At 37.3% G+C, this 229726-nt stretch carries 283 protein-coding genes, 2 other RNA genes, 4 pseudogenes and 1 riboswitch (1 of these 290 running past the window's edge); of the genes and pseudogenes, 202 read left to right on the top strand and 87 right to left on the bottom strand.

The window, feature by feature from the left end; all coding sequences use genetic code 11:
- The 12 genes and pseudogenes from MHH26_RS08645 to MHH26_RS08590 all read left to right on the top strand — a co-directional run.
- A protein-coding gene (locus MHH26_RS08645; RefSeq protein ID WP_340973183.1) for a DEAD/DEAH box helicase crosses the window boundary here: on the top strand, positions 1-919 show its 3' end. Its footprint begins 1328 nt before the window's first position; only the last 919 of its 2247 coding nucleotides appear in the window; its start codon lies off the left edge, out of view; it ends in the stop codon at positions 917-919.
- Positions 920-943: 24 nt separating this feature from the next.
- Positions 944-2191, top strand: a complete 1248-nt coding sequence (locus MHH26_RS08640; RefSeq protein WP_340973181.1) for a ribonuclease H-like domain-containing protein — start codon at positions 944-946, stop codon at positions 2189-2191.
- A gap of 315 nt (positions 2192-2506) precedes the next feature.
- The gene (gene cotD, locus MHH26_RS08635; protein WP_034661015.1) at positions 2507-2746 is read left to right on the top strand and encodes a spore coat protein CotD; all 240 of its coding nucleotides are present in this window, start codon (positions 2507-2509) and stop codon (positions 2744-2746) included.
- A gap of 49 nt (positions 2747-2795) precedes the next feature.
- Positions 2796-3338 carry a DUF1273 domain-containing protein gene (locus MHH26_RS08630; RefSeq protein ID WP_340973179.1) on the top strand — a complete coding sequence of 181 codons (543 nt, stop codon included), beginning with the start codon at positions 2796-2798 and terminating at the stop codon, positions 3336-3338.
- A gap of 75 nt (positions 3339-3413) precedes the next feature.
- Positions 3414-3719 carry a cell division regulator GpsB gene (gene gpsB / locus MHH26_RS08625; RefSeq protein WP_012010336.1) on the top strand — a complete coding sequence of 102 codons (306 nt, stop codon included), beginning with the start codon at positions 3414-3416 and terminating at the stop codon, positions 3717-3719.
- Positions 3720-3780: 61 nt separating this feature from the next.
- Positions 3781-4164: RNase P RNA component class B (gene rnpB, locus MHH26_RS08620), an RNA gene on the top strand.
- Between the two features lie 108 nt (positions 4165-4272).
- The gene (locus tag MHH26_RS08615; RefSeq protein WP_340973177.1) at positions 4273-5427 is read left to right on the top strand and encodes a THUMP domain-containing class I SAM-dependent RNA methyltransferase; all 1155 of its coding nucleotides are present in this window, start codon (positions 4273-4275) and stop codon (positions 5425-5427) included.
- Positions 5428-5534: 107 nt separating this feature from the next.
- A complete protein-coding gene (locus MHH26_RS08610) occupies positions 5535-5732 on the top strand; it encodes a hypothetical protein (RefSeq protein WP_034661010.1) in 198 nt (65 codons plus the stop codon).
- A gap of 74 nt (positions 5733-5806) precedes the next feature.
- Entirely contained in the window at positions 5807-7744 is a 1938-nt protein-coding gene (locus MHH26_RS08605; RefSeq protein ID WP_340973175.1) for an ATP-dependent DNA helicase, read from the top strand.
- A 127-nt stretch (positions 7745-7871) separates the two neighbouring features.
- A complete protein-coding gene (locus tag MHH26_RS08600) occupies positions 7872-9377 on the top strand; it encodes a carboxypeptidase M32 (protein WP_340973173.1) in 1506 nt (501 codons plus the stop codon).
- Between the two features lie 136 nt (positions 9378-9513).
- Positions 9514-9613: riboswitch (purine riboswitch) on the top strand.
- A gap of 118 nt (positions 9614-9731) precedes the next feature.
- On the top strand, positions 9732-10316 hold the full coding sequence (xpt, locus tag MHH26_RS08595) for a xanthine phosphoribosyltransferase (RefSeq protein ID WP_034661972.1): 585 nt from the start codon (positions 9732-9734) through the stop codon (positions 10314-10316).
- Positions 10313-10705, top strand: a pseudogene (locus MHH26_RS08590) (solute carrier family 23 protein); the annotation flags it as partial. The gene xpt and the pseudogene MHH26_RS08590, both read left to right, overlap by 4 nt.
- Before the next feature lie 58 nt (positions 10706-10763).
- Here MHH26_RS08590 and MHH26_RS08585 read toward each other — a convergent pair.
- Positions 10764-11009, bottom strand: a complete 246-nt coding sequence (locus MHH26_RS08585) for a hypothetical protein (RefSeq protein WP_340973171.1) — start codon at positions 11007-11009, stop codon at positions 10764-10766.
- 176 nt (positions 11010-11185) lie between these two features.
- Between MHH26_RS08585 and MHH26_RS08580 the strand changes: the two genes are divergently transcribed.
- The 8 genes from MHH26_RS08580 to MHH26_RS08545 all read left to right on the top strand — a co-directional run bounded on the left by MHH26_RS08580 (position 11186) and on the right by MHH26_RS08545 (position 18639).
- Positions 11186-12583, top strand: coding sequence for a hypothetical protein (locus MHH26_RS08580; protein WP_340973169.1), 1398 nt, complete (start codon positions 11186-11188; stop codon positions 12581-12583).
- A complete protein-coding gene (locus tag MHH26_RS08575; protein WP_340973167.1) occupies positions 12570-12986 on the top strand; it encodes a hypothetical protein in 417 nt (138 codons plus the stop codon). Before MHH26_RS08580 ends, MHH26_RS08575 begins: the two co-directional genes overlap by 14 nt.
- A 187-nt stretch (positions 12987-13173) precedes the next feature.
- Positions 13174-14286, top strand: coding sequence for a response regulator aspartate phosphatase (locus tag MHH26_RS08570; protein WP_340973165.1), 1113 nt, complete (start codon positions 13174-13176; stop codon positions 14284-14286).
- Positions 14287-14421 (top strand): hypothetical protein, encoded by a 135-nt coding sequence (locus MHH26_RS08565; RefSeq protein ID WP_340973163.1) that lies wholly within the window; start codon positions 14287-14289, stop codon positions 14419-14421.
- A gap of 89 nt (positions 14422-14510) precedes the next feature.
- The gene (locus MHH26_RS08560) at positions 14511-16436 is read left to right on the top strand and encodes a T7SS effector LXG polymorphic toxin (protein WP_340973161.1); all 1926 of its coding nucleotides are present in this window, start codon (positions 14511-14513) and stop codon (positions 16434-16436) included.
- Positions 16437-16441: 5 nt separating this feature from the next.
- On the top strand, positions 16442-16921 hold the full coding sequence (locus tag MHH26_RS08555) for an immunity protein YezG family protein (RefSeq protein WP_340973160.1): 480 nt from the start codon (positions 16442-16444) through the stop codon (positions 16919-16921).
- Between the two features lie 127 nt (positions 16922-17048).
- A complete protein-coding gene (locus tag MHH26_RS08550) occupies positions 17049-17378 on the top strand; it encodes a YolD-like family protein (RefSeq protein WP_340973158.1) in 330 nt (109 codons plus the stop codon).
- A complete protein-coding gene (locus MHH26_RS08545; protein ID WP_340973156.1) occupies positions 17371-18639 on the top strand; it encodes a DNA polymerase IV in 1269 nt (422 codons plus the stop codon). Before MHH26_RS08550 ends, MHH26_RS08545 begins: the two co-directional genes overlap by 8 nt.
- Before the next feature lie 363 nt (positions 18640-19002).
- Here MHH26_RS08545 and MHH26_RS08540 read toward each other — a convergent pair whose 3' ends face one another.
- The 15 genes from MHH26_RS08540 to MHH26_RS08470 form a co-directional block, all read right to left on the bottom strand.
- Positions 19003-19854: a hypothetical protein gene (locus MHH26_RS08540; RefSeq protein ID WP_340973153.1), complete on the bottom strand. Its 852-nt coding sequence runs from the start codon at positions 19852-19854 to the stop codon at positions 19003-19005.
- Complete coding sequence (locus MHH26_RS08535; protein ID WP_340973152.1) at positions 19854-20126, bottom strand: hypothetical protein; 273 nt, start codon at positions 20124-20126, stop codon at positions 19854-19856. Before MHH26_RS08535 ends, MHH26_RS08540 begins: the two co-directional genes overlap by 1 nt.
- Complete coding sequence (locus tag MHH26_RS08530; protein ID WP_340973151.1) at positions 20126-20974, bottom strand: hypothetical protein; 849 nt, start codon at positions 20972-20974, stop codon at positions 20126-20128. The genes MHH26_RS08535 and MHH26_RS08530 overlap by 1 nt, the downstream gene beginning before the upstream one ends.
- Positions 20975-20976: 2 nt before the next feature.
- Positions 20977-21825 (bottom strand): hypothetical protein, encoded by an 849-nt coding sequence (locus MHH26_RS08525; protein ID WP_144534038.1) that lies wholly within the window; start codon positions 21823-21825, stop codon positions 20977-20979.
- A 10-nt stretch (positions 21826-21835) separates the two neighbouring features.
- The gene (locus MHH26_RS08520; protein ID WP_340973147.1) at positions 21836-23938 is read right to left on the bottom strand and encodes a hypothetical protein; all 2103 of its coding nucleotides are present in this window, start codon (positions 23936-23938) and stop codon (positions 21836-21838) included.
- A 269-nt stretch (positions 23939-24207) separates the two neighbouring features.
- The gene (locus MHH26_RS08515) at positions 24208-24492 is read right to left on the bottom strand and encodes a hypothetical protein (protein WP_340973145.1); all 285 of its coding nucleotides are present in this window, start codon (positions 24490-24492) and stop codon (positions 24208-24210) included.
- A 45-nt stretch (positions 24493-24537) separates the two neighbouring features.
- A complete protein-coding gene (locus tag MHH26_RS08510) occupies positions 24538-24804 on the bottom strand; it encodes a hypothetical protein (protein WP_340973143.1) in 267 nt (88 codons plus the stop codon).
- Complete coding sequence (locus MHH26_RS08505) at positions 24804-25055, bottom strand: phage holin (RefSeq protein ID WP_044141821.1); 252 nt, start codon at positions 25053-25055, stop codon at positions 24804-24806. The genes MHH26_RS08510 and MHH26_RS08505 overlap by 1 nt, the downstream gene beginning before the upstream one ends.
- 13 nt (positions 25056-25068) lie before the next feature.
- Complete coding sequence (locus MHH26_RS08500) at positions 25069-25458, bottom strand: hypothetical protein (RefSeq protein WP_106037369.1); 390 nt, start codon at positions 25456-25458, stop codon at positions 25069-25071.
- Between the two features lie 108 nt (positions 25459-25566).
- A complete protein-coding gene (locus MHH26_RS08495; RefSeq protein ID WP_340973141.1) occupies positions 25567-26928 on the bottom strand; it encodes a peptidoglycan recognition protein family protein in 1362 nt (453 codons plus the stop codon).
- Between the two features lie 135 nt (positions 26929-27063).
- Complete coding sequence (locus MHH26_RS08490; RefSeq protein WP_340973139.1) at positions 27064-29676, bottom strand: peptidase G2 autoproteolytic cleavage domain-containing protein; 2613 nt, start codon at positions 29674-29676, stop codon at positions 27064-27066.
- Positions 29677-29688: 12 nt separating this feature from the next.
- Positions 29689-30504 (bottom strand): hypothetical protein, encoded by an 816-nt coding sequence (locus tag MHH26_RS08485; RefSeq protein ID WP_340973137.1) that lies wholly within the window; start codon positions 30502-30504, stop codon positions 29689-29691.
- A 17-nt stretch (positions 30505-30521) separates the two neighbouring features.
- The gene (locus MHH26_RS08480; protein WP_340973136.1) at positions 30522-33212 is read right to left on the bottom strand and encodes a DUF7359 domain-containing protein; all 2691 of its coding nucleotides are present in this window, start codon (positions 33210-33212) and stop codon (positions 30522-30524) included.
- A 10-nt stretch (positions 33213-33222) separates the two neighbouring features.
- Positions 33223-34014, bottom strand: a complete 792-nt coding sequence (locus MHH26_RS08475; protein WP_340973134.1) for a phage tail domain-containing protein — start codon at positions 34012-34014, stop codon at positions 33223-33225.
- Between the two features lie 45 nt (positions 34015-34059).
- Positions 34060-40905 (bottom strand): phage tail tape measure protein, encoded by a 6846-nt coding sequence (locus MHH26_RS08470; protein ID WP_340973132.1) that lies wholly within the window; start codon positions 40903-40905, stop codon positions 34060-34062.
- A gap of 99 nt (positions 40906-41004) precedes the next feature.
- Between MHH26_RS08470 and MHH26_RS08465 the strand changes: the two genes are divergently transcribed.
- The gene (locus MHH26_RS08465) at positions 41005-41697 is read left to right on the top strand and encodes a hypothetical protein (RefSeq protein WP_340973130.1); all 693 of its coding nucleotides are present in this window, start codon (positions 41005-41007) and stop codon (positions 41695-41697) included.
- Positions 41698-41798: 101 nt separating this feature from the next.
- On the opposite strand, the gene MHH26_RS08460 is transcribed toward MHH26_RS08465, so the two are convergent.
- From MHH26_RS08460 to MHH26_RS08340, 25 genes are all read right to left on the bottom strand, one after another.
- On the bottom strand, positions 41799-42146 hold the full coding sequence (locus MHH26_RS08460) for a helix-turn-helix domain-containing protein (RefSeq protein ID WP_340973128.1): 348 nt from the start codon (positions 42144-42146) through the stop codon (positions 41799-41801).
- A 142-nt stretch (positions 42147-42288) separates the two neighbouring features.
- Entirely contained in the window at positions 42289-43290 is a 1002-nt protein-coding gene (locus tag MHH26_RS08455) for a tyrosine-type recombinase/integrase (RefSeq protein WP_340973126.1), read from the bottom strand.
- Between the two features lie 19 nt (positions 43291-43309).
- Complete coding sequence (locus MHH26_RS08450; protein WP_340973124.1) at positions 43310-43732, bottom strand: hypothetical protein; 423 nt, start codon at positions 43730-43732, stop codon at positions 43310-43312.
- Positions 43732-44211: a hypothetical protein gene (locus MHH26_RS08445; protein WP_340973122.1), complete on the bottom strand. Its 480-nt coding sequence runs from the start codon at positions 44209-44211 to the stop codon at positions 43732-43734. The genes MHH26_RS08450 and MHH26_RS08445 overlap by 1 nt, the downstream gene beginning before the upstream one ends.
- A 269-nt stretch (positions 44212-44480) precedes the next feature.
- The gene (locus MHH26_RS08440) at positions 44481-44633 is read right to left on the bottom strand and encodes an XkdX family protein (protein ID WP_412056572.1); all 153 of its coding nucleotides are present in this window, start codon (positions 44631-44633) and stop codon (positions 44481-44483) included.
- 10 nt (positions 44634-44643) lie between these two features.
- On the bottom strand, positions 44644-44991 hold the full coding sequence (locus MHH26_RS08435; RefSeq protein WP_340973120.1) for an XkdW family protein: 348 nt from the start codon (positions 44989-44991) through the stop codon (positions 44644-44646).
- Between the two features lie 14 nt (positions 44992-45005).
- Positions 45006-46445, bottom strand: a complete 1440-nt coding sequence (locus tag MHH26_RS08430) for a hypothetical protein (RefSeq protein ID WP_268493567.1) — start codon at positions 46443-46445, stop codon at positions 45006-45008.
- Positions 46445-46810 carry a hypothetical protein gene (locus tag MHH26_RS08425; protein WP_340973117.1) on the bottom strand — a complete coding sequence of 122 codons (366 nt, stop codon included), beginning with the start codon at positions 46808-46810 and terminating at the stop codon, positions 46445-46447. The genes MHH26_RS08430 and MHH26_RS08425 overlap by 1 nt, the downstream gene beginning before the upstream one ends.
- A gap of 41 nt (positions 46811-46851) precedes the next feature.
- Positions 46852-47427 carry a hypothetical protein gene (locus tag MHH26_RS08420; RefSeq protein ID WP_340973115.1) on the bottom strand — a complete coding sequence of 192 codons (576 nt, stop codon included), beginning with the start codon at positions 47425-47427 and terminating at the stop codon, positions 46852-46854.
- Between the two features lie 19 nt (positions 47428-47446).
- Positions 47447-48223: a hypothetical protein gene (locus MHH26_RS08415; protein ID WP_340973114.1), complete on the bottom strand. Its 777-nt coding sequence runs from the start codon at positions 48221-48223 to the stop codon at positions 47447-47449.
- 33 nt (positions 48224-48256) lie between these two features.
- Positions 48257-48976: a hypothetical protein gene (locus MHH26_RS08410; protein ID WP_099682672.1), complete on the bottom strand. Its 720-nt coding sequence runs from the start codon at positions 48974-48976 to the stop codon at positions 48257-48259.
- Positions 48973-49497 carry a hypothetical protein gene (locus tag MHH26_RS08405; RefSeq protein WP_340973112.1) on the bottom strand — a complete coding sequence of 175 codons (525 nt, stop codon included), beginning with the start codon at positions 49495-49497 and terminating at the stop codon, positions 48973-48975. The genes MHH26_RS08410 and MHH26_RS08405 overlap by 4 nt, the downstream gene beginning before the upstream one ends.
- Complete coding sequence (locus MHH26_RS08400) at positions 49494-50150, bottom strand: hypothetical protein (RefSeq protein ID WP_340973809.1); 657 nt, start codon at positions 50148-50150, stop codon at positions 49494-49496. The genes MHH26_RS08405 and MHH26_RS08400 overlap by 4 nt, the downstream gene beginning before the upstream one ends.
- A complete protein-coding gene (locus MHH26_RS08395; RefSeq protein ID WP_340973111.1) occupies positions 50125-50361 on the bottom strand; it encodes a hypothetical protein in 237 nt (78 codons plus the stop codon). Before MHH26_RS08395 ends, MHH26_RS08400 begins: the two co-directional genes overlap by 26 nt.
- Entirely contained in the window at positions 50358-50759 is a 402-nt protein-coding gene (locus tag MHH26_RS08390; RefSeq protein WP_144626326.1) for a hypothetical protein, read from the bottom strand. Before MHH26_RS08390 ends, MHH26_RS08395 begins: the two co-directional genes overlap by 4 nt.
- A 10-nt stretch (positions 50760-50769) precedes the next feature.
- On the bottom strand, positions 50770-51240 hold the full coding sequence (locus MHH26_RS08385; protein WP_340973109.1) for a hypothetical protein: 471 nt from the start codon (positions 51238-51240) through the stop codon (positions 50770-50772).
- A gap of 35 nt (positions 51241-51275) precedes the next feature.
- Positions 51276-52289, bottom strand: a complete 1014-nt coding sequence (locus MHH26_RS08380) for a hypothetical protein (RefSeq protein WP_144534008.1) — start codon at positions 52287-52289, stop codon at positions 51276-51278.
- A gap of 41 nt (positions 52290-52330) precedes the next feature.
- Complete coding sequence (locus MHH26_RS08375) at positions 52331-52867, bottom strand: hypothetical protein (RefSeq protein WP_340973107.1); 537 nt, start codon at positions 52865-52867, stop codon at positions 52331-52333.
- A gap of 16 nt (positions 52868-52883) precedes the next feature.
- Positions 52884-54305 carry a hypothetical protein gene (locus tag MHH26_RS08370; RefSeq protein WP_340973105.1) on the bottom strand — a complete coding sequence of 474 codons (1422 nt, stop codon included), beginning with the start codon at positions 54303-54305 and terminating at the stop codon, positions 52884-52886.
- Positions 54306-54342: 37 nt separating this feature from the next.
- Entirely contained in the window at positions 54343-55818 is a 1476-nt protein-coding gene (locus tag MHH26_RS08365) for a hypothetical protein (RefSeq protein ID WP_340973808.1), read from the bottom strand.
- A gap of 69 nt (positions 55819-55887) precedes the next feature.
- Positions 55888-57669 (bottom strand): hypothetical protein, encoded by a 1782-nt coding sequence (locus MHH26_RS08360; protein WP_340973103.1) that lies wholly within the window; start codon positions 57667-57669, stop codon positions 55888-55890.
- 1 nt (position 57670) lies between these two features.
- Positions 57671-58588, bottom strand: a complete 918-nt coding sequence (locus tag MHH26_RS08355; RefSeq protein WP_340973101.1) for a hypothetical protein — start codon at positions 58586-58588, stop codon at positions 57671-57673.
- A gap of 105 nt (positions 58589-58693) precedes the next feature.
- Positions 58694-59098: a hypothetical protein gene (locus MHH26_RS08350; protein WP_340973099.1), complete on the bottom strand. Its 405-nt coding sequence runs from the start codon at positions 59096-59098 to the stop codon at positions 58694-58696.
- 45 nt (positions 59099-59143) lie between these two features.
- On the bottom strand, positions 59144-60364 hold the full coding sequence (locus MHH26_RS08345; protein WP_340973097.1) for a hypothetical protein: 1221 nt from the start codon (positions 60362-60364) through the stop codon (positions 59144-59146).
- Between the two features lie 14 nt (positions 60365-60378).
- Positions 60379-60570: a YonK family protein gene (locus MHH26_RS08340; protein WP_254966027.1), complete on the bottom strand. Its 192-nt coding sequence runs from the start codon at positions 60568-60570 to the stop codon at positions 60379-60381.
- Between the two features lie 669 nt (positions 60571-61239).
- Between MHH26_RS08340 and MHH26_RS08335 the strand changes: the two genes are divergently transcribed.
- The gene (locus MHH26_RS08335; RefSeq protein WP_340973092.1) at positions 61240-61380 is read left to right on the top strand and encodes a hypothetical protein; all 141 of its coding nucleotides are present in this window, start codon (positions 61240-61242) and stop codon (positions 61378-61380) included.
- A gap of 300 nt (positions 61381-61680) precedes the next feature.
- Here MHH26_RS08335 and MHH26_RS08330 read toward each other — a convergent pair whose 3' ends face one another.
- The 4 genes from MHH26_RS08330 to MHH26_RS19245 form a co-directional block, all read right to left on the bottom strand.
- Positions 61681-61956, bottom strand: coding sequence for an HU family DNA-binding protein (locus MHH26_RS08330; RefSeq protein WP_309217670.1), 276 nt, complete (start codon positions 61954-61956; stop codon positions 61681-61683).
- A 223-nt stretch (positions 61957-62179) separates the two neighbouring features.
- The gene (locus MHH26_RS08325; protein WP_340973089.1) at positions 62180-64711 is read right to left on the bottom strand and encodes a hypothetical protein; all 2532 of its coding nucleotides are present in this window, start codon (positions 64709-64711) and stop codon (positions 62180-62182) included.
- A 12-nt stretch (positions 64712-64723) separates the two neighbouring features.
- Complete coding sequence (locus MHH26_RS08320) at positions 64724-64903, bottom strand: hypothetical protein (protein ID WP_024428208.1); 180 nt, start codon at positions 64901-64903, stop codon at positions 64724-64726.
- 106 nt (positions 64904-65009) lie between these two features.
- The gene (locus MHH26_RS19245; protein ID WP_106037401.1) at positions 65010-65237 is read right to left on the bottom strand and encodes a helix-turn-helix transcriptional regulator; all 228 of its coding nucleotides are present in this window, start codon (positions 65235-65237) and stop codon (positions 65010-65012) included.
- A gap of 135 nt (positions 65238-65372) precedes the next feature.
- Here MHH26_RS19245 and MHH26_RS08315 point away from each other — a divergent pair, with 135 nt between their 5' ends.
- The 14 genes from MHH26_RS08315 to MHH26_RS08255 all read left to right on the top strand — a co-directional run bounded on the left by MHH26_RS08315 (position 65373) and on the right by MHH26_RS08255 (position 75476).
- Entirely contained in the window at positions 65373-65669 is a 297-nt protein-coding gene (locus MHH26_RS08315) for a hypothetical protein (RefSeq protein WP_340973084.1), read from the top strand.
- Entirely contained in the window at positions 65669-66781 is a 1113-nt protein-coding gene (locus MHH26_RS08310) for a tubulin-like doman-containing protein (protein WP_340973082.1), read from the top strand. The genes MHH26_RS08315 and MHH26_RS08310 overlap by 1 nt, the downstream gene beginning before the upstream one ends.
- 944 nt (positions 66782-67725) lie before the next feature.
- Complete coding sequence (gene yonT / locus MHH26_RS19240) at positions 67726-67899, top strand: type I TA system toxin YonT (protein WP_445661632.1); 174 nt, start codon at positions 67726-67728, stop codon at positions 67897-67899.
- Between the two features lie 311 nt (positions 67900-68210).
- Entirely contained in the window at positions 68211-69443 is a 1233-nt protein-coding gene (locus MHH26_RS08305) for a hypothetical protein (protein ID WP_340973080.1), read from the top strand.
- A 299-nt stretch (positions 69444-69742) separates the two neighbouring features.
- On the top strand, positions 69743-70273 hold the full coding sequence (locus MHH26_RS08300) for a hypothetical protein (RefSeq protein ID WP_340973078.1): 531 nt from the start codon (positions 69743-69745) through the stop codon (positions 70271-70273).
- A 112-nt stretch (positions 70274-70385) separates the two neighbouring features.
- Positions 70386-70628 carry an LPD11 domain-containing protein gene (locus tag MHH26_RS08295; RefSeq protein ID WP_340973076.1) on the top strand — a complete coding sequence of 81 codons (243 nt, stop codon included), beginning with the start codon at positions 70386-70388 and terminating at the stop codon, positions 70626-70628.
- A 106-nt stretch (positions 70629-70734) separates the two neighbouring features.
- Entirely contained in the window at positions 70735-72342 is a 1608-nt protein-coding gene (locus tag MHH26_RS08290) for a DUF4942 domain-containing protein (RefSeq protein WP_340973075.1), read from the top strand.
- A gap of 123 nt (positions 72343-72465) precedes the next feature.
- Positions 72466-72699, top strand: a complete 234-nt coding sequence (locus tag MHH26_RS08285; protein WP_340973073.1) for a hypothetical protein — start codon at positions 72466-72468, stop codon at positions 72697-72699.
- A 51-nt stretch (positions 72700-72750) separates the two neighbouring features.
- Entirely contained in the window at positions 72751-73017 is a 267-nt protein-coding gene (locus MHH26_RS08280) for a hypothetical protein (RefSeq protein WP_340973072.1), read from the top strand.
- Positions 73018-73241: 224 nt separating this feature from the next.
- Positions 73242-73712: a helix-turn-helix domain-containing protein gene (locus MHH26_RS08275; RefSeq protein WP_309217646.1), complete on the top strand. Its 471-nt coding sequence runs from the start codon at positions 73242-73244 to the stop codon at positions 73710-73712.
- A gap of 15 nt (positions 73713-73727) precedes the next feature.
- Positions 73728-74306, top strand: a complete 579-nt coding sequence (locus MHH26_RS08270) for a helix-turn-helix domain-containing protein (RefSeq protein ID WP_340973069.1) — start codon at positions 73728-73730, stop codon at positions 74304-74306.
- A 211-nt stretch (positions 74307-74517) separates the two neighbouring features.
- Positions 74518-74676, top strand: coding sequence for a hypothetical protein (locus MHH26_RS08265; RefSeq protein ID WP_340973067.1), 159 nt, complete (start codon positions 74518-74520; stop codon positions 74674-74676).
- Positions 74677-74703: 27 nt separating this feature from the next.
- A complete protein-coding gene (locus MHH26_RS08260) occupies positions 74704-74874 on the top strand; it encodes a hypothetical protein (RefSeq protein WP_340973065.1) in 171 nt (56 codons plus the stop codon).
- A gap of 77 nt (positions 74875-74951) precedes the next feature.
- The gene (locus MHH26_RS08255; protein ID WP_340973064.1) at positions 74952-75476 is read left to right on the top strand and encodes a hypothetical protein; all 525 of its coding nucleotides are present in this window, start codon (positions 74952-74954) and stop codon (positions 75474-75476) included.
- A 105-nt stretch (positions 75477-75581) separates the two neighbouring features.
- Here the strand turns inward: MHH26_RS08255 and MHH26_RS08250 are convergent, their stop codons facing one another.
- Both MHH26_RS08250 and MHH26_RS08245 read right to left on the bottom strand, forming a co-directional pair.
- Positions 75582-75905 (bottom strand): hypothetical protein, encoded by a 324-nt coding sequence (locus MHH26_RS08250; protein ID WP_340911491.1) that lies wholly within the window; start codon positions 75903-75905, stop codon positions 75582-75584.
- Positions 75906-75926: 21 nt separating this feature from the next.
- Entirely contained in the window at positions 75927-76472 is a 546-nt protein-coding gene (locus MHH26_RS08245) for a hypothetical protein (RefSeq protein WP_340973063.1), read from the bottom strand.
- Between the two features lie 414 nt (positions 76473-76886).
- On the opposite strand from MHH26_RS08245, the gene MHH26_RS08240 reads away from it, so the two are divergent.
- Complete coding sequence (locus MHH26_RS08240; RefSeq protein WP_340973062.1) at positions 76887-77189, top strand: hypothetical protein; 303 nt, start codon at positions 76887-76889, stop codon at positions 77187-77189.
- 369 nt (positions 77190-77558) lie between these two features.
- Here the strand turns inward: MHH26_RS08240 and MHH26_RS19235 are convergent, their stop codons facing one another.
- Positions 77559-77723: a hypothetical protein gene (locus tag MHH26_RS19235; RefSeq protein WP_189288404.1), complete on the bottom strand. Its 165-nt coding sequence runs from the start codon at positions 77721-77723 to the stop codon at positions 77559-77561.
- 151 nt (positions 77724-77874) lie between these two features.
- Here MHH26_RS19235 and MHH26_RS08235 point away from each other — a divergent pair, with 151 nt between their 5' ends.
- From MHH26_RS08235 to MHH26_RS08200, 8 genes are all read left to right on the top strand, one after another.
- The gene (locus MHH26_RS08235) at positions 77875-79032 is read left to right on the top strand and encodes an AimR family lysis-lysogeny pheromone receptor (RefSeq protein ID WP_340973060.1); all 1158 of its coding nucleotides are present in this window, start codon (positions 77875-77877) and stop codon (positions 79030-79032) included.
- A gap of 28 nt (positions 79033-79060) precedes the next feature.
- A complete protein-coding gene (locus tag MHH26_RS08230; protein WP_340973058.1) occupies positions 79061-79186 on the top strand; it encodes a hypothetical protein in 126 nt (41 codons plus the stop codon).
- Between the two features lie 295 nt (positions 79187-79481).
- A complete protein-coding gene (locus tag MHH26_RS08225) occupies positions 79482-79667 on the top strand; it encodes a hypothetical protein (RefSeq protein WP_144626302.1) in 186 nt (61 codons plus the stop codon).
- Positions 79668-79679: 12 nt separating this feature from the next.
- Positions 79680-79988: a hypothetical protein gene (locus MHH26_RS08220; protein ID WP_340973056.1), complete on the top strand. Its 309-nt coding sequence runs from the start codon at positions 79680-79682 to the stop codon at positions 79986-79988.
- Positions 79989-80046: 58 nt separating this feature from the next.
- Positions 80047-80229 (top strand): helix-turn-helix domain-containing protein, encoded by a 183-nt coding sequence (locus MHH26_RS08215; protein WP_144498264.1) that lies wholly within the window; start codon positions 80047-80049, stop codon positions 80227-80229.
- A 13-nt stretch (positions 80230-80242) separates the two neighbouring features.
- Complete coding sequence (locus MHH26_RS08210; protein WP_340973055.1) at positions 80243-81325, top strand: tyrosine-type recombinase/integrase; 1083 nt, start codon at positions 80243-80245, stop codon at positions 81323-81325.
- A gap of 85 nt (positions 81326-81410) precedes the next feature.
- The gene (locus MHH26_RS08205; protein WP_340973053.1) at positions 81411-82793 is read left to right on the top strand and encodes a DNA sulfur modification protein DndB; all 1383 of its coding nucleotides are present in this window, start codon (positions 81411-81413) and stop codon (positions 82791-82793) included.
- A 2-nt stretch (positions 82794-82795) separates the two neighbouring features.
- On the top strand, positions 82796-83782 hold the full coding sequence (locus MHH26_RS08200; protein ID WP_340973052.1) for a phage lytic cycle repressor MrpR family protein: 987 nt from the start codon (positions 82796-82798) through the stop codon (positions 83780-83782).
- Between the two features lie 154 nt (positions 83783-83936).
- On the opposite strand, the gene MHH26_RS08195 is transcribed toward MHH26_RS08200, so the two are convergent.
- Complete coding sequence (locus MHH26_RS08195) at positions 83937-84155, bottom strand: helix-turn-helix transcriptional regulator (protein ID WP_340973051.1); 219 nt, start codon at positions 84153-84155, stop codon at positions 83937-83939.
- Positions 84156-84342: 187 nt separating this feature from the next.
- On the opposite strand from MHH26_RS08195, the gene MHH26_RS08190 reads away from it, so the two are divergent.
- From MHH26_RS08190 to MHH26_RS08120, 15 genes are all read left to right on the top strand, one after another.
- Entirely contained in the window at positions 84343-84558 is a 216-nt protein-coding gene (locus tag MHH26_RS08190; protein ID WP_340973050.1) for a hypothetical protein, read from the top strand.
- A gap of 396 nt (positions 84559-84954) precedes the next feature.
- Positions 84955-85125: a hypothetical protein gene (locus tag MHH26_RS08185; RefSeq protein ID WP_340973049.1), complete on the top strand. Its 171-nt coding sequence runs from the start codon at positions 84955-84957 to the stop codon at positions 85123-85125.
- A gap of 95 nt (positions 85126-85220) precedes the next feature.
- A complete protein-coding gene (locus MHH26_RS08180; RefSeq protein WP_340973048.1) occupies positions 85221-85484 on the top strand; it encodes a hypothetical protein in 264 nt (87 codons plus the stop codon).
- Positions 85459-86655, top strand: a complete 1197-nt coding sequence (locus MHH26_RS08175; protein ID WP_340973806.1) for an ATP-dependent DNA helicase — start codon at positions 85459-85461, stop codon at positions 86653-86655. The genes MHH26_RS08180 and MHH26_RS08175 overlap by 26 nt, the downstream gene beginning before the upstream one ends.
- Before the next feature lie 17 nt (positions 86656-86672).
- Complete coding sequence (gene rnhA, locus MHH26_RS08170) at positions 86673-87122, top strand: ribonuclease HI (protein WP_340973046.1); 450 nt, start codon at positions 86673-86675, stop codon at positions 87120-87122.
- Between the two features lie 44 nt (positions 87123-87166).
- The gene (locus MHH26_RS08165; RefSeq protein ID WP_340973044.1) at positions 87167-87427 is read left to right on the top strand and encodes a hypothetical protein; all 261 of its coding nucleotides are present in this window, start codon (positions 87167-87169) and stop codon (positions 87425-87427) included.
- Between the two features lie 49 nt (positions 87428-87476).
- The gene (locus tag MHH26_RS08160) at positions 87477-89669 is read left to right on the top strand and encodes an RNA ligase (protein WP_340973042.1); all 2193 of its coding nucleotides are present in this window, start codon (positions 87477-87479) and stop codon (positions 89667-89669) included.
- Between the two features lie 49 nt (positions 89670-89718).
- On the top strand, positions 89719-90393 hold the full coding sequence (locus MHH26_RS08155; protein WP_340973041.1) for an SLOG family protein: 675 nt from the start codon (positions 89719-89721) through the stop codon (positions 90391-90393).
- Between the two features lie 12 nt (positions 90394-90405).
- Positions 90406-90651: a hypothetical protein gene (locus tag MHH26_RS08150; protein WP_340973040.1), complete on the top strand. Its 246-nt coding sequence runs from the start codon at positions 90406-90408 to the stop codon at positions 90649-90651.
- A gap of 42 nt (positions 90652-90693) precedes the next feature.
- Entirely contained in the window at positions 90694-90876 is a 183-nt protein-coding gene (locus MHH26_RS08145) for a hypothetical protein (RefSeq protein WP_340973805.1), read from the top strand.
- Between the two features lie 33 nt (positions 90877-90909).
- A complete protein-coding gene (locus MHH26_RS08140) occupies positions 90910-91095 on the top strand; it encodes a hypothetical protein (protein WP_340973039.1) in 186 nt (61 codons plus the stop codon).
- Between the two features lie 174 nt (positions 91096-91269).
- A complete protein-coding gene (locus MHH26_RS08135; protein ID WP_340973038.1) occupies positions 91270-91461 on the top strand; it encodes a hypothetical protein in 192 nt (63 codons plus the stop codon).
- Positions 91462-91487: 26 nt separating this feature from the next.
- Entirely contained in the window at positions 91488-91643 is a 156-nt protein-coding gene (locus MHH26_RS08130) for a hypothetical protein (protein WP_189288410.1), read from the top strand.
- Between the two features lie 38 nt (positions 91644-91681).
- A complete protein-coding gene (locus tag MHH26_RS08125; protein ID WP_340973037.1) occupies positions 91682-91978 on the top strand; it encodes a hypothetical protein in 297 nt (98 codons plus the stop codon).
- A 23-nt stretch (positions 91979-92001) separates the two neighbouring features.
- The gene (locus MHH26_RS08120) at positions 92002-92394 is read left to right on the top strand and encodes a hypothetical protein (protein ID WP_340973036.1); all 393 of its coding nucleotides are present in this window, start codon (positions 92002-92004) and stop codon (positions 92392-92394) included.
- 34 nt (positions 92395-92428) lie between these two features.
- Here the strand turns inward: MHH26_RS08120 and MHH26_RS08115 are convergent, their stop codons facing one another.
- Positions 92429-93241 carry an ATP-dependent DNA ligase gene (locus MHH26_RS08115; protein WP_340973035.1) on the bottom strand — a complete coding sequence of 271 codons (813 nt, stop codon included), beginning with the start codon at positions 93239-93241 and terminating at the stop codon, positions 92429-92431.
- A 69-nt stretch (positions 93242-93310) separates the two neighbouring features.
- Positions 93311-93985: an SOS response-associated peptidase gene (locus MHH26_RS08110; RefSeq protein WP_340973034.1), complete on the bottom strand. Its 675-nt coding sequence runs from the start codon at positions 93983-93985 to the stop codon at positions 93311-93313.
- Positions 93986-94060: 75 nt separating this feature from the next.
- Between MHH26_RS08110 and MHH26_RS08105 the strand changes: the two genes are divergently transcribed.
- The 11 genes from MHH26_RS08105 to MHH26_RS08055 all read left to right on the top strand — a co-directional run bounded on the left by MHH26_RS08105 (position 94061) and on the right by MHH26_RS08055 (position 99557).
- The gene (locus MHH26_RS08105) at positions 94061-94276 is read left to right on the top strand and encodes a hypothetical protein (RefSeq protein WP_340973033.1); all 216 of its coding nucleotides are present in this window, start codon (positions 94061-94063) and stop codon (positions 94274-94276) included.
- A 375-nt stretch (positions 94277-94651) separates the two neighbouring features.
- Positions 94652-95029 (top strand): hypothetical protein, encoded by a 378-nt coding sequence (locus MHH26_RS08100; protein WP_340973032.1) that lies wholly within the window; start codon positions 94652-94654, stop codon positions 95027-95029.
- Positions 95030-95310: 281 nt separating this feature from the next.
- Entirely contained in the window at positions 95311-95616 is a 306-nt protein-coding gene (locus MHH26_RS08095) for a hypothetical protein (protein ID WP_340973031.1), read from the top strand.
- A gap of 1 nt (position 95617) precedes the next feature.
- Positions 95618-95878: a hypothetical protein gene (locus MHH26_RS08090; RefSeq protein WP_340973030.1), complete on the top strand. Its 261-nt coding sequence runs from the start codon at positions 95618-95620 to the stop codon at positions 95876-95878.
- Between the two features lie 314 nt (positions 95879-96192).
- Entirely contained in the window at positions 96193-96411 is a 219-nt protein-coding gene (locus MHH26_RS08085) for a hypothetical protein (RefSeq protein WP_340973029.1), read from the top strand.
- A gap of 149 nt (positions 96412-96560) precedes the next feature.
- Positions 96561-97340, top strand: coding sequence for a hypothetical protein (locus MHH26_RS08080; protein WP_340973028.1), 780 nt, complete (start codon positions 96561-96563; stop codon positions 97338-97340).
- Positions 97341-97351: 11 nt separating this feature from the next.
- Positions 97352-97498 (top strand): hypothetical protein, encoded by a 147-nt coding sequence (locus tag MHH26_RS08075; RefSeq protein ID WP_340973026.1) that lies wholly within the window; start codon positions 97352-97354, stop codon positions 97496-97498.
- Positions 97499-97510: 12 nt separating this feature from the next.
- Entirely contained in the window at positions 97511-98332 is an 822-nt protein-coding gene (locus MHH26_RS08070; RefSeq protein WP_340973025.1) for a hypothetical protein, read from the top strand.
- On the top strand, positions 98329-98568 hold the full coding sequence (locus tag MHH26_RS08065) for a hypothetical protein (protein ID WP_340973024.1): 240 nt from the start codon (positions 98329-98331) through the stop codon (positions 98566-98568). The genes MHH26_RS08070 and MHH26_RS08065 overlap by 4 nt, the downstream gene beginning before the upstream one ends.
- Before the next feature lie 55 nt (positions 98569-98623).
- Entirely contained in the window at positions 98624-99016 is a 393-nt protein-coding gene (locus tag MHH26_RS08060) for a hypothetical protein (protein ID WP_340911427.1), read from the top strand.
- Positions 99009-99557, top strand: coding sequence for a guanylate kinase (locus MHH26_RS08055; RefSeq protein WP_340973023.1), 549 nt, complete (start codon positions 99009-99011; stop codon positions 99555-99557). The genes MHH26_RS08060 and MHH26_RS08055 overlap by 8 nt, the downstream gene beginning before the upstream one ends.
- Here the strand turns inward: MHH26_RS08055 and MHH26_RS08050 are convergent.
- Entirely contained in the window at positions 99554-100240 is a 687-nt protein-coding gene (locus MHH26_RS08050) for a hypothetical protein (protein ID WP_340973022.1), read from the bottom strand. The genes MHH26_RS08055 and MHH26_RS08050 overlap by 4 nt on opposite strands.
- Before the next feature lie 746 nt (positions 100241-100986).
- Here MHH26_RS08050 and MHH26_RS08045 point away from each other — a divergent pair.
- The 37 genes and pseudogenes from MHH26_RS08045 to MHH26_RS07865 form a co-directional block, all read left to right on the top strand.
- On the top strand, positions 100987-101298 hold the full coding sequence (locus MHH26_RS08045; protein WP_144533948.1) for a hypothetical protein: 312 nt from the start codon (positions 100987-100989) through the stop codon (positions 101296-101298).
- 28 nt (positions 101299-101326) lie between these two features.
- Positions 101327-102661, top strand: coding sequence for a hypothetical protein (locus MHH26_RS08040; RefSeq protein WP_340973018.1), 1335 nt, complete (start codon positions 101327-101329; stop codon positions 102659-102661).
- A gap of 54 nt (positions 102662-102715) precedes the next feature.
- Positions 102716-103846, top strand: a complete 1131-nt coding sequence (locus tag MHH26_RS08035; RefSeq protein ID WP_340973017.1) for an AAA family ATPase — start codon at positions 102716-102718, stop codon at positions 103844-103846.
- Positions 103847-103886: 40 nt separating this feature from the next.
- The gene (locus MHH26_RS08030; protein WP_340973015.1) at positions 103887-104504 is read left to right on the top strand and encodes a hypothetical protein; all 618 of its coding nucleotides are present in this window, start codon (positions 103887-103889) and stop codon (positions 104502-104504) included.
- A gap of 9 nt (positions 104505-104513) precedes the next feature.
- The gene (locus tag MHH26_RS08025; protein WP_340973014.1) at positions 104514-106037 is read left to right on the top strand and encodes a replication protein; all 1524 of its coding nucleotides are present in this window, start codon (positions 104514-104516) and stop codon (positions 106035-106037) included.
- 14 nt (positions 106038-106051) lie between these two features.
- Positions 106052-107110 carry a DNA primase gene (locus MHH26_RS08020; RefSeq protein ID WP_340973011.1) on the top strand — a complete coding sequence of 353 codons (1059 nt, stop codon included), beginning with the start codon at positions 106052-106054 and terminating at the stop codon, positions 107108-107110.
- A 10-nt stretch (positions 107111-107120) separates the two neighbouring features.
- The gene (locus tag MHH26_RS08015) at positions 107121-108821 is read left to right on the top strand and encodes a DHH family phosphoesterase (protein WP_340973010.1); all 1701 of its coding nucleotides are present in this window, start codon (positions 107121-107123) and stop codon (positions 108819-108821) included.
- 9 nt (positions 108822-108830) lie between these two features.
- On the top strand, positions 108831-111131 hold the full coding sequence (locus MHH26_RS08010; protein WP_445661631.1) for a DNA polymerase: 2301 nt from the start codon (positions 108831-108833) through the stop codon (positions 111129-111131).
- Positions 111132-111138: 7 nt separating this feature from the next.
- Positions 111139-111822, top strand: a complete 684-nt coding sequence (locus tag MHH26_RS08005) for a 3D domain-containing protein (protein ID WP_340973006.1) — start codon at positions 111139-111141, stop codon at positions 111820-111822.
- A gap of 332 nt (positions 111823-112154) precedes the next feature.
- Positions 112155-112661, top strand: coding sequence for a hypothetical protein (locus MHH26_RS08000; RefSeq protein WP_340973004.1), 507 nt, complete (start codon positions 112155-112157; stop codon positions 112659-112661).
- A complete protein-coding gene (locus MHH26_RS07995; protein WP_340973002.1) occupies positions 112645-113160 on the top strand; it encodes a 5' nucleotidase, NT5C type in 516 nt (171 codons plus the stop codon). The genes MHH26_RS08000 and MHH26_RS07995 overlap by 17 nt, the downstream gene beginning before the upstream one ends.
- Before the next feature lie 3 nt (positions 113161-113163).
- Entirely contained in the window at positions 113164-113445 is a 282-nt protein-coding gene (locus tag MHH26_RS07990) for a hypothetical protein (protein ID WP_340973001.1), read from the top strand.
- A 62-nt stretch (positions 113446-113507) separates the two neighbouring features.
- Complete coding sequence (locus tag MHH26_RS07985; RefSeq protein WP_340973000.1) at positions 113508-114287, top strand: phosphoadenosine phosphosulfate reductase domain-containing protein; 780 nt, start codon at positions 113508-113510, stop codon at positions 114285-114287.
- A 36-nt stretch (positions 114288-114323) separates the two neighbouring features.
- Positions 114324-115394 carry a DNA (cytosine-5-)-methyltransferase gene (dcm, locus tag MHH26_RS07980; protein ID WP_340972998.1) on the top strand — a complete coding sequence of 357 codons (1071 nt, stop codon included), beginning with the start codon at positions 114324-114326 and terminating at the stop codon, positions 115392-115394.
- A gap of 25 nt (positions 115395-115419) precedes the next feature.
- Positions 115420-115629: a hypothetical protein gene (locus MHH26_RS07975; RefSeq protein ID WP_340972996.1), complete on the top strand. Its 210-nt coding sequence runs from the start codon at positions 115420-115422 to the stop codon at positions 115627-115629.
- 119 nt (positions 115630-115748) lie between these two features.
- Positions 115749-115997 (top strand): hypothetical protein, encoded by a 249-nt coding sequence (locus tag MHH26_RS07970; RefSeq protein ID WP_340972995.1) that lies wholly within the window; start codon positions 115749-115751, stop codon positions 115995-115997.
- A gap of 14 nt (positions 115998-116011) precedes the next feature.
- Positions 116012-116335: a hypothetical protein gene (locus MHH26_RS07965; RefSeq protein ID WP_340972993.1), complete on the top strand. Its 324-nt coding sequence runs from the start codon at positions 116012-116014 to the stop codon at positions 116333-116335.
- A gap of 708 nt (positions 116336-117043) precedes the next feature.
- The gene (locus tag MHH26_RS07960; protein WP_340972991.1) at positions 117044-117262 is read left to right on the top strand and encodes a hypothetical protein; all 219 of its coding nucleotides are present in this window, start codon (positions 117044-117046) and stop codon (positions 117260-117262) included.
- Between the two features lie 28 nt (positions 117263-117290).
- Positions 117291-117554 carry a hypothetical protein gene (locus MHH26_RS07955; protein WP_340972990.1) on the top strand — a complete coding sequence of 88 codons (264 nt, stop codon included), beginning with the start codon at positions 117291-117293 and terminating at the stop codon, positions 117552-117554.
- A 104-nt stretch (positions 117555-117658) separates the two neighbouring features.
- The gene (locus MHH26_RS07950; protein ID WP_340972989.1) at positions 117659-118099 is read left to right on the top strand and encodes a hypothetical protein; all 441 of its coding nucleotides are present in this window, start codon (positions 117659-117661) and stop codon (positions 118097-118099) included.
- A 193-nt stretch (positions 118100-118292) separates the two neighbouring features.
- Entirely contained in the window at positions 118293-118490 is a 198-nt protein-coding gene (locus MHH26_RS07945) for a hypothetical protein (protein WP_340972988.1), read from the top strand.
- 43 nt (positions 118491-118533) lie between these two features.
- Positions 118534-118818 carry a hypothetical protein gene (locus tag MHH26_RS07940; RefSeq protein WP_340972986.1) on the top strand — a complete coding sequence of 95 codons (285 nt, stop codon included), beginning with the start codon at positions 118534-118536 and terminating at the stop codon, positions 118816-118818.
- Between the two features lie 22 nt (positions 118819-118840).
- Positions 118841-119131 carry a hypothetical protein gene (locus tag MHH26_RS07935; protein ID WP_445661630.1) on the top strand — a complete coding sequence of 97 codons (291 nt, stop codon included), beginning with the start codon at positions 118841-118843 and terminating at the stop codon, positions 119129-119131.
- A 37-nt stretch (positions 119132-119168) separates the two neighbouring features.
- Complete coding sequence (locus MHH26_RS07930) at positions 119169-119531, top strand: hypothetical protein (protein ID WP_340972984.1); 363 nt, start codon at positions 119169-119171, stop codon at positions 119529-119531.
- Positions 119532-119551: 20 nt separating this feature from the next.
- Entirely contained in the window at positions 119552-119743 is a 192-nt protein-coding gene (locus tag MHH26_RS07925) for a hypothetical protein (protein ID WP_340972983.1), read from the top strand.
- A gap of 34 nt (positions 119744-119777) precedes the next feature.
- A complete protein-coding gene (locus tag MHH26_RS07920) occupies positions 119778-119981 on the top strand; it encodes a DUF1653 domain-containing protein (RefSeq protein ID WP_340972982.1) in 204 nt (67 codons plus the stop codon).
- A gap of 3 nt (positions 119982-119984) precedes the next feature.
- Entirely contained in the window at positions 119985-120452 is a 468-nt protein-coding gene (locus MHH26_RS07915) for a hypothetical protein (protein ID WP_340972980.1), read from the top strand.
- A gap of 39 nt (positions 120453-120491) precedes the next feature.
- Complete coding sequence (locus MHH26_RS07910) at positions 120492-120848, top strand: antitoxin endoai (protein WP_340972978.1); 357 nt, start codon at positions 120492-120494, stop codon at positions 120846-120848.
- Positions 120848-121234 (top strand): class Ib ribonucleoside-diphosphate reductase assembly flavoprotein NrdI, encoded by a 387-nt coding sequence (nrdI, locus tag MHH26_RS07905; protein ID WP_340972976.1) that lies wholly within the window; start codon positions 120848-120850, stop codon positions 121232-121234. Before MHH26_RS07910 ends, nrdI begins: the two co-directional genes overlap by 1 nt.
- Entirely contained in the window at positions 121212-123314 is a 2103-nt protein-coding gene (gene nrdE, locus MHH26_RS07900) for a class 1b ribonucleoside-diphosphate reductase subunit alpha (RefSeq protein WP_340973804.1), read from the top strand. The genes nrdI and nrdE overlap by 23 nt, the downstream gene beginning before the upstream one ends.
- A 245-nt stretch (positions 123315-123559) precedes the next feature.
- Positions 123560-124264 (top strand): hypothetical protein, encoded by a 705-nt coding sequence (locus MHH26_RS07895; RefSeq protein WP_340972974.1) that lies wholly within the window; start codon positions 123560-123562, stop codon positions 124262-124264.
- Positions 124265-124295: 31 nt separating this feature from the next.
- The gene (nrdF, locus tag MHH26_RS07890; RefSeq protein WP_340972972.1) at positions 124296-125273 is read left to right on the top strand and encodes a class 1b ribonucleoside-diphosphate reductase subunit beta; all 978 of its coding nucleotides are present in this window, start codon (positions 124296-124298) and stop codon (positions 125271-125273) included.
- Between the two features lie 88 nt (positions 125274-125361).
- Positions 125362-125892 carry a hypothetical protein gene (locus MHH26_RS07885; protein WP_340972970.1) on the top strand — a complete coding sequence of 177 codons (531 nt, stop codon included), beginning with the start codon at positions 125362-125364 and terminating at the stop codon, positions 125890-125892.
- Between the two features lie 23 nt (positions 125893-125915).
- The gene (locus MHH26_RS07880; RefSeq protein WP_340972968.1) at positions 125916-126227 is read left to right on the top strand and encodes a hypothetical protein; all 312 of its coding nucleotides are present in this window, start codon (positions 125916-125918) and stop codon (positions 126225-126227) included.
- Entirely contained in the window at positions 126227-126862 is a 636-nt protein-coding gene (locus tag MHH26_RS07875) for a hypothetical protein (protein WP_340972966.1), read from the top strand. Before MHH26_RS07880 ends, MHH26_RS07875 begins: the two co-directional genes overlap by 1 nt.
- 149 nt (positions 126863-127011) lie before the next feature.
- Positions 127012-127083: pseudogene (locus MHH26_RS07870) on the top strand (deoxyuridine 5'-triphosphate nucleotidohydrolase); the annotation flags it as partial.
- 63 nt (positions 127084-127146) lie between these two features.
- Positions 127147-127500: pseudogene (locus MHH26_RS07865) on the top strand (hypothetical protein); the annotation flags it as partial.
- Positions 127501-127576: 76 nt separating this feature from the next.
- Here the strand turns inward: MHH26_RS07865 and MHH26_RS07860 are convergent.
- Positions 127577-127966, bottom strand: a complete 390-nt coding sequence (locus MHH26_RS07860) for a hypothetical protein (RefSeq protein WP_340972964.1) — start codon at positions 127964-127966, stop codon at positions 127577-127579.
- Positions 127967-128096: 130 nt separating this feature from the next.
- On the opposite strand from MHH26_RS07860, the gene MHH26_RS07855 reads away from it, so the two are divergent.
- Positions 128097-128351 carry a hypothetical protein gene (locus tag MHH26_RS07855; RefSeq protein ID WP_340972962.1) on the top strand — a complete coding sequence of 85 codons (255 nt, stop codon included), beginning with the start codon at positions 128097-128099 and terminating at the stop codon, positions 128349-128351.
- A 7-nt stretch (positions 128352-128358) separates the two neighbouring features.
- Here MHH26_RS07855 and MHH26_RS07850 read toward each other — a convergent pair whose 3' ends face one another.
- Entirely contained in the window at positions 128359-128958 is a 600-nt protein-coding gene (locus MHH26_RS07850) for a DUF1643 domain-containing protein (RefSeq protein ID WP_340972960.1), read from the bottom strand.
- Positions 128959-129003: 45 nt separating this feature from the next.
- Here MHH26_RS07850 and MHH26_RS07845 point away from each other — a divergent pair, with 45 nt between their 5' ends.
- From MHH26_RS07845 to MHH26_RS07790, 12 genes are all read left to right on the top strand, one after another.
- Positions 129004-129813 (top strand): thymidylate synthase, encoded by an 810-nt coding sequence (locus MHH26_RS07845; RefSeq protein WP_340972958.1) that lies wholly within the window; start codon positions 129004-129006, stop codon positions 129811-129813.
- Complete coding sequence (locus MHH26_RS07840) at positions 129810-130325, top strand: dihydrofolate reductase (RefSeq protein WP_340972956.1); 516 nt, start codon at positions 129810-129812, stop codon at positions 130323-130325. Before MHH26_RS07845 ends, MHH26_RS07840 begins: the two co-directional genes overlap by 4 nt.
- Before the next feature lie 88 nt (positions 130326-130413).
- Positions 130414-130821 (top strand): hypothetical protein, encoded by a 408-nt coding sequence (locus tag MHH26_RS07835; protein ID WP_340972954.1) that lies wholly within the window; start codon positions 130414-130416, stop codon positions 130819-130821.
- A gap of 48 nt (positions 130822-130869) precedes the next feature.
- Positions 130870-131172 carry a hypothetical protein gene (locus MHH26_RS07830; RefSeq protein ID WP_268417159.1) on the top strand — a complete coding sequence of 101 codons (303 nt, stop codon included), beginning with the start codon at positions 130870-130872 and terminating at the stop codon, positions 131170-131172.
- 622 nt (positions 131173-131794) lie between these two features.
- Positions 131795-132337: a hypothetical protein gene (locus MHH26_RS07825; RefSeq protein ID WP_340972949.1), complete on the top strand. Its 543-nt coding sequence runs from the start codon at positions 131795-131797 to the stop codon at positions 132335-132337.
- 235 nt (positions 132338-132572) lie between these two features.
- Positions 132573-132713, top strand: a complete 141-nt coding sequence (locus tag MHH26_RS07820) for a hypothetical protein (RefSeq protein ID WP_340972947.1) — start codon at positions 132573-132575, stop codon at positions 132711-132713.
- Between the two features lie 35 nt (positions 132714-132748).
- A complete protein-coding gene (locus MHH26_RS07815) occupies positions 132749-133231 on the top strand; it encodes a hypothetical protein (RefSeq protein ID WP_340972946.1) in 483 nt (160 codons plus the stop codon).
- A gap of 156 nt (positions 133232-133387) precedes the next feature.
- Positions 133388-134146, top strand: coding sequence for a nucleotidyltransferase domain-containing protein (locus tag MHH26_RS07810; RefSeq protein WP_340972944.1), 759 nt, complete (start codon positions 133388-133390; stop codon positions 134144-134146).
- 52 nt (positions 134147-134198) lie between these two features.
- Positions 134199-134588, top strand: coding sequence for a hypothetical protein (locus tag MHH26_RS07805; RefSeq protein WP_340972942.1), 390 nt, complete (start codon positions 134199-134201; stop codon positions 134586-134588).
- On the top strand, positions 134588-134932 hold the full coding sequence (locus MHH26_RS07800) for a hypothetical protein (RefSeq protein WP_338335437.1): 345 nt from the start codon (positions 134588-134590) through the stop codon (positions 134930-134932). The genes MHH26_RS07805 and MHH26_RS07800 overlap by 1 nt, the downstream gene beginning before the upstream one ends.
- On the top strand, positions 134904-135374 hold the full coding sequence (locus MHH26_RS07795) for a hypothetical protein (protein ID WP_338335436.1): 471 nt from the start codon (positions 134904-134906) through the stop codon (positions 135372-135374). The genes MHH26_RS07800 and MHH26_RS07795 overlap by 29 nt, the downstream gene beginning before the upstream one ends.
- Positions 135375-135383: 9 nt before the next feature.
- Complete coding sequence (locus MHH26_RS07790; RefSeq protein WP_340972937.1) at positions 135384-135608, top strand: hypothetical protein; 225 nt, start codon at positions 135384-135386, stop codon at positions 135606-135608.
- A gap of 68 nt (positions 135609-135676) precedes the next feature.
- Here MHH26_RS07790 and MHH26_RS07785 read toward each other — a convergent pair whose 3' ends face one another.
- Positions 135677-136354 (bottom strand): hypothetical protein, encoded by a 678-nt coding sequence (locus MHH26_RS07785; RefSeq protein ID WP_340972935.1) that lies wholly within the window; start codon positions 136352-136354, stop codon positions 135677-135679.
- Between the two features lie 316 nt (positions 136355-136670).
- Between MHH26_RS07785 and MHH26_RS07780 the strand changes: the two genes are divergently transcribed.
- The 7 genes from MHH26_RS07780 (at position 136671) to MHH26_RS07750 (ending at position 138793) form a co-directional block, all read left to right on the top strand.
- Positions 136671-137051, top strand: coding sequence for a hypothetical protein (locus MHH26_RS07780; RefSeq protein WP_340972934.1), 381 nt, complete (start codon positions 136671-136673; stop codon positions 137049-137051).
- Between the two features lie 4 nt (positions 137052-137055).
- Positions 137056-137226: a hypothetical protein gene (locus MHH26_RS07775; RefSeq protein WP_340972932.1), complete on the top strand. Its 171-nt coding sequence runs from the start codon at positions 137056-137058 to the stop codon at positions 137224-137226.
- A complete protein-coding gene (locus MHH26_RS07770; protein ID WP_340972930.1) occupies positions 137223-137411 on the top strand; it encodes a hypothetical protein in 189 nt (62 codons plus the stop codon). The genes MHH26_RS07775 and MHH26_RS07770 overlap by 4 nt, the downstream gene beginning before the upstream one ends.
- Before the next feature lie 81 nt (positions 137412-137492).
- Positions 137493-137663 (top strand): hypothetical protein, encoded by a 171-nt coding sequence (locus MHH26_RS07765; protein ID WP_340972928.1) that lies wholly within the window; start codon positions 137493-137495, stop codon positions 137661-137663.
- Positions 137657-138217 (top strand): thymidine kinase, encoded by a 561-nt coding sequence (locus MHH26_RS07760; RefSeq protein ID WP_340973803.1) that lies wholly within the window; start codon positions 137657-137659, stop codon positions 138215-138217. Before MHH26_RS07765 ends, MHH26_RS07760 begins: the two co-directional genes overlap by 7 nt.
- 14 nt (positions 138218-138231) lie before the next feature.
- Positions 138232-138417: a hypothetical protein gene (locus tag MHH26_RS07755; RefSeq protein WP_340972926.1), complete on the top strand. Its 186-nt coding sequence runs from the start codon at positions 138232-138234 to the stop codon at positions 138415-138417.
- Positions 138410-138793, top strand: a complete 384-nt coding sequence (locus MHH26_RS07750; protein WP_099682612.1) for a hypothetical protein — start codon at positions 138410-138412, stop codon at positions 138791-138793. The genes MHH26_RS07755 and MHH26_RS07750 overlap by 8 nt, the downstream gene beginning before the upstream one ends.
- A 27-nt stretch (positions 138794-138820) precedes the next feature.
- On the opposite strand, the gene MHH26_RS07745 is transcribed toward MHH26_RS07750, so the two are convergent.
- Positions 138821-139090 (bottom strand): hypothetical protein, encoded by a 270-nt coding sequence (locus tag MHH26_RS07745; RefSeq protein WP_340972924.1) that lies wholly within the window; start codon positions 139088-139090, stop codon positions 138821-138823.
- A 76-nt stretch (positions 139091-139166) separates the two neighbouring features.
- Here MHH26_RS07745 and MHH26_RS07740 point away from each other — a divergent pair, with 76 nt between their 5' ends.
- The 9 genes and pseudogenes from MHH26_RS07740 (at position 139167) to MHH26_RS07700 (ending at position 149650) form a co-directional block, all read left to right on the top strand.
- On the top strand, positions 139167-139697 hold the full coding sequence (locus tag MHH26_RS07740) for a Holliday junction resolvase RecU (protein WP_340972921.1): 531 nt from the start codon (positions 139167-139169) through the stop codon (positions 139695-139697).
- 85 nt (positions 139698-139782) lie between these two features.
- A complete protein-coding gene (locus MHH26_RS07735; RefSeq protein ID WP_340972920.1) occupies positions 139783-141270 on the top strand; it encodes a recombinase family protein in 1488 nt (495 codons plus the stop codon).
- Between the two features lie 23 nt (positions 141271-141293).
- A pseudogene (locus tag MHH26_RS07730) lies at positions 141294-142235 on the top strand (nucleobase:cation symporter-2 family protein); the annotation flags it as partial.
- A 436-nt stretch (positions 142236-142671) separates the two neighbouring features.
- The gene (locus MHH26_RS07725) at positions 142672-143772 is read left to right on the top strand and encodes a type III polyketide synthase (RefSeq protein ID WP_340972918.1); all 1101 of its coding nucleotides are present in this window, start codon (positions 142672-142674) and stop codon (positions 143770-143772) included.
- Positions 143769-144278, top strand: a complete 510-nt coding sequence (locus MHH26_RS07720; protein WP_340972917.1) for an isoprenylcysteine carboxyl methyltransferase family protein — start codon at positions 143769-143771, stop codon at positions 144276-144278. The genes MHH26_RS07725 and MHH26_RS07720 overlap by 4 nt, the downstream gene beginning before the upstream one ends.
- A gap of 64 nt (positions 144279-144342) precedes the next feature.
- A complete protein-coding gene (gene fbpC, locus MHH26_RS07715) occupies positions 144343-144450 on the top strand; it encodes a Fur-regulated basic protein FbpC (protein WP_306172627.1) in 108 nt (35 codons plus the stop codon).
- A gap of 132 nt (positions 144451-144582) precedes the next feature.
- Positions 144583-148182, top strand: coding sequence for a dynamin family protein (locus MHH26_RS07710; RefSeq protein WP_340972915.1), 3600 nt, complete (start codon positions 144583-144585; stop codon positions 148180-148182).
- A gap of 41 nt (positions 148183-148223) precedes the next feature.
- Positions 148224-148487: a YpbS family protein gene (locus tag MHH26_RS07705; RefSeq protein ID WP_340972914.1), complete on the top strand. Its 264-nt coding sequence runs from the start codon at positions 148224-148226 to the stop codon at positions 148485-148487.
- A 275-nt stretch (positions 148488-148762) separates the two neighbouring features.
- Complete coding sequence (locus MHH26_RS07700; protein ID WP_106031070.1) at positions 148763-149650, top strand: 5'-3' exonuclease; 888 nt, start codon at positions 148763-148765, stop codon at positions 149648-149650.
- A 16-nt stretch (positions 149651-149666) separates the two neighbouring features.
- Here the strand turns inward: MHH26_RS07700 and MHH26_RS07695 are convergent, their stop codons facing one another.
- The 3 genes from MHH26_RS07695 to MHH26_RS07685 are packed head-to-tail and all read right to left on the bottom strand — an operon-like array spanning position 149667 to position 150923.
- Positions 149667-149792 (bottom strand): hypothetical protein, encoded by a 126-nt coding sequence (locus MHH26_RS07695; RefSeq protein ID WP_003215584.1) that lies wholly within the window; start codon positions 149790-149792, stop codon positions 149667-149669.
- Positions 149793-149836: 44 nt separating this feature from the next.
- Entirely contained in the window at positions 149837-150232 is a 396-nt protein-coding gene (locus tag MHH26_RS07690; protein ID WP_106031071.1) for a reverse transcriptase-like protein, read from the bottom strand.
- Between the two features lies 1 nt (position 150233).
- Complete coding sequence (locus MHH26_RS07685) at positions 150234-150923, bottom strand: queuosine precursor transporter (protein WP_095285309.1); 690 nt, start codon at positions 150921-150923, stop codon at positions 150234-150236.
- Between the two features lie 94 nt (positions 150924-151017).
- Here MHH26_RS07685 and MHH26_RS07680 point away from each other — a divergent pair, with 94 nt between their 5' ends.
- The 3 genes from MHH26_RS07680 (at position 151018) to MHH26_RS07670 (ending at position 152225) form a co-directional block, all read left to right on the top strand.
- The gene (locus MHH26_RS07680) at positions 151018-151689 is read left to right on the top strand and encodes a ribonuclease H family protein (protein ID WP_340972910.1); all 672 of its coding nucleotides are present in this window, start codon (positions 151018-151020) and stop codon (positions 151687-151689) included.
- 1 nt (position 151690) lies between these two features.
- Positions 151691-151873: a zinc-finger domain-containing protein gene (locus MHH26_RS07675; protein WP_003215998.1), complete on the top strand. Its 183-nt coding sequence runs from the start codon at positions 151691-151693 to the stop codon at positions 151871-151873.
- Positions 151874-152042: 169 nt separating this feature from the next.
- Positions 152043-152225: a hypothetical protein gene (locus MHH26_RS07670; protein WP_003215507.1), complete on the top strand. Its 183-nt coding sequence runs from the start codon at positions 152043-152045 to the stop codon at positions 152223-152225.
- A gap of 51 nt (positions 152226-152276) precedes the next feature.
- Here the strand turns inward: MHH26_RS07670 and cspD are convergent, their stop codons facing one another.
- Positions 152277-152477, bottom strand: coding sequence for a cold-shock protein CspD (gene cspD, locus MHH26_RS07665; protein WP_003215784.1), 201 nt, complete (start codon positions 152475-152477; stop codon positions 152277-152279).
- Positions 152478-152736: 259 nt separating this feature from the next.
- On the opposite strand from cspD, the gene MHH26_RS07660 reads away from it, so the two are divergent.
- A complete protein-coding gene (locus MHH26_RS07660; protein ID WP_034660996.1) occupies positions 152737-153438 on the top strand; it encodes an AIM24 family protein in 702 nt (233 codons plus the stop codon).
- A gap of 33 nt (positions 153439-153471) precedes the next feature.
- On the opposite strand, the gene MHH26_RS07655 is transcribed toward MHH26_RS07660, so the two are convergent.
- Both MHH26_RS07655 and metA read right to left on the bottom strand, forming a co-directional pair.
- Entirely contained in the window at positions 153472-154623 is a 1152-nt protein-coding gene (locus tag MHH26_RS07655; RefSeq protein ID WP_095285307.1) for a diglucosyl diacylglycerol synthase, read from the bottom strand.
- A 228-nt stretch (positions 154624-154851) separates the two neighbouring features.
- Positions 154852-155760, bottom strand: a complete 909-nt coding sequence (gene metA, locus MHH26_RS07650; RefSeq protein WP_034660994.1) for a homoserine O-acetyltransferase MetA — start codon at positions 155758-155760, stop codon at positions 154852-154854.
- Positions 155761-155898: 138 nt separating this feature from the next.
- On the opposite strand from metA, the gene MHH26_RS07645 reads away from it, so the two are divergent.
- The 12 genes from MHH26_RS07645 to MHH26_RS07590 all read left to right on the top strand — a co-directional run bounded on the left by MHH26_RS07645 (position 155899) and on the right by MHH26_RS07590 (position 166905).
- Positions 155899-157581, top strand: a complete 1683-nt coding sequence (locus tag MHH26_RS07645) for a formate--tetrahydrofolate ligase (protein ID WP_340972909.1) — start codon at positions 155899-155901, stop codon at positions 157579-157581.
- 74 nt (positions 157582-157655) lie between these two features.
- Positions 157656-158138: a glutathione peroxidase gene (locus MHH26_RS07640; protein ID WP_003216059.1), complete on the top strand. Its 483-nt coding sequence runs from the start codon at positions 157656-157658 to the stop codon at positions 158136-158138.
- 13 nt (positions 158139-158151) lie between these two features.
- Positions 158152-158763, top strand: a complete 612-nt coding sequence (locus MHH26_RS07635) for an HD domain-containing protein (protein ID WP_307499801.1) — start codon at positions 158152-158154, stop codon at positions 158761-158763.
- 30 nt (positions 158764-158793) lie between these two features.
- Positions 158794-159930 (top strand): conserved virulence factor C family protein, encoded by a 1137-nt coding sequence (locus MHH26_RS07630; RefSeq protein ID WP_034660989.1) that lies wholly within the window; start codon positions 158794-158796, stop codon positions 159928-159930.
- A gap of 306 nt (positions 159931-160236) precedes the next feature.
- Positions 160237-161913: a dihydroxy-acid dehydratase gene (gene ilvD / locus MHH26_RS07625; RefSeq protein ID WP_012010311.1), complete on the top strand. Its 1677-nt coding sequence runs from the start codon at positions 160237-160239 to the stop codon at positions 161911-161913.
- A gap of 82 nt (positions 161914-161995) precedes the next feature.
- Entirely contained in the window at positions 161996-162430 is a 435-nt protein-coding gene (locus tag MHH26_RS07620; RefSeq protein WP_034660988.1) for a BrxA/BrxB family bacilliredoxin, read from the top strand.
- A 66-nt stretch (positions 162431-162496) separates the two neighbouring features.
- On the top strand, positions 162497-163285 hold the full coding sequence (locus tag MHH26_RS07615) for a class I SAM-dependent methyltransferase (RefSeq protein ID WP_307499800.1): 789 nt from the start codon (positions 162497-162499) through the stop codon (positions 163283-163285).
- Between the two features lie 433 nt (positions 163286-163718).
- On the top strand, positions 163719-164336 hold the full coding sequence (locus MHH26_RS07610; RefSeq protein ID WP_060596585.1) for a YpjP family protein: 618 nt from the start codon (positions 163719-163721) through the stop codon (positions 164334-164336).
- 18 nt (positions 164337-164354) lie between these two features.
- Positions 164355-164882 (top strand): phosphatidylglycerophosphatase A family protein, encoded by a 528-nt coding sequence (locus tag MHH26_RS07605; RefSeq protein ID WP_034660983.1) that lies wholly within the window; start codon positions 164355-164357, stop codon positions 164880-164882.
- 103 nt (positions 164883-164985) lie between these two features.
- Positions 164986-165780, top strand: a complete 795-nt coding sequence (locus MHH26_RS07600) for a thymidylate synthase (protein ID WP_060596583.1) — start codon at positions 164986-164988, stop codon at positions 165778-165780.
- On the top strand, positions 165777-166262 hold the full coding sequence (folA, locus tag MHH26_RS07595) for a type 3 dihydrofolate reductase (RefSeq protein WP_060596580.1): 486 nt from the start codon (positions 165777-165779) through the stop codon (positions 166260-166262). Before MHH26_RS07600 ends, folA begins: the two co-directional genes overlap by 4 nt.
- A 19-nt stretch (positions 166263-166281) precedes the next feature.
- Positions 166282-166905 carry a lysophospholipid acyltransferase family protein gene (locus tag MHH26_RS07590; protein ID WP_340972906.1) on the top strand — a complete coding sequence of 208 codons (624 nt, stop codon included), beginning with the start codon at positions 166282-166284 and terminating at the stop codon, positions 166903-166905.
- A gap of 35 nt (positions 166906-166940) precedes the next feature.
- On the opposite strand, the gene trhA is transcribed toward MHH26_RS07590, so the two are convergent.
- Positions 166941-167579 carry a PAQR family membrane homeostasis protein TrhA gene (gene trhA, locus MHH26_RS07585; RefSeq protein WP_060596575.1) on the bottom strand — a complete coding sequence of 213 codons (639 nt, stop codon included), beginning with the start codon at positions 167577-167579 and terminating at the stop codon, positions 166941-166943.
- A 14-nt stretch (positions 167580-167593) separates the two neighbouring features.
- Positions 167594-168562 (bottom strand): sigma 54-interacting transcriptional regulator, encoded by a 969-nt coding sequence (locus MHH26_RS07580; protein WP_106037322.1) that lies wholly within the window; start codon positions 168560-168562, stop codon positions 167594-167596.
- A 181-nt stretch (positions 168563-168743) separates the two neighbouring features.
- On the opposite strand from MHH26_RS07580, the gene ilvA reads away from it, so the two are divergent.
- The 7 genes from ilvA to ypmT all read left to right on the top strand — a co-directional run bounded on the left by ilvA (position 168744) and on the right by ypmT (position 173571).
- Positions 168744-170012 carry a threonine ammonia-lyase IlvA gene (gene ilvA / locus MHH26_RS07575; protein ID WP_060596699.1) on the top strand — a complete coding sequence of 423 codons (1269 nt, stop codon included), beginning with the start codon at positions 168744-168746 and terminating at the stop codon, positions 170010-170012.
- A 36-nt stretch (positions 170013-170048) separates the two neighbouring features.
- The gene (locus MHH26_RS07570; protein ID WP_034660976.1) at positions 170049-170300 is read left to right on the top strand and encodes a YpmP family protein; all 252 of its coding nucleotides are present in this window, start codon (positions 170049-170051) and stop codon (positions 170298-170300) included.
- Between the two features lie 187 nt (positions 170301-170487).
- Positions 170488-171330, top strand: a complete 843-nt coding sequence (locus MHH26_RS07565) for a DegV family protein (RefSeq protein ID WP_034660975.1) — start codon at positions 170488-170490, stop codon at positions 171328-171330.
- A 23-nt stretch (positions 171331-171353) separates the two neighbouring features.
- Positions 171354-171944, top strand: a complete 591-nt coding sequence (locus MHH26_RS07560) for an SCO family protein (RefSeq protein WP_319003351.1) — start codon at positions 171354-171356, stop codon at positions 171942-171944.
- A 69-nt stretch (positions 171945-172013) separates the two neighbouring features.
- Positions 172014-172775 (top strand): SGNH/GDSL hydrolase family protein, encoded by a 762-nt coding sequence (locus MHH26_RS07555; protein ID WP_066031756.1) that lies wholly within the window; start codon positions 172014-172016, stop codon positions 172773-172775.
- Positions 172776-172784: 9 nt separating this feature from the next.
- The gene (locus MHH26_RS07550; protein WP_034660973.1) at positions 172785-173351 is read left to right on the top strand and encodes a YpmS family protein; all 567 of its coding nucleotides are present in this window, start codon (positions 172785-172787) and stop codon (positions 173349-173351) included.
- A gap of 22 nt (positions 173352-173373) precedes the next feature.
- Positions 173374-173571 carry a protein YpmT gene (gene ypmT / locus MHH26_RS07545; protein WP_034660972.1) on the top strand — a complete coding sequence of 66 codons (198 nt, stop codon included), beginning with the start codon at positions 173374-173376 and terminating at the stop codon, positions 173569-173571.
- 31 nt (positions 173572-173602) lie between these two features.
- Here ypmT and MHH26_RS07540 read toward each other — a convergent pair whose 3' ends face one another.
- The 3 genes from MHH26_RS07540 to MHH26_RS07530 form a co-directional block, all read right to left on the bottom strand.
- The gene (locus MHH26_RS07540) at positions 173603-174268 is read right to left on the bottom strand and encodes a DUF4397 domain-containing protein (protein WP_340972899.1); all 666 of its coding nucleotides are present in this window, start codon (positions 174266-174268) and stop codon (positions 173603-173605) included.
- A gap of 121 nt (positions 174269-174389) precedes the next feature.
- Positions 174390-174650, bottom strand: a complete 261-nt coding sequence (locus MHH26_RS07535) for a hypothetical protein (protein ID WP_034660970.1) — start codon at positions 174648-174650, stop codon at positions 174390-174392.
- A gap of 54 nt (positions 174651-174704) precedes the next feature.
- Entirely contained in the window at positions 174705-175136 is a 432-nt protein-coding gene (locus MHH26_RS07530; protein ID WP_034660968.1) for a MarR family transcriptional regulator, read from the bottom strand.
- 137 nt (positions 175137-175273) lie between these two features.
- Between MHH26_RS07530 and msrA the strand changes: the two genes are divergently transcribed.
- On the top strand, positions 175274-175810 hold the full coding sequence (gene msrA / locus MHH26_RS07525) for a peptide-methionine (S)-S-oxide reductase MsrA (RefSeq protein ID WP_307499791.1): 537 nt from the start codon (positions 175274-175276) through the stop codon (positions 175808-175810).
- Positions 175807-176238: a peptide-methionine (R)-S-oxide reductase MsrB gene (msrB, locus tag MHH26_RS07520; RefSeq protein WP_307499790.1), complete on the top strand. Its 432-nt coding sequence runs from the start codon at positions 175807-175809 to the stop codon at positions 176236-176238. The genes msrA and msrB overlap by 4 nt, the downstream gene beginning before the upstream one ends.
- 51 nt (positions 176239-176289) lie before the next feature.
- On the opposite strand, the gene MHH26_RS07515 is transcribed toward msrB, so the two are convergent.
- On the bottom strand, positions 176290-177318 hold the full coding sequence (locus tag MHH26_RS07515) for an SDR family NAD(P)-dependent oxidoreductase (RefSeq protein WP_307499789.1): 1029 nt from the start codon (positions 177316-177318) through the stop codon (positions 176290-176292).
- 243 nt (positions 177319-177561) lie between these two features.
- Here MHH26_RS07515 and MHH26_RS07510 point away from each other — a divergent pair, with 243 nt between their 5' ends.
- Entirely contained in the window at positions 177562-178284 is a 723-nt protein-coding gene (locus MHH26_RS07510) for an acylneuraminate cytidylyltransferase family protein (protein WP_034660961.1), read from the top strand.
- A 28-nt stretch (positions 178285-178312) separates the two neighbouring features.
- Here the strand turns inward: MHH26_RS07510 and MHH26_RS07505 are convergent, their stop codons facing one another.
- Both MHH26_RS07505 and MHH26_RS07500 read right to left on the bottom strand, forming a co-directional pair.
- On the bottom strand, positions 178313-179275 hold the full coding sequence (locus tag MHH26_RS07505) for a CgeB family protein (protein ID WP_307499788.1): 963 nt from the start codon (positions 179273-179275) through the stop codon (positions 178313-178315).
- 15 nt (positions 179276-179290) lie between these two features.
- Positions 179291-179692, bottom strand: coding sequence for a hypothetical protein (locus MHH26_RS07500; protein WP_106031081.1), 402 nt, complete (start codon positions 179690-179692; stop codon positions 179291-179293).
- Positions 179693-179899: 207 nt separating this feature from the next.
- Between MHH26_RS07500 and cgeC the strand changes: the two genes are divergently transcribed.
- The 7 genes from cgeC (at position 179900) to MHH26_RS07465 (ending at position 185999) form a co-directional block, all read left to right on the top strand.
- Positions 179900-180220, top strand: coding sequence for a spore maturation protein CgeC (gene cgeC, locus MHH26_RS07495; RefSeq protein ID WP_034660957.1), 321 nt, complete (start codon positions 179900-179902; stop codon positions 180218-180220).
- Positions 180221-180237: 17 nt separating this feature from the next.
- Positions 180238-181533 carry a glycosyltransferase family A protein gene (locus MHH26_RS07490; protein ID WP_340972893.1) on the top strand — a complete coding sequence of 432 codons (1296 nt, stop codon included), beginning with the start codon at positions 180238-180240 and terminating at the stop codon, positions 181531-181533.
- Between the two features lie 158 nt (positions 181534-181691).
- Complete coding sequence (locus MHH26_RS07485) at positions 181692-183068, top strand: sigma-54 interaction domain-containing protein (protein WP_307499786.1); 1377 nt, start codon at positions 181692-181694, stop codon at positions 183066-183068.
- A gap of 117 nt (positions 183069-183185) precedes the next feature.
- Complete coding sequence (ablA, locus tag MHH26_RS07480; protein WP_034660953.1) at positions 183186-184586, top strand: lysine 2,3-aminomutase; 1401 nt, start codon at positions 183186-183188, stop codon at positions 184584-184586.
- Positions 184587-184588: 2 nt separating this feature from the next.
- Positions 184589-184870, top strand: a complete 282-nt coding sequence (locus MHH26_RS07475; RefSeq protein WP_080869528.1) for a YokU family protein — start codon at positions 184589-184591, stop codon at positions 184868-184870.
- A gap of 79 nt (positions 184871-184949) precedes the next feature.
- Positions 184950-185174, top strand: a complete 225-nt coding sequence (locus tag MHH26_RS07470; RefSeq protein ID WP_034660951.1) for a YozE family protein — start codon at positions 184950-184952, stop codon at positions 185172-185174.
- Positions 185175-185318: 144 nt separating this feature from the next.
- Complete coding sequence (locus MHH26_RS07465; protein WP_012010279.1) at positions 185319-185999, top strand: hypothetical protein; 681 nt, start codon at positions 185319-185321, stop codon at positions 185997-185999.
- Here the strand turns inward: MHH26_RS07465 and MHH26_RS07460 are convergent.
- A complete protein-coding gene (locus MHH26_RS07460) occupies positions 185996-186130 on the bottom strand; it encodes a hypothetical protein (protein ID WP_258182067.1) in 135 nt (44 codons plus the stop codon). The two genes, MHH26_RS07465 and MHH26_RS07460, sit on opposite strands and share 4 nt — an antisense overlap.
- Before the next feature lie 119 nt (positions 186131-186249).
- Here MHH26_RS07460 and MHH26_RS07455 point away from each other — a divergent pair, with 119 nt between their 5' ends.
- From MHH26_RS07455 to MHH26_RS07435, 5 genes are all read left to right on the top strand, one after another.
- Positions 186250-186420, top strand: a complete 171-nt coding sequence (locus MHH26_RS07455; protein WP_066030762.1) for a YozD family protein — start codon at positions 186250-186252, stop codon at positions 186418-186420.
- 50 nt (positions 186421-186470) lie between these two features.
- The gene (locus tag MHH26_RS07450; protein ID WP_187703919.1) at positions 186471-187079 is read left to right on the top strand and encodes a phosphatase PAP2 family protein; all 609 of its coding nucleotides are present in this window, start codon (positions 186471-186473) and stop codon (positions 187077-187079) included.
- A 54-nt stretch (positions 187080-187133) separates the two neighbouring features.
- Positions 187134-187451 (top strand): YodL domain-containing protein, encoded by a 318-nt coding sequence (locus MHH26_RS07445; RefSeq protein WP_095285295.1) that lies wholly within the window; start codon positions 187134-187136, stop codon positions 187449-187451.
- Positions 187452-187563: 112 nt separating this feature from the next.
- Positions 187564-188259 (top strand): purine-nucleoside phosphorylase, encoded by a 696-nt coding sequence (gene deoD, locus MHH26_RS07440; RefSeq protein ID WP_012010274.1) that lies wholly within the window; start codon positions 187564-187566, stop codon positions 188257-188259.
- Positions 188260-188329: 70 nt separating this feature from the next.
- On the top strand, positions 188330-189160 hold the full coding sequence (locus MHH26_RS07435) for a M15 family metallopeptidase (protein ID WP_060596558.1): 831 nt from the start codon (positions 188330-188332) through the stop codon (positions 189158-189160).
- A 50-nt stretch (positions 189161-189210) separates the two neighbouring features.
- Here the strand turns inward: MHH26_RS07435 and MHH26_RS07430 are convergent, their stop codons facing one another.
- Complete coding sequence (locus tag MHH26_RS07430; protein ID WP_003216113.1) at positions 189211-189462, bottom strand: hypothetical protein; 252 nt, start codon at positions 189460-189462, stop codon at positions 189211-189213.
- Positions 189463-189554: 92 nt separating this feature from the next.
- Positions 189555-190253, bottom strand: a complete 699-nt coding sequence (locus MHH26_RS07425; RefSeq protein WP_340972889.1) for a class I SAM-dependent methyltransferase — start codon at positions 190251-190253, stop codon at positions 189555-189557.
- A 151-nt stretch (positions 190254-190404) separates the two neighbouring features.
- On the opposite strand from MHH26_RS07425, the gene MHH26_RS07420 reads away from it, so the two are divergent.
- Positions 190405-191790 carry a S41 family peptidase gene (locus MHH26_RS07420; protein ID WP_340972888.1) on the top strand — a complete coding sequence of 462 codons (1386 nt, stop codon included), beginning with the start codon at positions 190405-190407 and terminating at the stop codon, positions 191788-191790.
- Between the two features lie 37 nt (positions 191791-191827).
- Here the strand turns inward: MHH26_RS07420 and MHH26_RS07415 are convergent, their stop codons facing one another.
- The 3 genes from MHH26_RS07415 to MHH26_RS07405 all read right to left on the bottom strand — a co-directional run bounded on the left by MHH26_RS07415 (position 191828) and on the right by MHH26_RS07405 (position 194378).
- On the bottom strand, positions 191828-193321 hold the full coding sequence (locus MHH26_RS07415) for a sodium:solute symporter family protein (protein ID WP_034660944.1): 1494 nt from the start codon (positions 193319-193321) through the stop codon (positions 191828-191830).
- On the bottom strand, positions 193321-193524 hold the full coding sequence (locus tag MHH26_RS07410) for a DUF3311 domain-containing protein (RefSeq protein WP_034660942.1): 204 nt from the start codon (positions 193522-193524) through the stop codon (positions 193321-193323). Before MHH26_RS07410 ends, MHH26_RS07415 begins: the two co-directional genes overlap by 1 nt.
- A gap of 236 nt (positions 193525-193760) precedes the next feature.
- Positions 193761-194378, bottom strand: coding sequence for a nitroreductase family protein (locus tag MHH26_RS07405; protein WP_340972886.1), 618 nt, complete (start codon positions 194376-194378; stop codon positions 193761-193763).
- Positions 194379-194517: 139 nt separating this feature from the next.
- On the opposite strand from MHH26_RS07405, the gene MHH26_RS07400 reads away from it, so the two are divergent.
- Both MHH26_RS07400 and MHH26_RS07395 read left to right on the top strand, forming a co-directional pair.
- A complete protein-coding gene (locus MHH26_RS07400; protein ID WP_034660940.1) occupies positions 194518-194850 on the top strand; it encodes a winged helix-turn-helix transcriptional regulator in 333 nt (110 codons plus the stop codon).
- Between the two features lie 75 nt (positions 194851-194925).
- Positions 194926-195144 (top strand): hypothetical protein, encoded by a 219-nt coding sequence (locus MHH26_RS07395; RefSeq protein WP_024422697.1) that lies wholly within the window; start codon positions 194926-194928, stop codon positions 195142-195144.
- Positions 195145-195184: 40 nt separating this feature from the next.
- On the opposite strand, the gene MHH26_RS07390 is transcribed toward MHH26_RS07395, so the two are convergent.
- Complete coding sequence (locus tag MHH26_RS07390) at positions 195185-195652, bottom strand: Hsp20/alpha crystallin family protein (protein WP_106072814.1); 468 nt, start codon at positions 195650-195652, stop codon at positions 195185-195187.
- Positions 195653-195747: 95 nt separating this feature from the next.
- Between MHH26_RS07390 and rarD the strand changes: the two genes are divergently transcribed.
- From rarD to bshB2, 4 genes are all read left to right on the top strand, one after another.
- A complete protein-coding gene (gene rarD, locus MHH26_RS07385; RefSeq protein ID WP_095285293.1) occupies positions 195748-196653 on the top strand; it encodes an EamA family transporter RarD in 906 nt (301 codons plus the stop codon).
- A gap of 78 nt (positions 196654-196731) precedes the next feature.
- The gene (locus tag MHH26_RS07380; protein ID WP_034660935.1) at positions 196732-197013 is read left to right on the top strand and encodes a hypothetical protein; all 282 of its coding nucleotides are present in this window, start codon (positions 196732-196734) and stop codon (positions 197011-197013) included.
- Positions 197010-197360 carry a YojF family protein gene (locus MHH26_RS07375; RefSeq protein ID WP_034660934.1) on the top strand — a complete coding sequence of 117 codons (351 nt, stop codon included), beginning with the start codon at positions 197010-197012 and terminating at the stop codon, positions 197358-197360. Before MHH26_RS07380 ends, MHH26_RS07375 begins: the two co-directional genes overlap by 4 nt.
- Before the next feature lie 18 nt (positions 197361-197378).
- A complete protein-coding gene (gene bshB2, locus MHH26_RS07370) occupies positions 197379-198044 on the top strand; it encodes a bacillithiol biosynthesis deacetylase BshB2 (RefSeq protein WP_034660932.1) in 666 nt (221 codons plus the stop codon).
- Between the two features lie 47 nt (positions 198045-198091).
- Here the strand turns inward: bshB2 and MHH26_RS07365 are convergent, their stop codons facing one another.
- Both MHH26_RS07365 and MHH26_RS07360 read right to left on the bottom strand, forming a co-directional pair.
- Entirely contained in the window at positions 198092-199453 is a 1362-nt protein-coding gene (locus tag MHH26_RS07365; protein WP_034660931.1) for an MATE family efflux transporter, read from the bottom strand.
- Positions 199454-199511: 58 nt separating this feature from the next.
- On the bottom strand, positions 199512-199637 hold the full coding sequence (locus MHH26_RS07360) for a hypothetical protein (RefSeq protein ID WP_003215647.1): 126 nt from the start codon (positions 199635-199637) through the stop codon (positions 199512-199514).
- Positions 199638-199715: 78 nt separating this feature from the next.
- On the opposite strand from MHH26_RS07360, the gene cdaS reads away from it, so the two are divergent.
- The 7 genes from cdaS (at position 199716) to odhB (ending at position 209936) form a co-directional block, all read left to right on the top strand.
- On the top strand, positions 199716-200342 hold the full coding sequence (cdaS, locus tag MHH26_RS07355; RefSeq protein WP_034660930.1) for a sporulation-specific diadenylate cyclase CdaS: 627 nt from the start codon (positions 199716-199718) through the stop codon (positions 200340-200342).
- 404 nt (positions 200343-200746) lie between these two features.
- The gene (locus MHH26_RS07350) at positions 200747-202054 is read left to right on the top strand and encodes a C40 family peptidase (protein WP_307499781.1); all 1308 of its coding nucleotides are present in this window, start codon (positions 200747-200749) and stop codon (positions 202052-202054) included.
- 77 nt (positions 202055-202131) lie between these two features.
- On the top strand, positions 202132-202710 hold the full coding sequence (locus tag MHH26_RS07345) for a superoxide dismutase family protein (RefSeq protein WP_334749438.1): 579 nt from the start codon (positions 202132-202134) through the stop codon (positions 202708-202710).
- Between the two features lie 89 nt (positions 202711-202799).
- A complete protein-coding gene (locus tag MHH26_RS07340; protein WP_340972881.1) occupies positions 202800-203678 on the top strand; it encodes an ATP-binding protein in 879 nt (292 codons plus the stop codon).
- A gap of 11 nt (positions 203679-203689) precedes the next feature.
- Positions 203690-205606: a vWA domain-containing protein gene (locus MHH26_RS07335; RefSeq protein ID WP_334749434.1), complete on the top strand. Its 1917-nt coding sequence runs from the start codon at positions 203690-203692 to the stop codon at positions 205604-205606.
- 224 nt (positions 205607-205830) lie between these two features.
- Positions 205831-208665 carry a 2-oxoglutarate dehydrogenase E1 component gene (gene sucA / locus MHH26_RS07330; protein ID WP_340972880.1) on the top strand — a complete coding sequence of 945 codons (2835 nt, stop codon included), beginning with the start codon at positions 205831-205833 and terminating at the stop codon, positions 208663-208665.
- A 14-nt stretch (positions 208666-208679) separates the two neighbouring features.
- The gene (gene odhB, locus MHH26_RS07325; RefSeq protein ID WP_334749431.1) at positions 208680-209936 is read left to right on the top strand and encodes a 2-oxoglutarate dehydrogenase complex dihydrolipoyllysine-residue succinyltransferase; all 1257 of its coding nucleotides are present in this window, start codon (positions 208680-208682) and stop codon (positions 209934-209936) included.
- Positions 209937-209962: 26 nt separating this feature from the next.
- Here the strand turns inward: odhB and MHH26_RS07320 are convergent, their stop codons facing one another.
- From MHH26_RS07320 to MHH26_RS07305, 4 genes are all read right to left on the bottom strand, one after another.
- Positions 209963-210922: a bile acid:sodium symporter family protein gene (locus tag MHH26_RS07320; RefSeq protein WP_307499775.1), complete on the bottom strand. Its 960-nt coding sequence runs from the start codon at positions 210920-210922 to the stop codon at positions 209963-209965.
- Between the two features lie 158 nt (positions 210923-211080).
- On the bottom strand, positions 211081-211902 hold the full coding sequence (locus MHH26_RS07315) for a superoxide dismutase (protein WP_060596547.1): 822 nt from the start codon (positions 211900-211902) through the stop codon (positions 211081-211083).
- A complete protein-coding gene (locus tag MHH26_RS07310; RefSeq protein WP_340972879.1) occupies positions 211895-213766 on the bottom strand; it encodes a terpene cyclase/mutase family protein in 1872 nt (623 codons plus the stop codon). The genes MHH26_RS07315 and MHH26_RS07310 overlap by 8 nt, the downstream gene beginning before the upstream one ends.
- Before the next feature lie 102 nt (positions 213767-213868).
- Positions 213869-215353, bottom strand: a complete 1485-nt coding sequence (locus tag MHH26_RS07305) for an aldehyde dehydrogenase family protein (RefSeq protein WP_307499773.1) — start codon at positions 215351-215353, stop codon at positions 213869-213871.
- A 213-nt stretch (positions 215354-215566) separates the two neighbouring features.
- Between MHH26_RS07305 and MHH26_RS07300 the strand changes: the two genes are divergently transcribed.
- The 8 genes from MHH26_RS07300 to MHH26_RS07265 all read left to right on the top strand — a co-directional run bounded on the left by MHH26_RS07300 (position 215567) and on the right by MHH26_RS07265 (position 221446).
- Positions 215567-215779 (top strand): DUF6501 family protein, encoded by a 213-nt coding sequence (locus tag MHH26_RS07300; RefSeq protein WP_340972877.1) that lies wholly within the window; start codon positions 215567-215569, stop codon positions 215777-215779.
- 49 nt (positions 215780-215828) lie between these two features.
- Entirely contained in the window at positions 215829-215966 is a 138-nt protein-coding gene (locus MHH26_RS07295; protein WP_223249850.1) for a DUF4025 domain-containing protein, read from the top strand.
- A gap of 447 nt (positions 215967-216413) precedes the next feature.
- Positions 216414-216752 (top strand): PH domain-containing protein, encoded by a 339-nt coding sequence (locus tag MHH26_RS07290; protein WP_024422682.1) that lies wholly within the window; start codon positions 216414-216416, stop codon positions 216750-216752.
- A gap of 172 nt (positions 216753-216924) precedes the next feature.
- Positions 216925-217572, top strand: a complete 648-nt coding sequence (locus MHH26_RS07285) for an SDR family oxidoreductase (RefSeq protein ID WP_334749417.1) — start codon at positions 216925-216927, stop codon at positions 217570-217572.
- 91 nt (positions 217573-217663) lie between these two features.
- Positions 217664-218164, top strand: coding sequence for a TraR/DksA family transcriptional regulator (locus MHH26_RS07280; protein ID WP_334749416.1), 501 nt, complete (start codon positions 217664-217666; stop codon positions 218162-218164).
- A gap of 132 nt (positions 218165-218296) precedes the next feature.
- Positions 218297-218482: non-coding RNA, 6S RNA (ssrS, locus tag MHH26_RS07275), on the top strand.
- A gap of 133 nt (positions 218483-218615) precedes the next feature.
- Positions 218616-220397: a DNA helicase RecQ gene (gene recQ / locus MHH26_RS07270; protein WP_340972876.1), complete on the top strand. Its 1782-nt coding sequence runs from the start codon at positions 218616-218618 to the stop codon at positions 220395-220397.
- Between the two features lie 257 nt (positions 220398-220654).
- Positions 220655-221446: a LysM peptidoglycan-binding and 3D domain-containing protein gene (locus MHH26_RS07265; protein ID WP_340972875.1), complete on the top strand. Its 792-nt coding sequence runs from the start codon at positions 220655-220657 to the stop codon at positions 221444-221446.
- A gap of 153 nt (positions 221447-221599) precedes the next feature.
- Here MHH26_RS07265 and MHH26_RS07260 read toward each other — a convergent pair whose 3' ends face one another.
- Positions 221600-222112 carry a hypothetical protein gene (locus MHH26_RS07260; protein ID WP_340973802.1) on the bottom strand — a complete coding sequence of 171 codons (513 nt, stop codon included), beginning with the start codon at positions 222110-222112 and terminating at the stop codon, positions 221600-221602.
- 198 nt (positions 222113-222310) lie between these two features.
- Between MHH26_RS07260 and MHH26_RS07255 the strand changes: the two genes are divergently transcribed.
- From MHH26_RS07255 to prpB, 4 genes are all read left to right on the top strand, one after another.
- The gene (locus MHH26_RS07255) at positions 222311-222850 is read left to right on the top strand and encodes a DUF420 domain-containing protein (protein ID WP_003215636.1); all 540 of its coding nucleotides are present in this window, start codon (positions 222311-222313) and stop codon (positions 222848-222850) included.
- Positions 222851-223018: 168 nt separating this feature from the next.
- Complete coding sequence (mmgD, locus tag MHH26_RS07250) at positions 223019-224161, top strand: citrate synthase (protein ID WP_307499767.1); 1143 nt, start codon at positions 223019-223021, stop codon at positions 224159-224161.
- Between the two features lie 2 nt (positions 224162-224163).
- Positions 224164-225600 carry a bifunctional 2-methylcitrate dehydratase/aconitate hydratase gene (locus MHH26_RS07245; RefSeq protein ID WP_340972872.1) on the top strand — a complete coding sequence of 479 codons (1437 nt, stop codon included), beginning with the start codon at positions 224164-224166 and terminating at the stop codon, positions 225598-225600.
- A 12-nt stretch (positions 225601-225612) separates the two neighbouring features.
- Positions 225613-226530, top strand: coding sequence for a methylisocitrate lyase (gene prpB, locus MHH26_RS07240; RefSeq protein WP_334749410.1), 918 nt, complete (start codon positions 225613-225615; stop codon positions 226528-226530).
- A gap of 34 nt (positions 226531-226564) precedes the next feature.
- Here prpB and MHH26_RS07235 read toward each other — a convergent pair whose 3' ends face one another.
- Both MHH26_RS07235 and MHH26_RS07230 read right to left on the bottom strand, forming a co-directional pair.
- Positions 226565-227227, bottom strand: coding sequence for a lysozyme family protein (locus tag MHH26_RS07235; protein WP_034660911.1), 663 nt, complete (start codon positions 227225-227227; stop codon positions 226565-226567).
- A gap of 97 nt (positions 227228-227324) precedes the next feature.
- Positions 227325-228650 (bottom strand): APC family permease, encoded by a 1326-nt coding sequence (locus MHH26_RS07230; RefSeq protein WP_340972870.1) that lies wholly within the window; start codon positions 228648-228650, stop codon positions 227325-227327.
- Positions 228651-228836: 186 nt separating this feature from the next.
- Between MHH26_RS07230 and czrA the strand changes: the two genes are divergently transcribed.
- A complete protein-coding gene (gene czrA, locus MHH26_RS07225) occupies positions 228837-229166 on the top strand; it encodes a Zn(II)-responsive metalloregulatory transcriptional repressor CzrA (RefSeq protein ID WP_007500691.1) in 330 nt (109 codons plus the stop codon).
- Positions 229167-229198: 32 nt separating this feature from the next.
- Here czrA and MHH26_RS07220 read toward each other — a convergent pair whose 3' ends face one another.
- A complete protein-coding gene (locus MHH26_RS07220; RefSeq protein WP_340972868.1) occupies positions 229199-229723 on the bottom strand; it encodes a mother cell-specific membrane sporulation protein in 525 nt (174 codons plus the stop codon).
- Positions 229724-229726: the final 3 nt, after the last annotated feature.

Here is a 229726-nt window from a genome sequence, read left to right as displayed (position 1 = left end):
TCCGTTTCGGGAGGATGAACAGTTTGGCGGCATGGACGTAGAAGAGATTTTGCAATACTTACATGAGGAAGGCGTTCTTCATTTTAGCGGGAACCGGTATTATTGGTCAGATCAATCGTTCCCAGCACATGGCATCAGCCTCCGGTCTGCAAGCCAGGAAAATGTGGTGATTGTGGATCAATCAGATGTAGCGAATGTTCGGATTATTGGAGAGATGGATCGGTTCAGTGCGATGACGCTGCTTCATGATGAAGCCATTTATTTACATGAAGGGGTTCAGTATCAAGTGGAAAAGCTAGATTACGAGCATCTCAAGGCTTATGTGAAACAAGTAGATGTAGAATACTATACAGACGCGAATTTAGCTGTTCAACTTAAGGTGCTTGAAATCGATCAGACGACAGAGAAGGAAGCCGTATCTGTTCACTACGGTGATGTGACTGTCAACGCAATGCCGACGATTTTTAAAAAAATCCGGCTAAGTACCGGTGAAAATATCGGCTCTGGACCAATTCACTTGCCGGAAGAAGAAATTCATACGAGTGCTGCTTGGTTTGAATTACATGAAGCAGAGCGGAGATTTGAAGAGAAAACACTTGAACAGCTGCTGCTTGGCATCGCAAATGTTCTTCAGCACATTGTACCTGCTTTTGTGATGTGTGACCGTTCTGATATTCATGTTGTTTCACAAATTAAAGCGGCACATACCGGAAAACCGACGGTCTTTTTATATGACCACTACCCTGGCGGAATCGGCTTAAGCAAGGAAGTACAAGCTCGTTTCGATGAAATAGCAGGCGCAGCCATTCAGCTGATTGAGCGGTGCCGCTGTGAAAATGGCTGTCCATCCTGCATTGGCATGGAAATGAAAGAGGTGAGCGGAAAAAGCAGCATCGTTGAATTGATGTCCGTATTTTAAGGGAAAGGAGGGGGACACCTGCTCATGTCTTTAAAAGGGAAATTAAACAGAATGAAGAAGCACCTATCGCACAATCAGACACATGAAAACCGGCAGAAAACTTTAGAAGGACAACCACAGCCTGTGACTTCAGAAAATATCCCATTTTTAAAAGAATGGGAAACATTAGGTGTATCTCCTTATCACTTTGAGGGTTCCTTTTGTTTGATTCGGGAAGTCACCTATTCATTAGAAGATCAGCATGGGCGCTATTCGTTTGCGGAACTGCCGAAGATCATCGAGGCATGGAACGAAAGCGGCATCCAGCATTCGCTATCGGCTAAAGGGTACGAGCCGCACGAGCTGTTTTTCTTTGATACAGAAACAACAGGATTATCTGGCGGTACGGGAAATATGATTTTCTTGCTTGGACATGCACGTGTCTTTTCCGACAAAGTGGTGGTGAAACAGCACCTGCTCACCAATCCAGGAAATGAAGCGGCTCTGTACAAAAGCTTTCTCGATGAAGTAAACGTAGAATCATTGGTTACATATAATGGTAAATCGTTCGACTGGCCGCAAGTGAAAACGAGACATACGCTCTTACGAGATCAAATCCCTGCACTGCCTGAATTCGGACATTTTGATCTTCTGCACGGATCTAGACGATTGTGGAAGCATAAATATGAACGAATGGCGCTATCCGTGGTGGAAAAAGAAGAGCTGCACGTGCATCGTGAAAACGACACGCCGGGGTTTTTGGCACCGATGATTTATTTTCATTTTTTAAAGGAACAAAATCCGAAGCTGATTGAAGGGATCTTGACTCATAATGAACTAGACGTATTATCGTTAATCAGCCTCTACATTCATCTATCCAAAAAAATACTATCTGAGGATGCGGTAAAGGAACACAAGGAGAAGTATGCGCTCGCCAGGTGGCATCTTGCTCATCGTGATGTACATGAAGCAACGAAGCATTTGCAAAAATTAACGGATGCTGATTTTGAGCATGCGAATCAGGCGTCTTATGATCTTTCCTTACAATATAAACGACAAAACGAGTGGGATGAAGCGGTTCAAATATGGGAAAAATTATTTAAATCAAGCGATGTCCATTTAGCATTAAAAGCGGGTATAGAGCTTGCGAAGTGTAAAGAGCATCGTCAAAAAAATGCAAGGTCAGCTCTATCCATCACTGAATCGTTATTATCTTTCTCATCGTTAAGTCAGCGAGACACGGAAGAACTTGAGAAGCGAAAAAAACGTCTCTTGAGAAAAGCTGGGCAATGAACATTATTGCCTGGGAAAGCGCAAAACATGACAACGTTCGGCTCTCGGCCGAAAATAAAAATTGTTTAGCACTTTTATTGTAGAAAAGTCACGAATCCTGTAAAATAACGTTAGATATTGAATGAGGAGCGTAGAGCATGTATAAGGGTCTTTTCTACTTGTTTTTTCTTGTTGTCATTTTGGTCGCTTTTGTGTTTTCAAACTATAAGGATGTTTTTCTTGCAAACTTTTAAAATAGGTTAATGCATTAGTACATGTACACCTCTTAATTCATACATTGTTAATGTAAGAAAATTAAGGAGAGGGGAATGCTACATGTACCATCATCATCATCATTGCCAGCCGAATGTTACACAGCCAATTGTTCATCCGACGAATCATTGCTGTACACACAGCGATTCAACAACAATTGTGCCGCATATCCATCCGCAGCATGTGACAAATGTTCACCATCAAAATTTCAAACATGTTCACTACTTCCCGCATACGTTTTCTCAGGTGGACCCGGCAACACATCAACACTTTAACTGCGGTGGACCTTGCTGTAACAGATAAAGTGAAATGGGACTTTTAGAAGTCCCTTTTTTTAAAAGCAGGTGAAAAAATGAAAATTATTGCTGTCACAGGGTACAAGCCATTTGAGCTTGGGATATTCAAACAAGACGAGCCTGCACTTCAATACATAAAAGCGGAGCTTCAAAAAAGGCTGACAGCCCTGACTGAAGAAGGCCTGGAATGGGTTCTCATATCAGGCCAGCTTGGGGCAGAAATCTGGACTGCCGAAGTGGTATTTGAGCTTCAAGAGGAGTATCCAGCGTTAAAACTGGCCGTCATTACACCATTTTATGAACAGGAAGAGCGCTGGAATGAACAAAACAAAGAGTTGTATGAAGGGATTCTTGCACAGGCCGATTTTGTAGAAAGTGTCACGCATAGACCGTATGAAAGTCCGGCACAATTTAAACAAAAGAACCGTTTTTTTATTGAAAAAACAGATGGCCTTCTCGTCCTTTATGATCCTGAGCATGATGGCTCGCCAAAGTACATGATCAAAGAAGCGGAAACCTATACCGATTACCCCATTATGTACATCACAATGGATGATTTGAGAGCGCAAGTTGAGGCAGAAGATCCGTTTTTTGACTAAAAGCAAGAGAAAATTTGACAACGTCACGTATTTCTGAAAAAATATACTATGAATTCACGATATGAGGTGAAAAAGATGCTTGCTGATAAAGTAAAGCTTTCTGCGAAAGAAATTTTAGAAAAAGAATTTAAAACAGGTGTCAGAGGATACAAACAAGAAGAAGTCGATAAATTTTTAGATATGGTCATTAAAGACTATGAGACATTCAACCAAGAAATCGAAAAGCTTCAACAAGAAAACCTCCATTTGTCTAAACAGCTTGAAGAAGCCGTTGAGCAAGGAAAAAGACAGCCTGCACAGTCTAATACAACAAACTTTGATATTTTAAAAAGACTATCTAACCTTGAGAAACACGTTTTCGGCAGCAAACTTTATGATTGAGCCTTGCTGAAAAAAGCTTGTGCCTGATGTCATTGTCGTTTATAATAACGATTATTGATTAACGTTCGGGTAATCGCTGCAATGCTTTTAGACATTGCAGAGGAAAGTCCATGCTCGCACGGTGCTGAGATGCCCGTAGTGTTCGTGCCTGGCGAAAAAATAAGCCAGGGCAGCCTGGGAAAGGCTGACGGCAGGAAAAATGCCTACGTCCTTTTAGGATATGGCAAAGTATCCTTGAAAGTGCCACAGTGACGAAGTCTCACTAGAAATGGTGAGAGTGGAACGCGGTAAACCCCTCGAGCGAGAAACCCAAACTTGGTAGGGGAACTTTCTCAAAGGAACCAAACGGAGAGAAGGACAGAGTATTCTGTAGATAGATGATTACCACCTGAGTACGAGGCATTTGCCGTTTGCAGTACGATGGAACAAAACATGGCTTACAGAACGTTATATCCGTTATTATAAACATGATGAAAACAAAGCTCTCCTATTCAACATATGGAGAGCTTTTATCTTGAATACATAAAAGGACGAGAAAACAGGTGATAAAACAATGAAAACCTATACACTCATCGCAACAGCTCCAATGGGAATTGAAGCGATTGTTGCAAAAGAAGTAAGAGACCTTGGCTATGACTGCACAGTAGACAATGGAAAAGTGATTTTCGAGGGGGATGCTCTTGCGATTTGCCGTGCGAACCTTTGGCTGCGTACAGCAGACCGGATTAAGGTACAAGTAGCTGAATTTTCGGCAAAAACATTCGATGAGCTGTTTGAACGGACGAAGGCGATTGACTGGTCCGCTTTTTTACCGAAAAACAGCACGTTCCCTGTCATCGGTAAATCTGTGAAATCACAGCTTGCCAGTGTGCCGGATTGTCAGCGTATCGTCAAAAAGGCGATCGCGCAAAAGCTCATATCCTCTTACAACATACAGTCTGAATGGCTTGAAGAAACAGGACCTGATTATAAAATTGAGGTTGCCCTTTTAAAAGATAAAGCTGTGCTCACGCTTGATACATCTGGTGTGGGTCTTCATAAACGAGGGTACCGTACGGATCAAGGCGGAGCACCTATTAAAGAAACCCTTGCGGCTGCACTCGTGCTATTAACAAACTGGACACCTGACCGTCCGTTTGTTGACCCTTTCTGCGGGTCAGGAACAATCGCTATTGAAGCGGCCATGATAGGACAAAACATTGCCCCAGGATTTAACCGGGAATTTGCGTCCGAGTCATGGGAATGGATTGGTGAAGACGTTTGGAACAAAGCGCGTCACGAAGTGGAAGAAAAAGCAAACTATGATCAGCCGCTCCACATTATTGCAAGTGATATCGACCATCGGATGGTAGACATTGCACAAATGAATGCTGAAGAAGCTGGTCTAAGTGAATTGATTCAATTTAAACAAATGCAAGTGAAAGACTTTCAAACGAAAGAAGAGTATGGTGTGATTGTCGGAAATCCGCCTTACGGAGAACGACTCAGTGATAAACCAGCTGTTGAAAAAATGTATCAAGGAATGGGCGAAGCATTTAAGAGCCTAGATACTTGGTCCATTTACATCTTAACGTCACACGAAAAGTTCGAAGAGTGCTTCGGCAGAAAAGCAACGAAAAAGAGAAAACTGTTTAATGGTTTTATTAAAACAGACTATTACCAATATTGGGGAAAACGCCCGCCTAGAAAACAGACAACTGAATCATAAAAAAAATGGTCACACCTACAGAAGGTGTGGCTTTTTTATCGCAGAAAGGTATAAACCTTCACGGGACGGAATAAACTGAACTTGATTTTAAAAAAAGAGGTGTCTCCATGATACAATATGATCAATTTCAGTTAATCCAAAAAGCACTCGCTTCGACTGCTCAAAAAATTGAAGGGCAAGAAGGTGGACAATCTGCTCAGCTGACAGCAGCCATCGAAGATTTAGCGCTTGCTCAGGCTTACATAGAGCGTTCAGAGCATGCATTTTTAATGAAAGAAACCTATCAACATCGTTTGCGGTCGTAAAAAAGATTGTCATTCCCCTGCATAAATGTTACTATTGAATGTCTGAATGATTCAAAAGTTGGGGGTTGAAGCAGGTGACAGCATCTCGTTTGCCTTTTTCATTATCAAAAGAACATAATTTTTACGAAGAACTGGGCAACTGGATTGGTGATGTGTTCTATGACATTTTGCCAGAAAAGGGCTTTGATCTTCGAGATGAACAAATATTTATGGCTTTTCAACTAGAAAGAGCCTTTAAAGAAAAAAGTGTGATGTTTGCCGAAGCTGGGGTAGGCACAGGCAAAACCATTGTCTATCTATTATTTGCGGTCACATATGCAAGGTATACAGGGAAACCTGCGATTATTGCATGTGCAGACGAAACGTTAATTGAACAGCTGGTGAAACAAGAGGGTGATATCTATAAAATTGCCAATCACCTTGATATTCAAATAGATGCGAGATTAAGTAAATCGCATGACCAATATTTATGCTTAAAGAAACTAGAGAAAACCATGCAGCGTGAAGATGATGAGAAGTGGCTCGATATTTATGAATCGCTTCCTTCATTTGTTCATGAATCACATGGCATGCAAAACTTTTATCCGTATGGTGATCGAAAAGAGTATCCAGAACTATCAAATGATGAATGGTCACGCATTGGCTATGACTCGTTTCAAGACTGCTTGACGTGCGATATGCGTCATCGCTGCGGTCTGAATTTATCAAGAGATCATTACCGGAAAGCAACCGATCTCATCATCTGTTCTCATGATTTTTACATGGAGCATGTGTGGACGAAGGAATCCCGCAAACGCGAGGGCCAGCTTCCGCTGCTTCCAGAACATAGCTCCGTCGTATTTGATGAAGGACACCTTCTTGAATTTGCCGCACAAAAAGCACTGACGTACCGAGTGAAGCAATCAATGCTCGAAACATTTTTAGAGCGCCTGTTGCAAAACGATATACGTGAAGAGTTTGCCGAGCTCGTTGAAGATGCACTTGCCACAAACGATGAGTTCTTCTATCTCTTAAAAACACATGCCAAAGAAATCAAGGGCTCGCATCGACTTGAAATTGGACGTGTGGATGAAGTGAAGCGGTCTGCAAATGAATTGTGTGATTTGCTTGAAAAAATCGGAGAAGCACTCGTGTTTGAATCAGAGATGTATACAATCGATCAATACGAATTGTCTGTTGTGGAAGAGTACATTGAACAAATGGCGTATTCTCTGTCGCTATATCAAAAAAATGCGATTAGCTGGCTTGAAAAGCAGGAGTTAGATACGACATTTGTTGTGATGCCAAAGACAGTCGCAGAGGTGCTTGGTGAAAAAGTATTCTCGCAAAAAAGACCATACATTTTCTCTTCTGCTACATTGTCTGAAAATCAATCCTTTGATTATTTAGCTGAAAGTCTTGGGATCAAAGATTACTTATCAATGAGTGTCGCTTCTCCGTATGATTACGATGAGCAAATGAAGATTTATTTCCACGGGATTCAGCAGCTTCAAGAGCAAGAGGCAAAAGGACAGCAAGTGATCACTCAGCTGAAAGAAAACGGAGGACGATCTCTGATTTTGTTCCCTTCATTTGATGAACTTCATTTCTTTAGAAAGCAGCTTGAGGCATCGGATGAATCACTGCCTTTCGACGTGTATTTTGAGGGAGACGAGGAAATCAGCACGATTGTTCAAAAGTTCCAAGCAGATGAGACATCCGTGTTATGCTCTGTTCACCTTTGGGAAGGGCTGGATATTCCAGGACAATCACTAACAAATGTGATCATCTGGGGACTTCCTTACCCGCCTCATGATCCGGTATTTGAGGCAAAACGGAATGAAGCAAAGGATGCTCGTGCTGAAGTTGACCTTCCGTATATGCTGCTGCGCTTGCGACAAGGTATTGGAAGGCTGATTCGGACAAGCCAAGATGCAGGAACCATTCATATTTATTTTGACCGTAAGGAAGATACAGAGCTTCAAAGTAAAATTGAATCCGTTCTGCCAGTCAAGCCAATCATCATATCTTAAATAACGCCCGAACGAGGAAAAGAGGAGGATACCATCTGAGTATCCTCCTTTTTCATTGACAAAAGAACATTCCTTGAAGTAGCCTTGAAACGTACATATATATTTTATTGATTGGGGGAACAAACGTATGAGTCTTGAAGCAAAAGAGAAAGCGTTTTATCAATTACTAGGAAAAATCGCCCATTATACGGAGGCGCTCCATTTACTTTATTGGGACTCTAGAACACAGGCGCCTAAAAAAAGCGCCGATTTCAGAGCTGAAACGATCGGTCAATTATCAAGTGATATTTTTAATATGAAGACTTCTGATGAAATGAGAGATCTTCTTCACGCATTAAACAAACATCGAGATGAGCTGTCAAAAGATACACAAAAGGCGCTCGAATTATCACAAAAAGAGTATGATGAAAACAGCAAAATTCCGAAAGAAGAATTTAAAGAATACTCGATTTTGCAATCAAAAGCAGAGCATGTCTGGGTAGAAGCAAGGGAGAAATCAGACTTTTCACTCTTTGCACCATACTTAAAACAGCTCATTGATTTTAACAAGCGCTTTATTCAATATTGGGGCGTGAAACAAACGCCATACGATGTGCTGCTCAATAACTATGAGCCAGATATGACGGTTGAACAGCTCGATCAAAAGTTTGGTGCACTTCGTGATTCCATTGTTCCTCTCGTGAAAAAAATCGAAGCCTCTCCTCATAAGCCGGATACTTCATTTTTATCGAAAAGCTTTCCGATCGACAAACAAAAGGAACTGAGTCTCTTCTTCTTAAAAGAATTGGGGTATGACTTTGACGCAGGACGTCTGGATACAACGGTTCATCCGTTTGCTGTGACATTGAGCAGAGGGGACGTTCGTGTGACGACCCGTTATGATGAGCATGATTTTCGGATGGCGATCTTTGGCACGATTCATGAGTGTGGTCATGCCATCTACGAGCAAAACATTGATGAGGCACTGAGCGGAACGCTATTATGTGATGGCACATCAATGGGGATCCATGAATCACAGTCTCTTTTCTTTGAGAATTTTATCGGCAGACATGAAGATTTCTGGAAAACGTATTATCATAAGCTGCAAGAAGCGTCTCCTGAGCAATTTAAAGATGTCTCTTTAGAAGACTTTGTGCATGCAGTGAATGAATCGAAGCCGACTTACATTCGAATTGAGGCAGATGAACTGACGTATCCGCTTCACATTATCATCCGCTATGAAATTGAAAAAGCGATTTTTAATGAAGAAGTAGCAGTTGAAGACCTGCCTGCACTGTGGAATGAAAAATATAAAGCGTATCTTGGCATTACGCCTCCTAATGATGCACTCGGCATTTTGCAGGATGTTCACTGGTCTGATGGAAGCTTTGGATATTTCCCTTCATATGCGCTTGGTTATATGTATGCGGCGCAACTAAAGCACCAAATGATCAAAGATTTACCGAATTTTGATGAGCTGATTCAAAAAGGGTCTTTTGCACTGATAAAAGAATGGCTCACAGAACATGTTCACCAGCATGGAAAACGCAAAAAACCATCTGAAATCATTCAAGATGCGACTGGTGAGGAATTAAATGTGCAATATTTAATCGATTATTTAACAGATAAATATACGAAATTGTATTTATCTTAAATAAAAGGCACCCTTTGCTCAGAAGGGTGCTTTTTTGATGCTTGAATATTCTAAAAACGAACGTTTTGATCTGATCTATTATTTAAGTTCGGTATTTTTCTGGAAAAGTGCTTTCCAAGCGTCTGAAATCTTGTTATAATTTGAACACTATAACACTCATATAATCGCGTGATGATGGCACGCAAGTTTCTACCGGACACCGATACGGTCCGACTATGAGTGAGCAAAATGAAACAGCTCTTGTTTGAGCTGAAGATCCGTGGATCGTTTTCGCATTGCTTGCTCCTCATGGACAGCAATGCTTTTTTTATGCAAAAAATTAAAATGTTTGCCAATATGCTGGGAGGAAGAATGATGGAATTGTTACGTCAAAAAATTGAGAACGAAGGAATCGTTCTGTCAAATCAAGTGTTAAAGGTAGATGCCTTTTTAAATCATCAAATTGATCCTGTGTTAATGCATGAGATCGGGCAAGAGTTTGCTAGATTATTCAAGCATGATGGCATTACAAAAATTGTCACAATCGAATCTTCTGGCATTGCACCTGCTGTGATGGCTGGACTAGCTCTTCAAGTACCAGTTGTCTTTGCTCGAAAACGTCAATCACTAACACTAACAGATAACCTATTAACAGCGAGTGTGTACTCTTTTACGAAAAAAGTAGAAAGCACGATCGCTGTTTCAAATACGCATCTCAGTGAAAAAGATTGTGTATTAATCATTGATGACTTTTTAGCGAACGGTGAAGCCGCTAAAGGGCTTGCTGCAATCGCAAAGCAGGCGAAGGCGAAAGTAGCCGGATTTGGCATTGTCATTGAAAAGTCATTTCAGCCCGGAAGGAATGCGCTTGTTCAAATGGGCTACCGCGTCGAGTCCCTTGCACGTATTGAATCACTTGAGGAAGGGAAAGTCACGTTTGTACGGGAGGTACAATCATGAGTGCCGCTAAAAAAGCCAAAACGCTCTCGCTAGGGATTCAGCATGTGCTGGCGATGTATGCAGGTGCCGTTCTTGTGCCGCTCATTGTGGGAGATGCGCTCGGCCTCACCCCTGCACAGCTGACTTACTTAATCTCGGCAGATATTTTCATGTGCGGGGCTGCCACGCTCCTTCAAGTTTGGAAAAACCGTTTCTTTGGTATCGGTCTGCCTGTTGTATTAGGCTGTACATTTACTGCGGTTTCTCCTATGATTGCGATTGGCTCTAAATACGGGATTTCGTCTATCTATGGAAGTATTATCGCTTCTGGGTGTATCATCATTCTTCTTTCCTTTTTCTTTGGGAAGCTTGTGAAATTTTTCCCGCCTGTTGTGACTGGGTCTGTCGTAAGGGATATCGTTTGAGTACAACATAAGTTTGCATAAAAAAAGAGCCGTATAATAGGCTCTAGTCTATAGACAGGTTGTTCATAAATTGATTGACTGCACGATTGGTTTGAGCCAAAGCTTTATCTGAGGGCTTATTACTTGAATAAACTGTTATGTTATAACCTCCTTTAGAATACTTCGAAACACTTTCTGCATCATCAATTTCTAAAGAATCTAAGGTCTTCTCAATAAACTTTCGAACACGTATGTAACTCGATTTGATAAAATCATTTGTGGAAATTTCATTATGTATGTACTCGGTCATCATTTTCACCTCCCCTTAGTCTATGATACCACATATGTATGTAATTTGTGTTTTATTAAATGATTATTTCTACATAAAACATATCTTTTATTCTAAGTACACCAATTTTAATAAAAGCTGATTCTTTGCTATAATAAGCATAACTCTAAAATACAGTAATAAGTTAGGTGTATGTGATGCGTAATAAACACATCTTCGAACAAAATAGAAATAAAAATCCATTGAAACAAAAAGATACTGCCTCCGATAAGACTGAACTTATAAAAAAAATGAAGTCTGTACAAAAAAGTCATGAAAATTTTAATCAGGAAGAAGAAAATGAACAGTCGGATGTGGATTACAAGAAGCTTTATAGAGAACAAAGAAAATTAAACGAAAAATTAAAAAAAGAGCTTAACAAGATGTCTGAACAAGCTAAAAAAGACAGAAAAGAACTCTCAGACAAAAACAATAAGTTAAAAGATGTTCAGAGTATGCAGTACGCTTTAATTGAAAAAATAAACTCATTGAAAAATAGAGACTCTGATTTAATCGAAAAATATGAAGAAAAACTAGCTCAAGCACATTTTGATATTGAACTTCTGAATAAAAGATTAGACGAAGCGAATTTAAAGTCAAATAAGTTCAGAACTTATGAAATGCAATACAAACACAGTCTAAATACGATAAACCAATTAAAGGCTAACATAAACAAATTGAAAAGAACTGCTGAACACCTTAAAGATCGATTGGATGAAAAAAATAAGGGTATGAAGACATTAGAATCTAGAATTCATAAAAAAGATGAGAAAATAGAATACTATAAATCCTTTTATGAAAGATTCTATGAGAGTCAAAGTATGATTGATCCAGAACAATTGTTGAATGATCTGTATGAACGAATGGATGAAAGCAACTACAGTAGTTATAAATCAGTTTTTAAACTAGTGAAAAAATATCGCTCTTTTAGTAAGTTTCACAACTTTTCTTTGACGGAAAGAGTAAACGTTTTTGGCCATTTAAAGAAATATGAAGACGGCTATCAATTAGAAAGCACCAATGGACAAACATATCAAATACGTATACTGCTCGAAGAATCTTCTGATGAATCAGGTAAGCCTTCAAGAGGTATACTAAATGATGATGGTACTGTAGATATTGTCTCAACATACGATGATGAAACATCATTCTATACAGATGAAGAAACACACAGAGTTCGGAGAAAAAAGAACAGTTCTAAAGAAAATGAAGTTGAGCATGTTCATATTGGGAATTTTAAAGTTTTAATAATTAGTAGCAGGGACGGGAAAAAATTTACAGATCGGTTAAGGTTGCATGGATTGCAAGTAGAGTGGATGGACGGTTTCAACAAATTAAAGGAAACTAAAAATATGATGATCAGTGCTGATATAGTGTTAGCGTGCGCTGACAGCGCTTCTCATGACATAATAAATCATGTTTCCGATCAAGGGAATGATCCCAAGTATCAAGTATTGTTTAATCCGAATGAAGACATAATAATCTCAAGAACCATTTACGCCAAACATCAATTAGGATTAGATAAGATAGGAGGAGATAGTGATGAAGAAGTTTAAATTTAAAAAATTTGGAATAGATTTAGAGATGAATTATGAAATCAACAAAGAAGATGAGAATGCTCGTAATATTAATGAATTGATCACAGTTTCGGGGGAATCATTTAAAATTAATAGAGCTTACAAAACACAGCCTAACGAGTTTATGCATGTTAAAAATGACTGTGTACTTACATTCGAAATAGGGTGGGCTACTTTAAAGATAACGCCAAAGAAATTTAAGTTGAAAGACGTTGAAGGCAATGTATATCCTTATTACTTCACCAAGCAAGAAGACGAACCATATCTTTTAGATAAAGAAACGAATAAAATCCATTTTGATGTTAAAAACTGCGACCATTACCATTTGATATTCACATCACTTGAAAACAATGAAATATTAATTAATGTTGATAATATATAAGGATGTAAGGTGTTCACTTACATCCTTTTTTTGTTTGAATGAAAGCACAATGTCCATAACCTGAGCTTGATTAACTAAAGCAATTGCGGTATACCGAAAACTTTTAAAATCACCACCTTAACTTTACATTTGTTGTAAATGACATGTTAAAATTATACAAAGGAATTGTTTACAAGGGGGTAACGGGATGACAAGGTTAATTGCCTCTCAAGAGGTAGGGAACATGTTGAACACTTGGAATCTTGCCATACAAAAAGGGGATTTATCAGCAGCTATTGAAATGCAAGATGACATAGACAGTGCGATTGAATTGATGGAAGAAAATCAGGACATTCTTTTGTATTATCAACTATTGAGTTTTAGACTTAAGCTGAAACTTCAGAATATTAGCAGAAATTTAGACAAGCCGTTCTTTGAGAGAAACGCACCAGATGAAAAAGAAGAAAAAACAAATAAACTCATGTCATATTACTTTTATTTTTACAATGGGATCTATCATGATTACTTGCAAGATTATGATAAGGCATTAAGTTATTTCAGAATAGCCGAAAAGAAGTTGGCCTATGTTGATGATGAGATAGAAAAAGCTGAATTTCACTATAAATTAGCTGTCCTGTTCTACGATTTGAAAATGACTTTCTTATCAAAATATCATGCTCAAATCGCTACAGATACATTTAATGCACATGAAACTTATGTCAAAAGACAAATCAACTGTAGGTTACTTCACGCACTAAACTTAATAGATCAATTTAAATATGATGATGCAAGTGACCTTTTTAATGAAGCAGAGGGAATGATTAAGAAAATAGACGATAATTACTTAATCATACACCTGTATTACAATATGGGATTTTTAGAAAGTAAAAAAGGCAATTACTCAGATGCTGCTGAACTATACAAGCGCACCTTAAGCTATAGAAGAGAAATCGAAAAAAATGATTTATTGAAATTGAGATGTTTGTACGAATTATCTAGAGTTGAAATAACAACTCAAAGTAAAGAAGTAATAGAATTAATTGACCAAGGACATAGTTTATCTGAACAAGTTGACCATGAGATTTTTCAGATTAAATTTAAATTGTTAAAAGAAATTTTTTATGATGTTACCGAATCTCAAATAAATAATATTAATATTCTGTGCTCAGAACTTGAAGAAAAAGGAGTATGGGTTGATTTAGAGGAAATCTTAGTTGATGTGGCGAAATATTTAGAGAGAAGAGGCTTGCTGCAACAATCATTGAACTACTATAAAAGAGCCTTACGTGCAAGCCAGTATGTAGGAAAAGGAGTGAATTAAATGAAAAAGTCTATTTTTATAACATTATCAATAGCTGTAGTTGCACTAGGTACACTTTTCTTTACAAGTGGTTTGATTCAGCCTCTACATGAAGATGTCCAAACAGTCGCATCAAGAGGCAGCTCTGGAGGATAATTGGTTAAAAAACGATAAAGTGGATTAAAGTGTAAGACTCCTTATGGTATTCTAGTAAAAGAATATTCCATAAAAGGAGTCTTTTTTATATGAAAATATTAGATGCTCCATCTTTATTATCAGCTGTAGAGGAAAGGTCAAAGGCATATGAACAGCTTCGAGAAGAAATAACAGATTTGAAAAAGGCATTACAAGGTGTTGCCAATCTCGGTGATGAGTTCACAGGTAAAGGTGCAGACAATATCAAAGCTTTTTATAATGATCTTGTACTATACACAGACACTTATCTTGATTTTATTGATATGCAAAAGGCTTTTTTAGATGGAGTCAAAGGAAAGCTTGATGATGAATCATTAGGCGGTAGTACATTTATTGATGAGCACTTCTTAGACGCTCAAGTGAAGCAAGGCATTAAGAACAATAAAGACATGGTTGAAGAACAAAAGGAAGCCCTTACGGCTATTTTCGATGATATTAGTGATTTGATTGAACTACAGACATTTTCCAGCAAAAAAGTAGATGAGTATTTAGATAATGCGAACGAAGAAAGAAAAGATGCGATTGAGACTTTACATAAAATAGATCATGAACTAAAAACAGAATATGAAAAATCAGAACCGATCGAGAAACATCTTACAACTTTTTATACAAAAATGATGGCTGCTACAGGAAAAGGTAAGAACGCTCAGCCCATGTATTATGATGCAAAGGCATTTCATGAAACAGATGTGTACAAGAATCATGATAAAATTGATGCACAGGTGAAAGCTTACTTAAAAGTGAAAAAAGAAGAAAAAGAGAAACGAAGAATCAAAGAATTAAAAGAAAAGCTCAATGATCCTTCGTGTATATCAGAAGAGAAATACTTTGAGATAGTAGATGAAATTGGATATGAAAATCTTTCTTACGATCAAAAAATGTATTACAGCCAGCTGCTCCAAATCAAAGCGCAGGAAGAAGCATCAGAGGTATTCGTTGATAGTGTAAAAGGTGCTGCAGTTGGTCTATATGATGTGGCCAAAGATACAGTAGTTGGCATCTACGATCTTGTAACAGACCCTGGAGGTGCCGTTGAATCAGTCGTTACGGCTGTTTCTCACCCAATTGAAACATCGAAAGCGATTGGAAAATCAATTTCAGACTCATTCCAAAAAGAAGTCATAGATGGTGATGCGTATTCCCGGTCACACTGGTTCGCCTATGCGACTGGTTCACTAGCAGAAATCGTCTTTGGTTCTAAAGGTGCAGGAGCCATCACAAAAACGGGAACAACAGCTGCCAAAACAACGGTGAAGAAAGGCCTTGAACAAGGGGCAAAATCAATCGATAACGTCTCCATTCCGAATCTATTGCCATATTCACCAAAGTTTCAAATAGCAGGTGGAGGGAAACTCCCTTACAATGTATTTGACGGAGAAAATCTTAAAAATAAACTCCTCTCCATGGCAAAGCGTCTAGACAACAACTCAGGATACGGAATCTCTAAGACAGGCAGACGATTACCAGCACCAAAATCACCGCCAACCGTTGTCAGTTACGGAGATCACTATGTAAGATGGAAACGTAAAAAAGTATTAAAACCAAATGTCGTTTATACAACAAAACAAGGCTACACCTACACAACAGATCACTACGGACGGATTGTCAAAGTCGAAGCAAGTGATTTAAAATACGGAGAGGTCAAAAGAAATCAATACGCTCAGTCAAATTCAGGAAAGCCTGACCGATTACTAGATGATGACGGTGGTCATTTAATTGCGTCTATTTTCAAAGGATCAGGCGATATTGATAACCTACTTCCGATGAATTCCCAAATTAATCGTAGTGGTGGGAAATGGTACAACATAGAGCAGGAATGGTTGGCTGCACTAAAAGAGATTCCACCTAAACATGTAGAGGTAAGTATTGAGCCTATTTATCAGGGTGATTTGTTAAGACCTGATAGTTTTTTTGTGGAATATAAAATCGGAAAAAGTTATGTTCAAGAATTTATCAAGAATCAACCTGGAGGTTAAGGATAATGGAATCAATAGAACGCTATTATAAAAAAATAGCAGAATCAATTAATGAATTAATACCGTGTGATTGGGATAAAGTTTGGATGTATGCAGAAATACTTGATGATTCGGCTGGAATTACATTTTGTTTCAACGAGACTAATAGTGAAGAGTATGTTTATGGACATGAAATTCCACATAAATATAATGTAAGTAAATCAACATACATTCATTTATTATACGAACTCAGTAAAACTTTTGAAAAATTGAAAAAAGCATATATACAAAATGATTTAGGTGCTTGGACAACAGCTACCCTCCAATTAGATAAAACAGGGAAATTCTCGATTGATTATGGCTATGAAGATATTTTATCTATAGGGCTTTATGGTATCCAGAGAAGAGCAATATGGGAGTATAAAACATTCGGGTTTTTACCAGAAGACGAGAAAGATAAAGAAGCTGTGCTGAATTATCTTAAAAATAAAGAAGAAAACAACTAACACACTGCCCTCCAAATTAAAGGAGGGTTTTTAAATACCAATATTTACATCGAACAAAAGTTCTCTAAACTCATTGATAAAGAACGTTTGTTCTGTTACTATTTAATCATTCAAAAGGAGTGATTAAATGCTTAGAGACAGAGGAACGATTAAATGGACAGCTATGATGTTGCCTGAGCATGTTGCACGACTTAAACACGACCTAGCAGAGACGAAAAAAACAGATAAGCCAATTATAGATGAACAACAAATAGAAGAATTCGAATCAACAATTGCCTATGCAATGAGTGTGAACAAACCTTTGACTTTTTCTATTTATGATTCAGGAAATATTAATCAACTCAAAGGGTTTACACAATACATCAACTATGAGAAGAAGATGCTGTATATAAAGGACTTGTCGCATGAAACCCATTTTATTATTTTAGATGACATAGTGGGAGTTTCTTATGATTGATTGCACCAAGTTTCCACGTCACAAGATACTGTGTGTAGATATGAAATCCTTTTATGCTTCCATTTCAGCAGTTATGATGGGTTTAGATCCTCTGAAGTGTTATCTAGCTGTTGTAGGAAACACAGAGAGACAGGGGAGTGTAGTGTTAGCAGCAAGCCCTAAACTCAAACAAGATTTCAAAATCAAAACTGGATCAAGATTATTTGAAATTCCAAATGATCCTAGAATCCATATTGTTAATCCTAAGATGGACACATTTATAAACGTATCTACGAAAATTACACAGTTGTTTTACCGATACGTACCTGAGTGCGATGTACACACTTATTCCATTGACGAATCGTTCTTAAAAGTCGATGGGGTTATGAGAATGTGGAACAGTGTTGAAGAAATTGCTGAACATATACAGGATGCAATAATGAGAGAGTTCGGTTTACCTTGTACAATTGGAATAGGTGACAATATGCTAATCAGCAAGCTTGCTCTTGATTTAGAAAGCAAGAAAGCGCCAAACGGCATTGTTAGATGGAGATATGAAGATATACCGACCAAACTGTGGCCAGTTAGACCAATCTCTAAGATGTGGGGAGTAGGCAAGCGAATGGAACGAAACCTAAATAAAATGGGTATCTTTACAGTTGGTGCATTAGCCAAATACTCGCTTGAAACATTAGAGAAGAAATTTGGCATAATGGGGAATCAAATCTTCCATCATGCATGGGGAATTGATTTATCTGAATTAGGTGCTCCAGTGTTGCAGGGGCAAGTGAGCTTTGGAAAGAGTCAAATTCTACTCAGAGATTATACAACCAAAGACGAAATAAAAGCTGTCATCCTAGAAATATGTGAAGAGGTTGCTAAGAGAACTAGGGATCACAACAAAATGGGAAGAACTATTAGCTTAGGTATAGGCTACAGCAAAGAGGAATATGGTGGAGGGTTTCACAGGAGCAAAACAATTGAAAGTCCAACCAATATCACTATGGACATTTATAAGACGTGTATGGAGTTGTTTAATTTGTTTTATCAACACAAAACAGTCAGAAGCATTTCCGTTACTCTAAGTAAAATTGAAGAGGATTCTAATCAGCAGCTAACTTTATTTGATGAAAGAGGACTAGAGAAAAAAAGACAGCTGGGCTATGTTATGGATGATATTAGAAATAAATACGGCTCAAAGGCGTTGTTGAGGGCAGTTTCATACACTAAAGGTGGTACAGCATTGTATAGAGCTAATTTGACGGGTGGTCATAAAAGTTGATGTTGAAATAAATATTGAATTGAGATAAACTGAAATTAATAATTGTGAATAGCTTCATATTTTTCACCTCCTTTGAGGTGGAATGAGCTTGGGCTAGTGGGATAGCCTAGGCTAAACAAAAAAAACAGACATTTCAACAACTGTCCACGTTCATGAGATGTCTGTTTTTTGTAACTAGAAATAAACAAGGATGCGTCAACATCCTTGAAATGTTTGAGTCCTCAAGGGGCTGGCTAATTGAATAGGATGTTTTTAAGGATACACTTTCCCTTTTACCTACCAAAGCTCAGGGGAGAGTCTATTTTTTTTCTATGTAAAAAATGAAAAAAATACCCCTACCAAATGAGAAGGGGATTTGTTTCATCATTGCACTCTAATTGCAATAAATTTTGAAACAAATGATGAATAAATGGTCGATGTGCCAGGTGTTGTTTCGAATACCTTGTATACTTTATCCTGATCTTTAATTAAGTCTCCGTTAACAAGCCTATCTGTAGAACCGAAAGAGAAGACTTCTGGCATTGTACCTTTCAATCCTTCACTCGTACTTCCGTAAATAATATTGCTCATCAATATGGTTTCGCCAATTTGATTCTTACCACCCAATCCTAAATACGTTAGACAGGAAATTGGTGCAGTAACAGAATAATCATTCTTTATATCAGTCACATATAATCTTCTGCCACTTCCAATACTGCTTGATGCAAATACGCAAGCACTCCATTCATGCTCATCTGCAAAAGTAACTGGTACACCAATATAATTCAATGTGGAAGGTAGACCAAGAGAGGGAGTATAATCAGTCAAAAAGATAATTCTGTCATTATTGCAGGAATAATAGAGTTCAATAGGTTGATTAGGAAGAATTTCTGATTGATAAGTTATCGCTACAGCTTTCCAAGTGTCATTATTTTTTGCAAATGTGCCAAAAACACCAGAAGATCCAGGTAGATACTTGCCAGATAATCGCATTGAGAAAAATCGTGAGTTTGAATTTGAAAATGTTGCGGATGAGCCAGCAATTGTACTAGCAATATCCCTCATCTGAAAATAAATTTCCTTCTTTCCATCCTCACCATTTGAGAACATCACATCATAGTCCGTTGATGGACGACTAGAAATATTTTGCCATCCTGATTCGAGCATGATTTGTTTGAGTTTTGAATACAAATCTTTCTTTAAAACAGTTATTTTATTGAAAATTGTATCAGACATTAATTCTTCATCCCCTTAGTCCAACTATGCTCTAATGGTGTTTTTCTAGGGGCATTCATGGACGAGCCACCTAAAACGAAACCTTTTTTAATATCAGTTTTCTTCTTAGCTGATTTAATTGTAAAGGGATCCGAAACAATGATCTGTTTTTCGAAATTCGAGTCTCTTAACCCCACAACAGGCGTAGGTGAAACAATCTTGACTTTAGTATATGATGGCTTCCTCTGGCCAAATAAAGTTGAGCTCATTACAAATCCTTTTAGCTTATCCATTATTCCACCTCAATTCCTATATAGTTTGAGGGGAAAGAGGTTGTTCTGTTAGTTGTGTAGTAAGTATAGAACACCTTATATTTTTTCATTGTAATAGAGTCAATGTAGACATCGCCATCTAACAGGGCAGTGTCTTTTATAGCATATAGTCCATCTAAATAACCTCTCACGCCTTCTAGGTTGTCACCAAAAGCAATTGGACTAATAAACATGGTGCCAAAATTGTTAGTTAGGTTATCGCTCATAAATGTATTTAATAAATAAGAAGCTACCTGAGGATAATCTGCTTGATCGTCTATCAATACTTTTCCCGTAGCCAACGGGTTAGCTGAAGTGGCATAAAGGCAATTAACATTCTTAGCTGTTTTACCATAAATAGTAGGCTTCCCAAAATAGCATATGCTGGCATTAGACCTTAAGATAGTGGGAGGGACGACAGTGAAAACTATCCGATTTCTATTTACTGAATAATACAAAGTCAAATCAGTTTCTGGGTTGAGCGTTGCTGCAGTTGTTATAAAAACAATATTCCAAGCTTCATTTCTTTTGAAAGTTCCAGAATTCATTGGAGTAGAAGAGGGGGTGTACTCCTTGCATAATCTGAAGGAAAAGTAAGCGTAGTCCGTTGATGAAAAATTTGTTGAAGCAGAAGGGGAAGTGACTGCACTAGCAAAAGGACGAATATTAAAATAGATACTCTCTTTACCAGTCTCCCCAGTAGAATACATAACATCAAAATCTGTACCAGGATTCGATGTAACATTAGTCCATCCAGCATCAATCAATAAGGATAGAATCCGATTATAAAGATTCTTTTTCTTAATGGTTTCCTTCTTGAACAGACTCATAATTAATACCCTGTGACTTCGATTGCTAAAGCAGCAGAACCAAATGTATTGCTGGAGAATACGCCTGGGACAACGACAAAGTATTGTCTTGAGCCATCTTCTATAATACTTCCATGTAATACATTGTCATTTGGCAACCCATAAATTCCAGTTAGTTTGCCACGGGTACCTTCACTGGCATTTCCGTAATAGAATTCAGATAACATGTAAAAACCTTGGGTGTTCGGGTTTTTTGGTGAAAGATTAACAATGATAGGCCTTACTGTTGCACTGGTAGCTGGAGCTATATTTAATGGTGAATTTGAAATGAGTAAATTGTTTGCAGTATCAGCTCTTGCTGTTGTAGCAAAAATTAACCCTCTACTATCGGGTTCATCAGCATAGATTTCATCAGGAATACCAATGTAATTCAGAACACTTCCAATTCCTGTTGCAGAAGGGCTTTCGATGACTATAATCAATCTATTCTTGTTAACACTAAGACGATAAGTCATCGTAGTGTCTTTAGATAGCAATCCAGTAGTGGGGGAAACCATGAAATACTTCCAAGGTTCACTTGGTCTACCTACAGTCCCTGCAGCGCCATTTGATCCAGGAGTATAAGTTTCGATCAATCTTAACGAAGCTGTGCAATAATCGGTTGAGATGATTGAGTTTTTGTCTGTGATATCAGTTGCTCTCATCTGAAATACAAGTTTTTTATCTCCTGATTCTCCAGTAGAATAAAAGACATCATAATCAGAAGTGGCGTTAGAGGATTTGTTTTCCCAGCCAGCATTAATTAAAGAATTCTTAATCACTGAGTAGAGGTCGCTCTTAAGACAAGTCCCAGTTGTAAATATGTATCCCATAAATAACCTCCTATAGTAAGTTTGTTGTTTTGATTTTTAGTGTTACTTGAGCATTGTTCTGACTGTGATTGATCAATTGAACATGTATTTTCTGCGTTCCATCTTTATCTTGACAAGGAATGTTAGCGATATCGTAGATTGAATTAGATTTCAAACTTTGATAAACAACGTCACCATTTGAAGATTTGTCAAAAACAGACACGGATATTAAATTCTTGTTCTCATCTTTAGCGTAAATGGTTCTAATATCATATTTATCAAACCACGCATCTAGTGAGAGTGTTTTTGTTTCACTTGGCAGCAATGCAACAGTATCATTAATCTCGTTTAACGTAGGCACTCCACCTCGTCCTCCTGACATTGCAATAAAAACAATATGGTCTTCAACAGGGATTTCTTTAATAAATTCAATGGATTTATTCGATTTTTCAATGTAATCAATCTGTTTTGATTGAAGAACACCGTTTTTGTAAACCATCATTGTGTCATTGTTGTTCTCGTATTCTGGCACATTAAACAACTTAGTTGGGGCAGAACGATCATTAGGCAAGGATTCATAACGATATTTAATCCCGCCACTGTTAATTGATGTGATAGTGATCTTCTTGCCAGTTTCATCTACTGCCAGTTTCGTATATCCTCCAGCAATCAATTCATAGTTTCCTGTAATTTTCTTCATGCCCACAAACACCGAACTGCTTTCAACAGGTACGTAAGTTAGTCTTTCAGTACCTTCATTGTATGCAAGCACTTTATTGTTTCCAATACTAGATTCATCAACTAAAACTGAACCTACTAAAGCAGGATCGTGCAAGTTTGTATGAGTGTGATTAGTGTTAGACTTGAAATTTAAAGATTCGTTAATTTTGTCACTTGACCAAGTGGATACCTTATCAACGTTATTGTCATTAATAGCAGTTGATTGGCCATTTGCTATGCTTGAAACTCTTCCCTTTTCATCGACAGTGACAGTGGGATTAACATACGTTCCAGCTTCAACACCATTCTTGGCCAATTGAGGAAGAGAAGCCGTTCCTGTTAAGTCGCCACTTAATGTAATTCCACCCTTAACTGTTGATGTGGCATCATTAATAGTCGGAGCTCCGCCTGCATACACCCAAACATCTCCGCTATAAATGTACTGAGTTTTACTCCCACTGTGATTCGAATCACTCTTAATGAAAATCCAATATCCACGTTGAGGAGAAGGGAAAGCTTGCATTGCAGCTGAGTATGTATCAAACTCACCTTTAAACTGAACTCCTGTAGTGATTCCATTAATCTGATCCTGAATATTACCAGTAATGCCTAATAAGCTATTAATCTCATCGATTGATACAACTTGACCAGAAAGTGATTTTGCGAAGTCTACAATATCATCGCCATCAGCATCGTATATTGATTTTTGCATATCTCCTGAAGCCACTTTTGAATTGCCATACATCAGGCTGCCGTTTTGCTCAGTAAATTTATCAATCACTTGCTTGTTGCTGTGTATATGACTTTTTATCTCAAGTTGATCAATAGAATGATTAACTGATTCAATGTTATCTGCACTAATCTTTAGTCTGTTTTCGATGTTGCCTGTCAATCCTTGTAGGTAAGCAATTTCTTTAGGCTTAACGTTTCCTATAGCGGTTGTTTCTGGTAAGTGCACATTTCCTTCAAACACAGGGCTATCCATCGGGGCTTTCTTAAAGCCGAGTTCTTCAATGGCCATTTGAACATTATCAGATTCAATTGATTCAGTAGGGGTGAACACAACTGTAGAAGCGTCACCGCCTGAGCCACCGCCTTGAGGAGCATCTACAAATATAAGTCCAGTACCACTTGGATTTACCTTGATCCACTTGTTCGCATAACCTTCATACGAAGCAGGTGTGTCTATCAGATCAAGAAAACTCAGCTCAGAGTCACCGGTTGACGAACCACTAATAAGCACAAATTGCCCATTCTTATAAATATAAAGAGTTGGCTTATTTGATTGGGATTCATCATTTAAAACAGCATAGATAGCTCCTTCTTGTCCATTTATAAGCTTTGCCTTACTTTCAACAACGAGGATTGCTTCTTTTCCAGCTAAGTGTTGTATGGTCTGTAAGATTAAATTCAAATTATCACCTCATTTCTATCCAAAACATCTCACCATGATCTCGAACAAATTCGTATCAACTGGGTTATTAAAGGTTATTTTGTTTTTATCAGTTTTTACATAAGAGGAAGGGGAGCACTCAACTCCTCCAACAATAACTGCAAGTTGATCTTTAGTTGGGTCGTAATCTGGAACTACAATATACGAGACTGTTTGGTCGTTCTCGTTAGGGATATGTTCAAAAGACCATTTCAGTGATATTCCGTTATTTATTCTTGGATTGAAAAAGCTCATGTGTGAGCTCCAGCAAAGTTGTATTGAATTCCTTTTTCTTTAATTACAAAACTAAAGATTGGAGCATCGATATGATCCATTGAAAAACCATCTCCAGCCCTGATGAAAATGGGTTCTCCGTGATTTATAGAAACAGTGCAATCTTGGTCATTGCGAAATTGAAATTTATAAAACTGTGTCGGTCTATTCGAACCTTGTGATTCTGGAGGGACAATATCGAAGTTCTCAATGTTTGTTGACTCTAGTTTTAAAGAGCCTTTGTATCCAGATCCTAATCGCATAATTTAACCTCCATTAAAAATGAAAAAAAGAGAGGGATTACCCTCTCACATTTGTTTAATCATATCTTTTAAAACTTGAAGAAATGCTTTAGCATCTTCTTTTTCCATCCTTAAAATGTCTTCGTTGCCCAAGCCTTCAGAGAGTGCAATCTTGAGAACGGGGAAGATGGCTGGTTCACTTTCTTCATCAGCTTGGGGAACTTCAACTTCGTCTAACAACAGAGTTAGAACTTTCTCCTCACCCTCAGCATTAATGTGGGCTTCACTGAATTTATTTGGGTATGGTGAATACTTAATGTTGACTGTATTCATTATTTTCTAGGCTCGTCATATTCTAAAGCTTGATCACTGTCAGATACACCTTTAGTAGTTGGGTCATCTACAATACCGACAATGGATAAGAATGTGAGAAGTGCATTAAATTTCACAGTTAGATCATCGCCAAATCCTGTTAAGTCATAACCGAATGCCTCAGCGATCATTTGAACGAATAAAAGGATGGCTGAGAGGATTGACACCCAAAATGTTTTCTTTTTTAAACGTACTTTCCAGTTAATTTTCATTACATCAAGCTCCTTATTTATTAATTCCGAAATGGTATAGCAAATATGCTCCGATTATCGTTGCAGCTACTGAGGGAAGAATCTTATAAAAAATATCTTTGGTAAACTGCGAGGGATCTATCTTTCTTGTTGAATCACTTCGTTCAAGAGTTTCAACCCGTGTATCTAATTTTTCATAAGATTTATTGAGGTTTTTTAAATTATTACTCATTTCAATGAGTGTTGAAGTTAACTCTTTCGATTGCTTTTGAGATTCTTTATTAAATTCAAGTTGTTGTTCGCATATCATTTCAATTCTGTTGAGTGTATTTGTTTTATCTTCTAGCTTAACAATTTGAATTGCTTGCTGATTTGATTTTTCTTCAAGCAAGCTGATACGAACATGAACGTCATTACTTTCCATTTGACACCAGCCTTAGAGAAGGAGGTGACTTTAGTTCACCTCCTTGAAGTTGATTTTCATAAATTCTCATGGATATTTGTAAATCCACAAAAATCTATATTAATTTAGTTATACTTTGCTTCCATACTGACCTGAAATATAAGCTCGTTTACCTTTATGGATTACTTCCCAGTATCCTTTAGGGTTGTTAGAACCTTTTACAGATCCTGAGATTTCAATTGTTTTTCCTAGTCCGATGGTGTCTAAATTCTTGGCTGAATTGCGGTCAGGCTTATCCATAATAATAGCTGCATTTGATACGCCGATAATTTTAATTTTGCCTGCCGATTTAATTGCAGAGCTTTTAGTAGTCTGTTTTGGCTTTGAAGCTTTCTTAGCAGGAGTAGATGTTTTAACTGCACCTGTTACTTCAACATACTTATCAGAAGCAGTGATATAAAACGTCGCACCTTTAGAGTTTTTCACTTTATATTGGTATGATGTTCCGACCTTAACTTTTTCAACAACAGTAGGGAAGCCAATACCTTTATTCACAGTACCTACAACATCTTTATCATCCCATGAAGCTTTAGCATAAAATCGAAGACTGTCAACTTTAGATTTTAGAGAGCCACTTGCTTTAGAAGAGCTAGACTTTGAAGGAGTTGGGGAAGAAGGGGTTTTTGATTTAGTTAACAACTCTTTGATCTTAGCAAGAGTCGCTTTACCAGCGATTCCATCTACTGCAAGCTTATTTGCTTTTTGGAATGCCTTCACAGCAGCGACAGTTTCATCACCAAAGTGGGAGTCCGCACCGTATTTAGGCAATTTATAGCCAAGCTTAATTAGATTAGACTGAATTTCTTTAACTTTTGCACCTTTATCACCAAGACCGTAAGCTTCAACTAATTCAAGATCATTTTTGTCTGATGGCTTAGGTGTTGGGATAGTTACAGTTTTACCTGTTAAAGCTTTATTAACATCACTGACAAATTGAACCCATGCACTTGGGTTGTTAGTGTAATAACGGTGGCAGTCTTTCCATCCTACAACTTGGTTATGAGTCCACAGATTTTCAGATTTTAGTCCGTATGTTTTAAGAAGAGAGGCAGCTAATTCTACAGTTGTTTTATAAGTTGTGGCATCGGGCTTACCAGTCCAATCAGGATGAGTCATCTCAATGCCAATGGTACAGTTGTTCGGATAAGAGCTTAAGTTTCTAAGCGCACTTGCTGTGTAAACATTCGAACCAACATGATAGGCCAGCTCACTATTCGGCAAACATTGAATTACTTTTGCGCCTTCTACAATGTAATGCGCTGAGCCAAACCCAGAAGTGCCACTTTTACGATTATTGAAGAAGTTGCGGTTTCCTTCTGCGGATGAACCTGGATTAGCAACCCAGTGAATTACAACAGCTTTGACCGATTTTAATGCGGTTTGAGGTCTAGAGTATTTGTTGGGGGTGAGCAAACTTTGCGTAATTCTCAAATTAAATTCCTCCAGTTAATTTTTAGAGCACAAAAAGAGAGCAGGGGATAACCCAACTCTCTCGTTCTCACGTATGGCATGCTCTGTCTTTCTCTGTTATGTATTGAATATATTCCTATAAAATCATAGTTTTATTTAATATTGTGGTGTAATTAAACACACGGCTACACCAAAGCCACGTTCTTTACTAAACGGCGTTGTAACCTTCATCACATGGAATCCTTGATTAGAAGTAGATTTAGTACCTTTACCTGCTTTCGGTACAATTTTGTCTCCCGTCTGTACAGTTTCATCAATTCTTACATGAACCTGTCCGAACATGCCTACAACATTCCATTCAGGGCGTTCAGATCTAGCGACATATTCTTCTTCAGGATTAAAATAAGGATTCTCTTTAGGCACTCTTCTTATTTCAGTTACCTCAACACCATCTTGGTTAATAAAAGTTACATCTACATCTTCGTATATCAATCCTCCAAATTCATTCTTCACGTATCGACCCTGCCAGTTAAACGTTGATTCTCCTAAGACAATTCCAGCTGTCTCGGAGATAACACCAAGAACTTGGTCTCCTAGATTTGCTTTTTTAATCTTTTCGTTTTCGAGGGTTACAAAATATCCTGAAGGAATTGACTTACCATCAACAGATTCGAAATACTCAGCATAGTCGGAAAAGGTTGAGCCTCCTTTTACTTGTCCCGCACTAGTGACATCGCCTGTTTTAGAATGAATTTCTAGTTTAATGTTGGATGAAAGAGGAGTGGCACTTGTACCGTATCCCCATGTAGTTGTGTAGTCTTTTTTATTTGCAACTCCATTAGAACCGATTACAACTCTGGAAGAGCCTGCGCCTACAATTGAAGAATTGTTGGATGCTACAACTAAAGAGCGGCTTCCTTCAGCTGAAGTGTTGGAACCACCTGACGAAGCGATAACTGCATTACGCATGCCTCTAGCTTTTGCTCCACCTGTTGTAGCTATTACAGCAGCTGCTTCAGCGGTTACTTGTGCCCCTCCAGTTGATGCAGCAATGAAAGAAGTTTTTGTTTTAGCGTACCCAGAAGTTGTAGCAATCCGTGTTCCATTTTTAAAGTTGTTAGGTATGAACGTGTACTTGTTTCCGGCCATTTCACTGGGAGTTGAATACTTCTCAACATTTACGGAGTTAATGTTAGCTTGGTTATTGTAACAATAGATTCCAATTGAACCAGCAGCATTCCTTCCGATCAAACTTCCATTACTAATATTAACGTTAGTCACGCCACTACCTACTTTAATTCCAATAGGTGCAGATTCAAAAATACTCACATTAGAAATATTAACGTAATCGGTTTTTTGAGCTCCACCATAAATGTAAATATCGGCATCTGATGTTCTAAAATCTTTTACAGTTATATTCGAAACGTTAATATTACGACTTTTGTATTGAAAAGCAATTGCAGGGTTTTTTTTATAATCATAAGAAGGATCGCCAATTGCGTGGAAATTAGATATATTTACGTTTACAAATGCAGAAACAACTAACGCTTTTGGGGAAAGCCCTTCATACATAGTGCTGTATATAGGTTTAATTGCAAAGCAGTTTACCACATTTATGTTTCTTGCTGTTGTGGAAAGAGGGTCTGTTGATAGATGATGTCCAATATGTCGAAAATCAAAACTTCTAATATCATTCAAAGACGTACAGTCAGACAAGTTAACATTTTGAGCTGCAGGAGCAGAAGCATGAGCTTTTACTTCGAATCCTCTTGCATTCTTTCGACTATGACAGTTACCAATCCAAACGTTCTTAGATCCATCATCAACTTCGAATCCGTTAGTATTTGAAGCTTTGGAAGGGTGTGCTGATCCATTTCCATCAAAAGAATAACAGTTTGTGATAAAGATATACTCTGAGAAGTGTGTAGTGAAGCCGTCATCGCCGAAATTTGACGCTACACAATTATCAATCCAAACGTAACTCGATCCACCAGTTTGATAAACTGTCTGATTATCAGTGGATTTGTTATATGAAGGAGAGGTTACATCGAAACCATGAAGACCAGCATTCTCAGCATATACATTGCGAATCCATACAAATTTAGCTTTTTTAATGCTAACACAAGTTGCGTTTGCGCCTGAACCAATTGTATTGTTAGTCTTTGATCTATTCCAGTCTGCGGTTAAGTTTTCAATTTGAACGTATTCAGCTCCAGGCTTAGTTACTATAACGTCCTTTTTAGGGTCAGCACTTCTATGAAGTTTGATGATTGAAGATTTTCCTGTTCCGATCAATCTTGTATAAGAAGGGACGGACAATCCCATTACTAAATAAGTGCCTTCGGGAACGAAAATTTCAGAATAGCTTGAGGAAAGGGCTAATTCAAATGCTGCTTGATCATTTGTAACTCCATCACCTTTTGCGCCAAAGTCCTTAACGTTAACTCTTCTTTCAATTAAAGAATTGATTACTTTTTCTACTAGGTTTGTACCAGTAGCGTGAAAGTCGTCTATATTACCGATAGTATTCTTCATACCATTAATTTCATCTTTAGTCGATTTGTCAACAAGCAATATCTTTTCAGCTAAACTTTTATCAACTTTAAGTATTTCGTTGTATGTTTCAATAAACTTATCTTTGATCTCGTCAATCGTCAGTCTATCTGTGTGCGATCTTAGCGCCACGGCATCTACTGGTATCCATTTACCAGTTTCCTCATCTTGAACACCTAATGTATTAACTGGAATTAATTCATTTTCAAATGCCATATTTTCCTCCTTTTATTCTTTTCTAAACCAAATAAGCCCACCTATAGGAGCATCGACAGAAGGCTTAATTCTTCTTTTTTTAGGTGGTGCATTTAAACGCAGCCATACTCTTTTGATGTTATGAGGTTCGTTATAACTTGTAATAACATCGTAACCATCGAACTCTTCCGAGATGCTGATATTTATCCAATCAAAACCATCCCATCTGTATACTATTCCTGAATCTCTGACTGTTACTGTCCATCCAACAAGAGGGTTAGGGTAAGTATCTAGCAATTCTGTGTATGTATTAACAAGTGGTTTGTACTCTTTTTTTGTATTCTCAACAACATATTCATAGTTTGATGTGATGGCTCTGCACCATTCAGTTATTTCTATACAACGTTTGATGACACGTTCACATTCTAAAATTCTCTCGTTCATTCGAATGATACAATCTTCTGCTTCATCAATTAGACCTTGAAGTGTCTCGACTACTGTATCACCTGATCGTTTAATCCAAATACGTGCTGCAGGGAAGAAATGTGCACCTTCACCAACGTATTTAACTTGCAATTCTTTTCCTTCGTTAGAGGAATTAAAAAAGACAACTCCCATCATGTAATCAACACGATAACAGTCATCTTCTAATTGGCCATCTTCAATTTCTTTCCACTCTTTGTTGCCACCACTTATGACAACCCTATTTTCACGATTGGGGTTTTCGGTTAAAAATATTCGCCCATTCAGAACAGAGTGTGTTTCATCGTAACTCATGTATGGATCATCATATGTATCTTTTCTTTTGTTATATAAGATGGGGTCATTATATAGTTTTGGGAAATCCATTTAGAATCACTCCTTTCTTAGAGATTTCTATACGCTTCGAAATAGTAAGTAACTCCTTGCTTATTACCTTTAAACGTTGAATCAGAACCAGTCACAAATCCCATATTCACAAGTCGTCCGTTTGTGCCATCTGGAAGGTTGTTTATTCCTTTAAAATAGATATTTGATTCGAATATTTCCTCCACATAGCCTCCACTAGTGCTCACAATAGCTAACGCAGGATCGCTTTGAACTGTTGATCTAATCTTAACTAGGGAAGGGGAAAAGGGAAGGGAGACTGTTCTGTTTTGAGTCCCATTGCCGATATAAGTACCTGCGAAATTTAATTGCTGAAGATTAGACAGTTTAATCTTTCCGTTTGCATCTAATGCTGCAATTCCATTTGGTGCATCCTTATCTGTTTTTAAAATAAAGTCTTGGTCTGTATACTCACCTAATTTAGATGCGCTACCCGAAATAGATGCTGAAATCACTCCGTTGTCGTCTCTTACAGGAATAGTGTTTGGTTCTTCATGTAAAGCAGGAGTGATCCCATTTAAAGAGTCTGCACTACCTGCAGTCTGGACAATCCATTGTTCACCATCATATAGTTCAGATTTATTGTTTGCTGGGTCAATCCAAAGGGTACCTACATCTGGATTTGAGGGCTTTTCACTTGTAGAAATCTGATACAATCCATTTACTTTCCCTTTAACCTCAACGGTACTGGAAGGCCTATACGGATTCTCATATGGCGCTTGCGGTTGAACAATATCTGATAACAAAACACCATTGGAACTAATTGAGGTTTCAACATTTCTGTAGGACTGTACTCCAAAAGTGAAATATTTTGTTGGAACTTGTGAAGTAAAGGTAGCTATTCGCTTATCATATCTAACAGAAATTCGTTGCTCCTTGGCTAACGAAGCACCAAACAAGTAGGTGTCTGAAGATGTATCAGGATAACAATGTACGATGAAACCGTCTATATTGTACTTATCTTCATCCGACGTTGGATAATTCCAAGAGACCGAAATATCGACAGAGCCATTTTCATTCACTTTGTGAGTCACAGATTTCATTCCGATGGTTGGAGAAGATGGAGGGATAGAAATACGATCATTGCGTGCGTTGTAATTGGTAGCAAGCGTATCATAATCGATTTTCCGAGTGTTGAATTCAGTAGATGCTTTATCAACTCTATAAATCAATTGGATAAAGTCATCGTCTTTTTTAGGTTTTTTTCCATTTGAGACTGCTACAGAAATAGATGCATCATCAAAATTTAAGCTCATACCAGTTAAGGTTGCTTTATATTCAGTTGCAAATTGCTTTTTTTGTACTCTAACAATATCACCTAAAGAAACTCTGTCCCAATATTCCTTTTCACTTAGAGCATTATAAAAGTTGACTATATTTGTTTTGATGTCGATAGGAGGGGATTTACGCTTATCTAACTCTTCATAACCCTTTTCGTACAATTCCGTTTCATCGAAGATATTTTCATTAGTCCATTCATCTTCGTGAACAAATTTAGACAGTTCGATTGACAGTTTTTCACCTAAATAACTATCCATATCTAACTGTTTTCTAAGTTGTTCAATCTTGTCATTGATCGCAGAAAGTTCTGAATTACTTTGAACAATCTCAGCCTTTTTTTTGTCTACCTCTTTTATCTTTGCATCCCTTTGTTTAATTAAATCCTTAGTATCACCATTAGTTTCTTTGACAACTTCGATTCGATCTAGGATTTGTTGTAATTCTAAGCTTTTCAGTATGAATAATTCATTTTCTTGAGTTGTTTTGTTGGCTTCTATCCGTTTTTTTTCATTCAACAGAGCTTTAAATGCTCCAGACTCCTTGTTTACCATCTCATTGTAATCTAACAAAGCATGACACAATTCATTGCTCATGTAGTCACTTTTTTTAACTACATTCCTGTTTTCATCACGTTGAAATGGGTTTAAAAAGAAGCTGAAGTCATCCAAGTAACCTTGACCCGTTGGATTAACTGAATTGATAACAATTCCGTCTTTTCCAGTTACATGAAGCCTAGTCACGACATCATCCATGCTTCTAGTATCTGTCATATCAATCATAAAGTTATGAGATGAAATCTTAACACCTTTGTATTTAGATATACTGTCCTTTTCGAAGAAGGATACTTTATCATTGATAGTGTCAAATACAGGCACAGCGTCAAATGTTTCACAAATATTCCTTAGAAAATCAAACCTCGATGTAATTGATCCAATGGAGAATGATCGTCTTTTTTCATTAAGCGTACTTTCAATTTCTCCAACAGCCCAACCAGTTCCCTTTAGACAAACCTCACCGATTTCTTGGAGGTTCTTTGATATACCTTCATATTGCCTGATTTTTGGTTTGTTTAGCATATAAGGAGAGAGTTGACAACTTACCTGAATCTCAGATTTCTCTTGGCTACTGGAATCTGTAATACTGTCAATTACATAGTATTCTGTACGGTTCAAGAAAGTGGCCTTAATCAAGTACCATTCCCTGATAAGTTGAGCAACATGGTTTGGTTTAATTTCATCACCATATCTAGTTTTAAGAGGTATGCTAAAACTCAAATCATTAATGGCTGCGTGATTTAGGTTGACTGAAGCGCTATTAAAATCAACAATATTTGCGATTTTCTTTTTGTTCGTCTTACATAGCTCTAATTTAAGTTTACCTGGCTTAAAAGTGAATTCTCCTAAATTCATAGCAACCTCCTTAATAATATTTGAATCGATAGCTAAATCTTATCAAGCATGACCCCTCGATTTTGATTCTATTTTGACCTTCACCAAGAATCACATAGCTTTCGTTTGATTGTTCGTAACATTCGTAGCCCGTCACACTAGATTCCATTAACTCTTTTACTGAGTCTATTTGTAGTACTTCTTTATCTTTTAATTTATCAATTATGAAAGGAGTTCGATACATACTGAGATTCGTGATTTTTAAATTCCCATCACCTATTTTTCGAATCTCCATTGAGAGAGGGACATCTAAGTCTCCCTTATTGTCAAAAGTGATAATGTTATCAACTTTATTTGAAGGGTTTATCCAAGGTGTTGAGATTTTTGTGCTGAATTTAAAAGGGAGGACTTTCATAGTCAATCGTATATAGCCGTCTTCAGAACAGTTATGTACTAAATCCATAGCATTCAATGGAATTGCGTAGTAAACGATATCTAAATTCGAGCTGAAGGAGAGGGGAGAGTAGTCAGTAACCGTCAACCATTTTGCAATTTCTCTTAGTTTCTTTTGAGTAAGATTTCTATTTTTATAAAATCCTTCACGAATGTTCTGATCAACATAAAAGTTCAAAGGCATCTCAAAAGGTTCATAAACAATACTATCAACAATAGGATCAGGTCTATCTTTAAGAAACGTTTCGTTAATTGTCTTTCCCGCTAAAAAGTTCTCTTCTTGTAGGCCACCATCAGTATTAACATTAACAACACCCATATCAATAGATCTTATATGATTAAATAAAAAATATTGGCTTTCTTTTATCATTTAAAATCTCCTTAGTTAAAAGGAAAAGAGCCTGATTTCAGACTCTTATACCTTACCTTTCATTTGCTTTAATCCTCTTCTGATGTTTTCCAAAGCATTGTTTGCACCATTTTCATCGCCAACCATCTTATCAATCTGCAAGGTTAGATTGTAAACATCGCCCTGATCGTTCGACACAGAAGACATAACTGTAGGCTGAGGCGCTTTTGTAAGCTTGGTGATCGCACTAGGAATAATGCTAATAGCTGACGCAGCACTTTTAACAATATTCGCACCAGCCATTTTAACTTCGGTTGGAACTGTAGAGATCACTGAACTTAGTTTTTGCCCAGAACCCCATTTCGGAGTAAACGGCACATCATTTTGGCTGATTTCTCTAACGGTTTCGACAGCTTTAAGCATATTTTCAGTGTCAGTCTTGTTAAGAACTAACTCTTTATCATGGAGTACAGCTAATTTGCCACTACCTAAACCAGTGCCTGTGTAACCACCAGTGTCAAAAGCGGCTACCTTTTTACCTGTTGTATTTCCCTTAACGACAAAACCAAGAGCATTTGAAGCCTCTTTAAGCTTATCGATCAAATTGTAAGAGATAGACTTGCCGATTGACTCCATATTTGAATTGATGAATTTAGTGAACTCAGAAAGCTGTTTATTGATATCACTAATCTTACCGTTCATCAATTTTCCTTCTAAATCCTTGAACCCACGATCATCGTTTACAAGATCATCATATTTTGTGTTGATTGATTTCTCATCTTTTTCAAGTTGATCTTGTAGCGCTTCTTTACGTTTGGAGTTTTCACGATCTTTTAGGAATTGGTCTAAATCAAGCTGTTCTTTTTGCATCTGTTCGGTAAGCTCTTTAACCTTTGACTTACCAAACTCTGAATCATCTAATGCGTATTGATTTATCTGATCTAGAAGCTTTTGAATGCTTTCCTGACGATCTTTTAAATCTTTTTGGAACTTAGCTTCATCGTCTTCCTTGTCAATGCCATCAATGATATCTTGAGTAGCTTTACGATGAGCTTCAAGCTCAATATCACGCATCTTTTCGTACATTTCTTTATAAATGGAGACAACTTCATCAGCAAGCGACTTATAAATATCCTTAATACTTTTCTTGGTCTGATAAAGCTCTAGATTGAAATCTTTTTGCTTATCTTTCCAAGATGAGATTTCATCCGATATTTGCTTTTGGATTTCAGGGAAACCCTTAGCTGCTTTCTTTTGTTTCTCTAAATCTTTTATGTACTTTGCAGCTTCTTTTTGCTGTTGCTGAATCAGCTTGATTTGCTGACTATAGTACTTAACTTTATCTTTGTCTTCTTCAGTTGTTTGAATCTTAATATCGACATTCTTAAGCTTTGATTCAGTCTTTTTGGCCGACTTATCAATATTGTTAAGAATTTGATCAGTTTTAGATTGAACAATGGTAGCTTGTAGCTCGTAAACTTGATCTTTAATGCTGATGAGGTCAAGTTTAGCTTGCTTTAATTCTTCACGTAATTGATCACGCTGAGCAGCATTCAATTGCTTATTTTGCTTTAGCTCTTTGTTTATCCAACTAACCTTTTGAGTTTGTATCTTTTGTTGCGCTTCAACTGCTTTACGTTGCTCATTTGTATATTTTCTAAACTGAGCACTGTCATTAAGATAACGACTTGCCTTAGATTGATTTTGAGCAACTTTCAATTCTAAGTCAGATTTACGCTTCTCGAATTCATCAAGTTTTGACTGAACGATTTCATATTGCAGGTCTTGAATTTGGTCTTTGACAGAAGATAGATCACCTTCAAGTCCCAATAAATCTGATTTAGCTTGTGAAATAGCTTGTTGACGTTCAGCTTCAGAGCTAGACAAATCTGAGCCTATTTGTTGCATATATGCTTCAGGATCAATCGCTTTACCGTTTTTCTCAATTTGCATATGAAGGTGAGTGCCAGTAGAGCGACCAGTGCTTCCCATCTTGCCAAGAGTTTGCCCAGCTTGAACCTTTTGTCCAGCCTTAACATTGAGACCTTTTTGCATATGCATATACTTCGCTACGGTGCCGTCATCTTGTTGGACAACAACCCAATACCCAGCAGATTTAGAATATGCAGCAGTGAGGACTTTTCCCGATTTAAGGGACTTGATTGGAGTACCTGATTTAGCAGCTAAGTCTAAACCTTTATGAGGCGCAGAGCGCAAACCTTTTTCTTGCTGACCGAAATGAGATGTTCTTCTCATGGAATCGTAATAACCAGCAGCCGATCCACCACTAGAGGATAGTGAACCACCCATTTGTTTAAAATAGTTGTTTACTTTCTTAACGTAATTCTGCGTTTCCTTAAACGGAGGGATACCACCATATTTAGTTACATTACCAGGCCCCGCATTGTATGCAGCTAAAGCTTTTTCAATCGAACCAAACTTATCAAGCATTTGCTTAAGATACTTGGTACCGCCCATTACGTTTTGATAAGGATCCCTAGAATTCTTAACTCCTAGACCTCTTGCTGTAGCAGGCATAAGTTGCATTAAACCAGTTGCTCCAACCGATGAACGAGCAGTAGGGTTGAAGTTAGATTCTTGCTTAATAACCGCAGCAATTAACGCAGCTGGAACATTGTATTTCGATGCAGCTTGATTGATAATGTTTGAGTATTTCCCTGAGTAAGAACCACCTGAAGCGGAATATGAAGAGCTAGAAGGGGAGTAGGATGAAGAAGAATCAACTATGCCCGTTTGAGCAATGTATCCAGATTTAATTTGTTCTTTAAGTAGCTTAATCTGACTCTTGAGAAGTTTTTCTTTTCGTTCTAACGCCTTGATTTCTTTCTTAATCGAATCACGATATTTCTGTGACCATTTAGGGTAATCGTTTGTCTTTCTGTTTTGCTCTTCAATTTGTTTATTAACTCGCTCTAATGCTTCTTTATATTTGTCTGCAACATAGATTGAATCTTTCGTTGATTTTGAAGCCTTGTCAGCTGAATCCGACATTGTTTCAAAAGACGTTCCTGTTTCATTTAGAGATGCTTGAGTTAAGTCTGACAGCTTATCTAATTCTTCTAGTTGATCAGTGATACCTGATAATTCACCAAGATCTCTTTGAGCTGCTTTAAATTGTTCGATAGCGAGTTGATCTTGCTTGCCATTGGTCATTTTCAAAGAATCTTCTTTGAGTTTTTCTAACTCCGCTTTCTTTCTTAGAGCATCTTGAACAGTTTTAATGGCTGTAATTTCAGACTTGTAATATCCGATTTTTTTACTTAATGCATTAGCTTGATTCAATAGTTCTTGCTTTACGGATGTTTGCATATCTGCATATGCTTTAACCTTTGCGTTTCGCAGCTTTATTACTGCATCACGATTTATTTTCACAATGCCGTTTTCAACTGAAATCGCACCCGCTAAATCTTTTTCCTTTTGAATAAGCTTCATCGCTTCTGAAGCCGAGATTGACTTGCCTTCAGCCATTTTTTCTAGTAATCCATTGAGAGGGGATACCTGATCAGCTAAGTCATCGTATACATCACCTTGTAAAGCTTCCATTGCTGCTGTAGCTTGGCCAGATTGCAGTAATTGATCTAAAACATCTGTAGTAGCTTCAATATCACCTTTAACTTCTTTGAGCTTATCGGATAGGTTACCAACTGACTCACCTAACTCATCTACACCTTCGCCATTTTCATTCCAGGTTACTTTTGCTGAATCACCAGCATTTTTAGCTTGGTCTAATGACTCTTTAAGAGTAGAGTAGGAGAGGTTTAGGTCATCAACTTTTACTTTCCCGTCCGAAAATTCTATAATGAGTGATTTTAGTGATTCTGTTTGTTTGTCAAATTCTGAACCATTGCCATTGTTTAGAGACTTTTGAAGCGAGTCCATAATGACAGCTACTTGCTGTGAAAAGCTCTTAAGTTGTTCAGGACTTAACTTGCTAAAGTCCATTGTGTTTAATATATCGGTGATTGATTGTTTGATATTTGGGTTAATATCAATGGAATTAAATGCACTGATTACATCTAATACTGAAGCCTGAATTTCAGCATTTGCGCTTACTATTGATTGTTTCGCACGCAAGGCTTCACGTTCGTATTTGTATCCTTCTTTTACGTAATCATCATTACTAGCAAAGGGGTTTTCGAAGATTCTTGTAATCCAACTTGAGCCTTCTTTGTAGTTCTCAGCTAAAGTTTTATTAGCTTCCATTTCCTTGTTCAGTTCTTTTAACTTTTTAATTTGATCTTCAAAGTTGGAAGTTGCGTTATCTTTTAAATCACGTTTATTGAAGTTTGCCATCTCTTCAGTGTATTTAATTGCCTCTTTTAAGGCTTCGTTGTTCTTAATGATGGCATTACCTTGAGCGTCATATCCTTCAACAAGGTTAGGGAATGTTGCTGCCAACTGTTGAGAGACTGATAAGTATTCTTGTTCTTTTTCAGGCGTTAGTTGGTTCTCGTCTTTAGCTTTACGAAGTTCTTTGTACTTATCGATTAATCCTTGAGTAGCTTCTTTATTCGTAGTCCAAGCTTCGATAGAGGTGCTTTGTGCAGTCTCAAAATCTTCTTGAGCTTTTTTTGCATCAGAATAAGCGCTAACCAATTTCTCAACAACAAATCCCAATGCAGCAAATCCTGCAATAGGCAATGCGGCTCCTGCTAAAAACAATCCAGCAGATTTTGCTGCTTTTCCTAAAGTGGCAAAAGAAAGGGAAAGAACTCTGTTTGTCGTTGCTGCTATCCCTGCACCAGTTGAGTATGTTTGCAATGTAAGAGGGAGCGCTTTAAGTGTGTTAATGATTTGAGCGCCACTTTGCATAGCCGTTGTTCTTAAAGCATTAGAAAACAGTATAGTGGCCACTGTAGCTGTTGCGAAAGCAGGAGCAAGGAAGCCGATATTTTTAACTAAGCCAGTGGTCAATCCCATGAAGTTTCCTAGAGCTTCTGTAGAAGCGATAAGACCATCTGAAATGAAGGCATCACTGGCGGCAACAGCGAATTCAGTAACCGTATTCTGAAGGCGGTTTATCCGCGCCTGTAAGCTATCAGCATACTTTTCTTGTTCTTTCCATGCCGAACCCATTGAGTTTGCAGAAGTGTTAGCTGCGTCTTGATAGATTGAGTAGTTATTCAATAGGGCGTTAAATCTGGATAACTGATAAATACCCGCAACACCAATCGATGTGTTTTGCTTTTGGGCATCAGACAAGCTGTCCCATTTTTCTGCTACTTCGCCAATTAACTGACTTGAAGTTTTTGCTTCACCAGCTGCCGTTTGCACAGAGATGCCGATTTGATCTAAGGCTTTAATAGAGCTTCTATTATTACCAATTCTCGCAAAAATGGTCTTTAATGAGTTACCGACTATATTTCCACTTTCACGTGTTGTGCTCCCAATGGCTGCTGTATAGCCGATTAAGTCATTCAATTCAACGCCGAAGGTGGAAGCGGTACTTCCAGCTTTTCTTATCGAATTAGCCATGTCGAGCGTGGAAATTGCAAAATTGTTGTCAACTTCATTAAGTTTATCAGCGATAGAAATTGAATCTTTTGCCGATACGTTGAAATTGAGCATGGCTGCAGTAAGAGTGTTTACAGTATCTGATGCAGTTAGATCTGAAATATTCTGCAAAACTTGTGCTGTTTTGGTTAAATCGGAAAGTTCATCTGCCTGAAAACCCATTCGACCAAAACTTCCCGTAATTTCTAGAACATCTGATACTTTGTTTGATAATTCATTACTTAAATCTAATGAAGTTTGAAGGAGCTCATTGAATTTGTAATCTGGCAAATCCATGACTCTTCGGATATTTGTCATTAGAGTGTCGATTTCAACAGCTTGCTGAGTTATATTTTTTAGAGCTGTAATAGCTCCATAAAATATAGAACCTGACAGCAAATATGCTGGAATACGACTAAAAGCATCACCCAATTGTTGTCCAAATGTTGTTGCTCTTTGAGTTGAGTTTTGAATAGAGGACGAAAGCTCTCTAAACTGCATATTGAGGTCTTTTATCTTTGAGGATAATGCAGGGGTTTTAGAGGTAAGTTGAGTCACGGAAAGAAGGTATTCTTGAATTTGCGCCTTGCTTTGATTACTCAAGTTATTTCCATATTTGCTAGTTAAATTATTTGCATTAAGTTGAGCTTGGCGTTGATATAGTGCAATGGTTTGTTTTAACTCATTGTTTTTTGCTACAGCAGACGACTTGTCATCCAATGTGCGAATTTTTTGTTTGAGAGAGTCGATTTGAGCTGAAGATTGAGCAAGGTTGATTTTACGGCCGAGAGAGGAAAGGGTAGTATCAGATAGAATACCTTGCTCACGAAGTTTCTGAAGAGAGGCGTTTAACGCATCAATATCTTTTCTTTTTTTATCGAAGTTAGTGGAAACAGTAGAGTTTTTCACATTTCCTTTTTCATCAAGATTATATGTATAATCTTTGTAACCATCACGATTTTTCTGAGTAGAGCCTGTAACTTTACCTTGAGCATTCATTCTCTCAGTACTTTTAACAACTTGACCGAGTTTTTGTTGAGCACTTGCTAATTTATTAGTTTCGGTTGTTTGCTCTTTAATTTTCTCAGTTGTTCGCTGGATAATTTCTCCACTGCGTTTATGTTCCTGAGTTACCTTTGTAACATTGCCATTAAGATGTTGGGTGATTTTTGTGGTTTCTTTAACAGTGTCGTTGTAATTTTTTAAATTGGACTGATATTTGTCAAATGCAGAAGTGAACTCTTTTAGAGTCTTTAGGGTGTTGGTGTCAATGTTTGTTTTTAATTCGAGGGCATTTAGCTTAGATTGAATTTGTTTTATTTGCTTGTTTAGATCATCAGTGGTCTTTGGAGAGGTATCTGCTACTGGAGTAACAAATATTTTCAGTTGTTCGCTCAATTAATTGCTCACATCCTTTCAATACAGCACGGAAATTTGTGTTTGATTAAGCAGTTTATTACAGCTATACTTTTAACATAAGGTAAATGGGGGAACGCCATGAATAAATCCATATTATTTATATTGGGAGCTATTTTTATCTTGTCCGGTTGTGGACAAAACAAGGTATCAGAAGAATCTACTAGTACTAAAAATGTAACCTCTGAAGAAAAAGTAAGCTCTGTTAATGATAGCCGCAATTTAACTGAAGAAGATAGAAAACTTATAAGGCTTATAAAAGAAGAGAAATTTGATGAGGTTATTAGCAAAACTGCTGAACTGAAGGAAGTTTTTCAAAAAGATTATTATTTTATAGCTTCTGCTTTCAAAAAAAATAAAGAGTTAAATGAAAAGAAAACAAATGTTGAAAACTACGATTCATATGCATACATTGAAGCTATGTTAGATAAAGTTAAATATTCAAATGCTCATACTGATTTAAAATACAAGCAAATCAAGAAAGATAATTTGGCTAGAATTAAATCTTTAGAGAATCTTAAAAACCAAAACACAGCAAGAGATAAGAATGAGATCGAAGGATACGAAAGGAAGAAACAAATAGAGGATAGGACAATAGATCCGCAGAGCGTTTCCATTGGAATGACAGAAGACGATGTGCTTTTAAACGGTTGGGGGAGACCTGCAAAAGTAAACACAAATGTCACAAAAAATCGTACCTTAAAACAGTGGGTTTATAAAGGAAACAAATACTTATACTTTGAAGACGGAATACTAACATCAATTTCTAAGTGAAGCCATATAAAAATAGCTGTGCCGTTTGTAGGGAGGATACGCATTCAGCAGAGCTATTTTTATATTCTTTATTCTACTTCTGATTATCCCAATAAGGTGACTCAATTGTCTTTAAGTTTAATGAATTCCCAAAAGTGAATTAGATGATTTAGTTTATCAACAGGCGCATCCAAAAGCTCGTTGCTAAGCATTGCTAGCTTAGGATTAACCCTATGAGACAATAAGTTGATACACTTTACGTTTCTTTTTCCTGTTATCAAATACTCAATGCTTACGTTGTAAAATTTAGCTAAACTTATCAGAGTTTCAATGTCAGGCTCGTTATCGCTAGTTTCGTATCTGGCGTATGCTGCTCTAGTAATATTTAATTCATCTGCTAGAGTTTGTTGAGTTAATTTAGGTCGTTGCGTATTCCTCAGACACTTCAGTCGTTCGCTTAAACTAGGCATATGAATTACTCCTAACACTTTTCTTATTCTTATTTATAGATCGATTCTATCATCCAGAATCAAAAGAAAGAAGGTGTTCGTGTTTTAACCATAAGCAAAATCCCTCAAAAGAAGGATCTTGATTCTGAATAAAAGAGGGATTTTAACTAAAAATTTGATTCTTTTCTTCCTCGAAATCTCTTAAATCATAGTGTTTAATTGTTGTTGAAACATCTTCATGATGCGCTATTTTCTTGCTGACCAATTCCAATTTGACCTTCTTAACTTCAAGGAGATAAGTAATACATGATGCCTTGAATAAATGGGGATTGATACGTCTGCCAAGAATGTCTGAAAGTACATCTGAACAAAAATAATCTGCCCAAGACTCCGACATCTGTTTTGGTTCTCCGCCATATTGAGTCGTAAAGATATAGTCATGATCATATCCACGTTTTTCTTTCCATATTCGCATGTATTCTAAAGCCTCTAAGTTAACCATATATTCCAATTGTTTTCCCTCACCTCTGCCTTTACCGATTATTTTGTGAGCGGTAATGTAAGGGTTGCCTTCCTTGATGGGATAATCAAGTATCTCCGTTTTAAACTGTACAATTTCAGCTCTTCTAGCACCAACATTGAATGCTGTCGCTAACCAAGCCATACCAAGGTAATTTTCATCTTCTTTTAATGTGTCCATCATCAGCTTGTAATCATCATATGTAACTTTAACTTTTTCATATGTAACTGTCTTAGGAATTGCAGGTAGGCCACGGGTGAAATTTCTAAAAGCTTTATAGTTTTGTTCTTCTTCTGCAACAATACTCTCGATATAATTATTAAGAGATGATACTGAAGCCTTTTTCAATGATATTCCACTCGAAGACATACCACGATTTTTTAAGAAACTCTGATATCTTATAAAATCCCTTTTGGTAATTTTATAAAGCTTCTTGCCATTTAAAGAAGTGTGTACCCACCAGAAAAATTGGCGAAGGGTGGAATTGTACTGCTTTCTAGTCTTATCTCTAAATGAGTTAGCATCTAAAAATTCAGCAACTAAATCTTGATGTTCTTGATCAACTTGAGACCACATATCATCAGTAACTTCAGGGAGTTTCTGCGCTCTTTTTCGAAGCATGTTTTGTTCAATTTCTTTACTCATTTTTCAATTCACCGCCAGGCTATTTGATTGTCTTGTAACCAGCCTTGCGAACATCTTTCATAGCAGCGTCCATTAGCTCTCCACTGTGCTTTAGCTTCTCGGCAGCATTGCTCATAAAAGGGCGAGGCTCGCCATACCCATAACCATATTCGTCAGGGAATTGATATCCTTCACCAGTCTCAACAATAGTCGCAACATCTCGTCCTTCATCCGTTCTGGTATTATCTAATGAGATTCCATTTGATTCATTAGCTACAACAAATGAAGCCTTTAATTCACCAGTTCGATTATATTCCACAGGATTGTACGAGTCATACACAACAGATTGGACTTGCTCTTGACCTGTTTTGACTAAGAGTTCTTTAGTATGACTGCCAGTCTGCAAGGCTTTTAAAGCTGCTTTTTCAAGCATAACGGCTAATTCTTTATGATTTTTAGCCATTAAGATACTTCAGTTAATTTTTGAACTTTTTGTAGGATTTCTTGGTTAGCTTTGTCAGTAAGAGCCTCTTGAGTTCTGATTGCACCTTCTGTCATAGAAAGGAGTTTTTCATTAATACTTTCGAAGCTTTCTTCAGGAAATGAACCACTGATTAATTTAAAGTATGGAGACTTTACCAATTCAGTTATTAAGTTAACTTTAGAAACGATACCTTGCGGAATATCAGCGATATCACTGAATGTGAGGATTGCATAAATGCTTAAAAGATCAACAATATTAAGCTTGTGCTTAATCTTTTTGTTGGATTCGATTTCAACTACATCTTTTAGAGCCATTTTGATTATTTGAGTAATCTTAACTGGATCAAAGTTGGGGTAGATATGAACATGGAATTTATCATCTAACTGGACTTTGACTTTCTCATCGTACTTTTTATTCCCATCCTTAATATGATCTAGCGTTAATTTTTGCGTTGTCATCATATCTCTCCTTATGATTAAAATAAAAACACCTCAAATAGGGGAGAGGTGTTAGCGTTTTTTGAAAAACATAAAATGTTTTATTGAAAATAAAGTTATAGCGAGTTTTAAAATTACTGCTGTATATAGGCACATAGGATACAAAAAGAAAAGCCATTTTAGCTTTCCGCAAAAAGACTCTTTCCAGAAGCCTTTTAAAAGTAAAATGTCCTCAGATACATCAAAAAGTCTCAATGACAATCCTCCTGTATTCAAATAAAATTCTTATTTCATTTATATTCCGATCCTGTAATTTCGAAGTATTGATCAGGTGTTACATATTCAGCTAAAACGCCTTCTTCTAATTCCTCAACGGTGCAATCATCAAAGGACATAGCTTGCTTTATCATTGAAGTCGTAGCCCATTTATAAAACAGCGCCATTACCCAAAAGTTAAGATTCAATCTGGTTCGCTCCTTTTAATTTAAGGATCTCAATTTTCATTTCTGCAATCTGTTGTCCTAGCATAGCATTCATTCTGTCAGACTGTTGACGAGCAATTTTTTCATGCGCCAATTGCTCTCCAATAAGAAGCAATTGCTTTTCAACCTGTGACATCGGTTTTTCATTGTCCAATTTCAGATACTCTTGCCAGGCAGCAAACAATTCTTCGTCAGAGGGCTCAGGATCTTTCATGAGCCATGAGTCTATGAATTGCCCATCCCCATCATCTCTTACAGAGAAATCTTTCCCTAAGATCGCATTAGGAAATAAGTACATAATTGCTAGAGCTTTGTTCAAGGATTAGTGCCCCCTCATCGTATTTGAGACATAGTGACATAACAAGTGGCAATGACTATTGTTTTCCCGGTGTTCTTTGGAGTTATATAAAAAGTCACTTTGTCTCCAGCTTTAAATTTCTGCTGAAGGAATAGTACGCAGGTGCTTGCAGAGTTATTAGGACTCCAGTTGCCTAGTCGTTGGTATTCCACACCATTAACATAACAAGACAAAACATTGTCAGATCCCACAGTAATATTGTCGCTAGTAATATAAAGCCTGATTAAATAAAGACCATTATTTTTTAAAGTAATCTCTGAACGTGATCGATTGTATTCTGATAAATCATCTGCTCTAGTAGCTCCAAAATTTAACTTGGTAGCAACATTCTCAGCAGCTGAAACTGAAGAATTGTCTTGATCATACGTATCAACAAAAGTGGTATTTGCCACATCTTCTACAGTTAATACCTTTTTCCACCCTTTGAAATCTCCATTAGTATGAACAGTTCCAAACCACATCGTATTCTTGTAGCTCGCTACAGCTATAATCATTTTTCTACCCGATCCACTTTCGGACACATCATAATTAAACCACCCAGTATCAGATGGATCAGGATTGTTTAAAAGTCTGTTGTTAATCCCAAAATAAAACCCTGGCGGTAAAGTGAGTAAATCAGAACCTTCAGGTATCAATTTTCGTGTCCCTGAATCTTGCGTCAATTTATAAAGTTGACCGTTGTTCCATTTATCCTTTTCAGCTTCGGTTATAGCGTCTTGATCTGTCAAAAGACGTTTCCAACCACTCCAAATGCTATTGTTTAAATAGTTGGTGTAGATGTTATTTAAGTAGTCCGTTGCGTATACCCATCCGAAAGAAGCTTTGCCGTTTGTGGAATCAGTCATATGAAAGAAGCCCCTAAACGAACGATTATTCGGAAGGTCTTTTGACCCTGCAATTGCATAGAACGTTCCTTGACCTAATCCATTATTGATAACAGAATCTAAGATGCTTATGGATGTGTCTTTAAGAGAGAGCAATGGCATTCCAGTGTCAGTTGTAATTTTCATTTTCTGAAACCCTGACACAAAGTCCTTTGACTTTTGCAAAGCTGCGTCTGCTTTAGACTGCGATCCAGATGTAGTTTCTTTTGCATCCCAGGATTTTTGTTTGTCTGCGGTTACATGTAGCTCGGTATCTTTCTTGTGTGCTAGAAACTCCACTTCAGAAGCTTGCTTAACATTATCTACTTTATCTAACCCAATCTGATTTTTCGTTACTTTATGAGGGTTATTTTGATCATCGATATGTACAGTTAGAACATATTTTTGACTATCTTTGAATTCTTCATTATCTTTTTTAAACTCATTGATATTATCTAGCATTTGTTTCTCGTTTTTAGAAAACAAACCCTTTAAATTTGCGATTTGGTATTCAATTTTCTTGAAGAGTCCTCTAATATTTGAGTCAAGCATTAAGTTGAAACCTCCCCGTAAACGGAGACATCTCCATCAGTCACATCTTCTAATTTAATATAGACTTTCTTGAAAGGGAAAATCGAGAATTCCCAAGCCTCATTAATTCCTTCTGTTCCTACGGCAATTCGGTAATCACTTAACTGAGTACCTCCTAATTCAATTTCCTGATCATCATTCGTTACTCCTACAAACGAAATTCGTCTTGAAGTAGATGTCCCAGTTACGGTGATACCTAATTTTTGATAATGTTTAACTTCAAAAGGCTTACCATCTGAAGGGGAGACTGACTTCTCATGAAAGACAAATGATGTACGATCAGGAATTACCACAATAGGAGCTGTATCTTCTGCTATAATAATCACTCCTTATAAAAAAGAGGAGGGGAGACCTCCTCATAAATAAATTAATCCATACCCCATACAGCTAAAGTTAAGCCAGTTAAATCAACAGTTCCACTCGCTTTGACAACAATTGAAATTTTAGGCGATCTAAAAGGAATCGTTTTAGAAAGAGGGGAGTCTTTTGTAAGTGTAGAGTCTTTGAATAGCACGGTGTTATCGCTTTGGGAAGAAGGAGAAAATGCAGAGGAAGCTTTTGGGGTTGCATAAACTTCACAATCAACTTTACCTAATTCATCTTCTTGCGCTGATAATAATGAAATTCCGTATGTATTAAATAAGCCAAAATCATCTACCAAATCAAGGGTGTATACAGAGGACTCTCCACTTGCAATATCTACATTTTCGGCAAGCAGCGCATCTTTGTAACCCTTTTGAACAGTTGTTTTAATTGGAATTGTATTTCTAATAACAACCGGAACGGAAGATGTGTTAGAAACTTCTACAGAAATTTTGTCATTTGATAGAGCTACATCAATTGGTTCTTTGTTGTTCACTTCAACAGAGGTGATAGGGTTGCCATTCCCATCATCTTTAGATGATGTATATCGTCCATTAGATTGGTTTAAAAAGTCACCCAACAATATATGCCTCCTTTAATTATGCTCCAAGATCGCCATCATTAGCGCCTTCATCTGGCTGAGTTGGGGGAGTAACAACTTCTTCTTTTTCACGTTTGACTCTTGCGAATTGACCAATATCCCCATCTTCGCTTAAGGCTTTGTAACCGAACTCAGGTGTGTACACCTGTCCAGCTTCTAACGACATATCGAATTCTCCGCTGAATGTAACCTTTGGCAGCTGAATATATAGGTCGCTGAAAACCTTAGCTGTCTTTGGATCGTATTCAATAGTGTGGATTTCTAGATAATAATTCTCAGAAAAGTTCTCTGCGCTAATTTTAACAGTTTCGGCATCGGCTTCAATTGGATAGTGAATAGTGACTTTCTCACCATCAGAAGCGAAGCTGGATGGAATATCGACAACTTTAGTGATGACATCCATTTCACTATATTCGCCATCTTCATTTCTCAACGCTATAGTATCAATTGGCAGGGTTTTTAAAGTTACTTTACTGTCTTTCACAGTCAGCTTTTCTTCTTCCCAAATTGTAATTTTATTGTTTTCGATACTAACGCCTTGAATCATAGCCATGAATTCTAAGTTGAAAAATGCATTTCTAATATTACCTGACAAAGATTTATCAGAGCGAATGGTATAAACATCCGCATTGCCCCAACCAGCTTTTAGAAAATCTTCTTGGATTTGTTGAGCGAGGGATGTTAGCTGAGTAACGGCTGATCCAAACACTCGTCCGTCACTCTTTTTTTTAATCAAGACTTTACCAACGTCATGAATTACAGTGTCTTTAGACAAATATATTCCTCCTTATAATAAAAAAAGAAGCCCTTATTGGCTTCCAAACATTTTTTGCAAACTATTGGATTCTTCATTAGATAAATGATGATCCTCAGTTTTATAAATATCTACATATTTACTCCAATCTCCCATTTTTGTTGTTGGGGATACAGTAGCAAATAATATAGAGGTATTATAGTTCATTATTTCTGCCATCCTATAATAGGATAAATAGAGCTGATAGATAGTCATGTTGCCAATGTATTCGTAATCATAACCATTAAAAGCAGCTACGCAACTTACGATATCCTTTAACTCCGACTGGGAGTCAGACTTTAGCATTTTACTGATATCATTAAACTCTTGAATTTCTTCATTCTCACTTATTGTTTCTTCTGATAGACAGTGCATATCCATAATAATCAATCTAATCTTATTGAAATTTTCTGCATTTATTTTTGTGAGAGATTCTTGATTTTCAACAATTTTTGTCAAAATCGCATGATAACTATTGCTGAAGTCAGGTAGGATATTGTTGACGATGTTGAAAAGAGAGCTCCTATTCAAATCAAATATCAATTGATCTAATTCACCATTGATATTATGCTTTTTATAATGCCTTAAAATTTCTTTTTTTGACATTTTAATAGCATTCAAATGAATGGCATATTCAGGGTAGTCTTTTAAGCGTATGAAATTTAATTTCCCAATTTCAGTATCAACTGCACGACCAAGAAAATAAAATTGTTTTAAACCCTCTTTGTCAATCATTTAGAAGCTCCAAACGTGAAAATTAGCTTGTATCCAAGATGACCATCAGGGGGATTAGGAATAAGCAATCTCTTGTATGTAATCATTGAACCGAAGCCAGTGATGTTCTTATCGAATAAAAGATTGCATAACCTGTCAGATATCTTTGTGTTCCTGAATTCATTTTCCTCAAAAGTGTCTATGTGTGTGTAAACATCGATCATAATATCTTGGCTTAGGAGTTTGTAGCTTTCATTTGGGCTTTTGGGAATACCAGAGCCTAAATATATACACACTCTGCAAATTGGCTTAGAGTCAAGATCATCAGTTTTAGGCGCACGTTTAAATAAATTAGAATAGATAGGTGGGAGAGTAATACCACTTTCCTCATCGACAGCAGGTTCATAATAGTTATCCAAACTTTGGACATCAGGAAGATCAGGTGAAAGGGGATCATCTTTATAATAGAGGAGGCGATTAACATCTCTGTCATTCAGTATCTCTCTAAAAATATCCGTTATATGTTGTACCATCATGCTCATTTGCTATCACTAACTTTCTTCTTTGCGATGAGTTTAATGGTACCCACACCATCAATTACTTTTGAATAATCAATATCGTGGACAATATACTCTTCTGAATAAAATTGCGTTTTTAACCCAATTTTCAATTGAGTATTAGTTGAGTAGGGGAGAGTGATGTGCGCTTGGCCATCGGGGAGATTGATCGGTTGATCAGATCCATTAACTGAAGTAGTTCTCTCGAATATACAAGGAACTTCAATTATTTCACCAGGAACAAGTTTCTTAATTGGCTTTCCAGTGATTTCATTGATTTTACCCGTATCAACCTGTTTATCACCTGAAGATAGTTTAATTGAGTTGTTGCACAGTCGCATTTCTGCTTTTTTGTAAATCTTATTGTCATTGGGTTGTGTTACAATCAACCATTTGCCGACATCCCATTCAACAACACTACCCAATTTAATCTCATCAGGTTTAGCTAATATGTATCTAAACAATCCATCATTTGATTTAGATTGAATCAAACATTTCACGGAAATACCGTCAACAAAAACATCTTCACCTTGAAATCCTTCTAGTCCACGTTCGAAAATACTCTGTCCATCAAAAGAAATCTTCTGATTAGGATTAAATTTATGATAATTTTTAAAGTTCCTCATCATGATCACCACAAACAATAGAATTTTCCAAACGTACGATATCACCACTTACTGATAAAATAATTTCTCTAATTTCAGACAAAGAGGGATCAGCAATCAGTTTTTTATCTAGAAATTCTTCCAGTTTGTATAGCACTGAATTATTTTTCTTACTTAGTCTAGTAAGGTGTTCGTTAATTGGTACGCAGATAGAATACAATTGATCGTTTACATATAATCTCATACGAAATCTACCTCCGTATTAAAAATTATTTTGTCAATTGTTCTTTGCTGCTCATTCACCTGGGATTCCAGTGCTTTAATTTGAGCTGAAAGATGAGTTGCCCCAATGTCTTTGGAGAAGGGTTGCCATATACTCGAATAAGAGGTTAATTCATTTTTCAAAAACACTAAACGAATGTAGTTTCCCAAGATAAGCAGATCATCTTCATTTAGAAGACGATCTACAGTCTCTGTATCATTGTCACACTTAATTCGATTATCTCTAAACCGATTATTGAAGAGAAGGGAGGCATTCTTAATTTGAGAGTAAATACCTTCGTCGTCAGAAGGGAGGTTTATGTCAGAGGTTTTGCAGTTATCCAAGAAACATTGCCAAATTTGATCATATGTAGTATTCATAAATTACCACCTAATCAAAAAGAATAGAACTGTCTTCAACGCCCATCCATTCGGCCATCGCTTTTAGCTTACCGCTTGGGATTTCTTCGCTGAATTCAGAAGCAACATCAATTACAAATTGCTTTTCTGCATCTACAGTGATTTCAGCTAATTTTTTCTTGAGTTGAGGTATAGTGCTAGACTTGATCAGAGTTTCAATTTCTTCTTTGGTATGAGTGTTATTAACATAAGTCTCAACATCATTAATAGAGTCTTGAATTTCTTTTGATTCCTCATTTTCCTCAATCAAAACCAATTCACCTTTATCAAAACATACGCTACTCATAGCTAACCAATCCACTAGCTCTCTTGGAACTTCTTTGACATCGACTTTTCCATTTTTACTTCCTGCCCAATTATACTGTTTGAGAGCGCCATCACCTGTATAACCAACAAAATAAGATGTATTTCTATATCGTGCTAATTTAACTTTTTCCGCCAACTAATATTCCTCCTAAAAAATCCTTAATGTGTAAATTAAATAGATACTGCTGCTTGTTCTTCGATAATACCAATAGCTTCACCAAACAATAGAACGATTGAAGCAGATTGAGTAATTTTCATTTTGACTCTTTCATCCTCAATATCTTGCTCTGTCATTTGTTTCAAACCGCCATACTCAACTACAGAGAAAGGTTTTTGTGAAACGCCTCCAGCAAACATATAGCCTTTATTTACAGGTAGCTCGACCTTTGAATTAGTCTCATCAGTGAATGGATTGATTAAGTTTACTGCAGTAGTTCTTCCGATAGTGGTAGGGTTTAAAGCTGTAAGAAGTTCCTCTTTAATCTTGTCAGATAAAAGGTTTACGTACTTCGGATCAGTTCCTTGTTGAGACGCAAAGTAATCAATCAATAGTGAGTCAGCGATGAACACTGGGCGACCACCATATCGCTGAAGGACAGAAGCTACTTCACTGTATTTTTGCAGAGTTAGATTAGATCCAGTTTGAACATTCTTTGCAGGGATCTTACCAGAACCAACAGCTGCTGCAGTCAATTCATGAATTTTGTCTAGATACAGCCTAACTTTTGCATCTGCAATATCGTTTACGAGATTATTGAAAGCGACAATTGAATCTGTTACAAGATCAAGAGGTTCGTAATAGAATCCAGCTGACATTGTTTCTGGAACGGCAGTGATCGATTCACGGCCTTCAACACGAACCAAGTCTACGCCTGATCCTGATGCTGACCAAACGACTTTAGCTTTAGTTTTCTTAGGGATTTTAAGCTGTTTTAAATTGCCTGGTTTCTCTTGTGAAGTATCAGCGAACAGCTTTAGCAACTCAGTTACTTTAGGTTTTGCAATTGCATCAGCTTGTTCCACAATCAAATTGTTGAATTGATGCAATAAAGAAGGATCAGGAGTAACCGTACCATCACCAAAAACTTTTTTAATACAATCTTTAATATCCGATTCATCCTTTTGCTCCATTTGGTTGTTTAGAACACGGCTGAATAGGCCTTTAATTTTTACGTTATCAAACATTAAAATGCTCCTTTTATTGAGAAATTTTTGTGTGTAATTACTTAAGCTTCAATTACTTCAAGTCGAACAAGTTTTTGACCCATAGTATAACTAAGGTCATCTTCACCATTAACTACTAGAAATTTAGCTGAAGAGCCATCATAGTCTTCATGCGGTGCAGCAGCATCACTTAGAATGTAGCTATCTGATGCAATGTCAAAATGAGCTACTTGTCCACGTTTCACTTCAGTCTGTCCAGTGTTAAGCGTGAATGCTGAAACATCAAATCGAGTATAAGCAGGTTCTAGAATAACAATTCTTGCAAGCTCACCTTCACCATTGTAAAAGTCTCTTAGTGACTCACCCATGTAACGTGTTTCTGGGGTTGCAATCAGATATGCCTTTTTCGTCTTATCAGACAATTTTTTCGCAATACGTTCTCCATCCGAATTGAATCCTAATTCCACCAATGTGAAATTATCAATATCAGAACCGGATACTTTAGCGCCATGCGCCACCGTTTTAATGTTCAATGAATTTAAATTGCCAGTAGTATGTTTACCTACTTCAGTAATAGCTTTTTGTAATTTAGTAGCCATTTAATTTTGCCTCCAATTATTTAATATAATATCTTGCTTCAAATGAATCGTCTTCTGGGATTAACTCTTTACGAATACTGGATTGTTCTCGGAGAGGGGGAATCTCAGTAGGGGAGATATTAGTAGAAACTAAATCAACCAGAATAGAATTCAGTTGTAATAAAGCTTTATCCGAATTATCATCCTGTTTCGCAATTTCTGATAGAAGTTTTTGAACTTCGTCAGTTTCGAATTTATCCGATGCATTCAACGCATTAAATTTAGCTTTGAAATGCTCACTTTTTTCGTTTAAACGAGCTTCGAATTGAACTTTTTCATACTGTTCTTTAAAAGGAGTTAGATCTTCAACCATTTGATTAAGTTTAATTAGCTTGTCACTTGCGTCATTATATTTTGTCTCTAATTCTTCTTTTGCAGAGAGTTGAGCGCTTAAATCATCAAGTAATTTAACTTTCTCATTAAGTTGATTCACAACTTCTTTAGAGGTTACCTCTTCCCAATCTCGCTTGAGAAACACTTCTTGCTTAGATTCAAATTGAATCTCAACGCTGTCACTATCTTTTGTGTAGCTGTATTTATAATAAGTGTTAGTTTTTTCGGTGTAATCTTCAATGTGTGCTACGAAATAATCATCATAAACATCACAAATATATGAATAAACATTCTCACCTAATTGTGGATCTAGTTTTGAGTATAATAGTGATCTAATATCCTCATCGGATAACTCAAATACTTTCTTGAAACTCACATTTTCACCTTCCTTTTCATTAATAACGGCTTGTGCTACCAACTTTTCAAATTTGTTCTTTTCATTGAAACTTAATAGTTTGCTTGAATCATACGCAGGCAGGACGACATCTTGATCTCCACGCTTTTCAGAGTTCAAAATAGCATGGCCTTCCAAATAAACAGGTGATTCAAGGTATTCAACACCGTCTTTAAATGTGTAATTTGAATACAATAACTCGCAACTTGTATTAATATTTATTCCTCTAGAGTTCCATTCTAAAAGTAGATCACAAGCATCTTTAAAACGTGATCTCCATAGAATGGCATCAGCAGCAAGAACTTCAGTCTTTTCTCCATTAGAGCCCAATATTTCCATGATATAGCCCTTGCTTGTGAAAACACCGATTGCTGCGGTATCCATCTTCACCTCTAAATCACCGTGTTTATCAGTGCTTAAATATACCTCATGAGACCCGAATGAATCAGTTGCTGTTCCAGTGGAATCAACCTCATTGTATTTTGCTACAATTGGCTTATTGATAATAGTAGTAGCTGTTTCAAGAGCCACTTCTTTTGAAATTACTGTATTATTATGAGACTTTTCAAAATCAAAAATGACAAATGTACAAGATAACTTGGATGGATCATCGCCTGCTTTAATTTCATTCAATTGAAGTTTATAATCAATTTTCTTTTGTTTGTCTTTCAAGTATTTTCACCTCCTTCCAAAGACAAAAAGGGGAGAGCTATGGAGTGTTATTCCCGTCTGATGATTTTGTTTTTAAAGTGTTTTCATTAGTCGAAGTGTCATCAGAAATATTTCCTGGATCGTTACCTGAGAATGTATATGATGTTTGGTATGGCTTGATTTTATCTTGTAGTTGCAATGTTTCGGTTTCGTGAAGTGTTTGATCTAAATATGATTCCCACGACACTCCAGGGATATTGTCAACTACATGTTTAATAGACCAACCTTTGTCGTTTAATTTCAACAATAGGTCAACTTTCTCTTTTAGAGTTAATGGTTTCTCTTTGTCATATACAATATAGTAATTATCCCTTTGATTCTTTGGCAGAATTAAATTAAACAATTTCTGATACACTTCTTGTTCAATATCTTCTAAAAGAACTCCGATTCTTTTATAAAAGGTATCTAAATTCAATGAAGATGTTGCATAGTTACCGCCTTCGCCATTTAACATAGACCCAGAAAGACCATATGCAGATTGAATATCGTTGTTAATATGATCGAATTTCTTGCCATCCAACCCGTCAGTTTTAACGTCAGGAAAATCTAAGCTTGCATAATCAGGTATGGAAACGACAGTTACACCATCTGTTTGATTTTTCTCTAAAGCTTGTTTTACTCCTGAGTGGATTTTTTGTTTGATAGGTTTAGGAAGTTTTTGGTTGCTGTATTCTCCATTATTTTTATCAGTACCAATTGTCAATACCGCAACCGCATTAATGATTTTATTCGCAATGGATTGTTCAACATCTTTAAGTTTTTTCTTATGGAGAACATCATAGAGACCAGGAGCAACCCAAGATGTACCTAAACCCTGATTTCTCTTAAGAGTTCCAGTTCTAAGACAGAATGTTCTATTTTGAGGAAGCTCTATATATTTATATTGAACGGTATCTTTTTTGAAGTTTTGATAATCTTGATATGTAATATAGGGGTGGAAATTTGAAATGAGATCTTTGCGATGGGCATCATTATCAGAGATATTGTCAAAAAAACTCATATCCAAGGTACATACCCATTCACCATTTCTACGGTAAGACGGCTGCACATATTTCAATCCATCGAAGATGAAGGGGTAGGGGGATTTTTTATCACCTAACCAAATTCCAATTAAAGTACCCGCAGCTGCAGTTTGTTTCATCAAATCTCTAGTTAATCGCTTGTGCTTATTCTTATGCAAAACTTTTTTTATTGTTTTGACATGGCTTTCTGAAGCATCGGGATTTTCGAAGGAATCTATTTTAAAATTTAATGTAGGTAGAGCTTCAATAAGTTCGAAAAGCTGATGAATTTCAGCAGTGGAAACATAAAAATAGTTGGCTAAATCTTCGATTTCTTCTTGGTGCTCATCAGGTGAAGAGAAATAGCTTTTTAACTGCTCTGCGGTTACGTCATTTATAATTCCTTTTGAAAACAAGTTTGAAACAAAACCAGTAGCAAAAGTAGATGCGTACGTTTCCAGATCATTCAACATTTGCTTATGTTGCTCAGATTCAATATCAACTTGCTTAATTTTTTTTGCCACTTTTTCACCTCAATTCTTTTAGAAATATACTAAATCATCATCTTCATCATATTCCTCAAGATCTTCTTTTTCTAAAAATAAGAATATATAGTACAATGCATAAGCTAATGCCGAATATCTATCCTTATCAATTTTTCTTTGGACTTGCTCAACTGTAATTGAAGTAGTAGTCTTCTTAAGCTTCAAATTTGAAACTTCGTCAACTAAAAATTGCGTGTGAATCGAAGCGTGTTCCTCTTGAGTTGCGGTTTGATTTGAGGATGTCTTGCTTTTGACAGAATCATATACTTTCAAAAGCTTTAATTTGCCAGTTTCAACATAATCAATGAATGTTCTAATAATGTCGCCATTGATTCCTTGTGCTGTTAAATCGTAAATTATTTTTGGAGCTGATGTAACATCTGGTTGTTGAGCTGTATTAATTGTATCAAAACATCCTAGTTCTTCATTAGTTTCAGGATCAGTTACATCTTCTAATAATCTATCAATTAAACCTTTACCAATTACGTTTCCATCAACCACTATAGCTTTAACTCTAGACTTTTGTATATCTAGACTTCCTCCATATTTATAAAACATTTGTTTAACAATTATACTTTGTTCCTTAAAGCTTAATCCGTTTGGCGGCTCTACAATATTGACCAATTGTATTTGCCTAATGACTCCATTTTCATTTCGAATTATTTTCAAAACAACTATTGCAGTTTTATTGTTGCTCTGTGAATTGCTGCGTGCTACGTCAACACCAAAAATATATTCGTTTAATTGAAAATTACCTTTTTTGTCTTTTGGACACTCGATTTCAGCTTTTTTAAGGGTTCTAATTTTTAAAAGTTTCGATATATTGATCAATGCGCCGTCTGTGGCACCGACCCATTTAGACTCATAGTTCATAGCGAATGATGTAGCTGAAGTGGTAGGGTCTTTTTTCTTTGCGAGAATCTGTGTTTTTGTCTCTCCACGACCAAAATAACAAGGCAATTCCCAACTAGCACCAAGTACAATTTTTCCTTTTAAATCAGCCATCTCATCAAGCATATTAAGAATTCTGTTAAATTCGTCTGATCCTCTATAACCTGAAGTTGTTAAGTAGTTAATCATCCCGTTAAGCTCATATGGGTTCACTGTCGCCAGTTTCCCTATTGTACGTCTAGGAACATTCACAACAGGCTCTAATACGTCTTTAAAAAGTTCGTTGTTCAGTAGAGCTGATTCTTCGACATTTAATCGTCTTCTTCGCTGACCTTTTGTGGATTGAGCATTAGCCAAAACGGAGTATGTTCCTCCAGAAGAAAAATTGACTTCTACACTATCTTTGGTGAAAGAGGGCTTTCCAGATAATTCATTTTTTATTAAAGGAAACCACTTTATGATTTCGTTATGTTTTTCTTCACTTATAGATGCGGCATTTTCTCTAGTTTGAGCAGACATGGCGATGGTGATATCAGGGAACCAAATGCAGGTATGATAGATCGACATAAGCTCAAGCATTGTTTTACCGAATCCACGAGGGAACACACCGTATGTACTAACAAAACGACTCATACATCTTAAGAAAACCCTTTGATCTAAATCTAAACGCATTCCACCTTTTTCAGGTTTAATAAGATCAAACCAAAGGTCAGGAAACCAGCGTGCCCATTGAACAAACTCTATCCACTTATCTAAATTTCTTTCAAAAGAATCAGCTTTATGTTGATTTACTTTTACTGATGTATTGAAAGCTGGATCCGTATCAATTCGAGAACTAGGTTTTTGATATTTAAAATTGGAGCTTTGAAAATTTTTATATGATGCCATATTATTCAACCTCTGTCATAGAGGGATCGTTATCCAACTCTTGTTTCTCATAATCATTTTTTCGGTCTTCATAAAATTGATAAATATCTTTGTAATCAGCTTCGGGCAATCCTTTTAAATCACGAACGTAATTCAGATAGCACCACAGCACTACATCAGGCTTATCTTTAGGCTGAGAAATAAACTTAGGGAGAACAGGGACAATGTCAACTTTTTCCTCTACCATTCTAGCTAACTGCCCAAAACCATCTAACCCTTGTGATAAGTCGGCTTTGCTCATCTGAGAAGGTTTTAATTTCCCAGCCTCTGCAGTGTCTTTGGCCATCGCAGCCCAATCTTTAGCTTGTTTGAAATCACCTTTAGCTTTTGCTAATGTCTCATAGACTTTGTTGACACAATATTCCCGTAAACACTCTTCATGCATTGTTGTGATTAATTGGAAAGATGGTTTCAATTGAAGGAATTTCTTTTCAAATAGAAAATAATCATCATCGGGATACCCATACCCATATGTTTCTTTTAACTTATCCAAATCTTCAGAGCTGCTCTTCCTATCTATAGTATCCTTTTCTGAACTTCCATCAGGAGTATCATTAAAAATAGAATCTTTCCATCCTGTCCCGTTGAACTGTTTCAATGAGTTGGCCATTGTGATATAAGCACTGAATGTGTCGGATTTTCTTTGGATTGCCTGTTCCCAATACATTGGATCATATTTCACATCCATTTGTTGCAGTATGTTAAAAATAGTGTCTACATTGGAGTAATCAATAGACTTTTTCAAGCAAATTTTACAAATAGGGAACTTGCCAACCTTTTCATATAGCTTGTTCTTAGTATTATAAAATCCATTGACTTTATCTTTTTCTTTTAAGCAATCCATACACTTCAAATACTCTTTTCCGTTTTTGACTACCAAATGCAGCACCTCCAATTAAAAATAAAAACACATTTTACGAAACGCCCAGGTATACTAGACGCTCTAAAAATGTGTTTGAAATATTTTTGAAATAAAATTAAAGTTTTAAACTAAATCGACCGTACCATGGCCATTTAAGCGCTTAATGTTTTCACCTAGGCGTTTTAAATCAACAGGCACATATAATTGGTTCTTGAGACCAACAATATCTTTATAAGTATTAGAAAGTGCGAAGTGAGCTTTGTAGTCTTTCTTCTCCAATGAATTCGCTAAAGCGATTTGTAGATCATTTTCGATTTTTTTCAGCTTTTCTGTGGACTGCTTAAAAAAATCTGAATGATCCTTTCTCTGATCGACAGTCAGTGAAGAACTCAATACAGAAACTAACTCTCTAGCTGTTTTAACCAAGGTTTTAATTTCTGTGTATGGCAGTCGCTTTTCATTAGACTTTCTCTCAATTTCAATAAATGTATCTATGGTGCTTTTCTTAGCGAAATCAATAGTTTTCATATTTTTCTCCTTTGTAGCGATTGGTCGCAACCCTATAGGTAATGATTAATTAAGTATGTAATCGTACTGAATCGTTCTTCCTTTGCCAGATTCGAAGATCGAAAGATTAGCACCAGCTTTTGCACCAGTCATCAAACTGTCACTATACTCATCTGATCCCATCACAGAAGGGAGTTGGATCACTTGTACGTTATGACCAGCTGCTTCACCAACAGTCAGCATATTCCCATGATGGAAATGCGAAATATACATATAGTCATAGAATTTTCTTTTCAGCTGTGAAAGATCACGTATAGCATTCTTCTTATTCTTAATCTGATGACCATGACAAGCAACAAACTCAAACTCTAGTAAATTGAAATCAACAATGCCATCATCATAAAGCGGTACTTCAATTCGATCGTTTTCTTGTAGCATGTCATGAATGTATGTTGCAATAATGCGCTCAACATCTTCTTTAGGCATTTCACCACGGCTTGTCCCATGTAGTCTCAGTTCTGTGTGGTTAGCAGAGGGGATATGTATGTATTTAATCTTCACATATTTAGATAGCTCTTTTAGCCACTCAACTTTGTAACGTGAATATTTAATTACTTGATCCATAAAGCCATATTGCAAAGGCGTTAATTGAGAAACACGCAAAGCCATACCTTCAACACTATCAGCACCATTTAAGACCACGAGTTCATTTAAGGACTCTTTTTGAATACATTCAACCGTGTCACTTAATAGCTGAGCCATTCTTTCAAGGTAGATTTGTTCGTTGTATTCATTATTCAAACTTTTGAATTCTTTACCAAAGTGCTCGTCTCCAAAACCTAAGATCGCAGCTCTTTGTTTGTGGTTGGGTTGTAATACTTTGAAAGAGGGGAGAGGGAGAGAAGGTTGATTCTCAATAGCAGCAGTAACATGTTCGTACATTAATTCATTTCTGCCTTTGATTCTCGTTTTTTTGTGGATTTCATTCTTCATAGCTTGAAGCTTTTTCCGTTCTTCCATCACTTCAATTTTCTTCAGTTCAAGTTCAACAATTGCTCCGTTTTCTTCAGCGACAACTTCTTTTTGATAGTCACGACCTTCATTGAAGTTAGTAAACCATTTTCTATAAGCCGATTCACCTTTTTTGTCACCAGTTTCCTTGTTAATCACTTCAGCGACTTCATTCCAGTTACTAAGACCATATTCCTTATAGTTTTCGCAAATCCGAAGTTTCCACTGCTTTAAATTTTCATCAGAGTGACGTTTCAATTTAATTGGATCAACCATTAATTCACCAACCTTTACTCATTATCTTTAACAGGCAATTCATTTTCTTCTTTAATTGTGAAGCTCACCTGTTTTCCGTTGAAGCCAGCCAAAATTTCCTTGAAGTCATATACAAACTCTGCTTCTTTTGTTTGTTCAGTCACTTCCATAACATCCATATCGAAAAATCCTTTTAAATTAACCTGATTAGTCTTTTTACTAGCCATTGTATGACCTCCAAATAATATGTAATTTTCATTTTAAACCGAATAAATTCCTTCGGATGCCCAATGCCGACACATTGGAACACCCGAAAAAGGAGAGAAGAAGGGGATAAAAAAGAAAAGTCGGAAGGGTGTTGGGGAAACACCCGAAGGAATTTACTAATTAAAACAACCTCTTTACATAGGAAAGAGGCATGTTCAAACTTATTAAATTAACAAAAAGGGGATGCGTACGAGGATTTGCACCTCGTATAACCGTATAGACTAGGAACGTCTGCTCTATTTAACGGCTCAGTATTGACTTGGAATCATTTAAATTCCACCTAGATTGTGCGTTTACCTATTCCGCCACCACATCGCCAATTTGAAAAACCTCATGGACAGGAGCACACACAGTACTCTTACTAAAATTTAGCCAATCCACAAGTCAGACAGTCACAATATCTTGTGCTGTAGAAATACCAAGTGTAGACATTAGTGTAATTGTTGCTTCGAGTGAAAGTTTTGATTAGTGAACAGTTAGTAGAAAGGCAAGACCCATAATAATTCCTTTCTTGAGACAAACCCTGTCTTACTTGTCAGGTCACACACCTTATCTACATACATAGCGTGTAGATCGCCAGTCTCTTATTCTGCATGGTTTTTCTTTACCTTGTGTGAGAAGGTACATGCTTGGGAGAATATAGTTTAAAAGAAGATCGGACGCATCCAATCACCTTAAGTGAAGGCCGAAGCTCAACACCGCAATTAGTTTTAATTGTCGAGCAAAATGCCTCCTATAATAAGCCCCTGCTAGGATACAGTCTCATTTGAGCGTGAAGACTTATTGGCATTAGTAGCCCGATAATATTCATTTGGTATAAGTTGAAGAGGGGGAGTCCAAACCTATATAAATGAATATTATCCGACTCAGGAGTAGCCATCTCCTAAAATCTGAGCCAGACCTATCTTATGAAAGGGAGTGAGACAGTTTGGAGAACAAAATTGTACAGGGTGGTCAACCCACTAATGACTATTATTCTATTAATAATCATTAGTCAGCCACGAATACCCACATATTCGTGAAAGACCTTTAATATTGCAGAAGCATGTTATTTATTGATTTGAATAAAATTAACCTTTTACAGCATCTTTAAGTGCTTTTGCAGCTTTAAACTTCGGTGCTTTAGTTTCAGGAATATCGATTTCTTCACCTGTTGAAGGGTTTCGGCCTTTGCGAGCTGCACGAGTTGTTGATTCAAAACCACCAAAACCTGCGATCTTAACTTGTCCACCTTCTTTTAACACAGATGTGATTTCATCTAAAGTCGTATCAATTACCGAAAGTACTTCTTTCTTAGCAAATCCTGTCTTCTCAACCACTGCTGAGACTAATTCTGTTTTATTCATTCTTATTCCTCCTGATTATATGTGTAATTTGTATTTTAAAAAATGGGGAGGGGAGATATACTAACCTTTTTAATTTGGATATTTGCTTTTTACCTCCCTTATGACGATTATCTCCAAAAGTGGTCTAAACCCTTGTGGTTGTAGGGCTGAAGCCACTTTTTATTAGTGTTATTTTTGCACAAAAACGCTGTATCCCTTGTGGCTCTAAGGCTCAAGCCACTTCCTAAACCGTCATTTTTGTTCTGGATGTATATGATTTCTGTCTTTTTCTATGTTTTTCTTTTTCAATTGCGACTGAACACTTTGAACAAAAACTAGAGTTGTTTGAGGTAGGCTTATACATTTGTCCACACTTTACGCAACCTTTGAAAGTTTTTAAATTCCTTTTTAGATTATTTAGTATGGTCTCACCAAAACATTCCCACAACGTTGCTTTATACCTGCTTTTCTTTTTGTATAGATGTTTCACAAGAACATCCACAACATACTGTTCATCGCTATTTATTTCAAGTAGCTTTTCTCTAATGAGCTTATAAACGTACAATTTCTGATTCGGCTTAGTTTCTTCATTATTAGTAAGCCATTTTTTATTGCGATCAAGCTTTATGTATTCACTAACCAATTCTTCATCTTCTTTAATACGTTTGTTTTTTAATAAGAAGTTATAATCGAAATGTCCAGCAACGGCCTTGAAATTAATCCTATCAGTTGGAATGATTTCTTCTAGTTTATTTACTGTACTTTCATTAATAGACTGTACAGAAGAGATATCCTTATCTTTAGCATGAACAAAGAAGAAAGGCACTTTGTCTTTTATGTAATTTTTAATTTGTTTGTCAACATTGTCTGGTCTTGTAGGCATAAACAAGGTTTTTGCATAGTCAATAGCGAAGTTATTTTCAGCGCATAGCCATTTGATAACATTAATATTAACTGAAGAACTGTTCCAGATCTTCGTTATATTGTTACTATACTCGCCAATATTAACTGCATAGGCATTTGTCAAAGATTCATAAATATTTTCACTATTAATCATCTGTTTGTTTGCAACACCCATTTCATAATAAAGGGGGACGATGTCAGCAACATGCTTCTTTGCAATATTAACAAAGAATGTATCTGATATGATCAGCGCTTTATCTCCGTCATTGTCAAACTGGAGCAATTTTGAGATTGGATCATGAACACTTGTATAAACTCCTTTAGTGATAAACCAGTCATCTAAAAGCTCATTTCTAACATTCTTTCTAATACCATGCTCACGATAAAGATGAGGGGAGCGAAGTACATCAATTTCTCCTTCATCATAAAGCGCACAGTAAACATTGCTACCATCCAACAAACCATTTGGATGTTCAATTCCCAGAAAAAGTTTTTCACAAAAAGCGTATAAATCAGGGCAGAGATATGTGTACTTGGAGTTTTCAATTTGCAGCTTGCCTGATTTTGCGTCTTTTACAAGACTCTTTTTCTTATTCTTAATGGTTTCTTTGACATGATCATCATTCAATAGTTGAGGATAGAGAAGTAATGCATTTTGCAAAGGCGATCTGAATTTTCGATTCTCAGTAGCCCCCATAATTTTTAACATAATATCTTTATCATTACCAATAGCCTTTATTTCCTCAACAGTTTTGTTACTAATAGACTTGAGCTCATCATGAGTAATATCAGTAAGGGTTTGAAGCATTTGGTATGTAAGTTTCCCCTCAACTGAAGGATCTTCTTCATTTAATTTTGCACCTAGACAACCGTACAGAACAAACTTTTCTTGATATTCGCTCCAGGACTTATAATATTTCCACATCTTAAATTGTGATTTAGTGAAAATAATCTGGATATCATCTTTCTTAATATCCCATACCTTACCGTATATGTCTGTAATTTGTGTTTTGTTATGTGTTTCTGCAAAACGATGAAAGTCGAAGGGCACTAACAGTCCTTTAACCCACGGCAGTCTGACCATAAAGCTTTTACTACTGAGCTTAGGTGATATAATTCCACAACCATCAGTATGTTCAATAGGAATGTTCATTGTCTTTCTAGTAATCTCATATGTATTTCTATCAATGTAATCAACTTCACTCATTACATTAGTCTCTAAGTCATCAACAACAACAGTTTTACTGATATCAATATCCCAATGGCCGCTGGCACTATTCGATAAAGCAAGGTAAGCATTCCATTTATTGATGTTCATCCCACCATTAGAATTGATATCTTCAAGACTGAGGCCGCATGTTAAAGCATTTTCAAATTTATCGTATGTAGACTTCTTAATAAAACAAGCTTTTTTCGTTCGTATTTGCCCAGCTGAACTCGTAAAGTAAACATAAAGTTCATTATTATGTACAAAACCTTTATCAAGAATACTCTTGAACACCTGGAAATGGTATACCTGAACCACAATTACATCATCAGAGAAATTGTTTTCTTTTATACCTAGAGTTCGAGTCATAACTGAATCAAACATAGCGATCTTTTTATTGTCAGTTAATGTATCGGCTCTAAGCATTCGTACACTTTCATGTTCACTGAAGGCTTGATTTAACTCCTGTTTTAATTTAGCGATTCTGTTTTTTATGTATTTCTTATTTTTTTTGGTATCCCCATTATGTGTTTTAAGCAAATCTCTATATCTATAAGACTTTAAAATCTTTCTATGTAATAAATTTTCCCGATCATTATAAAAACTCGAAGTATCAAGACTATAAATAAACACTTGTTTGCTTAAATCATTTGTTTTTCTCCCCAAAAGCGCTCTCCTCTATTTGTTATTTTGTCTTTCAATATGTAATGCTAATCTTTTAAATAGGGTAGAAGACTCGTCCATTTTGCCAAACCATTTGAAGTCTTCATAAAATGTGTTCTCTTCTTGAGAAGCAATACCATTAACAATCCGATACTCAAGAAGTTCAATAATGTCCTGCTTGTTACATGATCCCAATAAATCACCTCATTTCAATTTGCTATAAGGTGATTGTATATGTAATTTGTATTTTAGTCAATATAAAATAAATGTAATTTGTATTTTAATAAGAGAGACTGATTACTCAGTCTTCAATAATTGAGAAGAGATCGTGTATTTCGCATTCCAACGTTTTGCATAATGCTAAAGCGTAAGGAAGTGATGGGGGATTAGAACAGAAACCTTCATCGTTATTATTACACCAAATAGAAATTCTACTGGAGTTAGTGCCTATTTGGTCAGCCAGCCACTTCTGTTTAATACCTTTAGAGTTTAGGTAGTCCTTTAATTTGCTTCTAACCTTATATTTCATAATATCACCCAATGAGAATTTTATATTATGTGTTGTCTTTATTCAAATGTTCAATTAAATTCATTTAAATAGATAAAAAAAGTTGTCTATATAGATGATTTTTGTTACTCTATCAGTGGAGGTGCAGTATGGCGTATGGCATATTTTGATGAAGTCGTTGCTCGATTAAATATTGATGATGTATCACTGTTAACATTGCTGCAAGAATGTGGAGCGAACAGGCTAATAAAAGGAATGACAAAAGAAGACTTCAAGATCGAATCAGTTAAGCTAGACACTCAATTTTCAGAAGCGACTATAAGATCAGCTTTAAGTAAATTAGAGGCACTGCTGCTTATTGAAAGAGACTCGTCAAGTAAGCACCATAAATTCATAATTACTTCATATGGAATTATGGCCTTAGAATATCATTTGGAAGGGGAAATGATTTAATGTACGGATTTGTTGGAATTGGTCAATGTGGTGGGAGCATTGCAGATGAAGCAATGAAAAGAGGATATTTCAGTATTGCTGTCAATTACTCTAGCTCAGATTTAAATAGTTTAGAAGTTGTTGAAGACAAACTAAAGCTAGTTGGATCCGAAGGAGTAGGCAAGGATAGGGAAGCAGCTATCAATTACTTTAAAAATAACTGGGAATCATCTGTTGAATTTATTAAAGAAGCAATGGAAAAGCCATCGATTCAAGTAGTGTTCGTAGTCTTTTCAACTGCAGGAGGTACAGGATCAGGGATTGCTCCAACTCTAATTGAGTTATTAGTCGAATACTTAGACAATAAAACCGTTGTTGCTGTTCCTGTATTACCTGATCAAAGTGAAGTTATTCTGAACCAATTAAACACAGTTGAGTGCCTTCAAGAGCTGTCAGAAAAGCAATTGAATATAATTCCACTAGACAATCTTAAAGTGGCTCAAAAAGGCATTAAATCATTCTCAGAGCCAATCTTATATCAAAAGGTAAACAAACAATTTATTGATATGCTTGAAGAGGTTGAAGGGTATACAAACCTTCCATCTAGCTACAGTACATTAGACAAGAAGGACTTAAATCAAATTTTCAATACTCCAGGTGTGACAGTGATATCAAAAATGGATTTATCTGATTATAACAAAGGAAAATTCGCAAACACTCTTCATGATGATATTAAACAGTCATGGCAGCAATCGATTTATAGTGCAGATACTTTTGATTCATTAATTAAAGTTGGAGTTATTATAGACGGCAATGCAGATTTAACCGGTCAAATTAGTTTCAAGAGACTTTTCAGTGAGGGAGAACCATTAGATTTATTTAGAGGGTATTATGATACTGGTAAGAATCAAGTGATTTCAATATTGAGTGGATTAGCTTGGATTAACGACAGAATGAAGCAACTAGACGACCTGATTGAATCAAGAAAGGTTGAACCAATTAAAGAAGAGATATATGTTCCAAAATTTAATTCAAAGTCAGCATTTTTAAAGCAGCAGACTAACACTAACAAGGGTGATAAAGAAGTAAGCAAGGGAAGTTTCTTAGATAAACTAAAATCATTAAAGAAATAAATAGGATGAGATGGTCAATTGACTGTCTCATTTTTTTGTTATCGTAAATTTTTGAGGACGAGATCGTAAAATTGCTCAAAAAGAGAAAATACACAGTAATATCAATAGGTTTGACGTTAATTTGATGATTGCGAATGGTGAGTGATCGTAAAGTCGTTGTGGGAGTAGGGAAAAGTGGTCAAATTTGATTGAAATTGAGAAAAATGGGTGAGTAGGGGAAGGGAGAAACGTTGATATATAAGCCGTTTACGATAGCAAGTACGATAGAAAATAGGCTAAAATCGATAAAATTTAAAGGGTGTGGAAATGGAAGTGCTATGGGCACATTTGTTCTTTGTTTTAGCATTTTGGATGTTAATATACCCCCTCCATATGGTAATAGATGGTTGTGAATACGTCTTATAATTATAGTTATAATGCAGATTCCTTTGTGAGTCTGCTTTTTTATTTGCAACTGTCTTAATGCACAATTAATTAGAAAAATCAATACTTTATTGGACTAAATTTTAAAATTTTTAAAAAAATGATGTAATTTTTAAAGTTTGTTCCATTCTGCGGAACTCTTCGTATGAATAACAGGGGGCAGGAAATCGAAGAGTTATTATTTAATATTTTATTATTAGGATTATCTATTCTCACACTATATACTTGACCATTATCTCATTACTTAAACTAACTAACCTAATCACTTTATGCGCATCCACCTTAATACATTCTAATCCTCACATCATTCACACATCACTAAATCAATCCTAAGCACACTCACATCCTCACACAGACGTTTAAATCTAATCCGCAACCAATTTATCTAATCATATACAACACACCACACAAACGATTATAAGCACAAAAATAAATATGAATAAATTCAATTAATAAACAACAAATTACATACATTATCAAGATTATATGTTATAATATAAGTATGGAAAGGAGGTGCAAAAGTGCTTGAAAAGGTGACTATAATAATGGCTTTACTTATCAGTCTTACTACAGTCCTAATCAACATGCTTGTGATTGTTGAGAAGATTGTCAGTATCACTAAAAGTATAAGCCAAAAGAAAAAGCGTACACGTAAGCGACCTAGGTCAAGGACACGCAAACGAATACGCCATTAAACACCATTAGACATTGGGAGATACTTCTCCCTTTGTCATCTATATTATAGCACCTTGTAGCACTTTGTAAACATATATGAAACATAATCCATTGTACTATTCACTAATAACTTTTAGTATCTCATTCATTGTATTCTGGCTTATCAAAGGGTTATTCAGCAGCAGCACACAATCCATTATTACTTGGACATATGCTATTGCTACATTGATCATTATAATCACTTGGTTGTCTTACTATGTATTTAAAGGTTTTAAACGGTGAGCGTTAGCTCAGCTCGCCATACATAAAAATTTTGAATAGGGGAGAACGAATGACAAAAATTAAAATTATTGATTCGATTATGGGCAGCGGTAAAACGAGTCTAATGATTGATCACATAAATGAAGCATCTTTAGATAAGCATTTCATTTTCATCACTCCATACCTGGATGAAGTATCAAGAATTAAGAAGTCATGCAGTAACAGAAAATTTCATGAGCCTAAGGTGCACACAGAAAAGGGTGAAGTATTATATAAGATTGATTCATTTCATAAGTTGCTGTCAGAAAACAAGGATATAGTTGCAACTCACGCATTATTTAGTATGTCTGATCAAACAACGAAAGATTTGATTTACTCAGGCAATTATACTTTGGTACTTGATGAAGCAATGGAAGTGATTAAGAAATTTAATATTTCTAAAGATGATTTAGATATGTTATTTAAAAACAACTGGATCATTAACAACAACGGAAAGATATTGTGGAACTCTGAGAATGAAGAAAAATTGAATAGGGAATACAAAGGGGAGTTTCAGACATTAAAGAAGCTGGCCAAAAGTGATAATCTAATCTATCACAATGAGTCTGTTTTGTTCTGGGAATTTCCTAGCGATGTCTTTGCTAAGTTTAACGAAGTGTACGTGTTAACATATTTGTTTAACGCTCAGATACAGAAATATTACTTTGACTTACACAACATTGATTACGAATTATTATCTGTTATAAAAGAAAATAAAAACTATAAATTAATTAAACATAATGAAGCCCTAGATGAAAAGGTTAAGGCTGCTTTGAAGAATAAGATAAACATTTATGAAGGAGATCTGAACAAGGTAGGTGACGACTATTACGCATTGTCTAAAAATTGGTTTGAAAGTAGATCAGTGTTACATAAGAGGTTAAAAAACAACATCTTAAACTATTACCAAAATATCATAAAGTCTAAATCAAATGAGAACCTATGGACAACCTTTAAATCTCATAAAGGGAAGTTGAGCGGTAAAGGATACACTAAGGGATTTTTAGCGTGTAATATTAAAGCGACTAATGAATACAGTCATAAGAAATCATTAGTTTATTCAATCAACAGATTTGTTAATCCAGCTATTAATGATTTCTTTAAGCAGAATAACATAAATATAGATCAAGACGTTTACGCCTTATCAGAGATGATTCAATGGATATGGAGATCAGCGATAAGGAATAACAAATCAATCAACATTTACATCCCATCATTTAGAATGAGACGTCTATTAATCGAGTGGTTAGAAAATGACCTATGAAAACAAAAGCAATAAATCATTAAAAAAACTCAACAGCCGCAACGGTTTTGAGCCATCTCTCGTAAAAGAAAAGAAGTTAAAATTATAAATAATATATAGACTAAAAATAAGACCTTGGGGTGCTGACTTTTGGTCACTTCAACAAGTTGAATTGCCCTTTCGTCCTACACCACCCCAAACCCCTCATAGGACGTAATAAAATACTTAATAAAAATACAAATAACATATAATTTATATTGACTAAAATACAAATTACATATATAATAAAGATATACCAAACAGGACAGGGGATGTTTTAAATGATCAACGTTAAAGAAATGGTAATGCAAATTGTAGAAACTGTAGACGCACCGAACAAAGAATTTATCATGGAAGACAGAAGAATTGAGAGAGAAATCGAGTCAGCTAAAAGATTTGCAGAAGAAGGCGACCAGAAAATCGTCAATCACATTATGAAAGACATTAAAAAGAAAGTATCAGAGTTCGACGGAAAATATATTGTGCCTAGCAATGCTAAAGAAGGTCAGGGCGTTACAATGCACCTTTACAGCGATGCACATGCAGGTACAGTGGTCAAGGTAACAAAGTCTACTGTAACTGTTCAACGAGACAAAGCTACAATTGACACTAACTTTAGACCTGAGACTACACCAGGAGGGTTTGCAGGTCATGCATCTAACAACGATGAACAAACTTATACATACGAGAGAGACGAGCAAGGCGAAACTATTGTGTTCAGATGGAGCAAAAAGCACAAATGCTACATTCACACACCATCAGGACGTAAGCTAACAAAGGGACGCAGAGAGTTCTACGATTACAACTTTTAAGACCTGCTTCGGTGGGTCTGCCTTATCTTTAGTACACTCAAAGGACTCATAAAACTCACAGTACACTAAAGGTGAATAAAATGAATATTTTAAAGGGAGAGGGATTGCAATAATGAACATATTTAAATCTAGTGCAACATTCAGATATCAGTTGTTAAGTCGGTTAAAAAGTGACTGTGAATACTATTTAGGATACGGAAACAGAAATAAAAGATCGTTGTGGGCAGAAGATGAGAAAAGTCAAATTAAAACAATGAAAGAATTATGGGAAAGTTTTTCTACTGATGAAAAACCAGAATGGCTGACATGGGATAACATTCTGGAATATGAAAATAGAATGATTTCACATTCTTAACGAATGTGATAAACATCAGCTAAACATGGAATAAGAAAGAAATAGTTAAAAATAAAAAGTTGAGTGAGGCGTATTGTCCCTTTTCTTTTATAAGGAGGAACATGAAGTGTTTAAAGAGAATCCAGATTTTTATCCTACTCCAGCTAGTTTAATAAAGAAAATGAACAAAAAAATAGATTGGAAGAGTATTAAATCAGTATTAGAGCCTTCAGCGGGTTCGGGTAATTTAGTGGAAGCAATTCATAAACAATTTGATTACACAAAGGCTTACAGACGTAATTCAAAATATGACATCGATGTAATTGAACATGATGAGAATTTGCGCCACGTCTTAAAAGGGAAAAATTATAGAGTTATATCTGATGACTTTATATCGTTTAATACATACAAGAAATATGATCTTATATTTATGAATCCTCCTTTCAGTAATGGAGATAAACATTTGTTAAAGGCTATCGATTTAATTGAATCACAGAATAGAGCGGGTCAGATTGTTTGTTTATTAAACGCCGAAACTTTAAAAAATCCCTATTCTAATGACAGAAAACACCTGGTGAGAAAGTTGACTGACCTTGATTCAGATGTTGAGTTTTTAGAAGATGTCTTTGTTAATTCTGAAAGAAAGACAGGTGTAGAGACGGCTTTAGTTTATATAAAAATTGATAACGGGGAATATAACAGTGTTCTTTTAGATGAATTGCAAAGGGATGAAAGTCACAAACTTTCAAAGGATTATAAATCAACTCAATTAATTGATACTGATTACATAAAAGGCATTGTTGAGCAATTTAACTATGAGATTAAAGCAGGCTTGAAACTTATAAATGAATACAATAGCATGAAACCCTTAATCTTACATAGCTTTAAAGAAACTTCTAAACCGATACTAAAATTAGAATTGGATTCGTCTGCAAATAATTATACAGAAGATATGGAAAACGAATTTATTAAAAGTGTAAGGCAAAAGTATTGGAATACATTATTTAATAATGCTGAATTCATGAGTCTTTTTACAAGCAATCTAAAGCAAAAATATTTGCAGCATGTCGAGGAGTTAAAGGACTACGATTTCTCGTTATTCAACATATATACATTAAGAATACAAATGAGTAAAGAAATGATTCAGGGTGTAGAAGATACTATTTTGAATTTGTTTGAAGAATTTAGCCATAAACACTATTATGATAAGACATCAAAGAATGTTCATTTATATAATGGCTGGAAAACAAACAAGTCATATAAAATAAACAAAAAAGTCGTAATCCCTCTAAATGGTTATGGTACATGGGACGGTAATTATGATCCAACTTACTATACTGTTATGGATAAACTTAAAGACATTGAAAAGGTATTCAATTATCTAGACAATGGACTTACTGAAGATGTTAATATTGATGAAGTTTTAAAACTGTCTAAGCAGTATGGAGAAACGAAAAAAATTGATTTAAAGTATTTTCATTTAACGTTTTACAAAAAAGGGACATGCCATATTGAATTTAAAAATGATGAGATTTTAAAGAAGTTCAATATTTTCGGAAGTCAGAAAAAAGGGTGGCTGCCACCATCATACGGTAATACAGAGTATACTGAAATGAACGAAGAGGAAAAAGCGGTTATCAATGAATTCGAAGGTGAGAATGCATATGATAAGACGATGAAAAACAAAGCTTACTATCTGTTAGATGCATCAAAGGTTTTAAAGCTAGGAAATTAAGGTACAAATAACATATATTTTTTATTGACTAAAACACAAATAACATATATAATTAAGTTATAAGATACAACGGAAACGGTTTATAAAAATTCTAGCATTTTAAAAAAAGGGGATGTAAAGATTATGGAGCAAGTAATTAAAAGAATTTTAGATGCAGATGTTGATGGTTTAAAAGGAACGGTAAAATACTCAATAAATGAAATGTATGATGTAATTGACGAGGAAGGAGTCGGTGAAATCAATTTTAGACTTATTGATGAGTTCACAATGACATTTAAAGAGATTGGTGAAGAAGAAGAGCGGCAAGGGCATAGTATGAAAGAAGAAATCTACAAAGAATATGGAATAGTCGAATAAAATTCTAATTTTATACAAGGGCACTAAATAAACTGAATGGAGTTGATCTACATGACAGACAATCTAAAGGTATACGAGGACGCTAAAAAGCAGGCAAGTATGGAGGCATTAGGGATGGTTCTATACAATAGCTACTATGAAGATTTGCGCTATCCTGCAAAGGTTACACGCTCTTTTATAGACAGGTTATCTAAACGTGATTACTTGTCCCTTTTTCAAGGCTTTGTGAATAAGCGTGAAGAGCGCTATAACCACTCATTTGATTTATCAAGTCACATTGATACTTTCCTAGACATGTGCAACGAACTAAATGACTAAGAGGATGAATACACAAAGAAGATAAATATTATTGGGTAACTAATAGCAGAGCTTTTAATAAAGGAAGGAGGGTATATATGAGAAAACATGAGAGAGTAGCTGAAATGTCTGCGAATGCTCAGACAGCTCAATTGATCACAGTTACCGCAATGCTTGGACATATGATCGAAAAATCAAAATAAAATGTTTCTTTTATGCAGTTTATTAAACTAGGGGGACTGGCAATGATCAACGTTAATAGAGAATTAAAAGATTTTATAAGAATTCAAAGAGCTGTTATGAACATAAGTTCTTCTGACTTGTCTAGGACTTTAGGTAAGAACAGAGCTTATGTTAGTCAAATCGAGAATGGCTACAACAAAAAACCGGACTATTTAACAATGAAAAAAATGTTCGGACTTCTAGGGGTGCCAGAAGATGAAATCGAAATAACATTAGAACTATTCAATATTATCCCTACATTAGAAGAACAAAGGGAAATGAATTCAGAATTTGATTCAATTAAAGTTGAAAATAATATCTGTGAATCAGATAATGAATTAGAGACAGACCTAGAGAAGAAAATTAAAGCAATTGCTAAAATGTCTATAGCGTTAATAGACATTGACAAAAACGCAGCAGAAAAACTTTCTGAAGAGCTGGAGAGAGTTGCCCTGAGACATATAGCTGGTTTGCATAATCAAGATGCCGATTGATGAGGGGTGATAAAAATGACAACGATTGAATCTTTATTAAGGAACTCACCTTATATCAGAATTTTTTTAAAAAACTATAGGAAACAAAAAGAAGTTAACGCAAGAGATTTGTCTCGAGAATTAGGTAAAGGAGATGCATATATAAGTCAAATAGAAAGCGGTCGAATTAAGAACGTTGATGAAATCACCGCAAGGCGGCTTTTAAATAAAATTGGGACAAATCAAGAAGACATTGACAAGATTGTATATTTTTATTTCTACAAAGAACCTAGCCGTTTTAACAATGAATTTATGTATAAACATAGTCAAACTCAACTAAATTGTAAATCAGACCTTTCTGTTTCAGATAGCAGTTTTAATCAATGGCCAGATTTAACAAAGTATGAAAATCCAGAGGAGTATTTTAAAAAGGAAAAAGAGATACTGAAAAAATTAGATTTGGTTAATTTTGTTATCAAAAGGCTTATTAATGATGACATTGCGACTTCGGAAAAATTAGTAACAGATTTATGTTTGCAAGCAATCAATACGAGCTTACCTGTAATACAGCGAGAGCAGAAGGAACTCAATAAATTAATTGAATTATTAAAATGAGATACTTTGTGAGAGAATTAAATTAAATAAAACATGAGTTTTAAACGAATAAATAACATATATTATAAGGGGTGGAGGAATTGAAAGCAATCCAAGAGCGGTTATTAAAGAGGCGAGATGATTTAATCAATATAGCAGTATTTAGCGTTTTGGCCATTATGTTGCTTTGTGCGTTTGTTTATTCCGGATGAATTATAAAGAGGTGTAAGATATGCGAGATATAATTAAAAAAGAACTTTCAAAACCAAACATGCACAATATGTTCAAAGGTTGGGCAGATCAAGAGCAAATATTAGATGAACTTGAAGAAGGGTATAAAGACTTTGGTGGCTGCGTAGAGGAATACTTAAATAACAAATTAGATTATTGAGTTTCTGCATAAAAAGGGGAATGTCCTGTGCCAATTGGAAAACAATTAAAACAAAAATTAGCTATCACAAATGTTTTTGAGAAGAAACATAATGAATTCTTAAAAGGAATTGAAGAATTTAATGATAATAAGGAGCTCCAAATTGAATTTAAACGTGTACAGCTTGTTCTGAATCAAAAAAATAAAAATAACACATAAAATTCATTTACAAAAGAACAAATTACATATATAATAAAGGTAACGAGGACGATTAAATAACCGGAGGGAACATAAAAATGAACAAATTTATGATTCCATGTAGAAACTGCAAAGGAAAAGGCGAGCTTTCACATTTTAAACATGTTGAAGGCGGTAGGTGCTTCAAATGCAATGGTTCTTCACAAGAATGTGTAAATCGTGAAACGTACGAAAGTTATCAGCAGACCCTAAACAGAGCAGACAATGGCTACACATTATTTAACAATGGTCTTATAGAATATTACAAGAATAAGAAAGAGATTGAAGCAAAATACGGTGTATTTAAATGCTATGATTATGGGAATTGCAGTGTGCTTGCTTCATACAGGGATGATAATATCTTATATTTTGATATATCAAATGATGATGAACACAACAAAAAAGTGTTAGCAGAAATAAATAAAGAATTTAATTTTAGAAAGAGAAAAAAACTTTCAAATGAGATAAAGATGATAGAGGATACAGCGAAGAATACAAAAGATATAGAAACAAAAAGCATATTTGAAAATGTAATATTAGGCTTAAAAAAAGAATTAAATTTTCTCGAATCATGTGTTCAATAAAATGATGTTTTTAATAAGAAAGAGGAGCATATAAACAGCTCCCCTTTTCATATGATTTATTTATCAGATTCCAGTATGTTTTCACACAATTTACTTACGAGGTCATTAATTGAATTTCTTTTTTAATCCATCCATCATATCTGCAGCATAAAAAGATTGTAAGAGTTCATCTACATTGATTTTTTTATCCTTCTTGCTTAGAAATTGATTGATGATCTTTTCATATTCATCTCTAGTATTTCCTTCAATATCTGAAAGGTTTAATTCTTCACCAAAGTGTCTAATAAACGCTGTCCTTGTTATGTCATATGCCTTTTTGTTTTCTTCTTCACAGGTGCAAAATGCCCCTGAGAGAGTGATAAGGAATTGAACGTCTTCATCGTCTAAACCATTGGCTTTTTGGAACTGAATAAATTGATTTTGTGACATATATAGTCACCATCCTTTTATCTAAAGTATGAGTAAATCAGCAGTGAGAACAATGTATTCAACAACAAGTCCGATTGTATCAGCTACACCCGAATCTATATGTTTTTTAAGTTCTGCAGAAACAACTTTTCGAGCCCTACCAGCTGCATTTTTTGGAGTATCAATAATTTTTTCTAATTCTTTAATGATCTTGTTTGCATTTTTGACAGTACCATTTACAGCTTCCTTTCCAAAACGTTGCTGTAAAACCCATTTTGCCCAGTCGTTATTTACTAAGCCTTTAATTACTTTGATTGCTGCCTTAATAGCAGCACCCTTAGGGCCATTTGTAGTAGCAAGTGGATCATTGTAAGCATTCTCAATAGCTTTAAATGCTTGAAGCAAGGCTTCTTGTTTTTCTAAAGGTACATCTCTTAGAGCAAGTTGCTTCTGAAGTTCTGAAGGATTGTATGTTACTACCAAATCTTCTTTCTGTTCGATCTTTTCTGCTGCATGTGTAGCTGTAGTTGGAATAAATACTGCTGCTGATATGAGAACTAGCAACATCTTAACAAAAAACTTTTTCATTGGAATACTTCCTTTCTAATCATTTTTCAATAGTGAGGATATCACAAAATGGAATAAATTTTACATAAATTAGAAGAAATAGTATTTAATTCACACGCTTTTTGTCATTGTTTCATTCAATGTATTACTAATTTCCCGCACCTAAAAAGGGGGATATTTACACACAAAAACAACTTTAAACCTAACCCTACTGTTTTATGAGGTGCGAAATTGAATTTTAGGAATCTGAAGAGGAAAATAAAAGAAAATATTGGTGAGTAACGACCAGCTATATGCTAAAATAACACTTATATAGAGAGGTGTAGCAATGCGTTTAAATACAATTATTTTGGGTGGAGTATTTATAGAAGATTAAAAGAAAGACAAAAGTTTTTCGAATAAAATCATTCTTTTATACAGAAGGGAAGATGAAAAATGATTGAAATAAAAATGAAGATTCATAATGAATCAGATGAAACAGATGAATTAAAAATTGAAATTTTTAATGAAGAAAAAGAAATAAAAGAAATGGTTGATAAAATAAAAGATTTTTACGATAGAACGGTTGTATACACCGATGAAAAAGTTATTGCTATCATTAGACACAGCCGCCTCCACCCTAATGCGTTAGATGAACATATTGAAATAAGCGAGTATAATAAAGCAAATTTTATACGTTCCATATTCACACCTACACATACTTATGTTGTTTGCGCTGTACATGCGATGCAATGGTAAAACTCGTTAGCAGAAAAGCGTACAAAAGAACTTAATTGTAAACATTATGTCATCCACAATTCTAAAACATACAGAGAAAGTTTTGACAACACGTGTTTCATTGTGCAACAGAAATTAAGCGAAGATGATTTAATTTCTGTGGTTTATGAAACAATCACATTCACTACTTGAATTAGAATCAAACTAATGTAACTTGTTTTAGTTGAAGATACATGTTTTAGGAGATAAGTAAACAATTTAAATAAAAGAAGTATTTCATTTAGAAGGTGATGAAAAATGAATCTTGAAGCAATTAAAGTAGGAGGCTAATAGTATGGGAGGTGAGTTTATGGCTGATATTCGTCCAGGAGGATAAGAGTGGAGGAGGGATCAAACCCTCTTTTTCATTCCACATTTAGCACATTTGCGTATGAATTCTCCTTTGGATATTGTAGATTTGAATTGTGCAGTATCGCAATTGTCGCATCGACCACTATTCTTATCAGGATATTCTCGTATGTCGTAAATTTTATCTAGATCAATTTCTTTCAACATGATTTAATTTCTCCTTAGAGCAAGTATTTAAGTGTTTATTATAGTATATGATCAAACAAAATTAAACTCCTTATAATAAACAACAAATTACAAATATTTAGTTGACAACGAATTGAAATTATAGTAAATTTATTGTAGGGAGTGGGGTCATATGAATCTTAAAACATACATAAAAAATAAATGTGAGGCTGATTCTTCATTGGCTATGAAACTAGCTAAGATAGCGGGATATTCGGATAGGACTGGCCTTTACAAATTTTTAAATAGCTCTAATAAAGAGATGGATGATTTAAGCAATCTTATAAATTTAGTTAGAGAAGTTGATCAAGAAAGAGAAATTGAAATAATTAGCACCTATATCACAACACTCGACCCTAACAAGTCAGCTGCTAGACAAGCTGTAGAATACTTAGATGCTAATCAACTTGGTGATGAAACTGATGAACTGGTTGTCAAATTATGCAACGCTAGTAACGCATTAAGCAAAGAGTGGGGTAATGTATATCGCATACATAGAATGCTCACAAAAGGTGAAATTGATTTAACTTCTGCTATCAAAGAAACTGGCACTATAAAAATCAAGAGTGAAGAAATGTTTGTATTTGCAAGGATGATGACATTATATGAGTATCTCAACTCAGGTGAATTTGGTTTGATGAAGAGTACGTCAGCATATATCGATCTATCTAATTTAAAAAAGGGGTATGTTAAAGACTCTTTTAGTTCAAGGTATTTGTTGCTTATGGCCAACGTGTTTTTAAATGACAACAATTTAAAGCCTCTCAGAGACTACTGTGACCAAATTATAACTGAAGATGTTAAAGTGAATCGATTTCAAGTGTTTGCTCATCTTACTTGTGGCAATTCTTATATATTTGAGGATTATAAAAAAGCAAAAACATATTATATCAACGGTTTGAAATTCGCCAAAAATAGTTTTCATAAATATAAACTCACATCGGCATTGGCATTCTTAGAAAACATTTGGGAAGTAAAAGAAAATAAGTACCTCGAACAGGAACCGAAAAATGATTCTGATTTTATAGAACTTGCACATCACTTTATGCTTAATGATCAGACAGATAAAATGATGGATGTGTTCAATAAATTAGACTCAACTACTATGCATGACAATGATTTAGGGTTCCTCTACTACGTTAAAGGTATATTTTATAAAGACAAAGGCTGTTTCTTGAAATCAGTTAAACATTTCAAGAAATCAGATGATAAATATTTTGTTAAGCTGCCTTTAATTAAATTAAAGAAAATGGGCATAGAAAATGAAATTTTAGAACTTTTAGCTATTTGAGTTTTAAGCTTGAAAGGAGGTGAGATATATGAAGAAATTAGTTATGGTTTTAGTTTTAGTTGCAGCAGTAGCAGGCGTATTTTCTGGTACACAGCAATCAATTGCTATGGATGCTGAGAAAGTGTCAACATCATCTGCTTCTAGAGGAGCTTAGTAATCGTTCGTTCAGACTCAAGGGATAGAAATATCCCCTTTTTCTTGAAATTTTAAGAATGACAATATATAATCTAATGAATAATAGTTGTACATAATATGACGTATAACCCTTTGGGGGTTTGCGTCATTTTGTATTTTTAAGACAATATGCCAATTTTTCCGAAATTGAATAATGATCTTACAAAAGCACATTGAAAATGTGCTATTTGTCGTGAAAAAAGCTTTACATATAAGTTTTTATCCATTAAACTATAAATAAGACATACGGAAATATGTAATTTAGGAGGAGAACTATGTTAGCTGCTAGAAAAGATAATGTTATAAATTTCAATAAAACTGTTTATGCTCGTAAGATAGATGAATTCGGGGGAGAATGGTTTAATCACCAAGAAAACAAAAATAACATAGATAAAGAAATCAAAAAAGAACAAATTAGAAAGTCGATGATTTCTGGATACATGAAATTATTGAATAGTTAGGAGGTAAGGCCAGTGATTGCATCACCAGAAAAAAGCTGTGCGGACATTGAGTATCAATACGAAATAATCAACAGCTTAAAAGAAGAACTTGCATATTTGCGCAGCCTAAGTTTATCAATTAATTCACCAGTTGATCTATATAAGGTTAAACAAGCTGTATTTGAGTATTTAAAACAAATAGATGAGTTTTCTTTTAATCAAACCGTATTGACAAACACTTACACTGGAGATCTTCTCACAGCCTACCGTAAGAGAATGGAATTCATAAATGAACTTCGCAAATCTGTTGAGTATGAATTTGAATATTTTATCACTACATAAAATTAACACCAATGGCCAGGGCATCTAAGATACATATGCATTCGAAGGAGATGTGCCAGTGCCTAATAACTTACTAAATATTATAGAACAATCGAACAAAACTATAGATAGTGTAGCTACTGAATCAGGTATTTCAGTGAAAAGACTAGAACAAATTATATCTAATCCTGAAGAGGCTAGGTTAATTGAAATGGCAAAAATAGCGATTGTTCTTAACTCAACAATTGAAGAATTAATGTGAAGGAGGGAGAAAAATGAATTCGAAAGCAGTTCCATTAAAGGAATACACTGTATACAACGATATCATGTCCTATTTAAAAAAGATTGATGATGAGGGTTCAGTAGGGAATATTGATGTTTTTTCTAAAACACAACGAAGACATAAATTGTTTGAGACAAATACAGCAGTTAATTATTACGGTGATATTAAACAATTCTTTGGCTTTCTTAAACCCACTATAGGAATAGAGTTTTTAACACCAAAAGATATTAAAATTACAACAATTGATTTAATAAATTTTAGAAAGTATTTGAAAGAAGAGGGTTTAAAGAATTCAACAATTAATCGTAAAGTAATTTCAGTAAAAGGTTTATACAAATTTCTTAAGACAATTGTTACTTATTCTGCCTTAATTGATTTAAGTCAATTTGGATCAACAAGGAAGCTAAAGGAAATATCCAAAAGTTATGGAAAAACCACACAAACCGAAGCAGAAAGAATTGCTGAAAACATGTTATTAGAACGGGAAAATGGTTTAAAGAAAAAGCTGCTTACTAAATTTTTAATTCGTACTTCATTTAGAATTGAGTATGCACTTACTGTTAGATGGATGGACATTAAGAAAGTTGATGGTGAATTTTATAAAGTAGAAGCCTTGAATAAAGGCTCATATGTAGTATCAACAGGCCTTCATGAAAATTTTTTAAAAGAGTTGCGACAATTAAGAAAACAAAACAGTATGGATGATGATGAAATATTTGATGGATTGACATCAAGATCTTACAGAGAATCGTTCAACAGAGCTTTGGATAGATTAGGTATACCTTTATCAAGAAACCTTAAACCTCACTCTTTAAAGGGAGTTGGGATTGATATAGCTTATGAAGAGTCTGGCAATGATATACGAGTTGCTATGACTCAAGGGAATCATAAAGATCCAAAAACTCCATTGAGATATTTAACTAAAAACGAGAGTATCGAAAATTCTGCGGGTATATTGATGGATAAAGACGTAGATTTCTCATTAATTGAGAGTGCTTCAAAAGAGGATTTTGTCAATTTTTTTAGAAAAGCAGATAGGGGAACTATGCAAAAGTTCCTAGAATTTGTGAGGTAAGTTTACATTTAGATTAATTTTTTGACTATAAATTGATTTAATATCATTTGTTTGTTATTTTTGTTTTAGAAGAGGTGTGTATTAAATGAACCTGGTTATTTTCGATAATGAAAAAGACGCTTTATTAAATGAAACTATAGAAATGCTATTGCAAAAAAATAAGCACGATAAACATTTTAGAGAGAGCCTGCAAAATATTCTCTCTCACAAAGGTGTTTCACCAGGTGAAACAATGAATCTTATTATTAGGTTTGGTAGGCAGGAAGTGCTTCGAAAAGAAGAAAAATACCTTTTAGCTTCAGGTATATATGAAGTGACTAAAGATGAAAAGATTAATCCAGTTAATTATTTCCCAGAAAGAATAATACAAGAAATTGAAACAACTTGGGAAGGCTTTTCGCAAAATAATAATGAGATTAGTTTCCCTATAACCTTTGAAGATGTTACGAAAGTTGATGACAATAATTTTACTTTCTTACTTAAAAGAAGTGAAATAGCAAAAATGTATGAGAATCATTTGCTTCAATATAACCCTAGAACTCAGAGAACTAGTGAGACCAAGAATTTTGAATTCTTAGGTGGTGAAATACCTATTCCTGAGCTTAACCAAGAAGCGGTAGAGCAGATTGCTCAAAAAGCAATTGATGGTACATTAATAAGTTCAACATTAATATTTAATGCAAGATTTGGCTCATCGTCTGAGGGTATCGAGATCTCTTATGATCCAAATGAAAGAAGTTTGACGGTGATGACAGATACTCTGGTTGATGTAATTGATGGTTATCATCGTATTGTTGGTATTTCTAAAGCAGCAAGGTCTGGCAGCTTTGATGATAAATTAATGAAAGTGGACTTTTACAACGTAACTCAAAAAGTTGCTAGGCAGTTATTTGGGCAGCATAATACAATGACTCCAGTTAGACTATCGAAACTAAAAGAAATGAACGAAGAAAATCCTGTGAACAAAGTTGTTACTCATATTAGAGACAACAGTGTACTTGGTCAAAGAATAAGTTTAGATCATGATGTGATTGCAACTCAATCAGATTATTTATATTCCTTAAATGATGTAGTAAGTGCAATAGAGGCAACAAAATTCCCTAAGTTGCTGAAAGATCAAATAGCTGTAAGGAAAATTGGTGTCTTTTTGGTTGAATTCTTTGATGAATTAACTGAGCTGTATTACGAAGAATTTCTAGGAGACAAATTTGAGCAAGCCAAAAAAACTATTGTGATAAATAAAAACATTTTGGTTGGGTTCATGGAAATAGCATATTTTATGTACACTTCTGGTATTAGTGCATCAATGGCGCAACAAATAATTAAAAAAATGAGACTTAGCTTTATTAGAAGTAATCCTGAGTTAAAAGAACACAAAATTTTAAATAAAAAGAATGAAGTAACTCACAGTAAAAATCATGTTATTAAATATTTTCAATACAAATTGAACGAAGTAGAAGGTGTATAGCTTTGTATAACGAGGAGTTTAAGAAAACTTATTTAGATACATTAAGTAGTGATAGTCAACTAAAGCAAGCCTCCCTTTTATTTAGTCATTCACAAAAAGAAGAAAAAATAAGGGGTAAAGACTTATTTGATTTCACAACAGTTGAAATTTTGAATGTGCTAAGAGCAATGTATTCAACTTCTCTTGCATCTTTGGAAACATTCTTATACACCATGATAACTTATATAGATTGGTCAATTGCAAACGGTGTTACAAAGGGGAGTAATAATTTAGCTAGGTCGATAAAAACCAATGATCTATTGTCATGTATAGATTTATCATTAAAACTATATATAACTAAAAACGAATTGGAAAAAATGTGCAAAGAATTAATTAATGCCCAAGATAGAGCCTTGTTTAGATTGCTTTTTGAGGGCATATTAGGTTATGAGGCAAGTGAAATGACCAGTCTTACAAGAAGTGATATAGAAAAAGCGTTAAATAATAATAATATGCTAACTGTACATGATTCAAAATTTGGAGAAAGAACAATAAAAGTAGAGAAAGCAACCTTGCAAGACTGTCTTGAAGCAAACCTTGAAACAGAATATAGACCATTGAATGGGAAACCAGGGCTAAGAAAGCCATCATTGAGTTTAGTTGATAATGAATATGTAATAAAAACAAAACAGACTAATGCGATTGGGCAAGGGCAAGCTTCGAGAACTGTAGTAAGCTCTACTTTCAGAAACCTTAAAGAAATTTTTGGTTTTTCATTTTTGAGACCTATAGGTATAGTTAAGTCAGGGCTTCTATATGAGGGCTATAAGCTAATATTAAAAGGGGAAGAGTTGGACAGAAAAGCACTTAATGAAATATATGAAGATAGGAAAGTCCAAACAACTGATTTAAATCAAAAAATCATCTCAGATCGAAGAGAATTCATGAATGAGGAAACCATAAGAAAATATTACGCAGTTGAACTTAAAGAAGTAGGCAAATCTATATGATTTGTCTTCTTTTTATGAAAAATTCTAAATAATTTCCCTATTCGACAAAAAAAGACAAAATATTGTGTATACAACCTGTTATGCTTATAGTAGTATAGTCTTATCAGTGAATTCACTGATAATAGAGGTGCACTGAGACGTTAGTCTCAGTTAATCAATGCCTAACCCTAAACTCAAACAAATCGTCAATCCTGCATCCTAAAGCCATAGCAATTTTAGCTGCTGTTTTAATACGGATGTCTACAGGCTGGTTGATTATTTGAAAGATGGTTTGTGGTGTCAGGCCTGCGGCACGTGCCAAGTCAGCCTGAGTCCAATTCTTCTCTTTCAGGAGTTTAGGAATATGGCATTGCCCGATCTCTACATTTAACATCGGACAACCTCCAGTTTTGTTGTTAAAATGTACAAGCTCTATTACATATCATACCAATCTAAGTGAAATAAAAAAAGAAAAAAATAATGTAGCTAATATTAGAGCTAAGATGTATAATTAGAACAAGAAATAGAACACACGTTCCTTTTTATGTTGCAGGATACTAATCAGATAGGGAGACATGAGCATGGAAAAGTTTAGAGCCTGCTTCGTTATAAGCGCTGACACATTTATAGATATTGAAGATGTTGAAAATGCTGAGGCTGCGTATAAAAAAGCGGATTTGGTTATTACACCTTATGAATTAACAACAGATATCATATTAAAAATTGGTGATAGGGAAATAAAATTAGAGGCTGGATGTCTGGATATAACATTAGAGAACGTTGAAGAAATAGATTAAACCTAAAATAATATAAATCCTACATCACAGAATGAAAACAACATGCGGATTGGAAAGAAGATAGCTAATATGGCAAATGTCATTATAAAAAGGGAAGACTACCAGGATATTAATCTAAGACTCACAATGGAAAAACTAAGTGACATGGATTTCGCCTTCGAGCTTGTGTTTTCGGGGAAAAAGAATACTATTGCAATAACAATGAATCCCTCAGACTTGATCCAACTGAGGGATAAAATTAATGAAACAATTTTTAAGCTGTCATAAGAGCAAATAATGCTCTTATTTTTATGTAAATAAATAAAAGGAAAATAACAAATATCTATTGACAAGGAAAGGCAGAGTATCGTAACATTAAAATACAAATAACATATAAAGCCGAGAAAGGAGTTCTGTTTGGAAATATTAGAATCAAAGTTGGAAAAGATTGAGGGTTCCATTTCTAATTTCAAAAGAAACTTGGAAAAAGGTAAGACTGAAGCTATTGGAGATATTCACTCAATAATTGAGTATGGATATGAATTGCTCTACATATATGAAGTAGCAACTAAAGAAGATAAAATGTAAGTTTTATTTAGACTTTAGGAGGTGAAGGCTATATCGTAAATGATCAAGCATATGAAATTAAAAATACAAATTACAATTATAATGTAGATTCAATGATGAAAATGTTCATTATCATAAATAATGCTGTTGAAAGTAGGGATACATTGATTAAGTCAATTAGATTTATTGATGAGAGCATCTCATACTCCATTGGGGATAGTGTAGAGGGCTTCTTGGGAGCTAAGGTGTATTCAATCTATGATTATCGAGAAGAGCCAGAGAAAGCGTTCTGGATTCATTTAGATAGCGGTGATCATTTCTTTGTAAATAAGGGGAAAGTAATTGTTGAACATTATGAAGGAGGAGAGTATATCGACTAAGACATTTGAGTTATCAGAGATGCAACAAGAAGCTGTAAGAATTATTGAAGATTGGTTTCAAAATTCAAAAAAGAAATCATTTTTCCTGGCGGGGTATGCTGGGACTGGAAAAACAACGTTGGTTGAATACATAATTGAAAAATTACAAATTAAAGATAAAGAAGTTGCTTTTGCGTGTTATACAGGTAAAGCGTCATTGGTGGTAACAAGAAAAGCAAATGGAAAGTATACAGCAAGTACAATACATAAACTTATTTACAACGTGAGAACAGACAGAAATGGTGATATTCATTCAGAAAAGAAATCAAAGGATGAACTTTCTCATCTTAAATTGATTGTGATTGATGAAGCATCAATGGTGGATGGCCAAATAATGAAAGATCTTAAATCATTTGGAATCAAAATTCTTTTCATAGGAGACACGGGACAACTTCCTCCAGTGTCACAAAAAGGAATTGAAGACTTCATGTCTATGTTCAACAATCCAGATTTCACTCTTACAGAGATTCATAGACAAGCAGCTGAAAATCCGATTATTAAATTGTCGATGCTGGCAAGAACAAAGCAAAATATTGCACCTGGTACATATGGAGAAAACAAAGAAGTTGTCGTCATTGATAAAGGGACGTGGGAAGCTCATAAAAGCAGATTATATAAAACTGCTGATCAAATCATTTGTGGATATAATAAAACAAGGTCATATATCAATGATGAAATTAGAGAGTTGCTAGGTTTTGTATCTAAATACCCTATGGTGGGGGACAAGATGATTTGCTTGAAAAATGATTGGGAGAAAGCTGTGAGTGACTACGCATTAGTGAATGGAATGACTGGCTATGTTGATAAGGTGTATGAGGAAGATGAGATTCAGAAAGAACTAAAGCACGAATCAACGGCTATTGATTTCAGGCCAGATTTCACTGAGGAGTGTTTTAAAGAGCTCTATATTCCAAATGAATCATTAACCAATCCGACATTCAAAATGCTTCCTTGGGAAGAGTCAGATTACAATCGTTTTGATTTTGGATACGCAATCACTTGTCACAAATCTCAAGGATCTCAGTGGGACAATGTTGTTGTAATAAATGAAGTATTAAATCATGAAACACATCATAGATGGCTTTACACAGCTATAACTAGAGCAGCTGAAAGACTTATACTTGTTGTTTAATTCAGGAGGAGAGAGCTATGGAAAAAGTAATTGTATATACTGATGGCGGTTGTAGAGGGAATCAAAATGAAACAAATGTTGGCGGATGGGGAGCAGTCTTATCATATAAAGGGAAAGAGATTGAATTGAAAGGCGGTAAGTTAAACACAACAAACAATGTGATGGAACTAACAGGCGTAATTGAAGCTTTAAAGCATATAAAGACAAATAACATACATATTGAAGTTTATGCTGACTCCGCATATGTGGTTAACGGCATGAACAGTTGGATGAAGAATTGGATTAAAAATAATTGGCGTAAATCAAACAAGAAGCCAGTCGAAAACAAAGAGCTTTGGATGGAATTAAACGATCTTGTTAAAAATCAAGTCTCAGTTACCTTTTTAAAAGTTAAGGGGCACAGTGGAGATGAAGGAAACGAAAAGGCAGATGAGTTGGCCAACAAAGCAATGGATGAGCTTGAATAGTAAATAAAAAATGATCTTTCACAAAAAACAGAGGAGATGTGGTTGTGGCAAACAGGATATATGTTATAAGAATCGATGTTGCGTATGCAGGTGAATTTATTGTTATTCCACACATTAACAAAAAAAGTGCCCTAGTAGATTTCTACGATCGAATCAAATGGTGGGAAGATGCATTAAAAGTATCCTCTAAAACACTATCTAAAACAGATACAGAAATTGAAGTAGATGTTAGAGATCCTATAAGCGAAGAAGGTGCAAGTCTCTATTTCAATGCAGTCGAATCTGCAGAAGAGTTGGTTTTGTAACAAAATAAAAGATGCATTTCATATTGATTTATAGGGGGAGTTTACGGAAATGAGAACATTAGTGCTAACAAGAGGATGTCCAGGTGTAGGGAAATCAACTTGGATTAAGGAAGCAGGACTCGAACAGTATACATTATCTGCGGACAACATAAGACTGCTGTTTCAGTCTCCTGTGTTAAATACACAAGGGAAATATGAAATTTCACCCAAGCATGATAATAAGGTTTGGGACACACTTTTTACATTATTAGAAGACAGAATGCAGCGAGGGGAATTCACAATCATTGATGCGACACACTCTAAGCAAAGCATGATCTCAAGATATAGACCTTTAGCTCAAAAATATAAATATCGTGTATATGTTTTGGATTTTTCAGATGTGGAGATTGAAAGAATTCTAAAAAGAAATAAAATGCGGCCTGAGCACAAACATGTTCCTGAAAGCAGCATATTAAATATCTATGAAAGAATGACAACTGAAAAAATACCTTCTTGGGTAAAAGTATTAAAGCCTGATGAATTTGAATCTGTAATGAAGTATGAGCCAAAGTCTTATGATGAATATTCAAAGATTCATATTTTTGGAGATATTCACGGTTGTAACAGCGTTCTTCAGAAATACTTAGCAGGTGACTTAAAAGAAGACGAATTGTATATATTTGTAGGAGATCTTATCGACAGAGGAATAGAGAACGCTGAGTTGCTAGAGTTCATGTTTTCAATCAAAGATCAAAGAAATGTGATTATCTTAGAGGGGAATCACGATAGATACATAAACATGTATGGCAATGATGAAGAAACGCCAAGCAGCACATTTAATAACAAAACAAAGCCAGAGCTTGATCAATCAAGTGTTGATAAGAAAGATATGAGACAGCTTGCCAGAAAGCTTCATCAATTGGCTTACTTCACATATAATTGTAAGAAATATATTGTGACTCACGGTGGGATCTCTACATTACCAGAGAATCTTCTGATGACAGCAACAACACAATTTATCAATGGGGTTGGAGATTATTCAGATGATATTGATTATGAATTCTCCAAAAATACTGAAGGCCAAGACATTGTGCAGATACATGGCCACAGAAACATGTACCGATTGCCTATTTTGGCTGCTGACAGATCATATAATCTAGAAGGGCAAGTTGAAAGAGGCGGACATCTTAGAGTAGTTACACTGTCTGAGAGTGGAATCGAAACACATGAAGTTAAAAACGATGTTTATAAGCACGAGACTTCTAAAAATGAAACTGATAACACTTTTTTAGAATCAATTGGTGACTTGATTGAGCACCTACGTAATCATGAGTATATTCAAGAGACTAAATTGCCAGACAGTATTTCTTCATTCAACTTTACAAAACAAGCGTTTAGAAAGAAGAAATGGGATGAAACAAATGTTAAGGCAAGAGGATTGTTTATCAATACTGAAAGCAATGAAATTGTAAGTAGAAGTTATGATAAGTTCTTTAACATCGGTGAAAGAACAGAGACAAGAATGCATCATCTTGTTGATACATTGAAATTTCCTGTAACAGTTTATGATAAAGCAAACGGATACTTAGGTACTGTAGGGTATGATTCTTTATCTAATCAATTAGTATTCACATCCAAGTCATTTACGTCAAAATTATCAAATGATCACGCAAAATGGGTAGAAGAATTATTCTATAAAACATTTAACCAAAATCAAGTAAAGCTGATTGAAGAATATTTGAAAGTAAACAAGGCATCACTTGTATTTGAAGTAATACTTCCAGAAAAAGATCCTCATATTATTGAATACAAGGAAGACAAATTAGTTCTGTTAGACATTGTTTACCGACAAATGAAATATGAAAAAGCTCCATATTCGGAAGTGGAAACTGTAGCAAAGATGTTATTAATTGAGTGTAAAAGACAGGTGTCTGTGTTTGACAACTGGACTGACTTTTATCGATGGTATTTGAATGTCTCTGTCGATTATTCAATAGAAGAGGAAGGCTATGTCATTGAAGATGCTGCAGGATTCATGACAAAATTAAAACTTCCTTATTATAATTTTTGGAAACAAATGAGAGGTTTAAAGCATAAGATTAGCAACAAACATGAACACACAATCAACACTGGGAGCTTGTACACTCCAATGCATAATAGATTCTTCGCATGGGCTAAAACAAAGGATAGAAGATATTTAAGATCAACATCTATTATCAAATTGAGAAATGAGTATGAAGCGGAGACTGTTCAACTTCAATGAAAACAAACTTCGAATAAAAAGACTGTTTTAAAAGAAAGGGGTTGGTAAATTGGCTATTGATTTTAAAAAGTTTTCTGATCCAGAGTGGATAAAGCAGCAAAAGGAAAAAAGAGAAGAAGAAAGACGACTTTTTGAAGAAAGTGAACAAATTAGACATAGAACAGTGTGTTTTACTGGCCATCGTCCACAAAAATTAGGTGGATATGATATGAAGAATCCAACAATGCTGAAGTTAAAAGAAAAACTTCTCGAAGTGATTGAAATATTGATTGAAGAAAATGAAAGCGAACGATTTATCACAGGTGGTGCTTTAGGTGCCGATACTGCAGCATTCTGGTGCGTACATATTATGAAAGAGAAGTATCCTCATATCCAGAATATTGTTGCGGTGCCATTTGAAAATCAAGATAAGAAATGGTCTTCAGAGCAACAGGCCTGGTACAGAAAGATGCTTGATAAAGCAGATGGAGTAATCATGGTTGATGAAATTGAAAAATACAAAGACAATGCAGTTCCAATTGGAGAATACTCAGTCGAAAAGCTAAGTAGGAGAAATGAGTATATGGTGGATCACAGTAAAAACATTGTAGCCATCTATGATGGAAGTAAGAGCGGTACATCAAACTGCCTGTACTATGCTCGAAATAGATATCTAGGCCACACTATATGGAGACTGTTTCCACAATATGATTTTGAATTAGAAGTTTACTATACACCTAGCTAGGAGGTGAGTGCTGTGAAAAGTAAATTTGAACGAATGAAAGAAGAAATGGAAGAAGTCAATGAGGTTTATTATAAAATCTACATTTCTGATAAACCCAAGTATTCAGTTGTTACATTGCAGTGGTTTGATGAATTGGATTATCGAGACTCAGACTTCTTGGCTTATGAGAGTGGGTGCCATTTAAAATTTGAAAATGAAGAGGAAGCCTTACAATGGCTTTTCCTGAATGTGCCTAACGAGTTAATTGATTTAACGTAAATTTGAGAGTAGTGCTATTCAACAAAATGCGAGGTGGATTATCTGAAACTAATAGAAGAGAAAAGCTATGAAGAAAGAGTGTACATATATTCTAGTGATATCGAAGCGTGGAAACATTTTGAAAGTGAGTTAGAATCAACGGGCTGGTCGATAGTCAACATATGGGTTGGGATTGATCTTAATCAAATAAAACAATTTTATAGATATAAGAGGAATTTAACTTAAAAGGATTATTTCAAAGGAATTGGGAGGAACAGTATGAAAACAGTTGTTACAAATTTAATGGTTAGAGATATTATACTAGATATTATCGATGAAAAAACATCGATTAGAACTCCAGAGGAGCTAGCGGATTTTCTTTTGAAGCATAAAAACAATGAAACAATTTTCGTTGAAGGATGGGAAAGTAAAGCTGATTTAGAGCCGTTTGATGATTCTGAGTGAGGTGATTAATAAAGGTGATTAAAATAATAAATTACATATATTATGTATGTGAGATTGCTAAGTTCAATCTTATCTGGTATAAGATGCACCATAAGGCAGACATAAGCATTTTTGAGAACTGCAGCTGGAAGTCGTATATAGCCCACAAAGAATATAAGAAGGATGGTGAAAGGCATGGACTCAGTAATCTTTAAGAAAGACATTGCTTTTGCAGACGATTCGAACAACCCAGTGTTTAAAAAGAACAAGGAATACGAAATCCTAAACGAAGATAAAAAATTCATTTATGTTGGTTATAAACCAAACTCAAATGAGTGCTCACAGATACCAAAGACTGATGAAGGGGAATTGTTTGAATATAAATAACATACTACTAGAGGGAGACAATACATATGAGCAATATGAAGAAATTGATTAAAGAAAACGTAAAATTGAAAATGAAGCTGGCAGCTAATGAAGAGGCCATTCTTAAAGAGAAAGAAGAAATGAGAAATAACAAATTGATTAAAATCATGATGAATGATAGACACTCTGGTTTATCAGTTTAGATAAAATCGTGATTTTAAAAAGAAAGAGGGGCAATGAAATGAGTAAAAATAATGAATTGTGGATGTTATATGAATATGAGCTGGGTCTTATTGGGGTTTATGAGGATGAGGACGAAGCGAATTTAGCATACGAGCAAACCAAAGATAATCTTAATGAGGACACTCAGATCAATGGAAATGATATTCATGGCGATGAAAGGGTAATCTTAGCCAAAGTTAAAAAAGATTATCGTTCGTTTGTTACCGAAGAGTTTGAAATGAAAGAAAATGATAATGGTATTGAAGAAAAAACAGACACCAAATTATGGGGTTTCAAAGAAGATACATACAAATAATTACAAGAAGGAGGCTACTCTATATGGAATGTGAAAAAATTATAGTCGACCCTAATTTGAAACGTTTCAGCTTAAATTTCAAAAATCATTGGAAGCAGGCAGTTGGTCACGAAGTCTTTGTCGGAGGGTATAGTTTTTGTGTGACACCAATAGATGACACATTAAAGGTTTCTGAGGTAACAACAGGTGCATTAGTTATGGACTTACCGATACCTAAGATGGACATAACTAAAAAGGAGTCTATGAAAATATTAGAGCAAATAGGGAAACAGTTACTTGAACAATTGGAGAATTCTAAAAATCTAAAAATGACATTTAAACAAATGCAACAAAAATCATACGCCTTATTAGGTTCAACTCCGCCGCCAGAGCCATTTAAATTTGAGGGGGATGGAGTTGTGCAATATATCGAATAAAAGATAGTTTTTAAGGGGTTATGTAACGGAGAGATCAAGCTCTCCATGATTCGAAGGATGGTATACGGAGTTTTCCGTTCTTGGTCTTATATCTGTGCTTAACCTTACATATAATAGGATCGATAAATACATAATCGTCAGATTCAGACTTTACTTGTTTCATAGCGTGGAATCTATTACGTTCTACAGGTGGCATGAACTCCATAAACCCAGCTGCAGTTCCATCAGGATAGGTTAGAAGAAACTTTATATCCTTTTTGGTGTAGCCAGTAATAAGAACTTCAGTGTAATCATAATTAATCACTTTAATCCAATTATGAGAACGTTTATTGATTTGATAAGGGGAGTCAGCTTTCTTGAGTACGATCCCTTCTAAGTTCTTTTCTTTGGCCAAATTGAAATATGCAAGGCCGTTACCAGGAATTCCCTCGACAATGCATATATTCGGATGATTTAGTTCAAGCAAGTTTAGTGCTGTCTTTCGTTCAGTGAGTGTCTTAGATGCTATTGACTTACCGTTTTTATAGATAACATCAAAAACACAGTAAACAATATTATGAGCAGTTTTATTGGACATAAAACGTTCCATCACAGCATCAAAATTAGGAGCGCCGTCTGGGGCAGCTACAATAACTTCACCATCGAGAACTGTTCCATTTGGGATATCTAAATCTAAAAGCTCAGGAAACTTATTTGTAACTTCATTATTGTGCCGAGTATAAAGCTTTATCTGATCTTTAAACTTGGAAAGGATAAGCCTTATCCCATCAAATTTAAGCTCTGTAATGTACCTATCATCATCGAATGGTTCTCTAATTGAATGCAACAACATTGGCGATACAAACAAAATATCACCTCCTACCTATTACATAATAACGAAGTGAAGGTGATATATAAAGCGAAAGAACAGTGGTACTTAATGGGATTGTATGAGCTCTGGTGAATTGTTTTTAGGTGAGTTTACTAAGGATGAAACCTGGTATGCCTCCATGTCATGAGCAGCATAAGGCTTTAGCAAACTCTTTAGATAATCAGTGTCGGAATTTTTAGGGTTGAGCCATTCTTTTTCACTTCCCTGAGTCAGGATTACTGGCATACGATCATGAATATCTTCCATAAGCTCATTGGGCTTTGTCGTAATGATTGTGCAAGTGAATAACGTATTGCCATCTTGCGTGTTCCATTTTTCATATAACCCTGCAAAAGCAAAAAGGTTAGATGATTTAAGCTTAATCCGCATAGGAATTTTAGTCTTTGGATCGAGGCGCTTCCATTCATAAAAACTGTCAGCTGGTATGATACAACGTTTGTTTATGAGCGGTTTTCGAAAACTAGGTTTTTCGGTTAATGTTTCAGAGCGGGCATTTATCATTTTATAACCAATCTTTTTGTCTTTAGCCCAAGGAGGGATAAGACCCCATCTTAGTTTGCCAAGACGGTTATTTGATCCATCGTTGATAACTGTCAGGATATTTTGAGATGGAGCAATATTATAGCTCGGTTGATATTCATCTTCGGGCAAGAACTCATCAATACTGAAATGCTTAATAATGTCATCAAATTCAGAGAATAAAGTAAATCTACCACACATGTTCATCATCCTTTAGGAGTTTTGAACATTGTACAAGGTTGACAAGGGAAAATCAAAAAGATAGGCGGTGACGCAATGTCCGTAATAGGAACAGAACAAGTTCAAGTATATGTTGAAGGCGTATGGATACAACAACCTTTTAGTGAATTAAGCTGTGGCCAAGTATTTAAAATGCTACATGAAGAAGGCATTGGAATTTATACAGCGATTAGTGATGCATGGTACGACGAGTTGTATGAGCAGTGGGTTGTACATATAGAAGAAGATTATGGTGGGTTAATTAAAAAATAATACATATATAGAAGGTGTGTTTGTTTGAGGATTTTGACCAGAGACTTAAAGTATCTGATTAAGGCAGGAGTTTTAAAGCAGCCTTTCGTGGGGCTTATCATAGCAAATCTGTTCATTTATCTTTTATCCAGGAGTTATGGAAATGGTGAATTCGTGAATAAGGAATTCATTTGGGTAACAATGAACGTATCATTCATTACAGGTGGGATTATAAGATACATCAAGTATTGGAGACCGTTGATTCAAGAAGAAATCAATGAATTGAATCTACAAATTACAAATAATCAGAAGCTGATGAGATTTGGCGGATTAAAAAGGAAGTTCGATAAGTTAGGGTAAAACAGAGATTTTAGTTGATTAGGAGGAGAAGACCAATTGAACTCGGAAGAAGCAAGAAGTTATTTTCAAAAAGAGGGACTGCGTTATGAAGACATTACAGAGGGAGATATTTGTATCTTAGTAATGCTACTCAATAAGCATATTAAACGAGCAGTTAAAGCGAAAGCGATGTCAACTGACACAATGAGGATGAGTCAAAAACTAAATAGCAAGTACAGAACAAATGGAACATTGAAAAGTTGCTATCTATACATAAACAGTCACTACTTTACCCAACGGGAAGCAATCAGCTTTAACTTAGATGGATTTATTGGATTTGCAGGATGGGCAGATTCAAGCAACAGGCAGCCTATTATAGATGCGTTTGTTGAATGGGTTGATCATATGAAAGAACAATTGAAATTAATTAGTTAAAAGTAATTTTTTAAACAAATGTTATAGAGTAGGGTTAAATATCCCTACTCATCTGAAGAAAACTGAATAAATTAAAGCCAGAGGAAGTCCTATACAAAAGAAAACCTTGATTAATAGAGTTTTAGAGTACTCTGCAACAGAGTCAATAAATTCCACAATATAATATTTCATAATATCACCACCATCCAAAGCAATTTTATCAGAAAATGTTACGTTGTTTTATTAAAAGAAAATTACGGAATGATTACAAATAAGTACCTAGAATAATAGGAGGAAACATAGTGAATCTCAGTGATAATCAGCGAAAATGTATCGATGAGTTGAGCGAAAGGAAATGGGATGTTCCAGAATCCATAGAGGAATCCGTAAAAGAGATGATAAAAGCCCTTCATGAGCTGGAAGACAAAGAGCAGACTTTTCAAAAACGATATGACTATCATATCTCACAAAAATATGAAGCAATGGCTGGGAATTATGATGGATGGAGCAGCAGTACAGATGCCAGAAATCATCATGCATTAAGTGCAAGCCTAGTTTATCAAGACGCTTTGACAGCTGGCTTTAAATTGAAAACGGAGGGTGAATAAGATGAAATTTTACGAGGTGCATGATCCATATTACGCATTGATCAAAGCGCACAACAAAGAAGACGCAATTAGAATTTACACTGACAACGTTGCAGACGATGGAGACAAATTGGAAATTACCGAAGTCACTGAGACATATGCCGCAGTCAGACACAGCCGAACTTATGATGAGGACGGAAAACCGTTATCGGTTAAAGCAGTGCTAGAGGACATAATTAACGATAATAAAATGGTTCTGGGAAGAGACGGCAACTTGATATGAGAAAGGAAAATGAAATCATTCGTGTTCAGCTTTTCGATAGAGGCTTGCCAGTTGAAGAAAACTTCTTCTTATACGTCGAGAATGCCGAAAACGCTTTGACCAACACATAAAGGATCATTCTAATGATCTAGCATCAAAAGAGGATTTAGACGGGTCAGAGCCATTAAAAATAAACACAAAAATTAACGGTAGAGACAAGGAAGCAACAATGCACGTTTGGAACAAAGTATCGTCCGAACATGAAGAGTTCGATATCGAACCAATGTCCGTTTTAATGGAATTCATAAAAGCTGAGGATTGAAAGGGGAATGAAGATGACAATTGAAGGCTATTTAAAAATGAGGAATAACGGTAAATCACTAGAGGAAATACAACGAGATGAAGTCTTGAGCGAGGGTACTGTGTACACTCTTGAACTTGGTTATCAATGTTATCTGAAACGATTACCTCTTGATAAAGCAATTGAGATCATCAAGGAGGTTAAATGTGAAGTCGATAGAAAAATTACTATTGAAATTGGAGAGAAGTCTTGAAACAACCTCTAATAAAATGGAAAAGTGGAAAAGGCAACAATTAATACTGATTGCATTAATTAATCTGAGTGTAATTACAATCGTAGTAGGGCTTTGCATTATTTATATTTTTAGATAAAAACAACCTTTTAACGAAAGTGAGGAATTTAATGATAAGCGAACTAAAACAGGCCACACTGAATAAACAAGCTGATTTGGATTATTTATGCAATGCCTACTCAGTCATTATCCAAGAAAAGGACAATGTTTTGAGCAACCTGAATACATACTTAGCAAGCATGACAACTGTCCAAAAGAATTTATTTCATGCTTTAGATAAAGAAGTGATAAGTAAGTTTTCCATAAATATAAGACAACAGGTTTTGCAACTTCTTAATGGCTATGTGGGAAACATATACGATGGATGCAGTGTTAAAATTTCCACTGCAAACTTGAATCCTTTTGCGATTATCACCGATAAAGGCAGCGTTATTAGAGTAAATTGGGAATCAAAAACATACGGCCGAACAGTTGAATGGTCTTCAGAAAAGTATTACGAGAGAATGAATCAAGACCTTGAAAGTAGAATTCGAGAGTCTGAATCTGCTATTAAACGGTACACGGAAGTTTTAAAAAGACCCTTAATTGGACTTTTAAAAGATAACAATCGATTTATCAAGAAACCATTTAAGTACATAGGAATTCAATGTTCCACCTTGCTGGTACATCCATTTAAAAAGAAAGAATACATAGATACGCTTACACATTTAATTAAAAACCAGGAAGATGTAATTAAATCGTGTCACAAAGAGATCAATAGGAATCTTGAGACTTGGGAAAAACAGATGGAGATAAAACCTGAAATAGACAGGGTATTTGAAGTTTGGGAAGAGCATTTAAAAGAGTTGGGTTATAGAGAGATTAAGTCTAACTCACCTGAGCTTTACTAGGAGGATACATGTTGAATACTGAAACCTTAATTAATAAATTACAAGCAGATAACAGATTGTTGAGAATCGAGAATGAAAAATTAAAACACCTTTTAAGCAATATTGAGCATCGAGGCATGGAAAAGGATATCAAATTAAAAAGAAAGCAAATCTATTGAGGGGGAAATGTATTGACTGATACTAAATATAAAACGGAGAAACGTAAGGCGCTTGTAGGCGAACGTATTTTGATTACGAATGTCTCGGAAGTCGAAGATGAATATGAGAACGGTGACGTATTTGAAGTAGCTTTCGTTAATAGTAACTGCTCTGTGGTTAATACGGAAAGAGATATTATACTTGATTATGAATACGAAGTCATCGTAGGAGAGCACACGCCGACCCTGAATCTATACGAAATGGACTATGACGAATTAGTGGCGCTAGTCGAAGACGCAATGAAGGCGATTAAGACACAGTCATATAAGCTAGGTTACGATCAAGGACGTTTCGATGCAGATACTAAGGCGGCACATGGCACGTACGAGGAGACCGACCAAAAGATACGAGATGAGGTCGTTGCGCAGGCGAAGGAAGACGTTAGGTATATATTAAACAGCGACTACGAACATGCTCACGAATTCATCGTTAACATCGCTAAAAGAACAGTCGTTGATCTGAGAAAAATAAAAGGGTGTACGAATATAGTCCGAAGAGGAATCGCCAAATGCGCACCAAACGACTGCTTTAACGTACACATCGGGAAGGCTATTGCGCTAAGACGCTCGCTAGGGTGGTCGGTTCCTGCGGAGTATCTAAACGTGCCGCAGCCGACAGAAGTTCGTGTGGGCGATGTTGTAAGGGGAAGAACTGCATTTAGTATGCGTACGTATGAAGAAACGGTAGAGAAAATCGAGGATGGTAAATACAAATATATCGGAGGAGAATACGACTATATCGATGATGCTGATCTTGTAGTAATCGACGATTCGAGAGCGGGTAAGGGCGAATGATGAATAAACGAAAGAAAGATTTTTATCCAAAAAAAGGCTGGTTTGTTGAATTAAAAAATATTGCAAGGTTGGATAATTGGTCAGTTGCACTAGGCTTTAACAGAGAGGTAATGCAACACTACATGAAAGGATATGACAATGATATTACTCATCAAGGATTTAAGACAGAAATCTTTGCAATATTTTTCAACTATCAAATTGCATTTGGATATAATTCAGTAAAAGAGGTAGCTTAATGAAACACGATAAAACATTCGTTTTAAATTAAAAATAAGATATAGAGGTGATTGTATGACAGTTGTTTTAAGTCCAGAGATTCACGAGGCAGTTGAATATTTTAAGAAAAATCTTGGCTATTCAGATAAACATCTCTATTTGGGGTTGGTTCAATTTGATGTAATGAAAGATAAGAACCCTGAGTTTGCTGATGTGATTTACAATTTCTATAAAGAAAAGCCTGAAAGCTTTATTGCTGCTTTTAAGCATGGTTATGTGGTTGAACGACCAATTGAATTCAATCAAGCCATTGTCAGATTCTTCAACAGGGAAGAATTAAGCGTTGTACATAAGAATTCGGGTAAACGTTTTAAAGTTTGGCTTGAGATGAAGAAATACCCTGCTAACTTCGATATGAGAACTTTAGACATGTGGAATTGGAGTGAGGTTACAGCAAGAAATGAATAAACTCATTGTGTTATCAGGTCATAGCGGCAGCGGTAAAACGAGTTTGATGCGTCACATCATGAAGAATGAAGTCGTATCATTTACTACCAGGAAACCAAGACAAGGAGAAGTTGATGGCCTAGACTATAAATTTATTAGTCTAAAAAAATTCGAGGAGTTAAAGGAACAAGGTAAGTTAATCGAACAAGTTGAATATAGTGGCAACTACTATGGAATTGATCAAGAAGAATTTGAAAATAAGATGGGTATAGGGGATGCTTTTGTCATTGTTGATTATCATGGAATGCAGCAGATAAAAAAGGTCTATCCTAATTGTGTCACCTTGTTTTTGTACACTCCTTACGATCAGGCTTATAAACAAATGATCCGAAGGGGAGATACATTAGATAAAGTTGAACAAAGATTGAGTACATACTCTGAAGAGATGAAAAATAAAACCTATTATGATTATGTTATAAGAAACAATCATAATAGGTTTAGAGTCACTAAAGAGATCATTGAAAAGGTTGTAGAATCAGAAACAGGTAAACCATCAAATTAATATTTCTTGCCTAAACGAGTTTGGTGCGTTACTTTAGTCAATTTCTTCTTACGTTTTTTATCTTTGTAAACAGTAAGAATAAATTTATTGTTCCAGTATCCATTTTTAGGGCTGTAGTATGTATTTACAGTGTAGTAAAACTTTTTCTGCCCAGTAGAGCCTGATGAAGAAATTACCGCAGATACAATAACAGCAATTGCTTTAGCTGTAAAAATCGCACCAGCAACTGCACCAGTTCCAGTTGGTAGCATGAGAATAGCTCCAGTGACAAGGAAAATAACTGTGGTAGTGATATTTATTTCGTTTTTGTAAGACTTCACGTGTTTCCAATTGTAGCTTTTATTGGAGAGGGTATCAAATTGTGAATCACTATCGATACTTAAATCTTCTCCAATACCGCTTTTTATTTGTTCAATTGTTTCTTTATCCACTAATTTATTGTTAATTCGAAGTTCGTCTTCATTGCTGTTGTAATATACAACGCCTACATTTTCACCATCATCAATTGAGACAGTTTGTACACCGTCCTTAATAACAGAAGTGAAAGTATGCAACTTACCTTCGATCTCAATTTGGTGTGAATCCTTGATTTCGTTTGTTGTCTGATTAGCTGCAGCTACTGTTTGAAGCGGTACAGTTAAAAACAACATTAACCCTAAGAAAACAAGCACTAACTTTTTCAATTTACTATTCCCCCTTGTTTGATTTGACGTTATAATGATAACATATGTTGGTTTTGTTGGTAATATATAGGTGACAATTTAAACTGAATTTAAGCGGGGGATGATTGTTTGTTTTTTTACTATCTAATTGGTCTAATTGGGGTGCTGATCGGATCAGTTCTATTGAGCACAGAAGTTGAAGGTTCTACATTTATTATGAGATTCATTTTAAATCTGCTTGGTATGGCTTTTTTTGTAGGGTCAATTTGGTTTGTTAGGGCTAGGCATAAGAAAATGAAACACCGCCAATGAAAATTTTTCAAGTACCAACTGTGATTACAAAGGGAAAGTTTCATTTTACGGAATTCGATTATAGGGGAAATTAAAATGGCAATGTTAAAATCAAAATTGTTTCGTACGGTGTTTGCAACATTTTTTGTTTTAACACTAATGATTTGCCTTTTTAACATGGCGGTGTTCTCAGGAACGCCAGCATCTTATTACGTGGTGCTAATAAGCAAATTCATTGGTGTAAGCTTGTTTAATGGTGTGTTTTATGGAACATTGTTTTACTTGGTAATAACATTGATTAATTATCTTATTTCAAAAACGTCTAAACAAAATTAACAAGGAGAGAGCGGTCTATAGCCGTTCTTTTCCATTCTAAATAAAACTGTCATTTTAAATCAAAAATAATATATGAAAGGTGTTGACTAAAATACAAATTACATATATTATAGAGTTACAGTTAAAGAGGAGGTGAGCATATGAAGCTATTGAAAGTAAGTAAAACAGCTGCTGATACATACAGAAAGACAGTAAAAGGACGAAGTAAATTCTCTGACGAGAAGATTCAAAAGAAACTTAATCGACACATTATCTGCTTAAAGGAAAGAGAACCTGATAGAATTATCAAACAAGGCTTACTGAGCAAGGTTTATCTCTATGGTAATTTAATGATTAAAGTGAGATGGGGAAAGATTGTAGAAGTTATTAACCTACCTCACAAATTAAGAATTGAAAAACGTTTAGAGGATAGCGTGTTTCAAGCAATTGAAAATCAATTAAATAACAAATAACATACATAAAGGAGATTCAACTATACTTATGGCAAAAAAGAAAAGTGATATTAAAATCAATAAAAATCATGAAGGTAAAGAATTTAGCAATTTTTTCAGATTTGTAGGCAAAGTAAAACCTGTTATGAAAAAGGATGATGCAACTGATAGTTGGGTAGAAGCGGCGATTTCTGAATTAACGCAAACGAAAACAGGCAAAGATCGTAAAGTAGTTCAGTTTATTGTAGAAACAGCTAATAGAAATGAGCTAAAAGTCGAACTTGCTGGAATGGAACAGGGCTATGTTTATCCTTACAGCTCTAAACATAAAAATTCTTTTAAACTAGAATGGGAACACAGATTCGATAAAACGAAATTTCCTGACGAATCTTATAAAGTGATATCAACCGATTGGGACTTATGTGATGAACTGGCTACATTTATTAAACCTGGCATGTGGGTTGATGTTAGAGGAGTTTATGAATTTAGCTCCTTCGAAAATAATGAAGGTGAAACAATTAATGTTGTAAAGAGAATTATTAAACAAGTTTATCCTTTGAAAAACGGACTGGTTGAAATCAACAATGTGAATTCTGGTGAAGAGTATAGAATTTATGATTCAGAAGAAAAAGGTAGGGTTCTTGGATACGGTAAAGCTAAAGAGGAGACAGTTAAAATAAATGTTGGTTGGTTGTCACCAGAAGGCGGTAATATCTTTATTACTAAACTCAGTAATGGGGAAGAGGGTAAAAGAGTTAAAGTTGCTTATAATGAAAATACAAGCGAAACAGATAGAATCAAAGTTGTCAATAATGTAGAAAGTACAATAAGAATCAACAAAGAAGACGGTTCATACGAATATATTCCATATATTCGAGATTTTAAATCAGAGAATTTTACTGAAATCAATGAGTTTGAGATGCAAATGGGAATTAAAAGTGTGTATCAAGAAGAGGGATCAAAGGACACCAAAGTTAATGCTGCATTTCTTGGCTATGGTAAAGAAAGAAGTCAGGTGTACGATGTTGAGTTAACTGTATACCATAAAGAACCAGAAGAAGGGAAAAGATCAATTGCAGAGGCCTTTGCAAACTTAAACAGACTGGATTTCTTAGTAGTGCATGGCATCGATAATAACAGAGCGGAATTTGCTACTGTTGAGGTTGAAGAACAGGAAGAAGACAATCCTTTTGCTGATGTTGATGAAAAAGTCAAATCCTATGAACAAGTTTCGACTGGTACAAAAAAAGGTTTAGAAATTCTAAATGTTTTCACAGGTACATACGCAAAAAATTTGCTTACTGAAGAAGAGATTACAGGAGAGTCTGAGCAACAAGATCCTTTTTCTAATGTTTCTGTTTCGGATGATGAGCTTCCATTTTAATTCAAATACATACTAAATAAAATAAAAATAACAAATATAGAGAGGTTTGAATATATGAGTTTTAGAAAAAAGGTTAAGAATATCGTACCTAAAGTTGATTTGCAATCCTATATGATTGGGATTGCTGGGGGTTACAAGTCAGGAAAAACAAGATTATGGAAAGAGCTGATTGAAACTTTTTATCCAGAGCAGAAGGAGGCAGGGCTATTATTAGCCTTTGAACCAGGGTACAATACCTGGGAATTAGATTCAGTAATTCCGATGCATGATTATGACTGGAGGTTTTTTAAAGGCGAAGTAGTGAAAGGGCTACTTGAGGAAGCGAAAAGCGGTCGGGTGACTAATGTTCTCGGTATTGATACAGCTGATAGGTTGATGGACATGGCCACAGAATATATTTTAGATGAATTAAATAAAAAGTACGGAAAGAAAATGAAAACTCTTCAAGAAGTTGCAGAGACAATTAAAGGCACGAATGGCTACATGTTATTAAAGCAAGAGGTTTGGAAACAGATAGATTTATTGAAAAATGCAGGATACGGTATCATTTGGTTAGCGTGGACTAAAGAAAAAGAAACAACAACCAGAGATGATCTTAAATATAACTCTATTGAACTAAAGATGAGTAAAACTGGGGCAGATATCTTTGAGTCTCAAGCTGATTTAATTGTTACACTGCACAATGAAGTAACAGTTATGGATAAAAACGGAAACGAAATCGAAGAAAATTTGAAGAATAAAGGAGGGAAAGAGCAAGCAGCTAAGCACCATTCAACAGAAGCATATATGTACTTCCTTCCTTCTAGTTATATTGGGATTGGAGGGGGGAGATTTACAGATCTTCCTGAGAAAGTTCCTTACGGTGTGGAAAACTTCTTAGAAGTCTTTGAGAATGCAGTTAAAGGCCAACTTAAAAAGAATACTAAATCTATTACAGAACTCAAGAGTGAAGAAGATCAAGTTAGAGAAGAGAAGGCTAAAGAGTTTGTAGATAAAGTAAATGAACCTAACCCTAATGAAATTCTCGAAGAAATTAATTCTCTTGTTTCAGATATTGAACGAGACAAGAAACTTGAGTTGTCAGAGAAGTTTAAAGAGGCATTTGGTGAAGGTAACTATAAGCAACTCAAAACTGTTGAAGAATTGACTAAAGCTCTTGAAATTGTTAAATCATTTTTAAATTAAGAGGGGATATTCCCCTCTTCAATGTACAAGAGGTGACTGTATGAAAGGTTATAAATGTAAATTTTGTGGTTTGAAAAATGACCATATGCAAATGAAATGTTATTCAAAACCTACGGGTAAGTATAATAAAAACGGTTCTGAGAAGATGGCGAGAAAATATGTCCATTTAAAATGTGATGAAGAGTATAAGAACAATGAAGCATTTAAAGAAAAAGAATTAAAAGAATTAGATGAGTTGTTTACATATCTTAAGAAGTTGCACAGAATTGATACTCTTGATGGTCGAATGATGGAGAAAATCCAAGATCTCAGAAACGGAACTGTGGTGTTTAATAAGAAAAAAATTAAAAGGTATAAAGAAGGAGTGCCTTTTAGAGACATTTTATATACATACGAGGTAAATGAAACCTACATAAACAAAACTTTAAGTAACATGGTTTTCGCTGCAAAGTGGAATGAATTTTCCTATGTGTTCGCAATTGTTATAAATAACATTAATGATTCAATCGGTGCTGCTTCAAATAAAGAAACAGTAATGAATCGTAGAGAGGCGATTATTGATAATAATTTAGTTGATCAGACATCCTACTCAATGGATGAAACGGCAAAATACAACAATAACAAAAAAGATGTATTGGATATCTCAGAATTTTTATAGGAGGGTTTAATGAGAAAACACTTATCGGAATTCGTGGATCCTTCGCAGGTACATGAAGCTTTATTTGTAGGTTATCTTTGGAGTAATCCTGCATTGTATCAAAGGTATAAAACACATAAAATAACAAATAAAAGCTTCACAGAACAAACTTGGTTTTTTTATTACACAGTTGGTCTTCAAATGTTTGATAATGGTATTCGGGACTTTGATGATAAAACAGTATACTCTTTTGTTGTTTCCAGACCAAAAGAAAAAAACAAGAAGAGTTATATTGAAGCATATAACGATTTCGGAGCCTTTGAAACTATAGAAGAAATAATGAATGAGTGTCAGAAAGATACCCATAATGAAGAATATCATTTATCAGAAATTCAAAAATTCGAAGTGCTGAGAAATATGCAAGACATTGGTCTAATTGATATTGGAAACGAAGAACAAATAGTTAAATTAACTCGAATGAATTTAAAGCAGCTACAAATGTACATTCAATTCAAGCATAAGGAAATGTTTGCACATGTTAACGCTGGAGAGGTGATCGAGCATGATTTAGTTGATAATTTAGATGAAACCATTGAAGACCTGGATTCAGGTGAGTCAATGGGAATTCCTCTACATGATTCACCAAGACTTAGTAGGAAAATAAAAGGATGGAAGGACGGTTCTCTATATTATCTTGTATTAGCATCTGGTGTTGGGAAAAGTTCAATTGCAATGGAAAAATTCATACTGTCTTTATTTGAAAATCAAGAAAAAGCAATATTGGCCATTAACGAAGAGAGCGTAAAGAAATGGAGATCGCTTTTGTTGGCTACAATTTGTTCTAAAGTATTAAAGATGCCTTTGAATAGGGAAAAAATGTACGAAGGTAAATTTGATAAAGATACTCTCCACAAACTTAACAAAGCCAAAGCATGGGCAGTTGAAAAAGGTCAAGGTCTAATTAAAACACTTGAATTAAAGAAATATAGAATAGAAGATGTTTTGAGTAGGGTGGAATTATATAGACCTAAAGGGTACAAAAAATTAATAATCGATACTTTTAAACCAGATAGGTCTTCAAAAGATAAAGCTCGATGGGAGGCGTTTTCTGACTCAGCACAGGAACTACACGATTTAATTAAAGAAGATAATCAGAATGTAGGCACCTTGGCCACTGTACAGCTGAAGCTAGGTAAGGAATCAAGGTTCTTGGATTTAGATGCAACAGGAAAGAGTATGGAGATAAATGAAGTTGCAGCAGTTGTAATGATGGGAAGATTGCTTTATGACGATGAATACCCAGGAGCTAAAACAGCTAATGGAAAAAACAGTCCGTATATATTACACCCGTACAATTACAAAAAGGATGAATTTAAAGGAACGTACTACAGAGAAGACTATGATCTCGATCCTAAAAAGACATACTTAGTTTTATTTCTTGCTAAAAACCGTTTTGGGAGCGAAGAAGAGCAGATTTTATTTGAAGTTAGCTATGGAATAAATACATTTAAAGAGGTTGCATTAGTCCAAGTCCCACGAATTGGAACGCATTAAAAGGAAGATGACATATGTCTGAACTTAAGGCAATTAAAGAGCGTATTTTTGATGAGGGTCTAATCAAACAAATATTATCTGATATTGGGTGCTGGAACATCCAAAACGAACAAAAGGGAAAGTTGATTGTCGCTGGTTTGCCTGACGGTGATAATGAGAGGAGTGTACAGATTAAAAACACACCTGCTCTTGTAGCAAACATTAGATCTAAGGGTATATCAGGGGATATTTATGATGTTATTTCATACATAGTATTTGAGGCTCAATCAGATGAAGAGAGAGTAAAATCATTAAACAAAAGTAAGTTTTGGATATGTAAGAAGTATGGATATTTAGAATACATAGATGAGTTTTACAAAACCACTTTAAAAGAACAAAGACCAAAACTAAATAAATGGTTATCTAGTCTGAAAAACAAAAGGAGCGAAACACCTCTTACTTTAGAAAATAAGACAATTGAAGTTTCATATGAAAACCAATACGGAATACTGCCATATTTAGACTGGTTTAGAAGTGGGTTGTGTATAGGTACTCAAAAGTACTTCCAAATTGGATTAGATATTAGATCAGAAAGAGTGACTTTTCCAATACATAATGCTGCAGGTCAATTAATCGGAGTTAAAGGACGCTATTGTGGACAAGATTCAAAAATTGAAGAAAAGTATAAATATCTTTATATTGTTCCATGCAATAAATCAATTGAATTGTTTAATTATCATCGAGCTCTGCCATACATAAAAGAAAAACAAGAAGTGATTATTGTTGAAGGTGCTAAAACGACAATGTTTTTGACGCAGTGGGGATATAAAAACTGTGTTTCTGTAGAGGGAGACTCTCTGTCAGATGATCAAATAAATCTGTTAAAAGCATTAGGTTTAAATATAACTTATGTATTTGCTTTTGATAAAGATAAGCCACCAGATTTTGTACTTGCTGAAGCGAATAAGCTTAGAGGAAGAGTTAAATATGGCGCATATGATACTGAAGGTTTACTAAAGGACAAAGAGTCCCCCACAGATCAAGGAGAAGAAGTTTGGAATAAACTTTACTCAAGTAAATATAAGATTACATAGAGGTGAAGAGTTGGAGTATAAGGTAATTGGAAATAATGATTTTGAGCAGGGTATCATCAAAACTATTTTAAGTAATAGGGGAATTTATAGTTCTGAGATGGGTTCTGTTTTAAACCCATCATCAGCCTACGAGCAACCTTATTCTTCATTATGTAACATAAATAAGGCTTCTGAATTGCTATTAGATCATTTGAAAAATGGCAGTAATATTTTTATCCAAATTGATAGTGATACTGATGGGATAACTTCTTCTGTAATTTTAATGAAGTACATAAAGAAAATGTTTCCGAAATCAAAAATAACATACAGGATGCATGAAGGGAAAGAGCACGGAGTTATTCTTGATACAGTGCCAGACAATACGGATTTAGTAATAATTCCAGATGCAGGTTCCAATCAATACGAAATCCATAAGGAGCTTAAAGAAAGAGGTTGTGACATATTGGTTATCGATCATCATGAATGTGAGGTTGAGTCCCCACATGCAATTGTTGTTAATAACCAGCTTTCACCAAATTATTTAAACAAGTCTTTAACGGGGGCTGGAATGGCTTACAAAGTGTGTCAAGCTCTTGATGATAAACTCGAAAAAAACTATGCTGAAGAGATGCTTGACTTAGTTGCGATTGGCAATATTGCTGATTCTGCAGATTCAAGATGTTTAGAAACAAGATATTACATATCAAAAGGGTTAGAGGGTATTAAAAATCCATTTTTGAAAAAGCTGTTTAAAAAGCAAGAGTTTTCGACAAATGGTGTTAAAACAATTCAGAATACACAATTCTATATTAATCCGCTTATTAATGCTGCGATTAGAGTAGGTTCAAAAAAAGAGAAAGACCAGTTAATCAAATCATTCCTAGGTTCAAGAGAAAAGGTTCTTTATAAGAAGCGTGGATCTACAGTTGAAGAGTCAATTTCAATTCAAGATGATACTGTAAGAATTTTAACCAATTTAAAGAATAAACAAAAGAGATTAGTTGATAAAGCAACTGATGAAATTGTCCAAAAGATACGCCAAGAAAATTTGTTAGAAAACAAGATACTCTCTGTATATATAGAAGGTATTCTTGAAAAAAACTTAACAGGTTTAGTCGCAAATAAACTTGCTGATATGTTTAAACGTCCAGTTTTACTTGCTAGGGATGCAGAAAAAGCTGAGTTTTTAACAGGGTCGATAAGAGGATATGATAAAGGGGAAGTTAAAAACTTTAAAGAGCTGTTGGTGGGGACTGGTCTATTTGAATTCGTTGAAGGACATGCTAATGCAGCAGGATTTTGTATCAAAAAGAATAGTTTTAAAAAAATTAATTCGGCGCTTAACGATTTGTTAAAAGATATTAAACACAAGACAGTTCTTGATGTCGATTTTGAAATCCCATTTAAACTTCTCAAAGAAGATTTTATCTTAGAGATTGGCAATCAAAGAGAGTTATGGGGATACAAATTAGAAGAGCCTTTAGTTGCTATCACTGATATCCATGTTAATAAAAGTGAAATAGAGATACTTAAAAAAAGAACAACTACTCTGAAAATAAGATCAAATCAAGTGGAGTTTAAAAAACAATTTTATAAAAACGAGTTCCCCCAGTTAACAGATGAAAGTGAAAGTTATGTCTTGACATGTATAGGAAAATGTAAGTTATCTAGTGAAAATAAACCGTACATTGAAATCGTTGACTTGGAAGTGGTACATAGTTTTCTTTTTTAGAAAGGAGGAATGCTCTTGATCATAATTCCAAAACTCGAAACAGAAGTGACTAAAAAATATGAAAAACACTGGATAGAGGATTTTGAAGAAATACAAAATCTTTTTGATGAAGACCAACCTAGATTATGCGTGATTGATTCTGAAACTACAGGGTTGCATATTATCAACGATAAGCCTTTTATGTGGGTATTTGCTTACAAGCTACCAAAAGAGAAAAGGAAAGAAGGATTAGAGGGTAGAAGTTTTGCCTTTAACTCTGATAAAGAAATACTTTATCAAGTATTACAATTGACTAAGAAATGCACTATGACTGTTGGGCACAACGTGAAATATGATTTGCATATGTTGATTAATGGTGGAGTTGAAGAAGAGGAGGTATTTAATTTAGCCAATGTTACAGACACTATGGGATTATGCAGACTTACATTTGATGCTGTATCAGCTAGAGATGGTGGAGATATGTTGGGGTTAAAGAAAGTCACCGAAAAATATATTGATCCTCGAGCAGCAGAATTTGAAAAAGAAGTGAAAAAAGAATTAAGAAGAATAAATGATCAAAAAAGAAATCTTTTAAAAGAATTGTTAAAGCCTTACAAAGACATTGGCTGGGGTATTGGAAAAATTAAAGATGCATACAAAGTAAAAAAGAGAAATGATATGGATCAATTTACAACTGAAAGGAAGCAGCGATGGATTACTATTCCTGGCGAAATAGAAAAGCTGTATCGTAATTGGTTAAAAGAAAATCCTTTTGCGAATTATTCAGAAGTTGACAGGGATATAATGATGGAATATGTCCATAGTGATGGAATCTATACTCTTGAAATAGTGGAAATGACTTATCCTACAGTTTTAAAACGAAAACAGAAAGCGATACTTGAACACGAAAATAAGTTGATTATGGAATTACTGAGAATGGAACGAGTGGGCATGAAGGTTGATATGCCTTACTTAAACGAATGCTTCAAAAAATGCGAAGATGAAATACAAAGTCATTACGAAGAACTTTGGAGTATAGTCGGAGAAAATTTTACAGCTTCACAGGCATCTGTAATACAGGATTATTTTGAAAAAAAGTTAGGAGAAAGACCTCCTACTACAGATAAAGCGTTTTTAAAAAAACATAAAGATGATAGGTTGTCTCAACTAATTACTCGGCTAAGAAGATTAGAAAAATGGCAGTCTACATATATCTCTAGAATTATCGAAGTAGCTCAATATGATGAGCATTTTTATACCCAGTATGGGCAATTCAACACCGTATCTGGTCGATTAGGCTCCGATGCTCAGCAGTTTCCTAAAGAGAGGATCCTTACAGAAGAAGGGGAAAAATACGAAAAGGAACATGGTGAAGGTAAAGCCCCCTCAAGTTTTGAAATTTTCTCCCCAAGAAGAGCTTTTATTGTAGAGGGAGGGGATTATGATCAAATTGCATACTTTGACTTATCGCAAATAGAATTACGAGCCCAAGCAAACTATACAGTTCTACTAAATAGACCTGATTTAAACCTTTGTAGAGCTTATATGCCTTTTAAATGCAGTCACTATTTAACAGGCGAAGAGTACAGTTTTACAAGAAAAGAGGACAGGATAAGATGGTCTGAAAAGAAAGAAGACGGTAGCTCTGTATGGCTTTTAGAGGACGGGGAAAGTTGGACTCCTACTGATGTTCATAGCGAGACATCTCACAATACGCTCATCGCATTAGCGTTTGAGTGTGTAGAGAAATATAAACAATACATACATAAGTCAGATTCTCCAGTTGATGAAAAATCATTTAAAAAGTTTTGGAGATACATAGGGAAAATGTTTAATTTTATGAGGAACTATGGCGGAGGAGCAGCCAAGGCCTCTGAAGCTCTGGAAGTTTCTATGGAAATTGCAAATGCGTTAGTATCAGGGTGGTCAAACACATTCCCTGAGGTATCTCATTACCAAAAGCAAGTTGCTAAAAAGGTACAGAAGGATAAGCATGCCACCAACATGTATGGACGTGTTTACTTTCTGAGTAATACAGAAAAGGCATATAAGGTTGGAAACTATCTTGTGCAAGGTTCATGCGCTGATATGTTAAAAGCATATGTAATAAAGATAGGGGAATTTTTAAGAAAAAATAATTGCAAATCATTGCCACTAGCTAATATTCATGACGAATTACAATTCCTAATTTATAAAGGAGAGGAATGGATTTTTCCTCATATTAAAAGAATTATGGAAGATGTAGATTGGATGCAGGTGCCAGTAGTTGTAGATTTGGAGATCACTAATACAACTTGGGCAGATAAGAAAGAAGTTGAATGTAACGCATAAAGGAGTGATGAGAATTATCAAAAAACTTGTAGACAAAAACACAAATAACATATATTATAGAGTTAACTCGAAGGTCTTGATAATTTTAACAGGATGGCTGCTAACATTCTCGTTTATTAAGTTGGAAACGAGTTTAATCAAGGACAAGCCGAGTGAAAAGGTAAATAAGACAAAGTTAGCTGATGAAGATTTTCCAATGAAACATATCCAGCTACATGCGCCCTTACCAAAACAAGATAGCAAAAAAGAAATAACTAAGAAATTACAAAAGAAATACCTGAAAATCAAAGTTGAACCAGTTCAAGAGAAAGCTAAAAAAGTAAAAAAGAAGAAAGGAGATAAAAATGTCAAGCAAACAAAGAAAACTGTGGAACAAAAGAGTCAAACACGCAAAATGGTTGTTACAGCTTACACAAACGGTTACGAAAGCACAGGTAAGCATCCAGGAGACTCTGAGTATGGAACAACAGCGAGCGGTGTGACTACAAGGCAGGGTATTACAATTGCTTGTCCAGCTTACATGGCATTCGGAACAAAACTATACATAGAAGATGTCGGACTAAGAGTATGTCAGGATAGAGGTGGAGATATAAAAGGAAATAGATTAGATGTCTTCATTGATAACATAAAAAAGGCTAGGGAGTTTGGACGAAAAACATTAACAGTCCAAGAAATTAAAAATAACACATAAAGAAGAGAGTGACTTGATTGAACAAGCTTACTTTAGGACAAAGAGTTCTTACATTATACGGAGAAGGAACAGTAGTGGAAGTACATAAGAACGACCAATATGGAGTTGCCGATGATGAATACAATATGATCGAACTTTATGACAGAAGTGAATTAGCTGCATTAAGGAGGTGATATCATGTTTGAGGTAAACGACACAGTAATAGTAAACCATAATAAAGAAAGGGCAGTAGTGGCTACGGTGTCAACTCGATATTCACAACTTGAAGTGCAGTATGAGGATGGTTCGCATGAAGTAATGGGGTTTCACAAAGTTACAAAGGAGGATGATAAATGATCATCATTTTAGAGGGGTGTGACTGCTGCTATAAATCTACAGTAGCCAAGCAACTGTCAAAAAAGTTAGATTACAAGATACTACGGGGTTCATCATTTGAATTAGCTAAAAGAAGCCAAGACAGCCTATATGATTATTGCTTTGGACTAACAGAACACGACAACTTGATCATTGATAGATACATATATTCCAACCTTGTTTATGCAACCAAATTCCCTGGTAATACAAAGCTCACACATGGGCAAGTAAGCAATATCGAGAACAAATTACTGAGTGAGGCCAAGTTAATCTATCTGTATGCAAGACCTGAAGTAATTAAAGAAAGGATTCTTAGCAGAGGAGATGATCAGGTTAACACGAAAGACATTGAACCAATTGTGAAACTCTATAATGAAGTGATACCAAAGTCAAAATTACATACATATTCGTTTGATACAGAGATTTATGGCAGCGGTGAAATTGTTGAGGATGTTGTTTATTTAGTCAGTGAGGAAGGCTCATGAAAAAAAAGTAATTGCTATTGATATGGATGACGTATTAGCAGATTTCTTACCAGCTTGGGTAAAAGCGATCAATGAACATGATGATCCTGCTTTAAAATGTGAAAACATAAAATCTTGGAACATCCTAGATTATGTGAATACAAACAATGATGTATTTAGGCATTTAACTTATGACTTTTTTAAAGGTTTGTCTGTTAAGAATCTAAGTGATTTCTACGAGGTGTATATTGTCACTACTGCAACAGCACATCCAGAATCATTAAAAGCTAAATTAGAATGGTTGCAGGAACACTTTCCATTTATCTTATATGATCATGTTGTTCTTTGCGGCAAGAAAAAGATCATTAAAGCTGATTACATGATTGATGATGGAATACACAATTTGGAGTCATTTGAAGGTGTAGGCATAGTGTTTGATACACCTCATAATGAAGATGACAACAGATTCTTACGTGTTAGGAACTGGGAAGAGATCGGACAAAGATTAGAGAGGAGATAAAAGATGAAATTAGATTTTTGGATTGATCAAAAGATTGCTCAATTAAAAAAGGATTACAAAGAAGTTAGATTTAACTCTGCGAAAGATGTGCAATTAGAATTAAATGGTGTTAGCCAAGATTTCTTAGCAAATGACACATCAATGGACAGAGAAGTTGTTGAAGTTGATTTGCACACTATTTCTAAAAATGAGAAGTACCAGGGTTCAGAAATTCTATTTGATGTAAAAAGACCAAGAAAAAGAAAATTTGATAGTCATTCAGTTTACGTCAAAATTAACAATTGAAACTTACAATAAAATATCTCTTTTATACAAATTTAAAAGAATATAAAAGAAAGGTTGTTTAAATGAAACATATTGTATTTTATAGCGGAGGAATCGGAAGCTGGGCAACAGCTAAACGTGTAATCAAACAACATGGAAAGGAGAATATAATTTTACTTTTTACTGATACTCTCATTGAAGATACAGATCTTTATAGATTTATAGATCAAACAGTTAAAGAAATGGATGTTAAATTTGTTCGAATTGAAGATGGGCGTACTCCTTGGGAAGTATTTAAGGACGTTCGATATTTAGGAAATTCTAGACTTGCACAATGTTCTCATATATTAAAACAAAAGACTTCTGAAAAGTGGTTGAAAGATAACTTTAAACCAGAAGAATGCATACTTTACTTAGGTATTGATTGGACAGAAGAACACCGTACCAAGGCTCCAGGAAAACATTGGCATCCATATCATGTAGAATTTCCAATGTGTAAAGAACCGTATGTAACTAAAGATGAAATGTTAAAGGAACTTGAAAGCTTAAGAATCGAGCAACCAAGATTATACAAAATGGGTTTCAGTCATAATAATTGCGGCGGTTTTTGTGTTCGCGCTGGTCAAGGACATTTTGCAAACCTTTTGAAACAAATGCCTGATCTTTATAAGTACCATGAAAACAAAGAAGAGGAAATGAGAAAATTCTTGAATAAGGATGTTTCAATCCTGCGAAGAACCAGGAACGGAAAAAGATTTAATCTTACTCTTAAACAATTACGTGAAGAATTGGAATCTAATCAAAGAGAAAATGTAGATATGAATGATATTGGCGGATGCGGGTGTTTTGTTAACTTTGATTAAAAGATCAATTTTATTAGAATGATGGGAGAGGATTTATTGGGAAAATTGAAAGTGATGAGCTTATTTAGTGGAATTGGAGCTTTTGAAGCTGCACTAAGAAATATTGGAGTAGACTTTGAGTTAGTTGGCTTTAGCGAAATTGATAAGTATGCAATTAAATCCTATTGCGCAATACATAATGTAGATGAGAATTTAAATTTTGGTGATGTAGCCAAGTTTGAAAAAGATAAGTTGCCCGATTTTGATATTTTAGTAGGTGGATCTCCATGTCAAAGTTTTAGTGTAGCAGGACTGAGGAAAGGGTTTGAGGACACAAGAGGCACATTGTTTTTTGAATATATACGAACTTTATTAGCTAAAAAGCCTAAATACTTCATTTTTGAGAATGTGAAAGGACTAATTAGTCATGATAAAGGAAAAACAATAGAAATCATTGCAAAAGCTTTTAGTGACGCTGGATATTGCATTGATCTTGAAATATTGAATTCAAAATTTTTCAATGTTCCCCAGCAGAGAGAGCGGTTATTCATTATAGGGATTAGATCAGACAATGTAAAAAATGAAGATTGGATAAAACAAGCTCCCAAAAATGTTTTACAAAAGGGGAGAGAGCGGTTGGCCAAATTAGATATCAACACTTTTAATTTTAACTGGCCACCACAGTTAAACATCGATACATCTTTAGAAGATATTCTTGAAAGTTCAGTAAACGATAAATTTTACATAACGGAAAAGAAATCAGAAGAATTTTTTGCGAAAAATCAAGTGATAAACAGTTCTCCATCCAAGTTTAAAGTTAGTAAAATAGGTAATGTGCATCCTTCAGGGAAAGGTATGAATGGGGCTGTTTATAGCTCATGTGGTTTAAGTCCAACAATTACAACAAATAAAGGTGAAGGTATTAAAATACATATTGAAAAAGAAAGAAGAATAAGAAAGGAAACTCCTTTAGAATGTTTTAGGCTTCAAGCATTCAGCGATGATGATTTCTATGCGGCAAAATCTGCAGGTAATAGCAACACTCAACTTTATAAACTAGCAGCAAATTCAATTACAGTAACAGTTCTTGAAGAGATTTATAAAGAGTTGCTTAATACATATAAATAACAAATATCATAAAGGAAGGTGAAGTATGAACCAATACGAACAAATGATTTCTGAGTTTAAGAAGAGTGTTGAAGAGTATAGAAAAGCTCTAGCTGAAGGGAAAAACGTTGATGCGAAAAAGTACATTGAGTTCTTAGCTAAAGAAATTGAAGCAATGAATTCTATGAGAGATACATATCAAGAAGGCATGAATTTAATAATTGAAGACATGAAAAAACTTGGTACAGGAAGATGAAAGGTCTCCTTGATCAAATAAACTCATTAAAAGTCTTGCACATAGACTTAGATAATTTTTCAATCTACGTTAGACATGACGAAGAAGTAAAACAAATACTACATAAGCTGGTCAAAGATATGACCGTTGATGAATACATACATAATTTTAGCAAAGGCGATTTGATTGATATTATTCCTGCAGTGATAGGCACAGGTTTAGCTGATGGATATAAACAAGGAAAAGGCTTTGTATCTGAGTCTAAACAGTTCTACATGCAGCAGTGTTTAGAGTTGAATAATAGAATTGAATACCTTGAGAATATGGTTAAGTCACTTGGCGGCCATCCTAATATGCAAATAGTAAATGAAAACAACCTAATCCATTAGAGAGGAAGAAAGGAATGAAATTTAAAATTGGGCAGAGCGTTCTGATTGCATCTAGGGGTGTTGTGGGCAAGGTTGTTAAAGCGACACACCATGTATCTATTGAAAGAGGCAAAGAATTAAATGTTATTAAATATAATATTGAAGTAGCTGGGTACAGATATACTCAGGAATTCGATGAGTCATTATTGACACTCACGTACACGGAAAAAGAATTAAAGAAAATAGAAATCGCAGAAGTAAACTCACTTATCGATCAAGCATTGAATACTAAAGATGAAACTTGGTTTGGCGAGTTAATTCAAAAAAGAAAAACTTTAGAAGAAGGGTTAGTGGAGTAGATAGAGAATTATTTTCGAGTATTATGGAACGGGACAAGAGTTCCGAAAAAGTTCATCACAAAAGTAAAAGCAGAAGTGTTTGTTAGACGCAGAAAAGGATTCACTTGTGAGATACAAGAACGTACATACGATAACAAATTTGTAGACAGCTGGACTTACCACATTCCACTGCATTAGGATGTGAATAATTCTGAGAGAACAGGAAAAAGCGAGAATAGTAGATGAATTGGAGGCCGTGCATAGTAATCTAGATTTTATACATAAGACTCTTGAGAATGCTGCTTCAATTGACGAGGAAACGTGGCAATTAATAGAACCAAAGATTGTTAGGTCGTGGGTATTGTTAGAGGAAGTAAAGAAGAGCATAGGATCACAATAAATTAAAAATAACATATAAAAAGTATTGATTAAAATACAAATTACATATATAATCGATATAACAGCTAAGGAGAATCAATGGACTACATATGCGAGATTTGCAAAGAAGGGGTTGAGAAATACCCCTTATGTTTAAGATTAACAGAAGAGAACGCAAAAAGCATGGAAGACAGAATTGAATTTAATTGCTGTAGTAAATGTGTTGATGAATTGAGCAAGAAAATTCGAGAAAAATGTGAGGGGATGAGTGTAAAGAAAACTCTAAAAGTGCTTGGAATTGAACATATAAAGGCATATTAGGTAGTTGTGAAATGAAAAGGGGTGAATCACATGAAATTAACGCACGAAGATTTAAAGCAAATTAATAGTTATTTTAATAATCATAGTGCTTACAATGTAAGTGGATTTGTTAAAGAACATGTCACAGGAAATATTTATCCGTATACAGATGTAAATTATAGAAAAAGCCAACCATATGAGCTGGTTATTATAAAAGAAAATAAAAAGACTGCTATTCCATATGAAAAAGTTAGTGTGATTAAATTCTGAATAAAAATGAAAAGGGAGAGATATGAAAATGAAAAAAGAACAATATGTGGTGGTTGTTAGACAAGATGGAGACAGAAACAATGGGTATGTTTACAACAACTTTGTTACAGGTGAGGACTTAATTTTTGATGATATGGAAGCTGCTGAAAAATTTGCATTAAAGATTGAAACAGAAGGAAGAGGCTTATGGACGTTGGTTGAGCCTTATAAAAATCATGTTCTTTCTAAGAAAGCATTTGATGATAATTTTGTTGAAACGATGAAGGCGAATAGAGAGTCAACTCATAAATAATTATAATTGATTAGGTTAGTGGGGAGAGTAACAGTGCTCCTCACTAGTAGAATAAGTAATGAATTCAAATAAAATTCAAGTTTTATAGAGAATGGAGGTAACGTATGAAATTGAAAAAATCAGATTGGATGCTTATTAGAGAGGCTACTGAAAAAGGTTTACTCGTTTCAATGACTAATCTTGTTGAAAGAAAACGAACCGAGCTAAATGAACAATTAAGTGATTATTTCAGAAAGCAAATGCCTGGTTACACTGGCAGCTTTGATGAAGATCAGGCAGAGAATATCCTTGATTCTGTGAACAACTTCATCGCAGAAAAGAATTTGGACGCTTATCAACTTGATTTTCCTTTATCAAGCGGCACAGACAATCACTTAATCCCTATTACTGACAACCTTGATTTAAAAGTTACAGTAGCTGATGAGTATTATGGAGACGGTGATTACTCTAAGTATGTTATGGCTGATTCCTTCATAATTAATGAAAAAGCAAACGAAGAGGATGTTGATGAATTGATTAAATTTATTAAGAAGAGATTCAATTAAACACTAACTATCTAAAGAGGAGATGTCTTCATTATTGAAAGAGAATAAGCAGTTTGATAAGAAATTTTGGTTAACATTGATTAAATGGGCATTAGCTGCATTCTTAGCAGGATACTTGGTTGGCTTTCTGCTACCGAGTACAGTTTTATCTAAATAAATTATAAATAACATATATTTGAAGGGGGATCTGAACGTGATTAAATCACAGCTAGTCAAAGCTTTTAGAGAGACGCTACATTGTGAAGAATGCGATGAAGCGCCAGAGCTTGTTTTTTCAAATATGATGCTCACATCAAACCCGCCGAAGTATCCATTTCAATGCCCATTGTGTATGAAAGAAGTGCATAAGGATACAACTTATCCAAGGATTAGATTCGAATCAGTTGATTGAAATTTAATTAAAAGTTTTATTTTAAAGAAAAGGAGAACAAACGGTGGATATTACAAAACGTGTTACTCTCAAAAACAAAGAGTTGTATATAAGAATCCATGCTGAACCGCTTTATATGGGGGGATGGGAAGTTAAAAGCTTTACAGTTAAGCAAGTAAATAATAGTGACAGATTCATTAAGCAAGAGTCATTATCGTATATAGGTATGTCAATAAAAAAAGTAGTATTAGACATTGCTGAAGAAGCTAAAAAACATTTTGAAAGAAGAGAAATAGCTGAGGAAGAGCTAAAAGAGCTGGATGATTGGGACGGGATAATTAAATCTTAAATAAAGAAAGGAAAATTAGATGGTGAAAACTTTTGAAAAAATTGTTTCGATTGATGAATACAAGTTTAGAATCACAATCACAGCAAAGGAATCATACATACCAGGAAGATGGTCGGTTAAATGGATTGATGTGAAGAATGTGCAGAACAACAAAATTGTTTACCGAGGAGGGGATCTGAGTTATAGCAATCATCCACTTAAATACACATTTAAATTAGCTGCAAAAGCAGCGAAAAAAGCTTTAGAGAAAAACAAAGAAACTAATATGGAAATTGAGGAATTTGAAAAGTGGGACGGAGTCATCAATTTCTAAATAAAAGGATGATTTCAAAGAAATTGGAGGTGATAAAGTGGAACTAACTAGACATGGAAATTCAGTAGAAGGTATTTTAACTTTCGAGCTTTATTTTGAATCATTTGATTACAAGGAAGATACACTGCCTGAACATTTAAAATTCACATCAACTAAAGAACTATTCAACATGATGCAGCCAGATTTCATTGAGGAATTAAAACGAGAAAATGAAGCAGAACAAGTCGAACTTGCTTCAATTACTTTCAGTGCTAAGGAAGATGATACTGAAGCTTTTATCACAATGTTTGAGAACTTTGGGAGCTATCGGATTGCGGCAAATCTTGACACCAGTGGATTAGAAAATGAGTATAAGACAGCTTTGAAAGACATTAAAGAAATTGTTGATAAGAAGCTGTAGACAAAAGGAGGAAATTATAAATGGCCTATGATGAATATAAAGGAAAGCTAAGTAAACCAAAAGTAAGTGACGTAATCAAAGCATTACAAGATCAACTTGATTTTAACGGAGACACAAGAGTTAGTTTCAGAATTGAAGGAGAAGAAACAAGCGATGAAATTCAACTAGATCCGTATAAAAATGTTCTTGTGTTGAATTTAGAGGAAGCTTAAGGAGGAGATTTAAATAGACATATTTGAGCATATTATGTGCGACTTCAAACACTATAAAGGTGGTACTTATAAACTCGTAGGAGAAGCCATTCATACAGAAACAGAAGAAGAACTTGCTGTTTACTATGATATGGATGGTACTGTGTGGGCAAGACCTAAAGAGATGTTCTTTGGAAAAGTTGTTGTTGATGGAAAAGAGATAGACAGGTTCACAAAAATAGAAAAAAGAGGAGAATAGATTATGGAAATAAAAGCAGCGGTATTTGAAATAAAAGCAACTTGTTACGCTCATGAAGGTTTTAATGACGAAAGCGCATCTGTTCAAGGGGAGACATTAAAAAAACTAGGAAAGGACATTGTAGACAATTTGCTAGAAAACGGTGTTGATGATGTCAAAATTAAAGGCGATTATGTTGATGAATTGGAAGTGGATAAGCCCGTTATGAAGTTTTTTGAAGTAAGTGATCCTTATTACGCATTAATTAAAGCAAATACAAAAGAAAAGGCTATGGAGCTTTATACAAAAAACGTTGCTGATGATGAAGGGGAATTAAATGAAGAGATGACTGAGGTTGGAGAGATTTATGCTGCTATGCGACATGCAAGAGCGCCTGGAGAAGACAAAGAGCTTTTACCTCTTGAAGAAGCACTTAAAGAGATCACGAGTGACGATGAAATGGTTTTGCTTATTGAAGGGAATTTACTATAAAATCACAGTTTCATATAAATAAAAATTGGGGGAAATATAATGGGAGCTGTAAAGAAATTAAAAAAACCGTATGTACATAGTAGACATCTGGTAGATCTTGAAGTAGTTGAAACAGCGTCAACTATTCATAATCCAGACGGTACATCATACACCGTAGAACCTGGAGATGTCCTATCAGTTAATGAATTTGGGGAAAAGAATCTTGTGCCAGAAAATCATTTGCCGTATTACTTTGAGGTGGAGAAGCTTGAGGATACCAGTTTCTATGATCGAATGGCCAGAGGCTATGTGGAAATGGGACAAATTAATTCGGGGATTTCTAATGAAAGTGAATTTATAGAATCAGAAGCTGATTTTAGTACAGCAAAGTTTGTTACAGGTAAAAACCATTTGTAATGTTAATCACTTATGATAGCTTAACAGGAAATGTTCAAAGATTCGTTGTGAAAATAACAAATAACAAATATTTTAACGCAAAGAAAATAACTGAGGACACGTTGATTACTGAACCATTCATACATATTACGTACACAATCGGATTTGGTGAAGTGCCGAAGTTGACTCAGATATTCATACATAACAACAAAGAAATGCTGAGAGGGATTTGTTCTAGCGGCAATAAGAATTGGGGCAATAATTTTGGACTTGCTGCAGATAAGATAGCAAACCAATACAAAGTTCCAATCTTACTTAAATTTGAATTAGCAGGGACAAATTCTGATGTAGCTAAGTTTTTACAGGAGGTTAAATTTATTGACAATCAACACAAGCAACATCCCTAGGTGGATTCAATTGAATAACGAGATCATGATTCAGAAGGATGGAAAGTTTCAATTTGAGAAGGACAAGGAAGCTGTAAAGAGTTACTTTATTGATTACGTTAATCAGAATATGTTCTTCTTTCATGATCTGGAAGAAAAATTAGACTACTTACGTAAACATGATTATTACGAAGAAGAATTCTTGAGCCTTTACAGTATTGCCGATATCAAAAAGGTATTCGAGTTTGCTTATAGTTTTAAATTTAGATTCCCATCATTCATGAGTGCATTTAAGTTTTACAATGACTATGCATTAAAGACCAACGATAAAATGAAAATCCTGGAGCGTTATGAAGATCGTATCTCGATTGCAGCGTTGTTTTTGGCAAAGGGAAATACTGATAAAGCTCTAAGATATGTTGAATCCATGATTAAGCAAGAGTATCAACCAGCAACTCCTACATTTATGAATGCTGGACGAAAGCGAAGAGGTGAAATGGTAAGCTGCTTCTTAATTGAAGTTGGAGATAGTTTGAATGATATTTCAAAAGCTATTGATACATCAATGCAACTGTCTAAATTGGGCGGTGGAGTAGCACTCAATTTAAGTAAGATTAGAGCTAAAGGAGAGGCAATTAAAGACATTGATAACTCTACTAAAGGTGTAGTAGGTGTTATGAAACTTTTAGATAATGCCTTCAGATATGCAGATCAGATGGGTCAAAGACAAGGGAGCGGAGCAACATATTTAACAGTATTTCATCCAGATATCAACGAGTTTTTAGATACAAAGAAAATATCAGCAGATGAAGATGTAAGAGCAAAAACACTCTCCATCGGAGTGGTTGTTCCTGACAAATTCATCGAGCTTGCTAGAGAAGACAAAGATTATTATATGTTCTATCCGCACACAGTCTATAAAGAATATGGACAGCATCTTGATGAGATGGACATGGAAGAAATGTATGACGAGCTTGTAGAAAACCCAAATGTAAGAAAAACTAAGGGGAGTGCTCGAAAACTTCTTGAGAAACTGGCCATCCTTAGATACGAATCAGGTTATCCATATATTATGTTCCAAGATAATGTAAACAAGGTTCATGCGAATAACCATATATCTCAGGTTAAATTTTCCAATCTTTGTAGCGAGGTGCTTGAGTCCTCTAAAGTATCAAAGTATACAGACTACGATCAAGAAGATGAAATTGGTTTGGATATTTCATGTAATCTAGGCTCAATGAACATCCTGAATGTCATGAATAATCAATCAATCGAGAAGACAGTTAGAACAGCAGTAGACGCTCTTACAAGGATTTCTGATGCAACTAATATTGTTAATGCTCCAGCAGTTAATAAGGCAAACAAAACAATGAAATCAATTGGATTGGGACAGATGAATCTACATGGATATCTTGCTCAAAATGGTATCCCCTATGAATCAGAAGCAGCGATTGATTTTGCTAATACATATTTTATGATGGTCAATTTTTATTCTCTGAAGCGTTCAATGGAAATCGCTAAGGAAACTGGAGAAACATATTACATGTTTGAAGGATCTACGTATAAATCAGGAAGCTTTTTTGATAAGTATCTAAACATTGATTATTCACCGAAGCTTGAGAAGGTAGCGAAACTGTTTAAGGAGCAGCATATCCCTTCAATTGAAGATTGGAAACAATTAAAGAGTGATGTACAGACATATGGACTCTATCACAGTTACAGACAAGCTGTAGCACCTACTGGAAGTATCTCATATGTACAGTCATCTACCGCAGGTGTAATGCCTATCATGGAAAGAATTGAGGAAAGAACCTACGGAAACAGTAAGACTTATTATCCTATGCCTGGACTGTCTCCGAATAACTGGTTCCTATACAAAGAAGCTTATGATATGGATATGTTCAAGGTTATTGATTTAATTTCAACTATTCAAACTCATGTTGATCAAGGCATCTCGTTTACATTGTTCCTCAAAGACACTATGACAACACGAGATTTAAATAGAATTGATCTGTATGCACATCACAAAGGAATCAAGACTCTTTACTATGCAAGAACTAAGGATACTGGTCAGGATAGTTGTCTTAGCTGCGTTGTTTAAATTTCTGAATCAATGTTTTAAAAATGCGGTTGAATATCAACTTTAATAGATAACTAACTAAAAAGAACATAAACTTTTAAATAAAAAGCCAGCAATTACCTTGATTAAGTTTAATAGCAATTCTAACAAAATTATCACCTCACATTGTTTGTATAAACAACATAAGACCCCGAATGCTGGCTTTAACATTTGGGCGTAAAAGTGTGGAAATAGAATAAATAATACATACAGGGGGATCGTATGATATGAAATTAGAAAGCGTAAAAATACTTGATATGAAGGACGGGGCAATTAATAAGGTTGAGTATGAAGGAACGGCGTATGTGAAGGATGATGACTATGCTGTTAAAGGTGATTTAATATTTATTCAACATGAAACCGATAAAGGATTCTATAAAGTTGAAAACAATAAACATACAGCATGGGTCTGTTTTACAGACAGTTTTAACAGAAAAATGTGTTGTACTCACACTGACTGTACAGTATTCCGTAAGAAACAAGAACGCTTAAAGGTTGGTGATTATGCGAAGGCTATTGGACATTTTTCCAATAGCAAAGTTAATGAGGGAGATATCGTTAAAATCTTGGAGGATGAACCTTGGGCGGATTTCCCACCATTTAAATGTGAATTTATAAGTAAAGAGGATAAAAAAGCTATTTTGTTTTATGAAGATGAACTAGTCCTCGCAACTGAAGATGAAATTAGAGTCGTTAAAGAAGTGGAGACAAAACGAACTGCAAAATTAAAGTGGAGTAAGATTGGACGAAAAGTTGATGAATTTAGAGAAGGAGATATTGTGAAGATACAAGGAACTGAAAAACTTTGTGAAGTTATAGTGGTTGACTACTCTACGCTATATGTTAGAAAAAATTCAGAAGCTGCTGGATTTGAGCTCAAGAAATTAGCGACACTTGTATGTCCAGTTGAAGCAAGGTTTGATCAAAATTAAATTAGAGAAATCATAGAAGGGTAATGATAAATTGACAAATTACACAGCAGCAGATTGGTCAAAGCATGAGGATGAATTCACACAAATGTTTTACAATCAGAACACTAAACAGTTCTGGCTTCCAGAGGAAATCTCATTGCAAGGAGACTTGTTAGCGTGGAAAATGCTTAGTAGCAATGAACAGGATACATACATGAAAGTGCTGGCCGGCTTGGACTTATTAGATACTGAACAAGGTAACACCGGCATGCCTTCTATTTCAGAACATGTAGAAGGTCATCAAAGAAAAGCAGTTTTAAGTTTTATGGGCATGATGGAGAATGCAGTACATGCAAAGTCATACTCTAATATTTTCTTAACTTTAGCTCCAACAGAAAAAATCAGAGAAGTGTTCGAGTGGGTTAAAAATAATAAATATCTGCAAAAGAAAGCCCGCATCATTGTCGATATCTACAGCAACATTAAAAAGGACGATCCGATTTCCCTCTTTAAAGCAATGGTTGCTTCTGTATTTCTGGAGAGTTTCTTGTTCTATAGCGGATTCTATTATCCTCTCTATTTTTATGCGCAAGGTAAACTTATGAACTCAGGAGAGATCATCAATCTCATTATCAGAGACGAAGCGATTCACGGTGCATATATCGGTATGCTTGCGCAAGAAATTTACAACAAGCAAGATGAGGCAAGTCAGGCAGAGCTTTATATGTTCGCAACAGATTTATTACTAGAATTATATGCCAATGAAATTGAGTACACTTCTGATGTATATGATTCAGTTGGACTTTCAGCAGATGTGAAAAAGTTTATTAGGTATAACGGAAATAAAGCTTTAAACACTCTTGGATTTGAAGGAATGTTTGACGAGGAAGACATTAATCCGATTGTGTTGAATGGATTGAACACTAAGACGAAGTCACATGACTTCTTTTCAGGTAAGGGTAATGGGTATAAGAAAGCAACTGTTGAAGCACTTAAAGATGAGGATTTTATCTTTGGTGATATAACTTAACAAAAGAATCTAACTAGCCATAGATTGAAAGCAACATTTAGTCTATATGAAATGGTAATTTTATCGCAATAGGAAAGGAGAGTTAACAATGAAAGTAATTAGACAAAGTGAATTAACAACAACACAATCAGATCTAATAGATACTATCAGAGGTCAAATAAAATATAAGCACTTGCTTGAAATCGTTTCAATTGGGGCAATCGAAGTAGGAGGGCAGAAAGTGCTTTTAAAGGACAGGGGGAACTGCTCCGACATTACTTGGTTTAATACTATTGGGGAAGCTTCCAAATGGACTGTTAGAGACTTGCTAGGTTCAAATGTGATCATCAATCATGATATGTTCGACAAGATTGGTCAAGAAGCTATTGCCAAACTTTCAGTAGAACTATCGAAAGAAGAGCCAGTTGATCTAGGAGTCAATCCGTATTCTTTAAGAGTTGAAGATCTCATGAGAAGTGTTGCCGTAGGGACAGAGATGGAGATTAAGCACGAGAATGGTTTGCAGTATTTCCAAGGAAGCGTGTCTCAATGGCTTTCTAACGGTTTAGAAAGAAAAGATATGTATGTAGCGTGTGTGAGTGTATCTGATAATTCCATGATAGTTGATGTTGTAAGTTAGTGGGCGTAACGGTGATTTTTTTGTTGGGATGGTTTCTAGGCTTGGTTTCTGGAGTTGCAACTGACATTAGGATGAAAATAAGAAACAGGGAGGATGTGACTCAAATCAAAACTCATGAAGAACTAAGAAGTGAATTAACTGTTATTGAGAAAGAAATGAGTCGGCTAGGGACTGTTAAAAATGAGATCAGAAAGCAATTAAATGCTGTATGTCCTCACGAAGATACTTATTTGGTTGACTCTTGGGGAAGTATGGATGACGAGATTAAATACAAATGCCGCAATTGCTATGGATATATAACGGAAGAACAAAATGAAAATAGGGAGATAGATTAATGGGAAAAATGGATGAAGTAATCATTGTAGCTCCAAGAAAAGAATTATTCGAGAATGAGGGATTAGTATTCCAAGGAATCGAATCTGACACTTCTAAAATTAAGCAACTGGTTAAAAATATCAATGAAAACATGTCTACTATGCGAAGAGGGGATGCAGAGGAAAACCCTGATTTCAAACAACCAATCCCTTATGCCGTACTACGAAAAGGAGATAAGGTTTTTGCCTATAAGCGTTTGATTGAGGGTGGAGAAAAAAGACTTCATGACAAGCTCTCCATTGGTGTTGGTGGACATATGAATGCGATTGATGGCTTAAATTTCTTAGAGTCTACTATTGAGAATCTAAAAAGAGAATTGGATGAAGAACTATATATCTCTGACTCTGATTTAAATATCGATATTATTGGCATGATTAATGATGATATGAATGACGTGGGCAAAGTTCATTTGGGACTCCTTTCTGTTATCGATCTCCCAGAAGACGCAGAAGTGTCGGTCAAGGAGATCGATCAGCTTGAAGGATTTTGGCTAACAAAAGAAGATCTTAAAGATCAAGAATTGGTTGAAAGTTTAGAAGAGTGGTCGAAATACGTGGCGGTTATTCTTAACAAAGACAGAAAACATAGGCGGTGACTAGTGGATGTAATTGGTGCAAATTCGGATTCCATAATTACATCTGTTATCATGGAGGACTTTATAAGTCTTTTCACAAATGTAAGAACTGTGGCAAAGAAAAAATATCTAGCGGGAGTATGGATAATAGATAATTATAATTGGAAGAGGTTGAATTAATTGAAGTAGATCATCTAGGTAACGATGATCGTGGAGGACATGGATCAACGGGTACTAAATAAAAGTAGATTCAATGAAATAAAGGGTTAGCAACTATCAAGGTGAAAATAGAGGAGGATTTTAAATTAGGTTACTTTACGGGGAAGTTAGAAGCATTCTGTGAAGACCGTTGGGATTTTGACCAATCATTAGCCAAAAAGGAACTAAGAGAATATTGGGATGAATACGAGATCAATGAACAATATGACGATGCAAGAGAAATTTATAAGGGTATCATTTCCGCAATAGATGAAAGTACTTCATTGGATGCTTATAGAGCATGGTTAATGCCTGTGTATCAAAATACTTCTGTTGATTCAGATACAATGGAATACGTTTGGGACTTTGGCAAAAGAATGCCTTATCGTTTAATTGGCTATTGGGTAGGATTGCAGATGGTTATAGAACAGTTATCAAGCAAAGAAGGTAAAACTGCATAAATCACCCATCAATTTCACTCTCAAAGTTGGATACCCAAAACAAAGGCTACGCATAAAGAATACGTAGCCTGTAGGCTTAAATGAAATCGTAACTCGCAACCTCTGTATCATAGTAAAACTGGTAAAGGTCGTCATGAACCCACTCAACAAATTCATTAATTGTAAGATCGTAAGCATGAATTGTTAATGCACTGCCTCTGTTTTTATAGCCGTTTGCAAGTGTTTCATCTGTTTCTGTGTAGATTAGCACTTTAACAATTCCATTTTTCTTTAGATTAAGTTCGCTACTCAGGGTTTCGACTACACTATTGACACAGTTAAGAGCTGAAGTGCTTTTGTGATCCAATGAATCGTATATATGAAGAACTTTTCTTTCAAGTTCTAGTGTAAACACATAGTAACTTTTGTTGTCATCTCCTGCATCGCTAATTCTTCCTTGAATAATATTTGTTGAAGAAATATTCATGAACAAACCACCTTTTTATGAATTATTTAACACTTTTATTATACCAAATAATCTAATTTTTAGGTAATGATAACCATCGGCAGCATAGGATTTTCAATAAAAGAAGACAATTAAATAAAAGGGAGGAAATATGATTAAAACTGATACAATGTATGCCTTGTTAGCAAAGATAGAAAAACAAATTAAAGTATATGAACTTATGGACGATGATCCAGAAATGAAAATGAAAGCATTGGAAAACATGATTAAAGAGTTTGATCTGATTGGAGATGGAGCACTAGAAGGTATAAAACAAGCTACTGCTTTATTAAAGAAAGTTGGAAGTGAAGACGTTGGAAATAGAATTGAGATGCTTAATACAAAGAAAAAAGCTGAGACAGTTTAGCTCAGCTTTATAAATCCAACGGTTCAAAAGGATCATCCATGTCGATTGGTTTGCCTTGAGGATGAACCGGAAAGTCATCTACTAGTTTAATTTTTTTAACTTGTACACGGTATTGTTTTATTGCATTAATTATATTGTTAAGATTTCCTTCATCTGTTGTATTCGATCCCCAGGCACAAACAAATTCATCTTCTGACCTTGTAGCTAAGTAATTCTTAATTACATCTAAGATTTTCAATACAACGGTATCATATTCGCTTTTGTCGTTTTTCATAAGTTTTTTCACATAAGATATAAGTTGATTTGAATCAGTTAAATAAAATGGAAGTACATTAAAGATAAAAATTTTGGATGCATCTTGTTTGTAAGCTGCGGCTATTATTTTATTTATGGTGAGGTCTGATTCATGCTCATTAGCTTTACTAGGATTTTTAAGAATATAGGTTATTACCTTATTAGTATCTTTATCAGTTTTTATGACTAATGATGTTCTAACATTAATCGTTTTTCCTTGCTGACTTACAAATGAGTGGCAATCACAGATTTTTTCAATTACATACTCAGGATAAGAAATGGATTTGTTAGTTGTTTTAGCTATGGAAAGCACCGCCTTGTTTTATTATGAATCTATTATAACTTAAGGAGAGATATATTGGAAAAAGAGTACCTAAATTTATTGCAAAAAATTTATACATATGGTTATGACACTGAAGACAGAACGGAAACGGGTATGAGAAGCCTTTTTGGTGAAACAATGGAGTTTAATTTGGCTAAAGGATTTCCGTTGATAACAACTAAAAAGATGTTTACTAGGGGTGTTTTTGGGGAGTTGCTATGGTTTTTAAGTGGCTCAACGTCCAATAACGATTTAGAAGAAAAGTACAACATTAAGTTTTGGAAAGAATGGGCGAATGAAGCTGGGCAGCTACCAAATATCTACGGTAAACAATGGACTAGATGGGAAGACGGTCGTGGGAACATTTTTAATCAAATTAAGTATGTGATTGATCAGATTAAAAACAATCCAACAAGCAGACGTATCTTATTCACTGGATGGAATGCTTCAGAGATGCAATGGGAAGATACAGCATTACCATGTTGTCACAGTACAGTTGTTCAGTTTTACGTGGAAGGTGAATACTTGCATATGTATCACTATCAACGTTCAGGAGACATGTTTTTAGGTGTGCCAGTTAACATCGCTTCATATGCAACTCTATTGACCATAATTGCTCAACAATGTGATCTAAAGCCAGGTATCATGAAACACACAATTGGAGTTGCTCATATCTATCACAATCATTTAGATCAAGTTAATGAACAACTAACCAGATCTCCATACCAAGCCCCAAGGCTTAACATCAAACGGAAACCAAATTCAATCTTTGAGTATAGCCTAGAAGACTTTGAAGTGATTGATTATGAACACCATCCATTGATCAAAGGAGATGTAGCAATTTGATCAGTATAGTTGCAGCGTGCGACATGAACATGGGAATTGGATTGAACGGCAAACTCTTATATTCTGTTAAAGAAGATATGAAAAGGTTCAAAGAACTAACTGAAGGTAAACGATGCATACAGGGTCGCAAAACATATGAATCAATTATTGAGCTTAACGGCAAGCCTCTGTCTAACAGAACAAATGTTGTTTTAACAAAGGATAAGTCATATAAAGCCTTACCAGGCACATTTGTATATCATTCAATTGATGAGGTACTGAAATTAATTAACGGCCAAGCTAATCGTGGAGATGAAGTTATGATTATAGGAGGCAGTGAGATATATAAACAGTTTCTTAATCATGCAAGCAATGTTTATTTAACAATGTTTCATGATATGTCTGAAGCAGACTCATATTTTCCTAGTCTTAATGACAACTGGTTAAGAAATAGTAGTGAACATCACTACAGAGACAAAGGGAGACCTGTTGGGTACAGTTTCATCCATTATAAAAATGCAAATAACATATAATTTATATTGACTAAAATACAAATTACATATATTATAAAGATAAGCCAAATCGGTTTATCTTTTTTAATTTAAAAAGGGGGATGATTGAATGTGTAAAGCAACTAAATACATAAAAGAAATTGAAGTGAAAGTAAACGAACTAAATGAAATCAAGAAAAAGATCGATAAGGACATTGAATTCTATAGAAAAGAAGTTAGCAGAACAGATAAAGAACTCAGTGAGTTTTATCATGACTTAGAAGTTGCAGTATTCAATGCCTGTGAAGGATGGAGCCTATCTAAAAGAGGGCAAGCAATTCTTATTGAAAGAAGAAAAGTCAAATGTGAATACGACAAACTTCGTATGATTAGAGATACACTCGGAAAGTCCTTGCTGAGTGTTGATGAAAAAGAAATCAAAACAATTGAAAATGCCAAGCGCCGTATCAATAAAACAAATAACAACTTGATCAAGTGGAAATCTGAATCTAAGAAGAATCATTTAAAAGCTATTTAAACTACATAAAATCTGAATTTTAATGAGAATTCAAAGGAGAGATACATATTGACTTTTAAAAGAACATGTGACGTAGAAAGACAAGATCAATACACTATTGAATTTGATGAGAGTGTATTAAATGAAGAATGGATGCAACAATTTAGAGAAACGTTTTATGACTTCACAACATTAACAGAACATGCAGAGCATATCGCTCAATTCAGAGCGAGAAACGGTTCAAAGTTCATTGAGGGGTACGGAATTCCTTTAGAAAATGGGAAAGCTCCTAGGTGGGCAGATATGAAAGATGTAAATAAGGCCATTAATATTATTGATGGGAATGCAAGCATGGATGTGTATTCTTATTAAAAAGGAGGGGTTCGCCTTGTTTTGGTTCAAGAAAAAAAGAAAAACAGGAGCGAAAGTGTTTCCATAGTTATTCTTTAGTCGATTACTACAGCTACTTTTCCGAATCTTTAGATCTTGAAAATGAGTACGAAATAAGATGCAAACACTGCTTTAATAAAAGAAATGTAGATGAGTACACATTTAATAAACTCAAAGAACTTAAGCTAATGGAGGTGTAGACCATTAAAAGTGAATCACATCAAAAATTAAATGAGCTAGAAAAAAGCAAATATAAGCTTAAATCGGATATCTTAGAGAAAAAAAGAGACTTACTACATATTAAAACAAATCAAAACCCACTTGCACTGGAGCGACTCTTCGAATTAAGTGAAGTGTTACAACTGACTGAGGAATGTGAATGGGTCAGCTCATCAATTGCTATTGAAGCGGTAAAGGCCAATAAAGAATTCCTAAAGCTATTCGATGTCAAAGAAGATTCCAAAGCTTACATAAACAAAGAAGAGTTTAATAGGCTACATGAAGAGTTTATCAGAATTAAATTCGAACAAAACAACATTTAGCTGTTAATTTTATATGAATCAACTCTATACTGTTTATGTAGCAAATTATGGAGGCTGATACTATGAATGGAAGAGAACAAGCTGAAGAAAAGATTATTGATTTTTTAAAGTCTGATGAAAGGGTCGCAATTGTAACTGGTACTCATATGCATCAAAAGCTAGACCTAGTTATTAATGTGCTATGTGAACACTTATATGGAGAGAATATTCTTTTCAGAACCTACACATTAGAGAACGCATCAAGATTTTTGAAGTCATCAGCAAAACTTAAAACTGGTGTAGCTTATCGTGGAGGTCTTAATAACATTTATATAGACACCTTGAAAGAAAGAACATGGGGTAAGCATGCTGATCCAATCCATACTGCGGTTGTGTATCCACTTAAACCAATGAGCTCTGAAAAACTAAGAGCAGAAGCTTTATCTAACTTGCTTGATCGTGTGAAAGTTAAGAAACTCATATTGGTAAGTAATCAAGATGCATTGGATCTCACGTGGGCTGCATCAATTAACACTAAGATTGTTTATGACTCCCTAGAAGATGATCCAAACTATCATCAAAGAGTGATAGATGACATTGCTAGTAAAGGGTTTAAAAGACTATAGGGGCTTTTGCCCCTCAGTTTAAATTAGGAGGTTAGAATTGTGATTATGTTGTATTGCATGAAGACAGCAGTCCATTTTTCAATTTCACCATAGACCAAACTGTATTTAAGGTGGGCGATATAATTGAACACGAAAGTCTACATGGCAAGCATAAAGTTCTGTTCACTGATGCTGCAACAGTAACTGTTAAACCAATGGTTTAAAACGTTGATTTTATTGAAAGGAGATGTGGTTTATGTATACAGAGGTAACAGGTTTTAATAAAGTGATTACATTTACAAAGGACAGTCTGGACAAAAATCAAACAGTAAAGATTACGCCATTAGGGAATGACTGCTATCGAATCGAAATGTCTTCACAAGGAAAATATCAATAAAATAAAAATTACACTTATTCGAAAGGGGTGATCCAGTGAGTGAATTGGAATGGTGGGGAATTGATTTAAAAATCAAAGACGAATCTTCGAAGGCCTTGCTTATAAAACTGTTTAGAACGATTAAACAAACATTTGAGAACCTATACAATATTAAACGATCATCAATTGATACTGCCCTTAAAGAATTAGAAAAAGTGATTCCTGAGTATGAAAAACGAATTGTTCCATTTCTACAGAGTGAATTAACTTTGCTTAGAGAAGGAATCAAAAATATCAGGATATGTGACAGAGAGTTCATTTTAAGATTGGAATATGATTTATATATTTATGAACCAGAAATCGATTGCGTTTATCCTGTAAGCAGCAGAGATACTATAATCACATTTTTCAATAGGTTAAATGAAGATATTAAAAGACTAAGTAAACTTAATAAAATGTATAAGATTGCAAAGAAAAACACTGAAACAGATGCAAATGGTTTAACATTAATTGGAGCTAGTGATGATTGGAGAGATTAAATCAATGATTAAAACATTGAAATCGAAAATTAAAAGAGAAGAGGAACTCCCAAAAGATTATGTGAGAGGGTTTTACTCAGGAGTATTCTATTCAAATTTAATCTTTATGCCATTGCTTTTTCTAATGCTATTTCATATGTGGGGAGTCATTAATAGATGAGTCAATTAAAAATCAATTCAAATATCCAATGGTTAGAAGAGAGGACGATCATTTTAGCTCCAACTGGCAGTTATGCATATGGAACAAACACAGCAGAGTCTGATAAAGACTTCAAAGGAGTATGCATTCCACCAAAAGAGTTTTACTTAGGCCTTGAATCTTTTAATGAGTATAACAACAGTGGAGGAAAGAATTTTAAAAACACTAAAGATGATGTTGATATCAATATTATCCATATCAACAAATTTGTTAAGGATGTAATGGAAGGTGTACCTAATAACATTGAACTGTTGTTTGTTAGAGATGAAGATTATCTTAAAGTAACATCTCTTGGCCAGAAATTAATTGACAATAGACATTTGTTTTTAACTAAGAATATTCAAAAGAAATTTGGCGGTTACGCACATTCTCAAATGCAGAAATTAAAAAACACCATCTCTAATGGTGCAGCAAGAAAAGACCTGGTAGATGCTCATTGGTACGATACAAAATTCTTCATGCATAGTATCAGACTTCTTACAAGTGCTATTGAGATTCTTCGAACTGGTGACTTTAGTACGTTCCGACCAAACCGTGAGTTTCTTATTGATTGCAGGTCAGGAAAGTTTGATTTTGAAGAAGCGCTTCAAATGATCGATGCCTATGATCAAGAGTTGAAAGCTGCTGTCCATGTGTCACGTATTCCTGAAAGACCAGACTACGATACGGTAAATAGATTGCTAATTGAGCTAAATGAAGAAGCTTTAGAATGGTAAAGAAAGCTCAAAAAAGAATAAATAACATATATCGAATGGAGGTTGGTGTAAGGTGAGCAATATTTATTCATGGTATGGCGTGGACTTCAAAAGAAGCGCCTCAAAAAACATTCAGAATGCTTTTGAGGAATGGCTTAATTTAATTAAAGATGAACTTCATAAATATTTTGAGGCAAGTGAAACTGACACATTGCAAGAATTATTAGATGAAAGCAATAACGATAAATATTTTGTTGAATGGTTTAATGAAATTGGTTTTTCTTCTCTACAACAAATGAATGTAGAAATGGTATTAGAGGAAGACAGATTTGTTAACTTTGTTGAGTTCGATAAATTCGTTATTGAAAATGAACATGAGTGGGAGCAAGAACACAAAGAGATGAGAGGTACATTAATTTCAGTTATTAAGGAGATGCCAGAAACAATGAGGATGTTATTTTAATGGATAGAAAAGTTTTAGAAGCATTAATTCAAATATATCAAAATGATTTTATGAGCGGCTATCGTGAAGATGACAAAGATGAATTAAGAGTTGTTTTCCTTGAATTAATCGTACATACAACAAGATATATTAATGATTTTCGTTATTGTAGTAAAGAGAATTGTCCGTGCAGCCCTGAACACGACCTTAAAAAATGGATCAACACCTATCACGAAGACATTTTCTTAAAAATGATTGGAGATTATGCACTTAGCGACTTTCCATCTAAGAAAGTGAAAGAATTTTTACTTCAATTTAAAACAAAGGAGAATCAAAATGAAAAAGAGATTGAGGAAGAAGCTTAGGAAAATTGAACAATTAAGACGGGCTGAAGAATGGATAAATGATTTGAGAACTAGGAGTCAAAAAAAGATCAGATTTCTGTTAAAGCAAGGAGAATCTTTCACAAATGACATTCTAAAAATTGTGCTTGATGAAGGAGCTTGCACAGAAAGTGACGTAGACTTTGAAAGTTTTCATTCCTTACATGGAGCTATGCATCACTACGCTTCAAAATCAAACAGACTAATTGAACATTTTAGTAATGACGAGTTTCTTGGAACAGTGGCTTATTATTTAATCAATGATAAGGCTCTCAAAGTAAGAGAGTTGCAGGACATGGGCACAATATCTTATTTTGAAAAAGCCTCTGTAGATGAGGTAAAAGAGGATATGCTTATATCTTTTGATGAGTTAATTGATTATTTGAACTGTATTAAAAATGACGATAGAATCTATTTGTTTTGAGGTGATGAAATGAAAGGACTACATGTAGAAGGAACATTCTTTAAAGAAAACGGCACACAGTTTACATATGATGAGTTTATTGAATTGATTGAAGCGAACGGTATTGAGTTTTATGGAAGTACTTGTATTCAAGATGATAAAGGCAACTTTTTAAGTGATGCTGGAGTTGTCATTACAGACCAAGTAAATAAGCAGAGAATGAGAGAAATCGAGAAAGACATAGAGTTTAAGTAGTGATTGGTGCTTGTTGTATATCTGTTGTAAAAAAACAAAAAAGGGTGTAGCAGAACACCCTAAAATACTCACACGTGCCTTAGCTTACACAACTGTGTACTCTTAAATATTTCTTCTTGACTCAGTTCAGAGCTTATCATGTTTAAAAGCATTTTAAATTCAAGACAGAATAGATAAAAGTCTCTCTCAACAGGTTCATCAATTATTTGATCAATATGCTTTTCGGTAAATTCATATGCTCTAACTAGACTTATCCTGTTGTTTATCTTTTTGGAGGTCAACCTTTTATTACCGTCAATGCAAATATAATCCTCTTCGATACTGTGCATTTTCAATATGTAAGGTATTGTAGGATCATCTTTTTTCTCAGGTATGTACACAGTTCCAGGATCAATGAAAACTTCATCTATTGGAACTGTTATTACTCCAACTTTATTGTTTTTAACTAACAGATCAGCTCTATCAATATTAAAATTAAAGTAAAAGTCACCCTCTAAAGTAACGAGTTTATAAGTATAGTACTGATTATTGTTAGTGTCATCAAGCTGACGTTTCCAGTTATATTGACGATGGTTATTGACTCCTGATTCTTCACTGCGAGTGAAAGTATCGAGCCAGAATTTTTGCCAATCTTTAAAAAAGTAAAAGTGCCCGAAATTTTCAATCAATTGTTTGCTATTAATTAATTTTCTGTAGTCAAAGTGAAAATGATCAATACTATAATCTTCATTATATATAAATGGCATTAGGAAGTTCCTTTCAAGTTTTTCTAAATTATAGCACAAATTTAATAGTAAAGGAGAGATGGATATATGATTGTATACACTGTCTTCGGACTTTATCCAATCCTTAGGAGAGAAGTGAATAATCATTTTAAAAGGTTAGGATTCAAAGACTTAAAGGAAAAAAGGTGGTTCTTGAACAAAGTTCTTGGATACTCACCATTCTTTAGTGAAATGGCAATCAATGAATTAAAAAAGTAATAGAAGAGCTTAAGAAATATAAGACGATTTCAGATATTAAATGATAAATAACATATATAAAAGTGGGTGATTTAGAATTATGACTGAACAAGAAAGAGTTATTAAAGATGTACTTGATTTTGCAGAAAGAAATGAAGAAGAGCGAATGTTTGATAATGTTAAATTCTATATCAATAAAATCAAACGTCAACGTGACAACTTAAAAGTCGAATTAAAAAAATATAAGTCCGATGAGAAGATTGTGGAACTTAATAATGAAATTGAGGATTTAAAAGCTAACAGCCTATTTATTTTTAGTGAGGATGAGAAGAAAGAGGAAATTAAATTCAAAAAAGAGCATCAGGAATGCGATTCAAGCATTTACTACTTTTTCAAAGGAACAGAAATAGGGGTTGCTGTCAGTATGAAATGTAGTCAATGCGGTCTTATTAAGGATATTACAGACTATTATAGGTGGTGATTTAGTGATCGTTACAGCTTGGGTTTTGTTAATTGCATTTGGATTTGTTGTGCTAGGTGAATGGGATTCAAAAGATGATATGAAGTTTGTTATTTGGGTTGGAGTAGCTAAGTTTATTTCAATGATTATTGTAGCGGTCGCTGCTGGAGTAATTTGGGGAGGATTGTTCCAATGATACTCATTGCGATAATTTATTATACATTAACCACTCTAATTAAGTTTTACTTAGTTAGATGGGCAAGAAAAAATGGATGGGGGCATGATAAAACAAGCTGGGCAGTCATTTTTGTGCCTTTAATCGGTCTTGGATATTTAGTTATTATGTGTGGCATTGTTATACAATTTAAGAATTCTAAATAAAATCGGTCTTTTAACCAGAAATAAGTATTCATATTTACTACATAAATCAAACACTTTTTACATTGAAAGGAGAAATTACATATGACTATTAGAATTCCGTTTGAACAGAATGCATTAAAACAAGCGTACCTATCTCAAGTTGGCGGTAGAATTTCTTTTCAAAAGGGCAAAACTCCAGTATTTTCGTTTAATAGTGAAGAAGATTATAAGAGATATAGACAACTCATTCTTGGAGGAGGTGATGAATCATAACAGTAGGATCATTAACAATTGATGTAGGAAGTATGTTTGCTGAGAAATCAACAGCGTTGCAGCGTCACGGGAAACGATTCATGTTAGCTGGAAAGAAAGTGGTGTTTCTCAAACCGTCCATAGATAACAGATACTCAGAAGACTTCATTGTGACACATGATGGTAAGAAAGTTGAGGCTATTAATGTAAAAATAACAAATGAAAACAAGGTTGGTATACCTCTAGATTTGTTTGAAGCTGATGTTGTTTGCATTGATGAAGTTCAATTTTTCCCAGATCAAATGATCACTCACATTGAGAAACTAATCGAACAAGGGAAGATAGTGTTTGTTGCAGGATTAGACATGGACAGGTATGGTAAGCCATTTGGAATTGTACCGTACTTAATGGCCAAAGCAGATCATGTGACTAAACATCATGCAGTTTGTGTTTTTTGTGGCGATGACGCATGGGTTTCACTTGAAGTTTCTAATGATTCAAATACTCAAGTTAAAGTTGGGAACGATTATAAGCCAGCATGTAGACAATGCGCTTATGAAAGGGGAGTTAAATAATAGAAGAAAATAATTTGATTAAACTCCACAACAAAATGAAAAAACAAATGGATTCAATTGAAGAAGCGATACATAACAAAGATTTTTCAAAAGTAAATCGACTAGGCATGAGCCTAAGCAACAATAACGAAGAATTAATGCAAGAAGCAAGAGACTTGTCCAACAATGAAAAAGGGAGATACGTAAATACATATGCTTAACTTACATAACTTAAAAGGCGCTTATCAATTAAAAAATCAAGGAGGTGATTTTGCTTATTTTTATAATGAGAAGTCAAACAATCTAATTGTTATCAATAACATTGATGATGAAGAAATTAGAGATGTTGTAGACAGTACTTCTCAGGCAGCTTACATGTACTTAACAAATAAACTTAACATTGAAACGAATTTAACTGTCATTTGGTATAAAACAGAGTTTGATTCAAGTGATTTCATTCTAGTTGAAGATGTAGATGGTAAAGAGTTGTACCATTTAGACTTGATTGATTTGGAAAATGCTGTTTTAGGAGACTACAAGTTTGATAAGAAGTTTGTGAAGCTTATCAATGGGGAAGATATCGAATTGAAATTTTAAACCCCTGTCCAAAGACAAGGGCGCACATCAGGAAGCTTTAAAGTTTTTAATTAGAGTGTGTACTTCTTCAATTAAATCTGGGTTTTGATTGTTATCTACGAAAAAGTATTCAACTTCATTTGTTTTAGCGTTTGCTTTGAATACGAGTTCAGCATTTTTAGTCTCTGATTCATTGTAAACAACATAATGTTTTTCAAATAAATGATTCTCTGACATGTCTACATGAAATCTAACTGTAAATCCTTTTGACTTTAAATAGTCAGTTAACTCGTTGTGTTGGTTGATGAGTTCGGTCAATTGGAACACTCTCCTAGATATTGATAATCATAGAATACCCCATTTAACTATTAAACACAAAGAAAGGATTGGTTCATTGAGCACAAACTTAGGCAAAGTTTTTGAAGCAAATATCCAACAATCAGCAAAAGACCAGGGCTTGTTCCTTTATCGAATAAAGGACGTGAATCCTATGGCCTTGAAGCAAAACTTTGGAGTATCTAAAAATAAATACGACTGTATTTTGTTCGCTAAAGGGCATTTGTTTCCACTGGAATTAAAATCAACGAAAAAAGGGTATGTTTCGTTCTCAGAAAGTATCATTAAAGCACAGCAGATAAAACATTTAGAGGCAGCTTCTAAATATGAAGGAGTGTTACCTGGTTTTCTGTTTAACTTTAGAGAGCATGAGAATAGAACTTTCTTTGTACACATTAAAGACTTTCTTACATATAAGAATATAGCTCAAAATCAATTAACACATACATACATAAGCAAGGTTAATAAAGCCAGCATACCTATTGGCATCTGTGAAGAGATCGGAACAGAGGTAAGGTGGATGAAGAAAAAAGTGAATTATACATACTACATAAATAAGATGTGCGAGAATTTAATTTCAAGGAGGTGATGCATATTAATGACAGGGATAAGTCTCTGTCTTTATTTTTGTTATAATACTTACAACGAATAATAAAAATGCGTGGTGATTAAATATGAACATTGATGAAAATTCAAAGGTGGCAGTCTATTCAAGAAAATCAAGAGAAGACCCAGACACAGAAGATACTTTACTGAAACATAGGGATCAACTAAAAGCACTCTTAAATAGATACAGCTTTACAGATGTAGAGTGGTTCGAAGAAGTCGTTTCTTCGGATTCAATCGATAATAGACCTATTTTTTCTAGATTGTTGCCAAGAATCAGATCAGGTGAATTTGATGTGGTATGTGTAATAGCGAATGATAGACTTTCAAGGGGATCACAGATAGATTCAGGACGGATCATGGAAGCCTTTAAAGAAAGCAACACCTTGCTAATAACTCCACAAAAAATATACAACATGTCCAATGAGAGTGATGAAATGCTCTCAGAATTCGAATTGGTTATTGCTAGAAATGAATATAGAGCTATTAAGAGAAGGCTGTTAAATGGTCGAAAAGGTGCTGTAAAAGAGGGAAGACCGCATTCTGGATCTGTTCCATACGGGTTTAAATGGGACAAGAATGACAAGACGGCAAAGGTTGATGAGGAAAAAATAAAAATTTATCGTATGATGATTGATTGGTTTCTTAATGAAGAAATGTCTTCAGTAGCAATTGCAGATAGACTTAATCAATTAGAAATCCCGCCCCCTTCTAGTAGAGGGAAAATGTGGTATGGAGAAGTGGTAACCTATCTTTTGATAAATGATTTTCATAGAGGATATGTCTGGTATGGAAAAGATGAACAGAACAAAGGTATTCATCAGCCAACCAAAACAGAGGAAGAGCATATAAAAATTGTAGAACGACTATCAAAACTAAGGACATATCCAGAGGCAGGAAGACGTTTGAACATGAACACTAACAGACTTTCAGGAATAGTTAGATGTCCTTATTGTTTGAAAGTTCAAAGCATAGATCAGCCAAAAGGAAGACAAAAACATGTCAGAAAGTGTCTCAGAAGATCTACAGCTCGTGAACCAATGTGTGATACGACAAAAGGAATAAATGAAGACATTTTATACGGTGCGATACTACAAGAAATGAAGCAGTATAGTTCTGAATTATTCAAAAGGAATAAGAATACTGAAACTGAAGAACAAGCTACTTTTTCGGTGCAATTAATTGAATTAAAAGAAAAGGCGATTAAAAAACTGAGAGGAAGAATCGATCGATTAAAAGAACTCTATTTAGATGGCGATTTAGACAAAAATGAGTACAAAGAAAAGCTAGAGAAAGCTCAAGAAAACTTAATAAAATCCGAAAAAGAGCTCAGTGGATTATATTCATCAGTTGAATATCAAAAAGAAAAGGCATTAGAAAAAAGAACTTACCTATGGCAAAAAGAAGATGTTCAGGCATTGCTAGAATCAGATCAGGGAATGTCAGAGACAGAGATCAATATAATTCTCAAAAAACTTATTAGCCATGTGTCATATAAAGTTAAAGATGAAGATGGAAAACAGCCTGAGTTGAGTGTAAAAGTTTATTATAATTAAAGTGTATTCATTGTTGTACTCAAACGATATCTGTCGTCACCATTATTGGTATTACCCTTATTCCAGTAGCGATGAACAATATGGCAGGAGGAGAAGGAAGTGCAGATTATGGTTCTTTTGAAAATCTAGGCCTCGCTTTCCTTGTGCTGTTTATCATTGTGCTGCTCTATCGATTCACAAAAGGTTTTATGAAGGCGATCGCTATTTTAATCGGTATTCTCCTTGGGACAGCAGTCGCTGCATTTATGGGGAAAGTGGAAACAGCTGAGGTGGCGAACGCTCAAGTTTTCCGCATGATTGAACCATTTTATTTCGGCATGCCTACCTTTGAATTTGCACCCATCATGACGATGACGTTAGTAGCCATTGTGTCATTAGTCGAATCAACAGGTGTTTATTTCGCATTAGGTGATTTAACAAACCGGTCATTAAAAGAGAAGGATTTAGCGAAAGGCTATCGCGCAGAGGGGATTGCTGTTTTATTAGGTGGTATTTTCAATGCCTTTCCTTACACAGCCTACTCGCAAAACGTTGGGTTGATCCAGTTGACAGGAGTCAAGAAAAATCAAGTCATCGTGGTGACAGGAGCATTGCTCATGTTATTTGGACTTTTTCCTAAAATTGCTGCATTTACGACGATTATTCCAAAGTCAGTTCTTGGCGGCGCAATGGTCGCCATGTTTGGGATGGTCATTGCCTACGGTATTAAAATGCTCTCGCGCGTAGATTTTGCCAAACAGGAAAACCTACTAATTGTTGCGTGCTCAGTTGGGATCGGCTTAGGTGTCACCGTCGTGCCGCAAATGTTTGAGCATCTGCCAGAATCGATGAAATTATTAACAAGTAACGGAATCGTGGCCGGCAGCTTTACCGCTATTTTGCTTCATATTATTTATCACATGATTCCATTTAAAAAAGAAACAGGGCAGGATCTGATAGAAGAACCTAAGCAATCTGTTATGTAAACACCTCTCATTAAGAGGTGTTTCAGCGTGTAGACAAACCCTCGCATTCGGTGTCAGTCCTGTGCGCCGATGCTCACGAATGTTAAATTCGATCCGCTTCGGTGCTCGTCCTTCCTAGACTTCAAAGGTTTTCTATCACGCTGAAAAGAAGACAAAGGGCTAAAATAAAGATCATTTTAGCCCTTTGTCAACAATCTGAAACACCTCTCATTAAGAGGTGTTTTTTTTGCATAAAAAAAGCAGGTTCGCTTGGCTTGGAACGAACCTGTGAAGGAGGAAAACTACATCATGTTTTCAACTATATTATCCAATATTTATCAATTGTCGTCAAGACAAAAAGTTAGACGGAGGAAAATGTTTTGACTGAATTGTGACGATTTGGCATGTATATCCTTTTTTCGATAGGGGATATTAACCAAAAAAAGAGGTGAAGCCGATGGCGTACATTCTTTCAGTTGGAACGAGTCTCCCAAAGCATCACGTGGATCAGAAAACAGCTGCTGAATTTGCTAGGTCTCAATTTAAACGATCGTTTAAAGATATTGATCGGCTGCTGAGAGCTTTTCAAAATGGAGAAATTCAGAGCAGGCAATTTGTACAGCCCATTGAATGGTATCAGACGCACCACTCTTTTGAAGAGAAAAACAATATCTATTTGGAGAAGGCACTGGCTCATGCAAAAGAAGCGATCTTACATTGTCTTCAAGAGAAGGCGTTTCTGAAAAAGTCGATCCCGGTTGAAGAGATCGATGCACTGTTTTTTATTTCAAGTACCGGCTTATCGACCCCAAGTCTTGATGCAAAGCTGATGAACGTACTTCCTTTTTCTCCTTATACGAAACGAGTACCGATCTGGGGGCTAGGGTGCGGGGGTGGTGCGTCAGGGCTGTCTCGGGCTTATGAATACATAAGGGCATATCCAGAAGCAAAGGTGCTCGTCGTTGCCTGTGAGCTGTGCAGTTTAACCTTTCAGCCGCAAGATCAATCAAAAAGCAATTTAATCGGCACCTCCTTATTTGGAGACGGGACGGCTGCGGCTCTTTTAGCTGGAGAAACGGCTGCACTAGAATATGCCCATTTAAAAACAGTCCCTAAAGTACTAAGTACACAATCCGTCACGATGAAGGATTCTGAGGATGTGATGGGCTGGGAATTTACAAGTGACGGCTTTCGGGTTATTTTCTCCCGTGACATTCCGTCTATGATTTCAGGCTGGTTAAAAGAGCAGGTGGATCGATTTTTAGAGGAACTTGGATGTTCAACTAAAGACTTATCCGTTTTTCTTGCCCATCCTGGAGGAAAAAAAGTGATTGATGCCTATGTTGAAAGTCTATCTTTACGAGAGGATCAGCTATTTTCTTCAAAAGAAGTACTCAAACAACACGGAAATATGTCCTCTGTCACAGTTTTGTATGTCATCAAGTATTTCCTTGAACATCAATCAGCTGAAGCGGGGGATATTGGCCTTTGCGGGGCGCTTGGTCCGGGCTTTTCCTCAGAGCTGCTGCTTATGAAATGGGAGGATGTCTTGTCATGATCATTTGGCTGGTCATCGGTGTCTTCGTTTGTCAGCGGCTCATTGAAATGATTGTGGCCAAAAGAAATGAAAGAAAAGTAAAAGCGATAGGTGCCATTGAATTTGGTGCTAGTCATTATCCCTATATGGTCGCTATGCATACGGCCTTTTTTTTCTCACTCATAGTTGAGATAGGGCTTTTACATAAGGGGTCGTCCCGGTATTTTCTTGTGCTGCTCCTTTTCCTGATGGCTACACAGGTCATTCGATACTGGGCATTATGCTCCCTTGGGACGTACTGGAATACAAAGATTTTAGTCGTGCCAAACGCAATGATTGTAAAAAAAGGGCCGTATCGTTGGTTGAAACACCCTAACTATGTAGTCGTGGCGATTGAGCTTTTGCTGATCCCGCTATTGTTTGAGGCGTATGTCACTGCTATTTTGTTTACGTGTTTAAATGCATGGATGATGGCTGTAAGAATTCAAACAGAGGAGAAAGCGTTAAATCAGTATTTGCTAAATTAATATTGAAAATCATTATCAATTGTGCTACACTTTCATTAATGATAAACATTCTCAATCATGAAGGATGGACGGTGATCACATGACGATGATTTTCTTACTCGGTACGGTGTGTGTATACAGCCTATTAATTGGCTTCGTATTAAAAGGTGTCTCCAAAAAATCTGCTTCCTGATCTCAGTCAATTGCGACTGATCGGGCAGCAGATTTTTTTATTTCCTCAGATCAGAAGAAAAATCTCTTTATTTTGTGTAAAATGGTATCACATACATAACTGACTTTTCTAAAAACAAAGGGGTTTATCGTCATGAAAGACTTGTCTATTCGAGATTCGCTCGTTCAAACTACAGGAGCTTTATATCAAAGCTTTCTCAAAAGGGATGATCATGAGCGCGCAGCCAAACTTGCATCGATTATCAAAAAGGAAGCAGAAGAAGAAGTGTATATCGCTTTTACCGGCCACTATTCTGCTGGAAAGTCATCACTTGTGAATCATCTGCTTCATGATCACATTTTGCCAACGAGCCCAATCCCAACAAGTGCAAACTTGGTCGTCGTGAGGAAAGGGGAAAGTGAAGTGCAGCTTCACACCTCTGATGACCGTTTTGTAAAAATGAGCGGTTCTTATGATAAAGAAGCAGTACAGCGTTTTTGTAAGGATGGAGAACAGATTGAGATGGTGGAAATTAGCGGTGACTATAGAGGACTGGAAGAAAAGGTGGCACTGATTGATACGCCAGGAATTGATTCAACGGATCATGCCCACTTTTTGTCTGCTGCCTCTATTCTTCATCAAGCAGATGCTCTTTTTTATGTCGTTCACTACAACCATGTTCATTCTGAAGAAAACATTCGTTTCATTCGTTCCATTAAAGAAAAAGTGCCAAATCTTTATTTCATCGTGAATCAAGTGGACCGGCATGATGAGCATGAGACAGCATTTGAAGACTACAAAAATCAAGTGATTGACATGCTCCTTAAAGAGGGCATTGAAGAAGATCATCTATACTTTACATCTGTAACCGATGAGACGCATCCAAGAAATGAAATGATTCGTTTAATCAAAAAACTGCAAGAATTACAGACGTTGCCGAAAGCATCACTTCGGGCTTATACGGAGCAAAAAATTGAGCATGTTTTAAAAGAACACATTGACTCGTTAAAAGAAGAGCTGCAAGGTGAAGAGCTTGAGTCGCAGCTTCAAGAAAAAAGAAAAGAAGTAAAGGAATTTGAAGCGAAAAACCACTTCATTGAAAATGGAGCAAAACAATTAGAAGATGAAGTATCTTCTGAAGTCGAGAGCATCTTAAAAAATGCCAACCTAACTCCATTTAAAATGAGGGAACTCGCAAGCGACTATATTGAATCAAAAGCACCTGGCTTTAAAGTGGGACTGCTTTTTGCTAAAAATAAAACTGAGCAAGAAAAAGAAAAACGGGCAACCGACTTCTTAACAGATGTCAAAGCGAGGATGAAAGCTGAAGTGGACTGGCATATTGCTGAGCTGCTTAAAAAAGAAGTCAAGAAGCATCAGCTTGGTGAAGAGTTATTAAATCAAGTGATGGCATTTGAAACACCTGTGCAAGAAGCACTCCTTGAAAGTGTGATTCATCATGGTGCGACGTTCTCCAATGAATACGTACTACAATATGCAAAAGATGCTGGCGAAGCCTTGAGAAGACAGGCAAAACAGAAAGCGATGACACTGATTGAACAAATGTCTGAGTCGCTGAAAGCCCAGCTTATGAAAGATAAAGCAAAACATCAAGAAAAATGGGACCAGTCTGCAAAAGAACTCCAAACGCTCGAGCAGTGCATCGAAAAAAATGAACAAATGAAACGAGATATTCAGCATGTATGGGATATATGGCAAAACGGAACGGATGAACAGATCGAAGAAGATTGGTTTTATGCGAAAAAGAGGCGAATGCAGCATGATCAGCTAAAGCAGGATCACGCGCACATTCATCCCGAAGGGAGTGGGCAAGAAAAACCGCAGCAGCAGACAGAGCAACATCAAATGCGTCAGTCACAGCATGTCACGACGGCACAGTCAATTGACCAGTTTGAACAGCTTTCTCAGATTTTATTGCCATTAGACGCTCTCAAATCTCAAAGAAAGTCCTTTGAAAAACGAACAAAGCGGCTGCAAGCGAAAGAATTCACACTCGCTTTATTTGGGGCTTTTAGTTCGGGGAAATCTTCCTTTGCAAATGCCCTTGTTGGGAGAAAGGTACTGCCATCCTCTCCCACGCCAACAACGGCAACGATTAATAAGCTGACGCGACCGACGGAAGATCACCCGCATGAAAGTGTAAAAGTGGTGTTCAAAACAGAACAGGATATATTAGAGGAGCTCAATCAGATCCTCGGATTTTCGATCTCAGAAGAAAAGGGAGAGACGTTTACATCCAAACTCGAACGAACGCTGAAAAAAAGACAGCTTGAACAAGATCACCGCATCATTGTTGAACATTTTTTACAAGCGCATACACGTTTCCTTCATCACATTACGAAGCAAACGCCGCTTCATGTCACTCTTCAAGAACTGAGGCCATATGTGGCGGAAGAAGCTGTTTCTTGTGTGGTGAAGGAAGTGACGGTGTATTTGAGTACACCTTTAACAGATAAAGGGCTGACTATTGTTGATACGCCAGGCGCCAGCAGTATGAATAAGCGCCATACAGAGATTGCCTTTCAATATATGAAGGACGCAGATGCTCTTCTTTATTTAACTTACTACCAGCACTCTTTCTCGAAGGCAGATCGGTCATTTTTACGTAAGCTTGGGCTTGTAAAAGATTCATTTAGCATGGATAAAATGTTCTTTATTATCAATGCAGCTGATCTCGCAAAGGATCAAGCAGAGCTTGACACCGTCTTTGACTATGTGAAAAATGAGCTCACAAAAGAAGGCATCCGAAACCCAAACCTTCATCATGTGTCCAGTAAGGAAGAAATCGAAGGAAAGGGAGAGACAGCTTATAATCAATATGCAAAGCTTAGAAAACAGCTCGACTATTTTATTGAGGAAGAATTAACGAAAGATGCGATCGAGTTTTTGTATTTTGAAGCCGGCAGGTTATGTAGCACAGTCGACAAGCTGCATGCGACACTGCATCAGTCAGAAGATGAGAAGCAAGCGGAAAAGAAAAAGATAGACACATCATATGAAGCGATTCTTGATCAAATGAGTCATATCAAACAATCTAAGCTAGTGACAGAAAGTGTGAAAAAGGACTTACATGAACAGCTCTATCATATTGTGCAGCGCCTATCACTATTTGCGAATGATCTGTTAAAGACAGCCTTTTACCCTGGAATATCTCAAGGAGACTTCAGGCAGCAGTTGAAAAAAGCGCTTGAACAGGCACTGAAGGATTATGAATTTGAATTTGTACAGGAGTTAAAGGCGCTTGATATCCGAATGGAATCGTTTATTCATCAATATTTCCAAGAGGAGTGGGAGAAAGGATTGCAGGTGGCAAGTGCAGAAGACCCTTACTTTTCTCTCACACTGTCGCCGCCAGAAGAGAAAAATGCTGAGCTGAAACAAATTGAAGTCGAATCTGAACTGACACCATTCGAACCGCTCTTAAAGAAGCAAAAATCAGCGAAAGTTTTCTTTGAACAGAATGGAAAGGTTGCGTTCATTGAAGCGATTCGAGATATTCTTCATCAGTTAACCACGAAATGGGCAGATAAAGAAAAAGAAGAATTACTGAGCAGGTACGACACAATGGTGAAGACCTTTACTGAAAGATATGAAACAGAAGCGCTCGAGCAGCTAAGTGAACAAAAACAAACATTTATCACGAGCCTAACGACAGATGCCAAAGAACAGGCGGTAATTGAACAAGTATATGAACAAACAAACGAATGGAAGAACCAGTTGAAAACCATTTGATTCATGGTAGACTAAATAAAAAAGAAAGCAGTTGATAGAAAATGACGAGCGTACACGAAGAGATTTCCGCTCACTCACAAAAGCAGCATGCTCATATTCAGTCCTTTCTTGAGCTTGAACAGAAAAGAGAACAAGCAATAGAGACTGCTGTATTCAAATGTGAGCAAAACGAGCCATTTACAACAGACGACATCAATGCCATTACGTCGAAGATGAATGAGCTTGCACGAGGCGGTATTGTTCCGATGCGTAAGCATGTGACGAATGATATGGTCAGGGAGTATGTCAAGCGGAAACAGAAGTAAAGAGTAACTTTCTCTTTTTTGGTCATCTTAATGAATGTACCGAGAAAGGGGAATGATCATGAAAAAAAAGCAACAGACAAAGCAGCAGGATGAGCGTGACCCTAAACAAAAAGACATGCCGTCCTATGCAGAAGCAGAGTCGAAAAAAATGCAATACGGTCAAAAGTAAACAGGGTGCCTCTTCTTTTCTAAAAGAAGAAGGCGCCTTTTTTATGTCGAGTTTTGTGTTCTGTGATAGAATAGGAGTATTGTTTTGAAAAAGGGAGTTTATAAGAATGAATAAACACGTACTGCTTGTAGATGGAATGGCGCTTTTGTTCAGATCGTTTTATGCAACGGCTGTACATCGCAATTTTATGATAAATGATCACGGTGTGCCGACAAATGGAGTCAATGGCTATTTAAAGCACTTATTAACGGCTGTACAGACATTTGAGCCAACTCATATTGTTTGCTGCTGGGATATGGGAAGCCAAACATACCGAAACGAATTGTTTCAAGATTATAAAGCAAATCGAGGAGAGGCGCCTGTCGAGCTCATTCCGCAATTCGATTTAGCAAAAGAAGCTACAGAAGAACTGGGAATTGTAAACATTGGTTTAAAGGGCTTTGAAGCAGATGATTGTATCGGTACTCTTGCTGCGCTCTACCAAAAAGAAGCACGGGTGACTGTCCTAACTGGAGACAAAGATTTGCTGCAAATTTTGAATGAACAAGTCACTGTTGCCTTGATGCAAAAAGGAATTGGCAATTATAAGCATTATACAAAAGCCTTATTCGAAGAGGAAATGGGAATCTCTCCAAAGGCGCTGATCGATATGAAAGCACTCATGGGTGATGCAAGTGATAATTATCCAGGTGTCAAAGGAATCGGAGAAAAAACCGCATTAAAATTTATCCAAACATATGAAACGATTGACGGTTTGTTAGAAAATGTCCATGAACTAACGGCTGCACAGCAAAAGAAAATGCAAGCAGGATTAGAAGATCTGAAGCTTTCTCGTCTATTGGCAGAGATCAAATGTGATGTCCCGCTCAGCTGTCCAATTGATGAAACGAAAATGAACATCAATCAAAAACGTGCTGCTGCTATGCTGAGGTACCATCAAATCAAAGGAATCGAACCGATGATGAATCGTTTAAGTAAAATAGAGATCAGCTAAAGCCGATCTCTCAGGTTCATCTTTTTGTATTGCTTTTCTTCGCTCTATTTTCCAGCTGAGATAGTGGCTGTTTATCTTTTGTTTGCGCATCACCTTGTGGGGTTGTCCCATTTGTGACACGACCTTTATTTTCTTTATCCAATCAGTATCACCTCACACACATTAGCATAACCGAAAAAAAGCGATTCATCCTTTAGAAAGGTGAATCGCTTTTCTAGCGAGCTGATCCGCTATTTGATTTTCCTTACTCGGAATCCATTTAATGAAAAATAAATCAAACTGGCTTTGAAGTTCGATCATCTCTTTGATAAAATGCTGAAAGGCTGGATTTTTAGCAAATCCTGCATTGGCTGCGCGGTCAACTACTTGTGAATCTGTTCGAAATGAAACGGTACGCAATCCTTTTTCCGCGCATATTTTCATCCCCTCGATCAGAGCGGAAAATTCTGCTTCGTGATTGCTCATTGATTTAAGAGGAATGGAGAAGGATTCAGCCTTTCCATCATATTTAATGAAAATGCCGATGCCAGAGGGACCTGGATTACCTGCACTTGCACCATCAATGTATATTTCAGCTGGCACATTATTTCACCCTTTCATCAAGCGGAACCATTTTTTTCGCTGCATACGCGTAAGGTGTCGCAATCGCAGCTACGATAAATTTAATGACATATGTCGTGATGAAGATTTCAATCCATACATGAAATGGATACGTGCCAAGAAAGGCAATGGTCGTGAAAATCAGTGTATCAAGAAGCTGGCTAATCATCGTACTTCCCGCGTTGCGCACCCAGAGCGCACCATCGGAAGGAAATATCCGGCGAATAAACGAATATACATAAACATCTAACATTTGACTGATGATATAAGCAGCAAGACTGCCAAGTGCGACCCTTGGCATAAAGCCAAATATGGTTTCCAGCGATGATTGTGAGATATCAGATGGAGCGGGATGGAAAAGCAAAGCCTCCTGCATGACAACAGTTAGTGTTAAAAGGGTGGCAAAGCCAATCCAGACAGCTTTTCTCGCTTCATTTTGTCCATATTTTTCATTTAATACGTCCGTTGCAAAGAACACACTGCCGTACAAAATATTTCCAAGTGTTGCCGTTAAGCCAAATAATTCAACGGTTTTGACAACTTGTAAATTTGCGGCAGCCGTCGCAAAGCCAATCCAGACAAAAAGGCCCATCTTGCCAAATCCTTTATAAAATAGAAGAACAATGATAAAATTAATGATCGCAAATAAGATCCAAATACCTTCATTAAACAAGTGACATGAACTTCCTTTCTCATTGTAAAATGTAACTTTTTGATTATAGCATAACGTATGTTTACCTTAAAAGCACGGGAAGGCGATGTGATCAATGAAATTAAGAGCACACTACACAATGAAAGTGAAATCAATTGGGTCCATTGCTTTTTACCAAGAAGATTGGTTGGAGCTAAAAGAGGCCTTGAGGTTAGCAAAATATATCGACAAAAAAGAACCACAGTCACTCCTGTCATTTGAAGATGAAAAAGGGGCCATGTGGTCCATAAAAGAGCTTGAAAAGCTAAATGAAGAACTAAAGCTTGAACCTGATCAGCTTCAAGTCTATTTTGATGCAAGTTTTCATAAAGAAACAGGCGACTCTGGTCTTGGAGTTGTCGTCTACTATAAGCTGGGAAAAGACGCTTATCGATTGAGAAAAAATCAGCCTTTCCAAGGGAGCACCAATAATGAAGCAGAGTATGCGGCTTTATTTGAGGCAGTAAAAGCTTTAAAAGACCTAGGGGCAAGCAGAAATTCTGTCACGATTAGAGGAGATTCACTTGTTGTCATGAATCAGTTAAAAGGAGAATGGCCTTGTTATGATGATGTACATAACAAATGGCTTGACCGAATTGAAGCGGCTTTAAAAGAGCTGAAGCTGACGCCAACCTATGAAGTCATCGATCGGAAACAAAATACAGAAGCGGATCAGCTTGCAAGACAGATTCTTGCAGACGTCCCAATCGAAAGTACATTGAAATTAGAAGCAGACGGAGCTGAATAATGTGGATAAAAAAACAGCAGTACAAGAATTGACCGATCTTCAAGACACGTATTGTTCAGATTGTTTGATTAAGAAGCATTTTCGGAAAGAATTTGGCAAAAAATATGCCCATTCCTTTTGTATACAGCAATGCACCGTTGGAGAGAAAATAAAAGAATATGGACAGACGCTGCTCAAAAAGTAAGCGGACGCACCGGTTTTCCCTGCTCAAACATCCGTTCATGAAAAAAAACGGATAGAATGTGTAAAAAAAGAACATATTCTGAAAAATGAGCCGATATAACTATAGAAAGTTTTGGTTGAGTTACTTTTTGACTAAGTGACGGATATTAGAGGAAAAGGGGAAGGCCGGTATGAATAATAAGGAGTTCGAAACGGTATTACATCGAACATTTCAAGAGGTGTACAGCGATCTAGAGCAACTAGTAGATGTAGCAAAGAAGGGAAGACCTTTTCTCGAAAAAGATATCTCTGAAATTGAACAACGACTGAAGCAAAATATTTTAGCGATTGAAATTCAGCTGAAAATCAAATAAGAGAGGCATAGGCCTCTCTTTATTTTGTCTTTACATCATTGATTTAGTTGATTAGATTTTTGTTACGTTTGCAGCTTGAGGTCCACGATTACCTTCAACGATTTCAAAAGAAACTTCTTGTCCTTCTTCTAAAGACTTGTAGCCGTCACCTTCGATAGCTGTGAAGTGAACGAATACATCGTCTCCGCCTTCAACTTCAATGAAGCCGAAACCTTTTTCATTATTGAACCATTTTACTTTACCGTTTTGCATATTGCTTTTTCCTCCTAGTACTGTAGCATACCTTTTGGCATACTAAAAAAAATTTTCATCACCTAACGACTTTGCAGTTGTTAAATGATGGTTCCACTATACACCATCAAAAGTAAAGCGTCAAGCGTGAGAGCCAAATTTTGAGCAGAATGTTTGATTTTTTTTGGCGAATAATAATAAAAGATAAACCGTCCCCATTTTCTGAAACTTTATGCACACCTTGTCCGTATATAAAAAAAATACAGGAAGAGGTGCTATCATGAATCGTTATACACTTGAAGAATTTGTTCAGAATACGCAGCAGGAAGATAAAGGAGAAGGGGTCTTCGAACTTGAAACATCAAGACTTTTAGAAATTAATTTGACTGATACCATTTGGGCAAAAACAGGTTCCATGGTTTCGTACCGAGGCAAAATCAAGTTTGAACGCGAGGGCGTTTTTGAACATGGCGTCTCAAAGATGTTCAAAAAAATGCTGTCAGGAGAAGGCACTTCACTCATGAAGGCAACAGGTGATGGGAAATTATATGTGGCAGATCAAGGCAAAAAAATCTCAATTCTTCGTTTGGCTCAAGGGGATTCCATTTTTGTGAATGGGAATGATCTGCTCGCATTTGAACCGTCAGTGCGCTGGGATATCAAATTGATGAAAAAAGTGTCGGGCATGCTTGCAGGCGGTTTATTTAATGTCAAATTAGAAGGACCAGGCCTTGTTGCGATTACGAGTCATTATGAGCCGCTCACATTGATTGTTCAGCCGGGTGACTCTGTCTATACAGATCCGAACGCGACAGTTGCATGGTCAGGGGATTTAAAAACTGAATTTGTGACAGATGTTTCATTCAAAACCTTTATTGGCAGAGGAAGCGGAGAGTCTATTCAAATGAAATTTAGCGGAAGCGGTTTTGTTGTCGTGCAGCCGTTTGAAGAAGTGTACACAACAAATGGAAATCAAGGATAAAGAAAAAGGTGTCCGTCAATGACGGACACCTTTTTATGATAATGCACGAGCATACGTTTTGTTATTCGTGATGAGATCTGATTGCTCAACGATATCTTCCAAAATGGTTTGAGAAGAATGCTTTAAGTGCAGTTTTTTAATGTTTTGTTTCATGACTTCTAACTTTTCTTCATCTTGCAGCAAGTTGGTCACAGATTCTAAAATGTCTTCATGTCTGTTGATGACGATGGCCGCACCATAATCTTCAAAGAAATGAGCATTTTCCTTTTCTTGTCCAGGGACAGGCTTGTAAAGAATGACCGGGACACCGATTGCTGTTGCTTCTGTTAAAGTAATACCGCCTGGTTTTGTGATCATACAATCTGTTACTCTGAACAATTCATCAATTTGTTCCACATATCCAAGCGCCTTCAATTGATCTGGATGTGCTTGTTCAAGATCGCTCAGTGATTGTTTCAGCGCTGCGTTCTTTCCGCATACAACAACAATTTGTACTTCACTGTCGAGAAGCAGCGCTTCACATAATTCCTTGACATTTTTCAGTACACCATGAGCACCAGCCATAATCAGAAGAACTTTTTTGTTTGATGATAATCCATATTTTTTATAAATCTTCGATTTTGGCACGTCTGCTTCAAATTGTGGTCTAATAGGAATGCCTGTCACTTTGACATCGCTTGGATGTGTGCCGATTTCCACTAATTTTTGTTTCACATAATCGGTTGCAACATAGTAACGGTCGATGTTTTCATGTACCCAAATCTTATGAAGACAGAAATCTGTCATGACATTAAATGTCGGGATGACTTTGCCTGTTTTGTTCCGGTATTCTGGAACAACAATCATCGGGAATGTAATAATAATGATATCCGGATTGTGTAATTGAATGAGTTCATCAAGACGCTTATTTCCCATTTTTAAATAAATGTTAAATTTGCGTTTATTGTAAATTTTATCTACACCGTAATAAAACAAGCGATAAAATTGTTTCCCAATGGAAAAGCTCTTCAAGTATAAATATTGAGTCACTTCTGACACAATGGGATTTGATTCTTGATACAAATTAGAAACTACAACATGTTCAAACCCTTGGGATTTGCATTCATCATACAGTGTTTTAGCCACCTGCATATGTCCATTTCCATAATTTGCGGTCAAGATTAATATTTTTTTATTGGTATTCAAGAATATTCACCTCAAATGTAATCAACAACAACAAAACTTCGTACGAAAACTATTAATCTCATAGGTCTACATATACATAAAGATAACATATAAACAGCCAGAGCATATCATTCGTTACGAAAGAATTAAACTAATTTTAAAAAACAACGAGACTAAATTGATAATGGAAGACAGAGCCATTTGTATTTTAACACATTTTGACCATTTATCATCAGACCACAGTCTATTTTATTCCCAAACGTATGGAGTTTCTTGATAAACATAATAATTGAGCCAATTCATAAACAGTAAAGTGGCATGGGCTTTCCAGCGATTCACTGGGACTAATGTGTCACCATCTTCTATAAAATAGTGGACAGGTTTTTGGACTGTATCATGCTTCAACAAATCTCTTTCATATTCCTGCTTCAATGTGTCCGTATCATATTCAGGATGTCCAGTTAAAAATACTTGTTTATCATCATCTGAAACAATTAAACAAACACCCGCTTCTTCAGAGATACTCAATACTTTCAAATTCGGCGTGTTTTTTAATTGTTCTGTATTAATATCTGTATGCCTCGAATGTGGGACATAGTATACTTCATCGAAACCTCTGACTAATCTTTCTTTTTTCTCTTTCACAAGATGCTCAAATACACCAAATTTTTTCTCGGGAAGCTTGATTTTTTCAATCCCATAATGGTGATATAGGCCTGCCTGTGCACCCCAGCAAATATGAAGGGTAGACGTCACATTGGTTTTACTCCAGTCCAAGATGTCCTGAAGCTCTTTCCAATAGGACACTTCTTCAAAAGCTAAATGCTCAATTGGTGCGCCGGTGATGATCATTCCATCAAATTTCTTATGGCGAATCGATTCAAAGGTCGTATAAAATTCATCTAGATGCTCTCTCGACGTATTCTTCGGTGTATGCGTACTTGGAATCAAAAACGTAAAGTACACTTGCAAAGGAGAATTTCCGAGCATTCTTAGCAGCTGCGTTTCAGTTTGTATTTTTTTTGGCATTAAATTTAAGATCACGATATTCAAAGGACGGATATCTTGCTTGAATGCCCTTGTCTCATCCATGACGAAAATGTTTTCGCTCTCTAGTATTTGTTTTGCCGGCAGATGAACTGGTATGTTAATAGGCAACTCGCCACCCCCTGAACCAAAGCTAATTTCATTTCATTATAGGAACTTTCTGGCGATATTTCAATGTTTCAATTATGTTACAATAAAAAACAGAGCAAAAACAAAGCTGTTTCTGGAAAAAAAGGAGGCCGTTTATTTATGATCACAAAGCATTTATCAGATATTGACATCGCCCAAAAGGCAAAGCTGAGACCTATTCAAGACATCGCAGCAAAGCTGCAAATACATGACGAAGAATTAGAATGCTATGGTTTCACAAAAGCGAAAATATCTTTGACTATTTTTGACCGTTTAAAAGAACAAAAAGAAGGACATGTGATTCTTGTCACATCGATCAATCCAACGCCAGCAGGTGAGGGGAAGTCTACCGTAACAGTCGGCCTCGGTCAAGCCTTCGAAAAAATTGGGAAAAAAGCAATCATTGCGATGCGCGAGCCTTCATTAGGTCCTACAATGGGCATAAAAGGCGGTGCAGCGGGTGGAGGATATTCACAAGTGCTGCCGATGGAAGAAATCAATCTTCATTTTACAGGAGATTTTCATGCGATTACTTCTGCACATAATGCCTTATCTGCGTTCATTGATAACCATATCCATCACGGAAATGAACTCGGCATCGACTCGCGCCGCATTGTATGGAAGCGAGTGCTTGATTTAAACGATCGTGCATTAAGACAGGTCGTTGTCGGACTTGGCGGTCAGTTAAATGGGTATCCTAGAGAAGACGGATTTGACATCACAGTTGCCTCCGAAATGATGGCCATCCTTTGTTTAGCAGAAGACTTAACCGATTTAAAAAAACGTCTTTCTTCTATTGTTGTTGCCTATAATCAAGATGGCGAGCCAGTCACAGTTGGAGCACTTGGATATGAAGGTGTTCTTACGTTACTTTTAAAAGACGCGCTCAAACCGAATCTTGTTCAAACGATTGAAGGAACTCCGGCCCTAATACATGGCGGTCCTTTTGCCAATATTGCGCATGGATGTAATAGTTTGATTGCAACCAAAATGGCGGCGAAATTAGCCGATTATGTGGTAACAGAAGCTGGATTCGGAGCGGATCTTGGAGCAGAAAAGTTCCTGCACATTAAAACAAGAGCTGGTGATTTCAAGCCTGGTGCAGTTGTCATTGTGGCGACTGTCAGAGCATTAAAGATGCATGGCGGAATGAAGAAAACTGAACTCAAAGAAGAGAATGCACATGCCGTATTAGAAGGTATACATAATTTAGAAAAGCATATTGAAACTGTGCAAGCCTTCGGTCTTCCATACATCGTCGCAGTAAACAGGTTTATCACTGATACAAAAGAAGAGATTCAAGCGATAGAAGATTGGTGCCACGCACATGGCCATCCAGTCAAAGCTGTGAATGTATGGGAAGAAGGAGGCGAAGGCGGGACAGCACTTGCCGAGGAACTCGCGACACTTATTGAAAAGAAGAAGAACCACTTTTCCTATTTGTATGAAGAAAATGATTCTATCGAAGAAAAGTTATCTAAAGTTGCCCAAGTGGTTTATGGAGCAGACGGGGTCACACTCACTTCAAAAGCAAGAAAGCAGCTGGCAGCCATCGAGAAAAACGGCTGGGGTCATTTACCGGTTTGTATGGCAAAAACGCAATATTCACTTTCGGATGATCCAGCTTTAATTGGGAGACCTAAGGGCTTTACCATTACGATTCGCGAGTTAAAACCATCTGTAGGAGCAGGCTTTATTGTTGCTTTAACCGGAAGCATTCTGACAATGCCTGGATTACCTAAAAAACCTGCGGCGCTCGAGATGGATTTATTAGAAGACGGCAGTGTGACAGGGCTCTTTTAACAGGAGGCATAAAAAGCGATTTTATAAAAGAAGCATGTTACGATAGGAAAAAGTGAATCCTAGGAGGCTATGAGATGTCAATTTATGATATTCAGGTCAAGACCATTAACGGTCAGGAAAAATCAATGGCAGATTACAAAGGAAAAGTACTCATTATTGTCAACACAGCAAGTAAATGTGGACTGACTCCTCAATTCAAACAATTGCAAGAGCTATATGATCAATATCATGAAAAGGGCCTTGAAATTTTAGGATTTCCGTGCAACCAATTTATGAACCAGGAGCCAGAAGGGGAAGAAGCGATTCAGGAATTCTGTTCTTTGAATTATGGCGTAACCTTCCCTATGTTTGCGAAAGTAGATGTCAATGGTGACAATGCGCATCCGCTTTTCAAACATTTAACAAGTCATGCAAAAGGTGTACTTGGAACGAAAACAGTGAAATGGAATTTCACAAAATTTATCGTTGATCAAAACGGAGAAGTCACTGAGCGTTTCTCTCCGAAAACATCACCAAAAGAATTAGAAAGCTCCATCATCGCTCTTTTGGACAAATAAGGTGCTCACAGTCATGCAGAAAAAACAATTGGAGGCAGCTGCCTCCTTTGTTTCAGATCAGCTGAAATATGAACCGACTGGACACGATGCGGCTCATATTGATCGTGTGCGCCAGCTTGCCCGCCAGCTTGCTAATCAGGAAGGCGGCTCTCTTTTTATTATTGAAATGGCGGCGATTGTTCATGATGTCATTGATGAAAAGCTGTCGAGTGAATGGAAGCTTTCACCGCAACAACTTGAGCATCAGCTCCTTTCTTGGGAAGTTAATACGCGGGATATTCGTTATATCATGGATATCATTACCACGATGTCTTTTCGTCATCGACATAAGCAGAATAGGCCTATGACGTTAGAAGGGGCCATTGTTCAAGACGCAGATAGACTCGATGCGATAGGAGCAAGCGGTATTGCAAGAGTGTTTACTTATGCAGGCGCAAAAGGGGAGCCCCACTATACAAAGAACATGCAGCAGGGCTCCGTGCTAAAGCATATGGAAGAAAAATTGCTCAAATTAAAAGACTTGATGAACACCTCTGCAGGAAAGCAGCTTGCTGAGGAGCGGCATGAATTGATGAGCTTATTTATCAAGACATGGAAAGAAGAATGCGGCCTTACAGATGAGTAGGGTCTTTATGTGTGTAAGGAGGATGTATAGATGAAAATAACAGCGATAGAACCGACGCCAAGTCCAAATACCATGAAGGTCATTTTGACAGAAGCACTTGCCGGCGGTAAAAGCAACAACTACAAAAAGGATCAAAAAGACGAAGCGCCAGAGATGATCAAGCGCATTTTGAACATTGAAGGTGTAAAAGGTGTTTATCATGTCGCAGATTTCTTAGCGGTCGAGCGTAATGCAAAGTTTGACTGGCAGGGCATTTTACAACAGGTGAGAGAAGCCTTTGGTCAAGAAACAGAAGGCCTTCAGGAAGGACCGCAGTCAGGCGGTGACACATTTGGCGAAGTCAAAGTGTTTGTCCAAATGTTTAATGGGATTCCGATGCAAGTCAAATTAACGGACGGTGAAAGAGAAGAGCGGTTCGGAATGCCTGAACGCTTCCAAGCAGCCATTTTAAAGCTCAGAAGCAGCTCAGACAATGTCGTATTTGAACGTGTGTGGAAAGAACATGGCGTTCGTTTTGGTGACTTTGCTGATATCGGCCAGGAAGTCACAGAAGAGCTGCAAGCAGCCTATGATGACGAGCGTTTAGCCCGCTTAACAGAGGCGGTCAAAGAAGGGCAAGAAGCCGTAGATAGACAGGTGAACCGAAAGGCATATGATGTAACAGAAGACATGCTGCGCGAGGAAGATTGGAAAAAGCGTTTTGCCCATTTAGAGCAAATGCAGCCAGAGCAAAAGGATATACCTGTTTTAATGAAAGCGATGGAGGACCCAAAAACATCCATTCGCAGACAAGCCGTTGTGAATGCTGGAATGATTGAAGATCCTGCTATACTGCCTATATTATATAAGGGACTTAAAGACAAAACTGTGACGGTCCGCAGAACCGCTGGAGACTGTATTTCAGACCTTGGTGACCCTAGCGCTATGGAAGCAATGATCGAAGCATTAAAGGATCCGAGTAAACTTGTCCGCTGGCGTGCAGCTATGTTCCTCTATGAAGAAGGTGACGAAACAGCACTTGACGCATTAAAAGAAGCTGAGCAAGACCCTGAATTTGAAGTCAGCCTTCAAGTGAAAATGGCGATTGAGCGCATTGAGCACGGAGAAGAAGCGAAAGGCTCTGTATGGAAGCAAATGACAGAAAGTAGAAAAAATGCATCAGAATGATGAGAAATATGAGCAAGCTGCCAATGAAAGGCAGCTTGTTTTTCTTAAAGTGATAGACAGAAAAATTTTTTAGAAAAATTATTTTGAATATTGTTGAAATATGCGAAAAAACTCTATATAGTAGTACCAATATAGAATATTGGAGGTCAGATTTTATGACACGAACCTTGCTGAGCGCTAGTTTCAGCAGACATGTGGGTCATCAGTCATTCATCGGTGGCTAAATAAACAGAAAATTTGTAAAATAAAATCAACTCAAAATCATGCAGTCAACAAGACTTGTAGTATAGGAGGCTTTTTAAACAGATGGCAGAACTACGCAGTAATATGATTAAACAAGGAATTGACAGAGCACCTCACCGAAGCTTACTAAGAGCGGCGGGGGTAAAGGATGAGGACTTCGGCAAGCCATTTATTGCCGTATGTAATTCCTATATTGATATTGTCCCAGGACATGTCCATCTTCAGGAATTCGGGAAAATTGTGAAAGAAGCCATTCGTGAAGCTGGCGGGGTCCCATTTGAATTCAATACGATTGGGGTCGATGATGGAATTGCGATGGGTCATATCGGGATGAGATATTCATTACCAAGCCGTGAAATCATTGCTGACTCTGTAGAAACCGTTGTATCTGCTCACTGGTTTGATGGAATGGTTTGTATTCCTAACTGCGATAAAATCACACCAGGGATGATGATGGCAGCGATGCGTGTCAATATTCCGACTGTCTTTGTCAGCGGTGGTCCGATGGAAGCGGGTAGAACAAGTGATGGCAGAAAGATTTCTCTTTCTTCTGTATTTGAAGGCGTTGGTGCATACCAGTCAGGTAAAATTAACGAAGAGGAATTAAATGAATTAGAACAGTTTGGCTGTCCAACCTGCGGTTCTTGTTCAGGTATGTTTACAGCAAACTCAATGAACTGTTTAGCAGAGGCGCTTGGAATTGCTCTTCCTGGAAATGGAACGATTTTGGCGACATCACCAGAGCGAAGAGAATTTGCGAAAAAGTCAGCAAAACAACTGATGGAGCTCATTAAAAAGGATATTAAACCACGTGATATTGTTACTGAAAAAGCAATTGATAACGCATTTGCATTAGATATGGCACTTGGTGGTTCAACCAATACCGTTCTTCACACACTGGCGATCGCAAATGAAGCAGGTGTGGAATATTCACTTGAACGTATCAATGAAGTAGCTGAGCGTGTGCCTCATTTATCAAAACTTGCTCCAGCTTCGGATGTTTATATTGAGGATTTACATGAAGCAGGCGGCGTCACAGCTGCGCTAAATGAATTGTCCAAAAAAGAAGGCGCACTTCATTTAGATACAATGACCGTCACAGCGAAAACGCTTGGTGAGAACATTGCAGGACATGAGGTAAAAGACTATAACGTCATTTATCCAATCGATAAGCCATTTACTGAAAAGGGCGGCTTAGCCGTTTTATTTGGAAACCTTGCGCCAGATGGAGCCATCATTAAAACGGGCGGGGTACAAGATGGGATCACACGTCACGAAGGACCTGCGATCGTATTTGAATCCCAAGAAGAAGCTCTTGAAGGCATCATTAATAGAAAAGTAGAAGCAGGACATGTTGTCATTATTCGCTATGAAGGACCTAAAGGCGGACCTGGTATGCCAGAAATGCTTGCACCAACTTCACAAATTGTCGGCATGGGACTTGGGCCAAAGGTTGCTTTAATTACTGACGGACGTTTTTCCGGCGCTTCTCGTGGTTTGTCCATTGGACACGTCTCTCCAGAGGCAGCTGAAGGCGGCCCGCTCGCCTTTGTTGAAAATGGTGACCATGTCGTGGTTGATATTGAACAACGCATTTTAAGCGTCGATGTTCCAGAGGAAGAATGGGAAAAAAGAAAAGCAAACTGGAAAGGCTTTGAGCCAAAAGTGAAAACTGGCTATCTTGCTAGATATTCAAAACTTGTGACATCAGCCAATACAGGCGGAATCATGAAAATTTAATCTGATATGGAAGATTTGAAAATTGGCTCTCTCTATAGTATCCTTTATTCACAACATAAGGATTTTTAGAGGGGGCTTTTTTATGTCAATGGCATATGAAGAATATATGCGCCAGCTCGTTGTGCCAATGCGCCAAGAGCTGACAAGTGCAGGATTTCAAGAACTTAAGACGGAAGAAGAAGTAGAACAAACCATGCAAGAAGCTGAAGGAACAACATTTGTTGTCATTAATTCTGTATGCGGATGTGCTGCCGGATTAGCACGCCCAGCAGCGACTCAAGCTGTGATGAAGGCAGAAAAAGCTCCAGACAGAATCGTCACAGTATTTGCTGGGCAGGATCGGGAAGCAACGGCAAAAATGAGAGAATACTTCACGGGTGAAGAGCCATCATCTCCTTCTATGGCCCTTTTAAAAGGAAATGAACTCGTTCATTTTATCCCGCGTGACGAAATTGAAGGTCATGAAATGGAAGATATCATGAAAAATGTCTTAACTGCATTCGAAAAACATTGCTAATACAAGTGTTGAAATGCCCTGTGATCAGATCAGGGCATTTTTTCTTGATCATGATGGAGGAACAATATGCTCATTACAACAAGCTTTAGAGCAAATGAACAAACGATTGAAACAGCGAAGGCGCTTGCAAAGGATTTAGATGGTGAGTATGTAGAAAGACGCAAACAATCCGTCAAGCAGCTTGCGATGAAACGAGGAGATGTACTTGTTGTCGGGAAAGAAAGATTCGAATGGTATCAGCCCAATGGTGAAAAGTTCTTTTTTCATCCAAGCTCAGCGATGTTCAGGGTGAAGCGGCTCTTGCGCGGAGAAAAGGATCCTTTAATCGAAGCAGCCCAGCTAAAGCCGGGAGATTCCTTTTTAGATTGCACACTTGGCTTAGGGTCTGATGCTATTACTGCAAGCTGTGCGATAGGCAGGAATGGAAGGGCCGTCGGTATAGAAAAGAATCCCATTACGGCGTTACTAGTGCGAGAAGGACTGAACACATGGGAAACAGGGATAGAAGAAGCAGATGAAGCGATGAAACGGATATCTGTGATCAGTGGAGACAGTATCGAGCAGCTAAAGCAGTGTCCTGACCGTTCATTTGATATTGTCTATTTTGATCCGATGTTTGAGGAAACGATTCAAGAATCTACAAGTATAGCGCCGCTGCGTCATGCGGCAGAGCACCACTTTGATCACGAAATAGCCGTGCAAGAGGCGTTAAGAGTGGCAAGAAAAAGAGTGGTTTTAAAAGATCATTGGAAAAGTACACGATTTACAGCGGAATCCTATCAATTTCACGTCATAAAACGAAAAACAGCCCAATTTCATTATGGTTATATTGAGAAAGAAAAAAGCCCTCACTAAGGGCTTTTACAGCGTGTAGACAAACCCTTGCATTCGTTGTCAGTCCTGCGCTGCGGTACTCACGAATGTCAAATTCGCTCCATTCCAGTGCTCGTCCTTCCTAGACTTCAAAGGTTTTCTATCACGCTGAATAGAAGACAAAGGGCTAAAATCAAGATTATTTTAGCCCTTTGTCAACAATCTGAAAAAGCCCTTTCTAAGGGCTTTAATCCGTAATCTCCATATAGACAAAATAAAACAGTGTCAGCAAGGAAGCTGTGATGAAAAACCCTTCAAGCATACCCATTCCTCCCAAATTTTAGTCGTCATTACTGTCATTGTAAACGTTTTATTATGAAAAAGAAAGTCTCAAATCAGTGACCAAATTGAATGACTGAAAATTCATTATATGCTAGAATAGCAGTATGATAACTTATGGAAGGAATTAGATATCATGAAGATGTGGATGAGAAAAACGCTTGTTGCGCTCTTTACAATTGCAACTTTTGGTTTGATCTCTCCTCCGTCGGCTTTGATGACAGACAAGCCATCTGAACTTTCTTCATCTGATAAAACGCCTTATACAGCGGTTTATGATACATCAGATGAATTACGCAGCTGGGAACTATCGCAAGAGGACAACAAAGAGCAGGTAGACCCCTTTGAGCAATATAAGGAGGAGGTTCTATCAAGTGCAGAAAATCAATCCTTTCTCAAATTCGGCCGTAAAATCACACCTGTCATTGAAGACGAGTACAGAGAAGAGATTCAACCGAAAATTGAACAAGTGTTAACCGATGTTTTAACAAATTTCAAAGATGACGAAAAATTTCAAGATGTTGTGTTAACTGATCAGCCTTCGAGCGGAAATGGCGAAAAAATCTTCCACATCTACAACCGGAAGACTGGAGAAGATTTGCTCCGTTTTCATGTGAGAAGAGATCAGCCGCCACACAGCGGATATTGGTTTAACTTTCACTACCATACAGCAGAAGATGGATTCCAGACGCATCATGAACTCGGTAATATTTACTGGGACAAAAACACCCCACCGAGCTGGATGAGCCACTAGAAGGAGATGTCATGCCAATTGAAAAAGTATACAATGAACGAAATGGTGCAGATTACAAAACAAATGTTAAACGAACGTGGAGTGAAAATTGAAGATATTGCACATATTGTGCTAAAGCTTCAAGAAAAATATCATCCAAACCTTCCACTTAGTGTCTGTATTGAAAATGTTGAAAAAGTGTTGAATAAAAGGGAAATTGTCCATGCGGTTTTAACAGGACTTGCCCTTGATCAGCTGGCTGAAAAAAAGCTATTGCCAGAACCATTGCAGCACTTAGTTGAAACAGACGAGCCGCTATATGGTATTGATGAAATTATTCCGCTTTCCATTGTCAATGTATATGGATCAATCGGTTTGACAAACTTCGGTTATTTAGATAAAGAGAAATTCGGTATTATCAGGGAATTAGATGAAGGTCGTCCAGGTGAAGTGCATACCTTCCTTGATGACCTTGTCGCCGCGCTTGCCGCAGCAGCAGCTAGCCGTATTGCTCACTCACACCAAGATATTAAGGACGAAGAGCAGGATCGAGTGAATCAAGTATAAAAAGAAAAACATGTCTGCTCATCATGCAGGCATGTTTTTTTGGTTTAAACAAAAGCAGAAATAAGGTAAACTACAACAAGAACATAAATAAAGGATGAAAAAAATGAAACAATACAAAGAGTTATGCCGTCATGTATTACAGCACGGGGATGAAAAAGGTGACAGAACGGGAACAGGTACAATCAGCACGTTCGGTTACCAGATGAGATTTGATTTGCAGGAAGGATTTCCGCTTTTAACAACAAAGAAATTGCACCTGAAATCAATTATTCATGAGTTACTGTGGTTTTTAAAAGGTGATACAAATGTCAAATATCTTCAGGAAAATGGCGTCCGGATTTGGAACGAATGGGCAGATGAAAATGGCGAACTGGGCCGTGTGTACGGAGCGCAGTGGCGATCTTGGGCTAGTGGGGACGGTGAGACTGTGGATCAGATCACAAAGCTGATCCACGATATCGAGCATAATCCGAATTCAAGAAGACTGATCGTCAGCGCTTGGAACCCGGGTGAAATTGATCAAATGGCGCTGCCTCCATGTCATTGTCTGTTTCAATTTTACGTATCAAACGGGAAGCTTTCCTGCCAGCTTTATCAAAGATCGGCAGATATCTTTTTAGGCGTGCCATTTAATATTGCTTCATATGCCCTTCTCACGATGATGATTGCCAAAGTTACACATCTTGAGCCAGGAGAGTTTGTTCATACGCTAGGAGATGCTCATATTTATCAGAATCATCTTCCGCAGGTGAAAATGCAGCTAGAGCGCGAGGAACGCAAGCTTCCGCAGCTTCGCATTACAAGAGATGTGAAGAGCATTTTTGATTTCACGTTCGATGATTTTGTGCTTGAGAACTATGACCCGCATCCGCATATCAAAGGAGAAGTCAGTGTATGATTTCGATGATTGTGGCGACAGGAAAAGACAGAGTCATTGGTCAAGATAATCAAATGCCTTGGCATTTACCAGCTGATTTAGCGTATTTTAAGAAAGTCACAGGCGGGCATACGATTGTCATGGGCAGAAAAACGTTTGAATCAATTGGAAGAGCGCTGCCTAACCGCCGAAATATCGTTTTGACAACAAGTTCTTCTTTTGAAGCAGAAGGATGCGAGGTTGTCCATTCCATTGCTGATATTTTGGCAATCGGGGAGAACGAGACAGAGTTATTTATCATCGGCGGGTCTAAGCTGTATGAAGAAATGATGCCATATGCGGATCGTCTATATATCACGCATATTCACCATGCGTTTGAAGGAGACCGCTACTTTCCTGATTACAATGAAAACGAATGGACGGTTGTATCACGCGAAAAAGGCCATCGTGACGAAAAGAACCCCTACAATTATGAATTTGTCGTATATGACAAAAAAGGATAAATGAGTAGGAGGAGTACGGTTGTTTCGTTATTGGTTTTTAACGATTTATGTTGCCCTATCCTTTTTTAAAAGTATGAGGCATTTGCATGCTCATGAATTAACTGATCCGCGCATTTCCTATACGAAACGAATGCATCTCATTCATGAGCATGCAAAAAGGTTTGCCCGGGGCTGTATTGATCAGTCAGGATCAGTCATGACCATTCACCAGCAAAAGAAGCTGCCAGATGGACCCGTTATTTATATCACACAGGCACTGAATCCAGTCACGACGACATTATTGATTGGTCACCTTGAGAAGCCATTTGCTTTCATGGCAAAGCCGAATCTTTTTCGATATCCCATTTTAAAACAATGGCTGAAGAAGATGGCGGTTATTCATCAGAATCAATCTGATGATGCCTTATTAGAAGAAGCAAAGGAAAGAATCTTATCTGGGCAGAGTGTATTGCTTCCAGAAGCAAAGCGTCACATGGCAGAGGCACTTGCTGAAGATAGTGATTGTCCGCTTGTACCGATTGAAACAAGTGGAACGGATCGTCTATTAACTGGGAAGATCGTCAAAAGGCTTCGCCCTGTTAATGTTGATATTCATATTAAAGCACCTGTCATGATGAGTGATTACGCCCAAAAGCGCGCATAGAAAAACCAGCATCCGAAAGTGGATGCTGGTTTTTTTCATGCAGCAGGAATGTTCACACAATAGAAGAGAATGCAGAAGAACATCGATGCACTGCCGCCGAGTACAAAGCTGTGCCAAATGGCATGATGATAGGGAATTTTCCGCCAAATATAAAAGATGGTTCCGACTGAATACAATAGACCGCCTAACAGTAAGAGGCCAAATCCTGCGCCCGTTAACCCAATGTAAAGTGGTTTGATGGCAATGATAATCATCCAGCCCATTAATAAATAAACGAGCGTGGACACAATGATAAACCGTTTGACGAAAAAGATTTTAAAGACAATTCCGCCAGCAGCAAGCGCCCATACAATCGCAAGAAGCGTATAGCCTAGTGCGCCTTTTAATGGTCCTAGTAAAAAGGGCGTATATGTACCAGCAATCAATACATAAATAGCCGAGTGGTCGAGGATTTCAAATACATCTTTTGTTTTTTTGTGCCGAATGCTATGAAGCAAGGTCGAGCTTAAATAGAGCAGCAGCATGGATAAGCCAAATATCGAAAAGCTGATGATGTCTGTGACAGTGCCGTATTGAACAGCGAATAAAACGAGAAAAACAATGGCTGGTATGGATAAAATAACGCCAATGCCATGTGTAATGGCGTTTGCAATTTCTTCTTTTACAGTAAACAATGGATAGCCTCCTTTTATTGAACCGGTATATAACCATCAAGTGACTTCAGGAATGAAAGACCTTCAAGTGTAATCTTCGTGCCGGCCCTGCCTTTTCCTTTCGTCACGTAAGCTTTTTTCTCAAGATCATCTAATCGGCTCCTCACCTGCTGAGGGGTCAGCGGAATGTCGCCTTGTTTGCTTAATTCAGACAAGATGCGTCTGCTGGCTGCTTCTCCTTTCTCATTGAGAGATTTAATGGCTTCCAGCAGGAAAACAAACTCTTGTTTTTCCATTAGTGTGAGCTGGTGTTCTTCCTTTTTTCCTTTTACGTCCGGCGAAAGAGGTGTTAACACAAAAGGCGGCAGGTGGTGTAAAAATACCGTTTGCCCCTCGAGAATGACTGCAGCATAATGAACGATATTTTTGAGTTCCTGTACGTTTCCTTCAAACGGATACTCCTGCAACGTTTCCCAAACACTTGGATCAATATCAGGCGTCATGCTCAGCTCCTGAAAGAAAGCAGTTGTTAACACAGGAATGTCTGTTTTTCGATCTGCTAATGACGGGAGGGGCAAATGGAAAACATTTAAGCGATAAAACAGCTCAGGTAAAAAGGTAGATGACACCCTCAATGCCTCTATTGATAAAGACGAAGTGGCAATGACTTTTGTTGCAGGAGAGGTTTCTAGAAAACGAATGACCTGATGCTGCATAGGAATATTTAATGCGGCGATTTCGTCTAAATAAAGAATTTGACTGGTCTTTTCCGTGAAGGCTTTCTGTAAGGTATCTTCATCTAAGATGGGGCAATATAGATGTGTCAGTGAAGCGTTTGTAGCAGCTGCATTTGCAATTTCCTGGGCAAATAGTGTTTTGCCTGTGCCAATTTCTCCTGTTATCAAGACCGGCTGCTCGTGTTTTGTGAATTGCTTTGCCAGATGAATGGCACGCTTAATTTCTTGATGCTCTCCATATATAGACGTAAACGAATGTGTGGTCATCGGGTGATTCCTTTCTTTGTGGTTCTAATTGGTTCAATTGTAACACCCAATAAAACCAAATGTACAGAAAAACGAAAAAGTTTATGAAATTTATGCTTGATCCATGATCTATTGGTTTATTTTTTGAATATTCATGTTATAATGACAAATTAAATAAGGTTAAAGAGAAAGGATCTTGTACATGAAACCGTTGCTCAAAGAAAACACGCTAATTCAAGTGAAAGACATTTTAAAGGCCCATCAAAATTTGAAGGATGTAGTGATTCATACACCTCTTCAAAAAAATGAGCGACTTTCTGAACGATATGAATGTAATGTCTACTTAAAAAGAGAGGATCTTCAAGTAGTTCGTTCCTTTAAATTAAGAGGCGCTTTTAATAAAATGAGCCAGCTTCCAAAAGATAAACTAGAAAACGGCATTGTCTGTGCAAGTGCAGGAAATCACGCGCAGGGTGTTGCATATTCTTGTAAATATTTAGGGATCCACGGGAAAATCTTTATGCCTGCCACGACACCAAGACAAAAAGTATCTCAAGTCGAGCTTTTTGGAAAAGAATATGTTGAAATTATCTTAACCGGAGATACGTTTGATGATTCATATCATGAAGCAGTAAAATGCGGAGATGAAGAGAAGCGCGAGTTTATCCATCCGTTTGATGATTTGGATGTGATGGCAGGACAAGGAACGACTGCTGTAGAAATATTAAATGATATCGAAGTGGAGCCTCACTTTTTATTTGCAAGTGTTGGAGGTGGAGGTCTGTTATCTGGAGTTGGTACATATATCAAAAATATCGCCCCAGAAACCGAAATCATTGCAGTCGAACCACTTGGCGCAGCTTCACTCCATGCTTCCCATGAAAAGGGCGAGGTTGTGACACTTGATTCAATTGATAAGTTTGTAGACGGAGCAGCGGTTCAGCGGATTGGCGAAAAGACGTTTACATCGCTTCAGTCCGTTGTCGATAAAATCAGTCTTGTACCTGAAGGAAAAGTATGTACAACCATTTTAGAGCTGTATAATCAATGTGCGATTGTAGCAGAGCCGGCAGGCGCACTGTCGATCGCAGCGCTGGATGCCCATCGCGAGGAGATTAAAGGGAAAAATGTTGTCTGTATTGTCAGTGGAGGAAATAATGACATTGGCAGAATGCAGGAAATCAAAGAACGGTCGATGATCTATGAAGGGCTTCAACATTATTTCATTGTCAATTTTCCGCAAAGAGCAGGAGCGCTTCGGGAATTTTTAGATGAAGTATTAGGGCCAAATGATGATATCTCACGCTTTGAATATACGAAAAAGAATAACCGAAGCAAAGGCCCCGCGCTTGTTGGCATCGAATTGAAAGAAAGAGATGACTATGCGGCGCTGATTGAACGGATGAATAAAAAAGGATTCCATTATGTTGAAGTGAATAAAGATCAAGATTTATTCCACCTATTTATTTAGGCGTAACAGAACATTGGAAAAGAGGATTGATCGTTTGTGCTGCTCAAAACAATATGTTTTAGACGGATGGATGGAGCTCAGATCAAGGTAACAGAAGTCCCTGTACTAAAGGGAGATGAGACGTATGGTTTCATGCTCACCTTTAGACTTGAAGCTTTCTTGAAAAAAGTCTATGTATCTAAAGGAAAGAGAGCTGTGTACTCTTTCAGAGAGGATGTGAAACGTAACGTCAAGTGGAGCACATATGAGCAGATCTATCAGGAGCCTACACTGAAACACAATGCGTAAATAGAAATCTTTGTCAAGTGGAGTGAGCGGCTGTTTTGAAATGACAGCTGCTCAGCTTGGCAAGGATTTTTTTCATGAAAAGAAGAAAATGTGACAATTTCAAAAACGTCATGACAGTTGTTTTCAAGTATGCACGAAATAAGGTAATATCATAAGTAAAGACTAAGACAGCAAGGATGAGACGATAGTGAAACAAATTAAAATTGTAACAGATTCAACTGTGGACCTTCCGCAAGAAAAAATCAATGATCTTTCCATTCACGTGATTCCGCTCAATATCTCCATTTCTGGGGTTGATTATATTGACCGAGTGAATATACAGCCAGATGAATTTATTGAAAAAATGGAGGCCGCTGAGGAATTGCCGAAAACGTCTCAACCTGCGATCGGTCAATTCGTCGAATTATATGAAAAGCTCACGGCAGATGGAAGCGAAGTCATTAGCATCCATTTAACGGGTGGGATGAGTGGAACTGTTCAAACTGCTGAAAGCGCTTCGAAAATGGTAGACGGAAACATCACGGTGATTGATTCAAATTTTATTTCCTATGGATTAGGGTTTCAAGTCAGCAAAGCAGCAGAGCTTGCAAAAAATGGTGCAAGCCGTGAAGACATCATCAAAGAAATGGATAAAATCCGCCTTAAAACAAAGCTATTTGTCACAATCGATACATTAGAAAATCTCGTGAAAGGTGGAAGAATTGGAAGAGGAAAGGCGCTGATCGGCTCACTTCTTCACATCAAACCAATTGCCAGCTTAACAGACGGGGTATACACGCCGGAAGCGAATGTGAGAAGCTATTCTGCGCTTGTCCGCTATTTGACCAAACAGTATGTACAGGCCGTGAAAGGAAAAACAGTTCAAGCCATTGGGATAGCGCATGCAGATGCATTAGAACTCGCTGAAAAGCTCAAATCAGCGCTGCTTGATCACACACCTGAAGCACTTGTTGACATCGCCTACACAACACCGATTATTTCGTGTCACACTGGAAAAGGCGCAATAGGCTTTACTTTTTATACCGATTGATTGAAAAAGGGGATGGACGTACCATGCTTAAAAAAAGGGGAGCCTCACTTGGTACGCTTATGATCATAAGCGTGCTTCTTTTAGTCTCATGTTCAAATGGACAAATCAAAGATACGTTAAATTATCAAATACAGCCGTTTGAGTATGAAAATCAGGATGGTCAAAAGGTGTCATTGGATGATTTGAAGGGGAAAATATGGGTTGCAGATTTTATTTTCACAAGCTGTGAAACGATCTGTCCGCCGATGACTGCTCATATGACAGAGCTGCAAAAACGGTTAAAAGAAGAAAAGTTGGATGCGCATATCATTTCCTTTAGCGTGGACCCGGAGGTAGACTCACCGAACAAGCTAAAAGAATTTGCAAAAGCATATCCATTGTCCTTTAAAAATTGGGATTTTCTCACTGGCTATTCACAGTCTGCAATCGAAAAATTCGCAATGAAGAGCTTTAAAACCATTGTGAAGAAACCTGAAGATGAAGACCAAGTGATTCATCAGTCATTGTTTTTCCTAGTTGATCAAGAAGGGAAAGTGATGAAAAATTATGATGGTGTACAAAATACACCTTATGATGAAATTATCAAGGACATCAAAACGCTAAATCGAAGCTAGCATAAGGATGTTCAAATGAGCGAAAACATGATACACTTTTTTAATCAGAAAAAGGAGGGACATCATCGTTTGAAGGCTCGTTTGATTTTGATTGTGATGTCTCTAGCTTTTGTTCTTTCTGCATGTTCCGCGCAAGAGGCTGGCATAAAGGATAAACTAGAAGACACACAAGACGTAAAAGAACATATTACGATCGCAGCGGTTGGAGATTCCTTAACAGAAGGAATCGGAGATCAACATAAAAAAGGATATGCAGGCATGACCCGTGACAAGTTAGAAGCGGTGGACGGCGTGCAATCTGTCACATTAAAAAATTATGCCATTAAAGGCAGTAGAACGGTAGATTTATTAAAAAGATTAAAAGAAAAAAAGGTGCAAGACGGACTGAAAGACGCTGACTATATTTTCTTTACGATCGGCGGCAATGACTTAATGCATGTTGTCCATCAAAATGTGCTCAATTTGACGTTTGCTCCTTTTCAAAAAGAGCAGGGTCCTTTTGAGGAGCGCTTTAAAACCATTCTTGCTCAATTGAGAAAGCACAATGATCATGCGAAGATCATGTATGTCAGCATGTACAATCCCTTTAAGTTCAGTTTGTCTGAGCTGCGAGATATTGATGAAGTCGTCAAAGATTGGAATGCCGCTGCCAAAAAGGAACTGAAAAAAGACGGCAACGCTGATATCATCAATGTAGCAGATTTATTTGAGGAAGATTCTGATGAAAAATTACTGGCAGATGATGATTTCCACCCAAACCAAAAGGGGTACTCTCTTATGGCAAATCGTTTATTCTCCAAAGTGAAAAAAGAAGGACTGCCGAAGGAATAGGGTGAACGTATGAAAAAGTGGAAAAGCTTATTTTTTATTTTACTTGCAATCAATCTATTGATTGTTCTTGCCTGCGGTATTTTGATGATGCTGCCAGGCGGTCAATCCGCTTCAACTAAAGAATTAAAAAGCGAGTATTCTTTTAATATATCTAGCTCAAAGGAATCGCTCACCAGCTTTATCAATGATTACTTGAAAAATCAAGGATCAAGTGATATGCCAGACTTTCATGTGGCGATCGATCAAGATGTGAAAGTGACAGGCGCAATTAAAGCTTTCTCTTCGACTATTGATGCAAACGTCTCATTTACGCCAACTGTCGAAGATAATGGTGATGTGCTGTTGAAAGTGGATGGCCTTTCAATTGGACAATTGAGCATTCCGATTAGTTTTGTTTTAAGCTACATGGGCCAGTTCTATGAACTGCCAGAATTCGTTCATGTGAAACCGGATCAAAAAACGGTTGAAGTACGCCTTTCAGAAATGCCACTGACGAATGATATGTATGTGAAAGCAAACAAAATTGATCTAGAGAACGATGAAATTGAGTTCTCATATTATCATCCAAAGCAATAGAAAGTGAGTCAGGAGTGAAATCATGAAGCGAGTCTATCAATATTTTAGTTTACTGTCGCTTTTATTTGCTGCGTACTTTGGCATTACAGCTGCCACTGATTTAAGAGCAGAAAATATCGATCAGTTTTACTTAAATATTGCCTATTGTGCATTATTTCTAGGTATCATGATTCTTGCTTTTGATTTTCAAAAGCAAGAAAAAGCTGAAGATGTCTCGTAAAGAGCCTTTTCCATTGAGGAAAGGCTCTTTTTTATATTTGCTGAGACAAGACCACCTTTGCCATAAGCTCTGGCTCTCCGTTAGCAAAGCCATGAAGCAGAATGAGGTATGCGCGATTTGCTTGCAGATGAACTTTTGGGATATCAAGCAGTACACTTTGAGTACCGGCGGCTTTTAATTCAAAATGATATTTATTCGGGGAGAAATGATGAATGTGAGTGCCGTTTACATAATGAAGCTCCTTTGATAACACCCCTTGATCACGTTCATATATATCAATGGAAGGAAGGTCTGGAGACAGATGGACAAATGTAAGGGCTGACAGGTCCTCGTGTTGAATCACAGGGTCTTGCCGCTCTGTCAGCAGCGCAAAACCTGCATGAGCACCTGTGATACATAGGGTGTAAATCTCGCTACGTTTAATCATCATGCAAGAATGAAGAACTCTTTCTTTTGTGGCCAGCTTGAACACTTCTATCTCATAAATTCCCTCATCCCACTCCATATAAGCTGTCAAATGACTGTAAGGCATTTTTTTCAAGACCTCATTCCGATTCACATATACAGCGAGCTCACTAAGATCTGGTGCAGCGTGAAAGAGCCGAATAAAGGCTTTGAATGAAGGGCTGCTTTGAGGGTGCTCGAAGCCCGCAGCGAGTGGACGGTATGGAAAGTCATGATAAGAGAGCTGCTGCATGTCATCAATCCCTACTTTCTTATGCGATGGTGTTTTTTTGTAGCGTATGCATGAAAAAGGCGATCTGTATAGGCAAAAGAAGCATAGAAAAAAGCCTGACGTTTTCCGTCAGGCCCGCAAGTTAAGAAGGAGAAGAATATTGATGATATTCAGCTAGCTTAATGAACGTTTTTTCATCCTCAATTAAACCACAAACGCCGCACTGGACTTTTATTTGAGGACCTTGATAGCTCACGTGAAAAGGAGAAAGCTGCTCTCCTTCGTATCTTTCGACAACTGCTCCGGTCGCAGGATCCAGCTTCACAGGTTCTGAAAGCTGCTCAATCAGATTAAAGCGCGTTCTGTTTGTTTTACAGTTTGGACAAAGATAAGGGCTTGTCATGGTTCATTCCACCTCTTTTTATCCGTAGCATGTCCAGAGCGCTAAAATCTATGCTTAATCCTTTTGACTTTTATCCAGCTTTTTAAATAATTTGATCATTGTTTTCAGTTCTTCGTCGTCGAATGACTCAAATCGCTCCATAAAGTATTCTGTTTTCTTTTTCTCAAAATGCTCAGTAATTTCCTTACCCTTATCGGTTAAGTGGATTTTGATGATGCGGCGATCCTCTTTAGAACGGATACGGGTAATCCAGCCCTTTTCTACGAGTGTGTCGGTCACAGCTGTGATATGGCTTGCTGACACCCCTAGAATGGACGCAAATTCCGTTACTTTTTTTGCACCTTGCTCACGAAGCAGATTTAAAATGAGAAATTCATTCCGAGATAATTCGTTTTCGAGCAGGCTGTTAATCTCATAACGGATCTGCTTAAATACGGTTCTCAGTAAAGAATCCATTTCATACATCATTTGTTTTCTTTGTTCCAATCATTAAACCCCCATTATATTTTAAGATACGACAGAATGCTTTCTTTTATTTTAGGTATACAAGTCGTATCATTTTCATTATTTTTCATCATGTTATAATATGATGATACCATTTTTTAAATGAAGGGGGCACTAATATGTCTGAAAAACAAGAATTAGCCACATTTGCAGGAGGCTGCTTCTGGTGTATGGTTAAACCTTTTGATGAACAGCCGGGCATTATCAAAGTTGAATCAGGGTATACTGGCGGACATACAGTGAATCCGACCTATGAGGAAGTATGTACAAATACAACAGGACATAGAGAAGCGGTTCAAATCACGTTTGATCCAGACGTTTTCTCGTATGAAAAGCTATTAGAACTGTATTGGCAGCAAATAGACCCAACAGATGATGGAGGGCAATTTGGTGATAGAGGAGAGTCCTACCGCACAGGTATTTATGTTCATCATGACGAGCAGAGAAAGCTTGCAGAAGCATCGAAAGAGAAGCTGAACGAAAGCGGCACTTTCCAAAAGCCAATTGTGACAGAAATTTTAGATGCTGGTCCTTTTTATCCCGCAGAGGAATATCATCAGCATTATTATAAAAAGAACAAAATGCACTACGAACGATATCATGTCGGTTCGGGCAGAGCGGGTTTTATTGAGTCCCATTGGAGTGATAAATCATGACAAACGAAAAAGAAAAGCGTCTGAAAGAATTAAACCGAATGCAGTACGAAGTCACGCAAAATAATGGCACTGAGCCGCCATTTCAAAATGAATTCTGGGATCACAAAGAAGAAGGCATTTATGTGGATATCATTTCAGGCAAGCCGCTTTTTTCATCTTTAGATAAGTTTGATGCCCATTGCGGCTGGCCGAGTTTCACAAAGCCGCTTGAAGATGAGGAAGTAGCGGAGAAGGTGGATACGAGCCATGGGATGGTGCGGACAGAGGTGCGCAGCAAGACAGCTGATTCTCATCTAGGTCATGTCTTTCCTGATGGACCAGGACCAAATGGTCTTCGGTATTGTATTAACTCAGCCGCTTTGAAGTTTATCCCAAAGGATGATCTTGAAAAAGAAGGCTATGGGAATTTGAAACATCTATTTGATTGATCTATTTAAAAATCGTCACATGGAAGGCATCTGCTTCCGTGTGACGATTTTTTATTTTTTATGATGCGTGTGATGTAATTGTTCAATGATGTGGAATAGCTTTTCTTTTGTAATGAGAGGCGCTTCATTTGATGTGTAATTGGTTAAGTCGACTTTTTGAAAGTCAGCGTGCAGTTGTGGTCTTGGTAAAATGGCATAAAATTGTTCATGCTCAAATAGTGCATCTGCTTCGTGCTGAAATGTGAGCTCTTCGTGAAGCTTTTCTCCAGGTCTTTTCCCAACAACGAGAATATCCGGGGATGCGACATTGATTTGAGTGGCATATTCATGAAACGCTTTTAAGAGATCAGCAAGCTGTAATGACTCCATCTTGAGAATGAACGTTTCGCCGCCTTTCATCATGATCGCTGCTTGAAGTGTGAGGGAGACAGCCTCTTCGATGGACATAAAAAAACGTGTCATATTAGGGTCAGTTACGGTCAAAGGTTTTTCATTTAACAGCTGCTGGAGCATGATGGGAATGACTGAACCTCTTGATCCAAGCACATTGCCAAAACGCACAGAGCAAAACATCGTTTTTTGATTCGGAATACTTTCGTTTGCTTGGAAAAATAGTTTTTCTGAAATTAATTTTGTTGCACCCATGGCATTTGTTGGAGAAACCGCTTTGTCAGTTGATATGTTGACAACATGACTGACTTCATGTTCGATTGCGGCTTCAATGACGTGCTGCCCGCCGATAATATTCGTTTGCACGGCTTCAAACGGATTGTCTTCACAAGTGGGTACTTGTTTTAAGGCGGCTGCATGAAAGATGATATCAACGCCTTTGACGAGCTGTCTCACGCGGCTTGCATCTCGTACATCTCCTAAAGCGAATGCAACTTCTGGATGATCTGCATACTCATTTTTCATCATGTATTGTTTGCTGTCATCTTTGCTGAAGACGATAATCTTCTTTGGAGAGCATGATGTTAATTTTTTCACAATTTGACGGCCGATCGAACCCGTACCGCCTGTGACTAATATCGTTTTGTCACGAAAAAAAGCCTTCAAACTCATTTCTATCTTTTTGGACATATCTAATCCCCCAACTCTCATTTCTCTACTTTGCATCATATGTGAAAGAGCGGCATCCGTTTGAGGAAAAGAACCACTTTCTATATAAATTAGGTGAACAAATTATAACCATCTGCTTGACGTCTTAATAGAATATGGAGAGATAAGAGAACAAGTAGAAAAACGAGAGACCTGAACACTTCAGTACTGCGATCAGCTCGGATGAAAATGAAGAGAGCTTTGCGCGAGGGGAGAAGGGAATACATGTATAGGGGAAATCGTATTTTAGCCTTGATACCAGCTTTTAGAAGTAGGCGCGATCAGCATGATGAACACATTCGCGTATTGGCGGAGCGGCCGCTCATCTATTGGACCATTCAGCCGTTACTGCAAATGATTGAGTTAGATGAAGTCATCGTCTCTACAGAGGATGTCAATACTCAAATCATTTCATCTCACTACGGAGCCCATGTGATTGAACTGCCAGACACGCATGTAACGGAACAAACACCGTCACTCATAGCTGTGAAGCATGCGCTTGCTTATTTAGAGCGTGAGGGGAAGACCTTTGATATTGTTCTATATTTGCATCCATCGTCTCCTTTAAGAGAGCCGGAAGATATTGAGAAGTGCTTGCAGCTTCTAGTAGAAGGGAGTTATGACTGCATGGCATCTTTTACAGAGGCGCTAGAAAACCCAAATGAAACATGGACACTGCATGAGAATAATGAAGCAACTTTATATAAGGACAATCATTACTTTTTCATGCCAAAGCATGAGCAGCCATATACGTATGGCCGTTTAAATGGAGCAGTGTATGCTTTTCATGTTCCATATGCAAAAGAATGCATTCATTCCTTTTTAGAAGGATCTGTTGGAGCGTATATCATGGATCGCCAAAAATCACTCGTGGTGAAACAGGAGGAAGACCTTGAGAAAGCGGAGAAAGTCTTATTGGCTCGCCGAGATGCGGAGGGTTATGCATAAGATGAATTTCAACGAGAAAAGCGCCCGGTCATAGGGCGCTTTTTACGATCTCATAAAGCCTGTGTGGAAATGTCTCAAATGTATTCCAGGGAACGACTTGTTCGTAATTGTTTCGTGCGATCGCTTTTCTTTTCTCGGCATTTGATCCATAATATTCAACCTGTTCCAGCAAATCGTCCTCATCTTTATAAAAAACGAAGCTTGAAAAAGCTTGCGGCGGTTGTAGATCCGTCAATTGAAAGCTTTCAGCTGCAGCGATATCAAACGCTCTGTTGTTCAGGCTTACATTTTGAATCATGGCTTTGTTTTTATTATAGGCAAACTGAGCCGGCCTGTGCGGGTTAAGAACAATCGCTGATTGCTGATAGATGTCCGCCATTTGCTGAGGGCTCAGCCAATTGGTCACTAGTGTGAGATCTCGATAATGTCTTCGTGACTTATTTAAATGACGATGCCATTCCTTACCTGCAACGAGAATCCGCCATTTGTTCTGTTGTAAGAGTGTATCAATGGCTTTGATGCGGTTGGGATAAGGGTAGCCGGCGAGTGCAATGTCATAGTTGCACATCTCTTCAGGCGATTCGTTTTTTTGAAAAACACGTGTATTTGCCGGAATGGGAAAGTAGTGGGTGTGACCTATGCCCAATTGTTTGTAAAATGGCAAAGCTCCTTCATCAATCGTTAATATGAGCCGCGCATCACGCGTGCAAGCAGCTGACACATCTGTATAAAAGGGATCTTCTGTCATCCACAAAACGATCGGGATCTTTTCTTGTTTGAATTGATGAAGCACTTCGCTCGGAACATGATCACCGATCATCATCAAAACAAAATCCGGAGAAAATGTCCGGATTTTGTGCATGTGAGCGGGTAGAGATTCTCGATCAATTTTTACACATGAAAAGGGGGAATCAATGAAGCTCTCTTCTACCCATTGATCAAACATGTGATAGATTCCACCGTAGCCAGAGCTGATATAAAGAACCTTCATGATGGCCCTCTCACATTAAGATGTGAACGTAACACTTTCAACTTTATCTACATCTAATAAAGTCGTTGCAGAGCCTGTTGGTGTAACTGAGCTTTCTTGTGTAACAAATACAACACCCGTTGAAGCATTGAATGCTACGAATTGAACCGGCCCGATTAAATCTCCTGAGTCAGTGACAATGCTGATGACGGTTCCTGGTGCAAGTCTTGCAAAAATCCATCTTGCTGGCTGCGATACATCGAGTGTTGTAGCAGAATCTGAAGGTGATGCCTCAGCTGCCACTTCACTTAATAAATTGTTCAATTTTTCTTCCATTTGAACTCCTCCTTCTTCAAGATTAACTGTTAATGCACGAGTAAGTGGTTTGAAAAACACTTTCAATAGTTCTTTTTTTAATTCGGCACGCTTGTCGCTCATTTTTTCCCCATCCTTTCTTCATCAATTCAAACTCACCCCTATGTATATGCCGTTCACTTTTTTTGGTATAAGCAGAACGCTGATTCTTTGTTCTTTTTTTCATTTAATTACTTCACACATTTTTAAAAATGTTTTCAAATGCTGAGGCTAAATGAAGTGATTCTCATACTCTAGTAAAGATTAAATGTGAAGAGAGAGGGATTATGAATGGAATTTGAACAATTATTAAATGGTTGGAACGAAGAATTACTAGAAGCAGAAGGAGTACTTGAAGTCATCTTGATTTTACTTCTTCTTCGTCTTTTAGAAGAAAGTGAGGAAGAGAGTGTGTCAGACATCAAAGAATTACTTCGTCCATGGCTTGAGCTTGGCATTCCGCTGCCACGTGTTCATTTAGTCAATGGAGAGGTCCTTCAAAACGTAGTTGTTGTGCAGCTCTTTGATACAGTAGCGGTCTTTAAAAACGTGACAAATCAGCTAAGAGTGAATGTTCCTTACGTGAACATTGTCAGCTGGGGGGCTTTTTAATCTAATTAAAAAGGATAATGATCATGAAAGTATCGGTAATTTTAACAAGCTACAATAAACCTGATTTCATTGATCGTGTGCTAAAGAGTATGGTGGAACAAACGTATTCAAATTGGGAGCTTCTGATTATGGATGATGGCTCAGAACAAGGCACCCTCCAAAAGATCCAGCCCTATTTAGACGATGAACGCATTCATCTGTATTCGCGCACGGTTCATCCTGCAAAACGGCTGTTAACCGTTCGGTATGCGACGCTTATTAATGAAGCGCTAACCCGTATAACAGGTCAGCTCATTTGTTATTTAACAGATGATACTGTGTATCATCAAGATCGTTTGCAGAAAATGGTGGATGTTTTTCAGTCGAAGCCTCATATCGATATCGTGTATTCCTCGCAGCGGGTCGTGCATGTTGATAAGCATTTAGTTGAGACCATGAGCTTTGTCCGTGAAGCAGACCAAATCTTGGAGCATGCGTCCTTTCAAGTGGATCATTGTTCGGTCATGCACAGAAGGCGTTTGCTTCCGCTAATTCATGAAAAATACGAGCAATATTGGGATGATGGGCCGAAACACTGGCATCATGCAGATTCTGTTTTTTGGATGAGGCTGAATCAATTTGCCGCGTTTTTTCCATTAAGAGATGTACTTGATACAACGTATAAAACCCCTCATTCCTTTCATCATCTGTTTTCGAGTATGCCGTATGATCTCATTGACGGAACGGTGATTGAAAAGGAAGGGGATTACTACCAAATCGCAGGCGGCAATCTTCATGAAATTGAAAGGTGCTGGGTGAACGAAAAAAACAGGCGCGCAATTCGGGTGCCATCGTTATGTGCGATGAAATATGAGATGAAAGACATGCTGGCAGTACCAAATTATACAGTTGTCACGGCAGATCATGGGAAAACGTTCTATTATATTGAAGATCAGAAAAAAAGGCGATTTGCTGCAAAACGTGACGTGCAATATTTTCAGTTTCACCCTAAGGAGATCTATACGATTTCAAATGAACGGCTTCAGATGTTTGAAGATGGCGGCATGATTCAAGTTTCTCCAGTATTTAGTCCGCCAAACAGGCGGCTGTTTAAATGGAAACAAGATGTCTATTTACTGATGCATCATACCTTTTACCGTATTGATCCTGATGTCGTGAAGCGATTTGCTTTTTATCATCAGCCAATTAATTTATACCCTTCCCAATTTACGTTATTTCAAGAAGGAAAGCCGATAGTGCCGCTGTATATGGAATCGTTGCAAGAATTTGATATGTCTCTTTATCAAACATCAGGGCGAAAGCACTCCTCATAAGAGGGGTGCTTTTTTGACGCTATAGACAAAAAAAGCAGGAAGTTGCAAGGAAAAAGCGAAACATGAAAGGACAGGAGAACGTGTGATGAAGATGATCAAGCCGCTGAAAATCCGGCAATAGATGCCGGTTTTTTGGCACTGAAAGTGAGGGGGAAAGAATGGGGAAAGTTGTCGAAAGAGCGGATTGGTTTGAATTAATTTTAGAAGCCATTGATGAAGCCATTCATGTTGTAGATGATCAAGGCATGACGATCTTTTACAATCATAATGCCGCTAAGTTTGACTGTTTACAAAAAGAAGAGGTGATTGGCAAGTACATCCTTGAGGTGTATCCCTCTTTAACAGAAAAAACAAGTACGCTTATGCATGTTTTGAGAACTGGGAAGCCCATTTATCATTCGCTGCAAACCTATTTGAATAAAAACGGAGAAAGAATTGAAACCGTCAACACGACATTGCCCATTATTGAAGAAAGCAAGTTAATAGGCGCGGTCGAAGTCGCAAAAGATGTATCGAAGCTGTCAGCCCTTTCAAATCGTTTAGATCAAAAAAAACGGATACACGATGTGGCTGGGGCAGAACAAATGCATGATTTTGCTTCATTTTTAACAAATGATCCGTTCTTAAAAGAAATGCTTGAAAAGGCAAAAAAAGCAGCTGCTTATCCGTCATCAGTTGTTGTCTACGGGGAAACAGGGACAGGGAAAGAAGTGCTCGTTCAAGCCATTGTTCATGAATCTGACCGGAAAAACCAAGTGTTCATTCCGCAAAACTGTGCAGCACTTCCAGAATCGCTACTTGAGAGTCTATTATTCGGATCTGTCAAAGGGAGCTATACGGGCGCAATTGATCGCAAGGGGCTCTTTGAATTGGCTGATGGAGGCACGCTTTTTCTTGATGAACTGCAAGCGATGCCGCTCACGCTGCAGACGAAATTATTACGTGTGTTAGAGGATGGTGTTGTGCGCCGTATTGGGGATGCAAAAGCGATTCAAGTGGATGTAAGACTCATTACTGCACTCAATATGGACCCATTTGAAGCGGTGAAAAAGCAAATTTTAAGAGAAGACTTATTTTATAGACTGCATGTGTCATCTTTTCATATCCCGCCGCTTCGTGAGAGAAAGCAAGACATCCCGCTGCTTTCCCGCCATTTCATTCAAACCTATCATCAGCAGTTTTCAAAAAACGTCAAACGCCTTTCTGAAGAAACGGAACAATTGTTTATGGCTCACCACTGGCCGGGAAACGTTCGAGAATTAAAACATACCATTGAGCATGCCGTATTGATGATGCCAAAGGAAGCGGAAGACATCACACCTTCATACCTTCCTGCTCATTTACGTACGCAGAAGCTCGAGGAAGAAACACCCGACGCCTCCTTAAAAAGTCAGGTTTCTTTATTTGAACAAACTTTGATTCAAGAAGCTTTAAATCAGCATCATGGCAATATTAAAAAAACCGCCGCAGCCTTAAAAATCCCTCGACAAACGCTGCAGTATAAACTGAAGAAATATGCAGATGCCGAAAAATAGGCACCACCATGCATTGGATATCACGGGTAAAGCTCCTTTTGTAAAGAATAGGGGCATTTTCCCATGTTGGCACATAACTTGCATAGTATAAGGTGAATGCTGATAGGGGGAATGGATATGAATCAGAAACTGTATGAACCGGCGCGTCATTGGAAGGACATTGAGCTTTGGAAGGATGTACCTGAGGAAAAGTGGAACGACTGGATTTGGCAGCTGACGCATACCGTGAAAACGCTTGAAGATTTAGAGAAAATCGTGAACTTAACAGAAGAGGAAAGAGAAGGGGTGAAGATTTCCACCAAAACCATTCCACTCAACATTACACCCTACTATGCCTCACTGATGAATCCAGACGATCCAAGATGCCCAGTACGTATGCAATCTGTGCCAATCGCTGAGGAGCTTCATAAAACAAAATATGACTTGGAAGACCCTCTGCATGAAGATGAGGACTCACCTGTCCCGGGGTTAACGCATCGGTACCCAGATCGTGTGCTCTTTCTTGTAACAAATCAGTGCTCCATGTACTGCCGCTATTGTACGAGAAGACGTTTTTCCGGCCAGATCGGTATGGGCGTGCCAAAAAAGCAGTTAGATGCTGCCATTGGATATATTAGAGAAACACCTGAGGTGCGGGATGTGTTAATTTCCGGCGGAGATGGGCTCTTAATCAATGATCAAGTGCTTGAATACATTTTGAAAAACTTACGAGACATTCCGCACGTGGAGATCATTCGGATAGGAACCCGCGCGCCGGTCGTCTTTCCGCAGCGCATTACAGATGAGCTGTGCGAGATTTTGAAAAAATATCATCCGGTTTGGCTGAATACCCATTTCAATACAAGCATTGAAATTACGAAAGAAGCGAAAGAAGCGTGCGAACGTCTTGTGAATGCCGGCGTCCCTGTTGGTAATCAGGCTGTCATCCTTGCAGGTATTAACGACAGTGTGCCGATTATGAAGAAGCTGATGCACGATCTCGTGAAGATACGGGTCAGACCTTATTATATCTATCAATGTGATTTATCTGAGGGGATTGGCCACTTTAGAACACCAGTATCAAAAGGTCTTGAAATCATTGAAGGCTTAAGAGGGCATACGAGCGGGTATGCCGTGCCAAGCTTTGTTGTAGATGCACCAGGAGGCGGAGGAAAGATCGCCTTACAGCCAAATTATTTATTATCGCAAAGCCCTGACAAAGTCGTCCTTCGTAACTTTGAAGGTGTGATCACCTCTTACCCTGAACCAGAGCATTACGTCGCAGGGCAGGCAGATGCGTATTTTAATGAAATTTATGAAGAGAAACAAGAACCGGCAATTGGTGTTACCGCACTATTTCAGGATGAAGCGAAATCGTTTACGCCTGAGAATTTAAGCCGGATGAAACGAAGAGAAGCATATGAGACAAATCCTGAGCATGACACACTCAAAAACAAACGTGAAAAACGAGATGAATTAAAAGAGAAAAAATATCAAGCACAGCTCAAAAAAGATCAAACTGTAAAGGAGGAGAAATGACCTTGCTGACATGTGATTGGTGTGAGGAAAACAAAGCAAACGCAGAGCAGACAACAGTCTATTGGGAACTGATCACTGGCACACAATCAATTGAAATCATCGAAACACCGTCCATTTCCTGCACGCACTGCGGCATGTTATATCAAAAGGATGAGACGGTCAAAGAGATAGAAGATCAATTAATTTTAGTGGATCAGACAAAACTTCCAGAAAAAATTTCATACGAAGAATTAATGAGCATGGAGCGGTTATTAAAGCGAAATTACTTTGACTTTTCATCATAAGTTGTACCTCCGCCTATACAAGTCATCAAATTGCTGTATAATATAACAACAAAATAGAGTGTCGCGGAGGGAAAAACAGGTGAAGTCGTTTTACCATTATTTAATGAAGTACAGACATCCAAAACCGAAAGATGAAATCAGCCATTTTGCAAATGCTGCTTATGAGGATCACAGCTTCCCGAAAGCGTCCATTGATTATCATGAGCTGTGTGCCTATTTAGAATTAAATGGCGATTATTTGAGCTCAATGACAACATTTGACGAAGCGTTTGAGCAATATGAAGTAGAAGTCAAAAAAAAATAACAAACAACCGCTTGTTCCAGATGGGAGAAGCGGTTTTTTTATAAGAAATAAAATGGCGTTTTGCATGGTGTGGTTGCCCATGCAGAATTCCTTGCGCCGGCATACGATACGTTAAGACCAAAAGTCGGGCAAGGGGGAGACAGAATGAAGGCGAAAGCACCAAAATATCAAGTAGGGGATATTGTCGTCGTTGTCATGTACGGCACAGTCGGAACGATTACAAAAGTCCATCAAATTGACCAGCACTATTTGTATGAGGTCAATCATAATGAGGTGCTTTATTTTGAAACATCACTTCAGCTTTACGATGAGTACGACGGGGTGATTGTGGATACAGAAAAGCTGGACATTGAATATGAGTTCCTCATTGGCGATGTTGTATATGTAAAAGATTACGGAAAAGAGCTATTTAAAATTATTGGCCATCGGACTGAAATATGGCGATACCTTGATGACGGCTGGGAAGATGTCATTTACGAACTCACGAGGCTAAAGGACGGAGAGTGGCTGGAAACAGAAGAGGAAGACTTAACGCTTGTCCTGAGGAAATATGAGATGGACCAGTTCGTTCATCAGCTTCTTTTTGTGCATTACGTCGGTGAAACCTCAAAAGAAATGGAAGAAGATATGGTTCAAACGGCTCTATTACAACTAGAAGAGAAACAAGAAAGCGAAGCATCACTAGAATTCCTCGCTGTATCTATAGTGGATGAGCTTCTTGATATATATAATGACTATAAAATTCTCTACGAATTTTTCGAAGATCCAGAATACAAGGATATGATGGATTTTATATTGGAAAGTTTACACGAGCATTTTGGTTAAAGAAAGACTTGTCCTAACACGAATAAAAAATAAGGCACACAGAAAAAAACAATCACATAAAACCATCCCCTCAAGATACGGCCCATCACCTGATCAAACGTTTCTCCATCTAATATGCTTAACCATTTCATTGCCTCAAACCCCTTTTCTTTTTGTTTACTGCATTTATATGTATGGAATGAGCCATTATGACAAACTGTAATAAAAAACAGGCGTCGTTCATACATCATAAAAAAGGAGGCGGAATGTAATGAAAGAAGCAGATTTGGTGATTGATACAGAGGAAATTGCGGAATTCTTCTACATGGAGCTGGTCAAAAGAGGGTACATACCTGCTGAGCTGGAAACGTTTGAGCTGGCTGACATTACGTTTGAATATATGCTGAAAAAAGCAATGATAGTTGAAGAAGAGGCGTGGTAGGCACTATACTTTGAAGAGATTCTGAAGAGAGAGGGAGGAGAATCTTTCGCGTGTATATCCTATTTCTTTTGATTTTATTTGGCGCCATTGCTGCGCTCATGGTATCTGGTGCGGGTCAAGAATTGGACAACCAGATCATCTTATGGTTTGAGAGCATCAGACTCCCTTTTTTAAATAATGTCATGCTGACTTTGACGGACTTTGGCATTAGTGCGCTGCTCGTCCCAATCATGCTCATTTTTAGTGTCGTACTATTCATGTATAAGCGCTATTACTCTATCATGATGCTTTTTCTATTATATCTCACAGAAAAAACCATCAATCATGAACTAAAGGGGCTGTTTGCTAGAGAGCGACCGGCCTTTGATCATCTTGTCAATGAAACGTATTACAGCTTTCCGAGCGGACATTCGATGAATGCAGCCACAATCTATCCTTTTATAGCTTATCTATTAGTTGAAATGATTCCATGGCTGAAAGAAAGACAAAAAATCGTCTACTTGATCACGGGGTTCTGTGTTCTTTTGATTGGGATCAGCCGAATGTATATCGGTGTTCATTATTTGACAGATGTTGCAGGCGGTTTTGCGATAGGACTTGCTTTATTTCTCATTTGTAAAAAGATTGACGAAAAATTGTCTGTCATTCGACAAAAATAGAAGAAGGAAATTGACAGACCCCAGCCAATTTTATATAAAAGGGGAGGGATTTGAATGCAATTGACGTTGAGATTTTTTCAAAAGAAACCTTCAGCATTTCACTTAACCATTTATCAGACACCTGAATATGGCGCTGCAAGCGGGCATCAGCCTGTGTACCGGACAAAGATTGGCGGCAGAACACACCTGGATGTTCTGGAAAAAGCATTCTCGACATTTAATGTACATGATACAGTCCCTAATGATTACAATGCACGGTTTATGACAACAGGTGATATTGTTGTGATTGATGATAAGAAGAAGGGAAAGTGCTATTATCAGCTTTTTCCGGCAGGATGGAAACGCAGTGAACGACTGATGACGATGAGTTAAATAGATGATTGACGATGCCAGCTTAAGCTTCAGCTGGTATTTTCTTTTTTAGGCTCAATCGTTTATACTAAATAGGATAAATCACATAGTAAACGTAAGTGGAGGCTAAAAAATGAGTGTACATATTGGAGCAGAAAAAGGACAAATTGCAGAAACGGTATTGCTGCCAGGCGACCCGCTTCGTGCGAAATATATTGCAGATACATATTTAGAAGATGTCGAATGCTATAACGAAGTGCGCGGAATGTATGGTTATACTGGAACCTACAAAGGAAAGCGCGTTTCTGTACAAGGTACCGGAATGGGCGTACCTTCTATTTCGATTTATGTGAATGAACTCATTCAAAGCTATGATGTTCAAAACTTAATCCGCGTCGGATCTTGCGGGGCTATCAAAAGGGATGTCAACGTGCGTGATGTCATTTTAGCTCAAACATCTTCAACAGACTCACAAATGAATCGTGTGGCGTTTGGACCGATTGATTACGCACCTTGCGCTGATTTTGGACTGCTTAAGAAAGCCTACGATACAGCAGAAGCAAAAAATGTCGCTGTACGTGTCGGTAATGTATTTACCGCAGACCAATTTTACAATGAAAAACCACTTGAACTCATGGCTCAATACGGTATCCTAGCGATTGAAATGGAGACAACAGCTCTTTATTCGCTTGCAGCAAAATTTGATCGAAAAGCGTTATCCATTCTGACAGTGAGTGATCATGTTCTCACAGGAGAAGAAACAACGGCTGAAGAGCGTCAAACGACATTTGACGAAATGATCTTAATTGCACTAGACTCCGTTTTATAATAGTATAAAGGGTGTGCTACGATGTAGCGCATCTTTATTTTTTTTTAGAAGAGCAAAAGGAAGGTATGTCATGAAGAAAAGCTATAAAATACTCTCAATCGCATCGATTCTTGGTTTGACAGCCGCACTATCGGGCTGCCAGTTGCTGGATCAAAAAAGCGGTACATCTGAATCGAACAAAACAAACGAACAAAAGAGCGCAGCAAATTCATCTACCCAGCAAAACTCAAACAATACAGCAGATTCATCGGATCAAGAGCTGACATTAAAGAGTGAATATTTCAATGACATCAAGGTGGTAAGTGGGCTGAAAACCATTCAAAATCCTGCAAACGTGCTAGCTCTTGTCAACAAAGAATACGCATTACCAGGAACCTATAAACCTTCTGATCTCGTTGTACCAAAAGTAGAATTCTCTTTTTCAGAGGATATTGAAAAACGATATATTCGTAAAGAAGCAGCGGAAGCACTTGAGAAGTTATTCAAAGATGCGAAAAAGAAAAACTTCGAGCTGGCTGCAGTATCTGGCTATCGCTCCTATGACCGTCAAAAAGTCATTTTTGATAGTGAAGTCAAATTAAAAGGCAAAGACAAAGCGCAGGAAGCAGTAGCTTTACCAGGCGAAAGTGAACATCAAACAGGCCTTGCCATGGACATTTCCTCAAAAAGTGCCGGCTTTGACATCTCTGAAAAGTTTGGTGAAACACCTGATGGCAAATGGGTGGCTAAAAACGCCTATAAATATGGTTTTATCATTCGTTATCCAAAAGGAAAAGAAGATATTACAAAATATGAATATGAGCCGTGGCATCTGCGCTATGTTGGAAAAGAAGCAGCAAAAGCGATGCATGATCACGATTTAACATTTGAAGAGTACATGAACAAAGTGAAGAAAATCTAATCAAATAAAAAGGCCTCCCAGCTATTCGGGGGGCCTTCTTTATTCTTCTTTTAAAAAAAGAACAATCCTGCTAATGCGAAACCTGTAATGAAACCAAGCCCGATGCCATAAGCGGCACCCCAGCCGTAATACCCTCCGTAATAACCAAAGCCAAAGCCGCCGCGAGAACCGCCGACTGGACGAATATACACTTTACGGTTTGTCACCCGCTCAATGCGTCCGACATGTACTCTGCCATTACGATCTGTGATTCTAGCGACTTTTCCCATGTGCTGCTGACAAAGCTTTTGATAGCGCTCCATATTTTTCCTCCTTATGACAAACTCTGTTCACTCTTATCCTATGCGAGAGACCTCATAGAGTTTGGACAAAACATATAGGAGATTCGCTCATTTTATACGGTACATTCAAATAGAATGTGGCTTAGCTGCTTCCGGTGCGCTTGAATCAGATCGTAGTGTGTTTGCAGCGTTTCGTAAAGAGAAGGCGGGATGTGTTCAGATAATTCCATTTCTGTCGGCTCCTCCTGTACCATGTGTTCATCAAATGAGAGAATGCGAAAGTCATGGAATCCTGCTGCTTTTAGCTGCTCCTTCCATTCTTCAAGTGAAAAGAGTGAGTGGAACCCGTAAAAATCTCGTACGGTGGCGAGTCCCTCTGGTGTAAGGGGTGCTTTTAACACAGCTTCATTTGCGATCATTTGACTTCCAGGGGCAAGCACTCGTTTGATCTCAGCAAGTGCAGCAGGAAGGGTTGTGAAGCTTAAAACAGATTCACTGATGAGAAGAGTGAACGCTTCATCTGGAAATGGCAGCTGTTCAATCGATGCTTGCAATGCGCGGATCGGTAGTTCTTCTCGCTCAAATCGCAGGTTGGCCTTTTCAATCATCAAAGGGTGTGTATCAATCGCCTCTACCTGATAACCGATATTTCCTAAATATGCCGCCGTTTGTCCTGTCCCGCATCCCGCATCCAGTATACGTGCATCCGGCGTCAATTTTATATGCTCAAGCATCGTTTTTGTTAACTCAATTCCGCCAGGATGGGCACTGGATACGCCAAAATAGGCAAGCATTTCTACATAATCACTCATAAAATCCCTTCTTTCCTTATCAAGTTCCTCTTTAAAGATTATGCAATGCAAGGTTAAATGGCTTATCTTTTCAAAGAGAACTTCGATCCTTTGGTTGACGGATGAAGCATCGTCCTTGATAATAATGAAAGGAGATAAAGGTGGTGTTTTTTTGAAAAAACAATTTAAGTTCGTGATCGCCATTCTGGTGACAGCGGCCCTGTCCTCTGCGATTACATTTGTGATCACAAAACAAGGGGCTGTCAGTGTCTCAGGAGACGAGAAGTTTAGTAAACTCATGGCGGCGTATACGAAGGTAAAAGATGAGTATTACGAAAAAACGGATGATCAAAAACTAGTAGATGGTGCGATTCAAGGAATGATTGCATCACTTGATGATCCATACTCTACATATATGGATCAGGAGGAAGCCGAAGGATTTAACAACACCATTTCATCATCATTTGAAGGAATTGGTGCACAAGTAGAAGAGAAGGATGGGCAAATTTTAATTGTCGCACCGATTAAAGGCTCTCCTGCTGAAAAAGCCGGGTTGAAACCTCATGATCGTATTTTAAAGGTGGATGGGAAAAGCACAAAAGGTATGTCGGTCAATAAAGCAGTTTCTCTTATTAGAGGGAAAAAAGGAACGGATGTCAAGCTGCACCTTAACCGCCAAGGAGTGGGCAATGTTGATGTGACGATCACAAGAGACACCATTCCGCTTGAAACGGTGTATGCAAAACTCACAAAAGACAAAATAGGAGAAATTCAAATTACGTCCTTTGCTGAAACAACATCGAAAGAGCTAGATAAAGCCATTGATGACCTCGAGAAAAAAGGGGCAAAAGGCTTTGTCATCGACCTGAGAGATAATCCAGGCGGCATTATGACAGAAGCGATTGAAATGAGTAATGACTTTATCGATAAAGGGAAAGTCATCATGCAAGTTGAAGAAAAAGGGAAGAAAGAAGAGTACAAGGCTGAAAAAGAACGTAAAGTTCATCAGTCGGCAGTTGTTCTTGTAAATGGCGGCTCAGCCAGCGCTGCTGAAATCATGGCGGCGGCTCTGCACCAATCTTCAGGTATCAAAATTATTGGTGAAAAGACATTTGGTAAAGGAACTGTTCAAAATGCACAAAGCTATAATGATGGTTCTAGCGTCAAGTTAACCATTGCCAAGTGGCTGACGCCGGATGGTTCTTGGATTCACAAAAAAGGAATTGAACCACAGGTCAAAGCATCGCTCCCAAGTTATGCAAAGCTGCCATACTTAAGTCCGAAAAAATCGTATCAGCTGAATGACAATGGAGATGAAGTCAAAGCGGCTCAAAAAATGTTCCAAGCGCTTGGCTACAAAGCAAAAGCAAATGGTGAGTACGATCAAGCTTTCCAGTCTATCGTCAAACGCTTCCAAACAGACAACGATCTGAAAACAGACGGTATTCTGACAGGAGATACAACGACAGTACTGATGACAAAGATCCAAGATAAGCTAAAGAACAATGATACTCAAATGAAAAAAGCCATTGAAGTTTTGAAAAAAGAAATGAAATAAAGAGCAGTCCTCATAAGGGGGACTGCTCTTTTTATGTTTACGCGTTGTTTACAGTCGCTTCTGTTTTTTCGTTATCTTTTTCAAAAAGATCATTTATTACAGAATTGTCTGTGACATGCTTTTGGAAGAATGGATTCAAGATCAAGATGACCACAACGTTTGCTAGTAAACCGAGAAAACCTTCATAAAGACCGAACGTGACTTGTGAGATATTGGCTGTAAAGGTGACGATGATGCCAACAACTAACCCCGCAATCGTTGCTTCTCTCGATTGTTTTTTCCAGAACAAGCTGATCGCAATGGCTGGGAAAATTTGAACCATTCCTGAAACGCCAATGAGCTGAAGCGTCACAAGTGCTGTTGGGAAGAGCATCCCGAATAAAAGGGCCAGTCCGATGACGATAAACACCATTGAACGTGTAATGATGGTCAATCTTTTTGGTGATACATTCGGATGAATTAAGTCACGGTATAAATTATTGGCAAATAAATTCGATGCGCCAATGGCCATGATTGAGCATGGAATGAGAGAAGCCAGTGCAATTGTTGAATAAGCGAGGCCCTGCATCACACCACCATATGACGTTTGAATTAAATGAAGAAGAGCAAATCTTGGATTTGTATCTTCAGGTAAGACTAAAAAGGCAATAAATCCAAGGAAGATGACCAAAATCAATACGATGTTATAAAGAGGCAAAAACATACTGTTTTTACGGATGGCATCTGCACTTTTGGCTGTAAAAACCCCTGTTGCCGCATGCGCCCACATAAACAAAGCAAGGGCAGAAACGCCTGAAGCGGTAATGAACCATAAAATGCCTTTAGGACCGCCGTCAGGGATCGTCAGAAGCTGTGGCGCTTCCTTAGCTAACGTATTCATCATCGGGGTCCAGCCGTTAAAATGAATGATTGGCAGTGAAACCACCATAAACAGCATGATGACCCAAACGAGAATATCCTTAATAATGGCTGTATATGTAGGACCTTTAATACCACTGAAAAATGTATAAAGTGCGACTAAAATAAATGAAATAATAACAACTGCATTCACATTAATATAACTAGTACCAGCGACAGTTAACGTATCTTGAATCCCGCTCAGCTGAAGACAAATATAAGGAATCAGCATAAGTACTCCAATAATCGCAATCAAACTGGATAACAGCTTGCTGTCAAACCGCTCACGTGCATAATCAGCGAGCGTTGTGAGGTTGTGATTTTTCGCAACCGTCCATAGCTTTGGTAAGAAGAAATAAGCAATAAAATACGCTAGAACTGAATAGGGGATAGCGAAAAAAGCGACACTTCCAGCTGTATAGGCTGTACTAGTGAGCCCTAAAAAGGTATAAGCGGTATATAAATCTGCGCCTACGAGGAACCAGACGAGCAGACCGCCAAATTTTCTCCCGCCGACAGACCATTCCTCTACTGACTGTCTCGATGATTTATCCCGGCCAGCGGCAAATCCGATGACCACGACGATGAAAATAATACTTGCAGTAATCAATAAAGCTGTTAAATTTCCTTGCATTAGTCAGTTCCTCCATTTGAATGTTGCATCCGGTAAATGATGAATGTGCAGATTGGTGTGAGAACAATCCATAGTAAGAGCCAGAAGTGGAAAAAAGGAAGCCCTATCACAAATGGATGAATACGATTTGCAAAGGGCAGCAGTGCGAGCTGTCCGATGAATGGAATCGCTATAAGTAGTGCCAGTATCAATTTTTTATTCATGATTCCCTCCTGAATTTTTTGTAATTTCATAATAATAGCAGTTGTCAGATTAGATCACAAGACCATTTTCAGAAAAAACAATCATTTTGGCGAATATCATACTAATATAACGCTTTCATTCTTAAAAAGGAGAAAGGGTGAAGGTGAAAAGGGGTAAAGTGAAAAGAAAGTATGTAGGAATAATATTTAAACCAAATAAAAAAAGCCTCAGCATGAAAGCTGAGGCCTTGCCAATCTTAAAGGAAATCAGATACTTGTTCGGTGTCGAAACGATTGCTTTTATGAGCTTCTTTCGCTGCTTTACCAACTGAAATCAACATGACTGGCTCATAACGTCCGCTTACATTGAATTCTTTGATGAAGGCGTCTTTACTGAAACCACCCATTGCGCATGTATCATAGCCCATTGCTTTTGCAGCAATCATTAATTGCATAGCAGCTAATGAAGCATTTGAATACGCAGCTTCACGTGCATACTGCTCGCTTTGGTATGCGCCATTGATTTGAGTCATCAATGTTTCTTTGATGTCTTCAGTAATGAAGCCTTGTTCTGCCAGCTCACTGTATATTTTTTCACCATTTTGATTGGCTTCAAGATCACCTAGTACAGCAATAACAGCTGATGCTTGTGAGATTTGCTTTTGGTTGTAAGCGATTGGAAGTAACTTCGCTTTAGATTCAGCACTATGGAAAACAGTGAAATGCCAATGCTGAAGATTCCACGCAGATGGTGCTTTAGTTGTGATATCAAGCAGCTCTGTTAGCTCTTCTTTTGTCATTTCATGAGTTGTATCATACTCTTTTACTGAAGCTCTTTGTTTTAAAATGTCAATTGTTTTTTGATCAGTCGCCATATGGATATTTCCTCCCGTTTTTGCAAATAGTATGGTACAATAACTAAAAAAGTGAGAAACTTACTTATTGTAACTAGAGCTATTTTAAATTGTATACCGTTAGTTTGTCAAACAATCATGAAAAGAAAGGCTGAAATTTATGGAATTTCAATTATGTCCACACATTCAGCAAGCTTTTTTACTGCTAGGCAAAAGGTGGAATGGTCTCATTATTCATGTATTGCTTGATGGTCCAAAGCGCTTTAAAGACATGACGGACATTATCCCATCTATCAGTCAAAAAATGCTCGCAGAGCGTTTAAAAGAACTTGAGCAAGAAAGGATTATAGAGCGAACTGTTCTGCCTGAGACGCCTGTTAAAGTCATTTATTGTTTAACTGAAAAAGGAAATGCGCTAAATAATGTGTTTCATGAGGTATCTAGGTGGGCAGGGGAGTATACAGAATCTCATGAAAAAAAGGAGCAAGCCTAGTTTCAGGTTTGCCCAAACGTTTTGACTCCTGATGAATATGCTGATGTTAGGCACATGACAAAGGAGGAGAAATGCATGTACCCTCATACTCCGTATTTCCGAGGCGGCGCCCCTGGCATTCCGCCATATGAATCCAGAGTCCCTTTGTTTTTTGGTTTTGGCGCTCCTTTAGTCGGCGGACTGCTTGGCGGATTTTTAGGAAGTGCGATTTTTAATTATCCCCGTCCATATTACCCGCCACCACCACCGCCTGCTCCACCACCTTATGGCGGCGGATATCCACCATACTATTAAGAAAAAAGAGTAAGCCTGCTTCTATATGAAAGCAGGCTTTTTATAATGGAATATCGATTTCAGAGATCCCCGGATCATCATGCTTTAAAAACATAATCTCCAAAATACCGTCCTGATACGAAGCCTTCGTTCCTTTTCTTTTTACAGCAGCAGGAAGGACAACTTTCTTCTGCGTGCCTTCCTCAGGAAAATGATCAATAAACAGCAGGTTGGCTGTATGTTTGATTTTTACTTTTTCTGTGTTCGGCCGAGCAAGCTCAATTTTAACGAACACGTGATCAGTGGTTTCGAACACTTCCACTTCGGGTTCTTTTTTGACGTCTGTTTCTCTCGTTTTTTGATGTTGAGAGAGTGGATCCTGAAAAGGGAACTGAGCAGGATAATTGGAGCCGAATACACTTTCCATCACTTGATTGACATACTGCTCAACGTCTTTAGGGTCTGAATTCTTTAAGGCTTCTTTTGAAAATTGCTTTTGAAAAGGGAATAATCGGTTCCAGTCAAACATGCAAATCATCCTTTCTAAATGCCCTGAATTAGTATATGCCCATTCACCTGAGTGCGTGCTATAATATACGATAGGTTTAGAAAGGAATGGTTAGATTGAACGATCAGCAACAATCAAAAGGTGTTCTCTATACGGCAGCATCTTTTACATTATGGGGATTATTCCCGTTATATTGGAAACTGATGGAGCATATTTCGTCAGGCGAAATTTTAGCGCACAGAATTTTATGGTCATTCGTTTTTATGTGCGGTATTCTTCTGTATTTAAAACAAGTCCGGCCGGCGATGCAGACAGTGAAGGGTCTCATGCTGGATGGTAAAGCACTTTTTTCACTACTTTTATCTGCTATTTTAATTTCGGTTAACTGGTATGTGTACATTTGGGCAGTCAATCACCATCTCATGCTAGAAGCTAGTTTAGGGTATTATATTAATCCGCTTGTCTCTGTTTTACTAGGCATCATTTTCTTGAAAGAGCGGCTCAATAAATTACAAACCATTGCGATACTAATTGCCGCTACTGGGGTGATTCTTTCCACGATTCAGTACGGTTCATTTCCTGTCGTTGCGATATTACTTGCCTTTAGCTTCGGTTTTTATGGATTGATTAAAAAAAGAATGAGCTTCACGAGTGCAATTGGATTGACAATTGAAACGCTGCTTTTAGCCCCGGCGGCCCTTGTGTACTTATTGTTCTTCTTAAAAGAACCTGTGGTGACAATGAATCCTAACAGCTTCGGATCGCTTGGTCTCTTATTCTTTGCAGGGGTCTTTACAGCGGTGCCACTTCTTTTATTCTCTGAAGGCGCAAAAAGAATTCCTCTTTATCAAGTGGGCATTTTACAATACATTGCACCGACGATTACGCTGTTTTTGGGGTTATTTGTGTATCACGAGCATTTATCTTCAGCTAAAATCGTGACGTTTCTTTGTATCTGGGTGGCGATTTTATTATTTACTACCTCTCAATTACGCATGAAAAAAACAGCGAATTCTCATTAAGTGGAACAAGCAGTTTGCTTTTTTTTGAATGCGGATCATGTCATAATAAGTTGTTACCAAAACTGTAGAGGTGATTACATGTCATCTGCCAATGAGCTTGCAGCCGCTTATCAATCTTTATGGAAAAATCGTCAGCTTGATGTCGATGATATGTCTTCTTTACTCGAGGCGATATGTGATGATTTAAGCGATGCGCGCACTCATCCGCGGGCGAGAAAATCATTCCATCAAAAATATGTGCTCGCTGTAGAGAGAATATTAGAAAGTGAGCTTGAGCATGATCATCAGCTGCAACTGATCAGCTTACATACAAAAAAGCTGCGAGAATTAATTCAAAATGAAGGAAGGAACCACTCATGAAACCAATTCAAACGGAAGATGTCACAACACATCTTGAATCGTTTTTAAATCGTCCAGTTTTCGTTCATCTTGAAACGACAACTGGTTCTTATTCAGCTCATGTAAATGAACAAAATATGACGGTCGTGGCATATATCCGAAATGCGAAAGTCGTCTATTCACAGGCGAAAATAAAAGGACAAGGTCCGTACCGTGTTGGAATGAAAACAGAAGATGGCTGGATTTACGCAGAAGGATTAACGGATTATGTGTTTGATGACCATGGCCGCCTGCTGTTAGCAGGGCACTTGCCAGACGGAAAACTAGCGATCTCATTACAAATTAGTGAAACACCATTTCAGGTGTAGAAGAAAGGGTGACGAGTCATGAACGAACATGTACTAGTGATGCTGCCTCACCCAGATGATGAATCCTTTGGGGTTGCAGGTCTCATTGCACAAAGCAGAAAACGCGGAATCCCAGTCACATATGCATGCGGGACACTTGGGGAAATGGGCAGAAATATGGGCAGCCCAACATATGCCAATCGCGAAACACTTCCTGAATTAAGAAAACAGGAATTAATCAATGCCTGCAAAGAAATGGATATCACAGACTTACGTATGCTTGGACTTCGTGATAAAACATTGGAATTTGAAGACGACGAGTATTTAGCTGATGTGATGGAAAACATCATTGATGAAGTCAAACCTACACTGATTGTCACGTTTTATCCAGGACACGGTGTACACCCTGATCATGATGCGACAGGAGAAGCGGTTATTCGCGCTCTTTACCGTAAGAAAAAAGAAGACCGTCCTGTCACATACTGCATGGCCATTACGAGAAATAGAGAAGAAGTGCTGGGAAATGCAGATATTATGATCGACATTACAGATGTAGCAGATATCAAATTAAATGCACTGAGAGCGCATAGAACGCAAACAGAAGGCATGCTGAGAGAGCTTGAACAGAAGCTGAAAAACAAAGAACCTGTCGTCCAAAAATGGTTCGATGAAGAAATTTTCTGGACGTACCAATGGAATGACTAAATAAAAAAGCAGCTGACATCGATCAGCTGCTTTTTTTTGTGTCGTATTTAGTGATTGAGCGCTTGCTGAAGCAAGCGTTTTTCAATCAATCTGAGGCGGATAAAGAGGACGACAGCACCAGCGGCAAGTCCTGCAATGAGACCAATCCAATAGCCAAATGCCCCAAATGAGGTATAGGTGCCAATCAAATAGCCGGAAGGAAGACCGATCACCCAGTAAGAAACAAATGCGGCAATGAGCGTATAGTTCACATCTTTATAGCCGCGCAGAGCCCCTTGTATAGGTGCAGCAATTGCATCTGACAGCTGGAAAAAGATCGCATAAATCAAAAAGTGCTGTGTCAACTGTAAAACAGCCGATTCAGCTGTGTATAAACCAGCAATCTCTGGTCTAAATAACAAAATGAGTGCCGCCGTACACAATGAGAATAATACCGCCGTTCCAATTCCGATATAGCTGTAGTTTTGCGCGTCTTTATACCGCTTGGCACCGGATTCAAACCCAACGACAATTGTTAAAGCCATTGAGATACTGAGCGGTAAAATATATAAGATAGAAGCAAAGTTCATCGCAGCCTGGTGACTTGCAATCGTCACAGTATCAAAGTGACCCATTAACAGCGTGACAGCTGCAAAGATACTCGTTTCAAAAAAGATCGCAAACCCAATAGGAAGACCGATTTTCAGTATTTGCCCCATACGGGAGATATTGATTCGAGGCAGTTTTTGAAACAAACGAAATGAGGCAAATGGTTCTGCTTTCATGACAATACAAATACTCATGATGAAAATGGCCCAATACGTCATCGCAGATGCAAGGCCAGCTCCCGCACCGCCAAGCTTTGGAAAGCCAAAATTCCCAAAAATAAATACATAGTTTAAAGCAAAGTTAATAGGAAGTGCTGTTAACGTGATGAACATCGTCACACGTGTTTTCCCTAATGCATCAATAAATGACCTGAGTACCGAATAACCAAACAGCGGGATGATACCAAAAGCAAGAAAACTGAGAAAATGCCGCGCAATATCCTCTACGGATTGCTCAAGTCCAAGTCCACCTAATACGTAAGGGATGCTGATTGTACCAATCGCAATCACACCGATACTTAAAAGAAAGGATAAATAAATCGCCTGAAAGACAGCCTTGGGAACATCTTTTTTATGCCCAGCGCCCATCAGCTGAGCGACAATCGGCGTAACGGCCATTAATATACCAGCAAGTCCTGTATAAACGGGTGTCCAAATACTAGAACCGATCGCAACACCCGCAAGGTCTTCTGCACTCACTTTTCCAGACATTACGGTGTCTAAAAACGTAATAAGCGAAAGACCCGCTTGAGTGATTAAAATCGGAATCAAAATGGTTAAAAATAGTGTCACCTTAGCTCGAATGCTATTTGTTTCTCTCATCATAAGTTCCTCTCTGAACAGAAATAACGAGAGGATTATATCATGCTATGTAAAAAAATCAATTCTCCGTCGGATTATTTTTCTTAGATGGCTTCGTTTTTTTAAACATTTGGGCATAAATAAAGGAAAGACTGACAACACCTAAAATGCTGCAAGCATATTGAATCACTTTCTGAATGGTCATATTAAGTCACCTCCATATCAATAGAATGCGCATAATTTGTTATTTTATGACAACAAAAAGGAGGAGGGAAAAGGTCAAATGATCAATCGTACGAATGAAGAAGCGCTATTTAAAGTGGACATGAGAACACACTTGATGAAAATCATGAAGGATGCAAGTGACATTATTGATTCCCTTGATGAGATCGAGCAATGTCTACTTTGTGATCTCGAGTCATTACATGATGAGTTTAATGAAATGCACGCAGAGGCTTCCTCGTTTTATTTGCAATCGTATATGGAAGAATTCACACCTGGATTTGCTCAATTTTCGTTAGCCATTGAGAACTTATCAAAACAAAAACACGGGGCACTTATTGTGATTCAAAGGCGTGATGAGGTTGAGGATTTTATTCAAAAAGGGACAAATCTTCATGCGAAAATTAGTGCTTCATTAATAGAAAGCATTTTCTACCCAGGAAATCCACTTCATGATGGTGCTCTTTTAGTCAAAGAGAATACACTCGTATCTGCTGCAAATGTGCTCCCGCTTACTTCAAAAAAAGTTAGTCCTTCTCTCGGGACAAGACACAGGGCTGCGATCGGACTCTCCGGTATGACCGATGCACTTGTTCTCGTCGTATCAGAAGAAACGGGAAAAATGTCGTTTGCGAAAGAAGGAGTCCTTTATCCGCTCACTGTAAAAGAACCTGAAATAAGGAAATAAAAATGAATCGCTGCATTCTTCATTCGGAAGGATGCTTTTTTTCATTTGAGGAGAAAAAACAGCCAATTGAGTAAAAAGTCATTTGATACAGAAAAATTTGTCATGTAGAATAGAACTATGAAACTAGCACCGTGCTTGTTTTGACAAATTTCTAAACGTCAACTTAAAAATTCCTTAAAAAATGTTTATAAATACAGCAAACTGCCGATAGAAACGATATGGCTTTGTTTTAGCATTTTGAGTTGGCTGCTTTAGCCTATTTGTTATTGCCCAACGTCTACATGTCGAGTAATATAATAGAAATAAAGATAAAATAGTGCAAGAGAAGCAGAACCATTAAATGCTAAACTCAAAACTAGTACATAAGTCTTATTGAATGAAATATGAAAGGCGGAGATTCATCTATGAAGAAAAAAGTAGTAACCGGCCTCACAGTTTCAGCGATCGCTGGCTCAGCTGTGTTTGCTGCACCGGCAGAAGCACAGACGATCAAAGTGAAAAGCGGTGACTCACTTTGGAAGATTGCCGAACAGTACAATACAAGTATTTCGGAACTTCAATCTCTTAATCAACTAAAAACGACGATGATTTTTGCAGGACAAAGCTTGAAAATTCCTGGCGCAAAAAGCAAAAAATCCAGCTCGTCAACTGAATCAAAAGCAACGAAATCAAATGCTTCAACGACATCAAGCTACACTGTAAAGCTTGGAGATTCTTTATGGCTCATTGCAAAAAATCATAAAATGTCAGTCGCAAGCTTAAAAAGTCTAAACAGCTTAAACAGTGACTTAATTCGTCCTGGACAAAAGCTAAAGGTATCTGGAAGTACGAAGACAAGCGGGGGCCAGTCATCAAACTCCTCTTCAAATTCCAGCTCAAACAATAAGACAACGAACTCAAATAGTTCATCCTCATCAAGTACATACAAGGTTAAATTAGGGGATTCTCTCTGGAAAATTGCGAATTCGCTCAATATGTCGATTGGTGAAATCAAAACATTGAATGGGATAAAATCTGATATGATTTATCCGAATCAAGTATTGAAAGTAAAAGGGACGGCTGCATCAAAACCAAGTCAGCCGAAAGCACCTGCTAAACCAAGCAACCCGCCTTCAAGCGGGAAAGCGACATCTTATACTGTAAAATCAGGCGATTCCTTATGGAAAATTGCGAATCAATTTAAAGTGCAGGTTCAATCCATCCGCACAGCCAACAGCTTAAAAAGCGATGTGCTTAGAATTGGACAAGTACTAAAAATTAATGGTGCAGCTTCAGGCTCAACTGGGTCGAATGGTTCTACGTCTAACGGTTCAACAACTCCGGTCAACAATAACAAAAATGATGTGCCGATGAATGCAAAAATCACGACGATGATCCAAGAAGGGAAAAAGCTGACAGGCATTCCTTACAGATGGGGCGGCAATACACCATCTGGATTTGACTGCAGCGGCTTTGTTTATTATCTCATTAACAAGGTTTCGTCTGTATCCAGATTAAGCACAGCAGGCTACTGGAGTATGATGACACCTGTGAGCACACCTCAAGTTGGCGATTTTGTTTATTTCACAACGTACAAAGCGGGTCCATCTCATATGGGACTATACCTTGGCGGAGGAGATTTCCTTCATGCAAGTGACAGCGGAGTAGGGATCTCGAACTTAAGCAACCCATATTGGAAAAAAGCCTATTTAGGTGCAAAACGTTTCTTCTAAAAAAAGCCGATTTTCGGCTTTTTTTTGTTTGCCTATTGATCAGGTTGTCCATACTGATATCAAAAGGGGGCAGTCATATGAAAAAGTCAGTGTGGATGATCATGATGTGTCTGGTCTTTGTCGCAACAGCATGTCATGCACCGCCGAAAAAAGAAACGACAGAAGAAACCAGTGAGGTTGCAGCACCTAAACAAGCACCAGTTACCACGACACTCATCAATGAAAACGGGCAAAAAATAGGAAGCATCGAAGTAAGAGACTCCTCAGAAAATGGCCTGGATTTACATGTGAAAGCGAAAGATCTGCCGCCAGGTCCTCATGGCTTTCATATTCACGAAACAGGAATATGTGAAGCGCCAGATTTTGAAACGGCAGGGGCTCACTTTAATCCAACACACCGGGAGCATGGCTTTGATAACCCAAAGGGCCACCATGCTGGAGATATGCCTAATTTAGAAGTTGGGGCAGATGGGCAAATTGATGTTGTCGTGAATGTGCCAGATGTGGCGTTAAAGGGAGGTCCAAACCAATTAATGGATCAAAATGGGCGTAGCTTTATCATTCATGCGGAAGCCGATGATTACTTAAGCAACCCTTCTGGAAACTCAGGGAAACGCATCGCTTGCGGAGCGATCACAAAAGAAATGGTAAAATAACAGATGTCTAGCCTTTATGTATTGAGTGCATAAAGGTTTTTTTAGTATACTTGGTGAGGAAAATGATCGAAGAGAGGAATTAATCATATATGTTTAACGAACAATCACTCCCAGAAGAAATTCAAGCAATGATTGAAGCAAAAGCAAAAGGACTAGAAGAAGAATTCCGTCCGCTTATTGGAACAGGCGGCTATGAATCACAGGATACGTCTATCATACAAGATGCGATGATTGCACTAGCACTCGGCAAAAACGTTCTTTTAAAAGGGCCGACCGGCTCAGGTAAAACAAAACTAGCAGAAACTTTATCTGCTTTCTTTCAGCAGCCGATGCATAGTGTGAACTGCTCGGTTGATCTTGATGCAGAAAGTTTGATTGGCTATAAAACCATTCACAATGATGGTCAAGTTGCTTCTATTGAATTTATTGAAGGACCCGTAACGAAAGCGATGAAAAAAGGCCATCTTTTATATATTGATGAAATCAACATGGCGAAGCCGGAAACACTGCCTATTTTAAACGGTGTACTCGACTACAGAAAAATGATGACAAACCCATTTACAGGCGAGGTCGTTAGAGCAGATGAAGGCTTTGGCGTGATTGCGGCAATCAATGAAGGCTATGTCGGCACAGTGCCTCTAAATGAAGCGTTAAAAAACCGTTTTGTTGTGATTGACGTTCCATATATCGGCGGCGATATCCTAAAGGATGTACTGCAATCCCAATCTGTATTAAAGGATGAACGGTTAATCGATCAATTCGTGCAGCTCTCATCAGACCTCATTACACAGGCGCACAACGGGCAGGTAAGTGAAGAAGCGGCATCCATCCGTGCACTCCTAGACACATGTGATCTTGCGCAATACATCCCGCCGCTTCGTGCAGTTGAACGAGGGATTGTTGAAAAGCTAGAAGATGACCGGGAAAAAGCAGCGGTAAGAAATATTGCCCAAACATTATTCGAGTGAGGTTCTGACTTTTGAAATTCATCAAATTTAATGACAGCAGAATCGATTCATTTTTATTTATGGAATTAACGGATTTAGCCAAAACTTTAGCAAAAAGTGATGATGTCGAGCTTGAATACGGAGTGCAGTCCTACTATGAGCCTTTTGAAAAGAAAATTTTCATCAGCCATTTTTGGGATGACCGTAAACAAGAAGACATGACAGCCGGGCTAAAAAGTGATGTGTTCCTCCGTGCAGTAGGAACCGTTTATAGTGATCTGACTGTCTTTCAGGAAATCATTCGCTATGCTCATACAATTACCATTCCTGATCTATGTAAACAATTGTTTATGCTCTTTGAAGATATCCGGATTGAAGAGCGGATTAAACGCGAACGTCCAGGAACAAAAAAGGTATTTAAACGAAGAAGAGAGCTGTACCGGCGACACTTTAAGACGCAATTAACAATTAACCAAGAGCGAAGCATTCTAACGGATGCACTCTATTGTGCAATGTATGTGAAGCTGACAGCTGACTCGCCGCTGGAAGAGATTCCGCCTCTCCACGAGCGGATCAACCCAATGATTCCGTTTATTGAATCAAGTCTTGAGCGTGTATATGAGGCGGGTTCAACAGCAGATATCGCAGTCATTGTCAAAGAATTAATAGAAGGCTTTGATGAGCTTCTTGATAAGGATATGCTGAATACTTACTTTTTCTTCCCGGAATTGGACTATGAAAAAGCGGCAAAAGAACCGCTGTTTCATGACTTGAAAAGAAAACCTAAATTAAGTGAGGACATCAAAGTCGACCGGGAAAAAGAGGGCGATGAAGATATCCACCAGGAGTATATGGAAGTGTGGCATCGAGAAACAGAAGCGCCGTCAAAAAGCTTCCTTCAATTTGATTTAGAGCACGGCGGTAAAAGTGATCTCGGGAATGATGCAGCAAGAGAAGGCGATGACGGAGATCAAGCACTCGGCACTGTCCAAGGCTCTGCCAAGCAAACATACCGAAAAGATTATTCAAAGCTTGAGGCGCTGGAAGAGGCTGAAGGGGAAGAAAGCGGGGCGGATGCTCATGAGAATGGAAAAGAGAACAAATATGCGTTTCCAGTCATGATTTCACCTGATCCTCCCGCGCCAGAACAAATCGATGTATACAAGCAGCACGCTAAGGAGATTGAGCCTTATCAGAAACGCTTAAAACAGATGATTCAAAAAACGCTCGAACACAAAAAATCATGGCCAAAAACGGACCTTCATGCAGGACGCCTCAGTAAAAAGCTGATTCGGTATTTTACAGAGTCTAACCCGCGTCTTTTCTATAAAAAACAGGCACCTTCTTCGGAGATTGATGCTGTTTTCACTTTATTAGTAGACTGTTCTGCCAGCATGTTTGACAAGATGGACGAGACGAAAAAAGGAATTGTTTTATTTCACGAAGCATTAAAGTCCGTTCAAGTCCCACATCAAATTGTGGGGTTTTGGGAAGATACAAATGACGCAACAGAAACAAGTCAGCCGAACTATTTCAACACAGTCGTGTCGTTCAAAGATTCTTTATTTGATGCAGGTCCTTCCATTATGTCCCTTGAACCAGAAGAGGATAACCGGGATGGCTATGCGATTCGCCAAATGACAAAAATGATTTTAAAACGAAGAGAAGAGCAAAAGTTTCTCATTGTCTTTTCAGACGGAGAGCCAGCTGCCTTCAGCTACGAACAAAATGGGATCGTCGATACACATGAAGCAGTTCTTGAGGCGAGGAAAAAGGGCATTGAGGTGATCAATGTGTTTTTATCCAATTCGCCGATCGAAGAAGCACAGATAAAAACCATTCAAGATATGTATGGCAAGTTCAGCATTTTTGTACCAGATGTCGATACATTGCCGGATGTCTTATATCCATTACTGAAGAAATTACTGCATAAAAGCATTGGGGCATAAGGTTTTGCCCCTTTCTTCAAAATATTTTTCGGAATGATTTAAATTTTTTGTTTTTCTGTGAATTTTTTATCTTTAATTGAACAAAGAATGTAGAAAGTAATCCGAAACAGTGGTAGAATATTATTGGAAGCGTTTTATTACATAAATTTGGTCATTGTGTTCTGGAAGTTATATCGAGATAGTGTTCAATCACTTGATGATCAAAGTTGGGGGTAGTGTTCAAAATGTTTCAAAATGATGTGAAACAACCGTTGAGTTGGGAAGAATTTCATGGTCCGAACCTCGGCTATGTGCTCGAGCTCTACGATCAGTATGTCCAGGATCCTACTAGTGTTGATGAAGATCTAAGAGGCATATTTGATGAACTTGGTGCACCACCGAGTGAAATGAAGGAGGAAATTGGGAAAAAAGAAAATAGAGTAGTTACTTCTGAACAAATCCAAAAGATAGCATCAGTCGTTAAACTGGCAGAAGACATCAGAACGTATGGCCATTTAAATGCTTCCGTCAATCCTCTTCGCAAAGAAAAGGAATTACAAGAGCTGTTTCCTTTAAAGGAGTACGGTTTAACAGAAGAAGACGTCAAGAATATTCCAATATCTATTATTAGTCCTGACGCACCAAAACACATTTCAAACGGCATAGAAGCCATTAACCATTTGAGAAATACGTATAAGCGTACCATTTCATTTGAGTTTGATCACGTGCATGATTTCGAAGAACGAAACTGGCTCTCAAAATCGATTGAGTCTGGTGAACTATTTAAGAAAAAACCAGCGGATAAACTAGTTTCTGTTTTCAAGAGATTAACAGAAGTTGAGCAGTTCGAACAGTTTCTTCATAAAACATTTGTTGGGCAAAAGCGCTTCTCAATAGAAGGATTAGACGCACTTGTCCCAGTACTTGATGAAATTATTTCAGAGTCTGTTACACAAGGGACTTCAAATATTAACATTGGAATGGCACACAGAGGCCGTTTAAATGTATTAGCACATGTGTTAGGAAAACCATACGAGATTATTTTCTCAGAATTCCAGCATGCGCCAAATAAAGAGCTTGTTCCATCAGAAGGCTCTATCGGCATCAGCTACGGGTGGACAGGTGATGTAAAGTACCATCTTGGAGCAGATCGCCAAATTAAAGACGAAGATACAAAGAGTGCGAGAGTCACGCTTGCTAATAACCCAAGTCACTTGGAATTCATTGATCCAATCATTGAAGGAAGCACACGTGCCGCTCAGGAAACACGTACTCAAAAAGGTTATCCAGCTCTAGACGTTGAAAAGGCATTAGCCATCTTAATTCATGGTGATGCGGCATTTCCTGGAGAAGGAATTGTGGCAGAAACATTAAATTTAAGTCAACTTGTAGGGTATCAGGTGGGCGGAACAATCCATATCATTGCAAACAATATGATCGGATTTACAACAGAAAGCAATGAATCTCGCTCAACAAAATATGCAAGTGACCTTGCAAAAGGATTTGAGATTCCAATTGTTCACGTCAATGCAGATGATCCAGAAGCATGTTTAGCGGCTGTTCAATTAGCTGTAGAATACCGCAAACGCTTTAAGAAGGATTTCTTAATTGACTTGATCGGTTACCGCAGATTCGGTCATAACGAAATGGATGAGCCTTCTACGACTCAGCCGATGCTGTACGATGCAGTCAGAAAGCACAAAACGGTCAAGAATATCTTTGCAGATAAACTTGTTACAGAAGGTCTTCTAACGAAAGAGCAGCGTGAAGAAATCGAGCAGGCTGTAGCAACGAAAATAGAAGAAGCCTATCAAAAGGTGCCTTCAAAGAAAGAGCATACGATTCAAGAAATTGAACTGCCAGAACCAGTATCAAATGGCTTCCCAGCAGTAGATACATCAGTAGAATTTGATGTATTACGAAAGCTGAATGAAGAATTGATCAGCTGGCCGGAGGATTTCCAAGTATTTGGTAAGCTCAAGCGGATCCTTGAAAAACGTGCAAAAGTGTTTACAGATGACCGTAAAGTAGAATGGTCGCTTGGGGAAGCACTTGCATTTGCATCTATATTAAAAGACGGTACGCCAATTCGAATGACCGGACAGGATTCAGAGCGCGGTACTTTTGCTCAAAGAAACCTTGTTCTTCACGACAGTCAAACTGGAGATGAATTTATTGCTCTTCATGAGCTGAGTGATGCAAACGCATCATTTACTGTTCATAATAGTCCACTGTCAGAGGGCTCAGTCATCGGATTTGAATATGGTTATAATGTCTATTCTCCTGAAACGTTAGTCATTTGGGAGGCTCAATTTGGAGACTTCGCAAATGCGGCTCAAGTGTATTTCGATCAATTTATTTCAGCTGGCCGCGCAAAATGGGGGCAAAAATCAGGTCTAGTGATGCTCTTGCCGCATGGATATGAGGGACAAGGACCTGAACATTCAAGTGGAAGAACAGAGCGTTTCCTGCAATCAGCTGCTGAGAATAACTGGACAGTGGCGAACCTGACAAGTGCAGCACAATACTTCCATATCCTTAGAAGACAGGCGAAAATGCTGCTTCGTGAAGAGATTCGTCCACTTGTCATCATGACACCGAAGAGTCTGCTTCGTAACCCGAACACATTGTCTGAAGTCCAGGAATTAACGGATGGACAGTTCCGTCCAGTTCTTGAACAGCCAGGCCTTGTGCATGATCACGAAAAAGTATCGCGCCTCGTGCTATCTAGCGGGAAGGTATCAATCGATATTAGTGATCGTTTTACTCAAATGGAAGAGACGAAAAATTGGCTTCACATTGCGAGAGTGGAACAACTATATCCATTCCCAGCCAAAGATATTAAAGCGATTTTATCGAAACTAACAAACTTAGAAGAAATCGTATGGGTGCAAGAAGAGCCACAAAATATGGGGGCTTGGGGATACATTGAGCCATATTTACGTGAGATTGCGCCTGAAAAAGTAAAAGTACGTTACATCGGCCGAAGAAGACGTTCAAGTACGGCTGAGGGTGACCCAACTGTGCATAAAAAAGAACAAGAACGAATTGTATCTGATAGCTTGACTCGCAAAAACTAAGGGGGAAATGAAAAATGGCGGAAATTAAAGTACCTGAATTAGCGGAATCGATCTCGGAAGGAACGATTGCTCAATGGCTAAAGCAGCCGGGCGATTATGTGGAGCAGGGAGAGTACCTGTTAGAACTTGAAACAGATAAAGTCAATGTCGAACTGACAGCCGAAGAATCTGGTGTACTGAAAGAAGTGCTGAAAGATTCTGGTGACACTGTACAAGTTGGAGAAGTCATTGGAACAATTGCAGCAGGTGAAGCTGGCGGAAGCGAGTCCGCAGCTCCAGCACCTGAGCAAGAGTCTGCACCAGCTTCGAAAGAAGAACCGGCAGCTGCCCAAAAAGAAGAAGCAGTGAAAGAAGAGTCGAAATCTGGTAATGGCAGAACCATCGCTTCTCCTGCAGCTAGAAAACTGGCGAGAGAGAAGGGGCTAGACTTATCTGAGATTCCAACCGTAGATCCGCTGGGCAGGGTACGAAAGCAGGATGTCGCTTCTTATCAAAAGAATGAAGCACCTGCAAGTGCACCGAAAGCCGCGCCAAAAGCAAATGCTGCGGTGCAAAATGAGCAACCAGGAAAGCCAGTTGAACGCGAGAGAATGTCACGCCGCAGACAAACGATTGCAAAACGTTTAGTTGAGGTTCAGCAAACGGCTGCGATGCTGACGACATTTAATGAAGTGGATATGACGGCCGTGATGGATTTAAGAAAGCGCCGTAAAGATGCCTTCCTTGAACAAAATGATGTAAAGCTTGGCTTCATGTCCTTCTTCACAAAAGCAGTTGTAGCAGCACTGAAGAAATATCCGCTGCTTAACGCAGAAATTCAAGGTGATGAGCTCGTCTTGAAGAAATTCTATGACATCGGCATCGCCGTTGCTGCTAACGAAGGACTTGTGGTACCGGTTGTCCGTGATGCAGACAGATTGTCGTTTGCAGGGATTGAAAAGGAAATTGGTCATCTTGCGAAAAAAGCAAGAGATAACAAATTGTCTCTGAATGAGCTACAAGGTGGATCATTCACGATCACTAACGGTGGAACATTCGGTTCACTGCTTTCAACACCAATTTTAAACAGCCCTCAAGTTGGAATTTTAGGTATGCATAAAATTCAGCTTCGTCCTGTGGCAATTGATGAAGAACGTTTTGAAAACCGTCCGATGATGTATTTAGCTCTTTCTTACGACCACCGAATTGTCGATGGTAAAGAAGCAGTTGGATTCCTTGTCACGATTAAAAACTTGCTTGAAGATCCGGAGCAGCTATTGCTTGAAGGATAATCTTCAATTTGAAAAGCTAGCACCCGTTAAGGTGCTAGCTTTTTTTCTTTTTCATTTTCAGGATTTCCTCTTTTTGACCAATATGTCGCAAGCCAGGAACCAGATAAATTATGCCACACACTAAAAATGGCACTTGGTACGGCTGCAAGTGGCGAGAAGTGTGCTGTCGCTAGAGCTGCACCGAGTCCAGAGTTTTGCATGCCTACTTCAATCGAGATGGCTCTTCGAGAAGGGATATCCATTTTGCACCATTTTGCAATAAGGTAACCAAATAAAAGACCAAGTCCATTATGTAATATAACAACGGCCAATATCAGCAATCCAGATTGAAGAATCTGCTCTTTATTTGCACTGACAACTGCTGCAATAATCACGACAATTCCGGCAACAGATACAAGCGGCAGTGCTTGAACCGCATATGATACTTGTTTTTTAAAAAACAATTTCACAAGAATACCTAAAATAATAGGGATTAAGACAACTTGTACAATGGATAAAAACAGAGCCTCTGGTGATACAGGTAACCAAGATCTTGCAAAAATTAAAATGAAAACAGGGGTTAAAAACGGCGCAAGCAATGTTGATATGGTGGTTACAGCTACAGATAAAGCTGTATTTCCTTTCGCCAAAAAGGTCATGACGTTCGATGCTGTACCGCCTGGGCAGCAGCCTACGAGAACAACTCCTACTGCGATTTCAGACGGAAGCCGCAGTCCGTAAGCTAACAAAAAGGCAAGAAGCGGCATGAGTGTGTACTGCGTCAGCACCCCGATCAGAACATAAAGAGGTTTTCGAAACAGTTCTTTAAAATCTTCAGTGGACAAGGTAAGCCCCATTCCAAACATAATAATACCGAGTAAAAAAGGAATATACGGTCCAATCTTAGAGAATTCGGCAGGAAAGGCAAATCCAAGAAGTGCAAAGACAATGACCCAAATCGCAAAGGTCCTTCCTGCAAAGTGACTAATAGTTAAAAGAATCTTCATTTATTGTTTCAACTCTCTTTCCTTACATATCTTTTTTATTTTAAACGAATTTTCTGAAAAAACAACCCATTCTTTATAAAGGCGATCATAATAAAATTATGTAAACTAAATTGAATTAAAAACCCCCATATAAGCATTTGCCTATATGGAGTATCGTCTTAAAAAGGGGTCCATTTCACTTGCTGAGCTTGCTTTAGTCGTGCTTCTGGCTCACGCCAGTCAACGACATTCCACCAACGGTCTACATATTGTGCTTTTTCATTCAGATATTGCAGATAGTAGGCATGTTCCCATACGTCAAGAGCTAGAAGAGGGATCACATCCCATTGTGATAGAAATTGATGGCGTTCGGCTTGTAAAATCTCTAATCGTTGAGATCTTGGTGCCCATACAAGAATGGCCCAGCCAACACCTTCTACTTGTTTGGCTGCAGCTGAAAATTGGGATTTGAATGCATCATAGCTTTCAAATGATTGTTCAATGAGACGCAGCATTTGACCAGTGGGCTTTCGTTTTCCTGAAGGACTCATAGAAAACCAAAAAATGCAATGTAAATAGTGTCCCGCACCATTGAAGGCAAGCTCCCGTTCCCAATGCTTGATCATTTTAAAATCATTGGTTCTTCTCGCTCTTTTTAAGGCAAGCTCAGCTTGGTTCAGACCATCAACATATGATTGATGATGCTTCTGGTGATGCAAATACATAATCTCTTTTGAAATAAACGGTTCTAGTGCATCATACCGGTAAGGGAGCGGAGGTAATTTATGGTCGCCAGCTGCCACATCCCGCATTGCTTCTAGTGGTTTCATATCCTCTGCAATACTTTCTGCCAATTCGTACCACTCTTCTTCACTGGAATATTCATCATTCATGATGAACGATAAATGTTCTGTTTTCTGACGGATGTTGTCATCTTGAACTGCACCTTGAATGGAGCTAAGCCAATCTTTAAGCTGCATGCGATATTCTTCCTTATTCATTTTTACGCCTCATTTCTTCTAAAAATGTGGAACAAGCCATCATTGGAAAGACAAATGGATAGCTATGATAGGTGATGTAAAATTGCTTTGGAAGACCAATGCCTACTGGATAGTGCAAGGCTTCAATCGAGTGCTGATGAATCAAAAATGAGATGGCTTTTAATATTGTTGTGTGATCCGGCTTCTCATATTGTAAAAGTGCCTCAGCAGCCCAAGCCGTTTGAACCACTGTTCCAAATGGGAGCGGGACATATCTTTTTACCTCTGCACTTTTACACGATTCTCCGAAGCTGCCATCTTCCAATTGAATTGTTTTTAAAAATCGACACGCTTTTTGAACAGCAGGATGCGATGAGGGAATGCCAGCAGCCTTTAGTCCTGTTAATGCAGCCCAGGTTCCATAAATATAGCAAACACCCCATCTGCCAAACCATGATCCGTTGTTCTCTTGATGATCAAGAAGCCATTTTACGCAATGATCTTTTTGCCTTTGCATGAGTGGTGACATGTTGTTCTCTTCAAGACCGATGAGATGAAGCACACGACCTGTAATATCAGGAGTAGATGGGTCAATGGCCGCATCCTCAGCAGATTCGAGCGGGAGATGACGAAGCAAGAAGTGATCTTGATTTTTTTCAAAAGCAGAAAAGCCGCCATCACGGTTTTGCATGGAAAGAAGCCAATCAAACCCTCGTTTCCACTGAACGGGTGCGTAGGTGTGAGGAATGGCTTTTAACACAATTTGCGTATCATCACAATCAGGATTATTTGTGTTCAAATCTGAAAAACCAAAGCCTCCCGGAGCCGCATGCCGGTTATGAATCGCCCAATCTGCTTTCTTCATTTGCTGCCGGTTCAATAAGTACGTAAAAGACTTTTCGATAACTGGATCTTCTTGAGTTCTGCCTGCTCGCTGAGAAGCATAACTGACAAGCGCTGTATCCCAAACTGTGGATGTAGAATTCTCAGCATATTTCCTGCCCCCACAGTCAGTGACTAGCTTTTTGATCCCTTTAACTGCTTTTAAAATGAGACGATGGCCAGGAGAGTATCCAAGACTCATGAGTGCATAGACCATAAAAATACTGGCACTTAAATAGCTGTACAGCGTACCATCTTTTTCAAGTCGGTCAAAAATATATCGCTTCGCTGCCTCATACCCGAAAAAGTCGAGGCGGCTGTCGAGTGCTGTATACGACCTCATGTACGCTAGAAAGTGGTGAGTGGAACGTTCTTCTCTTGCCATAAACCAGTCAAAAGGATTTTTAGACATGTTCGCATCAAGATGTGCTAAGCTTGGAAACTGTTCATGAGAGGTATATCGTTTGTTGAGTGCAATCATCATTGGGACAAAATGAATTCTTGCATATGCACTAAGATGATAGAAGTGCAGCGGAAAGTATGTAGGGATGAGTAAAAATGAAAGTGGCGCATAGAAGTATGGCCAAGGGTGCATGCCATTGACGGCAAGCATCCACTTTGTCATAAAATGAACGTCTTTTAATCCGCCTTTTGATCGAATAAAGTGTGCTGCTTTTTCCATATGCGGCTCATCTTGTTGAAACCTGCCTGAAACAAGCATTCCACAATAGCCTTGCACAGTCGCTGTTACATGTCCCGATTGATCATGATACAAAGAAAAAGAACCATCCTCATTTTGCTTTTCGCGAATCGCTTCTGCCAATTGATGAACCAAGGCCTGGTCCGAATCGCCGACAGCCTTTAACAGCATAATCAAAAAAGCATTTGTCATCATTGGGCCTTCAAAGCAGAAGACAAAAGCGCCATCTTCTCGTTGTCTGCGCTGCATTTGCATGTGCAATTCATCAATAAATTCGTTTACTTTCGTTTTGAAATCTTGCATATTCGGCCTTGCTCCTTTCCTTTATTACTATATTCAGGAGCCTGCCTGTCACATGCAATCACAAAAAAGCCGATGACATGGTCACCGGCTTTATAGGCGTCATTAGTCTTGGAGATTAATCCACACACTTTTGACCTCTGTATAGTTGTTAAGGGCGTATGATCCCATTTCTCTGCCAAGACCTGATTGCTTGTATCCTCCAAATGGGGATGCAGCATCAAAGACATTATAGCAGTTGACCCAAATCGTGCCTGCTTCAAGACGTGCAGCAATATCATGGGCATGCTTTAAGTTTTCTGTCCAAAGTCCTGCGGCTAATCCATAATCAGACTGGTTGGCTCTTTCGACCACTTCATCAATGGAATCGTATGGAATGGCAGATAAGACAGGGCCGAAGATTTCTTCTTTTGCGATGGTCATGTCATCTTCTACATCTTTAAAAACAGTAGGGGAGACAAAATAGCCAGCCTCATAAGGGCAATCGCCACCGACAACGGCTGTTGCACCTTCAGATTTACCTTTTTCAATATAGCCTAACACGCGCTCGTGCTGTTCTTTACTTACAAGAGGTCCGATTTGCGTATCTTGATGAAGACCGGCGCCTTGCTTGAGTGATGTCGCATATTTGGCCATTTGATCGACAACCTCATCATATTGGCTCCGGTGAACAAAGACCCTAGAACCTGCAGAGCACACCTGGCCTTGGTTAAACATGACACCATTTAGAGCACCTGGAATGGCTTTCTTTAAATCGGCATCTGGCAAAATAATATTAGGTGATTTTCCGCCAAGTTCTAATGTGACCCTCTTAATGGATTTGGCTGCTTTCTCCATAATGAGTTTCCCAACACTTGTTGACCCCGTGAAGGCAAGCTTGTTTACATCAGGGTGATCGGTTAATGCGTTCCCAGCTGTTTCACCAAATCCAGGAACGATGTTAATCACACCTTCTGGGAAGCCGGCTTTATCCACTAATTCAGCTAAATAAAGAGCAGAGAGGGGTGTTTGTTCTGCTGGTTTTAAAACGATGGTGCAGCCAGTTGCAAGTGCAGCACCCATTTTCCACATGGCCATGAGCAGCGGGAAGTTCCAAGGAATGATTTGTCCTACAACGCCAACAGGCTCATGACGGGTATAATTAAAGTACCCTTGACTGACAGGAATGGTTTGTCCGCTTATTTTGGTCGTCCAGCCCGCATAATAGCGCATATGCTCAATGGCGAGAGGGATATCTGCATTTGTTGTTTCATTAATTGGTTTTCCGTTATCTAATGTTTCAAGCTGTGCGAGCTCTTCTTGGTTTTCTTCCATTAGATCGGCAAGCTTGAACATGAAGCGGGCGCGTTCAGCGGCAGATATTGAGCGCCATGGGCCTTGAAAGGCTTTTTTGGCAGCCTTTACTGCTTCATCAATGTCTTTTGCACCTGCTTCATATACATCAATAAGGGTTTCACCTGTGGCTGGGTTAGGGGTCGAAAAGGTTTTGTTATCGTGACTTGTGACAAACTGACCATTAATGTAGAGTTTTTTCGTCCCTTGGAGAAAAGATTCGAGTTTTGAACTAATTTGAAGTGTTGTAGAGCTCATAAATAAACAAACCTCCTTAAAGATATGGATTGTTCTGCGAGTTCTAGGTGGAAAAGCGGATCTGAAGCAAAGGAACCAGTATACGCACACGTATGTAAACGTATACATTCATCATATTACACGACATGTTTGAAAGCAATCCATAACACTCATTGCATTTCATGAAAAATTGGCTACAATAAATATATAGATGAAAAAAGGAGTTTTTAAATCATGATCCATCAATACTGGCAAACGGCTCAAACGTTAAAGCAAGTAAAATGTATACATACGAATGCGAAAAAATATATGGTCGATCGTGCACTAACGGTTGGAAGCACATATGAAGTGAAAAATGAGACAGAAGAATTCCTGTTTGTCGTTGATAATACAGGTAAAGTAGGCGGGTATTATAAAGAGTATTTCGAAGACATTTCTGCTGAATGATTTTAGTGATCATCACTCATACTAAGAAAAACAGTAAAGGGTGATGATGATGAAAAAGAAGCAAACAGACGAGCAGAATAATCAAAATGCTTGGCATGATCACGAAGATGCTGATATGGCGATTACGCTTGAGCAGATTTCCGATGTATATGCCGAGGGAACCATTGATACACCAAAAGACGAATAGTCCAGATTGTTGACAAAGTGCTAAAATGATCTTTATTTTAGCACTTTGTCTTCTTTTTCAGCGTGACATGAAAACCTTTGCGGTCTAGGAAGGACGAGTACCGGAGCTGAGCGAATTTGACATTCGTGAGCACCGGCGCGCAGGACTGACAAAGAATGCGAGGGTTTGTCTACACGCTGACAGTGATTTGAAAAAATCACTGTTTTTTTATTGGTAACATACAGCAATTTTTCTCAAAAAGAACTGAAACTTTTTTCCTGCTTTAACTGTCTAAATAAGTAGAGGAAAGAGCATCGAATCAAAAAGAAAAAGTTAAATGAAATTTAATCTATTCGTAATGGAATAACGACCATTTATAGCGTATTCTATAAGTGAGAATAAAACGTACCCACAGAGCGTGCGTCCGTTTTTTCATAAAGGAATTTGATGGAGGAAGAGGGGGTTTACGTGGGTATTTTTTCTGTCAGTAAACAAAATGATAAGAAATTCGAATCCTTACTAATTGAAGGGGAAAGAATTGAGGCTGTTTACAGACTGCGTCACGACCAAATTTGTTTCACCAATAAACGACTGATCTTTGGCGATAACCGCGTATTTTCTAAGAAGAAAGTCAGGGTCTCCTTGCCGTATCGATCAATTGAAAGTTTTGCCATTCAAGAAGCTGGCGTGTTTGATCAGGACACAGGTATGCTGCTTGTCACAAGCTCAAAAGTATTTGAACTCGATTTTTCGAAAGAGACGGATTTGAGTGATGTGCAAGCCATTTTGACAAAACATCTTTGCTGATCAACCTTGCGATTACATAGATCATGCACTTTTCTCATTCTACTTATTTTAATAGATCGCACATTGCCTGAGCTCTTACCCATATTTTCTGGGAAGGGCTTTTTTTGTTTAGGTGTTTGAATGATAGCAAAAAAGGATAAAGATGAAACAGATACAGAAAGGAGAATGAACAATGAAAGTATTAGTTGCTGGAGCAAATGGACATACAGGCAGGCTCGTCATTCGTTATTTAAAAGAAAAAGGACATGAGCCGCTTGCTCTCATTCGAGATGAAAAACAAGCGGATGCGCTAAAGGAACTTGGTGCAGCGCCTGTCATCGGTGATCTTGAAAAGGATGTGACAGATGCTGTGAAACAAGCAGATGCTGTCATCTTTGCAGCTGGTTCAGGCTCAAAAACAGGTGCAGATAAGACGATTGCAGTGGATCAAGAAGGTGCAAAACGCCTTGTCGACACAGCGAAAAAAGAAAACATTCAGCATTTTGTTATGCTGAGTTCCTATAATGCCGATGACCCAAACCAGGGAAAAGGGCAAGGAAGTATGGAAATTTATTATGAGGCGAAAAGAAAAGCAGATGAACACTTAAAACAGTCTGGGCTTTCCTATACCATCGTCCGCCCAGGTGCCTTGCTGCATGAGGAAAAGACAGGAAAGATTGAAGCTGCGGAGCATATTCCCGATAATCAGAACATTGAGATTTCAAGAGAGGACGTAGCCGCTGTACTTGTGGAAAGCTTAACAGAATCCAATGTGAAAAATAAATCCTTTGACTTGATTAAAGGGGATAAACCAGTAGAAGAAGCACTTCGCACCATGTAAGAGAAGAAAGCTGCTGCCAAAAAGGCGGCGGCTTTTTTGATGTTTTCAATTCCCTTGCAGCGGGAAGGTAATGAGAAAGGAGTGATTGACCGTGGGCTTAACGAAAGAACAAAAAGCTGATTTATACGAAAGGTTGAATCAATTAAAGGGAGATGTAAAAGGATCAAAAAAGAAAGAAGAATCTATGCTAAGTGAATCCAGCGAGATTTCAAATGGTGTTGGGAACCATATCGCTGATCATGGGAGCATCTATTTAGACCGCATGACAGAACAAACGCTGGATGAAGTTGATGGCCAGCTTGAAGATGAAATTGATGCAGCACTGAAACGAATGGAAGACGGATCATATGGGATATGTGAGAAAACAGGGAAAGACATTCCATATGAACGTTTAAAAGCAGTCCCCTATACACGTTATTCAATCGATGTGAAGAAAAACGAAGAAACCACTCAAGACCCAAACGAGTTTGACCGTAATTTCTCTGATCAAATGCGTGATTTAACAAATAGAGAAACAATGGATCAGATGCATTCAGATACGTATGAACGATTAGAGGAAGAGCAGGATGTTGACATAGACGAAGAAAAATAAGATAATAAGTTGAAGTTATATTTTTTCAGAATAATGTTTTCTTATGTGTGCAAGGACAAATATCTTGTATACATAAGTATTTCTTAGAAAAAAGATCTCTTGAAATTTAATAAACTTTCGTGTAATATAGTTTAAAGGCTGCGATGCGCGTAATGTTAATTAAGTTTTAACCTTTAAGCTGTAATAGGGAGTTTTATATTGAAGCCGGAATGTCATGCCTCCTTAGAGAGGAAGACAGGAACGTTTCTGCAAACACCCACTTTGAGGAGTGGTGGTTTAAAACTTTCTTACTTAGATTACGGCATCCGCAGCTTTTCCTAGGATGATTCAAGCCATTTTCCATTTCGGAAAATGGCTTTTTATTTTCTGAAAATGCGAAATTGAACAGATCGCCTGTAGAGGCAAGAATATATGTTAAAATGGACAAAACTAATGACGGAGAGGGAATTGGATGTTAGAACAAGCAGAAGCACTCCTGAAACAATACTATGGCTTTGATGTCTTTAGAAAAGGACAGAAACAAGCCATTGAAGCGATTGTAAATAAACAAAAGGATACTGTCTGCATTATGCCGACAGGCGGAGGGAAGTCAGTTTGCTATCAGATCCCTGCCCTCATGATGGAAGGTACAACGATCGTTGTATCTCCGCTTATTTCTTTAATGAAGGATCAGGTCGATGCGTTAAATGAGATGGGAATACGTTCTTCCTTTTTAAACAGCACACTTTCCGCAGCTGAAATGAATGAAAGGCTGAAAAAATGCGAAAATGGGGAATATGAGCTGCTTTATATCACACCTGAACGCTTACAAAATGAACGTTTTTTTCAGCTGCTGGATCGGTTAACGATCCCTTTAATCGCGATTGATGAAGCGCACTGTATATCTGAGTGGGGGCATGATTTTAGGCCAAGTTATCGCTTCATTCAAGAATGCTTGAACAAGCTGTCAAAAAGACCGGTGATTGTCGCATTAACAGCTACAGCGACGAAAAAGGTCCACCAAGATATATGTGAACAGCTTGGCATGAACGGAGAAGAAACCATCTTTACTGGGTTTGCTAGAGAAAATTTGTCCTTTCAAGTGATCAAAGGGGAAAATAGTGACCGTTTTATCACACAATATATGAAGAAAAACAGTCTTGAGTCTGGCATTATTTATACAGCAACTCGTAAAGAAGCGGATAACATTTATAATCGACTAAAAAAACAAAAGATCAAAGCTGGCGTTTATCATGGCGGTTTGGATGACCATACGAGAGAAGAGCAGCAAAACCTGTTTTTAAATGATGACATCCAGGTTATGGTCGCTACATCAGCATTTGGCATGGGAATCAATAAGTCGAATGTACGTTTTGTGATCCATCATCAAATTCCAAGGGATATTGAAAGCTACTATCAAGAAGCTGGGCGTGCCGGCAGAGACGGGCTTGAAAGTGAATGCATTTTACTGTTTTCACCACAAGGCGTAAGAGTGCAGCGCTTTCTCATTGAGCAGTCAATAGAAGATGAGACGCGCTACCAACATGAGCTGCTTAAATTAAGGCAAATGGTGGATTACTGTCATACTGAGCAATGTCTGCAGCAATTTGTGATGGACTATTTTGATCAAACAGCTAGTTCGCCTTGCGGTAAATGCAGCAACTGCCTTGATGAAAGAGAGCGTGAAGAGGTCACAAGAGAAGCACAGATGGTGTTATCTTGTACAGTGAGGATGAATGAGCGATTCGGTAAAATGATGATCGCCCAAGTACTGGCAGGCTCTAAAAACAAAAAAGTGCTTGAGCTAGGTTTCGACCGTCTCCCTACATATGCTTTAATGAAACAACATTCGGCTCAGCAAATCAGTGACTTCATTGAATTTTTAATTACAGAAGAGTATTTGCACATGTCTGAAGGTGCTTACCCAACACTTAAGGTGACCCATAAAGGGAAGAAAGTGTTAGTTGGACAAGAGACAGTGTATAAAAAGCAGGCGATCAAAGCAGAGGCCATTCAAGAAAATGATGCATTATTTGAGCGATTGAGATCGCTGAGAATGAAGCTAGCTAGAGAGCAAGGCGTCCCGCCATTTGTTGTATTTTCTGATCAAACATTGAAGGAAATGTCAGCTGTAGAGCCTCAAACAGATGATGAATTACTCCAAATTAAGGGGATTGGCGCTCAAAAAAGAGAGAAATACGGAGATGTTTTTTTAGAAGAAATTCGTTTATTTATAGAAAAAGAGAAAAAATAAAGTGTTTAAAGAAGAAAAATAAATTTTTTTTCGCTGCACTTGGACACGTTTTCATCAGGTCGTTTTCGATCCTTTTAAAACCTTGATATGGCGGGGAATCAAGCCGTTTTGTGGTCTGATTTACCAATGGAGAGAGATGTTTCATGTAAAGGAACTGTAATCTAAAACATATCGTTTTGTTATTGAAATGACATTTACATATGTTACGATAGCACTCGTTAGCCGCCATAAAAAGCTAACAAGGGAGGATTTACTTTATGAAGAAGACTATTATGTCCTTGGTTGCTGTTGCAGCAATCTCAACAACAGCATTTGGAGCGCAGCAAGCTTCTGCAAAGGAAATCACTGTACAGAAAGGTGATACACTTTGGGGAATCTCTCAAAAAAATGATGTGTCTCTAAAAGACCTAAAGGGTTGGAACAATTTATCTACTGATATGATCTATGTAGGTGATAAATTGACAATCTCTTCAAAAGAGAAAACTCAGGAGCAGTATAAAGTCCAGAAGGGGGACAGCCTCTGGAAAATCGCTCAAAAATTCAATGTGTCAATTAGCGATATTAAGTCTTGGAATAACTTAAACTCAGATATAATCATGGTTGGTTCAACACTAAGTGTTGCTGGCCAAAGCTCGGCTCCGGTAAGCTCAGAACCTGTTCAAAAACAGGAACCTGTCCAAAAAGAGCAAACAACGAAAAAAGCTGCTCCTAAAAAGGAAACAGCTAAAGCAGAATCATCTTCTGCTAGTCAGAGTGTACAAAAAGAAATGACTGTTACGGCTACGGCTTATACAGCAAATGATGGTGGCATCTCAGGTATCACTGCAACAGGGGTAAACTTAAACAAAAACCCAAACGCAAAAGTTATTGCAGTAGATCCTAGTGTCATTCCATTAGGAAGTAAGGTTTATGTTGAAGGCTACGGTGAAGCCATCGCAGCAGATACTGGCGGCGCAATTAAAGGTAACAAAATTGATGTACATGTACCAAGCAAATCCCAAGCGCAAAATTGGGGCGTAAAATCAGTCAAAGTAAAAGTACTTAACTAGTAAACAATTGTTTTTTTGGAAGAAAGCATCAGGTGGCGGCCTGATGCTTTTATTATACCCTTTTTTTGGTCAAAAATACACATATTTTTCTGAAAAGTTTGCATTTTCGACAAAAAGCAGCGCATATCTTATGATACACGCTGGTTTTTGTCGTTAGCTGTCCACCCAATAAATTTCTCCGCTTTGTTCTTTCCAATTGATTTGAACATCAAATTGATGCTTTTCATAAAAATGAATCAAGCGATCCACGTGATTCCAGTCCCTTTTGACGAGGTCGCCAGTAATCACTGGTATGTTCTGCTCTCTTGCGATTTCTTTTAAATGCTTCATACAGATGGAGCCGTACCCATTATCTGGCGGGCCTTTAATATCGGCAATATGAATCTTTCCTTCTTCAGGATATTCCGCAATTAAGGAAAAATCAGATTGTCCGCGAAAAGCTTTTTCACAATCGCTCAACATAATTTTACATGTATCTGCACTTTCAATGGCAGAGACGATCATCCACTCATCTTCTTTCGCTTGATTGATGCCAATGATTTTTGCTTTTTTCGAAATATCTTTCATATTTTCTTGCATTCGATACATTTGGAACTGCAATTGCTGTAATTCTTGCTCTAACGTCTTCACATCTTTGGCTGTTTCCTGTAAGATTGACAAGTCCATTACTCCTTTCATATCAGAAATGATAAAAATCACATAAATTCCAATTCTAAAGGAAGTGGATGGATCTTTCAAGCCGTTAGAACGCCTGCAACCCTTAAGTTTGTCTAAAATTCGACGAAGACAGCGAATTCATTGACTTTATAGAGAAAGTTAAATAACATACTCTTAGTCGGAACTAATAAAGAGAGGTTTTCAAACATGAACGAACAGAATCAAAAACCGAAAAATTTCACTGGTATTGTGATCATTTTAACAATTGCCATAAACGGATTAATCGCTTTATTATTTTTAATGCCAAAATCAGATAAATTTAGTCATCTGGATATTACATTTTTGCCGTTACTTAATGCCGTGATGAACAGCTTTACGTTTATCTTTTTACTTTCAGCACTCATCATGATTAAACAAAAGAACATTAAAGCGCATAGACGATTTATCTTTGCTGCATTTTCAACGACACTTGTCTTTTTAATTTCGTATGTGACATATCATTCAATGGCAGCTGATACCCATTTCGGAGGAGAAGGGATCATCCGTCCAATTTACTTCTTTATTTTAATCACACATATCGTCTTATCAGCTGTAATTGTACCGCTTGCCCTAATTACTCTTTTTAGAGGCGCACAGATGCAAGTCGAGCGTCACCGTAAAATTGCCCGCTGGACAATGCCGCTATGGCTTTATGTCAGTCTCACTGGCGTCATTGTGTATATGATGATTTCTCCATACTACAGCTAACGTATGCCCAACTGGACATACGTTCTTTTATTTACAAGAGGCAGTGCTTTGGATAAAATGGGAATTGGGTATCCGACTTGCACGGTATCTTCCCATCTATAGACTCACATCATTTCTGGCCGTTTGCTCGTTTGGAGAACAACAATTGAACGAAACGGGGGTTATATGATGACTGAACAACTGCAGTATAAACCGGGGCTTGAAGACATTGTGGCAAGCGAAACGTCTATCTCATACTTAGATGTGCAGCAAGAAGAAATTGTAATTCGCGGGTATGACCTCATCGAGTTGGCACAAAAAAAGACCTATTTAGAAACAGCCTATCTGCTTATTTATGGAAGATTACCAGATACCATGGAATATCACCAATTTCAGCAAGACATTTCCTCACAAACCAACTTACATCCAACCATTCAAACCATTTTAACAAAGCTGCCAAAAACCACTCATCCTATGGATGCCATGAGAACGTGCATATCTGCTCTTAGTGGGTACGATGATGCATTACATGATCGATCAGAAGCGTGCCAGCAAAGGCGTGCTGTTCGATTACTCGGCCAGCTGCCGGCCATTGTTGCTGGAAGCTATCATATTCTCACAAAAGACGCCGCTATTTCTCCAGATCAGACCAAATCCTACACTGAAACCTTTTTAGCCATGCTCACAGGACGTACTCCAACACAAGACGAAATCACCGCTTTTGACCAAACACTCACATTATATAGTGAACATGAACTGCCTAATTCAACGTTTGCCGCTAGAGTCATCGCATCCACACATTCTGACATGTATGGTGCTTTTACTGGAGCGATTTCTTCATTAAAAGGTGACTTGCACGGGGGAGCGAATGAAGCTGTCATGCACATGCTTCTCGAAGGAAAAACAACGGAAGGATTCCTTGCGCTGATTGAACGAAAATTAGCCGCAAAAGAAAAAATGATGGGCTTTGGCCATAGGGTATACATGAGAAAAATGGACCCAAGAGCCGCTCTTTTAAAACGATCATTGAAAACGCTTACGGAATCAAAGGGAGATACAACGCTTTATGACATGTGTGCAGCAGGCGAGGCATACATGAAAGAGAAGAAAAACCTCTATCCGAATCTTGATTATTACGCCGCACCTATTTATTACGTGCTCGGGATTCCAATTTCACTTTATACACCGATTTTCTTTGCTGCTAGAGCCAGTGGATTAGCAGCCCATGTTATTGAACAGCATTTGCATAATCGCATTTTTAGACCGAGAGTCCGGTATTTAGGACCAAGAGGATTAAAAGTCTCAGATGATGATAGAAAAACGGGGGAATGAACATGAATAAAACAGCAGTCGCCAATCAAACGGATCAGCTATTAGAAGAAATCGCAGCCTATGCAGTAGACGGGGAAATTACGAGCAAAGAAGCCATTGAAACAGCGCGGTATGTACTGATAGACACACTCGGCTGCGGAATGCTGGCGCTCAATTTTCCGGAATGTACGAAGCATCTTGGCCCCATCGTACCTGGTACCGTTGTGCCTAACGGAGCAAGAGTTCCAGGCACTTCGTTTGTGCTAGATCCTGTTCAAGCGGCTTTTGATATAGGCTGTATGATTCGCTGGTTAGATTATAATGACACGTGGCTTGCAGAGGAGTGGGGACATCCGTCAGATAACTTAGGCGGAATATTAGCTGTAAGTGATTATATCAGCAGAACGCGGCTTGCAAACGGTGAAGAGCCGCTTTCGATGAATGACGTACTGCATGCGATCGTCAAGGCACATGAAATTCAAGGTGTGCTCGCTTTAGAAAATTGTCTGAACCGAAATGGCTTGGATCATGTGTTATTTGTCAAAGTGGCAACAAGTGCTGTTGTGTGTGCATTGCTTGGCGGAACAAAGGAAGACGTGCAGGATGTTTTATCGCAAGCGTTTGTTGATAATTCTCCGCTTAGGACGTATCGCCACGCCCCAAACACAGGATCAAGGAAATCGTGGGCAGCGGGTGATGCAACAAGCCGCGGGGTAAGACTGGCAATGATGACACTAAAAGGGGAAATGGGCTATCAAACGCCGCTCAGTGCTGAGAAGTGGGGCTTTGAAGATGTTCTTATGCAAGGAAAATCTCTCACACTCGCTCAGCCGCTAGGATCATACGTCATAGAAAATGTGCTTTTCAAAATTGCTTATCCTGCTGAATTTCATGCCCAGACGGCTGCAGAGGCCGCTATGATGCTGCATGACGCTGTAAAAGATCGATTAGATGAAATAGACCGGGTAGAGATTACAACACATGAATCAGCGATTCGGATTATTGATAAGAAGGGGCCACTGTATAACCCAGCAGACCGCGATCATTGCTTGCAGTATATTACCGCGATTGGATTGATCTATGGTGAGCTGACAGCTGACCATTATGAAGAAGAAACGGCGCGAAATCCGGCCATTGATCGTCTCCGGGATCAAATGGTTGTCAAAGAAGATAAACGTTATACAGCAGATTATTTAAATCCGAAAAAGAGATCAATAGCAAACTGTGTGCAGATCTTCTTTAAAGACGGGACGATGACAGACCGAATCGAAATTGAATATCCACTTGGTCATCGCAGAAGAAGGCAGGAAGGCATTCCGCTGCTTGAAAAGAAATGGCTCTATCATTTGAAGACGAGATTTCCACAAAAACAAGTGGATCAAATTGTGTCACTCTGTCAAAATCCAAATCAATTAAAAACAACAACCGTACCATCATTTATGGACCTATTCGTCATATAAGGGGGAACTAGTGTGTGGATCGTGAATGATGAATCAAGTCAAGCAGATTTAGCCGCAGCCTTTAAAGAACAAATGCACAAATCATCTTTATTTCAAATCCCAGGCGTTCACGATGGAATGTCTGCGCTTTATGCAAAAAAAATGGGCTTCCAAGGGCTCTATTTATCTGGCGCCGCTTTTTGTGCCAGCAAAGGACTGCCTGATCTCGGCATGATCCATTCAACGGAAATGGCTGAAAAAGCGAAGGAAATCACTCGAGCTTCTCAGCTGCCGCTTTTGGTAGATATGGATACTGGCTATGGCGGCGTATTGAATGCTGCAAGGGCGGCCAAAGAAATGGTAGAGAGCAAGGTGGCAGCTGTTCAAATTGAAGATCAGCAAATGCCAAAAAAATGCGGACATTTAAACGGAAAGTCGCTCGTTCCAGTAGAAGAGATGATCGCGAAAATCAAAGCCATCAAACAAGCGGCACCAACGCTTTTGGTGATTGCAAGAACCGATGCAAAGTCTGTAAACGGGATGGAGGATGTCATCCGCAGAGGCAATCTTTATCTCGAAGCAGGAGCTGATGCTATTTTTCCTGAGGCGCTCATTACAGCTGAAGACTTCACGCATGCGTCAAGCAGCATAAAAGGACCTCTTCTTGCAAATATGACGGAGTTTGGTAAGACACCTTATTATCATGCAGACGAATTTTCGATGTTTGGATTTCAGATGGTCATATACCCTGTGTCATCACTTAGAGTCGCTGCAAAAGCGTATGAGCGTTTATTTACAGAAATCATGGAGAAGGGGACGCAGCAAGGAATGCTGAAGGACATGCAAACGAGAAAAGAGCTGTATGAAACGATTCAATATGATGAATATGAGGAAATGGATCAGCATTTAGCGAAAACGATCCTGCCGGAAATCGGGAAAGAACAGCCATAAAATGAAAAGCACTTCCTAAACGGAAGTGCTTTTTTTACGATGATGGTGTGGATGATGAAGCCAATTTCATCTTTTCTTCAACTGTTTTCGTTTTTTCTTTTACTTTTTCAGCATAAGTGAAATCACCGTAGCAATACGGATAGCGGAAGTTATCTTTGTTGCCTCCGCACGTATAGACTTCGGGGTTTTGTTTCACTTGCTTTTTGGAGTATTGCTTTGCCAATTTCTCGGAATGTTTTCCCCCGTTTTTTGCAACAAAATCAATATAGCCGATTCCCATATTATAGCTTTGAATAATGGTTTCCAAATCAACGCCTTTTTTCTTCCCATGCTTGTACATAGTAGAAAAATGATGGACTCCTTGTCTAATGCTTTTCTGAGGGTCATTGATTTCATTTCGTTTCAAACCAAGAGATTCAGAGGACTGCATTGGATCTCCGCCTCTACCTTTTGATTCTTGATACATCATACCGAGGATTAACGCGGTATATTGATCTAAATCTTGATCTCTTAGCTCTGTTTCTACAAGCGGCTTGTAATCATCCAATCTCGACAAAACAATTGATTCCGTATCAATCGGCAGCTTTTTTAATTCCTTTTGATTAAAGGACATGACAATGGCTGCTAATACGAAAACAAACAGAAAAATCGTGAAGCAGCCTGAAATGGCAAAACATCCTGTTTTTTTCTTTTTCAAGGTCAGTTCACCCCTGTTTTGCCCCGCTTTTAAAAGGGAAGTACAGCCTTTTTATTATGCCATATCCTGCACAGGATACCAAGTGAAAACCTTATAATCAATCATACCCAAATGTAAATTCGGGTCTTGTTTTCAGTCTGTAGCAGAAATAAACAAAACCGATAATCAGCCAAAGCATACCAATGATTAATGCATTTGTACTGATGCTCGTTAACAGCCAAATACAAAAGGCCGTCCCGCACAGAGGGATCAATGCGTATCTCAATGTATTGAGTACACCTCTTTGTTTTTGTCTGACGAAATAGTACGCAAAAACAGACAAGTTCACAAAAGTGAATCCAATCAACGCGCCGAAGCTGATAAAGGAATAAATGACTTCAAGTTCGCCAACGACTGCGGTTAAGGAGAAAGCACCAATTAATAAAATATTAAAAACAGGAGTTTTTAATCTCGGATGAATATATCCGAAGAAACGCTTCGGTAACGACTCATCTCTACCCATTGCATATAACAGCCTTGCTGCACTTGCATGTGACGATAAGGAAGAAGAGATGACAGCGACCATTGTGCCAGCTAAAAAGAACGAGTGGAGAAATGCGCCCCCCACAAATTCCGCAATTTCAAGTGAGGCAGCATCGGGATGCTTGAACTGTTGAAAATTTGGAAATACCTGCTGCAAAAAATAAGACGTCAAGGTAAACAGTACGCCTCCAATGGCGACGGTTAAGAAGATGGCAAGTGGGATCATCTTTTTTGGCTTAATGGTTTCCTCAGACATGGTCGAAATTGCATCAAATCCTAGAAACGAAAAACATAAAATGGTCGCTCCTGAAAAAATAAGCGCTGGTTCTAAGCTCGCTGAATAAAAAGGCCGGGCGGACAATAATTCTCCACTTCCAGCGTTTTGTGTGAGCCCATAAATAACAAACCCAACAAAAGTGACGGCGACAATGACCTGGAAGGTCACAAATAGTGCCGTGATGTTGGCTGTAAGCCGAATACCGATTACATTGACAGTCGTTATGGCGATAGCAAGTATGATGATCCAAATGTAATGAGGTACATCAGGAAAGGCTGCGGTTAAATAAGCACTTCCGATCGCAAAATTCACCATAGGCAAAAATAAATAATCCAGTAAAAGTGTCCAGCCCACAAGGAAGCCGACATGAGGATGAATACTTTTTTGCGCATATGTATAAGCAGATCCTGCTTTTGGAAAAGCCTTCACCATATTCCCATAGCTAAGCGCTGTCAATAGTAATGCAAGTAACGTAAATATATAAGCTGCAGCGACGTGTCCTTTCGTCAGCTGAGCAACAATGCCGTATGAATCAAATACGACAAGTGGATCCATATAAGCAAGCCCGATCACAACAAGTGGAAAGACAGTCAGGCTGCGTTTTAGTCTTGGCTCTTCAGTCAATTTGCCTATCAGCTCCTCTAAAAAAATGAATAAATAATGCTCATTTTAAAAAGAATGCTACCAAGTGTCAATGCTATTTGAGTAAATCTTTTTTCTAAAGTGTGCCCGCTTTGCATGCCGGACGTTTTGGTATATGATGATACAGAGAATAAGTCGTGATTTGACGGACAAGAAAGGTGAAGCAAAATGAAGGAAGAACTGAATACAAATCAAGAACAGGAACGGATGGAGCTGGATGAAGAAAGTCTATTTCTTGTCTCCCAAACCTTTAAAGCTTTATCTGATCCGACTCGTATTCGAATTCTGCACCTGCTGTCTCAAGGTGAACACTCGGTAAATGATATAGCAGAAACACTGAATCTCATGCAATCAACCGTTTCTCATCAGCTGCGCTTTTTAAAAAACCTTCGTCTCGTGAAATCTAGACGAGCAGGGACCTCGATTTTTTACAGCCCTGAAGATCAGCATGTGATGGAAGTGCTTGAACAGATGATTCACCATGCACAGCACGATTGATAAAAAACCTTCCTACGCCTATAGGAAGGTTTTTATGCATGATGCATATGTGTCGATCGTTTACTTGCTTTCATCATGTGATAAGAAAAAACAACATAGTAAGCAGCTAAAAGAAAAAAGCTGAGCATGGTCATCGCATCATCGCTCACGATATGCTGATATAGTTCAACGACACTGATCTTGGTCATCGAATGGTTTGTCAGCTCAACCAGCTTAAAACTAAGCCTGGATAAAAACAAACATAAAATGAAGCTTTCAATCCATTTACTCGTTTTCATATACAGCCGGCCATTTTCTTCTTTCATTCGAATCGTCTGATAGGCATGAATAGCCAGGCTGCTTCCAAAAAGCATGCCAATAGCGGCATAGATGAAGATACTGTGATTTTGCCATCCTTCTGATAGGAGAATAAGGGCAGAGAGACCAAAGATATACATTCTCATCAAAAGACTGATGGGGCGTACAAGCTGATAGCGTCTCATTCGATTCATTCGAATCATGATGCAGATCAACATAATGCTCCCAATCATGAACAACTGCCACACGTTATGTGTCATGAT

Origin of the sequence: Bacillus sp. FSL K6-2839, from assembly GCF_038003365.1 — a bacterium.
Classification (GTDB): Bacteria; Bacillota; Bacilli; order Bacillales; family Bacillaceae; genus Bacillus.
This window is presented reverse-complemented; position numbering and strand designations above follow the sequence as displayed.

Bases quoted from the DNA above. Each gene is read 5' to 3' on its own strand.
- MHH26_RS08640 (WP_340973181.1), top strand. From the start codon at position 944: ATGTCTTTAAAAGGGAAATTAAACAGAATGAAGAAGCACCTATCGCAC.
- cotD (WP_034661015.1), top strand. From the start codon at position 2,507: ATGTACCATCATCATCATCATTGCCAGCCGAATGTTACACAGCCAATT.
- MHH26_RS08630 (WP_340973179.1), top strand. From the start codon at position 2,796: ATGAAAATTATTGCTGTCACAGGGTACAAGCCATTTGAGCTTGGGATA.
- gpsB (WP_012010336.1), top strand. From the start codon at position 3,414: ATGCTTGCTGATAAAGTAAAGCTTTCTGCGAAAGAAATTTTAGAAAAA.
- MHH26_RS08615 (WP_340973177.1), top strand. From the start codon at position 4,273: ATGAAAACCTATACACTCATCGCAACAGCTCCAATGGGAATTGAAGCG.
- MHH26_RS08610 (WP_034661010.1), top strand. From the start codon at position 5,535: ATGATACAATATGATCAATTTCAGTTAATCCAAAAAGCACTCGCTTCG.
- MHH26_RS08600 (WP_340973173.1), top strand. From the start codon at position 7,872: ATGAGTCTTGAAGCAAAAGAGAAAGCGTTTTATCAATTACTAGGAAAA.
- xpt (WP_034661972.1), top strand. From the start codon at position 9,732: ATGGAATTGTTACGTCAAAAAATTGAGAACGAAGGAATCGTTCTGTCA.
- MHH26_RS08585 (WP_340973171.1), bottom strand. From the start codon at position 11,009: ATGACCGAGTACATACATAATGAAATTTCCACAAATGATTTTATCAAA.
- MHH26_RS08580 (WP_340973169.1), top strand. From the start codon at position 11,186: ATGCGTAATAAACACATCTTCGAACAAAATAGAAATAAAAATCCATTG.
- MHH26_RS08575 (WP_340973167.1), top strand. From the start codon at position 12,570: ATGAAGAAGTTTAAATTTAAAAAATTTGGAATAGATTTAGAGATGAAT.
- MHH26_RS08570 (WP_340973165.1), top strand. From the start codon at position 13,174: ATGACAAGGTTAATTGCCTCTCAAGAGGTAGGGAACATGTTGAACACT.
- MHH26_RS08565 (WP_340973163.1), top strand. From the start codon at position 14,287: ATGAAAAAGTCTATTTTTATAACATTATCAATAGCTGTAGTTGCACTA.
- MHH26_RS08560 (WP_340973161.1), top strand. From the start codon at position 14,511: ATGAAAATATTAGATGCTCCATCTTTATTATCAGCTGTAGAGGAAAGG.
- MHH26_RS08555 (WP_340973160.1), top strand. From the start codon at position 16,442: ATGGAATCAATAGAACGCTATTATAAAAAAATAGCAGAATCAATTAAT.
- MHH26_RS08550 (WP_340973158.1), top strand. From the start codon at position 17,049: ATGCTTAGAGACAGAGGAACGATTAAATGGACAGCTATGATGTTGCCT.
- MHH26_RS08545 (WP_340973156.1), top strand. From the start codon at position 17,371: ATGATTGATTGCACCAAGTTTCCACGTCACAAGATACTGTGTGTAGAT.
- MHH26_RS08540 (WP_340973153.1), bottom strand. From the start codon at position 19,854: ATGTCTGATACAATTTTCAATAAAATAACTGTTTTAAAGAAAGATTTG.
- MHH26_RS08535 (WP_340973152.1), bottom strand. From the start codon at position 20,126: ATGGATAAGCTAAAAGGATTTGTAATGAGCTCAACTTTATTTGGCCAG.
- MHH26_RS08530 (WP_340973151.1), bottom strand. From the start codon at position 20,974: ATGAGTCTGTTCAAGAAGGAAACCATTAAGAAAAAGAATCTTTATAAT.
- MHH26_RS08525 (WP_144534038.1), bottom strand. From the start codon at position 21,825: ATGGGATACATATTTACAACTGGGACTTGTCTTAAGAGCGACCTCTAC.
- MHH26_RS08515 (WP_340973145.1), bottom strand. From the start codon at position 24,492: ATGCGATTAGGATCTGGATACAAAGGCTCTTTAAAACTAGAGTCAACA.
- MHH26_RS08510 (WP_340973143.1), bottom strand. From the start codon at position 24,804: ATGAATACAGTCAACATTAAGTATTCACCATACCCAAATAAATTCAGT.
- MHH26_RS08505 (WP_044141821.1), bottom strand. From the start codon at position 25,055: ATGAAAATTAACTGGAAAGTACGTTTAAAAAAGAAAACATTTTGGGTG.
- MHH26_RS08500 (WP_106037369.1), bottom strand. From the start codon at position 25,458: ATGGAAAGTAATGACGTTCATGTTCGTATCAGCTTGCTTGAAGAAAAA.
- MHH26_RS08490 (WP_340973139.1), bottom strand. From the start codon at position 29,676: ATGGCATTTGAAAATGAATTAATTCCAGTTAATACATTAGGTGTTCAA.
- MHH26_RS08485 (WP_340973137.1), bottom strand. From the start codon at position 30,504: ATGGATTTCCCAAAACTATATAATGACCCCATCTTATATAACAAAAGA.
- MHH26_RS08480 (WP_340973136.1), bottom strand. From the start codon at position 33,212: ATGAATTTAGGAGAATTCACTTTTAAGCCAGGTAAACTTAAATTAGAG.
- MHH26_RS08475 (WP_340973134.1), bottom strand. From the start codon at position 34,014: ATGATAAAAGAAAGCCAATATTTTTTATTTAATCATATAAGATCTATT.
- MHH26_RS08465 (WP_340973130.1), top strand. From the start codon at position 41,005: ATGAATAAATCCATATTATTTATATTGGGAGCTATTTTTATCTTGTCC.
- MHH26_RS08460 (WP_340973128.1), bottom strand. From the start codon at position 42,146: ATGCCTAGTTTAAGCGAACGACTGAAGTGTCTGAGGAATACGCAACGA.
- MHH26_RS08455 (WP_340973126.1), bottom strand. From the start codon at position 43,290: ATGAGTAAAGAAATTGAACAAAACATGCTTCGAAAAAGAGCGCAGAAA.
- MHH26_RS08450 (WP_340973124.1), bottom strand. From the start codon at position 43,732: ATGGCTAAAAATCATAAAGAATTAGCCGTTATGCTTGAAAAAGCAGCT.
- MHH26_RS08445 (WP_340973122.1), bottom strand. From the start codon at position 44,211: ATGACAACGCAAAAATTAACGCTAGATCATATTAAGGATGGGAATAAA.
- MHH26_RS08440 (WP_412056572.1), bottom strand. From the start codon at position 44,633: ATGGCGCTGTTTTATAAATGGGCTACGACTTCAATGATAAAGCAAGCT.
- MHH26_RS08430 (WP_268493567.1), bottom strand. From the start codon at position 46,445: ATGCTTGACTCAAATATTAGAGGACTCTTCAAGAAAATTGAATACCAA.
- MHH26_RS08410 (WP_099682672.1), bottom strand. From the start codon at position 48,976: ATGATTGACAAAGAGGGTTTAAAACAATTTTATTTTCTTGGTCGTGCA.
- MHH26_RS08405 (WP_340973112.1), bottom strand. From the start codon at position 49,497: ATGAGCATGATGGTACAACATATAACGGATATTTTTAGAGAGATACTG.
- MHH26_RS08395 (WP_340973111.1), bottom strand. From the start codon at position 50,361: ATGAGATTATATGTAAACGATCAATTGTATTCTATCTGCGTACCAATT.
- MHH26_RS08390 (WP_144626326.1), bottom strand. From the start codon at position 50,759: ATGAATACTACATATGATCAAATTTGGCAATGTTTCTTGGATAACTGC.
- MHH26_RS08380 (WP_144534008.1), bottom strand. From the start codon at position 52,289: ATGTTTGATAACGTAAAAATTAAAGGCCTATTCAGCCGTGTTCTAAAC.
- MHH26_RS08375 (WP_340973107.1), bottom strand. From the start codon at position 52,867: ATGGCTACTAAATTACAAAAAGCTATTACTGAAGTAGGTAAACATACT.
- MHH26_RS08365 (WP_340973808.1), bottom strand. From the start codon at position 55,818: ATGTTGAATGATCTGGAAACGTACGCATCTACTTTTGCTACTGGTTTT.
- MHH26_RS08360 (WP_340973103.1), bottom strand. From the start codon at position 57,669: ATGGCATCATATAAAAATTTTCAAAGCTCCAATTTTAAATATCAAAAA.
- MHH26_RS08350 (WP_340973099.1), bottom strand. From the start codon at position 59,098: ATGAAAACTATTGATTTCGCTAAGAAAAGCACCATAGATACATTTATT.
- MHH26_RS08345 (WP_340973097.1), bottom strand. From the start codon at position 60,364: ATGGTTGATCCAATTAAATTGAAACGTCACTCTGATGAAAATTTAAAG.
- MHH26_RS08340 (WP_254966027.1), bottom strand. From the start codon at position 60,570: ATGGCTAGTAAAAAGACTAATCAGGTTAATTTAAAAGGATTTTTCGAT.
- MHH26_RS08330 (WP_309217670.1), bottom strand. From the start codon at position 61,956: ATGAATAAAACAGAATTAGTCTCAGCAGTGGTTGAGAAGACAGGATTT.
- MHH26_RS19245 (WP_106037401.1), bottom strand. From the start codon at position 65,237: ATGAAATATAAGGTTAGAAGCAAATTAAAGGACTACCTAAACTCTAAA.
- MHH26_RS08315 (WP_340973084.1), top strand. From the start codon at position 65,373: ATGGCATATTTTGATGAAGTCGTTGCTCGATTAAATATTGATGATGTA.
- MHH26_RS08310 (WP_340973082.1), top strand. From the start codon at position 65,669: ATGTACGGATTTGTTGGAATTGGTCAATGTGGTGGGAGCATTGCAGAT.
- MHH26_RS08305 (WP_340973080.1), top strand. From the start codon at position 68,211: ATGACAAAAATTAAAATTATTGATTCGATTATGGGCAGCGGTAAAACG.
- MHH26_RS08300 (WP_340973078.1), top strand. From the start codon at position 69,743: ATGATCAACGTTAAAGAAATGGTAATGCAAATTGTAGAAACTGTAGAC.
- MHH26_RS08295 (WP_340973076.1), top strand. From the start codon at position 70,386: ATGAACATATTTAAATCTAGTGCAACATTCAGATATCAGTTGTTAAGT.
- MHH26_RS08285 (WP_340973073.1), top strand. From the start codon at position 72,466: ATGGAGCAAGTAATTAAAAGAATTTTAGATGCAGATGTTGATGGTTTA.
- MHH26_RS08280 (WP_340973072.1), top strand. From the start codon at position 72,751: ATGACAGACAATCTAAAGGTATACGAGGACGCTAAAAAGCAGGCAAGT.
- MHH26_RS08275 (WP_309217646.1), top strand. From the start codon at position 73,242: ATGATCAACGTTAATAGAGAATTAAAAGATTTTATAAGAATTCAAAGA.
- MHH26_RS08270 (WP_340973069.1), top strand. From the start codon at position 73,728: ATGACAACGATTGAATCTTTATTAAGGAACTCACCTTATATCAGAATT.
- MHH26_RS08265 (WP_340973067.1), top strand. From the start codon at position 74,518: ATGCGAGATATAATTAAAAAAGAACTTTCAAAACCAAACATGCACAAT.
- MHH26_RS08255 (WP_340973064.1), top strand. From the start codon at position 74,952: ATGAACAAATTTATGATTCCATGTAGAAACTGCAAAGGAAAAGGCGAG.
- MHH26_RS08250 (WP_340911491.1), bottom strand. From the start codon at position 75,905: ATGTCACAAAATCAATTTATTCAGTTCCAAAAAGCCAATGGTTTAGAC.
- MHH26_RS08245 (WP_340973063.1), bottom strand. From the start codon at position 76,472: ATGAAAAAGTTTTTTGTTAAGATGTTGCTAGTTCTCATATCAGCAGCA.
- MHH26_RS08240 (WP_340973062.1), top strand. From the start codon at position 76,887: ATGATTGAAATAAAAATGAAGATTCATAATGAATCAGATGAAACAGAT.
- MHH26_RS19235 (WP_189288404.1), bottom strand. From the start codon at position 77,723: ATGTTGAAAGAAATTGATCTAGATAAAATTTACGACATACGAGAATAT.
- MHH26_RS08235 (WP_340973060.1), top strand. From the start codon at position 77,875: ATGAATCTTAAAACATACATAAAAAATAAATGTGAGGCTGATTCTTCA.
- MHH26_RS08230 (WP_340973058.1), top strand. From the start codon at position 79,061: ATGAAGAAATTAGTTATGGTTTTAGTTTTAGTTGCAGCAGTAGCAGGC.
- MHH26_RS08225 (WP_144626302.1), top strand. From the start codon at position 79,482: ATGTTAGCTGCTAGAAAAGATAATGTTATAAATTTCAATAAAACTGTT.
- MHH26_RS08210 (WP_340973055.1), top strand. From the start codon at position 80,243: ATGAATTCGAAAGCAGTTCCATTAAAGGAATACACTGTATACAACGAT.
- MHH26_RS08205 (WP_340973053.1), top strand. From the start codon at position 81,411: ATGAACCTGGTTATTTTCGATAATGAAAAAGACGCTTTATTAAATGAA.
- MHH26_RS08195 (WP_340973051.1), bottom strand. From the start codon at position 84,155: ATGTTAAATGTAGAGATCGGGCAATGCCATATTCCTAAACTCCTGAAA.
- MHH26_RS08190 (WP_340973050.1), top strand. From the start codon at position 84,343: ATGGAAAAGTTTAGAGCCTGCTTCGTTATAAGCGCTGACACATTTATA.
- MHH26_RS08180 (WP_340973048.1), top strand. From the start codon at position 85,221: ATGAAAATGTTCATTATCATAAATAATGCTGTTGAAAGTAGGGATACA.
- MHH26_RS08175 (WP_340973806.1), top strand. From the start codon at position 85,459: ATGAAGGAGGAGAGTATATCGACTAAGACATTTGAGTTATCAGAGATG.
- rnhA (WP_340973046.1), top strand. From the start codon at position 86,673: ATGGAAAAAGTAATTGTATATACTGATGGCGGTTGTAGAGGGAATCAA.
- MHH26_RS08160 (WP_340973042.1), top strand. From the start codon at position 87,477: ATGAGAACATTAGTGCTAACAAGAGGATGTCCAGGTGTAGGGAAATCA.
- MHH26_RS08140 (WP_340973039.1), top strand. From the start codon at position 90,910: ATGAAAACAGTTGTTACAAATTTAATGGTTAGAGATATTATACTAGAT.
- MHH26_RS08135 (WP_340973038.1), top strand. From the start codon at position 91,270: ATGGACTCAGTAATCTTTAAGAAAGACATTGCTTTTGCAGACGATTCG.
- MHH26_RS08130 (WP_189288410.1), top strand. From the start codon at position 91,488: ATGAGCAATATGAAGAAATTGATTAAAGAAAACGTAAAATTGAAAATG.
- MHH26_RS08125 (WP_340973037.1), top strand. From the start codon at position 91,682: ATGAGTAAAAATAATGAATTGTGGATGTTATATGAATATGAGCTGGGT.
- MHH26_RS08120 (WP_340973036.1), top strand. From the start codon at position 92,002: ATGGAATGTGAAAAAATTATAGTCGACCCTAATTTGAAACGTTTCAGC.
- MHH26_RS08110 (WP_340973034.1), bottom strand. From the start codon at position 93,985: ATGTGTGGTAGATTTACTTTATTCTCTGAATTTGATGACATTATTAAG.
- MHH26_RS08105 (WP_340973033.1), top strand. From the start codon at position 94,061: ATGTCCGTAATAGGAACAGAACAAGTTCAAGTATATGTTGAAGGCGTA.
- MHH26_RS08090 (WP_340973030.1), top strand. From the start codon at position 95,618: ATGAAATTTTACGAGGTGCATGATCCATATTACGCATTGATCAAAGCG.
- MHH26_RS08085 (WP_340973029.1), top strand. From the start codon at position 96,193: ATGACAATTGAAGGCTATTTAAAAATGAGGAATAACGGTAAATCACTA.
- MHH26_RS08080 (WP_340973028.1), top strand. From the start codon at position 96,561: ATGATAAGCGAACTAAAACAGGCCACACTGAATAAACAAGCTGATTTG.
- MHH26_RS08065 (WP_340973024.1), top strand. From the start codon at position 98,329: ATGATGAATAAACGAAAGAAAGATTTTTATCCAAAAAAAGGCTGGTTT.
- MHH26_RS08060 (WP_340911427.1), top strand. From the start codon at position 98,624: ATGACAGTTGTTTTAAGTCCAGAGATTCACGAGGCAGTTGAATATTTT.
- MHH26_RS08055 (WP_340973023.1), top strand. From the start codon at position 99,009: ATGAATAAACTCATTGTGTTATCAGGTCATAGCGGCAGCGGTAAAACG.
- MHH26_RS08045 (WP_144533948.1), top strand. From the start codon at position 100,987: ATGAAGCTATTGAAAGTAAGTAAAACAGCTGCTGATACATACAGAAAG.
- MHH26_RS08040 (WP_340973018.1), top strand. From the start codon at position 101,327: ATGGCAAAAAAGAAAAGTGATATTAAAATCAATAAAAATCATGAAGGT.
- MHH26_RS08035 (WP_340973017.1), top strand. From the start codon at position 102,716: ATGAGTTTTAGAAAAAAGGTTAAGAATATCGTACCTAAAGTTGATTTG.
- MHH26_RS08030 (WP_340973015.1), top strand. From the start codon at position 103,887: ATGAAAGGTTATAAATGTAAATTTTGTGGTTTGAAAAATGACCATATG.
- MHH26_RS08025 (WP_340973014.1), top strand. From the start codon at position 104,514: ATGAGAAAACACTTATCGGAATTCGTGGATCCTTCGCAGGTACATGAA.
- MHH26_RS08020 (WP_340973011.1), top strand. From the start codon at position 106,052: ATGTCTGAACTTAAGGCAATTAAAGAGCGTATTTTTGATGAGGGTCTA.
- MHH26_RS08010 (WP_445661631.1), top strand. From the start codon at position 108,831: ATGCTCTTGATCATAATTCCAAAACTCGAAACAGAAGTGACTAAAAAA.
- MHH26_RS08005 (WP_340973006.1), top strand. From the start codon at position 111,139: ATGAGAATTATCAAAAAACTTGTAGACAAAAACACAAATAACATATAT.
- MHH26_RS08000 (WP_340973004.1), top strand. From the start codon at position 112,155: ATGATCATCATTTTAGAGGGGTGTGACTGCTGCTATAAATCTACAGTA.
- MHH26_RS07990 (WP_340973001.1), top strand. From the start codon at position 113,164: ATGAAATTAGATTTTTGGATTGATCAAAAGATTGCTCAATTAAAAAAG.
- MHH26_RS07985 (WP_340973000.1), top strand. From the start codon at position 113,508: ATGAAACATATTGTATTTTATAGCGGAGGAATCGGAAGCTGGGCAACA.
- MHH26_RS07975 (WP_340972996.1), top strand. From the start codon at position 115,420: ATGAACCAATACGAACAAATGATTTCTGAGTTTAAGAAGAGTGTTGAA.
- MHH26_RS07970 (WP_340972995.1), top strand. From the start codon at position 115,749: ATGACCGTTGATGAATACATACATAATTTTAGCAAAGGCGATTTGATT.
- MHH26_RS07965 (WP_340972993.1), top strand. From the start codon at position 116,012: ATGAAATTTAAAATTGGGCAGAGCGTTCTGATTGCATCTAGGGGTGTT.
- MHH26_RS07960 (WP_340972991.1), top strand. From the start codon at position 117,044: ATGAAATTAACGCACGAAGATTTAAAGCAAATTAATAGTTATTTTAAT.
- MHH26_RS07955 (WP_340972990.1), top strand. From the start codon at position 117,291: ATGAAAAAAGAACAATATGTGGTGGTTGTTAGACAAGATGGAGACAGA.
- MHH26_RS07950 (WP_340972989.1), top strand. From the start codon at position 117,659: ATGAAATTGAAAAAATCAGATTGGATGCTTATTAGAGAGGCTACTGAA.
- MHH26_RS07925 (WP_340972983.1), top strand. From the start codon at position 119,552: ATGGCCTATGATGAATATAAAGGAAAGCTAAGTAAACCAAAAGTAAGT.
- MHH26_RS07920 (WP_340972982.1), top strand. From the start codon at position 119,778: ATGTGCGACTTCAAACACTATAAAGGTGGTACTTATAAACTCGTAGGA.
- MHH26_RS07915 (WP_340972980.1), top strand. From the start codon at position 119,985: ATGGAAATAAAAGCAGCGGTATTTGAAATAAAAGCAACTTGTTACGCT.
- MHH26_RS07910 (WP_340972978.1), top strand. From the start codon at position 120,492: ATGGGAGCTGTAAAGAAATTAAAAAAACCGTATGTACATAGTAGACAT.
- nrdI (WP_340972976.1), top strand. From the start codon at position 120,848: ATGTTAATCACTTATGATAGCTTAACAGGAAATGTTCAAAGATTCGTT.
- MHH26_RS07895 (WP_340972974.1), top strand. From the start codon at position 123,560: ATGAAATTAGAAAGCGTAAAAATACTTGATATGAAGGACGGGGCAATT.
- MHH26_RS07885 (WP_340972970.1), top strand. From the start codon at position 125,362: ATGAAAGTAATTAGACAAAGTGAATTAACAACAACACAATCAGATCTA.
- MHH26_RS07875 (WP_340972966.1), top strand. From the start codon at position 126,227: ATGGGAAAAATGGATGAAGTAATCATTGTAGCTCCAAGAAAAGAATTA.
- MHH26_RS07860 (WP_340972964.1), bottom strand. From the start codon at position 127,966: ATGAATATTTCTTCAACAAATATTATTCAAGGAAGAATTAGCGATGCA.
- MHH26_RS07855 (WP_340972962.1), top strand. From the start codon at position 128,097: ATGATTAAAACTGATACAATGTATGCCTTGTTAGCAAAGATAGAAAAA.
- MHH26_RS07835 (WP_340972954.1), top strand. From the start codon at position 130,414: ATGTGTAAAGCAACTAAATACATAAAAGAAATTGAAGTGAAAGTAAAC.
- MHH26_RS07825 (WP_340972949.1), top strand. From the start codon at position 131,795: ATGAATGGAAGAGAACAAGCTGAAGAAAAGATTATTGATTTTTTAAAG.
- MHH26_RS07820 (WP_340972947.1), top strand. From the start codon at position 132,573: ATGTATACAGAGGTAACAGGTTTTAATAAAGTGATTACATTTACAAAG.
- MHH26_RS07810 (WP_340972944.1), top strand. From the start codon at position 133,388: ATGAGTCAATTAAAAATCAATTCAAATATCCAATGGTTAGAAGAGAGG.
- MHH26_RS07800 (WP_338335437.1), top strand. From the start codon at position 134,588: ATGGATAGAAAAGTTTTAGAAGCATTAATTCAAATATATCAAAATGAT.
- MHH26_RS07795 (WP_338335436.1), top strand. From the start codon at position 134,904: ATGAAAAAGAGATTGAGGAAGAAGCTTAGGAAAATTGAACAATTAAGA.
- MHH26_RS07790 (WP_340972937.1), top strand. From the start codon at position 135,384: ATGAAAGGACTACATGTAGAAGGAACATTCTTTAAAGAAAACGGCACA.
- MHH26_RS07785 (WP_340972935.1), bottom strand. From the start codon at position 136,354: ATGCCATTTATATATAATGAAGATTATAGTATTGATCATTTTCACTTT.
- MHH26_RS07780 (WP_340972934.1), top strand. From the start codon at position 136,671: ATGACTGAACAAGAAAGAGTTATTAAAGATGTACTTGATTTTGCAGAA.
- MHH26_RS07770 (WP_340972930.1), top strand. From the start codon at position 137,223: ATGATACTCATTGCGATAATTTATTATACATTAACCACTCTAATTAAG.
- MHH26_RS07765 (WP_340972928.1), top strand. From the start codon at position 137,493: ATGACTATTAGAATTCCGTTTGAACAGAATGCATTAAAACAAGCGTAC.
- MHH26_RS07750 (WP_099682612.1), top strand. From the start codon at position 138,410: ATGCTTAACTTACATAACTTAAAAGGCGCTTATCAATTAAAAAATCAA.
- MHH26_RS07735 (WP_340972920.1), top strand. From the start codon at position 139,783: ATGAACATTGATGAAAATTCAAAGGTGGCAGTCTATTCAAGAAAATCA.
- MHH26_RS07725 (WP_340972918.1), top strand. From the start codon at position 142,672: ATGGCGTACATTCTTTCAGTTGGAACGAGTCTCCCAAAGCATCACGTG.
- MHH26_RS07720 (WP_340972917.1), top strand. From the start codon at position 143,769: ATGATCATTTGGCTGGTCATCGGTGTCTTCGTTTGTCAGCGGCTCATT.
- fbpC (WP_306172627.1), top strand. From the start codon at position 144,343: ATGGACGGTGATCACATGACGATGATTTTCTTACTCGGTACGGTGTGT.
- MHH26_RS07710 (WP_340972915.1), top strand. From the start codon at position 144,583: ATGAAAGACTTGTCTATTCGAGATTCGCTCGTTCAAACTACAGGAGCT.
- MHH26_RS07705 (WP_340972914.1), top strand. From the start codon at position 148,224: ATGACGAGCGTACACGAAGAGATTTCCGCTCACTCACAAAAGCAGCAT.
- MHH26_RS07700 (WP_106031070.1), top strand. From the start codon at position 148,763: ATGAATAAACACGTACTGCTTGTAGATGGAATGGCGCTTTTGTTCAGA.
- MHH26_RS07680 (WP_340972910.1), top strand. From the start codon at position 151,018: ATGAAATTAAGAGCACACTACACAATGAAAGTGAAATCAATTGGGTCC.
- MHH26_RS07670 (WP_003215507.1), top strand. From the start codon at position 152,043: ATGAATAATAAGGAGTTCGAAACGGTATTACATCGAACATTTCAAGAG.
- cspD (WP_003215784.1), bottom strand. From the start codon at position 152,477: ATGCAAAACGGTAAAGTAAAATGGTTCAATAATGAAAAAGGTTTCGGC.
- MHH26_RS07660 (WP_034660996.1), top strand. From the start codon at position 152,737: ATGAATCGTTATACACTTGAAGAATTTGTTCAGAATACGCAGCAGGAA.
- MHH26_RS07645 (WP_340972909.1), top strand. From the start codon at position 155,899: ATGATCACAAAGCATTTATCAGATATTGACATCGCCCAAAAGGCAAAG.
- MHH26_RS07640 (WP_003216059.1), top strand. From the start codon at position 157,656: ATGTCAATTTATGATATTCAGGTCAAGACCATTAACGGTCAGGAAAAA.
- MHH26_RS07635 (WP_307499801.1), top strand. From the start codon at position 158,152: ATGCAGAAAAAACAATTGGAGGCAGCTGCCTCCTTTGTTTCAGATCAG.
- MHH26_RS07630 (WP_034660989.1), top strand. From the start codon at position 158,794: ATGAAAATAACAGCGATAGAACCGACGCCAAGTCCAAATACCATGAAG.
- ilvD (WP_012010311.1), top strand. From the start codon at position 160,237: ATGGCAGAACTACGCAGTAATATGATTAAACAAGGAATTGACAGAGCA.
- MHH26_RS07620 (WP_034660988.1), top strand. From the start codon at position 161,996: ATGTCAATGGCATATGAAGAATATATGCGCCAGCTCGTTGTGCCAATG.
- MHH26_RS07615 (WP_307499800.1), top strand. From the start codon at position 162,497: ATGCTCATTACAACAAGCTTTAGAGCAAATGAACAAACGATTGAAACA.
- MHH26_RS07610 (WP_060596585.1), top strand. From the start codon at position 163,719: ATGAAGATGTGGATGAGAAAAACGCTTGTTGCGCTCTTTACAATTGCA.
- MHH26_RS07600 (WP_060596583.1), top strand. From the start codon at position 164,986: ATGAAACAATACAAAGAGTTATGCCGTCATGTATTACAGCACGGGGAT.
- folA (WP_060596580.1), top strand. From the start codon at position 165,777: ATGATTTCGATGATTGTGGCGACAGGAAAAGACAGAGTCATTGGTCAA.
- MHH26_RS07580 (WP_106037322.1), bottom strand. From the start codon at position 168,562: ATGACCACACATTCGTTTACGTCTATATATGGAGAGCATCAAGAAATT.
- ilvA (WP_060596699.1), top strand. From the start codon at position 168,744: ATGAAACCGTTGCTCAAAGAAAACACGCTAATTCAAGTGAAAGACATT.
- MHH26_RS07560 (WP_319003351.1), top strand. From the start codon at position 171,354: ATGCTTAAAAAAAGGGGAGCCTCACTTGGTACGCTTATGATCATAAGC.
- MHH26_RS07550 (WP_034660973.1), top strand. From the start codon at position 172,785: ATGAAAAAGTGGAAAAGCTTATTTTTTATTTTACTTGCAATCAATCTA.
- ypmT (WP_034660972.1), top strand. From the start codon at position 173,374: ATGAAGCGAGTCTATCAATATTTTAGTTTACTGTCGCTTTTATTTGCT.
- MHH26_RS07540 (WP_340972899.1), bottom strand. From the start codon at position 174,268: ATGCAGCAGCTCTCTTATCATGACTTTCCATACCGTCCACTCGCTGCG.
- MHH26_RS07535 (WP_034660970.1), bottom strand. From the start codon at position 174,650: ATGACAAGCCCTTATCTTTGTCCAAACTGTAAAACAAACAGAACGCGC.
- msrA (WP_307499791.1), top strand. From the start codon at position 175,274: ATGTCTGAAAAACAAGAATTAGCCACATTTGCAGGAGGCTGCTTCTGG.
- msrB (WP_307499790.1), top strand. From the start codon at position 175,807: ATGACAAACGAAAAAGAAAAGCGTCTGAAAGAATTAAACCGAATGCAG.
- MHH26_RS07515 (WP_307499789.1), bottom strand. From the start codon at position 177,318: ATGTCCAAAAAGATAGAAATGAGTTTGAAGGCTTTTTTTCGTGACAAA.
- MHH26_RS07510 (WP_034660961.1), top strand. From the start codon at position 177,562: ATGTATAGGGGAAATCGTATTTTAGCCTTGATACCAGCTTTTAGAAGT.
- MHH26_RS07505 (WP_307499788.1), bottom strand. From the start codon at position 179,275: ATGAAGGTTCTTTATATCAGCTCTGGCTACGGTGGAATCTATCACATG.
- MHH26_RS07500 (WP_106031081.1), bottom strand. From the start codon at position 179,692: ATGAGCGACAAGCGTGCCGAATTAAAAAAAGAACTATTGAAAGTGTTT.
- cgeC (WP_034660957.1), top strand. From the start codon at position 179,900: ATGGAATTTGAACAATTATTAAATGGTTGGAACGAAGAATTACTAGAA.
- MHH26_RS07490 (WP_340972893.1), top strand. From the start codon at position 180,238: ATGATCATGAAAGTATCGGTAATTTTAACAAGCTACAATAAACCTGAT.
- MHH26_RS07485 (WP_307499786.1), top strand. From the start codon at position 181,692: ATGGGGAAAGTTGTCGAAAGAGCGGATTGGTTTGAATTAATTTTAGAA.
- ablA (WP_034660953.1), top strand. From the start codon at position 183,186: ATGAATCAGAAACTGTATGAACCGGCGCGTCATTGGAAGGACATTGAG.
- MHH26_RS07465 (WP_012010279.1), top strand. From the start codon at position 185,319: ATGAAGGCGAAAGCACCAAAATATCAAGTAGGGGATATTGTCGTCGTT.
- MHH26_RS07460 (WP_258182067.1), bottom strand. From the start codon at position 186,130: ATGAAATGGTTAAGCATATTAGATGGAGAAACGTTTGATCAGGTGATG.
- MHH26_RS07455 (WP_066030762.1), top strand. From the start codon at position 186,250: ATGAAAGAAGCAGATTTGGTGATTGATACAGAGGAAATTGCGGAATTC.
- MHH26_RS07445 (WP_095285295.1), top strand. From the start codon at position 187,134: ATGCAATTGACGTTGAGATTTTTTCAAAAGAAACCTTCAGCATTTCAC.
- deoD (WP_012010274.1), top strand. From the start codon at position 187,564: ATGAGTGTACATATTGGAGCAGAAAAAGGACAAATTGCAGAAACGGTA.
- MHH26_RS07435 (WP_060596558.1), top strand. From the start codon at position 188,330: ATGAAGAAAAGCTATAAAATACTCTCAATCGCATCGATTCTTGGTTTG.
- MHH26_RS07430 (WP_003216113.1), bottom strand. From the start codon at position 189,462: ATGGAGCGCTATCAAAAGCTTTGTCAGCAGCACATGGGAAAAGTCGCT.
- MHH26_RS07425 (WP_340972889.1), bottom strand. From the start codon at position 190,253: ATGAGTGATTATGTAGAAATGCTTGCCTATTTTGGCGTATCCAGTGCC.
- MHH26_RS07415 (WP_034660944.1), bottom strand. From the start codon at position 193,321: ATGCAAGGAAATTTAACAGCTTTATTGATTACTGCAAGTATTATTTTC.
- MHH26_RS07410 (WP_034660942.1), bottom strand. From the start codon at position 193,524: ATGAATAAAAAATTGATACTGGCACTACTTATAGCGATTCCATTCATC.
- MHH26_RS07405 (WP_340972886.1), bottom strand. From the start codon at position 194,378: ATGGCGACTGATCAAAAAACAATTGACATTTTAAAACAAAGAGCTTCA.
- MHH26_RS07400 (WP_034660940.1), top strand. From the start codon at position 194,518: ATGGAATTTCAATTATGTCCACACATTCAGCAAGCTTTTTTACTGCTA.
- MHH26_RS07395 (WP_024422697.1), top strand. From the start codon at position 194,926: ATGTACCCTCATACTCCGTATTTCCGAGGCGGCGCCCCTGGCATTCCG.
- MHH26_RS07390 (WP_106072814.1), bottom strand. From the start codon at position 195,652: ATGTTTGACTGGAACCGATTATTCCCTTTTCAAAAGCAATTTTCAAAA.
- MHH26_RS07380 (WP_034660935.1), top strand. From the start codon at position 196,732: ATGTCATCTGCCAATGAGCTTGCAGCCGCTTATCAATCTTTATGGAAA.
- MHH26_RS07375 (WP_034660934.1), top strand. From the start codon at position 197,010: ATGAAACCAATTCAAACGGAAGATGTCACAACACATCTTGAATCGTTT.
- bshB2 (WP_034660932.1), top strand. From the start codon at position 197,379: ATGAACGAACATGTACTAGTGATGCTGCCTCACCCAGATGATGAATCC.
- MHH26_RS07365 (WP_034660931.1), bottom strand. From the start codon at position 199,453: ATGAGAGAAACAAATAGCATTCGAGCTAAGGTGACACTATTTTTAACC.
- MHH26_RS07360 (WP_003215647.1), bottom strand. From the start codon at position 199,637: ATGACCATTCAGAAAGTGATTCAATATGCTTGCAGCATTTTAGGTGTT.
- cdaS (WP_034660930.1), top strand. From the start codon at position 199,716: ATGATCAATCGTACGAATGAAGAAGCGCTATTTAAAGTGGACATGAGA.
- MHH26_RS07350 (WP_307499781.1), top strand. From the start codon at position 200,747: ATGAAGAAAAAAGTAGTAACCGGCCTCACAGTTTCAGCGATCGCTGGC.
- MHH26_RS07345 (WP_334749438.1), top strand. From the start codon at position 202,132: ATGAAAAAGTCAGTGTGGATGATCATGATGTGTCTGGTCTTTGTCGCA.
- MHH26_RS07340 (WP_340972881.1), top strand. From the start codon at position 202,800: ATGTTTAACGAACAATCACTCCCAGAAGAAATTCAAGCAATGATTGAA.
- sucA (WP_340972880.1), top strand. From the start codon at position 205,831: ATGTTTCAAAATGATGTGAAACAACCGTTGAGTTGGGAAGAATTTCAT.
- odhB (WP_334749431.1), top strand. From the start codon at position 208,680: ATGGCGGAAATTAAAGTACCTGAATTAGCGGAATCGATCTCGGAAGGA.
- MHH26_RS07320 (WP_307499775.1), bottom strand. From the start codon at position 210,922: ATGAAGATTCTTTTAACTATTAGTCACTTTGCAGGAAGGACCTTTGCG.
- MHH26_RS07315 (WP_060596547.1), bottom strand. From the start codon at position 211,902: ATGAATAAGGAAGAATATCGCATGCAGCTTAAAGATTGGCTTAGCTCC.
- MHH26_RS07310 (WP_340972879.1), bottom strand. From the start codon at position 213,766: ATGCAAGATTTCAAAACGAAAGTAAACGAATTTATTGATGAATTGCAC.
- MHH26_RS07305 (WP_307499773.1), bottom strand. From the start codon at position 215,353: ATGAGCTCTACAACACTTCAAATTAGTTCAAAACTCGAATCTTTTCTC.
- MHH26_RS07300 (WP_340972877.1), top strand. From the start codon at position 215,567: ATGATCCATCAATACTGGCAAACGGCTCAAACGTTAAAGCAAGTAAAA.
- MHH26_RS07295 (WP_223249850.1), top strand. From the start codon at position 215,829: ATGAAAAAGAAGCAAACAGACGAGCAGAATAATCAAAATGCTTGGCAT.
- MHH26_RS07285 (WP_334749417.1), top strand. From the start codon at position 216,925: ATGAAAGTATTAGTTGCTGGAGCAAATGGACATACAGGCAGGCTCGTC.
- recQ (WP_340972876.1), top strand. From the start codon at position 218,616: ATGTTAGAACAAGCAGAAGCACTCCTGAAACAATACTATGGCTTTGAT.
- MHH26_RS07265 (WP_340972875.1), top strand. From the start codon at position 220,655: ATGAAGAAGACTATTATGTCCTTGGTTGCTGTTGCAGCAATCTCAACA.
- MHH26_RS07260 (WP_340973802.1), bottom strand. From the start codon at position 222,112: ATGGACTTGTCAATCTTACAGGAAACAGCCAAAGATGTGAAGACGTTA.
- MHH26_RS07255 (WP_003215636.1), top strand. From the start codon at position 222,311: ATGAACGAACAGAATCAAAAACCGAAAAATTTCACTGGTATTGTGATC.
- mmgD (WP_307499767.1), top strand. From the start codon at position 223,019: ATGACTGAACAACTGCAGTATAAACCGGGGCTTGAAGACATTGTGGCA.
- MHH26_RS07245 (WP_340972872.1), top strand. From the start codon at position 224,164: ATGAATAAAACAGCAGTCGCCAATCAAACGGATCAGCTATTAGAAGAA.
- czrA (WP_007500691.1), top strand. From the start codon at position 228,837: ATGAAGGAAGAACTGAATACAAATCAAGAACAGGAACGGATGGAGCTG.
- MHH26_RS07220 (WP_340972868.1), bottom strand. From the start codon at position 229,723: ATGACACATAACGTGTGGCAGTTGTTCATGATTGGGAGCATTATGTTG.